The sequence below is a fragment of the Treponema rectale genome (assembly GCF_014202035.1).
In the GTDB taxonomy this organism is placed as follows: domain Bacteria; phylum Spirochaetota; class Spirochaetia; order Treponematales; family Treponemataceae; genus Treponema_D; species Treponema_D rectale.
The window spans coordinates 1-215,739 of record NZ_JACHFR010000004.1; the positions used below are offsets into that span (position 1 = coordinate 1).

At 37.7% G+C, this 215,739-nt stretch carries 187 protein-coding genes, 1 tRNA gene, 2 pseudogenes and 1 riboswitch; of the genes and pseudogenes, 89 read left to right on the top strand and 101 right to left on the bottom strand.

Annotated features, from left to right (window positions below):
• Positions 1-208: 208 nt before the first annotated feature.
• The 3 genes from HNP77_RS10780 (at position 209) to HNP77_RS10790 (ending at position 3,072) form a co-directional block, all read left to right on the top strand.
• The gene (locus HNP77_RS10780; RefSeq protein WP_184653250.1) at positions 209-2,113 is read left to right on the top strand and encodes an OPT family oligopeptide transporter; all 1,905 of its coding nucleotides are present in this window, start codon (positions 209-211) and stop codon (positions 2,111-2,113) included.
• Positions 2,097-2,435 carry a PqqD family protein gene (locus HNP77_RS10785; protein WP_184653252.1) on the top strand — a complete coding sequence of 113 codons (339 nt, stop codon included), beginning with the start codon at positions 2,097-2,099 and terminating at the stop codon, positions 2,433-2,435. Before HNP77_RS10780 ends, HNP77_RS10785 begins: the two co-directional genes overlap by 17 nt.
• Positions 2,436-2,592: 157 nt before the next feature.
• On the top strand, positions 2,593-3,072 hold the full coding sequence (locus HNP77_RS10790; RefSeq protein ID WP_184653254.1) for a glutathione peroxidase: 480 nt from the start codon (positions 2,593-2,595) through the stop codon (positions 3,070-3,072).
• A gap of 108 nt (positions 3,073-3,180) precedes the next feature.
• On the opposite strand, the gene HNP77_RS10795 is transcribed toward HNP77_RS10790, so the two are convergent.
• Positions 3,181-3,702 (bottom strand): SGNH/GDSL hydrolase family protein, encoded by a 522-nt coding sequence (locus tag HNP77_RS10795; RefSeq protein WP_184653256.1) that lies wholly within the window; start codon positions 3,700-3,702, stop codon positions 3,181-3,183.
• Positions 3,703-3,732: 30 nt separating this feature from the next.
• Positions 3,733-4,050, bottom strand: a complete 318-nt coding sequence (locus tag HNP77_RS10800) for a hypothetical protein (RefSeq protein WP_184653258.1) — start codon at positions 4,048-4,050, stop codon at positions 3,733-3,735.
• Between the two features lie 151 nt (positions 4,051-4,201).
• On the opposite strand from HNP77_RS10800, the gene HNP77_RS10805 reads away from it, so the two are divergent.
• Positions 4,202-5,098 carry a LysR family transcriptional regulator gene (locus HNP77_RS10805; RefSeq protein ID WP_184653260.1) on the top strand — a complete coding sequence of 299 codons (897 nt, stop codon included), beginning with the start codon at positions 4,202-4,204 and terminating at the stop codon, positions 5,096-5,098.
• Between the two features lie 34 nt (positions 5,099-5,132).
• On the top strand, positions 5,133-5,762 hold the full coding sequence (locus HNP77_RS10810) for a TetR/AcrR family transcriptional regulator (RefSeq protein ID WP_184653262.1): 630 nt from the start codon (positions 5,133-5,135) through the stop codon (positions 5,760-5,762).
• 68 nt (positions 5,763-5,830) lie between these two features.
• On the opposite strand, the gene HNP77_RS10815 is transcribed toward HNP77_RS10810, so the two are convergent.
• Positions 5,831-7,984: a GGDEF domain-containing protein gene (locus HNP77_RS10815; RefSeq protein WP_184653264.1), complete on the bottom strand. Its 2,154-nt coding sequence runs from the start codon at positions 7,982-7,984 to the stop codon at positions 5,831-5,833.
• 217 nt (positions 7,985-8,201) lie between these two features.
• On the opposite strand from HNP77_RS10815, the gene HNP77_RS10820 reads away from it, so the two are divergent.
• Positions 8,202-8,615, top strand: coding sequence for a Fur family transcriptional regulator (locus HNP77_RS10820; RefSeq protein WP_184653267.1), 414 nt, complete (start codon positions 8,202-8,204; stop codon positions 8,613-8,615).
• Positions 8,616-8,957: 342 nt separating this feature from the next.
• Positions 8,958-10,070, top strand: a complete 1,113-nt coding sequence (locus HNP77_RS10825; protein ID WP_184653269.1) for a CobW family GTP-binding protein — start codon at positions 8,958-8,960, stop codon at positions 10,068-10,070.
• A 63-nt stretch (positions 10,071-10,133) separates the two neighbouring features.
• Here the strand turns inward: HNP77_RS10825 and HNP77_RS10830 are convergent, their stop codons facing one another.
• The 4 genes from HNP77_RS10830 to HNP77_RS10845 form a co-directional block, all read right to left on the bottom strand.
• Positions 10,134-11,117: a calcium/sodium antiporter gene (locus HNP77_RS10830; RefSeq protein ID WP_246428929.1), complete on the bottom strand. Its 984-nt coding sequence runs from the start codon at positions 11,115-11,117 to the stop codon at positions 10,134-10,136.
• A gap of 76 nt (positions 11,118-11,193) precedes the next feature.
• The gene (locus HNP77_RS10835) at positions 11,194-12,924 is read right to left on the bottom strand and encodes an ABC transporter ATP-binding protein (RefSeq protein ID WP_343042565.1); all 1,731 of its coding nucleotides are present in this window, start codon (positions 12,922-12,924) and stop codon (positions 11,194-11,196) included.
• An 83-nt stretch (positions 12,925-13,007) separates the two neighbouring features.
• Complete coding sequence (locus tag HNP77_RS10840; protein ID WP_184653270.1) at positions 13,008-13,253, bottom strand: hypothetical protein; 246 nt, start codon at positions 13,251-13,253, stop codon at positions 13,008-13,010.
• Complete coding sequence (locus HNP77_RS10845) at positions 13,250-14,140, bottom strand: alpha/beta hydrolase (protein ID WP_184653272.1); 891 nt, start codon at positions 14,138-14,140, stop codon at positions 13,250-13,252. Before HNP77_RS10845 ends, HNP77_RS10840 begins: the two co-directional genes overlap by 4 nt.
• A gap of 117 nt (positions 14,141-14,257) precedes the next feature.
• On the opposite strand from HNP77_RS10845, the gene HNP77_RS10850 reads away from it, so the two are divergent.
• The gene (locus HNP77_RS10850; protein WP_343042575.1) at positions 14,258-14,809 is read left to right on the top strand and encodes a TIGR01440 family protein; all 552 of its coding nucleotides are present in this window, start codon (positions 14,258-14,260) and stop codon (positions 14,807-14,809) included.
• Between the two features lie 72 nt (positions 14,810-14,881).
• On the opposite strand, the gene HNP77_RS10855 is transcribed toward HNP77_RS10850, so the two are convergent.
• From HNP77_RS10855 to HNP77_RS10875, 6 genes and pseudogenes are all read right to left on the bottom strand, one after another.
• The gene (locus tag HNP77_RS10855; RefSeq protein ID WP_184653274.1) at positions 14,882-15,706 is read right to left on the bottom strand and encodes a DUF368 domain-containing protein; all 825 of its coding nucleotides are present in this window, start codon (positions 15,704-15,706) and stop codon (positions 14,882-14,884) included.
• A 194-nt stretch (positions 15,707-15,900) separates the two neighbouring features.
• The gene (locus HNP77_RS10860) at positions 15,901-16,584 is read right to left on the bottom strand and encodes an alpha/beta hydrolase (protein ID WP_184653276.1); all 684 of its coding nucleotides are present in this window, start codon (positions 16,582-16,584) and stop codon (positions 15,901-15,903) included.
• A complete protein-coding gene (locus HNP77_RS10865) occupies positions 16,569-16,868 on the bottom strand; it encodes a M48 metallopeptidase family protein (RefSeq protein ID WP_184653279.1) in 300 nt (99 codons plus the stop codon). The genes HNP77_RS10860 and HNP77_RS10865 overlap by 16 nt, the downstream gene beginning before the upstream one ends.
• Positions 16,869-16,877: 9 nt before the next feature.
• A pseudogene (locus tag HNP77_RS12395) lies at positions 16,878-17,183 on the bottom strand (TIGR04076 family protein).
• A 32-nt stretch (positions 17,184-17,215) separates the two neighbouring features.
• Positions 17,216-17,287: pseudogene (locus HNP77_RS12535) on the bottom strand (hypothetical protein); the annotation flags it as partial.
• 91 nt (positions 17,288-17,378) lie between these two features.
• Positions 17,379-18,830, bottom strand: coding sequence for an alpha-L-fucosidase (locus HNP77_RS10875; protein WP_184653281.1), 1,452 nt, complete (start codon positions 18,828-18,830; stop codon positions 17,379-17,381).
• A 108-nt stretch (positions 18,831-18,938) separates the two neighbouring features.
• On the opposite strand from HNP77_RS10875, the gene HNP77_RS10880 reads away from it, so the two are divergent.
• Positions 18,939-19,676: a helix-turn-helix domain-containing protein gene (locus tag HNP77_RS10880; RefSeq protein ID WP_184653283.1), complete on the top strand. Its 738-nt coding sequence runs from the start codon at positions 18,939-18,941 to the stop codon at positions 19,674-19,676.
• Between the two features lie 9 nt (positions 19,677-19,685).
• On the opposite strand, the gene HNP77_RS10885 is transcribed toward HNP77_RS10880, so the two are convergent.
• From HNP77_RS10885 to HNP77_RS10910, 6 genes are all read right to left on the bottom strand, one after another.
• The gene (locus HNP77_RS10885) at positions 19,686-20,225 is read right to left on the bottom strand and encodes a ClbS/DfsB family four-helix bundle protein (protein WP_184653285.1); all 540 of its coding nucleotides are present in this window, start codon (positions 20,223-20,225) and stop codon (positions 19,686-19,688) included.
• Positions 20,226-20,358: 133 nt separating this feature from the next.
• Positions 20,359-22,086 (bottom strand): YqiA/YcfP family alpha/beta fold hydrolase, encoded by a 1,728-nt coding sequence (locus HNP77_RS10890; protein ID WP_184653287.1) that lies wholly within the window; start codon positions 22,084-22,086, stop codon positions 20,359-20,361.
• A 56-nt stretch (positions 22,087-22,142) separates the two neighbouring features.
• A complete protein-coding gene (locus HNP77_RS10895; RefSeq protein WP_184653289.1) occupies positions 22,143-22,796 on the bottom strand; it encodes a hypothetical protein in 654 nt (217 codons plus the stop codon).
• Positions 22,797-22,799: 3 nt separating this feature from the next.
• On the bottom strand, positions 22,800-23,111 hold the full coding sequence (locus HNP77_RS10900) for a hypothetical protein (RefSeq protein WP_184653291.1): 312 nt from the start codon (positions 23,109-23,111) through the stop codon (positions 22,800-22,802).
• Positions 23,112-23,199: 88 nt separating this feature from the next.
• A complete protein-coding gene (locus HNP77_RS10905; RefSeq protein WP_184653293.1) occupies positions 23,200-23,514 on the bottom strand; it encodes a hypothetical protein in 315 nt (104 codons plus the stop codon).
• Positions 23,515-23,544: 30 nt separating this feature from the next.
• Positions 23,545-24,123 (bottom strand): hypothetical protein, encoded by a 579-nt coding sequence (locus tag HNP77_RS10910; protein ID WP_184653295.1) that lies wholly within the window; start codon positions 24,121-24,123, stop codon positions 23,545-23,547.
• A gap of 429 nt (positions 24,124-24,552) precedes the next feature.
• On the opposite strand from HNP77_RS10910, the gene HNP77_RS10915 reads away from it, so the two are divergent.
• The 6 genes from HNP77_RS10915 to HNP77_RS10940 all read left to right on the top strand — a co-directional run bounded on the left by HNP77_RS10915 (position 24,553) and on the right by HNP77_RS10940 (position 28,933).
• Positions 24,553-24,897 (top strand): hypothetical protein, encoded by a 345-nt coding sequence (locus tag HNP77_RS10915; RefSeq protein WP_184653297.1) that lies wholly within the window; start codon positions 24,553-24,555, stop codon positions 24,895-24,897.
• A gap of 1 nt (position 24,898) precedes the next feature.
• Positions 24,899-26,410, top strand: coding sequence for a PcfJ domain-containing protein (locus tag HNP77_RS10920; RefSeq protein WP_184653299.1), 1,512 nt, complete (start codon positions 24,899-24,901; stop codon positions 26,408-26,410).
• A 16-nt stretch (positions 26,411-26,426) separates the two neighbouring features.
• Complete coding sequence (locus HNP77_RS10925; RefSeq protein WP_184653301.1) at positions 26,427-26,639, top strand: hypothetical protein; 213 nt, start codon at positions 26,427-26,429, stop codon at positions 26,637-26,639.
• Between the two features lie 144 nt (positions 26,640-26,783).
• Positions 26,784-26,960, top strand: a complete 177-nt coding sequence (locus HNP77_RS10930) for a hypothetical protein (protein ID WP_184653303.1) — start codon at positions 26,784-26,786, stop codon at positions 26,958-26,960.
• An 89-nt stretch (positions 26,961-27,049) separates the two neighbouring features.
• The gene (locus tag HNP77_RS10935) at positions 27,050-27,958 is read left to right on the top strand and encodes a hypothetical protein (RefSeq protein ID WP_184653305.1); all 909 of its coding nucleotides are present in this window, start codon (positions 27,050-27,052) and stop codon (positions 27,956-27,958) included.
• A 3-nt stretch (positions 27,959-27,961) separates the two neighbouring features.
• Complete coding sequence (locus HNP77_RS10940; protein ID WP_184653307.1) at positions 27,962-28,933, top strand: hypothetical protein; 972 nt, start codon at positions 27,962-27,964, stop codon at positions 28,931-28,933.
• Here HNP77_RS10940 and HNP77_RS10945 read toward each other — a convergent pair.
• Complete coding sequence (locus HNP77_RS10945; protein ID WP_184653309.1) at positions 28,914-29,492, bottom strand: hypothetical protein; 579 nt, start codon at positions 29,490-29,492, stop codon at positions 28,914-28,916. The two genes, HNP77_RS10940 and HNP77_RS10945, sit on opposite strands and share 20 nt — an antisense overlap.
• Positions 29,489-30,025, bottom strand: a complete 537-nt coding sequence (locus tag HNP77_RS10950; RefSeq protein ID WP_184653311.1) for a hypothetical protein — start codon at positions 30,023-30,025, stop codon at positions 29,489-29,491. Before HNP77_RS10950 ends, HNP77_RS10945 begins: the two co-directional genes overlap by 4 nt.
• Positions 30,026-30,131: 106 nt before the next feature.
• Between HNP77_RS10950 and HNP77_RS10955 the strand changes: the two genes are divergently transcribed.
• The 4 genes from HNP77_RS10955 (at position 30,132) to HNP77_RS10970 (ending at position 34,311) form a co-directional block, all read left to right on the top strand.
• Positions 30,132-30,578 (top strand): hypothetical protein, encoded by a 447-nt coding sequence (locus HNP77_RS10955; RefSeq protein ID WP_184653313.1) that lies wholly within the window; start codon positions 30,132-30,134, stop codon positions 30,576-30,578.
• Positions 30,579-30,806: 228 nt separating this feature from the next.
• Entirely contained in the window at positions 30,807-31,172 is a 366-nt protein-coding gene (locus HNP77_RS10960; protein WP_184653315.1) for a hypothetical protein, read from the top strand.
• A gap of 71 nt (positions 31,173-31,243) precedes the next feature.
• The gene (locus HNP77_RS10965) at positions 31,244-33,181 is read left to right on the top strand and encodes a DUF262 domain-containing protein (RefSeq protein ID WP_184653317.1); all 1,938 of its coding nucleotides are present in this window, start codon (positions 31,244-31,246) and stop codon (positions 33,179-33,181) included.
• 146 nt (positions 33,182-33,327) lie between these two features.
• Positions 33,328-34,311: a Fic family protein gene (locus tag HNP77_RS10970; protein ID WP_184653319.1), complete on the top strand. Its 984-nt coding sequence runs from the start codon at positions 33,328-33,330 to the stop codon at positions 34,309-34,311.
• A gap of 36 nt (positions 34,312-34,347) precedes the next feature.
• Here HNP77_RS10970 and HNP77_RS10975 read toward each other — a convergent pair whose 3' ends face one another.
• Positions 34,348-36,687: an AAA family ATPase gene (locus tag HNP77_RS10975; protein ID WP_184653321.1), complete on the bottom strand. Its 2,340-nt coding sequence runs from the start codon at positions 36,685-36,687 to the stop codon at positions 34,348-34,350.
• A 77-nt stretch (positions 36,688-36,764) separates the two neighbouring features.
• Positions 36,765-37,016 carry a helix-turn-helix domain-containing protein gene (locus HNP77_RS10980; RefSeq protein ID WP_184653323.1) on the bottom strand — a complete coding sequence of 84 codons (252 nt, stop codon included), beginning with the start codon at positions 37,014-37,016 and terminating at the stop codon, positions 36,765-36,767.
• Positions 37,017-37,096: 80 nt separating this feature from the next.
• On the opposite strand from HNP77_RS10980, the gene HNP77_RS10985 reads away from it, so the two are divergent.
• Positions 37,097-38,317 (top strand): helix-turn-helix transcriptional regulator, encoded by a 1,221-nt coding sequence (locus HNP77_RS10985; protein WP_184653325.1) that lies wholly within the window; start codon positions 37,097-37,099, stop codon positions 38,315-38,317.
• Positions 38,318-38,331: 14 nt separating this feature from the next.
• On the opposite strand, the gene HNP77_RS10990 is transcribed toward HNP77_RS10985, so the two are convergent.
• Together HNP77_RS10990 and HNP77_RS10995 are read right to left on the bottom strand one after the other, a co-directional pair.
• A complete protein-coding gene (locus tag HNP77_RS10990; protein ID WP_184653327.1) occupies positions 38,332-38,772 on the bottom strand; it encodes a C-GCAxxG-C-C family protein in 441 nt (146 codons plus the stop codon).
• A 45-nt stretch (positions 38,773-38,817) separates the two neighbouring features.
• Positions 38,818-39,129: an ArsR/SmtB family transcription factor gene (locus HNP77_RS10995; protein WP_184653329.1), complete on the bottom strand. Its 312-nt coding sequence runs from the start codon at positions 39,127-39,129 to the stop codon at positions 38,818-38,820.
• A 242-nt stretch (positions 39,130-39,371) separates the two neighbouring features.
• Between HNP77_RS10995 and HNP77_RS12450 the strand changes: the two genes are divergently transcribed.
• Together HNP77_RS12450 and HNP77_RS11005 are read left to right on the top strand one after the other, a co-directional pair.
• On the top strand, positions 39,372-39,494 hold the full coding sequence (locus tag HNP77_RS12450; RefSeq protein WP_184653331.1) for a DUF4160 domain-containing protein: 123 nt from the start codon (positions 39,372-39,374) through the stop codon (positions 39,492-39,494).
• A 9-nt stretch (positions 39,495-39,503) separates the two neighbouring features.
• A complete protein-coding gene (locus HNP77_RS11005; RefSeq protein ID WP_184653333.1) occupies positions 39,504-39,854 on the top strand; it encodes a DUF2442 domain-containing protein in 351 nt (116 codons plus the stop codon).
• A gap of 72 nt (positions 39,855-39,926) precedes the next feature.
• On the opposite strand, the gene HNP77_RS11010 is transcribed toward HNP77_RS11005, so the two are convergent.
• Entirely contained in the window at positions 39,927-40,445 is a 519-nt protein-coding gene (locus HNP77_RS11010; RefSeq protein ID WP_184653335.1) for a YiiX/YebB-like N1pC/P60 family cysteine hydrolase, read from the bottom strand.
• A 156-nt stretch (positions 40,446-40,601) separates the two neighbouring features.
• On the opposite strand from HNP77_RS11010, the gene HNP77_RS11015 reads away from it, so the two are divergent.
• From HNP77_RS11015 to HNP77_RS12455, 4 genes are all read left to right on the top strand, one after another.
• Positions 40,602-42,719: an adenylate/guanylate cyclase domain-containing protein gene (locus HNP77_RS11015; protein WP_184653337.1), complete on the top strand. Its 2,118-nt coding sequence runs from the start codon at positions 40,602-40,604 to the stop codon at positions 42,717-42,719.
• Positions 42,720-42,892: 173 nt separating this feature from the next.
• Positions 42,893-44,347 carry an amidase gene (locus HNP77_RS11020; protein WP_184653339.1) on the top strand — a complete coding sequence of 485 codons (1,455 nt, stop codon included), beginning with the start codon at positions 42,893-42,895 and terminating at the stop codon, positions 44,345-44,347.
• Positions 44,348-44,446: 99 nt separating this feature from the next.
• Entirely contained in the window at positions 44,447-45,055 is a 609-nt protein-coding gene (locus HNP77_RS11025) for a LemA family protein (protein ID WP_184653341.1), read from the top strand.
• A 23-nt stretch (positions 45,056-45,078) separates the two neighbouring features.
• A complete protein-coding gene (locus HNP77_RS12455) occupies positions 45,079-45,906 on the top strand; it encodes a TPM domain-containing protein (protein ID WP_184653343.1) in 828 nt (275 codons plus the stop codon).
• Here HNP77_RS12455 and HNP77_RS11035 read toward each other — a convergent pair whose 3' ends face one another.
• The 11 genes from HNP77_RS11035 to thiM form a co-directional block, all read right to left on the bottom strand.
• The gene (locus HNP77_RS11035; RefSeq protein WP_184653345.1) at positions 45,907-46,467 is read right to left on the bottom strand and encodes a transcription repressor NadR; all 561 of its coding nucleotides are present in this window, start codon (positions 46,465-46,467) and stop codon (positions 45,907-45,909) included.
• Between the two features lie 15 nt (positions 46,468-46,482).
• Positions 46,483-47,337, bottom strand: coding sequence for a carboxylating nicotinate-nucleotide diphosphorylase (gene nadC, locus HNP77_RS11040; RefSeq protein WP_184653347.1), 855 nt, complete (start codon positions 47,335-47,337; stop codon positions 46,483-46,485).
• The gene (locus tag HNP77_RS11045) at positions 47,282-48,715 is read right to left on the bottom strand and encodes an FAD-binding protein (protein ID WP_184653349.1); all 1,434 of its coding nucleotides are present in this window, start codon (positions 48,713-48,715) and stop codon (positions 47,282-47,284) included. Before HNP77_RS11045 ends, nadC begins: the two co-directional genes overlap by 56 nt.
• Complete coding sequence (nadA, locus tag HNP77_RS11050; RefSeq protein ID WP_184653351.1) at positions 48,716-49,651, bottom strand: quinolinate synthase NadA; 936 nt, start codon at positions 49,649-49,651, stop codon at positions 48,716-48,718. It lies immediately after the preceding gene.
• 148 nt (positions 49,652-49,799) lie between these two features.
• Positions 49,800-50,669: a 4Fe-4S binding protein gene (locus HNP77_RS11055; protein ID WP_246428930.1), complete on the bottom strand. Its 870-nt coding sequence runs from the start codon at positions 50,667-50,669 to the stop codon at positions 49,800-49,802.
• Positions 50,662-50,805 carry a CD1871A family CXXC motif-containing protein gene (locus HNP77_RS11060; RefSeq protein WP_184653353.1) on the bottom strand — a complete coding sequence of 48 codons (144 nt, stop codon included), beginning with the start codon at positions 50,803-50,805 and terminating at the stop codon, positions 50,662-50,664. Before HNP77_RS11060 ends, HNP77_RS11055 begins: the two co-directional genes overlap by 8 nt.
• Positions 50,802-51,320, bottom strand: coding sequence for a TlpA family protein disulfide reductase (locus HNP77_RS11065; RefSeq protein WP_184653355.1), 519 nt, complete (start codon positions 51,318-51,320; stop codon positions 50,802-50,804). The genes HNP77_RS11060 and HNP77_RS11065 overlap by 4 nt, the downstream gene beginning before the upstream one ends.
• A gap of 72 nt (positions 51,321-51,392) precedes the next feature.
• Entirely contained in the window at positions 51,393-52,709 is a 1,317-nt protein-coding gene (thiC, locus tag HNP77_RS11070; protein ID WP_184653357.1) for a phosphomethylpyrimidine synthase ThiC, read from the bottom strand.
• 4 nt (positions 52,710-52,713) lie between these two features.
• Positions 52,714-53,529 (bottom strand): bifunctional hydroxymethylpyrimidine kinase/phosphomethylpyrimidine kinase, encoded by an 816-nt coding sequence (thiD, locus tag HNP77_RS11075; RefSeq protein ID WP_221266583.1) that lies wholly within the window; start codon positions 53,527-53,529, stop codon positions 52,714-52,716.
• A complete protein-coding gene (gene thiE, locus HNP77_RS11080; RefSeq protein WP_184653359.1) occupies positions 53,510-54,163 on the bottom strand; it encodes a thiamine phosphate synthase in 654 nt (217 codons plus the stop codon). Before thiE ends, thiD begins: the two co-directional genes overlap by 20 nt.
• The gene (gene thiM, locus HNP77_RS11085; protein ID WP_184653361.1) at positions 54,150-54,965 is read right to left on the bottom strand and encodes a hydroxyethylthiazole kinase; all 816 of its coding nucleotides are present in this window, start codon (positions 54,963-54,965) and stop codon (positions 54,150-54,152) included. Before thiM ends, thiE begins: the two co-directional genes overlap by 14 nt.
• Before the next feature lie 82 nt (positions 54,966-55,047).
• A riboswitch (TPP riboswitch) is annotated at positions 55,048-55,158 on the bottom strand.
• A gap of 173 nt (positions 55,159-55,331) precedes the next feature.
• Here thiM and HNP77_RS11090 point away from each other — a divergent pair.
• Positions 55,332-56,456, top strand: a complete 1,125-nt coding sequence (locus tag HNP77_RS11090; RefSeq protein ID WP_184653363.1) for a lipid II:glycine glycyltransferase FemX — start codon at positions 55,332-55,334, stop codon at positions 56,454-56,456.
• 33 nt (positions 56,457-56,489) lie between these two features.
• On the opposite strand, the gene arfB is transcribed toward HNP77_RS11090, so the two are convergent.
• The 4 genes from arfB to HNP77_RS11110 form a co-directional block, all read right to left on the bottom strand.
• Positions 56,490-56,906 carry an alternative ribosome rescue aminoacyl-tRNA hydrolase ArfB gene (gene arfB, locus HNP77_RS11095; protein ID WP_184653365.1) on the bottom strand — a complete coding sequence of 139 codons (417 nt, stop codon included), beginning with the start codon at positions 56,904-56,906 and terminating at the stop codon, positions 56,490-56,492.
• 6 nt (positions 56,907-56,912) lie between these two features.
• Positions 56,913-57,272: an arsenate reductase family protein gene (locus HNP77_RS11100; protein WP_184653367.1), complete on the bottom strand. Its 360-nt coding sequence runs from the start codon at positions 57,270-57,272 to the stop codon at positions 56,913-56,915.
• A 682-nt stretch (positions 57,273-57,954) separates the two neighbouring features.
• Positions 57,955-58,200, bottom strand: a complete 246-nt coding sequence (locus HNP77_RS11105) for a hypothetical protein (protein WP_184653369.1) — start codon at positions 58,198-58,200, stop codon at positions 57,955-57,957.
• The gene (locus tag HNP77_RS11110) at positions 58,157-58,615 is read right to left on the bottom strand and encodes an ATP-binding protein (RefSeq protein ID WP_221266585.1); all 459 of its coding nucleotides are present in this window, start codon (positions 58,613-58,615) and stop codon (positions 58,157-58,159) included. Before HNP77_RS11110 ends, HNP77_RS11105 begins: the two co-directional genes overlap by 44 nt.
• A gap of 247 nt (positions 58,616-58,862) precedes the next feature.
• Between HNP77_RS11110 and HNP77_RS11115 the strand changes: the two genes are divergently transcribed.
• A complete protein-coding gene (locus HNP77_RS11115; protein WP_184653371.1) occupies positions 58,863-59,246 on the top strand; it encodes a hypothetical protein in 384 nt (127 codons plus the stop codon).
• On the opposite strand, the gene HNP77_RS11120 is transcribed toward HNP77_RS11115, so the two are convergent.
• Complete coding sequence (locus HNP77_RS11120; protein WP_184653372.1) at positions 59,227-60,684, bottom strand: hypothetical protein; 1,458 nt, start codon at positions 60,682-60,684, stop codon at positions 59,227-59,229. The genes HNP77_RS11115 and HNP77_RS11120 overlap by 20 nt on opposite strands.
• Positions 60,685-60,881: 197 nt before the next feature.
• Here HNP77_RS11120 and HNP77_RS11125 point away from each other — a divergent pair, with 197 nt between their 5' ends.
• Genes HNP77_RS11125 through HNP77_RS11145 form a run of 5 tightly spaced genes read left to right on the top strand, consistent with a single transcriptional unit; the run spans position 60,882 to position 68,490 of the window.
• Complete coding sequence (locus HNP77_RS11125) at positions 60,882-61,796, top strand: Fic family protein (protein ID WP_184653374.1); 915 nt, start codon at positions 60,882-60,884, stop codon at positions 61,794-61,796.
• Between the two features lie 2 nt (positions 61,797-61,798).
• The gene (locus HNP77_RS11130; protein ID WP_184653376.1) at positions 61,799-63,319 is read left to right on the top strand and encodes a DUF3375 family protein; all 1,521 of its coding nucleotides are present in this window, start codon (positions 61,799-61,801) and stop codon (positions 63,317-63,319) included.
• Positions 63,312-63,914 (top strand): DUF4194 domain-containing protein, encoded by a 603-nt coding sequence (locus HNP77_RS11135; RefSeq protein WP_184653377.1) that lies wholly within the window; start codon positions 63,312-63,314, stop codon positions 63,912-63,914. Before HNP77_RS11130 ends, HNP77_RS11135 begins: the two co-directional genes overlap by 8 nt.
• Positions 63,907-67,299 carry an ATP-binding protein gene (locus HNP77_RS11140; RefSeq protein WP_184653379.1) on the top strand — a complete coding sequence of 1,131 codons (3,393 nt, stop codon included), beginning with the start codon at positions 63,907-63,909 and terminating at the stop codon, positions 67,297-67,299. Before HNP77_RS11135 ends, HNP77_RS11140 begins: the two co-directional genes overlap by 8 nt.
• Complete coding sequence (locus HNP77_RS11145; RefSeq protein WP_184653381.1) at positions 67,300-68,490, top strand: Wadjet anti-phage system protein JetD domain-containing protein; 1,191 nt, start codon at positions 67,300-67,302, stop codon at positions 68,488-68,490.
• A gap of 137 nt (positions 68,491-68,627) precedes the next feature.
• On the opposite strand, the gene HNP77_RS11150 is transcribed toward HNP77_RS11145, so the two are convergent.
• From HNP77_RS11150 to HNP77_RS11180, 8 genes are all read right to left on the bottom strand, one after another.
• Complete coding sequence (locus HNP77_RS11150) at positions 68,628-69,917, bottom strand: ATP-binding protein (RefSeq protein ID WP_184653383.1); 1,290 nt, start codon at positions 69,915-69,917, stop codon at positions 68,628-68,630.
• A gap of 114 nt (positions 69,918-70,031) precedes the next feature.
• Complete coding sequence (locus HNP77_RS11155) at positions 70,032-70,310, bottom strand: ArsC/Spx/MgsR family protein (protein ID WP_184653594.1); 279 nt, start codon at positions 70,308-70,310, stop codon at positions 70,032-70,034.
• A gap of 27 nt (positions 70,311-70,337) precedes the next feature.
• On the bottom strand, positions 70,338-70,637 hold the full coding sequence (locus HNP77_RS11160; RefSeq protein ID WP_184653385.1) for a hypothetical protein: 300 nt from the start codon (positions 70,635-70,637) through the stop codon (positions 70,338-70,340).
• The gene (locus HNP77_RS12540; protein WP_184653595.1) at positions 70,627-70,809 is read right to left on the bottom strand and encodes a type I restriction enzyme HsdR N-terminal domain-containing protein; all 183 of its coding nucleotides are present in this window, start codon (positions 70,807-70,809) and stop codon (positions 70,627-70,629) included. Before HNP77_RS12540 ends, HNP77_RS11160 begins: the two co-directional genes overlap by 11 nt.
• Before the next feature lie 76 nt (positions 70,810-70,885).
• A complete protein-coding gene (locus HNP77_RS12405; RefSeq protein WP_246428933.1) occupies positions 70,886-71,110 on the bottom strand; it encodes a hypothetical protein in 225 nt (74 codons plus the stop codon).
• Positions 71,082-71,501, bottom strand: a complete 420-nt coding sequence (locus HNP77_RS11170) for a KilA-N domain-containing protein (RefSeq protein ID WP_246428934.1) — start codon at positions 71,499-71,501, stop codon at positions 71,082-71,084. Before HNP77_RS11170 ends, HNP77_RS12405 begins: the two co-directional genes overlap by 29 nt.
• 54 nt (positions 71,502-71,555) lie before the next feature.
• A complete protein-coding gene (locus tag HNP77_RS11175; protein WP_184653387.1) occupies positions 71,556-71,792 on the bottom strand; it encodes a helix-turn-helix domain-containing protein in 237 nt (78 codons plus the stop codon).
• 181 nt (positions 71,793-71,973) lie between these two features.
• The gene (locus tag HNP77_RS11180; RefSeq protein ID WP_184653389.1) at positions 71,974-73,191 is read right to left on the bottom strand and encodes a chitobiase/beta-hexosaminidase C-terminal domain-containing protein; all 1,218 of its coding nucleotides are present in this window, start codon (positions 73,189-73,191) and stop codon (positions 71,974-71,976) included.
• 406 nt (positions 73,192-73,597) lie between these two features.
• Between HNP77_RS11180 and HNP77_RS11185 the strand changes: the two genes are divergently transcribed.
• Positions 73,598-74,422 (top strand): DNA/RNA nuclease SfsA, encoded by an 825-nt coding sequence (locus tag HNP77_RS11185; protein WP_184653391.1) that lies wholly within the window; start codon positions 73,598-73,600, stop codon positions 74,420-74,422.
• Positions 74,423-74,477: 55 nt separating this feature from the next.
• Here the strand turns inward: HNP77_RS11185 and HNP77_RS11190 are convergent, their stop codons facing one another.
• Positions 74,478-75,413 carry a hypothetical protein gene (locus HNP77_RS11190; protein WP_184653393.1) on the bottom strand — a complete coding sequence of 312 codons (936 nt, stop codon included), beginning with the start codon at positions 75,411-75,413 and terminating at the stop codon, positions 74,478-74,480.
• Positions 75,414-75,593: 180 nt separating this feature from the next.
• On the opposite strand from HNP77_RS11190, the gene HNP77_RS11195 reads away from it, so the two are divergent.
• Positions 75,594-76,598: a helix-turn-helix transcriptional regulator gene (locus HNP77_RS11195; protein WP_184653395.1), complete on the top strand. Its 1,005-nt coding sequence runs from the start codon at positions 75,594-75,596 to the stop codon at positions 76,596-76,598.
• A 533-nt stretch (positions 76,599-77,131) separates the two neighbouring features.
• On the opposite strand, the gene HNP77_RS11200 is transcribed toward HNP77_RS11195, so the two are convergent.
• The 3 genes from HNP77_RS11200 to HNP77_RS11210 all read right to left on the bottom strand — a co-directional run bounded on the left by HNP77_RS11200 (position 77,132) and on the right by HNP77_RS11210 (position 80,494).
• Positions 77,132-78,511 (bottom strand): MATE family efflux transporter, encoded by a 1,380-nt coding sequence (locus HNP77_RS11200; protein ID WP_184653397.1) that lies wholly within the window; start codon positions 78,509-78,511, stop codon positions 77,132-77,134.
• Between the two features lie 105 nt (positions 78,512-78,616).
• On the bottom strand, positions 78,617-80,113 hold the full coding sequence (locus tag HNP77_RS11205) for an SH3 domain-containing protein (protein WP_184653400.1): 1,497 nt from the start codon (positions 80,111-80,113) through the stop codon (positions 78,617-78,619).
• A gap of 171 nt (positions 80,114-80,284) precedes the next feature.
• A complete protein-coding gene (locus HNP77_RS11210; protein ID WP_184653402.1) occupies positions 80,285-80,494 on the bottom strand; it encodes a hypothetical protein in 210 nt (69 codons plus the stop codon).
• 488 nt (positions 80,495-80,982) lie between these two features.
• Between HNP77_RS11210 and HNP77_RS11215 the strand changes: the two genes are divergently transcribed.
• The 3 genes from HNP77_RS11215 to HNP77_RS11225 all read left to right on the top strand — a co-directional run bounded on the left by HNP77_RS11215 (position 80,983) and on the right by HNP77_RS11225 (position 88,963).
• Entirely contained in the window at positions 80,983-85,611 is a 4,629-nt protein-coding gene (locus tag HNP77_RS11215; RefSeq protein ID WP_184653404.1) for a leucine-rich repeat protein, read from the top strand.
• A 146-nt stretch (positions 85,612-85,757) separates the two neighbouring features.
• The gene (locus HNP77_RS11220; protein WP_184653406.1) at positions 85,758-87,425 is read left to right on the top strand and encodes a TDE2508 family outer membrane beta-barrel protein; all 1,668 of its coding nucleotides are present in this window, start codon (positions 85,758-85,760) and stop codon (positions 87,423-87,425) included.
• 20 nt (positions 87,426-87,445) lie between these two features.
• Positions 87,446-88,963: a hypothetical protein gene (locus HNP77_RS11225; protein ID WP_184653408.1), complete on the top strand. Its 1,518-nt coding sequence runs from the start codon at positions 87,446-87,448 to the stop codon at positions 88,961-88,963.
• A gap of 431 nt (positions 88,964-89,394) precedes the next feature.
• Here the strand turns inward: HNP77_RS11225 and HNP77_RS11230 are convergent, their stop codons facing one another.
• Complete coding sequence (locus tag HNP77_RS11230; protein WP_184653410.1) at positions 89,395-89,808, bottom strand: hypothetical protein; 414 nt, start codon at positions 89,806-89,808, stop codon at positions 89,395-89,397.
• Positions 89,809-90,005: 197 nt separating this feature from the next.
• Between HNP77_RS11230 and HNP77_RS11235 the strand changes: the two genes are divergently transcribed.
• Positions 90,006-90,605: a TetR/AcrR family transcriptional regulator gene (locus tag HNP77_RS11235; protein WP_184653412.1), complete on the top strand. Its 600-nt coding sequence runs from the start codon at positions 90,006-90,008 to the stop codon at positions 90,603-90,605.
• Positions 90,605-91,129 carry a flavodoxin family protein gene (locus tag HNP77_RS11240; RefSeq protein ID WP_184653414.1) on the top strand — a complete coding sequence of 175 codons (525 nt, stop codon included), beginning with the start codon at positions 90,605-90,607 and terminating at the stop codon, positions 91,127-91,129. Before HNP77_RS11235 ends, HNP77_RS11240 begins: the two co-directional genes overlap by 1 nt.
• A gap of 270 nt (positions 91,130-91,399) precedes the next feature.
• Here the strand turns inward: HNP77_RS11240 and HNP77_RS11245 are convergent, their stop codons facing one another.
• The 11 genes from HNP77_RS11245 to HNP77_RS11290 form a co-directional block, all read right to left on the bottom strand.
• Positions 91,400-92,119, bottom strand: a complete 720-nt coding sequence (locus tag HNP77_RS11245) for a hypothetical protein (protein WP_184653416.1) — start codon at positions 92,117-92,119, stop codon at positions 91,400-91,402.
• Positions 92,120-92,401: 282 nt separating this feature from the next.
• Positions 92,402-92,575, bottom strand: coding sequence for a hypothetical protein (locus HNP77_RS11250; protein ID WP_184653418.1), 174 nt, complete (start codon positions 92,573-92,575; stop codon positions 92,402-92,404).
• A gap of 56 nt (positions 92,576-92,631) precedes the next feature.
• A complete protein-coding gene (locus HNP77_RS11255; protein WP_184653420.1) occupies positions 92,632-95,970 on the bottom strand; it encodes a type I restriction endonuclease subunit R in 3,339 nt (1,112 codons plus the stop codon).
• A 14-nt stretch (positions 95,971-95,984) separates the two neighbouring features.
• Positions 95,985-97,820, bottom strand: coding sequence for a hypothetical protein (locus HNP77_RS11260; RefSeq protein WP_184653422.1), 1,836 nt, complete (start codon positions 97,818-97,820; stop codon positions 95,985-95,987).
• Between the two features lie 16 nt (positions 97,821-97,836).
• Positions 97,837-98,973, bottom strand: coding sequence for a restriction endonuclease subunit S (locus HNP77_RS11265; RefSeq protein ID WP_184653424.1), 1,137 nt, complete (start codon positions 98,971-98,973; stop codon positions 97,837-97,839).
• Positions 98,974-98,985: 12 nt separating this feature from the next.
• Entirely contained in the window at positions 98,986-99,117 is a 132-nt protein-coding gene (locus HNP77_RS12460) for a hypothetical protein (protein WP_281393470.1), read from the bottom strand.
• 10 nt (positions 99,118-99,127) lie between these two features.
• The gene (locus tag HNP77_RS11270; protein WP_184653426.1) at positions 99,128-100,585 is read right to left on the bottom strand and encodes a Fic family protein; all 1,458 of its coding nucleotides are present in this window, start codon (positions 100,583-100,585) and stop codon (positions 99,128-99,130) included.
• Complete coding sequence (locus tag HNP77_RS11275) at positions 100,575-102,206, bottom strand: N-6 DNA methylase (RefSeq protein WP_184653428.1); 1,632 nt, start codon at positions 102,204-102,206, stop codon at positions 100,575-100,577. The genes HNP77_RS11270 and HNP77_RS11275 overlap by 11 nt, the downstream gene beginning before the upstream one ends.
• 66 nt (positions 102,207-102,272) lie before the next feature.
• Positions 102,273-102,503 carry a helix-turn-helix domain-containing protein gene (locus HNP77_RS11280; RefSeq protein ID WP_184653597.1) on the bottom strand — a complete coding sequence of 77 codons (231 nt, stop codon included), beginning with the start codon at positions 102,501-102,503 and terminating at the stop codon, positions 102,273-102,275.
• A 406-nt stretch (positions 102,504-102,909) separates the two neighbouring features.
• Positions 102,910-103,350, bottom strand: coding sequence for a hypothetical protein (locus tag HNP77_RS11285; RefSeq protein WP_184653430.1), 441 nt, complete (start codon positions 103,348-103,350; stop codon positions 102,910-102,912).
• Positions 103,351-103,531: 181 nt separating this feature from the next.
• Positions 103,532-104,905 carry a TrpB-like pyridoxal phosphate-dependent enzyme gene (locus tag HNP77_RS11290; protein WP_184653432.1) on the bottom strand — a complete coding sequence of 458 codons (1,374 nt, stop codon included), beginning with the start codon at positions 104,903-104,905 and terminating at the stop codon, positions 103,532-103,534.
• A 190-nt stretch (positions 104,906-105,095) separates the two neighbouring features.
• On the opposite strand from HNP77_RS11290, the gene HNP77_RS11295 reads away from it, so the two are divergent.
• Entirely contained in the window at positions 105,096-107,174 is a 2,079-nt protein-coding gene (locus HNP77_RS11295) for a methyl-accepting chemotaxis protein (RefSeq protein WP_184653434.1), read from the top strand.
• A gap of 79 nt (positions 107,175-107,253) precedes the next feature.
• Here the strand turns inward: HNP77_RS11295 and HNP77_RS11300 are convergent, their stop codons facing one another.
• From HNP77_RS11300 to cysK, 7 genes are all read right to left on the bottom strand, one after another.
• Complete coding sequence (locus tag HNP77_RS11300) at positions 107,254-108,153, bottom strand: PGN_0703 family putative restriction endonuclease (RefSeq protein ID WP_184653435.1); 900 nt, start codon at positions 108,151-108,153, stop codon at positions 107,254-107,256.
• Between the two features lie 159 nt (positions 108,154-108,312).
• Complete coding sequence (locus tag HNP77_RS11305) at positions 108,313-108,462, bottom strand: FeoB-associated Cys-rich membrane protein (RefSeq protein ID WP_184653437.1); 150 nt, start codon at positions 108,460-108,462, stop codon at positions 108,313-108,315.
• A gap of 231 nt (positions 108,463-108,693) precedes the next feature.
• A complete protein-coding gene (feoB, locus tag HNP77_RS11310) occupies positions 108,694-111,231 on the bottom strand; it encodes a ferrous iron transporter B (protein ID WP_184653440.1) in 2,538 nt (845 codons plus the stop codon).
• Between the two features lie 27 nt (positions 111,232-111,258).
• Positions 111,259-111,480, bottom strand: a complete 222-nt coding sequence (locus HNP77_RS11315) for a FeoA family protein (protein ID WP_184653442.1) — start codon at positions 111,478-111,480, stop codon at positions 111,259-111,261.
• 45 nt (positions 111,481-111,525) lie between these two features.
• Entirely contained in the window at positions 111,526-111,735 is a 210-nt protein-coding gene (locus HNP77_RS11320) for a FeoA family protein (RefSeq protein ID WP_184653444.1), read from the bottom strand.
• A 246-nt stretch (positions 111,736-111,981) separates the two neighbouring features.
• Positions 111,982-112,929 carry a family 43 glycosylhydrolase gene (locus tag HNP77_RS11325; RefSeq protein ID WP_184653446.1) on the bottom strand — a complete coding sequence of 316 codons (948 nt, stop codon included), beginning with the start codon at positions 112,927-112,929 and terminating at the stop codon, positions 111,982-111,984.
• A gap of 97 nt (positions 112,930-113,026) precedes the next feature.
• Positions 113,027-113,968, bottom strand: a complete 942-nt coding sequence (gene cysK / locus HNP77_RS11330; protein WP_184653448.1) for a cysteine synthase A — start codon at positions 113,966-113,968, stop codon at positions 113,027-113,029.
• Between the two features lie 149 nt (positions 113,969-114,117).
• Between cysK and HNP77_RS11335 the strand changes: the two genes are divergently transcribed.
• Both HNP77_RS11335 and HNP77_RS11340 read left to right on the top strand, forming a co-directional pair.
• Positions 114,118-115,293, top strand: coding sequence for a TrkA-related ion transporter (locus HNP77_RS11335; RefSeq protein ID WP_184653450.1), 1,176 nt, complete (start codon positions 114,118-114,120; stop codon positions 115,291-115,293).
• A 19-nt stretch (positions 115,294-115,312) separates the two neighbouring features.
• Positions 115,313-115,834 carry a cyclic nucleotide-binding domain-containing protein gene (locus HNP77_RS11340; protein ID WP_184653452.1) on the top strand — a complete coding sequence of 174 codons (522 nt, stop codon included), beginning with the start codon at positions 115,313-115,315 and terminating at the stop codon, positions 115,832-115,834.
• Here the strand turns inward: HNP77_RS11340 and HNP77_RS11345 are convergent.
• From HNP77_RS11345 to HNP77_RS11365, 5 genes are all read right to left on the bottom strand, one after another.
• Entirely contained in the window at positions 115,831-117,216 is a 1,386-nt protein-coding gene (locus HNP77_RS11345; RefSeq protein WP_184653454.1) for an MATE family efflux transporter, read from the bottom strand. The two genes, HNP77_RS11340 and HNP77_RS11345, sit on opposite strands and share 4 nt — an antisense overlap.
• Positions 117,217-117,219: 3 nt before the next feature.
• Positions 117,220-118,044 carry an oxidoreductase gene (locus HNP77_RS11350; RefSeq protein WP_184653456.1) on the bottom strand — a complete coding sequence of 275 codons (825 nt, stop codon included), beginning with the start codon at positions 118,042-118,044 and terminating at the stop codon, positions 117,220-117,222.
• A gap of 402 nt (positions 118,045-118,446) precedes the next feature.
• Positions 118,447-119,460 (bottom strand): replication protein RepA, encoded by a 1,014-nt coding sequence (locus HNP77_RS11355; RefSeq protein WP_246428935.1) that lies wholly within the window; start codon positions 119,458-119,460, stop codon positions 118,447-118,449.
• 14 nt (positions 119,461-119,474) lie between these two features.
• The gene (locus HNP77_RS11360; protein WP_184653458.1) at positions 119,475-119,867 is read right to left on the bottom strand and encodes a hypothetical protein; all 393 of its coding nucleotides are present in this window, start codon (positions 119,865-119,867) and stop codon (positions 119,475-119,477) included.
• A complete protein-coding gene (locus HNP77_RS11365) occupies positions 119,867-120,616 on the bottom strand; it encodes a ParA family protein (RefSeq protein WP_184653460.1) in 750 nt (249 codons plus the stop codon). Before HNP77_RS11365 ends, HNP77_RS11360 begins: the two co-directional genes overlap by 1 nt.
• A gap of 872 nt (positions 120,617-121,488) precedes the next feature.
• Here HNP77_RS11365 and HNP77_RS11370 point away from each other — a divergent pair.
• From HNP77_RS11370 to HNP77_RS11395, 6 genes are all read left to right on the top strand, one after another.
• A complete protein-coding gene (locus HNP77_RS11370; protein ID WP_184653462.1) occupies positions 121,489-123,576 on the top strand; it encodes a sensor domain-containing diguanylate cyclase in 2,088 nt (695 codons plus the stop codon).
• Position 123,577: 1 nt separating this feature from the next.
• Complete coding sequence (locus HNP77_RS11375; protein ID WP_184653464.1) at positions 123,578-124,294, top strand: tRNA threonylcarbamoyladenosine dehydratase; 717 nt, start codon at positions 123,578-123,580, stop codon at positions 124,292-124,294.
• A gap of 69 nt (positions 124,295-124,363) precedes the next feature.
• On the top strand, positions 124,364-124,741 hold the full coding sequence (locus HNP77_RS11380) for a desulfoferrodoxin family protein (RefSeq protein ID WP_184653466.1): 378 nt from the start codon (positions 124,364-124,366) through the stop codon (positions 124,739-124,741).
• An 87-nt stretch (positions 124,742-124,828) separates the two neighbouring features.
• Positions 124,829-125,365, top strand: a complete 537-nt coding sequence (gene rbr, locus HNP77_RS11385) for a rubrerythrin (protein ID WP_184653469.1) — start codon at positions 124,829-124,831, stop codon at positions 125,363-125,365.
• Positions 125,366-125,542: 177 nt separating this feature from the next.
• On the top strand, positions 125,543-126,388 hold the full coding sequence (locus tag HNP77_RS11390) for a DUF3737 family protein (protein WP_184653471.1): 846 nt from the start codon (positions 125,543-125,545) through the stop codon (positions 126,386-126,388).
• A gap of 17 nt (positions 126,389-126,405) precedes the next feature.
• On the top strand, positions 126,406-126,816 hold the full coding sequence (locus tag HNP77_RS11395; RefSeq protein WP_184653473.1) for a hypothetical protein: 411 nt from the start codon (positions 126,406-126,408) through the stop codon (positions 126,814-126,816).
• 69 nt (positions 126,817-126,885) lie between these two features.
• Here HNP77_RS11395 and HNP77_RS11400 read toward each other — a convergent pair whose 3' ends face one another.
• The 8 genes from HNP77_RS11400 to HNP77_RS11435 all read right to left on the bottom strand — a co-directional run bounded on the left by HNP77_RS11400 (position 126,886) and on the right by HNP77_RS11435 (position 132,826).
• Positions 126,886-127,287: a (deoxy)nucleoside triphosphate pyrophosphohydrolase gene (locus tag HNP77_RS11400; RefSeq protein WP_184653474.1), complete on the bottom strand. Its 402-nt coding sequence runs from the start codon at positions 127,285-127,287 to the stop codon at positions 126,886-126,888.
• Positions 127,284-130,229, bottom strand: a complete 2,946-nt coding sequence (locus HNP77_RS11405; RefSeq protein WP_184653476.1) for a DEAD/DEAH box helicase — start codon at positions 130,227-130,229, stop codon at positions 127,284-127,286. Before HNP77_RS11405 ends, HNP77_RS11400 begins: the two co-directional genes overlap by 4 nt.
• Positions 130,230-130,365: 136 nt before the next feature.
• On the bottom strand, positions 130,366-130,938 hold the full coding sequence (locus tag HNP77_RS11410; protein WP_221266586.1) for a hypothetical protein: 573 nt from the start codon (positions 130,936-130,938) through the stop codon (positions 130,366-130,368).
• Positions 130,935-131,117 (bottom strand): hypothetical protein, encoded by a 183-nt coding sequence (locus tag HNP77_RS11415; protein WP_184653478.1) that lies wholly within the window; start codon positions 131,115-131,117, stop codon positions 130,935-130,937. Before HNP77_RS11415 ends, HNP77_RS11410 begins: the two co-directional genes overlap by 4 nt.
• A 78-nt stretch (positions 131,118-131,195) precedes the next feature.
• Complete coding sequence (locus tag HNP77_RS11420) at positions 131,196-131,414, bottom strand: hypothetical protein (protein ID WP_184653480.1); 219 nt, start codon at positions 131,412-131,414, stop codon at positions 131,196-131,198.
• Positions 131,407-131,898, bottom strand: a complete 492-nt coding sequence (locus HNP77_RS11425) for a DUF3990 domain-containing protein (RefSeq protein ID WP_184653482.1) — start codon at positions 131,896-131,898, stop codon at positions 131,407-131,409. Before HNP77_RS11425 ends, HNP77_RS11420 begins: the two co-directional genes overlap by 8 nt.
• Positions 131,898-132,122 (bottom strand): DUF3791 domain-containing protein, encoded by a 225-nt coding sequence (locus tag HNP77_RS11430; protein ID WP_184653485.1) that lies wholly within the window; start codon positions 132,120-132,122, stop codon positions 131,898-131,900. Before HNP77_RS11430 ends, HNP77_RS11425 begins: the two co-directional genes overlap by 1 nt.
• Before the next feature lie 62 nt (positions 132,123-132,184).
• Positions 132,185-132,826, bottom strand: a complete 642-nt coding sequence (locus HNP77_RS11435; protein WP_184653487.1) for a master DNA invertase Mpi family serine-type recombinase — start codon at positions 132,824-132,826, stop codon at positions 132,185-132,187.
• Positions 132,827-133,021: 195 nt separating this feature from the next.
• Between HNP77_RS11435 and HNP77_RS11440 the strand changes: the two genes are divergently transcribed.
• The 4 genes from HNP77_RS11440 to HNP77_RS11455 are packed head-to-tail and all read left to right on the top strand — an operon-like array spanning position 133,022 to position 139,025.
• On the top strand, positions 133,022-134,338 hold the full coding sequence (locus HNP77_RS11440; protein WP_184653603.1) for a DNA (cytosine-5-)-methyltransferase: 1,317 nt from the start codon (positions 133,022-133,024) through the stop codon (positions 134,336-134,338).
• A complete protein-coding gene (locus HNP77_RS11445; protein WP_184653489.1) occupies positions 134,338-135,924 on the top strand; it encodes an ATP-binding protein in 1,587 nt (528 codons plus the stop codon). Before HNP77_RS11440 ends, HNP77_RS11445 begins: the two co-directional genes overlap by 1 nt.
• Positions 135,925-135,928: 4 nt before the next feature.
• Positions 135,929-138,073 carry a Z1 domain-containing protein gene (locus tag HNP77_RS11450; protein ID WP_184653491.1) on the top strand — a complete coding sequence of 715 codons (2,145 nt, stop codon included), beginning with the start codon at positions 135,929-135,931 and terminating at the stop codon, positions 138,071-138,073.
• Position 138,074: 1 nt separating this feature from the next.
• Positions 138,075-139,025 (top strand): PD-(D/E)XK motif protein, encoded by a 951-nt coding sequence (locus HNP77_RS11455; protein WP_184653493.1) that lies wholly within the window; start codon positions 138,075-138,077, stop codon positions 139,023-139,025.
• Between the two features lie 237 nt (positions 139,026-139,262).
• Here HNP77_RS11455 and HNP77_RS11460 read toward each other — a convergent pair whose 3' ends face one another.
• Positions 139,263-139,541, bottom strand: a complete 279-nt coding sequence (locus HNP77_RS11460; protein ID WP_184653495.1) for an aldo-keto reductase family protein — start codon at positions 139,539-139,541, stop codon at positions 139,263-139,265.
• Between the two features lie 189 nt (positions 139,542-139,730).
• Between HNP77_RS11460 and HNP77_RS11465 the strand changes: the two genes are divergently transcribed.
• The 18 genes from HNP77_RS11465 (at position 139,731) to HNP77_RS11545 (ending at position 155,585) form a co-directional block, all read left to right on the top strand.
• Complete coding sequence (locus HNP77_RS11465) at positions 139,731-139,916, top strand: hypothetical protein (RefSeq protein ID WP_184653610.1); 186 nt, start codon at positions 139,731-139,733, stop codon at positions 139,914-139,916.
• Positions 139,917-140,435: 519 nt separating this feature from the next.
• Positions 140,436-141,350: a class I SAM-dependent methyltransferase gene (locus HNP77_RS11470; RefSeq protein ID WP_184653497.1), complete on the top strand. Its 915-nt coding sequence runs from the start codon at positions 140,436-140,438 to the stop codon at positions 141,348-141,350.
• A 16-nt stretch (positions 141,351-141,366) separates the two neighbouring features.
• Complete coding sequence (locus HNP77_RS11475) at positions 141,367-142,530, top strand: trans-sulfuration enzyme family protein (RefSeq protein ID WP_184653499.1); 1,164 nt, start codon at positions 141,367-141,369, stop codon at positions 142,528-142,530.
• Position 142,531: 1 nt separating this feature from the next.
• Entirely contained in the window at positions 142,532-143,455 is a 924-nt protein-coding gene (locus HNP77_RS11480; protein ID WP_184653501.1) for a PLP-dependent cysteine synthase family protein, read from the top strand.
• 286 nt (positions 143,456-143,741) lie between these two features.
• Positions 143,742-144,551: a MetQ/NlpA family ABC transporter substrate-binding protein gene (locus tag HNP77_RS11485; protein WP_184653503.1), complete on the top strand. Its 810-nt coding sequence runs from the start codon at positions 143,742-143,744 to the stop codon at positions 144,549-144,551.
• Between the two features lie 14 nt (positions 144,552-144,565).
• Positions 144,566-145,573 (top strand): methionine ABC transporter ATP-binding protein, encoded by a 1,008-nt coding sequence (locus HNP77_RS11490; protein ID WP_184653505.1) that lies wholly within the window; start codon positions 144,566-144,568, stop codon positions 145,571-145,573.
• Position 145,574: 1 nt separating this feature from the next.
• Positions 145,575-146,237 (top strand): methionine ABC transporter permease, encoded by a 663-nt coding sequence (locus tag HNP77_RS11495; protein ID WP_184653507.1) that lies wholly within the window; start codon positions 145,575-145,577, stop codon positions 146,235-146,237.
• A gap of 16 nt (positions 146,238-146,253) precedes the next feature.
• Positions 146,254-146,820, top strand: a complete 567-nt coding sequence (locus HNP77_RS11500) for a 2-oxoacid:acceptor oxidoreductase family protein (protein ID WP_343042571.1) — start codon at positions 146,254-146,256, stop codon at positions 146,818-146,820.
• Positions 146,798-147,088 (top strand): 4Fe-4S binding protein, encoded by a 291-nt coding sequence (locus tag HNP77_RS12310; RefSeq protein WP_221266587.1) that lies wholly within the window; start codon positions 146,798-146,800, stop codon positions 147,086-147,088. Before HNP77_RS11500 ends, HNP77_RS12310 begins: the two co-directional genes overlap by 23 nt.
• Positions 147,088-148,269 carry a transketolase C-terminal domain-containing protein gene (locus tag HNP77_RS11505; protein WP_221266588.1) on the top strand — a complete coding sequence of 394 codons (1,182 nt, stop codon included), beginning with the start codon at positions 147,088-147,090 and terminating at the stop codon, positions 148,267-148,269. The genes HNP77_RS12310 and HNP77_RS11505 overlap by 1 nt, the downstream gene beginning before the upstream one ends.
• A gap of 1 nt (position 148,270) precedes the next feature.
• Positions 148,271-149,164, top strand: a complete 894-nt coding sequence (locus tag HNP77_RS11510) for a thiamine pyrophosphate-dependent enzyme (RefSeq protein ID WP_221266589.1) — start codon at positions 148,271-148,273, stop codon at positions 149,162-149,164.
• A 313-nt stretch (positions 149,165-149,477) separates the two neighbouring features.
• Positions 149,478-150,815 (top strand): phenylacetate--CoA ligase family protein, encoded by a 1,338-nt coding sequence (locus HNP77_RS11515; protein ID WP_184653511.1) that lies wholly within the window; start codon positions 149,478-149,480, stop codon positions 150,813-150,815.
• Positions 150,816-150,837: 22 nt separating this feature from the next.
• A complete protein-coding gene (locus tag HNP77_RS11520) occupies positions 150,838-151,662 on the top strand; it encodes a transporter substrate-binding domain-containing protein (RefSeq protein WP_184653513.1) in 825 nt (274 codons plus the stop codon).
• A 78-nt stretch (positions 151,663-151,740) separates the two neighbouring features.
• Complete coding sequence (locus tag HNP77_RS11525) at positions 151,741-152,427, top strand: amino acid ABC transporter permease (protein WP_184653515.1); 687 nt, start codon at positions 151,741-151,743, stop codon at positions 152,425-152,427.
• 5 nt (positions 152,428-152,432) lie between these two features.
• Positions 152,433-153,125 carry an amino acid ABC transporter permease gene (locus HNP77_RS11530; RefSeq protein WP_184653517.1) on the top strand — a complete coding sequence of 231 codons (693 nt, stop codon included), beginning with the start codon at positions 152,433-152,435 and terminating at the stop codon, positions 153,123-153,125.
• Complete coding sequence (locus HNP77_RS11535; RefSeq protein ID WP_184653519.1) at positions 153,126-153,890, top strand: amino acid ABC transporter ATP-binding protein; 765 nt, start codon at positions 153,126-153,128, stop codon at positions 153,888-153,890.
• A gap of 31 nt (positions 153,891-153,921) precedes the next feature.
• Entirely contained in the window at positions 153,922-154,425 is a 504-nt protein-coding gene (locus HNP77_RS11540; RefSeq protein WP_184653520.1) for an L-2-amino-thiazoline-4-carboxylic acid hydrolase, read from the top strand.
• 2 nt (positions 154,426-154,427) lie between these two features.
• Positions 154,428-155,585: a pyridoxal phosphate-dependent aminotransferase gene (locus HNP77_RS11545; RefSeq protein ID WP_184653522.1), complete on the top strand. Its 1,158-nt coding sequence runs from the start codon at positions 154,428-154,430 to the stop codon at positions 155,583-155,585.
• Here HNP77_RS11545 and HNP77_RS11550 read toward each other — a convergent pair.
• From HNP77_RS11550 to HNP77_RS11590, 9 genes are all read right to left on the bottom strand, one after another.
• A complete protein-coding gene (locus HNP77_RS11550) occupies positions 155,551-155,748 on the bottom strand; it encodes a hypothetical protein (protein WP_184653524.1) in 198 nt (65 codons plus the stop codon). The two genes, HNP77_RS11545 and HNP77_RS11550, sit on opposite strands and share 35 nt — an antisense overlap.
• Before the next feature lie 134 nt (positions 155,749-155,882).
• A complete protein-coding gene (locus HNP77_RS11555; protein ID WP_184653526.1) occupies positions 155,883-157,082 on the bottom strand; it encodes an SH3 domain-containing protein in 1,200 nt (399 codons plus the stop codon).
• Between the two features lie 25 nt (positions 157,083-157,107).
• Positions 157,108-158,244 (bottom strand): YARHG domain-containing protein, encoded by a 1,137-nt coding sequence (locus HNP77_RS11560; RefSeq protein WP_221266590.1) that lies wholly within the window; start codon positions 158,242-158,244, stop codon positions 157,108-157,110.
• Positions 158,245-158,253: 9 nt separating this feature from the next.
• Positions 158,254-159,441, bottom strand: coding sequence for an SH3 domain-containing protein (locus HNP77_RS11565; protein ID WP_246428938.1), 1,188 nt, complete (start codon positions 159,439-159,441; stop codon positions 158,254-158,256).
• 1 nt (position 159,442) lies between these two features.
• On the bottom strand, positions 159,443-160,852 hold the full coding sequence (locus HNP77_RS11570) for an RNA-binding domain-containing protein (RefSeq protein WP_184653528.1): 1,410 nt from the start codon (positions 160,850-160,852) through the stop codon (positions 159,443-159,445).
• Positions 160,853-160,913: 61 nt separating this feature from the next.
• Complete coding sequence (locus tag HNP77_RS11575; protein ID WP_184653530.1) at positions 160,914-161,948, bottom strand: tyrosine-type recombinase/integrase; 1,035 nt, start codon at positions 161,946-161,948, stop codon at positions 160,914-160,916.
• Entirely contained in the window at positions 161,938-162,894 is a 957-nt protein-coding gene (locus HNP77_RS11580; RefSeq protein ID WP_184653532.1) for a tyrosine-type recombinase/integrase, read from the bottom strand. Before HNP77_RS11580 ends, HNP77_RS11575 begins: the two co-directional genes overlap by 11 nt.
• Positions 162,887-164,116 carry a tyrosine-type recombinase/integrase gene (locus HNP77_RS11585; protein WP_184653534.1) on the bottom strand — a complete coding sequence of 410 codons (1,230 nt, stop codon included), beginning with the start codon at positions 164,114-164,116 and terminating at the stop codon, positions 162,887-162,889. The genes HNP77_RS11580 and HNP77_RS11585 overlap by 8 nt, the downstream gene beginning before the upstream one ends.
• Before the next feature lie 136 nt (positions 164,117-164,252).
• Entirely contained in the window at positions 164,253-165,617 is a 1,365-nt protein-coding gene (locus HNP77_RS11590; RefSeq protein WP_184653536.1) for a Y-family DNA polymerase, read from the bottom strand.
• Between the two features lie 98 nt (positions 165,618-165,715).
• On the opposite strand from HNP77_RS11590, the gene HNP77_RS11595 reads away from it, so the two are divergent.
• Both HNP77_RS11595 and pdxR read left to right on the top strand, forming a co-directional pair.
• Complete coding sequence (locus tag HNP77_RS11595; protein ID WP_184653538.1) at positions 165,716-166,243, top strand: GNAT family N-acetyltransferase; 528 nt, start codon at positions 165,716-165,718, stop codon at positions 166,241-166,243.
• A gap of 55 nt (positions 166,244-166,298) precedes the next feature.
• A complete protein-coding gene (gene pdxR, locus HNP77_RS11600) occupies positions 166,299-167,714 on the top strand; it encodes a MocR-like pyridoxine biosynthesis transcription factor PdxR (protein WP_184653540.1) in 1,416 nt (471 codons plus the stop codon).
• A gap of 4 nt (positions 167,715-167,718) precedes the next feature.
• Here the strand turns inward: pdxR and HNP77_RS11605 are convergent, their stop codons facing one another.
• On the bottom strand, positions 167,719-168,543 hold the full coding sequence (locus HNP77_RS11605) for a VUT family protein (protein ID WP_184653542.1): 825 nt from the start codon (positions 168,541-168,543) through the stop codon (positions 167,719-167,721).
• A gap of 236 nt (positions 168,544-168,779) precedes the next feature.
• Between HNP77_RS11605 and HNP77_RS11610 the strand changes: the two genes are divergently transcribed.
• The 9 genes from HNP77_RS11610 (at position 168,780) to HNP77_RS11650 (ending at position 194,053) form a co-directional block, all read left to right on the top strand.
• Positions 168,780-170,243, top strand: coding sequence for a LuxR family transcriptional regulator (locus HNP77_RS11610; protein ID WP_184653543.1), 1,464 nt, complete (start codon positions 168,780-168,782; stop codon positions 170,241-170,243).
• Between the two features lie 57 nt (positions 170,244-170,300).
• Positions 170,301-172,448, top strand: coding sequence for an adenylate/guanylate cyclase domain-containing protein (locus tag HNP77_RS11615; protein ID WP_184653545.1), 2,148 nt, complete (start codon positions 170,301-170,303; stop codon positions 172,446-172,448).
• On the top strand, positions 172,414-175,188 hold the full coding sequence (locus HNP77_RS11620; protein WP_184653547.1) for a FecR family protein: 2,775 nt from the start codon (positions 172,414-172,416) through the stop codon (positions 175,186-175,188). The genes HNP77_RS11615 and HNP77_RS11620 overlap by 35 nt, the downstream gene beginning before the upstream one ends.
• Positions 175,178-176,446: a hypothetical protein gene (locus tag HNP77_RS11625; protein WP_184653549.1), complete on the top strand. Its 1,269-nt coding sequence runs from the start codon at positions 175,178-175,180 to the stop codon at positions 176,444-176,446. The genes HNP77_RS11620 and HNP77_RS11625 overlap by 11 nt, the downstream gene beginning before the upstream one ends.
• A 16-nt stretch (positions 176,447-176,462) precedes the next feature.
• Positions 176,463-180,707 carry a hypothetical protein gene (locus HNP77_RS11630; RefSeq protein ID WP_184653551.1) on the top strand — a complete coding sequence of 1,415 codons (4,245 nt, stop codon included), beginning with the start codon at positions 176,463-176,465 and terminating at the stop codon, positions 180,705-180,707.
• Between the two features lie 54 nt (positions 180,708-180,761).
• A complete protein-coding gene (locus tag HNP77_RS11635; protein ID WP_184653553.1) occupies positions 180,762-185,861 on the top strand; it encodes an autotransporter outer membrane beta-barrel domain-containing protein in 5,100 nt (1,699 codons plus the stop codon).
• 285 nt (positions 185,862-186,146) lie between these two features.
• Positions 186,147-187,343, top strand: a complete 1,197-nt coding sequence (locus HNP77_RS11640) for an ATP-binding protein (RefSeq protein ID WP_184653555.1) — start codon at positions 186,147-186,149, stop codon at positions 187,341-187,343.
• Between the two features lie 104 nt (positions 187,344-187,447).
• Complete coding sequence (locus tag HNP77_RS11645) at positions 187,448-191,866, top strand: hypothetical protein (RefSeq protein WP_184653557.1); 4,419 nt, start codon at positions 187,448-187,450, stop codon at positions 191,864-191,866.
• A gap of 255 nt (positions 191,867-192,121) precedes the next feature.
• Positions 192,122-194,053, top strand: a complete 1,932-nt coding sequence (locus HNP77_RS11650; RefSeq protein ID WP_184653559.1) for a bifunctional diguanylate cyclase/phosphodiesterase — start codon at positions 192,122-192,124, stop codon at positions 194,051-194,053.
• Between the two features lies 1 nt (position 194,054).
• On the opposite strand, the gene HNP77_RS11655 is transcribed toward HNP77_RS11650, so the two are convergent.
• Entirely contained in the window at positions 194,055-196,121 is a 2,067-nt protein-coding gene (locus HNP77_RS11655; protein WP_184653561.1) for a methyl-accepting chemotaxis protein, read from the bottom strand.
• 175 nt (positions 196,122-196,296) lie between these two features.
• On the opposite strand from HNP77_RS11655, the gene HNP77_RS11660 reads away from it, so the two are divergent.
• Positions 196,297-197,637, top strand: a complete 1,341-nt coding sequence (locus tag HNP77_RS11660) for an MATE family efflux transporter (protein ID WP_184653563.1) — start codon at positions 196,297-196,299, stop codon at positions 197,635-197,637.
• A gap of 96 nt (positions 197,638-197,733) precedes the next feature.
• The gene (locus tag HNP77_RS11665) at positions 197,734-198,357 is read left to right on the top strand and encodes a flavin reductase (protein ID WP_184653565.1); all 624 of its coding nucleotides are present in this window, start codon (positions 197,734-197,736) and stop codon (positions 198,355-198,357) included.
• Between the two features lie 170 nt (positions 198,358-198,527).
• Here the strand turns inward: HNP77_RS11665 and HNP77_RS11670 are convergent, their stop codons facing one another.
• The 3 genes from HNP77_RS11670 to HNP77_RS11680 form a co-directional block, all read right to left on the bottom strand.
• Positions 198,528-199,475 carry a hypothetical protein gene (locus HNP77_RS11670; protein ID WP_184653568.1) on the bottom strand — a complete coding sequence of 316 codons (948 nt, stop codon included), beginning with the start codon at positions 199,473-199,475 and terminating at the stop codon, positions 198,528-198,530.
• Positions 199,476-199,851: 376 nt separating this feature from the next.
• Positions 199,852-199,925 (bottom strand) — tRNA-Ala (locus HNP77_RS11675).
• A gap of 118 nt (positions 199,926-200,043) precedes the next feature.
• The gene (locus HNP77_RS11680) at positions 200,044-205,098 is read right to left on the bottom strand and encodes a fibronectin type III domain-containing protein (RefSeq protein ID WP_184653570.1); all 5,055 of its coding nucleotides are present in this window, start codon (positions 205,096-205,098) and stop codon (positions 200,044-200,046) included.
• Positions 205,099-205,585: 487 nt separating this feature from the next.
• On the opposite strand from HNP77_RS11680, the gene HNP77_RS11685 reads away from it, so the two are divergent.
• The 5 genes from HNP77_RS11685 to HNP77_RS11705 all read left to right on the top strand — a co-directional run bounded on the left by HNP77_RS11685 (position 205,586) and on the right by HNP77_RS11705 (position 215,601).
• Entirely contained in the window at positions 205,586-206,824 is a 1,239-nt protein-coding gene (locus HNP77_RS11685) for a tetratricopeptide repeat protein (RefSeq protein WP_184653571.1), read from the top strand.
• A 47-nt stretch (positions 206,825-206,871) separates the two neighbouring features.
• Positions 206,872-207,582: an SIMPL domain-containing protein gene (locus HNP77_RS11690; RefSeq protein ID WP_184653573.1), complete on the top strand. Its 711-nt coding sequence runs from the start codon at positions 206,872-206,874 to the stop codon at positions 207,580-207,582.
• Positions 207,583-207,675: 93 nt separating this feature from the next.
• A complete protein-coding gene (locus HNP77_RS11695) occupies positions 207,676-208,278 on the top strand; it encodes an HD domain-containing protein (protein WP_184653575.1) in 603 nt (200 codons plus the stop codon).
• 315 nt (positions 208,279-208,593) lie between these two features.
• Positions 208,594-210,099, top strand: coding sequence for an OmpA family protein (locus HNP77_RS11700; RefSeq protein ID WP_184653578.1), 1,506 nt, complete (start codon positions 208,594-208,596; stop codon positions 210,097-210,099).
• Between the two features lie 36 nt (positions 210,100-210,135).
• Positions 210,136-215,601, top strand: a complete 5,466-nt coding sequence (locus HNP77_RS11705) for a cadherin-like beta sandwich domain-containing protein (protein ID WP_184653580.1) — start codon at positions 210,136-210,138, stop codon at positions 215,599-215,601.
• Positions 215,602-215,739: the final 138 nt, after the last annotated feature.

Sequence of the window (215,739 nt, forward strand, 5' to 3'; positions counted from 1 at the left end):
TAAAACAAAATGGATGCCTCCTGTAAAATTCAGGGAAGCATCCATTCCTTCTTCCTAGTTCATAATATGTGTCCAGAATTATGGGTACATATCAAGCGGGAGGGGTTCTTTTTTTTTCTGTTTATGATGAATTTTATTCAATAATCTATGAAATATTACGCAATAACATTGCATAAAGCCGTTTCTTTATGTAATAATGTGCGTTACTATGGAAAATAACGAATTTAAGCCGTACATTCCGGCTGAAAAAGTCACTCCGGAACTTACAATGACCTCTGTAGTTACCGGTATTCTGCTGGCCATTATCTTTGGTGCAGCAAACGCTTATCTCGGTCTCCGCGTTGGTATGACAATCTCTGCTTCTATTCCTGCGGCCGTAATCGGAATGGGAATAACACGCATTATTCTCAAGAAAAACTCTATCCTTGAAAGTAATATGGTTCAGACAATCGGTTCTGCCGGTGAATCAGTTGCTGCCGGAGCTATCTTTACAATGCCGGCTTTCTTCCTCTGGGCAAAAGAAGGGGTTACAGGAGAACCAAGTCTCGTTGCAATTACCCTTATCACCCTTTGCGGTGCTCTTCTTGGCGTACTTTTCATGATTCCGCTCCGCAATTCAATTATCGTACAGGAACATGGTGTACTTCCTTATCCTGAGGCTCAGGCCTGTGCCGAAGTTCTTCTTGCTGGAGAAGAACAGTCAGGAAGCTCAAAATCAAAGATAATTTTCCTTGGTATGGCAGTTTCTGCTGCATTTAAGTTCATCATTGACGGACTTAAGGTTATTCCCGGGGTAATTGAAGTTCCTCTTAATAAATTCAAAACTCTTTTTGCAACTGAAATTTATCCGGCTGTAATCGGAGTAGGCTATATCTGCGGTCCGCGCATTTCTGCCCTGACTTTTGCCGGCGGTGTACTTGCATGGTTTGTACTTATTCCTGCAATCGTAACTTTTGGCGGAAGTTCTGTACTTTTCCCTGCAAGCGTTTCCATTACAGATCTTTATACAGGTGCAGGAGCCGGAGCAATCTGGTCTCAGTACGTAAGATATATTGGTGCAGGAGCTCTTGCTACAGCAGGTATTATCAGCCTTATAAAATCACTTCCACTTATCGTAAAGACTTTTGCCGGAGCCGTAAAAGGACTGGCTGGCAATAACAGCGGTGATTCTTCTAAGCGCACGGAACAGGACATCAGCATAAAGGTTGTTCTTATCGGAAGCCTTCTCATTGTTCTTGCAATCTGGCTTCTTCCTGTAATCCAGGCTGGCATTGTAAGCGCCCTTATCATCGTAATTTTCGGATTCTTCTTCTCTACAGTTTCTTCAAGAATGGTAGGACTTGTAGGTTCAAGCAATAATCCTGTATCAGGAATGACGATTGCAACTGTTCTTATTGCAACAACCCTGCTTAAGATTTCCGGTGATACAGGTTCTCACGGAATGATCAGTGCAATTACTGTTGGTGCCGTTATCTGCATTATATCAGCTCTTGCAGGCGACATGAGCCAGGACCTTAAGACAGGATTCCTTCTTGGAGCTACACCTAAGAAACAGCAGATTGGAGAATTCCTTGGTGCTATTTTCTCAGCACTTACAATCGGTGGCATCCTTATTCTCCTTAACAAGGCATGGGGATTCGGTTCTACAGAAATTCCTGCTCCTCAGGCAACCCTTATGAAGATTGTAACTGAAGGCGTTATGTCAGGAAACCTTCCATGGGCATTAATCTTTATCGGTGCATTCAGTGCAGTTTCTTTTGAAATCCTTAAAGTACCGGCTCTTCCTGTAGCAATCGGTATGTATCTTCCTCTTGAACTTACTGCAGCAATTATGATCGGCGGTCTTCTCCGCTGGTTTATCGACAGGCGCAATTCAGCAAAATCATGCGAGAGTTCAGGTGGAGTTCTTTTCTGTTCCGGTATGATTGCAGGTGAGGGACTTGTAGGTGTTCTTCTTGCCGTATTTGCAGTTATCCGTGTTGCAGAAAAGATTGACTTAAGTGCAAAATTCAATACAGGTCTTGCAGGAAGCATTATTGCTCTTGCTGCAATCGTAACATTCATCCTTCTTTACGGAATTAATCCGAAGAAAAAGAATGAAAAAGCAGAGTAATTTTCTGGATCTGGTTTTTGATAAAAATGAAAAATACCGCTCTGAGACTGATTCTCAGGGTGGTGTAACGATTTTTGTTGAAAATAAAGGCTTTTTTAACACCATCATGCAGAAATTCTTTAAGAAACCCCGGTTTTCTCAGGTTCATCTTGAAGAATTCGGCAGCTTTATATGGCCGCTTATAGACGGGGAGCGTAATGTTCAGCAGATAGGAATCAAGGTAAAGGAACACTTTGGTGATAAAGCAGAACCTTTATATCCCCGGCTCGTTCAGTACCTGAAGATGCTTTCCGGATACAGTTTTGTAATACTAAAAAAATAAAGAAAAGGCTGTCTGTAAAAAGACAGCTTTTATTAGTAAATAAAAGTATCCTGAATATTAAATATTGTATACAATTTAATTGACATAAATGTAATTCTGCAGTATAACTTATATTGTCAGCAGGGTAGTCCTGTTTATTTTTATTCGGAGGCAGAATATGTCATTTTATGATTTCTCAGTTAAATCAAGGGACGGTGAAGATGTTTCTCTGGAACAGTACAGGGGAAAAGTTGTTCTGGTAGTAAATACTGCGACAGGCTGCGGATTTACACCACAGTATGAAGGACTTCAGAATCTTTATACCAGATATAAGGATAAGGGGTTTGAAATTCTTGACTTTCCATGCAATCAGTTTTTAAATCAGGCTCCAGGTTCAGACAGTGATATCCATACATACTGTACAGGAAGATTCGGCATTACCTTTCCGCAGTTTTCTAAAATTGAAGTAAATGGAAAAAATGAATCTCCGCTTTATACTTTTCTTAAATCTCAGAAAAAGGGCTTTCTTACGTCAAAAATAAAGTGGAATTTTACAAAATTCCTTATCGGAAAGGATGGTACTGTCGTTGGAAGATATGCACCGACATTTACACCTGAAAAACTTGACGAAATCATCAAGGCTCAGATAGAAGGTTAAAGGCAGTACATAAAAAAACCGGACTATGGTAAACGCTGGTCAGGCCTTTATCACAGTCCGGCTAACTAAGGTTATATTATTGAAGCGAGTATACCGGAAATTGGGCGATCAGCCGGCATACTGCATTGCTTCCGCAAAGGAAATCGGAAAAGACCTGATGTAAGGTTTTACCGAAGAAATAAAGCTCCATGGTGTATTGTGGGCTACATTAATGAAAACGCAGCCTGTATCTTTTGCAAGTTTTGCAAGTTCCCGGTTAAGTTTTACAGCTTTAGGATTATCTGACATTACCGAGATGATATACATGGTGCAGAGTTCACAGTGGGTATGAAGCTGATATAAAAGCCATTCGTATTTAGAAATAAAAGAATCAACCTTAAAATCAGCAGATTCAATGTCTTCTTCACCGATATTAATCAAAAGGCGGGAAGGCTGAAGTTCGCAGGCACATTCACCTATGATTTTCTGAGCCTGGTCAATGGTAAGCCCGTCCTTGCTGCGGTTGTAGATATGGGAATTAGTGCTGTTTCCCATAAGGTCGCCTAAATCCATCTGTGAAAGGGTTGTAGAACCAAAGAATACCGTCTGTCCTTTCTTACACAACTTGTTCATTCCGCTGAAGTTTTTCATACAAATACCCCTGTTTTTTTATGTCTTTTTTTATATAGCCTGTTTATAATTTTCCTGAAGAGTCAGCTTGAGACGTTCAGAATACTTGCGGTCGTACTTTTTATTGATGAAGTAAACAACAAGATTTGCACTTACGATTACAAGATTAAGGAAATAAACTGCAAGTACGTAGTTGTAAGTACCGTTAATGATTTTTGCCCCGATTCCTGCTACATAACCCAGGATGATAAGCATGATAAAACGGAAGCTCATATTCTTTGCAGAATGAGCCTTAATGTTTTTTGCCAGTGACATAGGCCATGAAAGACCAAAACAGATAAGCATTCCGGCTTCAAGTAATTCAGCCATTTTAATAATACCTCCGAACATCTCTTTAAGAAACTTTTTAGTTTTCGTAAGGTAATATAGTGTACAAAAATAATAATGTATAATATATTATTTATATCAAAACAATATTGATAAACTTATTGATTAAAATTCAATTCATAAGGTTAAAGTTATGGAATTAACACAGTTAAGGTATTTTCTTAAAGTAGCACAGCTTCAGCATATAACCAGGGCCGCAGAAGAACTGCACATTGCACAGCCGGCCCTTACACAGACAATACACAGGCTGGAAAATGAACTGGAAGTTCCGCTTTTTGCTACAAAAGGCCGCAATATCGTGCTTACGGAATACGGCCGCTACTTTTATGAGAAACTTGAACCCCTTTTAACTGATATTTATGATCTTCCGGAACAGCTCCATGCTTTAAGTCACATAGAAAACAATACGATTCACCTGAACGTTCTGGCTGCCTCAAATCTTGTAACGGATGCCATAATTGAATATCAGAAAATCGATGATTCCCTGCATATTCAGCTTACCCAGAATGAAGAAAATGACCTTAATGATATCTGCGTAACTACAAAATTGTTTTATCAGCATTCCGTTGAAGAAAAAGATTCTGTTTTTGTCTGTACGGAAAATATTTATCTGGCTGTTCCCAACATCAGTCGTTTTCAGAATTTAAAAAGCGTAAGGCTTGAAGATGTTAAAAACGAGGATTTTATATCCCTTTCCGGTGCAAAACAGATGCGTGCAATCTGTGATAAGTATTGCCGTAATGCCGGCGTAAAACCCAACATTATCTTTGAAAGTGACAGCCCGGCTGCCGTAAAGAACATGATTTCTGCAAATATGGGAATAGGATTCTGGCCTGCCTTCAGCTGGGAGCGCCTCAACACAAACCGCGTGCTCCTTTTACCCATTACTGATCCGAAATGCAGTCGTGACATACTTATAACTTTTAAGAAAAATAAGACGGACAATACAAAGGCTGAGGCATTTTTTACTTTCTTAAAGGGATATTTTGAATATGCCGCAAAAGAAAGTGAAGAAGAAATGAATTTATAGAAAAAGCACAGGCTTTTGTTGTATAATAGGGGATATGGCAAGTCAGAGAGAAGGTGTCTACGAAAAAATAATAGAATGTTCCCGCAGGGAATTTCTTGAAAAAGGTTTTTTAAAAGCAAGCTTACGGACTATATCAAAAAATGCCGGTGTTACGACCGGAACCATCTACTCACGCTTTAAGGATAAGGAAGCTCTTTTTGATGAAGTAGTGCACGCCCATGCGGAAAAAATACTCTCTGTGTACAACCGGGGAATTGATACTTATTATAATTTTTCTGATGAAGATAAATGCAGCGAAATGAACCGGCTTACGGATGACTGCATGATGGAAATGCTGGACATAATCTATGACGACTATGAATGTTCTAAAATACTGATCTGCTGTTCAGAGGGAACTTCTTATGAAAATTTCATTCATGAGATGATAAAAAAGGAAGTAGATTCTACGGAAGATTTTGCAAAAACACTTAAAAATATAAAAGGGCAGAAAGATTCCTGCATGGATAAGGAACTGTTTCATATGATTGCCAGCGGTTTTTTATCGGCTTTTTTTGAAATTACCGCCCACGATATGGACAAAAAATCTGCGATAAAGCGGATTATTCTGCTGAAAAAGTTTTACACAGGCGGCTGGGAACGTCTTTTTGGCATAAATTTTGTATAAATCTCCGGTTTTTTCTAAATTTTTCTTAAATTGTATAATATTTTATACAGGATGCTGTGTTTTTTTGTTTAATTACTATGTTTTTCTATGAATTCAAGGAATTCATTTTCAAGAAGGGGTTTTGAATAGAAATAGCCCTGAACCTGGTCGCAGCGGATTTTTTTAAGGAAGTCTCTCTGCTCTTCAGTTTCTACACCTTCAAATACGGTCTGTTTTTCAAGATTACGGCTTAATTCAATAAGGCTGCTCATAAAACGGGCAGATTTTTCGTCAACAGCTCCTTTTTCATTCATCGTAGAAAGCAGGAAATACCTGTCAAATTTCAGTACGTCAACAGGAACTTTTGTAAGCATGTTGAGGGAAGATTCTCCGCTTCCAAAATCATCCATTGCTACACTGAAACCTTTTTCGTGCAGGCGGTCTGTAATTTCGCAGAGTGTTTTTGAGTCCATTACGGAACGTTCAATTATTTCTACCTGAATGTATTCCGGCGGAATGTTATATTTGTTGAAAAGTTCCATAAAGTCATGCATGAATTTGTCCGGTTTGTTATGATTGCGGCTCATATTTACAGAAATCGGAACAATAGGCTGGTTTTCTTTCAGCTGGCGGGATATGAATTTAAACACCTGTTCGTAGACGTAAAAGTCCAGTTTGGTAATAAAGCCGTTTTTTTCGAACAGCGGAATGAATTTATCCGGGGTAAGGAGGCCTATATCATTGGTTTTCCAGCGGACAAGAGCTTCTCCTCCGACAATTTTATCATCTGCAAGAAGGATTTTAGGCTGATACATGACAAAAAATTCCCCGTTTTCGAGGGCTTTTTCCATGGTTGCCTCAATGTAATGTTCTTCATTAACCTTATCCAGCAGCCGTGAATTGTAAATTGCGTAAGGAAGAATCATATTGTCTTTTATCGTACTTTTTGCAAATGACGCTTGTCCGATAAGTTCTTTTACGGAAACATTTCTTTTTTGTTCCGGCCGGAAGAAAGTTATACCGAATTTAGGGAAAAACGGAATTTCGTATGCTTTTATAAGATCATTCAGCTGTTCAAGCTTTTTCTTAAACATGGACATTGCCTTATAGACATTATGAACTTCCAGCATAATGTAAAAATGATCTGCATAACCGCGGCAGATAAGGCCTTTATAACTCTGTACGGCTTTATTAAGAAGTGTAGAAAGATAAAAAATCATTTTATCAGCATTTTCTTCACCGTAATTTTGATTTATAAATTTAAATCCCCTTATATCAGCTTCTATCAGCATAAATTTTACCCGGGGATTCTTTTTTAGATGCCTGTCGGCAATTTTTTCAAAAAACTGCCTGGAATAAAGGTTTGTAAGAGGATCATAAACTGCATTTACAAGCTGATTTTTATAAAAATAATTCAGAAGGGACATTTCCAGGAAAACAAAAATACCCAGCGACAGGACCGAAATTAATATGATTGTAACTTTTGTAGAATTCTGCTGACGGTATATCTGTTCAAGTTCAACTTTAGGAAATGCAATGGCTAAAATCCATTCACAAAGTTTCACTCTATTGTATATAAGATTAACAACCTCGTCGTTTTCATTTACAGTTTCTATTTTGCCTTGTATCTGAGATGAAATGAATTCACTGCTTATGGCTTTGTAATGTTCATCATCAGGAATAAAAACTTCTCCGAGATAAGATTTATCCGGGTGAACCAGGAACCTTCCGGTGCGGTCCTGAAGGTAAACATATTTTTTTTCGCTTAAAGTTATGGCGTCAGTAATTTTCTGCATAACTTCAATCTTAAAGACGGCACATAAAATTCCTTTAAGAGAATGATTATCATCAAAATAGGGAATACCTATGACAAAAACAGGAGAGGAAGAAAGCTTGGAATACATTATATTGCTTACAAAAAAATCACTGTCAATATAATTTGATTTATCAACATAATTTCTGCCTTCAAGGCCTACTATATTTCCGTTAGAAAAATATCCTGTTTTTTTCTCATCTACATAAAAATAAGCTGCAAAATCTTCCGGCATGTAGGGTTTATTTTTGATAAGCCAGTCCTGGATTCTGGCAGTGTCTCCTGTAGAAAATAAAAGCGGGTCATATATAGATTTTAATGCTGTATGATAATTTTCAAGATAAAAATAGAGCGCTTCGGAATAACCTTCCACAGTTTCTGAGCAGCATTCAAAATACTTTTTTTCTGCGGAATATAAAGCCTTATTCATTGTAAAGCTAGTCAGAATAAATACAAGAATCATTAATAAACCACTGACCGAAATAGTGGATATTAACTTCATCTTATAAGGATTTATCCGCTTTTTTAAAATAAAGGACACGACTAAATTATAAGCCCAAAACTTCATAAAAAAAAGCTTAAAATGTAATTTCTTTTTTATTTTACATTCTTGACAAAAATAAGGGAAAATTCTATAAAATGCAACTATGTTGCAAAAGTCATATCACACAAAGGCATCTGATTTAATTCTTACTTACATAGAAAATAAAAATAACTGCTGTTTTACTGCAGGAGAACTTTCTGCTTTTTTAAGGGAGCAGGGAATCAACGTAAATAAAACAACTATATACCGTAATCTTGATAAAATGACTGCTGCCGGAAAACTTATCCGACATAAATCACCTGTTGCAGACGGTTATACATACCAGAGTACGGAAGACCAGAATCACTGTGAAGAGCATATGCATTTTCAATGCTGTAAATGCGGCTCCATAGTTCATCTTTCTGATAAAAAAACGGCTGATTATTTAAATGAACTTTCTAAAAATTTGAACATAGAAATTGACTTGAAACTTTCTTCTCTAAACGGACTTTGTAAAAAATGCAGGAATCAGGAATAAAAAAAGCCAGAACTGTTTTAGCCTTCCTTTTATTTACAGCTATTATTTCCTCTGTTTTTTTTGAAAGTACGGAACTTCATCATGACTGTTCAGGAGAAGACTGTAAAATCTGTTTAACGCTGCAGATCAGCCGCCAGAATATAAACCTGCTGCTGCTGTTTTTTATGCTGTCAGTAAAAACTGTTTTTACGCTGGTCCTTTATTTTAAATCAATATTTTATTTCAAAAAAAACTATTTAAAAAAGCTTACTTTGATTTCTCAAAAGATACGCCTTAATGATTAGTTTTTAATTTTTTATTTGCTTAACAAACTAAAACTATCTCAATCTTAAGGAAATCTATATGACTAAAAAACCAGTTACTCTCATTACAGGATATTTAGGATCCGGAAAAACAACTCTCTTAAATGAAATTCTCCGTCAGGAAAAAAGAAGGGTAGCACTTATCGTAAATGACATGGGAAGCATTAACATTGATGCGGCTATTATCAAAAAGAACGGTTCTGCCGTAGCCCAGAGCGAAATGTACGAAATGCAGAACGGCTGCATCTGCTGTACTTTAAGGGAAGAGTTCTTAAAGCAGGTAGAAAAAATTTCTGACAACGATAAAATTGAATCAGTATTTGTAGAAGCTTCCGGTATCAGTGATCCGGGTGCCATTGCAGCATCTTTCCTTGCCTATGAAGACGCTCAGCCTGATACAAATGTTTATCTTTCAAATATTGTAACTGTTGTTGATGCAGACAGAATTTACCGTGAATTCATGACGGATTTACGAAACTACGAAGAAAAAGATGAAAATAATCTTGCTTCCAATGACATTACGACACTTATTGTAGACCAGATAGAATTCTGCAACACAATCATCCTGAATAAAACTGACCTGCTTAACGAAAAACAGATTGAAGAAGTTATTAAAATAATCCGTAATTTCCAGCAGAAAGCAGAAATCATTAAAACTACTCAGGGAAAAGTTGAGATTGACCGCATAACCTCTGACCAGAAATTTAATTATGAAATGGTAGATTCTTCCTCTGCAATTCAGAAGGCAATTAATTCGCTTACAGATTCCAACAGGGGCTTTACGGATGAATACGGAATTTCCAGTTTCTCTTATGAGCATAAAAGACCTTTTGACCAGAAGAAATTCATGAAATTCATTAATGAAGATTTTCCAAAAGAGCTTATACGTGCAAAAGGATATATCTGGTTTAAGGACAGGCCGGAGGATGTTCTTTTATTTGAACAGGCAGGAAGAAACTCTTCGGTTATGGCAGTTGCCTACTGGGTTGCAGCCCTGGATAAGGCTACTCAGAAAGAATGTCTTGAAGATGATGAAGAACTCAGAAATTCCTGGGACAAGGAATATGGAGACAGAATAAACCAGATTGTCTTTATCGGTAAAAACTATGATAAAAGCAAAATACTTTCCAGACTGGAACAGTGCCTGGCTTAAACTGATATAAAAAAACCGGTTTATGAATGCTGCAATATTAAGTATTCATAAACCGGAATCTGTTTAGCGTAAAATTGCAAAAACAGTAATCGCTGCGTAGGTCAGTATCATAAATATACCTTCTGCACGGCGAACGCTTTTATTTGTAATGCTGAAAACCCAGGCTAAAATACTGATTATAATCATTATGCCGAAGTCATAGACACTGGCAGCGTTTACCTTTACAGGATGAATTGTTGAAGAAACGCCAAGAATAAAAAGCAGGTTGAAGATGTTTGAGCCTACGACATTTCCAACGGCAAGATCTACTTCTCCTTTACGGGCAGCGACGATGGAAGTAACCAGTTCAGGAAGGGAAGTACCGATGGCAACGACAGTAAGACCGATTAAGGTTTCCGTCATTCCGAAAGTGCGGGCAATAATGCGGGCACTGTTAACTACAGCCTGACCGCCTGCAATAATCATTGCAACGCCAATAATGATTAATAAAATGCTTTTTGGAAGGGAATAAACTTTAGATGTCTCTTCTTCAGAAACAGGATTTTTCTTTGCATCATAGATAAGGCAGAAAATGTAAGACACAAAAAGTACAAGAAGAAGGATTCCCAGCCAGCGGCTTACAAGTCCCGCATTATCAGCCATTTTAAGACCGAAAAGCTTTCCGCTGAAAATAACTCCGGAACAGCTTGCAAAAAGAGCAACCAGAGATACAGCTATAGAAACAGGAAAATCTCTTTTTAAGATAATCGAATTAACCGGAACTCTGTGGAATAAAGAACAGAAACCAAGTACACAAAGAATATTAAAAAGGTTAGAGCCTGTAACATTACTTACTGCGATTTCATTTGCTCCCCTGAGAGCTGCTGAGGTACTTACGGCAAGTTCAGGAAGGGAAGTGCCGAGGGCAACAATCGTAAGGCCGATGATTACACCCGGAACTTTAAATATTTTTGCCAGGGATGAGCTGCCGTCTACAAAAAAATCAGCGCCTTTAATTAAAGCCACAAAACCAACTAATAAGAGAAGAACATTTAAAAAAAGCATCATAATATTTTACTCCCGCAAGAAACTATCATTTACAGAAAATGATGTCAACTTTTTATATATATCCAATTTTAAGAATTTACATTACCTGATTATTCCAGAGCTGCGCATATTTTCCATTTAAGGCAAGAAGCTGTTCATGGGTTCCGTACTCTTCAATATTCTTTCCGTCAACAACTGCAATCATATCAGCATTTTTTATTGTAGAAAGCCTGTGGGCAATTACAAGGGTAGTACGGCCTTTTGCCAGAGCATCAAAAGCATTCTGAATCTTTACTTCCGTAGCAGTATCAAGGGCGCTGGTTGCTTCATCCAGTATGAGAATCGGAGGATTTTTAAGAAAGCACCTTGCGATTGAAACCCTCTGTTTCTGTCCGCCGGAAAGTTTAAGGCCTCTTTCTCCTACAACCGTATCATAGCCGTCACTCATCTTCATAATATCATCATGAATTTCTGCCCGTTTTGCAGCCTGAATGATTTCTTCATCACTGGCACCAGGTTTTCCATAAGCAATGTTTTCTTTTATCGTTCCTGCAAATAAAAATACGTCCTGCTGTACAGTTCCTATCTGCTTTCTGAGGTTTTCCAGCTTTATTTTTTTAAGGTCAATTCCGTCCAGATAAATCGAACCGGAAGTTATTTCATAAAAACGGGGAATAAGGTTACAGATTGTACTCTTTCCGCCGCCACTGGCCCCGACAAATGCAAATTTCTGACCGGCTTTTATTTCCAGATTAACATTTTCGAGTACGGTTGACTTGTCATTATAAGAAAAGCAGACATCCTTAAAGCTGATGTTTCCCCTGGCACTTAAAAGTTCAACGGCATCAGGAGCTTCTTTTATGGAAGTATCCGTACGCATAATTTCGAGGAATCTCTTAAAGCCTGCCATTCCTGTGGAATACTGTTCTACGAAAAAAACGAGTTTTCTAACCGGAGCTGTAAATACTGCTACAAAAAGGTTTGCTGCAACCAGATCTGACACCGTCATTGTACCCTTCATTATGAAATATCCGCCAAAGGCAAAAACCATAAGAGTTAAAAGGGCAGTGGAAAACTCAACGTTGGCATAAAAGGTTGACATGGTGTGGTAAAATGTCTTTTTACTGGTTTTGTAGAGTTCATTATTGTCATCGAATTTTGACAGTTCTATTTTTTCATTGGTAAAGCCCTGGGTAACCCGGATTCCTGTGAGGGAATTTTCAAGAACTCCGTTTATCATGGACGTTTTTTCTTTAACCCGGCGGGAAGTTTCCGAAAGCCGGCGGCGGCTTATAATGGTTATTACTAATATAACAGGAAGAAATGCAAAAACAATAACAGCCAGTTCCCATCTGATCCGCAATAAAAGAATAAAACTTCCCAGAAGGGTAAGGACAGAAGTCATTACATCTTCAGGACCGTGATGGGCAAGTTCGGTAATTTCAAAGAGATCATTGGTAACACGGCTCATGAGATGCCCGGTTAAATGAGTGTCAAAAAAAGAAAAACTCTGGCTTTCCAGCTTTTTAAATACGTCATGGCGCATATCTGTTTCTACTTTTACGCCAAAATAATGTCCCCAGTAATTAACAAACCAGGTACATACCCAGCGGATGCAGTAGATTCCCAGAATGGCAGCAATAATTATAAAAAACAGCTGCATTTTTCCCTGAGGAATAAAAGTATTAAGCAGATATCGCGTTACTATTGGAAAAGTTACGTCAATTACGGCAATCATTAGCGCACAAACCATGTCTGCTATAAAAATGTGAAGATGCGGTTTGTAATACGCAAAAAAAATCTTCAGCGGTTTATCGTTATAATTCACTGGTAATCCTCCGGAAATCAGATTCTACTATATATGAAAAATAAACGATAGACTGAATTTTATCAGATTGCGGTAATTATATATTAAAACACTTTAAATGCGCTTTTTGCAGGACCGTCTCCGCCTTTAGAATTCTTTGCAGCGGCATCACGTTCTGCCTTTATCTGGTCAAGAACCGGATCCAGAAAAACCAGGGCATTATTAATTGCATTACATACTTCAGGATCACTGTCTTCAGCTTCTATCAGTACCTGAAGAGAATCAAACATTGCATTGTAAGCCTTGTTGATTTTTGAATACTCCTGTGCATAACTTTCTACTCTTGTCATTTTTTCTCTCCCATGATTCTTTTAAAATAATTACATTCCTCTTCATGGCATTTTTTTGCTGAATCAAGATCAATATTGTTCTGATAGCAGTGCCACAAATTTATAGAAGGATCTTTTATGTAATGATATTCAAAGGGTACAGTTTCTCTTGTAAGGGCAGCAGCAAGGAGTACAGACTGTTCCTTTAAGAAGTCTCCGGTACAGGTCATGATGTAAACCGGCGGGTAAGAAGGGGTAATGTGCTCCACAGTTTCTATCTGATCATGAAGCTTTTTGTTGTTATAATCTGTAAGAATTTCTTTAAGCAAGTCCTGGTCAGAATAAACTTCTTCCTTAAAGGAATATTTTCCGCAATTTAAAACAATTGCCTTAAAATTAAAATCCTTTATAACGTCAAAAGGGAAGGTTACTGCAAATTCTCTGTCGGAAAGGGCAGCCGTATAAAGAGATAGTATATGAGCTCCGGCAGAATCTCCGGTTGCAAAAAAATTACCGGTGTCTAAGCCATATTCATCTTTATTTGCAAAAATCCATTTTACAACTTTATCTGCATCTTCCAGACAGGCAGGAAACTTTGCTTCCGGTGCAAGTCTGTAGGAAAAATTTACTACGGCAAAACCTTTTCGGGCAAGTTCCATTCCGTAAAACTGATATGTATCTTTTGTACCGTAAACCCAGGCTCCGCCATGAACATTAAGAATTACAGGAAGCTTAGCGCTTTTTCCGGCAGATTTAGGGCGGTAAACGTCAAGAAGGTTAAAAACTTTGTCTTCTGCATACTGAATATTGTCAAACCGAACTATATCTTCCGGTGTTTTAAATGAAGCATCCCGGCGGGCGTCGTTCTGTCCCCATTCACTTCGGATTTTATCTACATATTCACTCATAAAAATAGAATAATATGATGCCATTAAGTTGTAAAGTAAATAAAATTCTTCCTGTTCTTTAGCAGATCTGTCACCCTGGTAAAGTTTTACCTTGACCAATATAAGAAGATTTTTATAATCGACACTATGGAATTAGATGAAATTAAAAACCAGGTTACATCTGTTATAAATGAACTTCTTGATGCTCATCCGCAAAAAGAAGGTTCTATTTTTGTTATAGGCTGTTCTTCCAGCGAAATATGCGGAGGAACAATTGGTAAAAATTCCAGTGAAGAAACAGGAAGAGCTGTTTTCGAAGCTGCAAAATCCGTTCTTGATAAATACGGACTTTTTATTGCCTGTCAGTGCTGCGAACATCTTAACAGAGCCCTTATAATAGAAGAAGAATGTGCTTTAAGGTACAGTCTGGAACCAGTTTGCGTCGTTCCATGGGTTCACGGAGGCGGATCTCTGGCAACTGCTGCCTGGCACGGACTGGATGCTCCGGTTGCAGTTGAACATGTAAAGGCTGCGGCTGGAATTGACATCGGCAGTACGCTGATAGGAATGCATTTAAAAGATGTGGCAGTTCCGGTTCATCCGAAGCAGAAATTTATTGGAAAAGCATACGTAACAGCAGCATACTGCAGGCCAAAACTTATCGGTGGAGAAAGAGCCAGGTACGAATAAAAAAAAGGATACAGAAGAAAGGGCAGGTTTATACCCTAAACCGTATCCTTTTGTAGACATATTAAGAAAGAATTACTTTAATAGAATTACAAGAGCAATTCCTGCTGCTGCAGTACATAAAGAAACTAAGACTGTGACAACTCCGCTTCCGATTCCAGGGAAAATAAGGAAAATGGAACCTATTACAAGACCAAGGATTGCAGAATAAGTACAGGCAGGAATATGTTTCATCATAAAGCGCACAAGAAATGCTCCTGCTATAAGACCAAACAGAACTCCGCTGCCGAAAGGTAACAGAAGTATTATGTTAAGGTCTGCAACCGCATTCATGACAATTCCATACATTCCCAGGGCAAGCAGAAGAAGAGAACCTGATATTCCGGGAATTATCATTGCAACTGCAGCAAGAGCTCCTGAAACAAACAGAAGTACACCATATTTAAAATTCATGTGAATGTTAACGACAGATTCAGCACTATTTTCTGTTCCGTCAAATAAAAACATGGAAAGAACAGCTGCAAGACCGATTATAAAACTTAATGCAAGTAATATATATTTACGTACATCTGCATCTGCAGAGTTTTCCCTGATACGTAAAAAAATCAAAGGAATGCTTCCAATAATCAGTCCAATGAAGAACCATGTAGTAGGAACAGGAAAATGTCCTAAAAGATATGTAATGATTCTGCTGAATGCAAGAATACCTGCCGCCATCCCGCATCCAAGAGGCAGCCAGAATTTCCATTCACGGAATATCTTTTTTATATCAGGTGTAATAAGAGAGATAATGCGGTCATAAACATTGAAAACTACAGCCATGGTTCCACCTGATACACCGGGAATAACATTTGCAACACCAAGTACAATACCTTTAAGAATAAGCTTTATTAATTCCATACCCGGAAGTATACACGCAGAAAAGAAACACGGCAATGCCCGAAACTACGTATAATCCGCATTCTGTCTACCAATATATATTTCCCGTCATTTGAGGCACTTTGGAATACCCTAATTTTCCACCCTCATCAACAAGCTCAAACCGCCATTTCTGAAATATTGAAGGGTACTTTTCGTGGTCCACTTCGCTCATTTTATTGCTCCAAAATCCATTTAATTCCTTTAGCTGTACGCAGCGCAGGTTCAGTAAAATGATTTCCTTTATTCAAATCAAAGATTACCGGAATGTTCTTTGATTTATACAGTTCAAAAAGACTTGCGGTCTTATCCTGTACTGTAGACAATACCTTATTTTTCGCTTTTAATTCTGTATCTCCAAGGGATAAATACACGCAATCAGGCATTTTTAAGAACTCATGGAATTTTACATAATCTTCAAAATCTGGAAACCACAATGAACCGGACACACTGGCGATTCTTGCGAAAACTTCCGCATTATAGGCTGAATAAATAGAAAAAAGTCCTGCCAGGGAATATCCGGCAAGAGCCACATATGAAGGTTTTATAACCAATGAATCACAAATTGCAGGAATAATCTTTTCTGTCAGAAGCAAAAGATATGCATCTGCCCCACCAGAAAAAGCCTCTTCTTTCTTATATAATGCAGGACTCTCCCATGGAGAAAGGTCTTTATTCCAGTCCAGATTACTAATTGATGCAAGAGAAAAAGGCGGACATTTCAACTTATGACATTCATTCCATACTTCTTCACCTTCATCTCCGTATGTGTTAAGAATTACAAGTGGAAAATCAGCATTTTCAGTGCCAAAAATGGATATTTTTTTGCCTTCAATTTCAAATTCTATTTTTTCCCGCATCGTTTTAAATACACTCCCCCATTATCCTTAAGCCATTTGTTCCAGCGTTTATATTCAGGGAAAACCTGATCAATCTCTGCATAAAACTCTTTTGAGTGGTTCATGTGACGGCGATGACAAAGTTCATGCACAACTACACTGTCCAGAACTTCAGATGGCAGGAACTCTTGAACCGTACGTTCGGTTGTTCCATAAGGAGCTTTAACAAGAACATTGTTATCAGCCACTATGCTGACCGAAATTGAGCGACGGCGGGATTTCTGGATGATGTAGGTTATTTGCATAGGAATTATTTATTCATCCATTACTTCAATCAAAAAGCTTACCGGTCTGAAGCCATCATTGCAGCTTATCATTGCCGATTTTGGATTCTTCATCCATCCGTCATAAATGTTTTCACCGCCGTGTGCCAATGTCATTACAAATGGAGAAATACTTTCTCATGCTGATTCACACATACCTTCGGGACGTTGCCAGCCGTTTACAATAAATACCTGTCCTTCCTGAATATCACAGGCGTGCTGAATAGGATTTTCGTATTTTTGCTGCAAATCCTTGTAATCTGCTTTACGAATTGCGGTAATTTTTATTTTATGCATTTTCAGATAGTCCTCAACATTAAATATCTATTTTACCAAAAATCACAGGCAATTTCCCCTAAATCTCCAACAAGTCTACCATCAAGAGTAAATTTCTTATTATAATGTTTAAATTCAGACTAAAGATTATTCATCACCGTAAATAACCTTTTAATAGAATCTTTTAGAATATTTTTTTCATATTATTATCCTTACCTATATTTCAAATGAAATCTCCAAAGCATTTGCGTAAGGTGTTGGCATTTCTTTTGGAAGTTCTACAATAAGCAATCCAGCATGCTGCATAAAAGCTAGTTCTCCTACACTCAAAAGCCGTACACTTGTAACTCTTTCATCGTCTCGAATACTTTTAATTACAACAGTTTTTCCAAGCTTCATTCCCATCATAAATGCATATAATTTTCCATTTTTCTGAACAAATCGGAAATCGTCTTCTCTCCAAGGGACCTGTTCTTCTGTAAAACCTTCAATAATTACTTGGGATGATCCCTCTCCAGAAACTCTCCACGGTCTGGTGCCATAAACTGCTTCACTATTTACAGCAAACCATTTTTCCAGTTCCTTTAATAAATACATTGTTTCTTCATCTACAGTTCCGTCGGGTTTCTGCAAAATATTCAGCAACATTGTGCCATTTTTTGCAATTGTATCAATTAATATATCAATAACATGTCTGGGCTTTTTATATTTTGCACGGGCATTGTAGAACCAGTCGCCAATACAAGTTTCCGATTGCCATGGCACAGGTGAAATATCTGGTAACTGACTTCGTTCAATATCCAGCACTCCTACTTCATATATTTCCTGTTTACGACTTTTTTGTGTATAAACCGCCATGTTCTTACCGTAGATTTTTTCAGATTTATTATACAAATATGCCACAGCCTCCAGTCCATAACGAAAATCCTTATTTTCTACTGACTCAAAGTTTTCGCCAAAAGGAAGCCAACTGTCTGAATACAATAAATCTGGTTCATACTTATCAATAATTTCCTTCATAACCTTCAGCCAATACTCGTGAAATTTTTCATTTTCAGTCAACCAAACCCACTTGTCACTTTCTCCTGGTTTAGCAACATGCTGATAGTTATCATGGTAAAAATCACGATAAGCGGGATCATTCCCGTCATATGGAACACCTGCGTAAGGTCCATGAGTATCTGAACCTTTATTTGTTCGCCACCAGGCAAAGGAAGCTCCCAAATGTTCTGTCATACCAAAAGGTAAATTATATTTTTTTGCAGCAGCCTTCCACATACCACAAATATCTTTGTGTGGACCAATCTCTACCGAATTAAAACGATTATAGTCAGAAGCAAAATTAAAAAAGTGATCATGATGCGAAGCCTGTGCAACAAAATATCTGGCACCTGACTTATAATACTGTTCCATCAAAGCATCCGGATCAAAATTTTCCGCCTTCCAAAGTGCACAAATATCTTTATATCCAAATTTGGATGGATGGCCATAATGTCTTAGGTGATACAGATATTGTTCTGAGTCCTGAATGTACATATTTCTAGCATACCAGTCACCAAACATTGGTACAGATTGTGGTCCCCAGTGACTCCAGATTCCAAATTTTGCATCCTGAAACCAATCTGGACATGAATGTGTTCTTAAAGATTCAAATGTTGCATTAAACATATCTTTTACTCCTGTAATTTTTATTAAATAATTCTAGACTTTCAGAGCGTATACGTATATAACAAGAATTGACGATGATTTTATAAAAATATGCATTGAGGAGATTATATGCAACACGAATATTTTATTTTATCCTGTGGCCGTGTACGAAATCCTTCAAATTGGTTTTATAATCCAGCTTATATCGTAAATCGTATCTATTATATTTCCTCTGGAACTGCCTATTACAAGAACAATTATCAACTTAAACCAGGCTTTTTATATATTTTTCGTGCAAATCCAGATTTTAGAGTAGCTCAAGATGAATCCGATCCTGTAGATCATACTTATTTTGATTTTCTTACCTATAAGAAGCTTCTTCTTCAGGATTTTATAGAAATTGACTTGTCTAATAATTCCATGCTTTTTCACCTGGTTAAAGCAATGGAGGAAGATTTTGGTCAACATCAAATTGATCGGGATTTATCCTGCGCCTATTTTGATCTGCTGATTCATGCACTAAATCAATACCTTTTGCCCGATATTACTTATTCAGAAACCACTTCTGCTGTACTGAAGATGATACATAAAACTCCAACTGCTGAACTTTCAGTAGATTATATTGCTGAACATTGTAATCGAAACGTAAACCATGTGATTCGCACTTTCAAAAACGAACTTGGTATTACACCTCATAAGTACATTTCTATGTTGAAAATTGATCAGGCTATTTCTTACATGCGGCAAGGCTTAAACTGCACAGAAATTTCCGAATTGCTGGGATTTCAATCTTTGTCTGCCTTCTCATATTTCTTCAAAAAAGAAACTGGAAACAACCCGACAGATCTATTTCATTTGCAAGACTAATTGCACTAACTACTTAATTTTTTTACAATGAGCCTTAATTTTTTTGATAGCCCAGTCGTAATGACTAGAACAGGTACTTACAAAATACGCCCCTAAATCTGTAGTTCCAGTCCAGTTGTAATATTTTTTTGTGAATAACTCTTCATTGGTAAAGCCAGCTGCCATCTCCATCACTTTTTTGTGACTCGACTCAAACATTTTCTTTGCACTTTCAAGGTCTGTTCCCTGATGTCGCTTCCACAGCATAACATTCATTTCGCCATAAGTTTTCCAAGAATATTCAACAGGCAAAAATGCAATCTTACTTTCTTCTTTCATATTGTGTTCAACAAAAATAATTAAAAGCTGGTGCCATTCATACAGATGAATCAAAATATCACGAACATTTTTATCGCGTCCCCAGTGAGCTTCTTTCTTGCTGGCATCATCAGAAAAATCAAATTCCGTATTAAGCTGATTTTCTGACATTTCATCTATCATCTTCAAAAGTATCGAATAATTCTCTTCCGAAAAATTTAACAAATCGTCTTTACTTCTTGCTCTTGGCATTCAAAATCCCCCAATTATTTAGAATTACTAGATTATACTGCAACGTAAATACATGCTCTACAGTATCAGGCCAAGGCCATCTGCCCTTCTCCCCTTTGGAATACCCTATTAGTTCAAATTCTTAGAAAGCTTTTTAATCTTCATATTCTGCATAATCAATTCCAAACTGCTTTCTGAATTTCATTATCAGTGTGTGGTCTCCTCTGGCTGCATTAACATATTTTTCATTACAATCATCACAACAACGGTGTGTTTCACCAGCTTCTTTATAATAAATTGGCCAGGTTGAATTACCATCTCCGTCGAAAACTGTATTACAGAAACAGCAGAAGTTTTTCCCTTCATCGGGACGCAGAATATCAAAATCTTTTACATCACAATCTTCTTTACCAGCGTTTAATGACTCCTGCAATTCTTCTTTGAGTTGAGCATAATTTTTTACAGCTTCTTCGTAAGTCATATCATCCATATCAACATAGTATCTTTTTGAAAGAAATCTTATGTTTGAGTTTCCAAGGTATTGATAATAATTGTAGACGATACGATATTTTGGGGCTCTCGTAACGGGATTTGCCTTTACTTTAAGAGCTGCATGGAATGTAGGAGAGTCAATTATACCTGCAGAATGAAGCAAGATTATTCCTTTATTAACGCGAACAAAGTTCCTGATAATATCGAGCTGTTCATCTGTTAAAGAACATTTTTCACGGTTTTCCAGGACACGCGGTTTATTGCCAATTGTCATACAGAAGAGTTCCTTTGTTACTGGATCGCTAAAACGGATTACATTTTCATAAGATTCACTTCCATCATCTTCAAGGTATGGCTCTTTTTCCCATCCGGATATACAGCCACAAAAAACTTTGCACGGAAGATTCAATTCAGGAATATCTTCAGGGTGTACTGTTGTTGAAAAGAATCCAAATATTTCATAAAAATAAAGATCCTTCATAATTGAATAAAAATGATTAAGAAGTTCTTCAAAATTTGATGAATAGGATAATTCCTTATTTCCAAAACGATTATATTTCTGGATGCAGATTTTAATGATATTGAAACAATCAACTATAAGCATATTGTCGAACTCATCAATTATTGCAAAGGAATCAAACAATTCTTTCAGGGCTTTAGCATAAGAATTATATTCATCTTCCGAAACTTCCTTTAGAACTGTTTCTGTGAGTGCAGGTAAATCTACATTGAAAAGTTTTGCTTTTTCTTCTGCTTCCTTTTTAGACTTTATCAATTGATAGATAATTTCTACAGCACCACGTGTCATTGCCCTGTCTTCAAAATATTTTTCTGCCTGTTGCAATCCATCTGTCAAATATTCTTCTTCGATGCTGTGATGCCCGTTTATTAAAATGCTGTTTGGATAATAACATTCTTTGTAGTAAAACAATTTGTCAAATGAATCTTTGAAATGAAATAATTCATCGTCTTTTGCAAAAATACCGAAGGTTCTGGGCTTTTGTGGTTCAGAAATATCTTCATATTTTTCCATTTCACGGAAGTCTGATAATACCTTATTTGAAAGAATTATCGGATTACCTGTTGTTCTGTCCTTTAGTTTTGGAATCTCGATAGAAGGATATAAACATGGATTTATCACGAGTTTGTCTATTGTGTCTTTATACTGCAGAACATAAAAAGCACCAAGAGAGGCTCCAATTAATATGTCAATATTTTTGGATTTACAGTAGGATCTGATAAGATGCTGTGTTTTTTCAACATCTGTATGTAAGTCTGGAAATGAAATTGAATGAATGTTCCAGTTTTTTAGAGTTTTCTGTAATGTTTTGAAAGTTCCACCTTCTGGATTTCCCATAAAACCGTGAATGTACAAAGCGTTCTTCTTCATAATTCCCTCCAATGATTAAGAGTATAAATTATTGAATTCTCATTTTTTGAGATTTTTTATTTCAATAGGTATTCGCAGAAAACTTCTAAAGAACCCCTGCCCTGCATCAATTCTTGAGCAGCTTTTAAAAGTACATAGTTTTCATCATCTTCTTTCAACTCTGCATATTCCAAAGTTAAAAGGCTTGGATGGTAATGCTGAAAGCATAGTTGCTGCGGTTTTTTATATGAAGTCTCCAAAGATTCGACTCGACAGCTTATATCTGTTGTATCAAGGCCGGCTCCTTTTTTTAGAAGATTTTGCCTGAACTTAATTCCTTTCTTATAATCTTTTTCATCTTTGCAGCTTGAAAAGATTGCAATTTTTGAATCACCAATTGTGTGTACAAAGTCACCGTTTCTGAATGGAAATGGAACTTCAATAAATGCATTTGCAAAATGCTCTTTATGAAACCATTCAATTTGTTTTCCATCTTTTGTGAGGATGTATTCTTCAAGTTGTTTATGCAGTTCTTCGTATTCAGAGTCCCCTTTTATGGCTTCATTTATCTGGTTCAGGAGATTTAACATTTCATCATGAGAAAGCAATGGATTCTGATATATAAGAACTGCCTGTTCAAAAGGCGTAAAAATGCGCTTTTCCTTTTTACACTGCCCTATTATTGCTTTTGAAGCGATGAGTTTTTCTAAGGGAATGTTTAAGTCTTTCATAGCTTATATCTCCTTTTCGTCAAAAGTGCGTTTTGAATATTCGTCTACTATATTGAAAGTTTTGGAATCTATTTTTCTAACCTGATAAATATTTTCACTTTCAAAATTTCCGGCATGTAAATCTTCAATCATTTTTTCGTAAATTTCTTTTGCAGAATAATTTATATATTCACCTAAACAAAAATCATTCATTATACTCCATTGTCTTTCCCAGTTATTACTATCAGATTCGTAGATAATAAAAGTGTTGAATCGGGAACGGATTTCATTAAGAGAAAGCGAACTATCGTCAAATCGTAATTTACTGTAATCCATGCTATCCTGCCCTATTTTCGCCAAATCAGAAAATTGTCCATTAATCATTTTCTGAAGTTCTCCAATTAGTCTTTCTTTCTCTTTATTGTTACATATAGAGTCCTCTATATGTAAATCCCACACAGGCTTTTACTAATCCTGAATTTTCTTCGGCTTCAATGTTTTCTTTGCCTGCATAAGAAATCGGATTGTCGTTGTTCATATCTTCGACAAAAGGCAGGTCCTGTCGTTTATAATTGAAAATATCTATTTTATATTTTTCTATTTGTGCTAAAAGTTCTGAAAATAAATCATCTATATTATTAGAGTTGTTACAAGGTTCTATCAAAAGATTATGCTGAGTGAGCAATAATTCAATTTCCTGATTGATATCTTTAAGAGTTATTTCGTATTTGTTACCCATGATAAGGTCTCCTTAAGATTTAGTCGTCATTTATAATTTCATCATTTTATTAACCCAAGATTTAACAGAAGAGAATAAAAATCTTGATGATATAAAAAGACAACCTGTCTGAATTATCATAAAAAAGCCTGCAACTCCGTAGTATGTAGAAAAAATAAAACTGTTAGTTTTAATCAATTTAATTACAATAAAAAACAATGATGCAAATACACTAACAGTATCAGAAATAATTAATGGAATTGATAACTTATCATATAAGTCAAGCCATTCCATAGAATCATTAAGTCTTTCTTTGCAGGCTTTTGTTTCTTCTGGAGTAAATTTTCCTTTATTACAATTTCTCTCGATGGAATAATGAAGTCCTGGCCAAAATTCAAACATATATTTCATAGGCAAGCGTGCATAAAATCTCCAGAACTTTTTAAAGAGAAACCATATGTTTATTAAAAAGATGGCAATTACAACGAGAAAGCCTGTAATACTCTTGAAACCTGTAATGAAAATTGTTTCTGACCACAACGGAATTGCATTACAAAATGGAATAACAAGAAGCAATAAAAATTGTGAGATATAAACTGTAAGAACTTCTGTCTTTATAAGTTTATTCATAGTTTCTTTCTCCTCAGGTTCAAATCAATTCTTAGATGATATTACAATATTTGATTCTCAAAATATGAGAATATTTGAACTCCCCTACCCGTTCAATTTACTGATTGATATCCTTAAAAGTCATTTCGTATTTTGTTTCCCATGATTATGCCTCCTTTATATCCGTGTTCTAATTCCAAAATTGTTCATCGATACGTATAAACAACCCGCTGATAATAGATGATTGAAATTCATGTGAATAGACACAGGCTCTAGGTGGATAAATACTTGTAATTTCAAAGACTGCACTGGCAATTTTGCTTCTGATAAATTTTGCGGTCACATCTTTCATATACTGCCTCCTTTTGACATTGGGAATTATAAATTATCGTATTCTCATTTTATGAGAATCTCGTGTTATATATTTGCAAATAAAGACAGGAGGTTCCCATGAAAAAGACAAATATCAATCCAGTAGATTTATATTGTAATGCCTTGAAAGGTATGACACTTGCAGCAAATATGCTGATATTAACAGCTCTTTGTTGTACAGATGATAAGGAATGTGATGGATTTGAAGAGCTCACCGCAGTATCTCATTATTTTGATACTGTACTGCATAAAGCTTTGGAAGATAAAAGACTTTCATCACCTGCTGTCATAACAACAGCAAAAAGATATTTTTCAGTACTTAAAGATTTTAAAAAATCTCCTGATGCCCAGACTGATGAAATCCGGGAGCTTCTTAAAGATCAGGAAGAAATTATTCAATCAATAATTCATTCGGAGCGCTGATATGTTTTACACATATAATTACAAGAGCCGGAACTGGCTCGGTTCCGAACAGGATATTTATCAGCCTCTTTTTACTCCCTTTTCAATAGAGAAGAAGAAAGCCTGGTGTTCGCTTCATAAAAAATGGGAAGCCTGCGGTAAGACCTGTAATGGACAGCTTTACTTTGAATGTGGTAATCCGGTTCCTTCTCAATTTGCATCCATAAATAAATGGACCATATCAAAAGTTGAAACTAGAAATGAAACTTCCCGAGACATGATTAAACTGCGAGTGGATTTTGTGTTCACTTCAGTTTCAGAAGATGGTCGGAAGAAATACCATTATGCATATAAAACATGGGCATTTTATATGCGGACGGGTTTTACTGTTCCATACGAATCTGAAAAGTTCCTCGAAAATTATCCTGTTTCGCTACCAGACAATATTACCAGTGATATACAAAACAGCCTTGCTGCTTATGCAAAGAAATTGTATGGAACAGGCTATGCAAATTCATCTTATAAAAATGGTATTCCGGCATTAACTGATTATGTTACCTGTCCTGCCTGTCCTCAGGCTGCAGATCTTCAAAATTTACTGGGAAAGAAATTTAATCAGGTTGTAAACAGGTCCAGCAGTAATCCGTATCAGGATATCTGCAATTACATTCATATAAAACCATTTAAACGAATGCGGAGAATCTTTGATAAAAATCCTCTTGCCCTCCCCGTCTATTCAGTTTTAAAAACATGGGGATTTAAAGATGTAAATATTATGACACGTTTTCTGGAAGACAGGGATTTATGCCAGACTTATTTTAAATACATTAAATACGACACAAATAAAAAACGTCTTGAAATAAAAGATGACAATCACTGCAGTGATCTATTTTATTTTTTGAATGATTATGCAAAAGATCTTTTGGGGACAGTTACCAGATGGACTACAGAAAGCTTTCAGGTTCAGGATGAAAAAACAACAATGGCTCACTTGATAAAAGCAATGAGAGACGGATACCACAATTTTGTTGATGCCGCTCAAATGTATTACTCCAGAGGAGCTGCTCTGCCTGAAACCTTAAAAAAACGAGTAGTTAAAGAATGCTTTACTACAGAAATCCATGATGCTCTCGTTGATGCTCTACCGAATACATACAGAGGTCACAAAAATAGCAATGAGAAAATTCCATATCTTGAAACGGATAAAATCCTGGAAGCAACAGTCAAAGATACAAATTACAATATATATAATTTTATTCTTCCAAAAGACACCAATGAACTCTTCGAGCTTGGACAAAAAATGCATAACTGCGTTGGAAGCTGTTACAGAGGTTCTGCCGTTGCCCGTAGAGATATTATCGTAGGTGTACAACTAAACGAAAAGTTCATTTCCTGTATTCAGTTGCAGGTAAAGTCCTGGACAATAGTACAAGCAAAAGGTATTTGTAATTGCCGTTTAAAAGATGAATACAGGGCAATAATTAAAAAATGGGCTTTTGAACGGAGAATAAACATACTTACGCTTGATTTGTGAGAAGGAGGCTTTTTTTATGAATACAGTAACAGGAACTGCTATTACTTCAAGTGGAATTTGTGGTTTTGGTTATGTTGATGAAGGGCTTCCAAAAGAAGAAGCCATAGCAAAGTTAAAACTGGAAATGCAAAAAAATCTGGCTTTACGAATGTTTTTATCGACTCTTCCAAAGGAAAAAAGAAAAGCTGTTATTAATGACATTATTCAGGCATGTACTGGAGGAAATTAATTTTTTTTTCATTTCATGTGCAAAATTCTCATTTTATGAGAATTAGATATTTTATTATATGAACATCTTGCAAGAAACAGGGAGACAAAAAGACTTCCTTAACTCCGACGGGAGTTAGAAATACTTTTAAAAGGAGGAAAAAATATGGCTTCAATTACAATTCACAATCATTCATATGAAATAAATTCTTTAGCTGACTTGGCTATGGTTAGAGCTCAGCTTGAAGAACTTTATAAAATGAAAAGAGTTACAGACCTGGAATACAAAACAAAATCTAAACAGTTAGATCAGTTTCCACGTAACCATCGTTTAAGCAAATAAGTGATGAAAAAACTGCCATGTACACGGCCAGTCGTGGCAGTTTTGTTAATCAAGGAGTGAAACAAATGAATACAGACCAGGAGTAAACAATGCTTTATTTACCATTTACATTTAGAGATTCAACGGAGGAAGAAATAGATCTTTTCTCAGAAGAATTCAGCAATGTATACAGACTTAATCCGGAAGTAAAGTTTACGACAGCTGAACTTCATAAAGAAAATTACGCGATTTTTGCAACAAAAGAAGAAAATGACGAAACCAGGATTTTATTCTTTCTCATTTTTGATCATCCGCTCAAAGAGTTTAAAAATGTCTATCATCTGTTTTGTGCCTTTATAAAAGAAGTGACCTATGTTGAACCAAAAAAAGAAAATCTTGGAAAGGCAAAACGAATCTGCTGGAACTTACAGGAAGAAGAATATCACATGTATTTTGAAGAAGTCATCTATAAACGAGGCGGAGACTGGTCTGTAAGTACTCCTCATTTTTATAAAGACGGTCTATTTGTTCAATACAATTATGAACGAAAGGCTTGGAAAGAAAGAGTAAATCATATTGACCGCTATTATTACGAGCAGAAACTAAGCGATTATTCAGAAGAAGAAAAAACACCGGAATGGTACAGTGACTATGAATACGCCGTTCAGTTGCATTTCTGTGAAGAAGACCTTTCCGAGATGACACACTACCTTACAAGCAGAAATTATGACAGAGAAAATAAAAAGATTATTCCTCTCTCAAAAAAAATGCTGGATAAAATTGAATCATATTGCGACAGCATCGAGTCTGCATGTAATAAGTATAATTGCGGGTCTCCGGTCTGGACTGATTTTCTGGATAAAAAATACAAATTACTAAAGGAATACAGCTCAAAAGATTATGATGAAATCTGGAGAATGGAAGATTTAAATGAACCGTATTTTGCAAAAACAAAAGCAAGGCTTGCCGGAATGTTCAGAACCATACGCGGCCTAAAACTACCACAAAAAGGAGAATAAGCTATGGAATACAAAATCTGGATAGCCACATATCTTAATTCGCCGCCTCCCTACCCTATAGAATTACCGGCAGAAGAAATTGAACGTAATGCCTGTATCTGGAAAACAGAAGAAACCGTATGGCGTCATATCGGCACGGTCGATTCTCTCGAAGCCGCCCATTACATAGTTGAAAATAATAAAGGTTCTTACAAAGATGCGGACGGTGTCTGTTACTACCTGGAATGTGAGCCTGACGACGAATGTTACTACTGTTTCGTCAAAATTGAGTATGGAGATTCGATAGAGTACTACGATTGCTATGTGCCTGGGAAGAAAACTCCGTATGGAAGAAGAATGTGGGATTATATCGATGAATCTCAGGGAGCCTTTGTTAATAAGAAAGGCGAAATTGTAGCCATTGTAGATATGTGCAATCCTTTTACATATTCAATATTAAAACATTTTTACAAAGAAACAAATGACATCGATTTAACTAAGGAAGACTATTTCAGGCTATATCCAAAAAGAGCAAAGGGGCTTACATTTGCAGTAGATATACCTGAACATGAATATGATGAAACTTTTACATTTGGTTATATTCTCAAACAAGAGATACTGCAGAGTTTCGACAAGCTAGCTGATTTATTAAACGAAATGTGGATTCCTTTTTTACTGAAACCCGTAGATGGTCCCTGGTTATCAGCAGAGAATATTGAGATTCAGAATAAAGATTTACAGGAGTTTGAAAATGAGGCTGAAGATTTAATAAAATTATTACAGAAAAATCCTGCACAGATAAAAAATCAACTAACAGAAAATGAAAATTTCAAAAAACATCTTTCATTCCGCTTGAACGATTTGGCTTTTCTATATAGTACCTACAAGGAATATGAGGATGTTGCTTCAAATGAATATGCTCAGAAAGCGTTTGAGGCATATCTAAAATTTGAAGCAATATGTAAACTGCTGGATGTTACTCCAGCTCAAGCTTAATTTCCGTATAGAAGTTCTTCTTTGTTAATCCCAAAACTTCCTTAAATGACAACCTGTGTTCTTCTACCATGTAATAAAACGGATAGGAAATATCATGGTATATTAAGCCTCTAATCGGAGTTGCAAATTTCTTATTGAACATACTCTCATCAAAATAAAACTTCCTATCTTTACTGCTGTGTTCATTTATCAGCTGGCAGTAATAATCATTCCCATCTGGAAGTTCCAGGTAACAATAGAGGCCGGCATTAATACAGTAATCCGGGTATTTTTCTGCTAATCCCCAAGCTTCGACATCGGCTTCAACTTTACGAAGTTTCGCTACGTATTCGAGATAAACTTCATGGGTCATATCGCTGATTTTCAAAAGTTTTTCAATGTTATCCTTATTGTTCAGATCAAACCTGTTGTTTTGTTTATGTATATCTTCCCAGCGTAAATCTCTGATTTTGTCACGAAATTTCTCTTCTTTTGTAATTAGTTTTTCTGCATACTTTGGTCCTGGAAAATAATAATCTGACTGATATACAAATTTAATTTCCTTTTTAGTTTTCTTCATTTTTTTACCACCTTATTAGAAAGATACTCATCGCGAAATTTTATGAAATCAATCTGTGCTTTCCTTATAACATTTCTTTTTGTAATTACGAAATCGTTGATTTTATTCCAAACATTATCATGTGAAGTTTTGCAAATTTGCTTGTTGATAATTTCAAGTTGCTTTTTTATATCTGGGATAAAATCATTGTCTACTCTTTTTATAAATACGTTAATTCTGGAAATAATATCATCAATGCTGACTTGATTTTCTACCTCATATTTTTCATTTAATAAATGCACAATAGCTTCTTTAATCCTATCAACATATACAGGAAGAATATCTTTACCCTTCATGGAATTTATATATTCAAGAATATCTTTTTCCCATTCTTTTATATCTTTATGAATATCCTTCTGAAGATTTTTATTTTCGCAGAGTCCTTCCAAGGCGGAATAAACCCCACCGTCACAATATAAACTAGAAAAATATGCTAGCCCAAAATCAAAATCAAGTTCAATTAAATCAAATAATTCATTAATAACTTCATTCATATTCAAAGCCTCCTTCATTTCAGATAGTGGAATAATATACCTTCTTAAATTCTCATAAAATGAGAATTTAAGAAGGTATATTTATTTCAGATAACAGGAGAATATTATGACTAAAAAAGAAGAAGCTAAGGATTTTGATATGTATTTTTTGAACAGGCGAAAAACGCAAATTAATTATATTAGTTTTCCTCAATATTTTATTATGTCAAAATTTTATAAGCAGGAATATACAAGTCAAAGGGGACATAGGTTCGCTGTTTATATTCCCACAAAAGATTTACCAAAAGGCCTTGGAATTGAAATCGTTATGTACAATGCAAATGATGCCCGTTCATTGCCTAACTTATACCTGTTCCCATATAAACATAAAGATCGGGATGGTGTTGATAACAATTATGATTTAATCAGCCGCATAGAACTATCTGACAAACGTTCAGAGACGATTGAAGATATTATACCTCTTGAAGGTTATGAGGTTCCTGTTGATGTTCGTAATGCTGTTTTGCAATGGGCAAAAGAATCTAACAACTGGGAAACTGCAAAATCCAGCTGAGAGTCTTGTAAAAAGAATTTCATACATGATGTAGATGTAAAGACAATTACAAACGAACAGATTATCGCGCTATTTCCTTCAAAAACAGTTCGTGATTATCTTACAAAAATCAACTGGCAGTTCAGCGACCGCGACCGTGAATTAATCTTCCGCTATCTTTATTTGTAAGAAGAACCGTCGTACGAAAATGATTATGTCACGATTCCTTTTCCATTCAGAAGTGGTGACTTGGTTTATTGTATTGGGGAAGAAAATCATATTGGTGTTTTTTGCAGCTGCAAGGATGATAAAGATTTTTTTGAACATGATAAACGAATAAAGAATTTTGCAGATTGGATAGACGCCGGCAGCACACGAGTTGAGTTTCTTGGTAGTGACGGCAAGTTTAGTCACGAACATCCTTATGCATACAACCTTGAATATGCACAGCTTCCAGAGGATTCTGATAAAACATCACAAACGATAAAAGATAACCCTTACCAAAACGCACTCCAGATTGCTTCTGAATTGATTCGAGGAACTAACAGTTCAATAGAGTGTCTGCAAATGTATTGTGAAGAGTATGGGAAACAGAATAAAACGGAGAGTTTATAGAAGAAAAAGTGCAATTTTGCGAGAACTGTGGTATAATTATTGTATAGCTTTTTCTTAAGAGGGGTTCATTGATGATTGCAAAAGGCGAATCTTTATACTTTTTAGTAGACAAAGAGGATGATGCAATACAAGTTCCATACTTTCAACGCCCATATATTTGGAATCTTGAAAACTGGTCAGACTTATTAAGTGATTTGCTTAATAATAACGGTAAGCATTTTTTAGGTTCAATTATTTTAAAGAAAACATTGAAACCAGGTACAAATGAAACTGATACTACTATCATTGATGGACAGCAAAGATTAACAACTTTGAGTATTTTGATAAAAGTAATGTATGATTATTTAAAAGATTCAGAATACTGGGATACTTCTGATGATTCCATAGCTATAAATAGCCTATTCTACAAAAAAATTTACAATGACATTGAAATAAAATATAATCTCTTATTGAACCATAGCCACTTAGACGGAGAAGCCTATTCTAAGGTAATTGGTAGTGTTGAAAAAAATGGAAAACAACTTATAATAACTGCTCCTCTTCAAAATGAAATTAAACAAGAACTTCAAAAAGAGAAAATATTATACGAAGAAGCGATTGCAAATGGTAAAAAAATTAAAGAAATCAGCAAATATGATAAAGAACTAATTCGAAATTGTTATAAATTCTTTTATAAGCAATTAGCTGATATAAACTTAATAGATTTAAAAAAACTGTGGCTTTCTCTATTTGAGCAGAAAGAAAATAAGAACAATATTCTTGTAAGGATTGTAATTGATGATTCAGAACAAGAACAAGAAATCTTTGATACAATCAATAGTGCGGGAATTCCACTTTCACCTACTGATATTATAAAAAACAAGATTTATCAACAATTAAAAGAATGTGATATGCCTTATGATAAAGTTTATGAGTATTATAAATCAACATGGGAAGAAACTTTTGAAAAAGATGAAGATACAAGAAAATGGTGGCATACCCAAAAGAATATAGGTAGATATAAGAGAGATAATATTGAATTATTACTACATTCTGTTGCTATATGTATTGGTATATTTTCGACAGAGGATGAAGTTATTACAAATTTAGCAAAAGTTTATAAAACAGCAATAAATAAATTCACTAGTGTAAAAGAAATAAAAAAACTCATTGATATCATTATTTCTTATGCAAATATATATAAGAATATAATGCCCCAATTTAATCCTACAGAGCCGATTAAATTTATTGAGGTTAGAAAACGATTATCATGCATTTTGAATGTAAGCGAAACATCAACTTTCACACCATATATATTATATCTGTACAATATTTATTATGGTAAAAATGATGACCTTTTAGATAAACGTTTATGCATGGTTGAAAAAATAATTATGCATTATTTAATATCTGGCGAATCAAATAAAAATTTTAATAAATATTGTTACCAATTTGTAAAAAAGGAACAAGTAGGTGATGAGAAAAATCTCTTAGAATATGTTATGTCGGAACCTGATAAATTTTTTACAAATATTAAATTAAAAGAAGGGCTCGCTGAAGTTAACCCAAAACTTGGCAAGCTTTTTCTTTTTATGATTCAACTCCACAGATATGCAAAATTGGATCCTAAAGAAGATGATTATAACAAAGGTCTGGAATTTGAAAAGGAACGAGAATTAGAGCATATTTTACCACAAAAATGGTATAAAGATGAAGATTGGATAAACCAACGTGTAATTGGTAATGGAGATGAAAAGCCTGAAGAATATAGAAAGTATTGCGTTTCTTCTTTGGGGAATATGACATTGATAAAGAAGGGATTGAATTCTACAATTAGTAATAAAATTTTTGAAAAAAAATATAAAGGTGACATTGGTAAAAATAATGGAATGAGCAATTATATAAGTTTATCCATTTCAAAAGAAATTATTAATTATTGTCATAACTTTGTATGGACCGAAGAATCAATAAAAAAACGTGAAAATGATTTGGGTAATGAACTAATCGAAATATGGGGTTGTGATAAATAACATAAAAACTAAAAGAAAATTATTTTCCCATATATGTTATTCTTTTCATTACTAATGTATTCATATTTTTTATCGGCAAAATAAATCTTACTCCTGCATATACTTCTGCCTTTATATTTTGCCGATAACATGCTATAATCTTTCCTATGAGTAAGGTTAAATACATTTCTGTAGAAGAAGCTGCTAAACTCTGGCAAATTAGCGAACGCAGTGTACGAAATTATTGTACTCAGGGTCGCGTTGAAGGTGCTCTTTTAGAAGGAAAAACCTGGAAGATTCCATCAACCGCAAAAAAGCCGGATAGAAAACCTCGTCATTCTTCTACAGAAGAAACACTTCTTACATTCTTAAAACGCGAAAAAGAAGCCGGCCTTAAGGGTGGTATTTATCATAAAATTCAAATTGAGCTTACTTATAATTCGAATCACATTGAAGGCTCAAAACTTACTCATGACCAGACCCGTTACATCTTTGAAACAAAAACTCTTGGAGTTACAGATAAGGCCGTAAAGGTTGATGATATTATTGAAACAGTAAACCACTTCCGCTGCATAGATCTGATAATCGAAGGTGCACATACAAAACTTACAGAAAGTTTTATAAAGCAGCTTCATTTCATTTTGAAATCCGGAACTACTGACAGTCAGAAATCCTGGTTTAAAGTCGGTGATTACAAAATCCTTGAAAATGAAGTTGGCGGAAGTGAAACAACAAAACCTGCAGAAGTTGCAGGTGCAATCAAGGCTCTGCTTAAAGAATATAATTCTAAATCTAAAATTACTTTTGATGATATTCTGGATTTTCATGTACGTTTTGAATCCATTCATCCCTTCCAGGATGGCAACGGTCGTGTGGGCCGCCTGATTATGTTCAAGGAATGTCTTAAACACAACATAGTTCCTTTTATAATTACAGAAGAACTTAAGATGTACTATTATGACGGGCTTATGATGGCAATCAAGAGCCTGTCAAACGAAGATGTCAAGGCTTTAAGCGAAGCGTGCCTTGACGCTTCGTACCGTGGCATCAAGAACTGGAAGGAAGAAAGAGGCTTTCTTCGCGATACCTGCCTCACCGGGCAGGATGCGATGAAAGATACTCTGAATTATTTTGGAATAAAGTATGAATAACCAGTTCCAATAACGTAGAATTTTTCCTCCTCTCTATCAGACTACAAATCCAATTTTTCCATTGTTTGAATTACCTTCGTCCTTCCACTGCTTTTTCTTTTCTTCCTGAAGTTTTTTGAGTTCATCAAGAATGTAGGCAGAATTTACATCATCCGGATTCATAAAGCGGATACGGCTTGAAAGGGCGCCAAAGTCACCAGGAGTTACACTTTCACAATCTTCCAGTTCTTCGATTTCTTTATTTGAAAGATGGAATGAAGGGAAGTATTTTTCGAGCATGATTTTTATTCCGTCAAACTTCATCGGTTTAAATTCTACAAACATATGGAAACGTCGCTGCATTGCTGGATCCATTATGTTACGCAGGTTCGTTGTACAAATAAGGATTCCAGTAAACTCTTCCATCTGGGTAAGAAATTCATTTACAAGGGAGCGTTCCCAGGTGCGCTGTGCCTGATTTCTGTCATAGAAGAAAGTATCTGCTTCATCAAACAGAAGAATAGCATCATTCTGTTCAGCTTCTTCAAAAGCCTCGCGGATATGCTGTTCATCCTGCCCTACATACGGACTCAGAATGTCACTCGGGCGGCGGAGAATAATTTCTTTTCCAAGCTGTTCTGCAATATAACGGGCAAGCTCCGTCTTTCCTGTTCCGCTTAATCCATAGAAAAGCATTCGTATTCCGTTTTCTGTATTCTTGTTCTTTTCTGCATATTTGGCTGCATTCTGAACCATACTTACAATTTCATTAGGATCCATAGAAGCATTGAGAACACGCAAATCATATTCGGCTTTTACTTTATCACGCATTTTCTTTTTCTTTCCGTTAAGTAAAAGTGAATTCTCCTTCATTACGATATCCGCTTTTTTTAAGAGGGTATCTTCGTCCTTACATTCCATTGCATCAATTGTTTTTACAATATTTTCTACGCTCTGGCCGGTAAGATGATACTTATCAAGCATAGAAACTAATTCCGCTTTTGTATTTTCTGTAATGTCCATGTCTTTAAGTTTCTGTTCTGCAATGTTTTTCATCATTGTTTTAGGCATTGCTTCAAACCGTATGCTGAAAGTAAAGCGACGGCGAGTAGAATCATCAATCTGATGCTGATGGTTAATAATATATATTACCTTGTCCCTGTTGTTTTCGAGCATTTTATTAACAGTGCCTTTTGTTTTTGAAGGAGACATTCCAAAAAAGCTGAAATCCATAGTTCTTAAAAGAGAATCTGCTTCATCTACAATCAAAATAGAATCCTTGCGTTCCATAGAAAGAAGACATACAAGACGTCCTAAAACATTGCTGCGCTCATTTGTTTCCGCTTCATTCTTAAAAATATAAATCTGTTTTCCAGTCTGTCTGCAGAGTGATTTTGCAAGCTCCGTTTTTCCGCTGCCTGGCTTACCATAAAACAGAATTGAAACCGGATTTTTTCCATTCAACAAGTCGCTGCAAATTTCAAGTGATTCCTGCTTTACGGAGAAACTATTCAGGGAATAAGCATTGCTGCAGTCGAATGTTTTTAAGAGATCACTGAAATAGGGTTCAATACTCTGAGATTCAATACATTCATTCAGAGAAGAATCATAATTACCTTCATCATCGATAAAACCGAATGATTTTAATTTCTGGTCACTGCGAAGCATATAGGTCAGTTCTTTTTTCGTAATACCAAGCAGTTCAGGAATGCTGTTGTGGAGTTCATTTTGACAACTGCGGGAAAGACAACGTAAATCTTCATTTGTATCAAGACGGCACTCCAGAAGTATATAGCGGGCTTCATTTTCTGAAAGATTTACATTATCAATGAGAAATCTTGTTTTTGATACATCAAAGACAGCTTCTTTCTGTTTCTTTGAAAGATTCATACTTGAACTTAAAGAGATGTCATCTTCTTTTCCAAAAATAACGGTATTTATTATGGAAGAAAATACAGGCTTTTCAGAACAATACAAAACGCGGTGAAGATCTATCGTAATTTCATCTGCCCGGTCAGAGTGACGCATTGCACGTTCAACCTTTTTATCCTGCTCATATTCATACGGAATATCTGCATCCTCAAAACACATTTCTTCTGACGGAGGTGTTGTAAAGCGTTTTAATTTATTTTGTTTTTCAAGATTATGAATTTCCTTCTTTAAGACAACTTTTAAGCGTTCTGTTTTATTCAGATTTTCTGTATGTTCAAGAAAAACCTTTATGGCTTCATCATTATCATTAATTACATTTGAATTTGATTTTTCTTCAAAGAGGTTATAAAGATAAAAACAAATTGCGTAAGGTTCATCCTTAGTATAAGTAATTGAAGAGTTATTCATTTTTTTTAGCCTCCTGAGCCGTCTTCTTCTCATGTCTGCTACCGCGTCTCTACCCATAGTATTTCCTCCACTTAATTATTATTTAGATTGACTATCTTTTCGTGATAGTTTTCTTAATTAGCCAAGTTTTGCTTTTACATAAAGAAAACTCTCCAGTCTTTATTCAACGCTTCTGCCAGGGCACAGAGACTGCGAAAAGAAATATTTTTCCCCGTCTTAAGGCGGCTGATAGTTGCATGAGAAAGATTTGTGCGGATGCAGAGTTCATCTATAGATAAACCAGACTCAGCAATGTAACGCTTTACATTTGAAGCAAGTACATTCTGAAGATCAAATTCAAGAAACTCGGAATAAGTATTTCTTCTGACTTTCAATTCTGTCTTCATAAAACCTCCCTTGTTTTTCTTAAAATACGACTTTATAATATACAATGAGGTTCTCAAAAAATGAGAAGATGAGGCTTATTATGAAAAATGTGAATGATATTCTTGATGAAGAACTGAATAAACTTAAAATTTCAAAGACTGAACGTGAAATCCTTATTGAAGAATTTGAATGGCAGTGGGAAGACTTTTTAGACGATGAAGGCCCTAAACCACCTGCTGAAAAAATAAGAAAGTTTATAAAAGAATTTCTGAAAGAAAATGCAAAAGAAGAAAAACCGAAGAGACAGTCTCAGAAAGAGTCTGAACAGATTGATTGTATTATACGTGCTTTAAAACATGACAGGCAGCACCTGTCTATCAAAGATATGTCAGAACTTCTTATCAAAAACGGACTAAAAAAAGGTGCTTCATTTCAAAATCTTTACAAATGGCTTCCAGAAGAATTGAAGGAATATTGTGTAGAGAAAGATGCTGACGGGAAATATTTTTATAACAATACCTATGCCGAACAAAATAAAATAGTTCAAGAAATTGACAAAACAGAATTTTCAGAAGCTCAAAAAAAAGAACAAATTTCTATTATATCAAGTTTTCTTGATTCCATAAAAGATTCGCCTGTTTATGAAAAAGCAAAAAAGTTTCTGACAAAAGAAGAAGCAAAATTAAAATCTTTTGGAAATACCAACTCGGCCAATTATTCCAGAATTCTTTTTATGGGAGCACCAGTGGCAGATATAAAAAATGAAATTTGGGATAAAATATACAAGGCAATGGGAACGAATGCTGTTCTCCAGATTGAGTATACCCCGGAAGGAAAAACAAAAAGCGAAACTTATAAGGTGCAGCCATACCAGTTAATATTTGATAACGGAATATGGGATCTATGGGCTTATTGTTTGAGACAAAAACATGAAGGAAGGAGACTGTTCAATCTTTCAAGAATTTCTAGAGTTGGGATTCTTGAATTTGAAAAAAAATTTTTTCTTCCTAAAAATTATAGTTTTAAGAATTATGTTGTCGGTAACTTTGGTTGTTTTAATGATGAAAAACCTCAGGTTTACAAGATTAAATTTTCAAAAAACAGCTATGCCTGGTCATATTCTAAAAACAGAATATGGGGAGCAAAGCAAACTATTGAAGAATGTGACGACGGCTATATCTTAAGTTTTGAAGCAAGTCAGTTTATGCCGATCCTGCGCTGGATTTTAGGTTGGGGAAAAGATGTAGTACCTTTGGAACCTGCTGAATTAATAAAAAGCTGGAAAGACACTGTTCATGAAATGGCTGAACAGAGCGTTTAAATAGGCTTTATAACCTAATTTTCCCGGATTATTCCCTCAATTATTTCAACAGCGGCAGAAACCAGTGTCGGGCATAATTCTGTGAACAGTTTATTATCCACACAAAACTGATGACCTTCTTCTGAAGTAATATCACAGCCTAATAAATCGTTACAGATGCAGGAACCGCATTTTTCTTTAAAACGGGACATCATTAAATCATTTACCCTATTTGATGACTGAATTCCTTCCGTGTCGCCTATATATTTCTGTCCATACAATAATCCCAGTACCATCAGTGCACCGCTTACTGCTCCGCATACATGCCCTCTGCCCATGCCGCCTCCAAAACAGCTGCCAAGCCTGAGTGCCTCTTCTTCTGTAATTCCGCATTCAGTGGCAAAGGCTGCTAAAACAGACTGAGAACAATGTAATTTTTGTGAAAAATAATTTACCGCTTTTTCTTTATGGTTCATCATAGACCCCTTATATCTGTCATCAAAAAAGATTTCTTTATAAATTTAACAGCACTGTTTTTCAGATGATTTTTTCTCAGGCGAATTTTTACGCATAAGCACAGATACTGAACTTTTAAACTCTGAAATTGTTTTGCGGTTTATTGAATAATAAGTCCACTTCCCTTCTTTACGTGAATTAATAAGATTACATTCCGCGAGAATCTTCATGTGATGAGAAAGAGTCGGCTGAGTAATATTAAATGCATCAAGAATTTTACAGGCACATAATTCTCCGCCGGTCAGCATTTTTATAATCTGAAGACGGTTTTCGTCTCCCAAAGCCCTGCATATAAGAGCTGTTTCTGATTCATTCATAAATACCTCTCATAGATAAATATCTATATGATATATTTAGCTGATATATAGACAAATGTCAATATGACAGCCCTCGGCAAAATATCAACTGCGTGAGGGCGTGGAGCACCTTTAGTCCCGCGAAACGGGATGAGCCGACAGGCGAAGTGCGGAAGGCCCGACCCCGCGCAAGCGGGGACACGCCCGTACATATAATAGTTTTACTATGAATCGTTTAATGATATAATGCTACATGAGGTGAAATGCCATCTAAACAATTGAAAATGGTTATAGGTTGGGCAGCTTTTCATCAAACTGAATTACAGGAAAACTGGGAACTTGCAGTAAAAAAACAGGATTTGTTTAGTATCGATCCATTACAGTAGGAGGTTAGCATGCCAAATACAGTAGAATATTATATTTCAAAAGGTTTTGATTCTAAGGCAGCTTCTTATTTTGCTTCTGGCAGGAGAAAGCCTGTAAATGTTGTTCCTCAGGATTCTTTCAGACTGATTATAACCTTTGATAATAATGAAAAACGTTTATTAGACATGAGCTCTTATATTCAGAAGGGAAATGTATATTATATTTTAAGCGACAAATCTATTTTTAACCGCTGTTATATTGATTCTGATGGTTCTGTTTGTTGGGATAAAGACCCGAATATTGATAGTGAGAAAGACTGGTCGAATAAAATAGATATTGGTGCTGATAATTGTTATCTGGAAAGCAAAGCATTGTGCTAAAACCGGAGCATACCCCACCAGAAAGTATGTTTCTCCTTTATCCAGCGCAATGGCGCAAGCGGGGGCACGTCATTAATCCGCAGACAGTTTTCCTATGTACTGAAGTTTCTCTGATTTTGCAAGCTGACCTGGATTAGTTCCCGGCTGACCTGAAGGAACAGGCAGGTTCAGTTCTTTATAATATTCCTTCCAGTAATCCGTAATTTCTTTTTTGCCGTCACCAAACTTCATTTTAATCACATCAAAAATCGGAAGAATTTTTGCAACATATTGAGAACAGTAAAACTTTCCGTTGTCAGGATAAAAACTGTGATTGTATTCGCATCCTATATATTTTTCTGCCCTCTCCCGGATAAGATCTGCTTCAATCTCAGGATAACGGTATACAAATACACTGCGCTTTTCTTCAGCAAGGTATTCAGCCAGATTCTGTTTTGCAACTCCCCTTTTTCTTGACGCATGATAAATCATTCCGTCAAAATAAATTCCCACATGACTGTATTTTTCTGTTGCTTCAATTATCGCTTTTGAAAGTTCTGACTCATCCGTCATAAAAAGAAGATCACCGTTTTTTAAATTACTCGTATTCATTTTGTTTTCCTGTAAGCCCGGTAAATACTGCAGCCGTGGATGAACACAGTCTGGTTTCGTTTTTCTGCATAAAAGATTCTTTCAAGACAGATTGTCGATATTACCCGGGACATGTGTTATAATTATAAATAAGACCACTGTAAAGGAAAATATTAAATGACTGAATTTTCAAAAATTTTCAATATTTCATGCCTTATCATACTTGCTCTCTTTTGCTTTCAGATGGGAATTTTTTTATGTTCGGGTCATAAACTAAAACAGAACGGCAGACGAACCCTTATCTTTATTGAATTTTTTACAGGGCTCTTGCTTCTCTTTGACACTCTTGCCTACTTTTTCCGCGGAAACACCAGCAGTACCGGCTGGTTTATGGTACGCGCCAGTAATTTCATTGTTTACATCTGCAACTTCCTGATTCCATTCTTCTTTTGCTTTTATGTATGTGAATTTATAAAACAGTCCAGATTAAGTTTTACCCTTCTTTTAAAACCGGGCTATTCTATAAAAAAAGGAATGCCCGTACAAATTTTTATAGTCCTTGCTTTTTGTCTTCTTGGTGTCCTGCTAACAATAATCTCTCAGTTTACGGATTTATTCTATTATATAGACGAAAAAAATCTCTACCACAGGAATGAACTTTATCCTTTAAGCGTTGCCCTGGGAGTTATACCTGGACTGATTACGTTTACAATGCTGCTGCAGAACAAAAAAAAAGTTGCCGGAAACGTTTTTATATCCCTTTTTGTTTATTTTTTATTACCTGTAATCGGTATAATTTTAGTACTGTTTGTATACGGATTTTCCTGGATAAACATCGCTCTTGGACTTGGAGCATTGCACCTTTTCTTCTCTTCCATAAAATTAATGGAACTGGAATTTTATTCCGGAAAGCAGAAAAGTTCCGCAATTCTTACTCCAACTTATAAAACTGAAAACACTGTAGAAGAATCAAAAAAAAGAATCGTAAGAAACCATTTCTGGCAGACCTTCTCAGTAAGTCTGGCAGGCGTTATCCTGATTCTCGTTATTGTGTCAATTACAGGAATAGCACTTCCGGAAAGAACATTAACTATCGGAAACCCTTATACAGAGAATGATTCTTCAAAATCAGTCTGCATAACTTTTTCTCAGAACGCAGAAAAGCATTGGGTTGACGAAGATGACCCTGACAGAACCGGTGCCCAGTATGATGGTGTAATCTATAACAACATGAGCAGCACGATTATCACTGACTGGAAATTCTCAATTAAAGTACCAGACGGTTCTACCGTAGATCCAGGTCCATGGAACGGAACTTTTACACTCTCGAACGGAAAACTAAACGTTGTCAAACCCCATGAAGGTGATAAAGAAAACATTCACGGTGAAAACTTTTATACGATTACTCCTTTAAAGACACTGGGGTTCGGATGCATTATGTATGCACCTCATACCTACCAGCCGCTGTCAGAAAAAATTGTCTTTACATACTCAAGCATATTAAAGCCGCTGTCAAATATTCTGTTTGATATTTTTCTGGCGGGACTGTTCATACTGTTTATCATTTCAACGACAGTTACCCTCTTTGAAGGAAAACTTATCCGCGTAGAAGAAGAAAATAGAAAACTTGAAAATACAGTAAAAGAACGTACTAAAGAACTTGAGGCAGAAAAAAACCGTTCAGAAAGTCTTCTCCTGAATATTCTTCCAAAAGAAATTGCAGATGAACTTACGGCTCACCCAAACCGAACGCTGGCTAAACAGTATCCGAATGTTACGGTTCTCTTTACTGACATAGTTGGATTTACAAAAATAAGCGGAGAAATGAGTGCAGAAGAAGTTGTCACCATGCTTAATAAAATGTTCTCAATGTTTGATGAACGTGCACAGCGTGAAGGCATAGAAAAAATCAAGACTATCGGAGATGCCTACATGGCAGCAGCAGGCCTTACGCAGGATAAGGACAATAATGGTGCCAGAAAGATTATTAATTTTGCAAAAGGCCTTCTTGAGGATGTTCATTCTTTCAACGAAACTTCACCTATAAAACTTCAGATCAGGCTTGGAATAAACTCAGGTCCTCTTGTTGCCGGCGTCATAGGAAAAACAAAGTTCATTTATGACATCTGGGGCGATACAGTAAATATGGCAAGCCGAATGGAAAGTACAGGCATGCCTATGAAGGTTCATGTAAGTGATGCAACAAAAATACAGACTGACAGTCTCTTCCGTTACAGCGAAACCATAGAAATAGATGTAAAAGGCAAAGGAATGATGAAGACTTATTATTTATAAGTCTGCTTGTTATCATGTCTGTACATCAAAAATAATATTCATTATAATCTCAAAAAAAAAAAAAGACAGTTCGGAACCATCCTGTCTCTAAACAAAACTAGGGATTAAAATAAAGGAAGTATTTTCTTCTCTTATTCATGGGCTGAAAGTCTTTTGCAAAAAGAGGATGAATTATGAAACTTGAAGCCCTTTGTGCCTGGGAAATCGGAGAACTTGTAAATACAAAAAAAATCAGTCCGGTAGACGTCATTAAATATTTTTTAGACCGGATCGAAAAACACAATAAAAAAATCAATGCCTTCGTCTATACAAAACCGGAATATGCCCTTGAAAAAGCCCGGGAACTTGAAGAGCGTCTTAACCGTGGTGAATACTGCGGAGAATTTGCGGGAGTTCCTTTTGGATTAAAAGATTTTTTACCGGATAAGAAAGGCTGGTCAAATTCCCACGGGGGTGTAAAATGCCTTGTTGCCATAGATGACTGCGACTCAGTATTCTGCACTGCAATGGAAAAAGCCGGAGGAATTGCCATCGGAAAAACAAATGCTCCTGCATACGGATTCAGGGGAGCTACAGACAATTATATGTACGGACCTACCTCTACCCCGTTTAACACAAAATATAATTCCGGAGGATCCAGCGGCGGTAGTGCTGCTGCGGTTGCTGCAGGACTTGTTCCAATTGCAGAAGGCGGTGATGCAGGAGGTTCCATAAGAATGCCTGCAGGTTTCTGTAATCTTTTCGGATTCAAGGCAGGAGTCGGAACCATTCCATCTGTATGCCGTCCTGATGCCTGGAGTGCCACTCATCCCCTGTGCTTTAACGGCGGACTTACTAAATCTGTAAAAGATGCTGCCATTCTTTTAAACTACATGAATTATGAAGACCGGCGGGATCCTTACAGCCTTCCAAAAACTCATGACTTCATTAAGGAATATTCTATTCCGGTACAGAATTTAAAAATTGCCTTTACGGAAGATTTCGGTATTTTTGAAATTGAAGACGAAGTCAGAACAATCATCCGTAAAGCAGCAGAACGTTTTACAGAACTGGGATGCACTGTGGAAGAATATAAGTTCAATTTTAAACATACAGCAAATGAACTTTCTGAACAGTGGTGCAAGGGAATTACAATTGACTGCGCCCTCGACCTTAATCATCAGAAGGCTCTTGGAAATGACCTGCTTAAAAATCACCGGGAAGATTTTCCTGAAGAATTCATTTACTGGAAAGAAATTGTTGATTCAATGGGAATCGAAGACATGTATAAATTCAATCTTGCCAGAACAGATGTCCTTGATCAGTTTGAAAATGCCTTTGAAAAATATGACCTGATTATTTCTCCTGTAAGCTGCGTTGCTTCCATACTCAACAGGAATGACAGAAATACAAAAGGTCCGGAATTCATCAACGGAAAAAAACTTGATTCCCTTATCGGCTGGTCTCAGACATTCCTTGCAAATTTTACAGGAAACCCTGCTGCTTCAATTCCTGCGGGATTTTCAAAAGACAACGTTCCTGTGGGAATGCAGCTGATTGCACCAAGATACAAAGACGCTCTGATTCTTCAGGCCGCAAACCTTTACGAACAGAAATTCGACTGGAAAAAATTCTATCCTGAATTGTAAAATTTTACTGCAGAAAACTGCTGCTCCTGTATTTTTCTTGACCTGCTCAGGAATTTTAAGTACCTTTAAAAAGTAAACATAAAAAATACAGGAGTCAGTATGAAAGCTTTAACAAAGAAAATACTCATTACAGTCGGAACCATTATTGCAGTTATTTTTATTATCTACAGATTCTTTGCAGGAACATATAATTCCATAGTGGCAAAGGATGAAGGAGTTTCAAGTCAGTGGGCTCAGGTTCAGAATCAGTACCAGAGACGCATGGATTTAATTCCTAATCTTGTCTCTACAGTAAAAGGCTATGCTTCTCATGAAAGCGAAGTTCTTACTGCCGTAACAGAAGCCCGCAGTCGTGCCGGAGGAATGGTAAACATAGATTCAGAAGCTCTTAATGATCCTGAAACATTCAAAAAATATCAGCAGGTACAGGATTCACTCAGTTCTAGCCTGCAGCGTCTCCTTATGGTTACAGAAAATTATCCTGAATTAAAGGCAAACGAAAACTTTCTTGCATTACAGAGTCAGCTTGAAGGAACAGAAAACAGAATTTCCGTTGAACGCATGCGCTATAATGAAGCTGCAAAAGACTACAATGTATACATCCGCCAGTTTCCAAAATCAATCATTGCAAACATGAACGGATTCCGCACAAAGTCATACTTTGAAGCATCTCAGGAAGCCCAGAGTGCCCCTCAAATTCAGTTTTAAAAAATAAATTAAATCGGAGCAACATGATAAAAAAACACTTTATCCTTTTTATTACAGCAGTTCTACTTTCTGTCTCAGCCAGTGCAAAATCCAGGTTTAATGTTCCTGAATTAAAAAATCCTGTAATGGATCTTGCAGATGTTATCGATGAAAAAACGGAATCCCGTCTGAATACTTATCTGCAGCAGGTTTACGAACAGACAGAGGTTCAGATCGCTGTTCTTACCATCCGTTCGTTAGGTAACTACCCTATTGAAGAAGTTTCTATAGAAGTTGCTGACCAGTGGAAACTTGGCAAAAAAAATAAGGATACCGGTGTTCTGCTTCTTGTTGCTCCTAACGACCGTTCGCTTCGCATTGAAGTCGGATACGGACTGGAAGGACTTCTTACTGACGCTCAGTCGGATAAAATCATACGTAAATACATCACCCCGCAATTTAAAGAAAACAACTACTCTCAGGGAATCGTTAACGGAGTAATTAAAATTACAGAAATTGCAACAGACGGGGCAAAAATCAATACAGATTTAAAAGTAGAAAAAAAAGAATCATCTTCAGCAGGTGCCGGTATTTTTATACTTCTGTGGGCAGGAATGATTATCTTTATAATTACAACAAACAAAGGGATAGGTCCATTCGGAATCTACTTTATTCTTTCAATGCTGACGGGAAGACCGTTCCAGAGAAGAATGCCGAGAAAACGTTTCGGTTCTGACGATGATGACATATTTGGAGGTTTTGGCGGTGGCTTTAGCGGAGGAAGTCACAGAAGTTCCGGAGGTTTTGGTGGCGGCGGATTTAAAGGCGGTGGCGGCCGGTTTGGCGGCGGTGGTGCCAGCGGAAAATGGTAATTAACACTTACTGTAATTTTTTGCCTGATAAACAGATTTAAAATCTACAGCTTCAATAAGATATTTTCGTTCTTCCAGCTTATGCTGAATCTCGTCAAGTATTTCTGTTGATCTGGCTTCCACAGTATGATAATGATACCCTTTTGTAATATTCTTTAACGGCGTAGAAACTCCACTTTTCAAATCATTTATAAAATTTTCTACATCACGGCGGCACTTAATATTAAGAGGCGCACTTATTGTTCCATAAACTTTGTGCTCAACATAAACATCAACAACAGTACCACCTAATTCTACCATTATATTAAGTTCATCTTCTGTCTGTTCATCTGTATGATTCACCTTAAAGATTCTGCAGATAGAAGATGATTTTATCATTACGTAACCTGCTGACGTTGCAATAAGGTCCGGATGATTTGCCCTTAACAAGGCAATGTCAGTAACGATAACCTGACGGCTTACACCCAGTTTTCTCGAAAGTTCACTTCCGGAAACAGGCTCTTTTGCATTAATGAGTATTTCAAGAATTTCGCTTCGTCGTGCTTCTCCAGGTGCGCGCAAATCAGTCTCCTTTTTTTATGCTACGGAATGAAGGTTCTTTAAAGACAAATCCAGAATAGGACTTGAATGAGTTAAAGCCCCTGATGAAATATAATCAACAGCAAGGTCTTTTATTTTTTCTATATTTTCTTTTGTAACATTGCCGCTGATTTCTACTTCTGCTTTTTTATTTATAATATCAAGAGCAGCTTTCATTGTGTCGTGATTCATGTTATCCAGCATGATAATGTCTGCTCCTGCTTCTACAGCTTCTTTTACCTGCTCAAGAGTTTCAACTTCTACTTCAATCTTGCGCACAAAAGGAGCATAAGCTTTTGCCATTTCAACAGCTTTTCTTACGCCGCCTGCAGCACCGATATGATTATCCTTCAGAAGAACTCCGTCAGAAAGATTATACCTGTGATTATGCCCTCCTCCTACAGTAACAGCATACTTTTCAAAAATACGGTTGTTAGGAGTTGTCTTTCTTGTATCGAGAAGTTTTATCTTTGTTCCCTCAAGTAAAGATGCAACCTGATTTGTATAAGTTGCAATTCCGCTCATGCGCTGAAGATAATTAAGGGCAGTTCGTTCTCCGGAAAGTAAAACGCGGATGTCTCCATGAACAGTTCCAAGATGCTGTCCTTTCTGAACTTTATCTCCATCCTTTACAGAAAAACTACATTCTGTTTTATTATCAAGCAGATAAAAAACTCTTTCAAAAACTTTAAGACCTGCAATAATTCCATCCTGCTTTGCAATAAGATCAACTTCTCCAGGAGTAGAACATGGCATTACTGCATTTGTACTTACATCTTCACTTGAAATATCTTCTCTAAGCGCTTGCAGAATCAGATTGTCTGCATTCAGCATCATTGTTATTTCGTTCATGATTTTCTCTTGACCTCTCAATTGCATTTAATATTTTTTCTCTATACATTCCGAACAAAGAATGTAAATCTTTATATTTTTTATAATCAACCTTTACAATTTCTACAGCAGAATACTTTTTTTCTTTTGATTCTTCTACCATGTGAGCAGCAGCTCTTGCAGCAAATACAAGACTTTCTAGCAGGGAGTTTGATGCAAGACGGTTTTTTCCGTGCACGCCGTTACAGCTTGTTTCTCCGCAGGCATAAAGGCAGGACAGATTTGTTTTTGACCAGCGGTCAACTTTTACTCCGCCCATAAAATAATGCTGTGCCGGAACAACAGGTATGGGTTCCTTTGTACAGTCATATCCATTCTTAAGACACTCCTGGTAAATATGACAGAAGTGAGTCTTTATCTCTGATTCCTTTATGTTCTCCATACTGAGCCAGACGTGGGGAGTTCCGTCTTTTTTCATCTGCTCAAGAATTGCATTTGCAACAACGTCTCTCGGAAGAAGTTCATTAACAAATCTTTTTTTATCTTTATTTAATAAGATACCGCCTTCTCCTCTGACAGATTCTGAAATCAGGAAGCTTCTGCCCTTTGCAGTTGAATACAAAGTTGTAGGATGAATCTGAATGTAATCAGGATCCAGCAGTTCTACCTCATGATTCAATGCTATTCCAAGAGCATCTCCCGTAAGATGAGGATAGTTTGTTGAATGCTCATAAAGTCCGCCTATACCACCGCATGCCCATACAACATTTTCTGCATACATCGGAACAATCATGGAACCGTCATCTGCTTCTGCTTCTGCATATCCGGCAAGAGGACTGTCAGCTGCAACAGATGCAATAATTCCCGCACATCTTCTTGAAGGCTGATTGTTTTTTACGGTAATTTTCTGCTCAATTATATCTGTCATCGTTACATGATTATATAAATGAATATTAGAATGTTTCTTTACTTCCTCCAGCAGGCGGCTTGTAATTTCCTTTCCGGTGATGTCTTCATGAAAAAGAATTCTAGGTGTTGAATGTGCACCCTCTCTGGTAAATTTCAGAGAGCCGTCTTCATTCCTTTCAAAATCAACTCCGTAGCCGATTAAATCTTTTATAACATGCTGGGATGAACGAATCATTATATCGACAGATTCTTTATTGTTAAGATAATGCCCTGCCCTCATGGTATCCTCAAAATATGAATCATAATCTTCATCATTTTTGAGCATGCAGATTCCACCCTGAGCAAGATAAGAATCACAGTCTTCCAGAGCCTCCTTTGAAATAACGGTTACATTCAGGTTTTCTGGAAGCTTGAGTGCACAATACAGTCCGGCTACACCGCTGCCGACAATCAGTACATCTGTAAAGAACTTATTTTCGCTGTCATTCATTTAAAGGGCCATCTCAGGAACAACATTGTTCTGACTTGCAAGTTCAAGCATTCTGTCGAGAGGAACACTTGCACCTAAACGAGTTTCTTCACTTACAACTGCAACAGGAGACATGTTAACAAGACAGTCCCTGACTTTTTCCAGAGTCATCTTTTTCATATTCGGACAGATCTGACTTGCACCTACAAAATAAAACTTCTTTTCAGGAGCAACCTGTTCCATTTTGTAGAGAACACCTTTTTCTGTGCAGACTATATATTCCTGAGCATCATCTTCAGCAACATATTCAATAAGTTCTTTTGTACTTCCAAGATAATCTGCAAGATCACAGACATCTTTTCTGCATTCAGGATGAGCAATGATTTTTGCAGCCGGATGTTCTTTAAAACAATTCATAATTGCCTGAGAAGTTATTGATGCATGAACATGACAGAAGCCCGGATTAAGAATGATGTTTTTTTCTGGAATCTGTTCTGCAACATAACGGCCGAGATTTCCGTCAGGAATAAAAAATATATTATGATTCGGAAGATTCCTTACAATCTTCAGCGCATTGCTGGAAGTAACGCAAACGTCACTTAATTCTTTTACATCTGCCATTGAATTGATATAGCAGACAACTGCAAGATCATCATAAGTTGAGCGCATTTCTGCAATTTTTTCTTTATCAATCATTAAAGCCATCGGACACACAGCATCAGGTGACGGCATAAGGACAGTCTTGTCTGGATTTAAGATACAGGCACTTTCGCCCATAAAAGTTACACCACAAAAAACAATAGTTTTATTTGGAACACTCTTTGCAACTTTTGCAAGATAAAAGGAATCTCCTACATAATCTGCAATTGCCTGAATTGAACTGTCTACATAATAATGTGCAAGGATAACAGCATCCTTTTCTCTACACAGTTCTTTAATTTCTTCGGTCAATGTCATTTTTTTGCCGCTCTTTATTATTAGTTTTCTAGTATATTAGCGAAATGATATAAGGGTGACAAGACACCTGTAATATATTCAAATTACAGCAGTCAGTCAGAAGACAGTTGACTTTTATAACACCGTAAAATTTTTGCAGCCCTGCTTCCTAATATGAATGACCGCTGGGCCGTATTTGAATGGAAGTAATTGCATTGTGCGGACACGAAACTTTACAGTCTCCGCACCTTATGCAGTCCATGCTGTTTGGTTTCTTGTAAACCGGAATATCAAGTTTACAGGCCTTCTGACAGATTCCGCATTGAGTGCATTTTGAAGGATCAACTTTATAACGGATAAAGGAAAACTTATTAAAGATTCCGTAAAATGCACCAAGCGGGCAAACATATCTGCAGAATGGCCGGTACAGTATTATTGATAATAAAAGAGTCAAAATAAGAATTGAAAACTTCCATTTAAATAAAAACCCTATGGCACCGCGCATAGCTTTATTCAGCAGAACTAGAGGAACTCCCCCCTCAAGCATCCCTACTGGACACACATACTTGCAGAACCAGGGCTCCCCCAATCCGATAAAATCAACTACAAACATCGGAAGTATGATTACAAAAACTGCCAGAAACACAAAGCGGAACCATCGCAAAAATTTTTCTCCCGGGAGTTTTTTAAATTTTTTTATGAAAGGAATTTTATAGAGCAAGTCCTGAATTAAACCAAAAGGACATAAAAAGCCACAGACAAATCTTCCAAGAAGAGTTCCGATTACAATCATAAAACCCACAACATACATTGAGATTTTATAATCACGGCTGTTAAGGGTTGCCTGAAGAGAACCTATTGGACAGGAACCCAATGCGCCCGGACAGGAATAACAGTTCATTCCGGGAACACACACATATTTCAAACTGCCCTCATAAATTCTTCCCTGAGAAAAACCTTTGATGTATCCGTTTGATAAAGCTGCCGCTGCTGCCTGTACTACAAGCCTGAGAGTTCCGTGCTTCTTTTTCTTATCCAATTCCAATACATTCCATACAGATTCTGGTTGCTTTTGCAAAAACCTCTTCCGCTTCTTCCCTGAAAATTCCCGCAATAATCAGGACTATCCCGGTAACAAGAGAAAATATTCTTAAAATAAGAACCAGCTTCTTCATTTATTATCTGCCAGAATTGAATCTATTATCTTCTGCCAGTCTTTCTGACTTCTTGCACCAAAATAAATATCTCCAATCTGATTTCCGGAACTGTCTACAAAAATAGTTGCAGGAACTGCCTGTATTCCGTACAGAAAACCTGAAAGCATTTCTTTGCTTGGAACAAGATGAGTATAATCTGCTTTAGTTGCATCAATGATTGCATCTGCATTCCGTTTTTCCCTGGACTGAATACTTCCGCCTCTTCCGACAACATCAATCGGAATTCCTATAACTCTGACGCCCTTACTTTTATTTGCCTTATTCAATTTTGCAAGATCAGGCATTTCTTTTATACAGGGTGCGCAGAAAGTTCCCCAGACATTTATCATTGTAAGTTCATTTTCTGCAAAGATGCTGTCCGTTACCTGTTTACCTTTTAAATCCTTTGTATTGAATTCAATTTTTGTTTCTCCATAAACGGTTGCTGATGCCAGAGCAAATAATAAAACAAAAACGCCGGTAATCTTCTTCATAATGCCCCCTGTATAATGCCATAGTATAACATAAGAAAATTAAATTGTATCACATTTAATGTAACAAAATCTTTAAAGAATGTCTATTAATTCTCCCTTAATGGCTTTATTCATGCTTCTGACGGCACAGAATTTTCCGCACATACTGCAAGTATCACTGTGATCATCTTCCGGCAGACGGGATTCACGAATTTTTTTTGCAGTATCAGCATCAAGGGCATATTCAAACTGTTTATCCCAGTCAAGATTTCTTCTTGCATCTGCCATTCTGTCATCAATTTCTCTTGCATAAGGAATTCCTTTTGCAATGTCAGCTGCATGAGCTGCAATCCTTGAAGCAATAATTCCCTGACGCACGTCGTCAATATCAGGAAGCGCAAGATGTTCTGCAGGAGTTACATAACATAAAAATGATGCACCATTAGCGGCTGCAACTGCACCTCCGATAGCAGCGGTTATATGATCATAGCCCGGAGCAATATCAGTTACCAGAGGACCAAGTACATAAAACGGTGCCCCCATACATAAAGTCTTCTGCACTTCTATATTGGCTGCAATCTGATTAAGGGGAACATGTCCCGGACCTTCCACCATTACCTGAACATTATGACTCCAGGCACGTTTAGTAAGTTCCCCCAATCTGACAAGTTCTTCTATCTGACATACATCTGTAGCATCTGCAAGACATCCCGGGCGACAGGCATCACCAAGAGAAACTGTAACATCATGTTTTTCACATATTTCAAGAATATCATTAAAGTATTCATAAAATGGATTTTCTTCACCAGTCATACTCATCCATGCAAAAACAAGACTGCCTCCCCTGCTGACAATATTCATCTTGCGCTGATTGCCTTTTATCTGCTCCAGAGTTTTGCGGGTAATTCCACAGTGAAGGGTTACAAAATCAACTCCATCTTCTGCATGCAGCCTGACCACATCTATAAAATCTTTTGCTGTTAATTCTTTTAAATCTTTCTGAAAATGAATTACCGCATCATAAACCGGAACAGTTCCTATCATTACCGGACAGGATTCAATAAGTTTCTGCCTGAAGGGACGGGTATTACCATGACTTGAAAGATCCATTATTGCATCAGCACCAAGTTTTACAGCAGACATAACTTTTTCCATTTCTAAATCATAGTCCCTGCAATCTCTTGAAATTCCAATATTTGCATTTATCTTTGTACGAAGCATACTTCCCACACCTGCAGCCTTTAAAGAAGCATGTTTTTTGTTTGAACATATAACAACTTTTCCTTCTGCAACATAATGCATAATCTGTTCCGGAGTATAATGCTCACTGGCTGCAACTGCCTTCATCTGTTCTGTAAGGATTCCTTTTCTTGCAGCATCCATCTGTGTAGTGTAATTTTTTTTATTCATTTTTTTACCTCGCTGTATTTATATTCCATAAGTGATTAAGAGGACCTGAACCTTTTCCTAAACACATCATTGATTTTATTGCACCGGTTATATAAGCCTTAGCATTTTTTACAGACTCCATTAAAGAGTAACCCAGCGACAGGTTTGCACTTATTGCACTGGATAAAGTACAGCCTGTTCCATGAGTATTAGGATTATCTATCCTTTCTGAATAAAGCCATTCTTCCTTCCCTTCTGTAAGTAAGAAATCATCCGCAGTTTTTGTAAGATGGCCCCCTTTAATCAGAACACTGCAGCCAAAAACTTCATAAATAAATGCGGCAGCTTTTTCCATATCAGCAGGTTTTGTAATCTTAAGACCACAGATTATTTCTGCCTCAGGAATATTCGGGGTTACAAGTGTTGCAAGAGGAAAAAGTTTTTTTGTAAGTACACTGACAGAATCCCTGTCTAAAAGCTTTGTTCCCGCTGTAGAAACCATAACAGGATCTACCACAATGTTTTTGGCTGAATAGAAAGCCAGAACCTGTGAAATTACATCTATAGTTTCAGAAGAACCGGCCATTCCGATTTTAACGCTGTCAGGTCTTATATCAGTAAAAACACAGTCAATCTGTTTTTTTACAAATTCAGGCTCTGTGTTTTTTATGCCATACACACCGGTTGTATTTTGTGCAGTCAATGCCGTAATGACACTCATTCCATATACACCATTTGCAGCAAAAGTCTTTAAGTCAGCCTGAATCCCTGCTCCACCGCTGCAGTCGCTTCCTGCAATTGTTAAAGCGGTTTTTATTGATTCAGAAAGCGTCCGTACCATAAAAACATTCCCTAACTTTATTATGAAGGAGTTTACATGAGAGTCTTATATCTTTCTGAGCATAAATAGCACTGATTGCAGCTATTCCACTAATTCCGCTGCCTGAAAGGCCGGCAATGTTTTCGAAAGTAATTCCTCCAATGGCAACCACAGGAATACTTACAGAAGCACAGATTGCCTTTAATGTTTCTATAGAAACACTGTCTGCATCATCTTTTGTATTCGTAGAAAAAACAGCACCAACTCCAAGATAATCTGCTCCATATTTTTCTGCTGAAACTGCCTGCTCAACAGTCTGCACTGAAACTCCAATAATCTTTTCTTTGCCTAAAACTTTTCTTGCGTCAATAAGTTTCATATCACTCTGACCAATATGTACTCCGTCAGCATCTATTTCTTTAGCAAGATACACATCATCGTCGATTATAAAAGGAATATGGTATGCAGAGCATATTTTCTTTACCTTTATTCCTTCATCCTTAAATTTCTGATATGTAATGTTTTTTTCACGAAGCTGAAGAATAGTTATTCCGCCTTCAATACTTTCTTCTATCTGCTGTTCAAAAGTTTTTTCTCCACACCATCTTCTGTCGGTTACTGCATATAAAGAAAGAACGGATTTATCTAACTTCATATTTTGCTCCGTCTTCAAGTTCTTCATCCGTCATATTGTTGACTGCATCTATTATCCGTTTTGCATAGGTAGCGTTCCCTTCATATTCAGCAAGATGCGTTTTTGCAATCTCTCCGGCAAGTCCCATAACACATACAGCCATTGCTGCTGCCTCCAAAGAATTTTCCTTACCAGCACACACAAATGCAGTAAGCAAAGCAGAAAGCTGGCAACCTGTTCCTGTAATTGATTTCATTAAAGCATCTCCGTTTCTGATGACGAAACATTTCTGTCCGTCCGTTACAAAATCAATTTTTCCGGTAACTGCAATTATACTTCCGGTTTTTCTTGAAAAGTCTTTCAGCCATTCAACTGTTGCTTCGAGATTTTTTTCATTAACTTCATCGGAAGAATCCGCATCAACACCCTTAGTCATACCAGACTTCCCTGCCAGGGTTTTTATTTCTGAAATATTACCCCGGATAACATCAAAATGAATTTTTTTCATAAGTTTTACAGCAGTCCTTGTTCTTAACCGGCTAGCCCCTGCTCCAACAGGATCAAGGACAAGAACATGATTAAGTGACTGAGCCTTTTTTCCGGCTATAAACATGGATTTAATTGTACGGGCATTAAGAGTTCCTATATTAATGCAAAGCCCGTTACATATTGAAGTTATATCTTCAACGTCTTTCTTATCATCTGACATAATCGGACTTGCACCACAAGCAAGTACAATGTTAGCAACATCATTCACCGTAACGTAATTTGTGATGCAGTGAACCAGAGGCATTTTCTGCCTTACATTTTTAATGATTTCCATAAACGTCTCCCGGATTTACCGTGGAGGAACAATTCTCCGCAAAAAAAAAAGCGGATATACCGCAAGATATATCCGCCTGAAATTTATGCGAAGTAAATATCCCTACGTTGGCATTATCCAAATCAGGTTATCGGGTCTAGGCATTCATCCTACTCTCAGCCGTCTTTATACGACAGCTCCCCGTTTGTATTTTTGCTTATATTACTGAATTAATATCAGTTAGGCAATCTCCCTTTTCTATCGGCATAACCAATCTATTATAACTTACACAGAGTTTTATTAATGTATTACAACTTTTACCGGAAATTTACATACCGAAAGAACCGTTTACTTGTTTGCCTTTATTTTTGTTCCTATAATTGCAAAATGAACCTGACTCTTACAAAAGTCCAGCCAGAAATATTTCCAGCATCAGACAATCTTTTTCAAAATCATTTTTGGGGAAAATTAAAAGAAACCACGGGACAGATTCCACTTTACTTTGAAGTAACATTTGAAGATGAAGAAAACAGCCGGCATTCGTTTCCACTTCTAGTACTTCTCAGAAAAGTAAAGAAAGTATTTAAATATGCCTACATTCCACGCTCTCCTGATGAAAAGATAATTCCTGAAAATAAAAACTGTTTTCTGGAAGAACTCTCTGAACAGATAAAGCAGTATCTTCCTGAAACTGTCGCCTTCATCAGATATGACCTGCACTGGATTAACCGGGAACATAGTTCAAGGACTGAAATGCTCGAAATCATGATGAACTACGGAACAAAAAAACATAACTTCAAGAAAGCACCTACAGACTACATGTGCAGTTCAACATGTATTTTAAATCTCAATCCTGCTCCTCAGGCAATGTTAAAAAAAATGAGACAGCAGACACGAAATTCCATAAGACGTGCATACAGGGAAAACGTCACTTTTTCAATTTACGATGCAGCCAGTCCTGAAATATTTCAAAAATTAAAAGATACTTATGAAATGTACCGGGATACAGCTCAAAGAAAAAACTTTTACTGTGAAAAATATAAATACTTTGAAAACATATTTATTCTGAATAAAGAATTTTCAGAAAAAAAAGAAACAGAGGATTTTGACGAAGGTATAGTCCCTCTTGATGCACAGGTTCCATCACCACAGTTTTATCTCTTCACGGCACAGAAAAATTCAATTGTACTGAGCGGGCTTATACTTGCAATATGCGGAACAAATGCCTATTACATGTATGCAGCAAGCAGTATGGATATGCGTCACTGCATGCCGAATTACGGACTTCAGTGGGAGGTAATTCGCTTTGCAAGATCAAAAGGCTGCACAAGCTATGATTTTATGGGGATTCCTCCAAATAATGATTCATCCTCTCCTATGGCCGGACTATATATTTTTAAAACTGGCTTTGGAGGTGATGTTATTCATTTTTACGGAACCTGGGACTACCCTATTAATCATAAAGAATATACAACCTTCTGCACCGGAGAGAGTCTCTCCATTAAAAACTAAAAATATTTTAAACAGTGCGTAACTCTGCTTTAATTACAGGAATAAAACTTTTGCACGATTCTTTTTTATTTCACTTCTGATTCTTTTAAGCTTTAACTTTTTTTCTTTACTTGCCTTTGTTGGTTTAGTCTTTTTTCGTTTCTTTTGAATTCTCAGGGCATTAACTATCCTGCTTTCAATTCTGTCAAAAGCTATTTTACGATTTACTTCCTGAAAACGTTCATCATCAACAGAAATATAAATGCATCCTTCATTATTTATTAATGCAGATAGTTTAGTGCAAAGCCGCTCACGTTCTTCATCAGTTATACCTCTTACAGCAGCAAGAGGAAGTGTCAGATGAACTTTTGTATTTACTTTATTTACGTTCTGACCGCCTTTACCGCCACTTCTTGAAAAAGTTATCTGAGAATTTTTTAAAATAGATTCATGAAGTTCTTCTGCATCCATTTACCATTACTTCCATGTTTCCCAGATTTTCTGCTCCATGCCGACAGTAGCATCTGTTTTTCCATTACGGCAGACCGGCTGTTTTAAAAGCTTCAGCTGATTATCAAATAATTTATCTTCTTTTTCGCTGTCATCAAGATAAGCAAAGCTTGAATATTCTGAAGATTTCTTATCAACAAGTGCCTCTACAGCTTCTGTCCTGCCTCCTTCCCTTTTTGAAAGAGCAGTAACTACAGAATCAAATTCACCTGCAGACATTTCTTTTTCTTTAAGGTCGATGAACTGGAAGGGAACGCGCCGCTCCTTAAAGAAACGCTGGGCCGCCTTGCAGTCAAAATTTTTGTTTGTGCCGAAGATTTGAATCATGGAGAAAGTATAGCGCATTTTGGGAAAAACTTATATAGATAAGGTGACATATTACCTCATCTATACACTTTTAGCGCCGTCTTCCATTCAATTTTTTATATGCAGAAAAATCCTGCTTTCTACTCCCCAAACTTCCTAATTAAATCATCATGATTCTTGCAGCCGGTCAATTTTTTGGCGTCCGTTTTTTTCTACAGACTGCTGAACAACATCCTTATACTCAACAAGAATCTGAATTCCGCAGTTCGAGCCGCTGTTTATGATATTTTCTACCGTGCGGATAACAACATGTGGGAATTGCCTGATTCTATGGCGGCGGCTCCCGAACTCAACTGGTTTTGCCAGAATTTGATTTTAGGGAGGCTTTGCGGAATGACTTTATACGAAATTCTTTCGTTAGCTCTTAATTTAGCCATTCTCATTCTGACAGCCCTTTCTTACTTAAAAGATAGAAAGAGTTAAAAAATAAAGCCGCCCTTTCAGTTTTCGAAGCTAGGACGGCTTTATAGCAAAATAGTGGAGACGACCGACAAAATCGGGCATTTCCATTTCTTTTAAAATACCACCACCCAGCTTTTTCGTCAAATCAATAAAAAATCAATATAGCACAAAATAAAAAAGACGGGCTTGATTTTTTGTGAGTTTTTAGCGAAACGTTAAAAAAACTCACAGCTCGTGCAAACTAAACGTTCATTGATATTCCAGTTTTCAGCACGAACCAGGGACAGACCTCGATTTTTTTTGATAGATTTAAAAGAGACTTCAAATATTCTTTCTTTAGATTTTCATCACTTTCCAATGCAACTTTTGAAAGAACTCCATAAGTCATATATTCAAAAAGCACATCATCTTTTTGTTTGTCCTGATTTATTGAATAAAATTCCTTAAAATAATTCCTTAAAATATAATGGCAGAATATAAATTTCATATCCTCGGCCTCTAAATTCTGTTATCACGTCTTTTGAAAGAAATTTTGCATTGCTGCCTGTCACATAGACATCGACATTCTTAATGTTCAAATAGCTGTTCAAAACATCTTCAAAATCACTGACCATCTGAACTTCATCCAAAAGCACATAGTACATTTTTTCATCGCCGATGCTGGCATCAATATAGCTCAAAAGTTCATCCGGATTTCTCAGGTTTTTGTTTCCTCTGTCTTCCAAATCTATTTGAATGATATGCTTGTCATCTATTCCCTCTTGTTTTAGAAAATCTGCAAAAAGATTAAACAAAAGAAAAGATTTCCCGCACCTGCGAAGTCCTGTAATCACTTTTATCATACCGTTATGATTGGCAGTAACAAGTTTGTTCAAATATAAATCACGCTTTATGCTAATCATAATCAACATTATTGCAGATATACGCATTTTTTTTTCAATATTCTTGCAGCAGTACTTTTAGCTCCTCCTTTGCCTTTACGCGAGCCTGTTTGCGAGTTTCATCCTATCGCCAAATGTTAGCCCCGACTGAGAAGTCTTTGGGCGGGACGAGTTTTATATAAACAGAAAATTGTCCCCAAAAAGTCGTATCACACACAAATAAAACTCCGTAAAATCAAGGCATAAATCTTATTTTAGGAGCAAAGCAATGAAAATGAAGCTTTCAAACATCTACATCACCCATAAAAGCGAAACCTGCTTTTCCAAATCAGGCAATCCACTTTCTGTTTACAGGAGTTTTTCAGAAGCACAGGAAAGCGCCGATTATCAGTATTCGCAAAGCGGAATCTCGCTGACTGCATATAAGTGCAATGCTTGTGGAAAGTATCACTTAAAACCGACCGAGTTTTACTGTGAAAAACTTTCCTCGGTCTGTTCATGTACCGACCACAACGGTAAAAAGAAAGATGCCTACCCGACTGCACAAGATGCCGAAAAAATGGTAAATATAAGGAAAAGTGCCGGGATTACGCTTTTTGTGTACAAGTGTCCGCAGGGAAACGGATATCATCTTACGAGTTCGGTCCGTTAGGAAAAAGCATCTCTGCAAATTCCACCATTCTTCGGATGGTGGTTTTATTTTCATTGCCTAACGAAGAAAAATTTATCGCCTCGAATAAAAAAGGTTTCATATATTTACCTGCAAAATATCTGCCTTGTTCAAAGGCTTCAACAAAGAAATGTGCGGCTAACTCACATTCACCATTTATTTCATAAAACTCGCCAAGTTTCCAGTTTTTATAGAATACAGTGGATTGTCCTATTTTTTCTTTTGAAAATTTTTCTAAAATATTTTTATAATTCAGTTTTTTATCAAACGGCTTTCCGATATTTTTCAGAAACAACTTTTCCTCTTTTGATTTTTTATAAATAGAATGGTCTGAATTTTTTCCATAATAAATACTGTCCGTTAAAATCATATACAGTATATTTTCTTTGTATTCTTTGTTTTTCTTTGAAAGTTTGCCAAAAAAGAAATCTCTATAGAAAAGTCGCAGGCCATTTCGAACATTACTACGAAACTCTTTTGAAATTAATTTTTCTTCTTCCATTGAGTCTGCAATATTTGTCACAAAACAAGCAAAGAAAAGCATATTGCTGAAAGCTGGATATATATAACTTATTCCGTTAAATTCATTTTTAGCAGGGTTTTCAAGTGAACTGTCAGAAAGATGGAGATTTGTTCGTTTTTTAGTCATAACCTCCTTAAAAGCATTGTAAAAATCGTTAGAAAACTCATTGTCTTTATATTTTTCAAATTCAGCAATTCTTTCATCTGTTGGAAAAGGGCGAACATCAAGAAATTGCTTTATTTCGTTCCAGGACGGTCTTTGCTTTCTAGAACACCATCGTTCAATTTTTGTGTATAGATTCGTATCTTGAGAAAGTTTATCCCACTCAATCTCAGTTTCTTTTTTATCATTTGCCATCCATTTTAAAAAATCAAATGAAGATTTTATTGGCGAAATATCATTCTCGTAATCTTCGCTGATACCCCACACATCAAAAATTGATAAAGTGTCGCTCCAATTTCGCAAGACGGAATCATTCGAATAGTTTTCGTTCATATCAGTAAAAAAACGAACTAAAATATTTCTTATTGAAAACAGAAGATGATTTTGTACATTTTCTTGTGCCGTGCCTAACGGATTGTCAATTTCATGAATCATTGATTTTAATTCATAATAAAACAAAACTATGAAACTGCAGGATTTGATATAGCCTTTCATCATTGCCCACGAACCGAAAGTTAATAGTAAATTTTCAAATTCTGAAATCTGCTTAAAAGAGGTTTTACTGTCGTTATCATCAATTGTTTTTATTCTTCCAAGCATTTTCTTTGTTTTATCAAAGTCTGTCCGTTCTACGCTATCAAGCAAAGCACTTTGTCCTATACCAGCGATTAGAATTTTTACAACCTGGCTGATTTTTATGCTTCCATACTGTGTATTTGATGTAGTTTCTTCCATAATTCAACTCCTTTATATCATAATTTCATATATATTTTAAAGGAGGAATGATTTTGGAAACATAACTTTTTGGGGACAATTTTTATGTTAGGAATTTTTATAAACTTATAGCTTAACGATTTTCCTTCATTCCGCTAAACGCTTCTCTTTTATTCCGATAATTGTAGATTGTTCCGATACATGCTATAATCATAATGATGAAATCAGACGGAACCTTTTTGACAGCTAATCAGGCTGCGGAAAAATGGAATATCTCAGAGCGAAGAATCCGGGTCTTGTGTTCACAGGGAAAAATTCCTGGAGCCATGCAAATCGGTCGTGGCTGGCGTATTCCCCTTGATGCTGTAAAACCCCGCGACGGGCGACTTACAAAACAGGAAAATCTTCTTTCCCTTATCGATGAAAAGAAGCGACACCTTGACACTCTTCGGCCTTTCACCCAGGGTGAACTCGAACGCCTTAACGAACAATTTGTCACCGAATACACTTACAACTCAAATGCCATAGAAGGCAACACTCTTACGCTGAGGGAAACAGACCTTGTTCTTCGTGGACTTACAATAGACAGGAAGCCACTTTCCCATCACCTTGAAGCAATCGGTCATAAAGAAGCATTCGACTATGTTGCAAGCCTTGTTCAGAAAAACGAGCCACTTTCAGAGCGTGTCATAAAAGACATTCACTATCTTGTCCTTGCAGATAAAAAAGAAGACCGCGGCACATACAGAAAAATTCCTGTAATAATAGCAGGAGCCGCCCACGAGCCAGTCCAGCCATATTTGATTCAGCCGAAATTAGAAAGTCTTCTTCAAGATTTTGCAAGGGATGAAAGACACATAGTCACAAAATTAGCCCGGTTCCATATTGACTTTGAAGCAATTCATCCTTTTATTGACGGCAACGGAAGAACTGGACGACTTTTAGTAAATCTTGAACTTATGAAGGCCGGTTTTCCGCCAATAAACATCAAGTTTGCTGACCGCCTTGCCTACTACGACGCATTTGACTCATACCATGTCCACCATAATCTTGGCGCAATGGAATCCCTTTTTGCAAAAGCCCTGCTTGAACGCCTTGATTTCTATATTGGACTGAGGAAGGAAGAGGAGTAATAATGATAAGGACAGATAGCAATTATTTTGAAAATCTTATAAAAAATGACCCTGGCTACTCGCTCCTAAAATCAAATTCTGCAGGCCTTGTTATTTCTTTCTTTTATCAGGAGTTCATTGTTTTCAGCAAGTTGTCTGTACTGGCAGCAGATTTTGAAATTCATCTCGGCACCTTCCTAAAAGACCACAAAGAAGAACTTAATGATTTTGATGCAGAAAATTTAGATGAATCTGATGAGTCTTCTTTAGAACAAAAAGACAGAAAACAGAAAATCCGAGCATATGTTGAAAAATGGTGTAAGAAAGGCTATCTTATGCGCTACCACAACAACGAGCGTGAGGCGGTTCTTGAGCTGACTCCGAGCATTTTAAAGCTTTTCAACTGGCTTGATGACTTAAAACCAAAAAAATTCATCGGCACGGAATCCCAGTTCAAATCAATTTTAGACCAGCTGCACGATTTGTATCAGCACATTACGGAAGACACGGCGACACGGCTAAAAGCATTACGGCAGGAAAAAGCAAATATTGAAAAAGAAATTAAACGCTTGGAAGAAGGTGGTAAAGTCGAATCCTATTCTCCCGTACAGATTTTTGAAATGGTTGACTTATGTCTCAGAAACGGAAAAGATTTACTGAACGATTTCCGCCAAGTCGAGGATAATTTCAGACAGGCAGGTGCAGAGATTTACAAAAAGCAGAGTGAACTTAACTATTCAAAGGGTGACATTCTGGGCTTTGCGCTTGATACTGATGAAAAATTGCGTGAATCTCCGCAAGGTCAGTCTTTTGATGCTTTCTGGAAATTTATTGCAGAAGACAATGACAACGAAATTAATTCAATCGCGAACGCAATTATAGAAAAAATTTCTGCAACATCAGAAATAAATCAGCTTGATACTTTAGACACCGATTTTCTCTTAAACTTCAAGAAAAATCTCTTTGAAGCAGGAAGCAAAATCATAGATACAAAACATGGAATCACAGACAGATTGAGTCGTGTCCTTCAACAGAATCAGAACGGAAACTATCAGAAACTTAATTCGCTTATTACTGACATAAAAAAAATCGCTTCGGAAAAATTTAAAGCCGATGATTACACAAACCAGCGCGACTTTATGAAGTTTGATACAAGAGCAATACTTACACGTTCTTTTGTGCCAGTTCATCCGAACATGCAGAAAGAATTCAGTGAGATGGAAAAGTTTGATTCATCTGACATCGACATTTCTGATTATAACGATTTACTCACTCAATTTTTTATTGACCGAAAGCAGCTGATTCAGAATATATCTGCATACCGAAAAAAGCATGTTTCGCAATTTACATTGGGAGACTTACTTTCCGAATACCCCATCACAAAAGGAATGGCAGAAATTGCAGTCTATTATGATTTGTTAAATTCTGAAAAGGATTTGACAATTGATGAAGGTTCAAGGGAAATGATTCGGTATGAAAATAAGGGAAATATAATAAAGGTGACTGTGCCAAAACTAATTTTCAAAGGAGGCCACAATGGCTGATTCAAATTTAAAACCTTGGTCACAAGTCTGCATAAAACTGCTGCAAGGGCCGCTTTTCAGGCAAAATGTAAACGACAAGCTGTGGGAAAAACTTGAAATGTATGAAAGCGATATTCAGGCCTTCTTTGCAATTCTTGGCGTAAGCGTTGCAATTGACAAGGCGGATGGTTTTGCATTTTTGCAACAGAATGACTTGAATGAGGAAGATGACAATGTTTCAAGATTAATACGACAGATTTCACTTACCGAAGAGCAGTCCTTTCTCTGCATTTTGCTTCGTGACGAACTGAACAAGTTTGATAATCCTAATAATTCTCAAAACAAATCATCTGTCCTGATTCTGCGAGAGAGTGAACTTTACGAACAGTTCGCCATGTTCTACACATCAAAAACAGACCAGATTACGGCACGAAATAATTTCAAGAAAAATTTGAACCGTCTGTGTGAACTAGGGCTTTTAAAAGAACAGAATCCAGACGACATGGAAAAAGAAAGTGAATACGAGGTGCGTCGTTATGTCCGTGCAAAAATAGACTCAAAGTTTTGTGAGGAATTTATGAGAAAGCTCAAAGAGAGAGAGACTGACAATGAATAACGAATTTATTTTTGATGAGTCCGAGCAGGCTGGATTCCGCCTTAACACGCTTCAGCTGTATAACTGGGGCATTCTCCAGAATGACAAGATTTTCACTTTTGATTTTGACGACAAATCAACACTTCTGACAGGACGAAACGGAAGCGGAAAAACAACGATTGTTGATGCAATAATCACCCTGCTTGTTCCAAAACGCTACCGACTCTATAATCAGTCTTCATCAGGGAACACTAAGGACAAGGAACGAGATGAAGAAAGTTATGTTCTCGGAGCTTACGGAACATCTTCTGATGAATCTTCACATTCCGGAAAAACTAAATTTCTGCGTGACAAAAACTGCATTTCAATAATCAACGGCATTTTCTGCAATGAAGTCACAAAGCAGAATATCTCTTTGATGCAAGTCAGATATTTTTCAAGCAGTGAGCTTGTGGCCTATGAATGTGTAACAGAAAGCAAACTTTTAATAGAAGATATAAATTCAATTTTACAAAAAGAGAATGCCAAGTTAGACCGTGACAAAAAATGGCGGCAAATTCTGAAAAACAAATGCGGTACGGATTTTTGGGATTCTGACGGATTTTCAAAATATGCAGCCCGATTCAAGAATCTTTTTGGTCTTCGGGAAGACAGCGAAAACAAAGCATTAAAATTGTTCGCCCAAATTGTCGGTATGAAAGAGCTGGGGAACCTCAATGAATTTATCCGTCAAAAAATGATTGAAGGAATTGATGTCGATGGGGAATTTGAGAATCTGCAAAGCAACTATGAAAAGCTCATTCAGTGTGAAAATGAAATCGCCAAGACAAAATGTCAGCTTGAACTTTTAAAGCCCGTTGTTGACACAGGCAAAGAAATTGAGGAGTCAGAACAGAAGAAAGAAAAGCTGACTAATGATCAGGACACTCTTCCTGCATGGTATTCAAAAACTGCGATTGAAATTCTTACCGAAGAAATTAATGACAAAAAGCAGGAGAAAGAAAATCTTGAAAGCCAGAACAAAGATATAAAATCACAGATTGAAAGACTTTCCAACGACATTGAAGTTCTGTCAAACAACTCTGGAATTCAGATTGTCAGGGAAAAAGAGAGGCAGATACAAGGAAAAGAGAAGGAAAAACAAGACATTCAGAACGACAGGAATATCTTTGAGAGAAATGCAAATGTACTGGGATTGCAAGTCCCTCATTCTGATGAAGAGTTTTCAAAATTTATAAAAGATACTGAATCTTGTAAAAAGAAATTTCAAGATGAAGAAAATGAGCTTGACGAGTTAAAATATTCAGTCCGCAAAAGATATGATGACTTAAAAGAAAACCTTGACGCTTGTTCAGAAGAACTGCGCTCTCTTGGGACACGCAGCTCAAATATTCCTCTAAAAAATATAGACATCCGCCGTCAGATTGCAGAAGACACAGGACTTTCTGAAAAGGCAATTCCATTTGTAGGCGAACTTGTACAAGTCAAAGAAGAAGAAAAATACTGGAACTATGCGATTGAGCGACTCCTGCATAATCTTGCGCTTACAATTCTTATTACCGAACAAAACTATCAGAAGGTGACGGAATATGTAAAAAGCCATAACCTGAACGGAAGAGTCGTCTATCTGCGTACAGATTTGCAACTTGGCGATTTTATTCCCGAATCAAGTAAAGATACAGTTTTGGGCAAAATTGAAATAAAACAGGGGCATGAACTTTCATCTTGGCTTTGCCGCCACATTTACGAAAAATGGAATTATATCTGCTCAGATGATTTTCCTGTTATAGCAAAGAACGACAAAGTCATATCTTCCACAGGACTTGTTAAGAACGGAATAAAACACGAAAAAGATGATTCTATAAAGGAACGAACAAACGCGATAAATGTACTCGGCTGGAACAACCTTGACAAGCGAAAATCTCTTTCATCGCAGATTGAGGAGATTCGAGAGGAACTTACTGAAATTAAAGCACAGGAAAATGAAATAAAAGAAAAGCTTGAAAATCTTGACATCAAAAACGACTGCGTAAAGAAGCTCCTTGAATTCAAATCATATTCAGAAATCGACACGGACTCAATCACAATAGAAATTCAGAAATTAATTGAAGAAAAGAACCGTCTGGCAAAAGAAAACAATGTTGAGGATATTGAGCGACAGATAGACGAAAAGAAATATGAAAGACAGCAACTGACAGCACAGAACGAGACAATTCTTACACAAATCGGTGCAATTAAAAATGAGGTTGAAGGAAAAGAAAAGTCACTGTCGCAAAATAAGTCTGCATGGCAAATATTTTTGCAGGATACAGATGAAACTGTTATCAAAAACACGATTCAGAGTTTCATTGCCGAATATACAATAAAATCTGTAGGTGATATTACAAAACTTGAAGCAGAAAGAACAAGAATCCATAGCAGAATCGAAAATGAATTAAAAAACGAAAACAAATCCTATGCTGCATATATCAAAAATTTGGGTGATTATATGCGGAATGTTCGTAGTCCAAAAGAAGAGTATAAAAGGAAATTCGGTGACTGGACAATTCAGTTTGCGGATTTGCTTGAAGGACGGGAATATCTTACAGACTGGAATAATTGCTATGAACGGCTGGTAAAGGACGAGCTTCCAAAATATCAAACGAAATTCAAGGAATACTTACATCAGAATCTGAATGCCGACATTATACGCTTCAAAAATTTTATAGATAATGGAAATCAGGAAATTAAAAAAGCAATTGCCACGCTTAATGATAATCTTAAGAAAATTCCTTACGGCGACAATCCTAAGACATTCCTCCAGCTTAAAATAGCAGACAACCGAGACCAAAAGATTATGGAATTCAACAGAATGCTAAAAAATGCAATTCCTAATGCCGCCGGCTACGAAAGTGACGATGAGGAAGAAAAAGAATTCCGCCGCATTAAGGACTTTATTGATTTTGTCCGTGAAAATGAGCGCAACCGAAAATTTATCCTTGACTTGAGAAACTGGCACAGTTTTGCAGCAACAGAACTGAAATATGAAGATGAAACAGAAACTCATTATTACAGCGACAGCAACAGCCTGAGTGGTGGTGAAAAAGCGAAACTCACCTACACGATTCTTGCCTCTGCAATTGCATATCAGTTTGGTATAAACGAAAGTACAAGCCGTTCACTTCGTTTTGTTATTGTTGATGAGGTTTTCAGCAAAAGCGACAGTATAAACGCCCAGTATGCAATGCAGCTTTTCAAGCAGCTAGATTTACAAGTTATGATAGTAACTCCACTTGATAAATTGAATATTGCCGAAGAGTATATTTCTTCCGTTCATCAGGTACAAAAAACAGGGGATGCCTCACGCGTGCTTTCATTGACTATGGAGCGTTTTAGAGAACTAAGAGCAGAATTGGAGAGCAAGTAAATGATTAGCCCTGAAGAAATCAAAATCAAAGCTAAAAACAAATACAAGGACTTTCTTCGTTACAAAGTTGATTTGTCAGTAACTTTTCCTGTAGAAGATTTTTTTCCGTTGATTATAAAAGCCGACAAAGGAAAAGTAAATGATGACCTACTTACACGTCAAAAAGAGCTGCAACTTCTAATAAGCAAAAGCAAAAATAAAACTAGCTCCGGATATAAACTTGATTTAGAAACTGTAAATTCTCGAAAAAATGGAGAACAGACAGAAGTTTCTAGAATTTATTTTGAAAATGAAAGTGATTATCTATCATTTATAAATGAAAAGAAGTCTTACAAACTGTTTTACACCGCCATTTCTCAAATAAAAAACAGCAACTTACTCTCAAATGAGAAATTTGTTAAATGGGCAAAATCGCATCTGACTGATTTATGCGCAGAACCTGAAAGCAATCCTTTTTGGACAGATGTTTGCCTTTGTGCCGATTGGCTAAACAAGAATTGCGATTCACATCTCTATATCAGAGAAATTCCTTTACCTGTTCATACAAAATTCATTGAACAAAATAAAAAAATAATAAAAAGCCTTACAGAAAAAGCGGAGTCAGGATTTGAATTCGAAGCAACATTCGGACTAAAAACGAAACCAGATTTTGTCAGATTCAGAAGCCTTTCTGATAACATCATTTTACCTTTCTCGGAAAGCAGGTTAAATGAATGTCAGATTCTATTAGATGATTTTTCAAAATTAGATGAATCTTTTTTGCATAAGATAAAGAATATTTTCATCGTTGAAAATGAAATGGTATACCTCACATTTCCACAATACAAAGATTCAATCTGCATTTGGGGACAAGGCTACAAGGTGAATATTCTGAACGGAATTGAATGGTTTAAATCAAAAGGACTATATTATTTCGGAGATTTGGACGAGCACGGCTTTGACATCCTTTCTACTTACAGGCGATATTATCTTCAGATTCAATCTTTCTGCATGGATAAAAATGTTCTTGAAGAATACGAACAGTTTTTGGTTGAGGGAAAAATCCTTGAAAGTAGGCGGATTCCAGAAAATTTGACTGAAGCGGAAAATGAATGTTTTATGATTCTCAGGGATGCGGCAGATGAAAAAAACAGACTGGAACAGGAACGGGTGAGCGTAGAATATATAAGGGAACAGTTGTCTTTATTGTAACAACCTTTCTGCTCTCACGTCGTAAGTGATTTTTTAAATCAACCATTTCTTTAATTCGCCGTTCTGTCTATATATTTAAAATCTGACTTTTATTAACCTTTATTTACGCTTCATTCTTTCATATCATCCACAAAACCTCACAGCAAACACACCGCATACAGGGGTATGTTCACCATCCAGTCCTGCTGCTTATACGGAAGAAGGGAAAAACGAACTGAGAGTTCCGGCTTGTATTTTTCGTAAAAGGCTTTGAGGCTTTGGGAACGGACATTTGTTTCGGCCTTTACTTCGATGGGTACGACCTTGTTCTCTTTTTGAATGAGGAAATCCTGCTCGAAGGTAGCTTTTTCGCTTCCGTAATAATAGGCGGTATAAGGTGTCGAAGCGACAAGTTCCTGCAGAACATACTGCTCAGTTAGCGCACCTTTAAATTCCACAAAGAGAGAGTTTCCTTCGATAATTGATTTTGCATCCAGTTCCGACATAGCGCACAAAAGCCCCACGTCAAGCACAAAAAGTTTATAGGCTGAAAAATCCTTGTATGCCGAAAGGGGAACATGGGGTTCATTCACGCGGCTCACTTTATGTACGAAACCGGAATCCAAAAGCCACTGAATGGCAACTTCAAATTCACTGCTCCGTGCGCCTTTTTTCATCTTGCCGAAAAAGAATTTTCTGTTTTCCTTGGCAAGCTGCATTGGAATTGAATCCCACACCATGTTTATTCTGGAAAGCTCATTGGCTCCGGCATGTTTTCCAAAATCACCCTTGTATTGGACGAGAATGTTTTTTTGAATTTGACGAACCTCGTTATAGTCTCCGTGAAGGGCAAAGTTTTTGACGACCTCCGGCATTCCGCCAACATAATAATAATTCTTCAGGTGGTAAATGTATTTTTCAACAAAGCCGTCTATCAGCGAAAAATCTTTTGACAAAAGGGCATCCGAAAGCGCTTTCTCGTTTACCGCGCAAAGATATTCCCTAAAGCTCAGGGGATAAAGATTCAGCAAATCAACCTTTCCTACCGGATATGAAACTCCCTGATGAAGGGCGACTCCCAAATGGGAACCTGCCGCCATGATATGATAATCCCCCGCCTCTTCGCAAAAATATTTAAGGGATTCAAAGGCCTTGGAAGCGTTCTGGATTTCATCAAAAATAATGAGGGTGTTTTCCTTTTCTATCGCAAAACCGACCTCGATGCTCAGGTAGGAAATGAGCCGATTAATGTCGTAGTCCGATTCAAAAAGATTTTTCATGGCACTGTTATTGTAAAATGAAACATAGGCGACATTTTTATAAAAGAGTCTTCCAAACTCCCGCATGAGCCAGGTCTTTCCCACCTGACGTGCTCCCATAAGGACAAGTGGCTTTCTGTCTGAGTTTTCCTTCCATTTTTTCAGTTCTTCAAGGGCAAAACGTTCCATATTTCCGATAATAACACTTTTTCCGGTCTAAAACTAAAGGATTACTACATTTTTTCGGGTCTAAAACGGGGTAAATGTCACATTTTTTCTGACCATTTGTACCAGCAAAAGCCATCACGGATTTTTGAGGAGCACCGCTTTCCATGCCCCTTCTTTGAATCCAGTGCACACCGCATTTTCGGTCACCAGAAGGGGGCGCTTAACCAACATGCCATCGCTGGCTAAAAGCTTAAACTGTTCGTCCTCGCTCATAGCAGAGAGTTTTGCAGAAAGTTCCATCTCCCGGTAGAACATGCCGCTAGTGTTGAAAAACTTTTTAAGCGGCAGGCCGGATTTTTTATGAAGGGCGCGGGGGGTGGCTTCGTCCTCTTTATCTGTCTGTAAAATTTCAATTCTGAATACAAATCATTCGCAACAAGTTCATGCATTATGTATTATATATTCGCTTAAATTCATTTTACTATCTCCCAATAGCCTGGCTTCACAAATTGCCCTGAAAGTCAATTCAAGATTACTAGGCAATTTGCCTAGTAAAGTTTCGTTTACTGGGTCATTTACCTCATTATTTGCCATTACAAGCTCGGTCAGCCTAAGTATAGTTGTAGTTCGCTCTGGTGAAATCTTTTGAGAGTATTCTGGCTCCATTCCAAACTCTTTGTTCCACACGGAAAAAACGCCTGGAATACCACTGCCAGCCCGCTCGCCGATATCAATCAGCATTTCCATCTCCACGAGCTTCGCCACTTGCTTTTTTAGAAATCGTAACAGAAACTTCCTGTGCCATTTGTTCTAAGGAATAACCATATTCATTTACAAGTTTGCAAACCCACGCTTGTCTAACCTTTTCTTCTGGCTTTGAAACATGCCATGCATCTTTTAAAGGACAATATATTTTTCCGTTTTCTTCTTATAATGTTAATTCTGCCATAATTATTGTTTTTCTCCCCCAACCGCATTCATATCCATAATCATTTCAACAATCTCCTGTCATCAACATTCTCAAGAACCTTCATCTGCTGGATGGCAATTTTATTCAATTTTTCCAGGCGCTCGCTTTGTGGAAGTCCGTCGTTAATGAATACTGCATTCAAGTTTTCCATATTGCTAAGGCAAATCAACTGATTGATTGTGGCGTAGTCGCGAATATTACCCTTTAAATCAGGATTAGCTTCTCTCCACTGTTTCGCGGTCATTCCGAACCTTTACAAGCAGAAGCTGAAATCTTGGACTTATCCACATTCCAAAATGATAAGCAATATCCCTATGTGCGTAAGTTCCACCGTAGCGTCCTGCTTTTGATACAATTCCTATGGCATTCGTGCGTTCAATCCATGTCTTAACAGAAAGAACAAAGTTATTGCTTCCCGCAGCATTTTTAATTGCACCGAATTCGGTACAATTAAAATCAGGATTATAGAGCATTTTCCATTCACCAAGATATTCTATTGTACTTTTTAGACTCAGCCAACGAAAAATAATATGTTCCTGCAACTGACTGCGCGCCATATCTGTTAAAGAAATAAAATCATCTTCATTTTGACGAATAACCGTTATTTCTGCATTTTCTACATTTATTTTTGCCATCTTCTGCACCCTTCCAAACTATTCTATCGCACTACAGTGTCAACGAATGACACTTCATCTATTTTCTGCGGAAGATGTTTCATTCATCACACAAATATCGCCAACGTCGCAGTCCAAAGCCTTACAAACTTTTTGAATGCTTTCCATAGAGACAAACTCGCCTTTATTCAGTTTTGCCAATACATTTGAGGAAATCCCGGCTACAGTTATCAAGTCCGTTTTCTTCATGTCCTTATCAATCAATAACTTCCACAGCTTTTTATAATCTACGTTCGCATTACCTTTTGCCATAGATATTAAACTAATTTTCCCGCAGGAATATTCTACAGAAAAGTGATTTTTCAAATATGAAGAAAAATATCGTTTTATTTGTCTACTCTTACAAAGCTATAATTTTTTTCCCGTTATAATTTCCGGCGTAGCCGGAAATTATAAAATTGTTAAATAGTTAAATCCGTGCCGCTACGCGCCACTAGTTAAAAGCCCTAACACTACAAACATAATAGCGACCGTCGCTCTTGTCCTCCTCCCCCACATTGCCATTGTCAAAATTCAGTTTCCGCGCCATAAAAGAGCCTGAAGGGTGCTGACAACAAGACCAGTATACGCTTGTGCCAAACTGGCTTCCGCCTGCTTTTGAAAGGCTTGCATCTACTGCAGTTTTGTTCTGATAGATTGTGTACAGTTCTGCCACAGTTGGTAAATACCAGCCTGTTGCAAGGTCTCCTGTAAGACCGTTTGTTTCAGCATAAGTTAAACTATAATTCCATACAGGGTAATTCTCAGGATTATTCTCTGCATCAGAACAGGCTGCTTTTAGTTTTTCCCAGCCGTCACTTCCATCTATGTAGCCGCTTGTTTTATCTCCCTGCAAAGCAGTTATGTCTGTTTCGTAACCTGCGGCACTATATGTGCACCATACAAGACCGCTTCTGTTATGAACTATTCCTACGCCAAGGGCAGGTTTGTCATCTGTTGCGGCACGAACAATTACAGCGGCAACATTTGATTTTTGTGTTTCAGTTAAAGTTATATCCTTCGGCAGCATTGTTCCGTCCTTTAATACAAAGTCTCCTGGAACACAAGTAGCTTTAGTCGGAATAATCAAATATGAAGCACTTGCAACAGCACTGTCGTACATTCCGTCCTTTACAGCAATTGCCTTAACTGTTACGACTTCCGTTACACTGATTGCTGCTGTATATTCTGTGCTTGCCGCTGTTGGTTCAGTTCCGTCTGTTGTGTAATAAATCTTTGCTCCTTCTGTTGCACAAATAATTGTTACTTTTGTTCCGCTGTCTACTGCACCTGAAGCAACACTGAATGCTGGGGTTGCTACTGTTCCTTTTATTGTATAACTAACACTTGCAACAGCACTGTCGTTCATTCCGTCCTTTACGGCAATTGCCTTAACTGTTACGGTTTCCGTTACACTAATTGCTGCTGTATATTCTGTGCTTGATGCTGTTGGCTCAGTTCCGTCTGTTGTGTAATAAATCTTTGCTCCTTCTGTTGCACAAGTGATTGTTACTTTTGTTCCGCTGTCTACTACACCTGAAGCAACACTGAATGCTGGGGTTGCTACTGTTTCCTTAACAGGATCATCATTGCCATTAGAACAACTGAACATTCCCAATGCAAGAACTGCAGCAACCGCAACTCCTGCGATTTTTTTCAAAATACTTTTCATCGTGTTCTCCTTTAAAATAATTTTTATCGCTTTGTCACCTCAATCGCAGTGGGGAAAAAGATTTCTCCATTCCGCTTCACTTCAGTCGAAATGACAAGTTTAAAATCAGGGGCTGTCTGATAAGTAATATCATTGCAGTGCTTCCGCAAATGACACTTTTTTAAACTATTCAGACATCACCGTCTTCTTAAAACACAGCCTAAAATATAATGCAATGTTTTATTTTTTCAACTTTCATCACACTAAATCACAACTTAAATATGGAAGAAAAGCTTAATAGAGAAACGGACATTTTTATCACCAGATATTTTCCGTCGCAAAAATCATTAAACAAATTCCAGATTCATGCTATAATCAAAATACTGAACACTTTCTTACTCCTTCCTTCCATGCTATAATCCCCAGTATGCGCTACCCAAAAATCCGCAAAGCAATCTTTCTCGATCGACCCAACCGCTTTATCGCCCATGTTCTGCTGGACGAAAAAACCGAAACCGTGCACGTAAAGAACACCGGACGATGCAAAGAACTTCTTGTGCCAGACGCCACAGTCTATCTTGAAGAAAGTGACAATCCCGCGCGGAAGACAAAATACGATTTGATTGCGGTGGAAAAAATCGTGACGGAAGAAAGCTCGCTCCCAGCTAAAAATACTCATGCCATGCAAAATGCCTCCGCTTCACAACCCCACCCTGCACAGCCACAGCACACAATCCTCATCAACATGGACAGTCAGGCTCCAAACAAAGTTGCAGCAGAATGGATTCGCGAGAATAAAACATATTTTCCAAAGCTCAAGATCTTAAAGCCGGAATACACCCTGGGAGATTCCCGCTTTGATTTTTACGCCGAATATGACGACGACGATGGATTGCGTCACAAAAGTCTTATCGAAGTAAAGGGCTGCACTTTAGAAAAAGACGGCGTCGCACTCTTTCCTGATGCACCTACCCTTCGCGGATTAAAACATGTAAGAGAACTGACTGAACTTTCAAAAAAACATGAATACGAATGTATGATATTAATTATTGTACAAATGACAGGCTGTAAGTATTTTACACCAAACCGGGAAACACACGGAGACTTTGCAGACGCACTTAAAGAAGCTGAAACCCATGGTGTAAAAATCCTTGCAGTAGAATGTGAAGTCTCTCCGGAATCACTTACAGCAAAAAAAGAAATTAATGTCTGCTTATCTGCTATATCAAAATACTCCAGCCATACTTCATAAACAGCCTGAGCATATCACACTGCTTATCACCGGTATCTTGATATGGTGTAAAGAGTTAAATTACCATCTGCACAACAATCTGACGATAATTCAAACTAACAAGTCTTGCAGAATATGACATCATCTTTGGCTTTGCTTCGCGGATAATCTTTGCTGCAAGAGCACGGATATGTCCGGCTTTTTCAAGACCCGGATTACCAAAAAGTTTTGCTTCAACATTCTCAATACACACAATAATTGCATTCTTATCTGCCTGATTGTATGGTTCAGCCTGTGCAGACACCTTAAGAGCTTCGTAGAATGAATGTTTTGCAGCTCGAATCTTTTCTGCATTACCAAGTAAATTATCTGCATTCAGATTATCCGTAAGCTTTGTTAATGATTCCGGTACAATATCATCATCCCAATGATAGAAGTTTGTTCCTACGAGAGGAAGAGTAAGAGTTACCGAATTCTTCTTGAAATAGCGCATAAAAGCCTGTTCCAAAGATTCACGTGAAGAATCAAATTCAAGCTTCTTTTTTGCGCTTTCAAAAATCAAAGGAATTTCATCTGCATCAAGATTATTCATCTTTCCATAACAGATAGAGAAAAGAATCTCCACGCACAAAGGTTCCATGATGTACTGAGTAAGCTGAGCAAACTTTTCGAATACTTCCCGACGGCGTAAAAATAATTCACCAGCAAGAAGAGAATCTTTTGCCTCAACTGCTGCAATAAGCGGTCCAATATGTACCAGATAATCAAAAGTATCTTTGTCAGATACATCAACATCAGATGCAACATAAATAATCGGATTACAATTCAAAGCACTCTGAACAAATATATACCAGGCTGGAGAAAAATAAGTGCTTGAAACAATTTCCTGATATCCTTCCACATCAGGTAGAGAATCATTCTCCCACTTGCCAACAAAATCGAGCTGTCCTGTTTTGCTCTTTGAAAATTCAAACCAATCGTTTGCTGTTTTAATCAAAATCTGTGTTTTCATAAGCACCTCACTATTATTCAGGGAGGTGCTTAAACGGACATGTCAAGGTTCTAAGCGAAGCGTGCCTTGACGTGGACGTATAGGTACCTCCTTATCTTCATTTCAATTATAAATCAAGGGGTGTCGCAAATAATGATGCACCCTCAAAAAAAGTGTGATATAATTAAAAAGAGGTTTTATATGGCTCAGAAGAAAAAAGTGGTTACAGAACGCAATGCTACACATATGCTTCGCTATTTATTTCAGATTGAACAGTCGATACGAAATGGTGAATATCCCAATGCAAACAAACTAAACGAAAAACTAAGAACTGATTTCAGTCGTAGTACTTTTGGACGTTATATTGATATCCTTAAAACTGAATATGATGCACCTATTGAATTTGATTTTCGAAAAAACGGATATTACTACACTGATTCAACATTTTCTCTAAATCAGGTAATGCTGAAGGAAGGAGAACTTCTTACACTTTCAACAATTCTACCGCTTATGGAGCAGTATAAGAATACCCCCATGGAAAAATCCTTCCGTGATTTGATGAATAAGCTGATTCAAATGCTTCCTGATTCTATTACTGTTGATTCAGCTCTCATTAATAATGAAGTTCATTTTATTTCTGATCCAATTACAACTTTTGAAGACGGTGTTTTTGAGAACGTTCTGAAGGCAACAAAGCTTCATCAAACTTTGAATATGGAATATAAGACCGCCAGAGATTCAAATTATCAAAGCAGATTGTTTGATCCTTATCATATTATCTGCCAGAAAGGAAGCTGGTACTTACTGGGTTACTCACACCACTCCCAGGCAATCAGGCTTTACGCAATGCCCCGAATGCGAAACTGTATCATTACAAAAGACAAGTTTTCTATTCCAAAAGATTTCAAATTGGAAGACCATATTGATGTTCAGATGGGTGCCTGGGGAAACAGTGGCGAACAATTTAAAGTTGAAATTGAATTTGTAAAAAGCTTAAAGACTTATGTAATGGAACGAACCTGGCATAAAGACCAGGTTATTCGCGAAAATCCAGACGGAACAGTATATCTTTCCTTTGAAACAAACCAGCTCAACCAGACTGCTTCATGGATTATGTCATTCACAGGTGGTGCAAAAGCATTGAATCCACCAGAGTTAAGGGAACAGATTAAGGAGGCTGCTCAGAGAATTCTGGGTGAACTATAAATAATTACTCAAACTCCTCTGTAAGATATATCAGCTATATAAGGGCTAAAATACAACACAAATCATCTTCCCGAACGGGAAAATATTTTCGCATATCAGGTCTTTTTTTATTGATTTTCCCGTTCGGGAAAGTTATATCACCTTCCGTTTTCGGAAGATCGGCCAATTTAAATATTAACGTGATTAGCTGACTTTGTGTCAGAGTCTTTTTGATCGGAATCATCCTTACCTGCTTTATAAAGTCTTCCGCCATCATGCTCCAGTCCCTGGGGAAAAGCGGCAAATCCACCCTGCTCGCCCTGCTCCGGGATGTAATCGTCTTTGTGCCTTCCTCAATTATTCTGGCAATGACCAGTCACAACATCGTCACCATGCTCTGGGCTTCTTTAATCAGCGACGTAATATCATTCGTTTTTGCAGTAATTTTTATAAAAGGCAGAAAGTAAGAAAATCATTGGACAGTTCGCCTGAATGGTCATAATGTCCGTGAGCTGCATCACAGCCGCTATCACCGATTTCATTTTCAACAAGATTTATGATTCGCATTCTTTATACATTCTAAAAACTGATTTGTCTTTTTCACTTGGATTCTTCTCCAAGAGCAAAAATACAATTCCGCACAAAATAATCTGCACGAAAGTTGATGACGGAGTTGCAAGACCGATTCTAAAAAGTGTTGGATTCAGCGTACGGCTCATTAAATACGAAACCGGAATTCGTACGCCGAACGCACCAATGATTCCCTGAATCATAACAAAGGAAGTTTTTCCGCAGCCGTTAAAATATCCGATAAAGCAGAAAAGAAAAGAAACAAAAAGAGTGTCGATGGCATAAGCTTTAAGATATGAATGAGCAGCAGCAACTACTTTTCCGTCTTTTGAAAAAATTGCAGCCAGAAGATTTCCGTGGAAGAAAGCAAAATATCCCATAAAAAGACCGCAGGCCAGAGAGGCCGCAATGGAATACAGCAAGGCTTTTTTTGCACGGTCATATTTTTCTGCTCCGACATTCTGAGCAACAAAAGCACTCAAAGACTGAGAAAATGCAGAAGGAACAAGCATGATGAATCCGCAGACCCGTTCTGCAACTCCTACTCCAGCCGAAGCAATAAGACCAAGCCCGTTAATGATTGCCGCAATCACAAGAAACGAAACCGTAACAAGTCCGTCCTGAAGTGAAATTGGCGCACCTGTTTTACAGACTAAGGCCACAAGATTTCCCTGCCAGCGGATATTCTTTTTTGAAAGAGCAAAAGGAAGGCCTCTTTTTTTTGCAGCAGTCAGACAGAAAAAAACACTGAGAGCCTGAGCAATCACAGTTGCCAGGGCAGCCCCGCTTGCAGCCATATGAAAAACCGCAACAAAAAGAAGATCTCCAAAAATATTAATGATGCAGGCAACAAGTACCGTCAGAAGCGGAGTTTTAGAATCTCCCATTCCCCTGAAAACACCGCCCATCATATTGTAAGCTGTTATAAAAACCGTTCCTGCCGAACAGATGTGAACATACCTGCAGGTTTTATCAAAGGCTTCTTCTGGAGTCTGCATAAGAAGTGCAAACGGCTCTGTAAGAAAAATCATCAGGACAGTAACAACAATTGCAAGCAGGGCAAAAAAGATTACACTCGTTCCCACAATATCTGCGGCCTTTTCTTTTTTCCCGGCACCCAAAGCCTGTCCCATCTGAATGGTTGTACCCATAGCAAGCCCAACGATTATAAAAGTTATGGTCTGCATCATCATGGTTCCGGTTGCTACAGCAGAAACATCAGCAGCATTTCCAAACTGCCCTACAATCAGCAGATCAACCGCACCATAAAAGGACTGTAAGAACAAAGCCCCGAGAACTGGAAGCGCAAAACGTAAAAGCCGTGGAGCAATTTTCCCGGATGTAAACAAAGTTGTCTCAGACATGAATCCTCCAAAAACAAAAGACTGAATAAAATTCCGGCATTTTCTCCCCTGCACCCTGCCGATTAAAGAAGAGGATACAAATGGTAAGTTAGTTTTGACTGCCTTTTACTGCCAGTACTGATTCAGATATTTTTCAAAGATGTATCCCTTTTTCTTTCCATCTGAATATTCAATCTGAATCCAGTGGCCTTTGTAGTTGTCAATGTCATAAAAGTATGGATCAATTGCAATGACTTTTACTTTTTCCCCGTTATTAAGCCTGTCAATTTTTTTTCCGGAAAGACCTGCTGAATCCCGGATGTTTACATTTGAATCAATGAGGCAGGTTTCCTTCTCATATCCGTTATAAGGAATTAAAGTTTTTACTCCTGCAGATATAAGAACTTTCTTCATTTCTTCACTCTTTGCAAAAGAAAGAAGGTTACATGTATGGTTATAACTACCTCCTCCGTCTGATTCTTTTGAACCCATGCAGATAATTTTGTTAACATCCTTTACATATGGAAGAACTGTCTTTACCATTTCCACATCATCCAGGTCCACGGCTTTACGTACAGGAGATGCGTGTGAAAACTGACCGTTGAAAGAAGCAAAATCTGCAAGTTCATTTTTCCATTCAAGAACTTTCCTTACGCTTTTTGAATCTTTCTGTTCAATAAGATACTGCAGGGGATTATCTGATCCGCCGTATGACGGATAAAAAATTCCATAAGCTGCATCAATGGCTTTAAAGGCATTCAATATAAAGTCAGGATTTTTTGTTTCTGCAATTATCGTAATTACATCTTTCTGAAGTTCTTCATTGAAATCTGAAGGAGAAAGCTGATGGTCCAGCATTTTGCCTAATTCACTTGAATCACATTTTTTTACGGCATTAATGAATTTGTTCCATAAAGTCATATCCTGCTTTGGATTTGATAAATCAGAAATATCAGTTCTCATTACATTTCCTAAACTATTCATGCAGGCAGCCTTACCCGGTGCATAACAGACTACGCTTGGATTCCGTTCTTCCAGAGAGAATAATGAATACCGGTTTTTATAATCGACTCTGTAGCCCATAAAACTGTTTCCATTCTTTTTAACAAGCCAGTAATCATCATAACCAATCCAGAAATATTCGCCGTTATTGTTCAGCTTAAATAACTTTCCGCCGTACGACCATCCGTTATAAGGCTTATTATCTTTGTTTTCCGTCTTACAGAGCTGATTAAAAGTTTCAGTAACTTCTGCAAGACTGCTTTTGCTTTCATCAAAATCCTTAAAGCTGGTTAAAGCTGCGTCACTTTCAATCTTAAACTGTGCAACAGGTAAATATTCATCTGAATATTCCTCATAGAAGCTGATGATGTCTCCGTTAATGTTCACGACTATCCTTGTCCTGTAATAGTCGTATTCCTTTCCGAAAAGCTCATTCAGTAAATAGTCCTTATAACTGATGCTGACGTCATCATGAACCCTGCAGATCCTTATAAAATAATCTGTATGATATTTTTCAGTTGCATCATTATAAGATATTTTTTCATATCTATAGTAAAGATTCTGTGCTGAAGCCACAAAACCTGCAGCAAACAGTAAAGCCAGGACTAAAAACTTTTTCATAAAAACTCCTGTAAGTAATAATAAAATGCTTTTTCAAAAATTACTACTGATACGCCTGAGACTACGAGTATAAGCTCCTTTAATAATCCTGATAATTCTGCCCTAACCCTTCATGCTTATCTATAATTCTCTTGACATTCATAACACTGTTATGTAAATTAACTCTATAAGTTAGTTAACGCTAACTAAGGAGTAATAAATGTCTTCTTCCGTTAATTTAGAAAGTACAAAAGAATCTGCCGGTTCATCAGAATCAACCAGCAGAAAGAAAAAATCACCCCTGGCACAGCTTATAAATTTTGCAGGGAAATACAAAATACTTACCTTTACAGGCCTCTTTCTGTCTGCGGCAGCACAGATCTTCGGAATGGTTCCATTCATCTGTATCTGGCTTTCCAGCAAACGGTTTATTCATTTAAAGCATTTAAAGAAGCATAGGAGAAAACGAAACGGAAGTCCAGGCTGCCCTCTCCAGACTGCTCAAAGGGAAAACTGTACTGGTAATAGCACACCGTCTGAGAACAGTAGCAGCTGCAGATAAAATCGTTGTATTAAAAAACGGAAAAGTATGCGAAGAAGGAAGTCCAAAAGACTTACAAAAAAACAAGAAATCTGTTTTTACAAAAATGCTTAGTCTTCAGACAAAAGAAGAAACCTGGACCGTCTAGAATTTAATAATATACTTTTCGGGAATCATCATAAACTGATGATTTCCGGGAAGTATATTATTTAAATAAACTTTACATATTTATTAAAACTTTCTTGTATTGTTATAACAACGTGTTATAATTATTTTTATGCGCATACCTAGTTTTCTTAATAAAAATACTATAAAAATGTACGAGGGGGGGTATAAAACCTTCCTTTTTTTGGCAGTTCTTTTTTTAGGAACCTTTTCTTTTCTTTCTTGCAGTAGCGAATATACTTCAGAAGAGCCGGATAAATCAAACATTTCGTATACGGTAAACTTTGATGTAAACGGCGGAACCGGGGAATCCTCACAGCTCAAAACTATTACCGTTAAAGCCGGCACAATCATTAATCTTCCTGTAGTAGCAGACGACAATTCCGTCCCTCTCCTTACTCATGATGAAGGAAAAATGTTCGTTGCCTGGAATACAGATTCAAACGGACATGGAACAGGGTATTCAGATGGAACTTCACTTATAGTAACCAAAGATATAACTCTTTACGCCCAGTGGGCAATTCCCCATACCCTGACTTTCAATGCAAATAACGAAAGCGAAACTACCTGCACACTGACAGTTCCTGAGGATATTTCAATAAAACTTCCGGAATCTTCTTTTACAAATCCTGGCAAAGTTCTTGCTGAATGGAATACAGAATCAAACGGCACAGGTACTTCCTATACACCTGAAAGTGCAGCAACCTTTGCAGATGACACAACTCTTTACGCAATATGGAAAACTCCATGCACAATAACTTTCAATACAAACGGCGGAAATCAAATTGGAGATCAGATTGTTGCAGAAGGATACCGGGTACAAAAACCGGCTTCTCCAGAAAAAGACGGATACCGCTTTATGGGATGGTATTCAGATACTTCATTCGGTACAGAATTTGATTTTGAAACCCCTGTACTCTCAGATATGGAACTGTTTGCTTCATGGAAAAAAGTTATAACTATTTTCTATGATCCAAATAGTGGTGACGGAGAAATTCAAATCCAGACACTCCTTGAAGGGGAAGAAGTCACCCTCCTGGAAAATATTTTTACGCGCCCAGACTACGGTTTTGCCTGCTGGAATACTGCAAAGGATGGCTCCGGGGATCGCTATGATGACAAGGCAACTTTTATTCCGGAAGACAACATTACACTTTACGCACAGTGGGGAATGACCTGCACTATTTCTTTCAATAAAGGAAATGATAATGCAGAAGGCGAAATGGAAGAAATAAGTCTTCCTGCAGGTAGTTCAATTCAGCTTCCTGCAAGCACATTCTCCCTTGAAGGCTTTTACTGCTCTGGCTGGAATACAACCCTGGACGGAAGCGGTACTTCATATGCAAACGGTCAGACAATTATTCTTAACGAAACTACAACCCTCTACGCTCAGTGGAAAGAAGGAAGCGGAATCTTCTACTCAATAACAATTCCTTCAGTCGAACACGGCAGTGTAAGCTCAAACATGACCTCTGCAATGGCCGGAAGTTTCATTACCCTCACCCTCACTCCTGATGAAGATTACAAAGCTGGTTCTATCACAATTACCTGCGGAGAAGAAAACGTTCCCCTCACTGAAATTGAAGCCGGTAAAATCTGGCAATTTGCAATGCCTGATGGTGAAATCTCAATTTCAATTGATTTTGCACTAAAAGGCTGGAAAGTCCTGTATGACGAAAACATTATAAACGGATCTTTAAGCACAGACCGTGATTATTACCTTCCAGGTGAAGAGGCTGTAATTACCATTGTACCTGACGAAACTTACGCATATCGGGCAGAATCTCTGAGCGTAAAAAATTCAGATGGAGAAGAAATCGAAATAACGGAAGAAACTGGCGAAAACGGAATTTACTACACCTTTACAATGCCGACAGGAGATGTAACGGCATACGCAGAATTCGACAAGCTTCAGTGCAAGGTAAAATTTGCTTCTTCAATCACCGGCTGTGACGACATGCCTTCAGAAACACACGTAGACATGGGAACTCAGATAATCCTGCCTTCATGCACATATTTCTATTATGGAACTGGTTACACCTTCAGAAACTGGAACTCCGAAAGTGATGGAACAGGAGACACATATACTGCAGAAACAAGTTTGATTGTAAATGACGACATAACTTTCTGGGCACAATGCGATTCAGGTTACATTACTAGTGTTGCAGAACTCAGCACACTGCTTGGAAAGATAAAGGCACACAGCCTTACATCTGCAAAAATCATAATCACAGATGCAAAAACTTCGGACGTAACCGGATCTACGGCATCTTCAATAAGCCCTGTAGGACAGCACCTTGCTTCATATTCTTCAGTCAAAGTTGCACTTACGCTCAACCAGAACGCAAATCTTACTTCAATCGGAAATTACGCATTCTACTATAGAAGTAACCTTACTTCGGTAAGCATGCCATCAAATATTACATCAATCGGAGCTTATGCGTTCTATAATTGCAGTTATCTTACTTCAGCAAATCTTCCTGCTTCAGCAACAAGCATTGGTAATTATGCCTTCTACAATTGTTCATCACTTTCAGGCAGCATTTCAATTCCATCTGGCGTAAAAACTATTGGAAGTTATGCATTCTGTGGCTGTTCTTATATTACGTATGCTTCAGTTCCTTCAGGTGTTACAGCGATAAATGATTACACTTTCAGCGGCTGTTCAAGCATGACGGGCGTTTCTTTGCCGAGTGGAATTACAAGCATCGGAAGCTATGCCTTCTCGAACTGTAAGCTTTCTTCAATTACAATTCCAAATGGCACTAAAAGTATTGGAAGTCATGCATTTGACGGATGTTCATCAGCTTCAACGCTGGAGTTTGATTCTTCTAATACCTTAACAAGTTTAGGAAGCTATGCATTCTTTAACTGTTCAAAGCTTCAGACCGTTACTATTCCTTACACTGTAACAGCTTTAAATGAATATACTTTCAGCGGCTGTTCAAAGCTTACCGGTGTTGACTTTCCTTCAGGCATGACAACTATAGGTACCAGTGCATTCAAGAATTGTACAGCACTGTATAAAATTACGCTTCCTTCTTCGTTGACGGCAATCGGCGGTTCGGCTTTTGAAGGCTGTACTAAGCTGTATAGCGGCAACTCATTTCCTCTTACACTTCCATCTGCATTGAAGACAATAGGTGCTTCGGCTTTTAGAGGATGTAGTGCTAACTTTATGAAAATAACGATTCCAGCTTCGGTAACCAGCATAGGAAGTTCCGCATTCAGTGACTGTTCCGAGCTGACAACAATAAGCTTTGATTCAAGTTCAAAATTAACTGATCTTGGTGGCTATGCTTTTGAAAACTGTATCAAGCTGACCAAAGTATCAGTACCAGACAGCGTTACAAGCATGGGCTCTGCGATTTTCACAGGCTGCAAAGGACTCACGGAAATTTCTCTTCCGTTCCTGGGTACGAGTGAAAGTATGCCGATTTTCTTTGGTTCATTATTTGGAACTCAGTCATATACAGGCGGATCAAAAACTATACAGTATGGGGATATAGAAAATTCCAGTGATTCAAATACGTACTATATCCCAAATGTAAATACAGTTTCTGTCAGCAGGGGAAAGATCAGAAATGGCGCTTTCTCTGAATGTAACAATGTAACCGCAGTAAATTTAGGTAGTGGAGTTACAAGTATTGGAATCGGAGCGTTTTATGGAACTAATGTTTCTAAACTGATTATTCCAGACTCTGTAACTTACATGGGAAATGCTGCTTTTGGACACTGTCAGAGATTAACTTCTATTACATTGCCGTATCTTGATTATAACTTTGGATATTATTTTACAACAAAAGCTCCAACCGGCAGTGATGCAACATGGTATAGATCTATAGTTCAGAACACAAAAACTTATTACATAGATTCTAACCTTTCTACAATAACTATAAACAGTTTTAAAGATAATAAGATTCCTGATTATGCATTCCAGAATATGGGAAATACATACACATTCAACATTACAACAAATAAGGTAACTTATGTTGGAAAAAAAGCTTTTGCAAACGCTTATTCAAAATTTCCTTTACAGACATTCCTGAATAACGGTTATGTTACGACAATAGGCGAATATGCATTTACGGGAAATGAGGTTGTTAATTTAACAATTCCTTCGACTGTTACGGTTATTGGTGAAGGAGCCTTCTCTGCCTGTACAAAACTTGAATCCTATACAAGCCCATTCATAGGAGGAAAGAAATCCCCGGGAGTTTCAAGTTCTTATGACCTTTTGTTTGGTTATGTCTTTGGAACAGATTCTTATACAGGCGGAACGGCAGCAAGCCAGAGATATATTGATAATGGATCCTATAAAACTTATTACATTCCATCTGATCTTGTAAAGGTAAAATATACAGGAACCGGAATGATAAGGTATGGTACCTTTATGAATTGTACAACCTTAGAAAAAGTTCAATTTGATGATGCTACGTCTATTGGCAGCTATGCATTTTATGGATGTTCTTCATTGGGATATGATTCTACTCACCTTATAAGTATTACTGAAACCGTTACAAGTATTGGCGATTGTGCATTTAAGGACTGTACATCGTTGTATAACGTAACAATTGGAGAAAATGTCACAAGAATCGGTAAGGAATGTTTTACAGGCTGTTCAAAACTTGGAAAAGTATATTTTTATGCAGCTAAGCAAAACTGGTATTATACAACCAACTCTGATTATACAGGTGGAAGTAAATCTAAAGTCCTTAGTGGAGAATCTTACAAGCAGGACTGGGATAATTTTGCAAAATGCTTTAGAAGCGATAAAGACTGGCAGAAATATTTGTACTGGAAACAGCCGTAACTTTTTCTTAAAAAAAGAATCATAGCAGGCGTTGCGGGCGGCGCTTGAGCCCGCTAGAAGGGGTAGCAAAAGACCGCGGAGCGGGCTGGAGCGAGGGGAAGGCTTTCCCCTCCTGAATATAAAAACAATAAAAATATGGAGATTGTATGAAAAAAACAAAAGTTCTGCTCCTTGCAGTTGCAGGAGTACTTATGGCCGGAGGAGCGTTTTCTGAAGCTCCTTCTTCCAACACAAAAACAGTTACAGGCGGTCTTATTGAAGACGGTCTTGTTGATTCATTCGATACCGGAGTTGAGGGAAAAGACACACTTTTCTTCGGAAGCTACGGCATGAGTGACGGAACAATTCGCGCAGGATATGGAAAAAGATTCAGCCCGAAATTGTGGATATCGCTTTATGACGGCTGGTACATGAATGCAGGAACACAAACAGAAGAAACATCAAAAAAAGACAGCATTTCTTTAGACGGTGTAAATACAGACTACACTGACAGTTCAGCTTCTGCACAGGTAAGCGGAAACTCAAGGGTAAAAAATAATCTTGCCTTCAGTACTTACCTGAACAACAAAATCGGAGGAACCTTTTACTGGAATATAGATTCTTCAAACCTTCAGGGATATGCTGCAACAGACCCTACAGGCATGATTCAGGATAAAAGCGGAACAACTACAACAAAAGATTCTTCCGAAAATCATGAAGACGGAACTACTAGTCTGACTGAATATTCAACCCTTGAAAATAAGAAATCCGAAAACACTTTCGGAATAAATTTCAACGGTATTCAGACAAAGTACCTTATGGGCGAACGGAAACTTTATTTTAAGCTTAATACATTTCAGTTCACAAAGAGTTCCCGCTTCATTGACCTTGCATGGAACACAAAAACCACTCTGAACTCAAGCACAATTGACTCAAGTGAACAGCCGTCGTACAAAGGAACATATGATTACAATACTTACACCCCTTACCTTGAAGTTGAAACAGGTTTCAGTTTCAAAAAAATCTGGGATTGTGTAACTCCTCAGTTCACCTTAACTGAAGGTTTTCAGATGTCCTTCCGCTCAAACGAAAATACTTACACCTATTCAAAAAATACGGCAAACACTGCCCTCCTGAATACAAGACAGACAACTTCATTCAAGATGGATCAGGGCGACTATTCAAACTGGAAAAATACCCTTACACCAAGACTTGACTTTGATTTTGACCTGGGAGAAAACATAACCTTAAAGACCCGCGCACAGGCAGGAATATCTCTTTCAAACACTTTTACCGGGGCAGATAAATACACAACTATCACAACTACACGTACAAAAGATCTTACAAACGGCGATACCACAGTAACTAAGAAAACAACTACTTCAGGAGCTGCTTCAGAAACAGAAATCTTCACAACAACAGTTTCTCCAGAATTTGACCTCGGACTTGTCTACAGGGTAATTCCAGGCAAATTCAACATTAATATAGGCGTTTCAGCTTCAAGCGGTTCACTGGAATGGAAAAAGACCGTAAAGACCAACAGCAATATCCCGGAAACTTCAGTAACGACCTTCACAAATACAGCAGGCGAAACTACTGTAACAGGCAGAAGTTATACGGCAAAAAACGGGGACGGTGCAGGTAAAGACGATGCAGAAGAAGAAAAACAGACAAACTCATTCAGCGCTGCAACTCCGGATGCAACTGCAAGATTCGGATTTACATGGTTCCTCGGCGAAAAGGCACAGCTTGATTCATACATGATTTATGGAACTTCAGCCGGAACTACAAATCCGACATGGGCAATGAACATTATGTTCGCAGTAAAAATATAAACTGAAAGGAGAAAACGCTTATGAAAAAATATATTTTAGCACTTGGAATCACCTCGCTTATTTTTGCAAGCTGCAGTGACGTATATACAGGCGGAGATTTATCTGCTTCTTCTTCAGGATTTACAGGAGCAGAAGCAGAGGCAGCTTCATCGCAGGGAACAACAGTATCCGGACACGAAACTGCAAATTATGCAACATTCTCTCTTAACGGTTCAGACGAATTTTATTCAGGTTCAGATCCTTTACATATTACATCTATTACACAGGCTTCAGATGATACTGAACTTACGCTCACAATAAAAAGTTATGCCCGCCTCGATGAACAGACAATTCCAGAGGCAGTAAAATTCCAGGAAGTTGCAGCAAACACGACAGCTTCCATATGCGCACCGGAAAGAAAAACTGCACTTTCATACACAATTCTCGACATTACAAGCACCACTGAAAGCGGTTCTTCTTCGGACAGAAACGTCACCACAACAGTTGATTTCAAGGTAAACACAGAAAACGTTGAAAAAAATACGATTGCTCTCTTCATTGATGGAACAGCACTTAAAGACATCAGCGGAAAAACTATCGTAAATGCCAACCTCAACGAAAACTGCGGTGAAGAATCTGACAGTCTTGTACGCTATATTGCAATATCAGAAACCAGCTCAGGCTCTTCTACAATCTCCGTTTCCTTCTTATTCGGGGAAGACTTTTCTCCTGAACTTCCTTACAAAAATGCACTTTCAGTAACAGTCAACACTGATGCAAACGGAAAAATATATTTTAGAAGTGATTCCGCAGAGTGGGCAGATTATACTTCAGGAAGCGCCTCAGCAAAGTATAAAACTGACCTTGCTTCTACACTCAACCAACTGTATTCATTACAGACAAAAGCTCCGGGTTCCGTAATTTGGGTAGACTCCCCTCTTTCTTTTGAATACGATGATACAAACAAATACTATGAAACAACAAAAATTACATCTGAACCTGGAACCAGACATCGTCTTATAAAACATGTTCCTTCAAAAGTTTCAGGCCTCAAAGATGATACTTATGCTTCAGTTCAGTACGGGCACAGCGCCTGCCAGAATTACACTGATTCCTATACTGAATACGAAACACCATTCACTTCAACATATTTTGCAAATGAGCCTGAGTATATTATAACAAAAACCACTTTCGCAGTCGGAAGCTATGATTATGCGACAATTAAAACAGCACAGGCTTCACTACTGACAGTAACTCAGAAAGGCGACGGAAAATATGAAGTTACAGCCGGTACACTGGGAGAGCAGCTGAAATTCAGTTATTACGAAGACTTTATTGCAACCGATAATGAATACAACCTGATTCCCTGCACAGTTACACTCAAAAACGAAACGACTGTCATCCTCGAAATTAATAATACCTTTTATAAGGGTAGCCTGAACCTTTGGGCAGGAAAAGGTATAATAGTAACCGGCAATTCAATTAATGATGAAAATCATTTTGGAATATGGGAAGATCCTGAATACGGAAAAGCATCAGGCTACATAAAAATACGGTAATATAAAACCGTAATTATCGCTTTAAAAATATTCTGTTTGCGGCAAGGTACTGTAATTAATTCAAACACAGTACAACCGCAAACAGACCTCACTGTGGCAGTTCAAAAGAAGCGGGAACCTACCGAAGCCTATACATCTGAGCCCGGCTTTTTCAAATCCGCAATTCCCACTGATTTTGACCAAATGATATTCACTGCTTGCGATATTTTTTACTGTCTTTCTCCGATGCACCGGATAGAATCCCCGTGCCAAGACAGATAATTACAACTTCAACAACAACAAAAACCATAAAATCAATAAAACCCATAACTACTTCCTTCTCTTTAATTCTGGTTTAATTATAAACCAGGGGGTGTAGCACGAAATGAAGCAGGGTCAGTTTTTTTTATAAAAATTCGATTTTTTCCGCTATATTGTAAAAGTCCAGACTATTACAGAAAGGCGTCTGCAGCTTCATCACTTTCAAAAAAGATTTCTCCATCGCCATAAGGAAGACCGCCATAAAGAAAACTGCCTGAGTCTGAAGATTCAGGAGTTTCGGAAATATGACTCTCTCCGGCAGACTTCAAGTCTCTTCTTGCATTCTCACAGACAGTGGAATTACAGAACTCATAAAAATCATCAAAATCATCAAACTCGTCAAAGTCATCCACAATTATTTTCCCTGGGACATAGCAGGAGGGATTATTATTTTTAGCAGGATGTTTTTTTACGCAGCGTCCTGTTGAAGAATGATTATTATTAAAAAGTTTATAGCAAACAAAAAACAGAACTAAAATCCCTGCAAGAATTAAAACTATGGGACAATAATAAACAATAAAAATGAGAAAAATAATAAAATACATAAAATCACCTCCAAACTCTATTATTATAACCCCTATGGTGTAGCAATTAATGAAGCAGGTTTTTTATGAAACTCAATAATTTTTCGTGAATTGTAATACATATCAATATTAACCATCACTATGCATTATGCAAAAAAAGTGTTGACTTCTTAATTTAACAGTGTTACATTTACATTGTTATATTAAGAGAAACAATAATGCGAAAACCAAATACTGAAATAAAAAAAATAATTAAAGAAAAGAGTCTTGAACTTCTTATGCAAAAGAATCCTGAGCAGATTGGAATGCGGGAAATTGCAGCTGCCTGCGGAATTACGGCCACAAATATCTATCATTATTACAAAGACAAGGACCGTCTCTTTCAAGAAATATCACTTGACTGTCTTTATAAATTAAATATCAGACTTACAGAAGCAACTCAGAAAGAAAAAACAATAAAAAAACAGATTCAAAGTGCAATTGAAGCCTATCGCGACTGGTGTTTTGAAACCCCGCGGCGGGCTCTTCTTGTAATGCAGGGAATAAAATCTGCTGATGATGCAAGCCCGGAAGTTATTGAAGAATATTATGTCTGTAACAGGACCGGAGAAAAACTTCTAAAAGAAGCAGTCAGACAGAGAATAGCTAAATCCACAAATCCACGCCTTGATGTAAGCATCCTTGTATCCGGACTTTGGGGCTGTATTGAATCTGTGTTATTGAAAAAAAGTGAGCCGGATTATTGGGAAAAAGGAAATACTTACACAGACCGTTTTATAAAATTATGGATTACTTCAATTTTTGGAGGAGATGAATAATGAATATCCTTGTATTAAATGGAAGCCCTAGAAAAAATGGAAACGTAGTTAAAGCTTTAAAAGCTGAAGTAGAAAAAATCCAAAACAAATATAAAAGCAGTCAGATTATCTGGAAAAATATTTCTGATTTGAATTTTGATTTTTGCAAAGGCTGCATGACTTGCCGTTCAAAAATGAACTGTATTTTACCGGCTGATGATGCACACAAACTTGCCAAAGAAATAAAAGCCTGTGATATACTTCTTACTGGTACCCCAGTGTACTGGGGAAATATAAACGGACAATTAAAAGCTCTTTTTGACCGCCTCGTATATGTTTTAATGAAAGAAAGTAAAAGAGGAATTCCTCTTCCGCTGCACAAAGGCAAAAAAGCTGTGATTGTTACAAGCTGTACAACCCCCTTCCCTTTCAACTATCTTTGCAGGCAATCAACCGGAGCTGTTCGTGCTGTAAAAGAAATTCTTAAATCTTCGGGATTTAAAATCATAAAAACAAAAAATATTTCTAACACAAAAACGCAATGACAAAGACGCTCAGCTTGATGCAGTTACCAATGCAACTCCAAAAGGCGGCATAATAAAACGCGCGTATTTCTGCACAAAGTAAACGTGGACTTAATGATAAAAGTTTCCTGCTGCAGTAGACCTGAACATGCTGCTGCAGAAGCCCTTAAAGCAAGCGGAAAATTCATTCCATGGCTCATTAATCAGACAGGACTTCATTGCAAAAAAAAGCTGTTAAACTTGCTATAACATCATTCTGCATGTCAATTACGATTTAAAGTTACTTACCCTTTATACTTCGTCTGCTTTCTTTAATTTTCCTTTGATATCATTATCAAAGCCAATTTGCCATAAAAGAATATCAATTACTTTCATGTGCGGATATATAATCCCATGTGTATTTATTTTTTCTCTTTCTTCATCCAAAACATTTTTATTTTCAATATAAAAGTTATATAATTCTTTTAAGCTTACAACAGGATTTGTAAAAAAAGGAGTTCCTATTCCATATTCTTTTAAAGAATACTTCACATAGCGATCATAAGCTGGAATACATCCAAAGACGCCCATTAGTATCTTGGTTATAAGTGTATCTGTAATTGCAGTTTTAGACTTTACTACTGTTTTTTTTACCTTAGTATATACATTACCCAACTGATATTGTAATTCACATATTTTAAGCAATGCTTCGTCAGTAATCAAAATCTCAGGAGTTGCTGCTCTTAGTATATTATATTTAGGTTTCTGCATTTCTATTACAGCATCTTTATGAACTTTATAATCTTTTTGTAATAAAAATGAAGAACCTCTATACATACCCCAACTTGCTAAATAGAAAGCAAGATTAAGTGAAAGTAGATCTATCGTATCTGAATCGTTCTTGCCCTGTTTATCTTCAAATATTTTGTAACAGTGTTCCCATGACTTATACCGCGCATTTTCATCATTCTGAATTGAACTATAGAATTTCTGAATAGAATTTCTAATTCTTTCTTCTGTTAATACTTTCATTACAGTTCTCCTATAAAGAATATTAATCCATAACTTCAATCAAAAGAATCACAGGCCTAAATTCATCATTAAAACTTATCATTGCTAATTTAAGCTTCTCATATTTCTGCTACATACCCTTTTAATCTACTTTAGGAATTACAGTAATTTATATTTTATGCACATTAAACCCCATTTACAAGTTCTGAAAGATAGTCTTTTGTGCGTGAATCCTTTACCAATGTACAATGCAATATCCTTAGTACGTGCTTCTGCATCATCTTCAACATATGTTCTACCCTGTCAAGTTTCGTAATAGGAATCAATAAACTGCTTGTCTTCTTCAATAGTAATGTCACCATCAATATTCCGCTTGGCAGTATCGTAAAGATATTTTAAAGGAGTAAGCCCGTCGATATGCTGCAAGCAGATAGCTTTCTGACAAAGTTTTCCGTTTTCTTTTTTGTTCTGGTTCACTCTGAAGGATATATGAGTCAAAGTCTATTTCGAAGGGATTTTGTTTTTTTATCCACCTACTCTTCCTCATAAGTTTTATAATTCTCTACCTGTTCCATTACCTGATTAAATACATCCTGAGAATAAATTGGAGGATATCCATTATCAAACAAACAGAATTTTATATCTGATTTTAGCTGGTTGCGGACATTTGTATTGTTCAGCCAATCGGTGAAACTGGATTTCAAATCAATCAGCTCTTTTATTTTCTTTGCAAGTTTTTGGATTTTCTTGTTTACCATAATGCCGACATCTGCATCAAAAACATCTTCGCCATATTCGAAATCTTTTTCATCACGCATTTTTATCAGAATGTCGTAGAAAGCCATTTCTTCAAATGTAAGTCCAAGTTTTCTAAAGCGTTCTTTATCTTCATTCAAATCTTTAAGAATTGTTTCTGCCTGAATTGTTGCGCTTGCAATAATCTGGTCTGCTGTAACATCCTGAGTATCTCCTGCTTCCTGTGCGGAAAGAGCTTTTCTCCTGTCGTGATACTGAGCAATTGTTTCATCCAGCATATCTTTATATTTTTTTGCAGAAGCTTTATTTACTTTTCCATATTCAGTAATTTTCTTGCGAAGAAGCTTCATCAAGACTTCAAGCCGGGTTGCAGGCATTTTAACATCAGCCAGTCGTTCCAGGAATTCTGGTCCAAGAATATCTACCTGGTCTCCTTCCTGAAGGATGTTTTCCACATTGCTGTATTTAAGAGCCTCTTCAACCATTTTTGCCACATACTTGTTCATTGAATCTGTATCCAAATCGGTCGTTCCGCTCATCTTGCGAACAAAGCCAGCAATGGCCATAAAGCTCTGAGCTAATGCAGACTCTTCTTCTGAAAGCTCTCCTGAAGGCTGGCAAATATCGTAAGAGGCTCTAAGTCTTTTTACTATTTTCAAGAAATATGTTTTGAAAGAAACTTTCTTTGCTGCTTTTGTTCCCTTGTTTTCAAGGTTCAATTCTTCTGTAGATTTATAAACATACTCTGCGGCTAAATTCAAAAGTTTGTATCTTTGAATGTCAGTTGTGTTTACATCAATAAAAGGATTCAAATCGAATTCTTTGAAAAGAGCTTTTATGATTTCAAGATTTTCGCGGAAGATTTCAGTTGCCTGTTCAATGTCATCAGTAGAAGGACCTTTTCCACCTTGCCCTCCACCATAGATTTTCATTGCTTCAAGCATATTTTCTCGAATACCGATGTAGTCAATAATAAGACCGTAATCTTTTCCCGGATATTTTCTGTTTACTCGGCTGATTGTCTGAATAAGTCCGTGCTTTTGAAGGGGCTTGTCGTTATACATGTAAGTCAAAGTATCAACGCTAAAACCTGTAATCCACATATCGACTACAATAACAAGACGAAGGTTTGATTCCGGCTGTTTAAATGCAACATCAAGTTTGTCACTTCGTTCATCGTTTTTTACGCCGCCAAGATAGTTGTACATTTCTTCTTTGTCATTTGAACCGACACTGGCGACCATTGCAATATATGGCATATCCTTAAGTTCAGAAAGTTTTTCGGCATCCACTTTCATTCCATCAGGATGCTTCTTTTCCTCAAACCATTCGGGATATTTTTCTTTGAACTGACACAAAAGGTCATAAGCAATTTTTCTGTTTGCGCAGACAATCATGGCTTTTTGAACACGTTCAGGATCTTTTTCGCAACGACTGGTAAAATCATCATGAATATCAATTGCAAGTTTTGAAAGTCTTCCCGGCTCGCCAAGAATTATTTCCATAGAACTCATGGCTTCTTTGCTTGCTTTTATATCTTCTGCTGTTGCTCCCTCATCCGCACACTTTTTGTAATAAGCTTCAATCTGAGCGACAGTTTTTGGATCTGCCAAAACTTTTGCAATGCGTGGATGGTATTTGATTGGAACTGTTAGCCCGTCTGCCACTGCCTGATCCATTGTGTAGCGATCAATTTCTTCTCCAAAAGTCTGATATGTCTCATCGATTGGAGTTCCTGTAAAACCGACAAAAGTCGCGTTTGGAAGAGCCTCTCTAAGAACCTTTGCATACGGTTTTGAGACAAGAGCTTTCATATTCTGGTCTGCATCTTTGGTGAACTTTATCTGTTTTGCGTTTTCCAGCTGAGTTCTATGGGCTTCATCACTAAAACAGATGATATTGTTTCTTTCGTTTATCAATCCAATCGGGTCATCTTTTCTGTCACAGAATTTTTGAATTGTCGTAATATAAAATCCACCGGACTCACGAATCTTTAATTCATTCCTAAGTTCTTTTCTGGTCTTTACAACTTTTACTTCTCCGAGACTCAAGAATTCTTTTGATTTTCCAAATAATTTTATTCCCTGCTTCTGGAGGTCTTCGCGGTCTACAATCATTAGGACGGTCGGAGAACCAAGTTCTTTTGTACAACGAAGGCTGAGCTGACGAGCCAAAAATGCCATTGTATAAGTCTTTCCACAGCCAGTGGCGCCAAAATAAGTTCCGCCTTTTCCACTGTGAGTAATTACCGATTTTTTTATGCTTTCCCTTAAAAGTCGTGTTGCAAAAAACTGAGGATAACGGCAGACAATTTCTACTTCGTTAGGATCAAAGATTTTATCTTGAAAGTAGACATAATCTCTAAATATTTCAAGGAATCGAGCAGGTGCATAAACGCCATATACAAGACATTCAAATTCATCTAAAGAAGAATCTGCAATTGGCTGGTCATCGTTAATTCGCCGCCATGTATAAAAATGCTCATAAGGAGTTTTTACAGTGCCAAGCCTTGTTTTAACTCCGTCACTGATACATGCCAAAGGACAGTAATGAAGAAGATGCGGAATATCTCTCCAGTAACGGACTGTAATCTGCTCAAAAGCATCGTGAATTGTTGCCTTGTCATCTGCTGGATTTTTTAATTCAATAATACAAAGAGGGAATCCATTAACATAAAGGAGAACATCAGGACGGCGATTTTTCTTTTCGTTGTTATTTATGTATTCTACAGTGAACTGATTTACAACCTTAAAAATATTTTTGTCCGCATCAGCAAAATTAATAAAGTTTATTGTTCTTGGCTTTCCATCACTGCCAGTAAATTGGAGTCCATCAATAAAATGATTATAAGCTTTGTGCAAAGTTTCAAATTCAGTCTGACCGCCAAGAAGACGCATTGTGTCGCAGATTTGAGTAATGTCTTCTTCTGGCAAATCAGGATTAGAGTCTTTCAAAAATGATTTCAAATCTTCAAGGATAAGAGTTTCATCCAGCTTTGAACGAGCGATGTCATCTCCAGCTTGATAGGTCCAACCAGCATCTTCAAGATACTGAATAAAGACATTTTCAAAATCATATTCACAGAATCTGCCGTCGAATTGTTTTAACTTTGACATAGTTGTATCTCCAATTAATGAATTTTGCTCAATGGAACTTCCGTTCCTTCCTCAAAGTCAAAAAGTTTAGCTACCATATGCTTTACAACTGGATTATTCAATTTATAAATTACTGGCTTTTCATTAAATTTTTTGTGATTTTCATCATATTCTATGTGATCGCTTTCACCATGAATCAAACACAGTATATAATAAGCATCTGGTATTATGAGATTTTTCTCCTCGGCAAATTCTATTTTATCTTTTGTACCTTTACAATGAACATTCATGAATAAGTTCTTGTCTTCATCATTAGAAAGTTGTTCATATACTTTTTTTTCTGTTCCAATACGAATCGCTAGACTCACGGCATAAGGGTCGTATTCATGAGAATCTGCCAAATATTTATTTAATTCTCCTGTTAAATATATAAATAAACTATCCCCTTCACACCAATTCTCTTTTAGATTAGATCGATGATAAGGGATTATATCTGCTTTAAAATTAGGTAAATCCAAATGATAGTGGAAACAATATTTAGATAATTTGTTATATAAATCTATATTTGCGTCTTTCTTTTTTGGACCTATGGATTGTCTAAAAGCAATAAAAGTTTTCATAAATTCGCTAGATTTTGCTTGAACGTCTTTTAAATAACAAACATTCAATATTTTTTGATTAAAAGCGTAAGCTCTAAAATATTTTGGATCCAGATGAGTTAATAAACAAAGTGTAATTTCAATATTTTTTTCGAATGCATAATTTAATAAATTAGTCAAATAGTATTGTACTGCAAGAACATTAGCGTCATCTAAATAATCAAATACTTCGTCAATAATAAGAAGATATTTTTTCCCGAATTGAAGTTTTGCTTTATATTCTAGTAAATGAACTGTAAAAGTTAATATATCGCGCTGACCATTAGAAATTAAATCTGCATTTGGGAATTCCACCCATAAACTACCATCATGTTCTGTACACTCAATATTTTTCCAAGTTGTATCTACGCTTTTTATATTTGCATTTAATTTTTCTTTGAATATTTGATATTCATAATACTTTTGAAAACTTGTTATATTTCTTTTTGGGTTTTTAGAAACAAAAGAAATAATTTGATATATATTTGTGAAAGCATCAAGTTCTGACAAACCAGAACAAAATACATTTTTTAATACAACATAATTTTCATTTCTATTTATTTCCGAAAAAATATCATTATCAATAGTATTTCTTATCTGTTCTTCTGTACCTTTTTTAAGATGAATATAATCAATAATTTGTGAAAAAATTGCTTGAACTTTCTTTCCAGATAGTTTTTTACAACTTTCAAAGATTTCATCACTAAACAAGTTCATAAAAGTAAAATTAGAAAAATTGGATTCTAGATTTTTAAGGAGTTTATTATTTTGTCCAAAAGAGTTTTTTTCTGCAGAAACTTTATACTCAAGTTTCTTATAGGTAGGAATCTTTGTAATTTCTATTGACTTTACACCAATATACCCTTTAGTTGTAGAAAATTTTCCCATATTTTTTGTTATTGCTACAGGATATGTGTCACAGTGTATAACATGAGCAATTAATATATCTTTCAAATCATTTTTTATCTTATTTGCAGTATATTTATTATTATCAATTGTTAAAACAAGTTCACTGTCTAAAGTTTCATCTTGTTTATATTTATTTTCTTTAGGCACATCAAGTTTTTCTCTTTTTAGAGATTCAAATGCAGCGGTTAATGAACTTTTTCCCCATCCATTTGGAGCTAAAAGCAAATTTACCTTTCCAGATTTTATACTGTTATCCAGTTTTATATTTTGGATTGGCTCGCCAAAGCCTTTTATATTTTTGATACTTATTTCTGTTATTTCCATTTTCTTTTCTCCTTCTCTACCTGCTATGCGCCGCTTTCTGTACCAAAGCCGGGCAGAGGTTGCTTATTTTTTCTCTTGCTTCATTTGCTATGCGTTTGCATTCTTCGTAGCAGTTGTAGAGGTCTACGATTTTTTGCTGGATTTGGATTAGCGGTATAGGAATCTGAATATCGTGAAATCTATCAAAATCAAGATTTGAACGCACGCTTGAATCACTTAGAAACCAACCTAGGCGATCCATTTCAGAACGTTTGAAATTCATCATTAAATATTCAGGCAGTATGTTTTTATCTACTACAGAATATGTTGTATAGGCCGGTGATACCAACCCATCTACCGTTTCATTATAGAGCCCGAAACGAATACATACATCACGACCAGTCTGCATACCTGAAAATACAAATTTTCCTTTTGAAATAACTTTGTATTTTGATTTATCAAGTCCTTCTGTGGTTGCCACAGAAGGCATAAAACTTTTATCACGGTTAATACCTAAAAATTCTAAATTTCGATTTTCGGAATTGATTTTTTCGTCTATTGCAATCAAATCACCCAAACGCTTTTTCGCATACTTCTTCTTGCAATCAACAATGAATGCTTCACAGCTTTTTGAAAGTGGCTCCAGAAGTTTTTCGTTTTCTTCGGCAAGTTCTTTTAAGCCATTGTAAACTGCAACGAGTTCTCTTTGTGTTTCGATTGATGGAAGCGGGATTTTTACACGACACATTTCTGACCAATCAAAAGTTTCTCGTGCGCTTCCCCATGAATTAAATCTTGAATAGCGGTCAAATTCAGTTCGGCTTAAAAGAAGATATAGATATTCTGGTAAAAGAATGTTTTCATCTTTTGAACGAAAAACAATATAAGATGATGAAAGAATAAAGGTTGATTTCGTATCATTCATAGCAAGTGAAATCTTATTGCCATTTCTAGAAGTAACGGTTACGTAGCAGAAATCATTGGGTTTCATAATTTTATATGGACTTAAAGAAACTCCATTCATATCTGCTTTTGTAAAAATCAATTTTTTTTCAATGCTTATTCCGCGTACATCATCAATACCATATATTGAGTTACTGTTTCGTTCATCACATTCAATAATATAATCCCCAAGTCTAACCCAAGGTGCGTTTTCAATCTTACTTGCAGCCATAATCTTATTCCGTCATTTATCCGTCAGTAGAGTTCGCTCTTCAACATTTTCCAGCACTTTCATCTGCTGGATGGCTATTCTAGTTTCTTTTCTAAAGTGGTCGAATTCGACTACTTTGAAGTCGGGACTATAATTTTTTTCCATAAATTTCTTCCTATAACTTCACCTTGTACTTCTGTGTAGGGCTTTTTGGAGAATCAGGCTGTGTCATTTCTATCAGTCCTAAAGCCATAGCAGGTTTTATATAATCATTCATCAAAGTTGGCCTGTGCTTTAAGCCTAGTTCTTGAAGGATTTCTTTAGTGGAAAGCGGACAAGGCTTTAAACACTCAACAAGTTTTTTTACTTGTTCGGTTACTTGTTCGGTTACTTGTTCGGTTACTTGTTCGGTTTTTAACGTCAGAGTTTTTTGTGCGTCCCAGGAAAATTCATCATTCAGGGGAACGGTAATCCTAAAAACATCGCCTTCTGAAAATTCTGGATTCGCACCCGAATATTTATATGAATATTTGAACAGCTTTCTTACGCCAGAACCAAGCTTGTCCGAATAACCGATATTCCTAAAGAATGATGCTATAACCGGATTTTTTGCGTAAGGCTCAAGATTTTCTGGAGTGATTATTCCGTCTTTTATTGCGCGGTTTGCATTTTCCACATACATTCTGTCTTTTTCGATAATGAATTTTGCCTGATAGCCGCTTGAAAATTCTCTGTGCATCAAAGTATTCACAATCATTTCGCGGGCAAGGATGTTTCTGAGAGAAAGCCTTATTTTTCCGTCTTCAAGATAAAACTTGTCCAAAAGATGTTTTGTCGCAAATTCAAAAAGCCTGTCGTAGCTTTCAATTAAATTCGTCTCCACAATCAACCTGTCGTCATAACGGTCAACATTCACTTTTCTAAGCAAGGCATCTGTTGAATAAGTTGGAGCGACATCACGAATCACTTCATCTTTTCCAAGAAGCATAACTGCGGCAAGATTAAACCCCTTCTCTCCAGTAACCCGGTCCTCTGTGTAAAGTCCCGCACTTTTCAAAAGTTCCTCATCATTTAATTTTTCCCAGGGATGACTTCCTGCGAAATTATTTTTTGCCATGGTTCTAACAAGCGGAAGTAAATCCAGTCTCAAATCTTCAAAATGAACATAAGGATAAACTTTGCGTTCCGTAAAGATTTCCTGCTTGCGGATGTACATTTGCGCAATATCTGAGGTAGAAGAAACTTTTACATCTGAATCATTAACGCGATTATATATCACCTTTTTAAAACTAATCACATCGCCCGAAACAGGCACATGAATGTGAATAAGAGTTTTTCCTTCATAAGTGATAATTTCTGGATCAAGCGTAAGTGTTGGAGAAAAAAGATTTGGATTTGCCAAAACCGTGATGAAATTCTTAATCATCGAAGGAGCAGATTTTTCCGGCACACCATTTACGGTTCCGTCATCAAGGATTCCAAGATAAATATCTCCGCCAAATCTATTTGAGAACGAACAAACAGTTTCGTAAACATCGTGTTCAATATTTCCGCCACAACGCTTGAATTCAACAGAAACCGTTTCTCCAATTTGTCTTATTTTATCAAGTTTCTCTGCTCTGCTAAATTCCATACCCCAGTCCTTCAAATGCTTCTTTGATTTTTGCAGTATTGGATTCGTGAGCTTTAAGAAGTTCACCTACAACTTTGCTCGTTTCTTTAAGAGTTGCGTCGTAATCGATGTTTGTATCCCTGTCCACAAACTCAATGTAACGGCTAGGAACAAGAGAGAAATTATTGGCTTTGATTGTTTCAAAATCCACGCTTCTGTAAAGTTCCGGCTCTGCGTAGTTCTTTCCGTCAGTTCCTTCTTCCTGCCATTTGCGGTAAATCTCTGTTGCTTTTGAAATCTGTTCCGAAGTAAGAGCATATTTCTTTTTCTGCATATTCTTTACGGCATTGTTCCATTCATCTCCAGTCCAACTTCTTAAATCCATAAATAGAATTTCATTGGAACGATCACGAAGGTTTCTGTCTTTTGATTTTCCGCCTTTTTTGTTGTTGTTTAGAATCCACAAAGTTACGCTGATGTCTGTGGTAATGAACAATTCTCTTGGAAGAACAATAATTGCTTCAACTTTGTCATTTTCTATCAACTTTTGTCTGATTACAGGAGCAGTTCCGTCTGCATCGCCCAAAGCACCGTTTGCAAGAAGAAAACCTGCTATGCCCTTGTTCGGCTTCAAGTGACTGAGGATGTGCAAAATCCAGGCATAGTTTGCGTTGCTTTCTGGAGGCAGTGCATAATCAACCCAACGGCTGTCGTTTGTTTTCATCGTGTCTGAATCGAACCAGCCTTTAAGATTAAACGGTGGATTTGCCATAATGTAGTCAAAAGGAATTCCTTTGTGCAAATCAAGCCGGAACGTATTTTCTGCTTCTGTTCCAAGATTATGGCTGATTCCCCTAAGAGCCAGATTCATTTTTGCAAGACGATATGTAGCAGGTTCTTTTTCCTGACCATAAACATTAATTCTTGAGATGTCACCTTTTTTTGCTTCAATTAAAGCGGCACTCTGGACGAACATTCCGCCGGAACCACAGCAAGGATCATACAAAGTTCCGTCAAAGGGCTGTATAAAACTTGCAATCAATTCAACTACATCATGCGGGGTATAGAATTCGCCGTCTTCCTTTGTAGCATTAACTGCAAATTCTTTAAGGAAGTATTCGTAAACATAACCGATTAAATCTCTTTGTGTTCCAAACTGCTTGTGAGTGATTTTTGTTACCTCATCAACAATCTGCTTAATATCGTTTGGAGCAAGATTTCTTGTAGTAAAAGTACCTTCAACAAAACAGCCTTTAAGCTGCTCACTCGTGTTAGAAAGACTGCGAAGAGCTGTATCAAGAGCAACATTCAAACCACTTGCAGATGTATTGATGATTGTGCTCCAGCGAGATTCTTCAGGCAGGTAAAATGTTCCGTCTGTAAATGTCGGGTCATCGATGAATGCGGCCTTAACATTCGGGTCGTTTATATCCATTCCGCGTTCAACGAGCTGGGCTTTAAGCTTTTCTATTCCATCATCAAATTTTTCTCCAATGAATCGAAGAAAAACAAGAGTGAGCATCATGTCACGTTTTTCGAAAAATGAACCTGAGTTTTTTGCGTTACGAAGAATGTCTCTGCACTTAAAAAGAATGTCGTCTATGTTAAGCGGTTTGTCTGATTTTGTTTTTGCTTTTGCCATTTATCAAAGCTCCATATACTTTTATTCTATCATCAAAAGGTGTCAAATAATGACACTACATTAATTTTACTCTGGACTTTTATCATCGTGAACAGGTTCATTTATCACGCAAACGTCACCGATATCACAATCAAGGGCTTTGCATATCTTTTGCATGCTATCCATAGAAATAAATTCGCCCTTTCCTAACTTTGCAAGAATGTTTGTTGAAATACCTGCCATCGTGATAAGTTCAGTTTTATTTTTTATTCCCTTATCTATCAGCAGTTTCCAAAGTTTTCTGTAATCTACATCCATAATCATCCTTTTGTATTGATTATACTGTATAAAACTCAAGATTTGATATCAAAAATCACGAAAATTCAAAAATTATTTGATATATAAGATTAGAACAAATCATTAATTACTTCACTTTCCTTAATATCCAATAATGCTGATAAAAAAAGACCAGCATCTTTACTAATTATTTCACTGATAACAAGTTATCACTTCAATTTAACCTATAAAAAATAAACGTAAATATTTTTATTCTGTCCGATTCAATATACACGCTCAGTAGTTTGCTCTTCTTTTGTAGGATTCCAATAACGACTAAATAATCTGCTTATGTTATTGTAAGACCTACCATAAGCTTGTAACCAAAACTGATTATGAATTAAAGCTTACACCCCTCCAAGAATTACCTGCCATTTTACACTTCCCCTCAAGACTCCCCGGCAATTTCAACAGCAATATTATAATCACTGATAGACTTAGCTGTAGAAAAATCAACTTCCACAGTTTTTTCCTCATACACCCGCTGTGAATTTTCACCAGTCGATAAATGAATACTGACTTTATCCTTGTCAGAAAAAAAAGAAACTGTATAAGTACCGTCTGAAGTTGTAACAGGAGTTTCATAACTTACTTTTGTAACATCTTCTGTTTCTACCCGGACTTTTACTCCGCTTACTTCTTCTCCGGAATCATATTTTTCATTTTTATTTGAATCTACATAAACTATTCCATAAAGAGCTTTATAATCATCAGAGGGCGTTCCATAAGCAGGTACATCATCTTTTGAACTGCAGGCTGAAAAAATCACTGCAAGAAATAAACAAATAAAAATTACATAACTCTTCTGAAAAAAATTTTTACAACTCATATTAAAATGATAAATACAAAAAATAATTCCGGCAATACGTCGAGTCAAGGCACGCTAACGCTTAAAGCCTTGACTTCGCCGTTTTGAGGGTTTGTACTACCCCCACAATAAAAAAGCACGAATAAATGAATACCCGTGCCTTTTTTAAATCTAAAATTAATTAAACAGAAACATCAGATGACTACTCTACTTTTGGAATTCCTGCAAAACCTCTGGCAAGATCTTCATCAGTAGGAATATAGTCTTTCATAGTTCCATCATTAAATGCTTTGTAAGCATACATATCAAAATAGCCTGTTCCTGTAAGCCCAAAGAGGATTGTCTTTTCTTCTCCGGTTTCCTTACATTTAAGGGCTTCATCAATTGCAACTTTAATTGCATGACTGCTTTCAGGAGCCGGAAGAATTCCTTCAACACGGGCAAAATCCTGAGCTGCCTTAAATACAGAAGTCTGTTCAACGCTACGGGCTTCTATTAAACCGTCATCATAAAGCTGAGAAAGAATTGAACTCATGCCATGATAACGCAAACCGCCGGCATGATTTGCAGACGGAATAAACTCTGAACCAAGAGTATACATTTTTGCAAGCGGACAAACATGACCTGTATCACAGAAGTCATATACATACTTACCGCGGGTAAGACTCGGACATGAAGCAGGTTCAACAGCTATAAACTGATAGTCAGCTTCTCCACGAAGTTTTCTTCCCATGAATGGAGAAATAAGACCTCCAAGATTAGAACCGCCGCCGGCACATCCGATAATTACATCCGGCTTGATTCCGTATTTGTCCATTGCAGTCATTGTCTCAAGACCAATTACAGTCTGATGAATAAGAACCTGAGACAAAACGCTTCCCAGAACATAACGATAGCCTTCCTGTTTTGAAGCAGCTTCTACAGCTTCAGAAATTGCACAACCAAGGCTTCCTGAAGTTCCAGGGAATTCTGCAAGAATCTTACGTCCTACTTCAGTTGTATCAGAAGGAGAAGGAGTAATGTTTGCTCCGTAAGTTCTCATAACTTCACGTCTAAAAGGCTTCTGCTCATATGAACACTTTACCATGTAAACCTGACAGTCAAGACCAAAATATGAACATGCCATGGAAAGTGCCGTTCCCCACTGACCTGCTCCAGTCTCAGTAGTTACACCTTTAAGTCCCTGCTGCTTTGCATAATATGCCTGGGCAATTGCAGAATTAAGTTTATGACTTCCACTTGTATTGTTGCCTTCAAACTTATAATAAATCTTTGCAGGAGTACCAAGCTTTTTTTCAAGACAGTATGCACGTACTAAAGGTGCAGGCCTGTACATTCTATAAAATTCACGAATAGGTTCCGGAATAGGAATATATGCATCTGTAACATTTAATTCCTGCTTAATAAGTTCATCACAGAAAACCGGCTGCAAATCCTCAAACTTAAGAGGTTTGTGCGTTGCAGGACTAAGAAGAGGTGCCGGCTTGTTTTTCATATCAGCCCTTACGTTATACCAGGAATCAGGAAGCTCATTTTCAGAAAGATAAATCTTGTAAGGAATCTTTTCGTTGCTCAATTTTTACTCCAAACTGTTGTTTTTTTATATAGAAACATCATACAACTAAAACATTTTTCCTTCAACTACAGCAAAAAGCCCTGTAATGAGAAAAAAAAATCAGATATTGAATAAAATTTCTTGTTAATTCAAATTTTCACAGTTAGAATTAAATAAATGTAAATCGATTTAATTAAGGAGACTCCCTTTTATGCGAATCCGCTACCAGCTTATTCTGAGCCATACGGTTCTGACATTGCTGTTAATAGTTTTTCTCGCAGTCACAGCTTCACTTACACAGCAAAAAATAATTCACAAAGAAATTACAGCAATTTCTAAACTTCAAGTTGAAAACGTAAACCACCAGATTGACAATTTTCTTTCTAAAGCACAGCACACCATTGAAGTCGTTTCTTCCTATGTAGAAAACCTTGAACAGTACGAAAGAGATTCTATTGAAGACTTTCTTGTTGCACAGACAGCCGGCGATGCTGACTGCTCCATGCTTTATGTTTCCAGTGCAGTACCGACCTGTAGGGGCGGCTTTACCTTTACAAACATTCACTGGACAGCTCCATCTGATTTTGACGAGACAACCAGAAGCTGGTATATAAATGCCCGCAATTCAATAGGAACAATTGTCTTTTCCAATCCTTATGTTGATGAACAGTCAAAAGGCATTGTCGTAACCCTTTCAAAAGCTTTTAAAAACAAAAGGGGTGAATTTGCCGGAGTAATAGGAATAGACCTTCTTCTGGATAAAGTCGTTGCCATGGTCAACGAAGTCAAGCTTACGGAAAACTGCAAGGCTTACATGATTGACTCAGACGGAAAATACGTTACTAATCCTGACCCGTATAAAGTTGCTAACGACAACTTCTACAGTGACACAGGATTTTCCGGCCTTAATTCTCAAATACCGGACAATGAACCATACCTGAACCTTAATAACGGCGAACAGTATTTTGCCGCAAGAAAAATGTCCAGTCTCTGCGGATGGAAGCTTGTAGCATTCGGTCCCATTTCTGAACTTTACTCTGAACTTACAGACAGCCTCAAAGTCATAATCATAATTTCTGCAATAGCCCTTTTTGTAGCAATAATCAGTTCTCTTTTCCTCTCTGTGGGAATTACTCACCCCCTCAAGCACATTGCTATTGCCCTTACAAAGATTTCCGGCGGACATGCAGATTTAACAAACAGGCTCCACTTCCATCTTAAAAATGAAATCGGAGAAATTTCAAACGGATTCAATTCCTTTACGGAACAGCTGCAGAAAATCATAGGAGACCTTATAAAATCCCAGAACGTTCTCTCTTCTGCAGGTACAAATCTTGACAGCAGTACGCAGGATACCTCTGAAGCAATACAGACAATCCTGAAAAACATCTCAGATGTAAACAGCCAGATTCAGAATCAGGGAAATGATGTTGAAGAAACAGCAGAAGCAGTCAATCAGATTGCAGCCAGCATTCAGTCACTCGAAAAAATGATTGCAGGTCAGGCAGAAGGAGTTTCTCAGGCAAGTTCAGCCGTAGAAGAAATGATTTCCAATATTGCCTCCGTCAACAGCAGCATAGAAAAAATGGCAGAATCCTTTAACACCCTGGAAGAAGACGCTCAAAACGGCAACAAAAAACAGGAAGCCGTAAACGAACGCATTACACAGATAGAAACCCAGTCCCAGCTTTTACAGGAAGCAAATGCCGCAATTTCCAGCATAGCAGAACAGACAAACCTTCTTGCAATGAACGCAGCCATTGAAGCCGCCCATGCAGGAGAAGCCGGAAAAGGATTCAGTGTAGTTGCAGACGAAATCCGCAAGTTAAGCGAAACTTCAGGCAGCCAGTCCCGCACAATCGGAGAACAGCTCCTTAAAATTCAAGAATCAATCGAAGAAGTTGTTGCAGCCTCACTGGAATCAAGCGAATCCTTTACATCTGTTTCAACAAAAATCAAAGAAACAGACCAGCTGGTACGTCAGATAAAATCAGCCATGGAAGAACAGAATGAAGGTTCCAAACAGATTATTACAGCCCTTCACGCAATGAATGATACAACTACAGAAGTAAAGAATTCATCCGTAAAGATGAGCGAAGGCAACAAACAGATTCTGGATGAGGTCAAGAAACTTCAGGCCTCCTCTGAACGTATAAACAATACTATTTCAGAAATGGATTCCAATGCCCACAAAATTAACGAAACCCGGACTTCCCTTACACAGATTTCCGGACAGATTAAGGGAACCATCAACGAAATTGGAGACCAGATTAATCAGTTCACCATATAGAAAAGAATTTTAAAATAAAAAACCCGTATCTTGTATCAGAAGCAAAAAATCAGGCTTTATATCAAGATACGGGATTTTTTTAAAGATACCTGTTAAGCCAGCTGCGCTTTTCTTCTGAAAATTCCATTGCCGGAAGCAGATCTTTTAATTCCACAAGACTGATAGTAAAATCTATTCCTTTTTTTTCAAATAAATTAATCACATTAAACATGCACTCTTTAAACTTAGCAAATTCCGTTTTTTCTTCAAAGAAAACATTGTCAAACTCACGACGCAGCTTTTCTTCTTCATCACCAAAAGGATTTTCCAAAGTCCAGATACAGTTTATCAGCTTAATCTTTTTTCCTTTAACCGCAAGTTCATTCTTACGAATATAATTATAAATACCAAGAGCATGATTAAACATCTGGCAGGCGTCGTACCTTACAATTCCGGAACCACGCATTCGTCTGATAGATTCCATAAAGGGAAAAGCTGAATCAGTATAAGCATAATGCTGGGCGTCTTCCAGTAAAGAAGAAAGCTCATGTGCAAAAGATGTTTTATGATACAAAGGTTCAAACAGTTTCATTTCAAAAAAGTCAATTTCTTTTTCGTTAGAAATAACTGCATCAATACGGTCCTGCTCCTTCAAACCGGGAACTGTTTCTAAAACAGCTTCATAACAGACATTATATTCACCGGCAGAAACAAAAGGATTTTCTGCAAACCTTACAGTGTCATTTCCAAAGATATTGTAAGTCATGGCTGCAGAACTTCTAAGGGAATGCATTTTTTCTAAAGCTTCTTCCCCGCCTGCATCTCTATACTGCTGACTTACCTTTTCAGACATAGGTTCATACAGATTGTCAGAAACATTTTCAAAAATAAACCTGTTTCTTGAAGCCAGTAATCCCTTAGGAGTTACCATTTTACGGCCAGAGGCGGCTTCATATTTATGTTTAAGAAGTTCGTGTATCTGAATCTGTAATTTATTCATCCCTGTCCGTCCAATTCAATACCTTATTTACTTAAATATAATATTTTTTTTTAACAATTCAAAGGGAATTTCTTAAAAACCATTTAATTTCTTAAAGTTATCTAAAAAAAATCCCTGCCCGGCCTTAACCGAACAGGGATTCATTCAAAATTCCGTCAATTATTTATGTGAACAGCTGCAGCCGCATGAACCGCAGCTTCCTCCACAATGACAGGCATTCTGACCGGAGCGCTTTTTTTTATGCATCGAAATCAGAATCGAAGCAACAAGTAAAACAAGTACCGCACTTACAAAAAATGTTCCCCACATAAAATCAAACCTCCTCAATAAAGTTTTACCAGTATGGGGCTGTCCAATAAGTATGAGTCATTGCCGTGCTCGACACCCTGTCATTGCCGCACTCGCCACCCTGTCATTGCCGCACTTGATGCGGCAATCTCATGTACACGAGGGGATTCCCGCGTCAGAGCGCGGGAATGACATTATGCTGCCCGAAAATGACAGTTTTTGAACTTATTGGTCATCCCCATCTATAATAAATTATTTTGCAGCCTTTGGAACAGGACGGAACAAAAGCCATCCGAAGCATCCGATAACAAGAACAGCAAAAATCAAACCGATTTTATCTACATCACCTGTGCAAAGACGACCAATCTGGTTAATGCAGAGAGCAACTGCGTAAGCAAAAACGCACTGATATCCGATAGCAGCCCAAGTCCACTTAATATTGTTCATTTCGCGCTTGATTGCACCGATTGCAGCAAAACATGGAGCACAAAGAAGATTGAATACAAGGAACGACATACCTTCAACTCTAGTAAATGCAGCAGCAAGATTTTTCCAGGTTTCACCGCCGTAAAGAATACCCATTGTTCCAACGATATTTTCCTTTGCAACAAGACCTGTAACAGAAGCAACTGTAGCCTGCCAGTTTCCCCATCCGAGAGGAGAGAAAATCCATGCTACTGCACTACCAATCTTAGCCAGAATACTTGAATCCATCTGTTCTTCTTCAAGCATCATGAACTTACCGTCAACCCATCCGAAGAATGAAAGGAACCAGATAACGATTGTAGAAATCAAAATGATTGTCCCGGCTTTCTTAATGAATGACCATCCGCGTTCCCACATAGAGCGGAGAACTGCACCGGCTGTAGGCATATGGTAAGCAGGAAGTTCCATTACAAACGGAGCAACTTCACCAAGGAAAGGCTTTGTTTTCTTAAGCATGATTCCGGAACAGATGATTGAAGCAATACCGATGAAGTAAGCTGAAGTTGCAATCCATGGAGAACCACCAAAAATAGCACCTGCAACCATGGCAATAAACGGAGTCTTTGCACCACAAGGAATGAATGTTGTCGTCATGATTGTCATGCGGCGGTCACGTTCATTTTCAATAGTACGGCTGGCCATAATACCAGGAATACCACATCCAGTTCCTACAAGCATAGGAATGAATGATTTTCCGGAAAGTCCGAAGCGGCGGAAAATACGGTCCATGATGAATGCAATACGTGCCATGTAACCGCAGGCTTCAAGGAATGCAAGGAAGATAAAGAGTACAAGCAACTGTGGAACGAATCCAAGAACTGCACCTACACCGGCTACAATACCGTCAAGGATAAGTCCCTTAAGCCATCCTGCAACACCGATTGCATCAAGTCCCATTTCAACATAAACAGGAACACCAGGAACCCATACACCGTAAGAAGCAGGATCAGGAGCAGCCCCTTCATATTTCTTAAATACATCAAGAGCTGCAAGATAATCTTCAACAGAAGCTTCTTCAACGCTTTCTTCCTTTGTCTCATCATCTACAAGTGTATATTTAACGACATCATCTTCCGTGAAATATGAAGCTACTTTTTCAAACTGAGGAACAAGAGCCATTCCGTCATAATCTTCTGCTTTCGGATCAAAAGCTTTACGAAGAGCTTCTGCATCAAATACTTCTGTTTCTGTTACTGCATCTGCATTTTCTTCTTCAACTTCTGCATCCTGTTCAGCAGATATTCTTGCACCTGCTTCTTCAACAAATTTTTTAAGAATTATATCAGTATCACCGTATTCTTCAGCAGCTTCTTCATAAGCACTGCCTCCGATTCCAAACAGGTGGAAACCGTCTCCAAAAAGACCGTCATTTGCCCAGTCTGTAGCAGCAGCACCGACTGTTACCATAGAAACATAATATACAAGCCACATAACTACGGCAAAGATAGGAAGAGCAAGCCAGCGGTTTGTAACTACGCGGTCAATCTTATCTGATGTAGTAAGATTAGAGCGGGCTTTTTTTGTAACGCACTTTTTAATGATGGATTCAATATACTTGTAGCGTTCAGCAGTAATGATTGATTCTGAATCATCATCAAGCTCGTCTTCGCAGGACTTAATGTCACTTTCGATGTGTGCAATTTTTTCTTCAGAAATACCAAGAGCCTTGATTACTTTTTCATCACGTTCAAAAAGCTTTACTGAATACCATCTGTGCTGCTCGGCAGGAAGATCATGAACGACAGCTTCTTCAATGTGAGCAAGAGCATGTTCAACACAACCTTCAAAGCGGTGCTTGTACATCATCGGCTTCTTTTCGTTTGCTTTAGTTACTGCAATTTCTGCAGCATCCATACAGCCTGTTCCCTTAAGGGCAGAAATTTCTACTACAGGGCAGCCAAGTTCTTCTGACATTGCATCAATATGAATTTTATCACCGTTTTTCTTAACGATATCCATCATATTAACGGCAACCACCATAGGAATGCCAAGTTCTGCAAGCTGAGTTGTAAGATAAAGATTGCGTTCAAGGTTTGTTCCGTCAACAATATTAAGGATTGCATCAGGACGTTCCTTTACAAGATATTCGCGGGATACGACTTCTTCCAATGTATATGGAGAAAGAGAATAAATACCAGGAAGGTCCATAATTACAACGTCTCCGTTGTGTCCCTTAAGCTTACCTTCCTTCTTTTCAACTGTAACTCCAGGCCAGTTTCCTACAAACTGATTTGAACCTGTAAGTGCATTAAACAAAGTTGTTTTACCGGCATTCGGATTTCCGGCTAATGCAATTTTAATCATTTTTATATTCTCCTAATAGATACCAGATCAGCAGGTTACCTGTACAAGTTCTGCATCACCCTTACGGATAGAAAGCTCATAACCTCTTACCGTAACTTCAACAGGATCACCTAAAGGTGCTACTTTGCGGACATAGATTTCTACGCCCTTTGTAATGCCCATATCCATGATACGGCGCTTTACGGCTCCTTCGCCAAGCAGTTTTTCTACTTTAACTGTCTGACCTGTTTTTACTTCTCTCAAAGTCATTTTGTATCTCCTTTTAAAACATTAACGAAACTCATCAGCCCAGAATCACACAATGATTTTCTGAGCCATTTCTTTACTGATTGCAACACGGCAGTCCTTTATCTGAACGATTACATTTCCCAAATTTTCACTGACAACGCTCACCTGTGCTCCAGCTACAAAACCGAGATTTTCAAGAAAACGACGAACTTCTTCCTTTCCGTTTATTTTTTTTACAAGAAGAGCTTCACCTGGACGAGATAAATTTAAAGGCATATCAGACTCCTAAAAATACGTTAGTTATAAGTAATAAAGCTTAGTTATGTACAACAAAAATTAGGTAACAATAACAAAACTTAGCATTAACTAACCCTTTTGATAAATTATCTATTTAGTAATAAAAAGTCAATAAGTGAGACAAAATTAAATACGTCGACGTTTTGAGGGTTTGTACTACCCCCTCAATAAAAAAAATGCCGCAGTTAACACTTAAGCAACTGCGGCTTCAATAACGTGAGGATTCTATTTTTTATAAATGACCGGTGTAAGTTCACCTGTTTCTGCATTTATTTCAAGTTCATCACAGTATTCCAGCTCAACGGAACCGTCTTCCTTAAAATTAAGAGGATACCAGGTATATGTAGATTCGTGATAATGTTCTCCGTCCCAGCGGTCTCCTACATAAACATAAGACGTTTTTTTACTGCCCTTTACCGTAAGAATGAATGCCGGCTGAGAATGATAGGTCGTATCATCACCAATTTCTTTTAAAAGCCCGAAGCCCTCTTCTACCCCTGAAGACCAGGCGTACTTTCCCTGATTAGGTGCCCAGCCCGTACAGAAGGAAGAAAAACAGTAAACCCTCTCCCCTACCCTTACAAAGGCCGGAGCTTCCCTGAATTCATTACTCCAGTATGAACCTGTCTGTTTTTCTACATTAAGGTAATCTTCCTGAAGGGAATACACATTCATGTCTGCATTTCCTCTGGCAGCAGAAGCAAAATACACTTTACCGCCGTCTTCAAAAAGAGTACAGTCCCGGGACATATTGCCGTAAGGATTAAAACTGCCGTGATAGATAAAGTCGCCGTCAGGAGTGTCACAGGTGGCAATGCAGGCTGCCGCACAGGAATAATTCTTGCCGTTTTCAAAATGAGCCCACATTACGTATTTCTTTGTTTTTTCGTTGTAGATAACTTTAGGACGTTCGATATTAACCTTTTTCCCGTCCTCATTTACGAGCATAAGATTACCGCGGATCCGTGTAACCTCAGTTTTAGAATGTACAGTAAGAATGTTGTTACAGAACTTCCAGTTTTTTAAATCTTTAGATGAATAGCATGAAACATAATTATCCTCAGTACGGTTTTCTCCATACCAGTACCAGGTGTCTTCTACTTTTAAAATCCAGCCGCCATGAGCATGCAGAACGTTTCCATTCGTGTCATGAATAATTGCACCGTTTTTCATATTGAAATTCCTCCGTTTTAGACAAGTATATTTTTTAACGGAAGAATTTCAATTATAAAACCCGTCATTACAGGAATTTTCAGTTTAATTCCCTGTCTCAGGCTTCATTACTGAACAGAGGCGTAGAAAGATAGCGGTCTCCCGAATCAGGAAGAAGTGCCACAATCGTCTTACCTTTGTTTTCCGGACGCTTAGCAAGAACCTCAGCAGCTTTAAGGGCAGCTCCCGAAGAAATTCCCACAAGAATACCCTCGCTTACCGCAAAGTTTCTTCCGTGCTCAAAAGCATCTTCATTAGAAACCGTAATGATTTCGTCATAAACTTTTGTATTCAATACCTCAGGAACAAAACCTGCACCGATTCCCTGGATTTTATGAGGACCGGAAACGCCCTGAGAAAGTACAGGACTTGATTCAGGCTCAACAGCAACCACCTTTATGGCTGGATTCTTTGACTTAAGATATTCTCCCGTACCAGTGATGGTTCCGCCGGTTCCTACTCCGGCTACAAAAATATCTATTTTTCCGTCTGTCTGTTCCCAGATTTCAGGACCCGTTGTTTCTTTATGAACGGCAGGGTTTGCAGGATTAACGAACTGTCCTAAAATTACGGCACCAGGAATTTCTTTTACCAGTTCCTCAGCCTTTGCAATGGCACCCTTCATTCCTTTTGCACCCTCAGTAAGAACAAGTTCTGCACCATAAGCTTTAAGAAGATTACGGCGTTCAACACTCATTGTTTCCGGAAGGGTAAGCACTGCACGGTAGCCTTTAAAAGCCGCAACTGCTGCTATACCAATACCTGTATTACCGGAAGTAGGCTCAACAATAACAGAACCTTTCTTAAGGAGCCCCTTCTTTTCTGCATCTTCTATCATGGCAAGGGCAATCCTGTCTTTTACACTGCCGGCCGGATTAAGATACTCCAGCTTTGCAAGAATAACCGCATCTTTTACACCGGCTTTTTCTGCATAACGGGATGCTTCAAGAACCGGAGTCTTACCGATAAGTTCTGCTGCACTCTTTTTAATACTGCTCATAGATCACCTCTCTTAAAATTTAGTTTATATTTCCTATGGAAAAACTAGGTATTTATAATTTGAATATATTCCTTTCAGCAAGAATTGTCAACACTTATTATTAAGAACTTCCCTTATCAATAACCGCATTTATGTAGTACAATTAAAATATGAAAAAAGACCATAAATCCAGAAAACAGCACTTCCTTAAAGAACTGAAGTACATTTTTCTGAATCCTTTTACCTGGGCCTGGCTTCTTATTGCATTTATACTTGTGATAATCACTGCAATAAACCGCTTTACAGAAACAGATGCCGGCATACTTTCCTGGTGGGATTCAATATGGTTCAGTCTGGTTACGATAGCTGCAGGATATTATGAATACTCCCCTGCTACAGTTCCCGGAAGAATCGCAAGTTTTCTTCTGCTTATATTCGGAATGCTGGTTCTTTCTGCCATTACCGGTAGAATCGCATCTTACTTTCTTGACATTCAGCTTAAAAAAGAAAAAGGACTTTTGAGGTTAAAAAACATGAAGGGACATTTTATTATCTGCGGCTGGAGAGCTGGCTTTGACAAAATTCTTGACTACGTTCTGATTTCAAATCCGGACATAACTACAGACATGATTGTCCTGATAAACGAAGCTACAGGGGATCAGATAGATACAATCCTCAGCCAGAACCGGTTTAAGGGAATTCACTTTGTTGGCGGAGACTTTTCTGATGAAGCTGTCCTTAACCGTGCCCAGGTAGAAAAAGCAGAAAGGGCTCTTATCATCAGCGACCAGTCAAAAAAATACTCTCAGCTGGAAATTGACTCCCGCACCGTTCTTGCCGTACTTACGATAAAAAACATAAATCCTGAAATTTATATTGCTGCAGAACTTACTGATTCAAAGTTCCAGAATCACCTGCACATGGCCCACTGCGACGAAATAATCCTTACTTCTGACTATGAATACAGCCTTCTTGCCACAGCTTCTTCAGGAATGGGATATTCCAACGTTATAAGTGCCCTTATAAGCAAAGATGCAGACACAGGCATTATCGTAGACAATATTGAGCCTTCCTTTATCGGAAAAACTTACAAAGACCTGAAAAACACCTTCACAGACTCAAAGGAAGTACTTGTAGGGCTCCTTCTTAACACCGGTAACTTTCACCAGAGAAGAAAAGACGCCCTTAGGGAAGCTCAGAAAAACCCGGACATAAAGAAAGTCATAGATGAACTTAAAAAAGTAAAGTCAATAAAAAGCAACTCGCCTCTCCTGACACCGGACGACAATTTCATTATTCCGCCGTTTACAAAAGCAATTTTTGTTCGTGGAAATACAGAAGACTAAAAAAAACGGAGTGATTATCATGCAGAAACTTGCAAGTTTTGAAGAAGTGCTTCCTAAACTCTTAAATATTGAACTTTTCTCTGATTTTAATAAAAACAGCGAGCGGGACAGAAAAATAATGCAGCTCGTATACGAAAATCTCCGGCTGAAGGAATTCGGTGCAGGAGACATCATAATAAAGGAAGGCTCTAAAGGAGACCTTTTCTACATACTTTATTCAGGCTCCGTTCAGGTTCTTCAAAGTACTTTTGAAGGAGACCAGATAGCACTTGCAAACCTCAATTCCTCAATGAACGTATTCTTCGGAGAATCTGCACTTATCAGCGATGACGTACGCACTGCAACCATAGCAGCAACAACCGCCTGCAGGACAATTACGCTGTCAAAAAAAGCCTTTACAGCCATCTGTGAAGAAGAACCGCTGTTCGGATACAGAGTACTCCTTCACCTTTCTCAAAGAATGCTTTCTACAATAAGAAGCGGAAACATCGACAAGGCTACACTGTATGAAGCCCTGTACAATGAAATAGCAAACGCCTAAAGAACAGTTTCTGCCTTCTGCCATTTTCTGTCTGTAAACTCAAGAAAAATCATCAGAACGGAGACAGCGAACGCCATAAAGTCAGCAATCAGGCCGGCATAAAGAAGTCCGTTTATTCCCATAAAAAGAGGAAGAATTATAAGCAGCGGCAAAAGGAACAGTATCTGCCTTGTAAGAGAAAGAAAGAGTCCCTTTTTAGGTTTACCGATTGCACTGAAAAACGTACTGGTTAAAGGCTGAACGTTATTTATGAACGTACAGAACAGAAATATCCTTATATAACGTACGGCAAAATCCACATAAACCGGAGAACCTTTGCCAAAAACAGATATTATCTGCTCTGGGAACAGCTGCAGAAGAATAAAAGTCACTATACTTACGGCAGAACCTGCATTTCTGGTTACGCTGAATGCCTTTCTTACCCTGTTAAAATCCCCTGCCCCATAATTAAAAGAAACCACCGGCTGCATTGCATGAGTAAGGCCGATACATACGGAAAAATAAAGCATTGCTATCTTTGTAGCGATTCCTACAACGGCAATCGGTATTTCATTTCCGTAAACAGACAGGGCACCATAATGCCTGAAGGAATTATTTGACACAATCTGAACTATCATCATGGCTACCTGATTAAAACCCTGACTCATTCCCAGATTTGCAATACGGAGAACAGGTCCGATACGAGGCATAAAGTCTGCAATGGTAAGCTTTACCGTCCTGAAATGAGCAAGATGATAAACAACTATTGCTGCTCCCAGAAACTGACCTATAACAGTAGCAGCTGCAGCCCCTTTCATTCCCCAGCCGAAACCTATGACAAAAAGGGCATCCAGTACAGTATTCGCAACTGCTCCTGTAAGGTTACAGATCATTGCAACGCCAGGTTTTCCGTCTCCGCGAATCAAGTGACCGCCGCAGACAGAAAGTATCAGGAATGGAAATCCAAGTACAACAATACGCGTATAATCAACTGCAAAAGGAAGGATTCCCCTGGTTGAACCAAAAAACACAAGGAGAGGCTTAAGAAAAACCGATGACAGTACGGCAAGGACAATACCGGTAAGCACACCCCAGGAAACAGAATTTCCCGCAGCTTTTACGGCAGCTTCTTTATTCCCGGCCCCCATTGAAAGGTTAAAGGCAGCGGCTCCGCCTATTCCGTACAGAAGGGAAAAAGCCATGCACATGGTCATCATAGGAAACGCAATGTTTGTAGCGGCATTTCCCAGTTCACCAACATAATGTCCGATAAATATCTGATCTACGATATTGTAAAGTCCGGAAACCAGCATGGCAATTATCGAAGGAACGGAAAACCTGAATATAAGGCTTCCGATACCTTCTGAGGCCAGCGGATTTACTCTTTCTATATTTTTATTCATCTTCTAAATTCCAAAAAACTTTCTGCAGAAAAAGTCATACAGTTTTGCAGGAAGAAATCTCGTAATAAAAATAAGAGCCTTTGCACCCCTTCCAGGAGAGTACCTTAAAGCCGGATGTTTTTTACATGCAGCCTTCACAATACATCTGGCAACTGCAGACGGAGCAGAAATCTTACCCTTACCGCGATAATTAACTTCATAAAACGAAGCTATTTTTTCTGCCTGAGCTGAATAAACTCCGCTTCCAGAAACCTGACGAATAGAATCAGCTGCTATATTCCCCCAGGAAGTCCGTATAAGCCCCGGTTCAACCAGAATGACCTTTATTCCGAAATCTGCTGTTTCTAACCTCAGGGAATCACTGAGAGCCTCTACAGAATATTTTGCCGCGTGATACCAGCCTAAAAACGGCGAAGAAAACCTTCCGGCAACAGAAGAAATATTTATTATCCTTCCGCTTTTCTGAGTCCTCATTACAGGAAGAATTTTCTTTATCATAAGAATCAGGGCAAAAACATTAACTTCAAACTGCCTTCTGGCATCTTCCAGAGGAACTTCTTCCAGAGAACCTCCGGCAGCATAACCGGCATTGTTTACAAGAACATCTACCCTACCCTGCTCTTTTATTACTTTATTTACACATTCATCAACAGATTTTTCGTCAGTCAGATCCAGATAAACTGCATGACCGCCTTTTTTTACGAGTTCCTCCATCTTATCCAGATGACGGGCAGCACCATATACTTCATATCCTTTTTCAATAAACCGAAGGCAGGCTTCTAAACCTATTCCTCCTGATGCACCCGTAACAAGAACTACCCTTTTCATAAAAAATCCCCCCGCATGAATTAGGTAACAGTTTTGATAGCACTCTTAATAACACATATAGCGTAAATAAAGGCCCTTTTATCCCTGATACACCATAGGTAACAACTTTGATAACATTCCCCAGGGTAACAGTCTTGATAGCATTATCCACACTTTCCTGTGGAATTCCGCCTTTTTTAGTAACAGTTTTGATATAATTCCGCTTTTTTATTAATTCCTTATATTATATAGATTTAACAGAAAGCTGATTTTTTCTGGTAACAGTTTTGATTTTAAACAGTCACACTTTTGAAAACTTTACTATTATATCTAATAATTAACTAATAAATTTAAGAACTAATAATAAACAGCAAAAATATGTGGAAAACCTCCCTTTTTGTTATCAATTCTGTTACCTTTCTTCTATATATTTGCAGTTATCAATGCATATCTTGTATCATCTTTTAATACAGGTGTAGGACTTTTATAAAGCATAACTCCTGTACCGTCTGATTTTATGTCAAATTTAACTTCCGGATAATATTTTTCCTTAATTAATTTTAATTCATCAATAAGACGACTGTAATTAACACTTTCCTGACTTCGATTTGCATTTTCTTCTACAGGCATAAACTGCTCAACCAGATTTTTACGCGGAATAAAAACAGGTTTATTCTGTTCAATTCCATTATTCCTGTAAACCAGCCATGCATATAAATCCTTGCCTGAAGCACTGGAAATTTCTTTATATACCGTATAATCAATAGGAACGGCATGTCTCTGACAAAAACCGGCAAATTCTGCAGAAAGAATAATCTTAAACCTTCCGAATTTTACGTCCTGACCGTCATCGATTTCCTGATACTGTACCCCTTCTGTAAAGCGGATGTTTCCTGTTGAACGGGTTGTTACAATGACATCTTTTTTAGGATAATTGCCGTTTTCGTACATGTCAGCAAACAGATAACCTGCTTTCGATTCTGTTACCTTCTGTTCAAAAGCAAAGGCTGCGTTACTGAAACATTCCAGCTGTTCCCTGATATCCTTGCCCCTCTGTTTTGGAAGCTGCATTTCTTTAAGAAGTTCTGCAAGAGTTGAATATTCTATAAAAACTGCTTCATTTTTAGCCCTGCTTAAAACTGCATGAGTTGTAAGTACGCTTAAAAGGAGTCTGCCGTATTTTCCAAAAGGAACGTTTTTTGGAGATGTAAGGGTAAGCGTAATACCGTTGCTGCCTTTTCTGACAAATACCTGCTTGTTTACATTTCTGAACGGAAGTGATGCCGTCGTAAAGAAACTTGGTATGTATCCGAGAACTTTTGTTTTTTCTCTGGTTGCTTCCAGGGCAAACATGGCATCAAATGTCTGTTCGATGGTAATAACTTCTGTGTCAGCCGTGTTTTCTTTTTCTGTTTCAGCTGATATCTCAGTTTTCATTAAATCCCCTTGAATCAGCCTTTGCGGATAAGTTCACCGTTTGAAGTGATGTACGCTTTGCCGAGTTCTATATCCTGCCGTAAATAAGTCATGGCAGCCCTGTATGCCGTAGCCAGTGAAAATCCGTTTGAACAGAACATTTTTCTGAGTTCATTGCGTTCGTCATCTGTTACGTGAATACCTATAAGCACGTCCTTGCGTTTTTTTGTCGCAGTATCGGCTTTTGCTTCCTGTTTAGGCTCTTCTGCCATTTTTACAGGCTTTTCAGGTTCTGCGGGAATCTGAGGGGTAACAGTTTTGATATCATTTACAGCAGGCATAAGAACCTGCATGGATTCTTTTACTTCTGTATTGACTTTCTGCTGCATCATTTCAGCAAAGGTCGGATTTTTTGCGTGTACAGCCATTAAAGTAACCTCTCTACAAGATCTGATATTGCTGTCAGGGTTTCTGGTTTTGTTGAAACAATTTTGTCGTAAATTGTCGTGTGAATACTCTGGCTTTTTGAGAAGGCCGGATCTGTGGGAATTATGATAAATTCAAAGACATTTGATGAATTGATGGCGTTGAAGGCATCAAGATAGGCACTCTGAGTCTTAAGGCGCTTATCCTGCTGATTTAAAACTATTTTTTTGAATACCGGTTTTACGCCATACTGGGCTTCTACCGGGGCAAGATTCTGTGTAAAAATCTGCCATCCGTCTTTTGAAAATTCGTCCAGCTTCAGGACAGGAACTACTTCATTGCAGCCTATGAATATGGATTTCTCAAATTCATCAAAGGCCGGTGAAGTATCAAAGATGCAGTAGTCAAAATGCTGTTCAAGTTCAGGAAGTATTTTCTTCTGAAAAATAAACGGATAGTGTTCATTTTTAGCAAACTGCTTAAGAGAACCGCCTACTCCGAATGTTGGAATTACAAAAAGGTTTTCTACATCAGACTGATAGACACATTCAAGAACTGGTATCTTTCCGTAGAGAATGTCTGCAAGTTCATGATCAAAGTCGTTAAGAAGCCATGAGCTTGAATTGCCCTGAGGGTCGCAGTCAATGTACACTACCCTCTTACCTCTGTTTGCCAGGTTTACTGCAACAGAAACGCTGATACTGGTTTTTCCGGTACCGCCCTTCTGAAGTGCGAATGCATAAGATTTCATCTTGTCCCTCCCAAGACCCTTATAAATATTAAACCGGTTAATCCTTAAATGTCAAGTTACATTTTAAATCGTAATTAAACGGTTTAATTTGTGTTAAATATATATTTACTGTATTGTTAATCGTTTAATCATTTAACGATTAAATAGTATAATTTGCGTTTAATATGTGTTAACTAAATGTTAAATGATTAAATCGTTAAAACGTTCAGAAATTGCACCTTCGAGGATTGATTTAGAGCGGTTATTTTTAAAAGTTTGAGATAGTTATCGATTAAAAAAGAGGTGCTCTCAAAACCCGTTCTCGTGCGTCTGAGAGGATTTTTGAATTTTTCAAATTTTTAAGGATGGGGCAGGGACAGGCGGTGATAAACATTGTGTCTTTTTTTTGTTAACCCCTGGTCTTTTTATGTATTAAATAATTCTTAAAGAATTCTTTAATATTTTATTATGTTTAGTTTATATTTAATTAAACAGTTAAACAACAATTAAATCCTTTAATCATTTAATGATTCATAGACTGAAAATTGCAGGTAACAGTTTTGATATCATATGGTTCGTCTGGCAGTGAGTTATCAAAACTGTTACCTGTGTGATAAAGATTGAAAATTCTTTGTTTCCGCCCTGGGGTTGCAGCATTTGTAATACAGAAGCAGGGTAGGGGAGGTGCCGGTATTGTGAGGTAACAGTTTTGATAACAGAAAGAAGCGGCCTGTTAGCGTTATCAAAACTGTTACCTGTTAAAATTATACTGTTATCAAAAGTGTTACTCATTAGAAATGTAAAATTTTCTATTAAAATGAAAAATTTATTAGAAAAATCTTTGTTTTTGAAAAAAAAACATGATATCCTTTAATTGTAAGGAATTTAGAATATTGAAGAATTCAACAGGTATGGATGAACACCTGAAGGTTCTGTTTAAAACTTTCAGATCCGCATATCTTGTAAGTTTCTCAGATGACAGCATAGTCCCAATTGCTTTGAATGATGATGTAGCTTCTTTTGTCTTTCCTGATTATGATCAAAGTCGTGATTATAGGGAACGGGGACTTTTATATTCTAAAAAATTTATTGCTGCAGTAGATCGTGATGACTTCATGGATAATATGGCTCTTCAAAATATAAAAAAGAATCTTTTATCCGGAGCAGGATTTTCTTATCGTTTTCAGAGTATTAATCTGCGGAATAAAATAGAAGATCTGGAAGCAACTGCTCAGCTTTATGATGAGAATAGTTTCGTTCTTGCGTTCCGTCCTGTTAAGCGAAGGGTTGATAATATAGAAGCTTCTGTATTCAGGGTTATATATGAAACTCTTGGCGGCGGAATTTTCAGTATCGATTTAACTTCAGACGGAAAAGTTGCCCGCTGTCTCTGGAGTGCTGCATTCAGAAAACTTCTCGGTTATTCCAATGAAGAAGAGTTCAGTAATGAAGTAAGGACTTTTTTGCATTGCATATATATAGAAGACCGTCTTCCGTTTATTCGTGAATTAAAATCCAGTTTTAAGAAAAGAAATTCCGTTGTTGATTTTAAATTCCGTGCATTTATGAAAAATGGTTCCGTACGCTGGTTCCGTATTGCAGGAACTACAACCTTTTCTGCAGAAGGTAAGCCTGAACACTTTTTTGCTTCCATGGTTAATATTGAGCTTGAAGTAGTGGATAAAGGTGAAATTGCCCGTATTCATGATGAACAGGCTAAGGATTTTTCTATTCTTGGTTCAATTTCGGCTGTTTATAATTCAATGCATCTGGTTGATCTTGAAGATGATTTTGTAATTGAGTACAGTTCCAATGAATATATCCGCAGGTTTGTAAAATATAATGACAATGCTTCTGTTCAGATGAAAGAGGTTATGTGTCATACCATAGCAGAAGATTCGCTTCCGGGCGTTCTTGAATTTACAGACCTAAAAACTCTTCCAAGGCGAATGAGGGGTAAGAACTATATATCTCATGATATGGTTTCAAAGCATAGCGGCTGGCTTAGAGCTGCATTTATTCTTGTAGAAAAAAATGCAGCAGGCGAACCTGTAAAAGTTCTTTTTACCACACAGAAAATTCAGGAAGAAAAAGAAAAGGAACGTGCCCTTATTCTTCAGTCTAATACGGACGAACTTACCAGATTTTTAAACCGGCATGCCTTTGTGGAAGATGCTGAGGAATATAATGAGTATCTGCGTAATAAGATGGGCCTTGCCGTTATAATGATGGACCTTAACGGTCTTAAGCAGGTAAATGATACTTATGGGCATGAAGATGGAGATAAATATATTAAAGCTGCTGCTGACTGCATGAAAGACAGTTTTGGTTCGTACGGACATTTATATAGAATTGGCGGAGATGAATTCTGTGCAGTTATTTTTTCACCGAATGATTTTTTTGATGATATAAAAAAAGATTTTGAAGAAAGGCTTTTTGAAAAGAAAATTGAGAAGGGAATAAAAGTTACAGTTTCCTGCGGTTATGTCCGCCAGTCGGAATATCCGGAGTTTATGTTCAATCAGCTTCTTCAGGTTGCTGATGAAAGAATGTATAAGGCAAAAGCTGATTATTATTCAAAAAGCGGCACTGACAGGCGCGGCTTACAGGATGCTTTTGATGTTTTGCGGGATTCATACATAAGTATATATAAAATCAATATGACGGATGATACTTACTCTGTAATAAGTAAAACTTCTGAAGATTCTGAGATATCTGGAAGTCATGAAGGATTTTTTAGGAAGTTTGATCGTTGTGTAGAAGTTGGTGACGTTCATCCTGATGATGCGGAAGAATATCTTGCACGGACAAAGCCTGATTATTTAAAATCATATTTCAAAAGTAAAAATACTATATACTGCCACTATTATAGAAGAAAAATTAACGGAAGCTATAAACGTGCCATGATGGAGATTGTTCCTGCAAAAGAATATTCTCAGGATAATCAGGTCTGCTTCCTGTTTGTAAAGGATATTGAATAGAATGCCGGATCAGTTTTCGAGGACAAGACTCATTTTTGGTGATGAAAGTATGAAAAAACTTTCTGAAAGTCATGTCATTGTTTTTGGGGTAGGGGGAGTCGGAAGCTATGCCGTTGAAGCTTTGGTCCGCTCCGGTATCGGGTCTATTGATCTTGTAGATAATGATGAGTTTTCTCTTACAAATCTGAACCGTCAGCTTTATGCCCTTCATTCAACTTTGGGAAAGTATAAGGTTGATGTTGCAGCTGAACGGATAAAAGATATAAATCCTGAGTGCAATGTAAAGACTTTCAGAACTTTTTTTACTCCGGAAACTTCAGGAGAGTTTGATTTTACGTCTTATGATTATGTAGTTGACTGCATTGATACTGTTAAAGGTAAGGTGGAACTGATTCTTAAAGCAAAGGAAGCCGGTGTTCCTGTAATAAGTTCTATGGGTGCAGGAAACAAAATTGATCCTCTTCAATTTAAAGTTGCAGATATTTATAAAACTTCTGTGTGTCCTTTAGCCCGTGCCGTAAGGGGAGAATTAAAGAAACGCGGAATAAAGCAGGTAAAATGTGTTTTTTCTACAGAGCCGGCTTTAAAAATTCAGCCTGGTCCTGATGCAGAAATGAAGGGAAATGGAATAGCTCCGGGAAGCAATGCATTTGTTCCGTCTGTGTGCGGTCTGATTATTGCCGGTGAAGTCATAAAGGATATTTCCGAAAAAAAATAGCTATGGCGAACTGATTTTAGTATGTTATAATCGGTTGAATTGTGTAAGATTTTGTAAGGAGAATGAATTATGGAGATGAAATTCTTTAAGTGCACTAAGTGCGGAAAAGTTATGGCTCTTCTTGTTGAGTCATCATGTCCTACAATGTGCTGCGGAGAAGCAATGGTTGAGCTTCATGCAGGAACTACAGATGCTGCTGTAGAAAAACATGTTCCTGTAATTACGACAAAGGACCGTCTTGTAGAAGTTACGGTTGGTTCAGTTGAACATCCTATGGAAGAAAAGCACTTTATTGAATGGATTGCCCTTCAGAGCGAACAGGGCGTTCATATTAAGAAACTGTCTCCTGGACAACCTCCGAAAGCTTCATTCTCTGTTGTTGACGGAAATCAGGTTCATGGAGCATATGCTTATTGTAATCTTCATGGTTTGTGGTCTTCAAAATAGAAGGTAAAATGTGTTGTAATTTGAATTATGGTTTGATAAAATTAAATCATATTCAATTTAATTAAAAACTTGTGTAAGGAGAAAAAAATGGGAAAGTACGAAGGTACACAGACAGAAAAGAATTTGCTTGCAGCATTTGCAGGAGAAAGCCAGGCTCGCAATAAGTATACTTATTTTGCATCAAAGGCAAAAAAAGAAGGTTTTGAACAGATTGCTGCATTATTCCTTAAGACTGCAGATAACGAAAAAGAACATGCAAAAATGTGGTTTAAGGAACTTGACGGAATCGGAACAACTGCAGAAAACCTTAAGGCTGCTGCTGATGGTGAAAACTTTGAATGGACTGACATGTACGAAGACTTTGCAAAGACTGCAGAAGCTGAAGGATTTAAAGCTCTTGCTGCAAAATTCCGTGCTGTAGCTGCAATTGAAAAACATCATGAAGAGCGTTACCGTGCACTTCTTAAGAATGTAGAAATGCAGCAGGTATTTGAAAAGAGCGAAGTTAAGGTATGGGAATGCCGTAACTGCGGACACATCGTTGTAGGAACAAAAGCTCCGGAAGTTTGTCCTGTATGTGCACATCCAAAGAGTTATTTTGAAATCAATGCAGAAAATTACTAAGGAATTGCCTGATTTAAGGTAATTGAAAGTAAAACCGTAAATCTCTGAGTATAATCGGGGGTTTGCGGTTTTTTTGTGAAAATGTAAAAAAATAAAATAAATTGTATACAATTTGAAAAAAATTAAGTATATTGTTTTAGGTACGATATCGTTAAAAGCATTTTATACGGAGTTTTTATGGTTTACGAAAACAATACTTATGATGAAGAAAGGGCTCTTTATGGGGTTACAGACGCACAGGTAAAGAATTGCCGCTTTGACGGACCTGCTGACGGAGAATCTGCCCTTAAAGAATCAAAAAGAATAGAAGTTTCTGACTGTTTTATGAATTTAAGATATCCTTTCTGGCATGTTACTGACGGAAAAATAACGGGTTGTGAACTTACTGATAAATGCAGGGCTGCCTTATGGTATGACAAAAATATTCTGATAGAAAACTGCCGCTTAAATGGAATAAAAGCTCTTAGGGAATGTGAGGGAATTACTTTAAAAAACAGTACGGTTAATTCCCCGGAATTTATATGGAAGGTAAAGGATCTTAATATAGAAGATGTTGAAATCGAAGGTTCAGAATATCCTTTTTTTGAAGTAAAAAATGCAAAAATTCAGCGTCTTAAAATGAAAGGCAAGTATTCATTTCAGTATGATGAGAACATTGAAATTTCTGACTGTGAGTTTGATACAAAAGATGCCTTCTGGCATTCAAAGAACATGACCATCAGAGATTCTGTAATAAAAGGTGAGTATCTTGCATGGTATTCTGAAAACTTAAAATTCGTTAACTGCCGCATAATCGGAACTCAGCCTTTCTGTTACTGTAAGAATCTTGTTCTTGAAAATTGTGTCATGGAGAATTGTGACCTTTCTTTTGAAAACTCTACTGTAAATGCTGTTATAAACGGACGCATAGACAGTGTAAAGAATCCTCTTTCCGGAAAAATCATTGCTGATGAAATTGGAGAAATTATTCGGGATGAACATCTTGCAGCTGATGCAGATTGTATTGTTGAAATTAGAAAATAAAAACCGGAGGTTATTTAATGGAAGTTTCTCAGGTTAATGCAGCACTTGGCACCGTAAACACTCTTATTCCACTGGTAGAAACTGCTGAGTCTCAGTTTAAGAGTGCCCGTAACTGGAGTTTTTTTGATGTTTTAGGCGGCGGATTTTTTTCTGACCTTATAAAACATTATAAACTTGGAAAGGCAAGTGACTCCATGAGGGAAATTGATTCACTTTTGCATACTCTGGCTGCTCAGCTTGGGAACATTAATATTCCGGCAGATTACAGAATGCAGATGAACGGCTTTGTGACTTTTGCAGATTTTATGTTTGATGGCTTTCTGGTAGATGCATATATGGCACATAAAATCATGTCCAGTCTGGAGCAGGTAAGGCAGCTTAAGGATAAACTTTATGTTCTGCGTGAACGCCTTCAGGGAATGAGATAAAAAGTCGTTACTGGTTGTGAGCTGGCGAAATACGGTGAATCATAAAAGCGGGCAAGGAGAATCCTGTTTTTATAGAAGTTTTTCTACTTTTTCTAAAATCGCAATGTCTGCCGGCAGCCAGTTTACGGAGCGTAAAGATTCAGCTGCAAGCCATGTGGCGTTTTCGTGCTCCAGAAGTTCCAGCTTTCCGCTTATGACACTGCACTCATAGCAGCGCATAGAAAGATGAAAAGCAGGGTAGTCGTATTCGATTGTATCGATGTAATTGCCCACGCTGATTTCTGTGGCAAGCTCTTCTTTTATTTCTCGTGCAAGGGCAGTCTCTGGGCTTTCACCTTCTTCGATTTTTCCGCCTGGAAATTCCCACCAGTCTTTATATTCGCCGTAACCGCGCTGGGTGGCAAAAACTTGTTTTGTGTTGTCGCTGTCTGTGCGGATTATTACGGCAGCTACTACGTTTATGGTTTTCATGCTGAGAGTCCTTCCAGATAATTATACATATTTTGTGTAACAGGAGTTTCCATGTCAAACTGAATGTTTACAACAGATTCTCCTGATTCCATTTGCGTTTGTTCGGCAGATTCTTTTACAGTTTTCATATTTCCCATGTAGTAAAAATCTGTGCCTTCGTTATCATCTTTTTTTACAAAAAGCATGATTTGAATATGATTGTCTGCCTGATTCAGTATACTTGAAACATCTGGCGAAGTTAAAGAGCGTTTACTTTTGCTCATCCAGTTGAAGCGGGTATTATCAATAAAGAAATCCTTATACTTTATTGAATCAGAAATTTCATCTGACTTTTCATAAGTGACAAAAACCGGGCAATGGAATTCATCATCAGTTTTTTTTGTCATATAACCACCCACATTTTGAGGATTCTCATCTTTTGCCCAATTTAAGATTTTGAAAACATCTTTTCTTGAGTATTTACGGTATAAAACAAGGTTGTGATTTTCAAAATGTTCATTCTGCTTCAGTTTTGCTTTAGTAAGACCATACTGTATGCAGTCTTCAAGTTCAGTTTTATAGTTTTGATTATTAAGTAATGATTCAAATTGCTTAGTTCTGCTTAAAAGCTCTTTTTCTTCATCAAAAATAACATAAGAAATTTCACCATATTTGTTTCTGTCACTGTCCCGGTAAAAATCAAGAGAAAGATTTCTTGTCATTCCTTTGATGTCTTTTAAGTTGAATTTTATACAATAATTTTCTAGTTCGGACTTAAAATTTTCAAGAGAAATTTCTTTTTTGTTTAACAATCGATTTAAAATTAACAGTTCATGAACTCTGATTCCATGAGCAAATTCATTGGAAACAAATTGAAGGGATTTTCTTTCTTTTTCATTCAGTTCAAAAGAATTCTCTTTTAGTTTTGATTTAAACTCAAAGTAGCTTCCTGAATAATCAATAAATAAAAGCGGGTCAATAAAACCATTAGTAACAAAATCCATCATGGCGGGAACTTTTGCCAGGCGTAGTTTTAGTTTATTGTATTCTTCTTTTAAAAGCTTTAATTGCTTAAAGGAAGTCTGACTTATAGAATCAAAGATTTTTTGTTTTGCAATTTCATTTATTTGAATTGTAGAAGTCCCCGGAATGCAGCTGGAACCGGCAGAAAGAGCTCTGCGCAAATTGTCTTTGTTATAAGAATTATCGCCAAAAAGTGTAATTGGAATAAAAAAGTTGTTTTCGTAATTTCCAATAAAATCTATAACACTTACATAGCTTTTGGATTTGTCTTTTCGTAACCCACGTCCAAGCTGCTGGACAAAAATAATTGCAGACTGAGTAGGGCGGAGCATTACAACTTGATTTACGCAGGGAATATCAACGCCCTCATTAAAGATATCTACACTGATAATATACTGAAGCGGATCATCATCATTTTCTAAGCGTTGAATTGTTTTTTCTCTTTCTGAATCAGAATTAGCACCAGTCAAACAGGTTGTAAAAAATCCGTCGTTATTTAGTGCACGTGAAAGTTCATTAGCTTCTTCAATTCGGCTGCAGAAAATCAGACCTTTTACCGGAATGTCATTGGATTTATAGCGTTTAATTGCGTGTTCAATGTGATGTATTCTTTCTGAACTTACAAGTTTTGAAAAATCACTTTTATCATCAATTAATTCTCCATTTATAGTCAAATCACTTAATCCGTAGTAATGAAAAGGGCAGAGGAGATTTTCTTCCAGGGCTTTTTGTAAACGGATTTCATAGGGAATATTGTTGTTAAAAAGAGAGAATATATCAAATCCATCAGTTCGTTCTGGAGTTGCTGTAAGTCCGAGTAAAAAATTGGGTGTAAAGTAATCAATTATCTTTTTGTAACTTGAAGCACCTGCATGGTGAACTTCGTCAATAATGATATAATCAAAGTGGTCCTTTTTGAACTGAAATAAGATTTCATCTTTTGCAAGAGTAAAAACAGATGCAAACAAATAATCCGCATTTAAATCTTTCTGATTACCATTTAGAAATCCTGTATTGATATTTCCCATAAGAGTTTTAAAACTCTGCTCGCTTTTGTTAAGAATCATATCACGATGAGCCACATATAAAACACGTTTTGGCTTAACTTGTTTTACATCAAATATAGAAAGATAGGTTTTACCAGTTCCTGTGGCAGCAATCAGTAAAGCTCTGCGCTCTCCTTTTTCACGTAATTGTGCGAGGGAAACCATAGCTTCTTCCTGCATGGAATTGGGAACAATCTCTTCATCATCTTTCGAATCATTTAATTCTTCTGGATTTTGAAACTGATATTCTGCTTCAAATTCTTTATCAGCTGTTTTTACAGGTTTGATTGAAAAACGATTCTGAATATATATTTTTTTATAGCCAGATATCCATTCTTCAGTTACCAGGGTTGCATTATTCCAGATGCGTTCAAATTCTTCTCTTACAGAAAAAACAATCTGTCCGTCTGTCAGCGAAAGAAATTTTAAGCTCCATTCCTGATTCTGACTTAAGGCACTGGCTGTTAAATTTGCGCTTCCGATAATTACAGAATAATAATTACTTTGCTTGAAGATATAGCCTTTTGGATGAAACCCACCTTGTGTGTATACGCGGACTTCAATATTTGAAAACTCTAATAATTTAGAAAGTGCACCCGGAGAAGTAAAATTTAAGTAATTTGTAGTAAGAATCCGTCCCTTGATATTGTGCTTTTCCAGATATTCAAGTTTTTCAAGAATTGAAGCAAGCCCCGTGTCATTTATAAAAGCAACGGAAAAATCAAAAGTCTCGCATGTTGAAAGTTCTTCTGTTAGAGCCGAAAGAATTCTTTTGTCTTTCTGCTGGTCATTTACAAGCAGGGAAGGCATAAGGTAGTTGTCAGAAACAATTTTACTTGATATAAATCCCCGCCTGAGGCTGTTAAGTAAGCGTTCACTTTTTATTGATTCCATTATTGTGCTCTCTGCTTATGCGTTGAAAGTGTGATAGAAAAAACCGACGTTTTTGGTGATGCTTTCTTTCTTGTTCATATCTTTACTCATAATTCTCATCATAATATAGTTGTGATGTCAAAGAATGGCACTTTATTTATAAAATTTGATACATGAAGATGCATCCAGCATCGTATTTTGGTTTTACATGTGAATGGACATATTTTTCCTTTTCCTTAGAAAGGCGGGAAAAGCCCATTTCCTCATAGTGGCCAATAAGTTTATCTTCGGGAAGAGCATAAATATACAATGCTTTTGCACCCAAGAAGGTCTGTATAAAACGAGTTAAGGGAAGAATAAATTCTCTGAAAGTTGTTTTTCCGATTTCAGAAATTTCAGGATGCTGTCTGCGGTATAATGAATTTACCGCAAAGTTTGATAACTCAATGGAAGGTATTGTGTAGAAAGAGTTTTCTGTCAGTTCAAGCGTAAACAAGCCTGACTTCAATGTAAAGTATGAAGCAATTTCGTGCGTTTCATTATCTTTTACGAGATATGTTCTAGCAATGTTATCATCTTCTTCTGGGGCAGCCAAAAGTTTCAGATATTCTTCCAGCCCCTTACCTGACGCTTGTGATACTGAAAAATTACTGACTGCCTGAATATTATCCTCGGAATCAAATAGATGCTGATAATAAAAAGTTTCTGTTTTTATCGGAAAATAATTCATTTTTGATTTTTCTCTTGCAGCCTTGCTTTGCGTTCGTCTGCTCTTTTCTTTTCGTAGGCAGCAACATCTTTATCAAGTTGCGTAAAATCAGGGCGAGGTGTTGTCAATATTTCTTCAAGAATTCTTTTACCTGGTGAATCAGGGAAATCTCGCCATGAAACAGGTTTTCCATAAGTCATAATGCACCTCCTTCCTAATTTATAATAGCATATTTTTGGATTTCTGTCTTTATCTCCGGCTATGGGTTACGTTTGCGTTTACTGCAAATTCCCTGTCTTAATTTCAGTTTTGAGGTAGTCGTACACATAAAGCGGGCTTTGAAAATAAAGTCCTGTCTTTGGATCACAGAGCTTCTGGTAGAGTTCTGAGTTGTACACGGCTCTCAAGGCTTGCTCCACGGTAAAAGAAAAATCCCTTACAAGATATGTGGCTAGGTCGCGCGTGGTACATTCAATCTGATACTCAACATCATTCATGACAGAGTCCTTTGTTTACAAGCGTTTGAACCGCTTTTTGGGTGCCGAAAAAATATTGAAAAGTAACGCCCCTCATGTATTTCAATCTTTCAAGGAAGGTGTCAAAAGTAATGTCACCTTCAACAAAGCGGCGGATTTGTGCGCCAACTCTGTCATTTGCTATGGGACCGATTACGATGTCGTAGTCGTGGAAAAAATCCTGATTCTCCTGATTGCGGTTTTTGAAGACAAAATCTGCCCATTCTTTTGAGTATTCAGAAAACGACAGAACTTTCAGATTGTCGTTTTTTAAGAGATTTTCATCGAACTCAAATTTTGTAACATAAGGCTCTGTTCCAAAAAGGCCAGATTTGTAAGTTGCCATTTCATAAGCCTGTTCATAATTATTAGAAAGATAAAAACCTCGGCCAAAATCTTTATTAGGCTTGGAAAGAGCCAGATCAATTTCTTTTATTTCTACAGTTGAACCATGATACAAAACCATCAGAGATTTCCTCCGTGATTTTTGCAATAGAGCGCAAGATCATCGACAATCTCTGAAAAAGAAAGCGTGTGTGCAATGTTATAATGCTGATTTACAAAATCTATGGCGTTAAAGCGGTCAAGGTAGTTGAATGCCTGTGTGGTAGAAAGAGAATATTTTTTGGCAAAGTCGCTTACGAGAGCAACGGTATATTCAATTTTGTCTTTTGGATTTGCTTCCTGCATTATAAGACCTCGTATTCTATTATAATATACTCTTCATTTTTCTTCCATAATATGATCTGTTTTTATCCGGCAATCATCTTCTGCACTTTGTGCAGGTTGCCCTGTGAGTCAAGGGATTTTTTACTGATAAAAAGCTTTACAGTTTTCCGGTGCGTTCCGTAGAGTTTCGCCATCTGATTTACGCTTGTTCCGGCAAGAATCATCACGCTCACCGCAAGTTCCGCCCCATCAAGCTTGCTTTTTATGCTTGTAGATCCAAGAGGCCGACCGAGTTTTACCCCTTCGTTTTTTCTGAGCGCTAGGGCTTCTTTTGTGCGCTGGCTTATGAGGTTACGCTCGATTTCTGCGCTGAGGCCGAATGCAAAGGCCAGGACCTTGCTCTGAATGTCGTCGCCCAGACGGTAGTTGTCCTTGATTGTCCAGACCCGCGCCCCTTTTTCCATCAGGATATTCAGCACTGACATAATCATAAAAAGACTTCGCCCCAGCCGTGAAAGTTCCGAGCAGATTATAAGATCGTCCTTTTTTATGCCCTCAAGCAGTTTCCCAAGTTCCCGCTTTTTCGGCTCAACAGTCCCGCTGATTGTCTCTTCAATCCAAGAATCAACAGCAATTCCCTGTTTTTTGCAGAACTCTAGAATCTCAAACCGCTGGTTTTCCACAGTCTGCCTGTTTGTGCTCACACGAATATATCCGTACGTCATAGTTTAAAAATAATCAAAAATAGCACAAAGAGCAAAGAATAAAACGGCATTTTAAACGTCGGTTTAAAGGATACAAGCAGGGAGGAGGAAGTCTCCCCCTGCGCCTCATCTAAAGAATCGGCTACCCCTTCTACGGAGGACTCCCCCGCAACACCTCAAAAGTTTCATTCAGTACGGAAAACATCTTTTACATTCATAGACTTATTTGCAGGACTCGGAGGTTTTCATCTTGCCATGAAAAAACTTGGTGGTCAGTGTGTTTTTGCAAGCGAATTAAAGGAAGATTTGAGAATTCTTTACAAAGAAAACTATGGTATTGACTGCTTTGGGGATATAAACAAAGTCGATATTGATAAAGATATTCCAAAAAAGTTTGATATGCTTTGTGCAGGCTTTCCTTGTCAGCCATTTTCTAAAGCTGGAAAACAACAGGGCTTCAAGGATGAAAAGGATAGGGGCAATCTCTTTTGGAAAATTATGGATATATTAAGGAAAAAAACACCTGAATATATCTTACTTGAAAATGTTCAAAATCTTCAGACCCATGACAATGGAAATACTTGGGAAGTTATACGGACAAATCTGGAAACATTGTATGATGTCAAATGCGATATTATTTCTCCGCACAATTTTGGCATTCCACAGCATCGTAAGCGCATTTATATAGTTGGTCGTTTAAATGCAAAGGGTGGATTAAAAGATTTCAATTTTCCACCTCATGAAGAAAAAATCGCATGTAATATAAAAACTATAATTGATGAAAGCGATAGCGAGTATCTGTCATTGCGTGATCAGACGCGAATGCATTTAAAGGCTTGGAAAGACTTTCTTGATTTGCTTACCCAAAAGAAAATAGCAATTCCTTCTTTTCCAATTTGGGCTATGGAATGGGGGGCTGATTATGAATATGAAAAAACTCCGCCTTGTCGCCAGAAAAGAAAAACTCTTGAAGAAAGACGCGGAAAATTTGGTGTTGTCCTGCAAGGTAATTCTGCTGATGATATGCGTTTGCAACTTCCCATATATGCCCAAACTGTTATGAAGCCTAATGAAGAATTTCCTGTTTGGAAAAAGAACTTTATAAAATGGAACAGGGAATTTTATACGGCACACAAAGATATATTAGATACATGGCTTCCAAAGATTCAAAAACCAGGCTTTGAAAACAGTCACCAAAAGTTTGAGTGGAACTGTGGAATTGATAAAAATGCAAAACCAATTCTTGATGACAAAATAATACAGTTTAGGCCTTCTGGAATTCGTGTAAAACTTCCAACATACTCACCAGCACTTGTTCTTACAACAACTCAAATTCCTATTTTCCCTTGGATAATAACACCAGATGGAAAGCAAGGACGATATATGACAAAAAAAGAAGCCGCAAAATTACAAGGCATGGAAGAACTTAAAAATGTACCGAATACAATTTCCGAGGCGTTCAAGGCTTTCGGAAATGCAGTGAATGTTGAGGTCGTAAGACGAATTGCAGAAAATCTTTTGGAGATAAAATAATGGCAAAAAAAATAAATATCCGCCCAACTACTGGAGTTTATGCTACATACAAAAATATTCGCTATGAGCCTTGGACTGCAATTGCGGAATTTGTAGATAATGCAACTCAGAGTTATTATGACCATGTAGAAGAACTTGAAAGAACAAAAGACTGGAAAAATTTAAGAATTGAAATCCAATATAAAAAGGATTCCTATGGTAATTATGAACTGACAATATGTGACAATGCTTTTGGAATGAATTTTAAGGACTTTCAAAGAGCCATCATATTGGATAGTAAACCTCAAATTGCAACTCGTTCTGAATTTGGAATGGGATTGAAAACTTCTGCTTGCTGGTTTGGTAATAATTGGAGTGTTGAAACAGTAGAATTAAATTCAGGTAAAAAGTTTTTTGCACAAGTCGATGTGGAATCATTAAGCAAAACAAAGGATGAAGAAATTGAATTTACCGAAACAGAATGTGATTTACATGAACATGGAACGACAATACATATATGGAATTTAAACAGAAGTCTTGCAGGTCGTCAAATTCAGAAAACAAAAGACCAACTGAGAGGTATATATAGGCGAGATCTGCAATCTGAGAAAATAAAGATTTCATATAATGATGAGTATTTAACATATGAAACTCCGGAAATTTATAAGGAAGCATTACCTGGTGGAAATTTTAAAGAATGGAAAGAACCTTTAGATTTTGACATTTTTGATGAGCGAAAACAAAAATATCATGTAACAGGGTTTATGGCACTTCTCGAAACTGGAAGCACTTATGGAGCTGGCTTTACACTCTTACGACGAGGCCGGGTAATTATTGGTGGATATGAAAATTGTTATCGCCCAAAAGATGTTTTTAGTAGTTCAAATACCTATGTATATCAAAGACTTTTCGGAGAGTTAAATCTTGATAATTTTCCAGTTACACAAACGAAAGATTCATTTGATTGGTATAATAATGGGCTTGAAGAAAGTCTCATAAATAAACTTGTTGAAGTTACAAAAGATTATAAAAGAAAAGCAAGTGAATATAATAATACAAACAAAAAAAATCAGGGAAATCCAGTAAACATTGGAATTGACAATAAGACCCTTAGCGATTTTTCGAATGCAGGGGTAATCCAAAATGTCAATGTAAATCCTGTAGAAAATGATTCTTCACAAGCAGAAGAAAGAACCCAAATTAGTTTTGCCTCTGAATCGAAAGATAATTCTCTTTTCCCAGATATAGAAGAAATTCCTATTATCGGAAATGAAAACACAAAAATTTCTTTTGATATATCAGGACGAAAATATATCCTTAATTATTCAATAAAAAAAGATGATTCTGAAAGTAAGTGGCTTGTTGTATCTCCACAAAAAGATAATAAAGATGCACTTGAGTTTGATGTAGACTGGAATATCGCACATCCATTTTTTAAGCATTATTTTGAAAATCAAGAAATATTTGATTCGATGAAAAAATTTGTTTTTGCATTAGTCCTTTCTGAAATTGAAGCAACTTATACATCTTCAAATGACAAGAAAATTGAACCATGGGATATTCGTGAAAAAATGAATGAAACTCTAAAAGCAGTGATTAGGAGCTGAAATTATGGGAGCAAACATAATTGAAATGAAATATGTAAATAAAAATCCTAACTCTTGGAATATTGAACTAGATGGATTTTATTCAGAACATATAAAGAAGTTCTTGTCGTTGAGTGGAATCCCTGACGATGGTATTTCAACTATTTATTCTAATGCTGCAAAAACTCTAAGTTACTGTCCTAATCCCAAAAATACTTCTATACAGCAAGAAACCGGTATTGTAATTGGTAAAGTTCAGAGCGGTAAAACCTCTAATTTTATTTCGTTGATTTCATTAGCTTTTGATAATGGTTATGATATTGCAATTGTTCTTGGTGGTACAAAAAAGCCGTTGTTAAAACAAAATTCTGATAGAATAAAAGAATATTTTCACGATGTAAAAGATAATGTTTTTGTTCTTAACTCAAACGAAAATGCTGACCATTTGAATGAAGAAAATATAAGAGGTTTCCTTCGCAGAGAAAAGAAAGTCATTATAGTTGGATTAAAAAGCGTAAAACAGATAAACACTATAATGCAGATTTTTACGAACAACACATTGAATGAAAGACCTGTTTTGATAATTGATGATGAAGGGGATGAATATTCATTAAATACAAAAGTAAAGCAAAAAAAAGAAAGTTCGACTTATTCGGCAATTTTGAATTTCAAAAATACACTACAAAGGCACTGTTATGTTTCTGTGACTGCAACACCGCAAGCAAATCTGTTGATTAGCAAAATCGATGAGCTTTCACCAGATTTTGGTGTTCTTGTACCACCAGGAAACGGATATTGTGGACTTGATGTTTTTCATTCTGATGATAAATATACAATTATAATTCCAGAAAATGAGGAACCTTTGATTGAGGTCGGTATCCCCGCATCGCTCAAAAAATCTTTGGCAATGTTTTTTGTTGCATGTGCCATACAAAGCCACAGAACACATAGAAAAGACAAACTTTCAATGCTAATCCATATAAGTCAATTCAAGAAAGACCATGAATTGGAATATAAGAAAGTTCAAGAATTGATTAAAGAATGGGTTTTAAAAACAAGTGATAAGAAAGATGTTTCATACACATCTGTTTGTGAAATTATGAAAGAGGCTCATTCTGAATATGCAAAAGGAAATGTCAGAGATTTTCCGACCTTTGAGGAAATTGAGGATGAAATAATTTTTGCCATAAATAACAGTCATGTGCACAAAATTAATGGTGATAATACCTTGAATGGTGAGGATGATTTTTACGAATATAACATTTATGTTGGTGGTACTATGTTAGGTCGTGGACTGACAATAAAAGGTCTATGTGTAACTTACATAACAAGAACGGCTAAAAATGCCTCTAATGTAGATACTGTCCAACAACGTGCCCGATGGTTTGGCTATAAAACGAAATATCTTGATTTATGTAGAATATTTGCAGTTTCAAAAATATTAAATGAGTTTATGGAAATTAGAGATCACGAAGAAGATTTATGGCAAACAATTGAAATGACTAATTCACAAGGTATTGAGTTTAAAAATATGCCTAGAATTTTTTCGTTAAGTGATTCATTAAAACCGACGAGAAGTTCTGTCGCAGAAGTTGAATCTTACACCTTTTACAGTTGGAATAAGCAGAGAATTTTCCAAGATGATGAAGATTATGCTAGAAGCAATAAAAATATTCTTAATCAGTTTAGGGAAAATAATAAATCGAGATTACAAACTATTTTACAACACTCTGGAGCTCCATTTATAATTCTTAGAGATGCTGACTATTTTTCTGTCTATTCGGAATTATTGGAAAAATTTATGTTCCCAGAGACATCTAAGCTAAATAAAGGGATACTAGCAAAACTTTATCAACTATTAAAAGATAAAAATCTTTCTCCAAATATTGATGTCATTTGGATGCGAGATGGAAAAACTTCAAGACACCCAGTAAACAAAGAAACAAAGATAATTTCAAATTATTTTGTTGGTAGGAACCCTAAAGATTTGTCAAAGCCAGCAAATTATGAAGGTGACGACACGCATTTTAATCGTTCAAATACAATGCAATTGCAAATTCACATGATTGAAGACAAAGAAACTGGATTTGTAAGTCCTACACTTGCGATTTATTTACCTAATGAGATTATCTCAAAATTGACGGGTCTTGTTGTTCAGAAGGAAGCTTAAAATGGAACTAGTAGATTTTTTTAAGGAAAACTTCGAGTCACTCTCAAATGTAACTGACTATAAAATAAAAGAATTTTTCAAGAACTTTTATGTCGGAATTGATAAAGACAGAGCTGTTGTAATTGTTATAAAATCAAATATTCAAAGTGGACGACCTTACAACATAAAAACTAAAGCCTTATCACTGGAATGTAATGCAAAAGTAACTTTTAGTTCTGGCACACAAGAAAATGTGCATATATTAAAGTGCTTATTACATAATAAAAAGGATAAAGAAATTTTTTTAGAGGTTGCAAAACTTTTCATTAGTGATAATTATTCAGATAACTATATTATTGAAACTTTTAATACTCTTCAGAATTTCTTTTCTAATGAAAAAGAATTATCAGATAACGAACTTACTGGATTTTACGCAGAACTATATACTATATATAAATTTCACGATTCATTAAAAATCGAACAATTTTGGCAAAGTCATGATAGAATGAAATTTGATTTTTCCTTTTCTGAAAAACTCAAGCTAGAAATAAAGGCAACTACAAAAGAAAACCGTATACATCATTTTTTACATGAACAGATAAATTCAACTTATTATGATATTTATGTTTTATCTTATCTGTTTCGGTATGATGACAAAGGTTTGTCACTATATGATTTGATAAAAAATTGTAAATCAATATTATCAAATTACAAAGAACTTTCGATGAGACTGAAATATATAGAAAAAAATACTAATATTGAACGATTAAAGGAACTTAAATATAATCAAATTTATACAGATGAACATATGCATATTTTTAGCGCAAAAGACATTCCTAAATTTGCAGAGCAAACTCCTTCTGGAGTGTCTAAAGCAGAATATGATTCTTCATTGGAAAATATAGATTTTGTAGATGTTGATAGTTTTATTAGAGAAGTTAAAAATTCTCTTTTAGAAGAAAAGAACGTCTAACAAAAGATTAAACTGTTCGGAAATTCCGAACAACTCAAACTGTTACAAGACAAAGCGTTAGGGATTGTAGGGACGACCGCCAAGGGCGGGCGTCCCGAAGGAATGGAGCCGAAAGGCGGAACCCCGGACCCGCGTAAGCGGGGGAACGCCCAGAGTCAACTTTTAGTAATTCGCATTTCTTCTGTCCTTTTTTATTGCAGCCATCCGCCTCATCTCGTCATCGGTCAAAGAAAAATCCTAGACGCTTGCATCTTCGATGATGTGCTTTTCGTTGGAACTTACCGGGATTGCAATATTACCTGCCTGCAGGTTCCAGCGGTTAATGATTTGAGCAGAAGATTTTTCAGGGGCCTTTGCGATTGCGCTGATTGTTGGGTCGTTGAAAAGTTCCTGAGTAAAGCCGCGACCACCGAGTGGGAACCAGCTGTCCATAACAGTGCCGTACTTTGCAATGTGGGCTTTTATTTTTCCACCCTGATGATAGGGGTGGGGTTCATTCTGCAAAAGGGCAGGCATAATGCTTTTGGCTTTTACAAGACGGTCAAAATCATCAGGCTCGTAGTAGTTTGAAAGACCGATTTAACGAAGGGTTAGAGGAAAAAAATCAAGCAACGGACAGTTCAACAACCGCTCATGCTGAATAATACCTCTTGGTTAAATAATACATGACGATAAATTTGTAGTATTGTAGTATACTTTTTTCAGATGGCAAGAAAAATGTACGCAACTACAGGAATAATTCAGGGAAATACAGTTTTAACAGATTATTATACTCTTGAAAATTACAATGGAAAAATTATTACTGTTTTGGATGACGAAAAGCAGTTTTTTCCTGTTTCAGACTCTCTAATTAATCAAAATATTGAAGCGTACAAGGCACTTGCAAAGTGATTTAATTGAATTTGGACTTAATATTGCTTCTGGAAAACTGGATAAAGATGAAAAAAAAATTGGCTTAATTCTTATATAATCTCTGGAAAGTAGGATGGCTTCATACAAAACTTGAGCATCACTTTTTTGCTCTGTCATAAAATCCAAAAGTCTACTGGCGCCTTAATGGAAGTTCGAAGGCGTTTGAATTTGATTCAGAAAAACGAAGTTCCCTGCGTCCTGACACAATTATGATTACAAACCGCGGAAAATCAAACCTTAAACTTGCATAATTTTTTTTATCAAAGTGTTGACATAAATATCATAATAAGTTATATTCCCTATAGGATTTATAGGGAATTAAAGAGCATGATTTATTTTTCTTATCTTTTACTCAATGCAGTTTTCTCATGTTGTTGTCCGTGTTGTTTAAGGCGGCGGAAGATTCATTAGACGTTTTTTTTAGAAAATGCATGTATTCCGCCGGTTCATTGTGAGCCGGTTTTTTTATTTTTAAATATCTGGAGGTGATAAGAATTTATGGTAGAACATCAGGAAAGTATAACTGCAAAACTCTGTTCGTTTGCCAGGGCTTTTCATTCTAACTTCAGCAGAGAAAAAATTTTTGATGATTACCTTTCTTTTGATTTGATGGGAAAGAGCCAGTATGAAGAAATAGGGCAGCTGATTGAGAATAACTTTGATGTTTCTAAAAAAGATGAAAGGAAGTGGTTCTGCCACAAAAACATCAGGCAGTCTTTGTACAAGTATATTCTTCCGATTCCTTTATCTAGAATTTGTTTTGCAGAAAATGAATTAAAAAAATTCGCACAGCAGAATTCAGGACAAAAAATTCAGTATGTAATCTGTGGTGCCGGAATGGATAGTTTTGCTTTCAGAAATGAAAATGAATCTATCAGGATTTTTGAAATAGATCATCCGGATTCACAGCGGTATAAACTTGAGCGGATAAAAAAACTGGAATGGAATATTCCTGCAAACCTTAAGTTTATCCCGATGGATTTTTCTAAAGATTCCCTTGAAGAAAAATTACTGGAAGGGGGCTTTGATGTTAATGCTCCGGTGTTTACTGCAATTCTGGGGGTGTCTTATTATCTTACGCTTCCGGTTTTTGAGGAAACTTTGAAGATAATTTCCGGGATGACGGTTAGTAAGAGCAGGATTATTTTTGATTTTCCTGATGAGACAACTTTTAATTCTGAAGGAATAAAATTTTCAAGAGTGGGGGAACTTGCACGTATCACTGAAAAACTCGGAGAACCGATGCTTCATGGTTTTTCTTTTGGAGAAATAAAAGCTTCACTTGAACGTCATGGTTTGAGAATTGTAAAGCATGAGACACCGACTGTAATTCAAGAGAAATATTTTTCGGATCGCAGTGATGGTTTAAAAGCATATGAAAATGTTCACTTTATAGTGGCAGAAAAAATATAGCAGGAGGATTTTTATTATGAGTGGAAAAAACTACAGAAACATTGAATCGGCTTTGATTCATGGTGGTATTTATGGAGATGCGACGACAGGCGCTGTTAATGTTCCGATTTATCAGACCTCTACTTATGAACAGCAGGGCATTGGTCAGAACAAAGGATGGGAATATTCCAGAACAGGAAATCCTACTCGTGCAGCTCTTGAGGCTTTGATTGCAGAGCTTGAGGGGGGAACTAACGGTTTTGCATTCGGTTCAGGAATGGCAGCACTTACGGCAGTAATTTCTCTTTTTAAGACCGGAGACCGTATTATAATTTCAAGCAATGTTTACGGCGGAACATTCAGGGTTCTGGATAAAATTTTCAAGAACTTCGGAATAACTTATTCAATAGAAGATACGACTACTCTTGAAGCACTTGATAAGAAAATTTCATCTGATGTAAAGGCAATTCTTGTTGAGACTCCTGCAAATCCTCTTTTAACAATTACTGATTTAAAGGGAATAGCAGATATTGCAAAGCGTCATGGAATTTTATCCATAGTAGATAATACTTTTATGACTCCTTATCTTCAGCGTCCGATTGAAAGCGGCATCGACATTGTTGTTCACAGTGCAACGAAATATCTTGGTGGTCACAGTGATGTTGTTGCAGGTCTTGCAGTTGTTCATGATAAAGAACTTGCTGACCGTCTTGCATTTATTCAGAATGCAACGGGGGGTGTTCTGGGACCTTTCGATTCATTCCTTCTGATTCGTGGAATTAAAACTCTTGGAGTTCGTCTTGACCGTCATACAGAGAATGCCTTGAAGATTGCTCGCTGGCTGGAAAAAAATGACGCTGTAAAAAAGGTCTACTATCCTGGTCTTGAAACTGCACAGGGTTATGAAATCAATAAGCGTCAGGCAAAAAATGGCGGTGCAATGATTTCTTTTGAACTTAAAGAAAACTATGACTATAAAAAATTCTTTTCTTCCCTTGGCCTGATTGCTCTTGCAGAAAGTCTTGGCGGTGTAGAAAGTCTTGCTTGTCATCCAGCAAGTATGACTCATGCTTCAATCCCGAGAGAGATTCGTGAAAAAGTCGGTATAACTGACGGACTTATCCGCCTTTCTGTAGGAATTGAAAATGCAGACGATCTTATTCAGGATCTTCAGCAGGCAATAAATTCTTCGGAGGAATAAAATGAAGTATTTTGATTCGATGCAGGCTCTTGTAGGAAATACACCTCTTGTAAAACTCAGCAATTCTGACATTCCGGAAGGTATTCAGCTTTTTGCAAAACTGGAACTGTATAATCCTTCTGGAAGTGTTAAGGACAGAACCGGCCGCTATATGGTTGCTGATGCAGAAAAAAAAGGACTGCTTAAAAAAGGCGGAACAATTGTAGAAGGAACTGCCGGCAATACAGGACTGGGAATTGCTTTTGCTGCCTTAAAAAACGGTTACAAAGTTATATTTGTCGTACCTACAAAATTCAGTCAGGAGAAGCAGACTTTGATGAAAGCTTTGGGAGCTCAGATTATTAATACTCCTCGAGAGGAAGGAATGCTTGGAGCTGCAAAAAAAGCAGAAGAAATCCGTTCTCAGATAGAGGGGGCAGTTTCTCTCGAACAGTTTTTAAATCAGGCAAATCCTCTGGCACATTATGAAACGACAGGTCCTGAAATTTATAATGACCTTGACGGTAAGATAGATTATCTTGTTGCGGGAGCAGGAAGCGGCGGAACTTATACAGGAATTGTCCGATACTTGAAGGAACGTAATCCTGAGATAAAAGGGGTTCTTGCTGATCCTGAAGGTTCAACAATGGGTGGCGGTGAACACGGGGATTATAATATAGAAGGAATTGGAAATGATTTTATTCCTGAAACAATGGATATGTCTCTTGTTGATAAGGTAATAAAAATTACTGATGATGATGCCTTCGGCGGTTCAAGATTTCTTGCCCGTCGTGAAGGAATTTTTGCCGGTAGTTCCAGCGGTGCGGCTTTTTCTGCTGCAAAAAAACTTGCACTGGAACTTGCAGAAAAAAAACAGAAGGCAAATATCGTAGTTGTTTTCCCGGATCGTGGAGACAGATATTTCAGTAAGAATCTTTACGAGTAAAAAATTAAATAAATAACCTATATTCCCTATTGACAAAGTAGGGTATATAGGTTATTGTGACTTATCTTTTTACGGAGGTGCAGGAATGGTTTTATTTTTTGAAAAACTCGTCAGAGAAAATTTCCGCAATGGTGTCATGTGCCGCTCGTGCTGTACCTCATGTGTCAGCACTTTATAGTTTTTACTAACTAATCATTCTATTTTTAATTTTCTCATTTTTTCTGGATGTGTGAAGATTGTTCTTTATCTTCAACACGGTAGTTCAAATTATTCAAGGAGTTATTTTATGAAAAAGATTTTTGGTTTAGGTCTGGTATTAGTTGGAATGGCTGCAGCATTAGTTTCCTGCAAGAAAGAGGATGCTCTTAAAGTTGGTGTTTGTGCCGGTCCTTATGGAGACATGTTTGTTGAAGCAATTCAGCCTCAGCTTGAAAAGAAAGGTTACAAAGTTAAGATTATTGAATTCTCTGATTATGTTCAGCCGAATAATGCTCTTGCAGAAAAAGACATTGATGTAAATATGTTCCAGCATTCAACATATCTTAAGAAGTTTTCTGCTGATCATAAACTGGAGCTTTCTTATCTGACAGAAATCCCTACAGCAGCAATGGGAATCTTTGCAGACAAGTACAAATCGGTTGATTCACTTCCAGCCGGTTCTGTAATTGCTATTCCTAATGATGATACAAACTTAAGTCGTGCACTCCGTGTTCTTGCTCAGACCGGAGCAGTTACTATTGATCCGTCAGCAGATCCTTCTAAGGCAACTGTAAAAGATCTTTCGGAAAATCCAAAGCATTTTACTTTTAAGGAAGTAAGTGCCGAAATTCTTCCGAACGTACTGGACAGTGTAGGAGCTGCAATCATAAACGGAAACTATGCAATTGGTGCAGGACTTAAGCTTACTGATGCAATTTATAATGAACAGCTTCTGCCTGGTTATTTCAATGTTATTGCAGTTCGCACTGAAGATATTGAAAAAGACTTTGCAAAAGATATTTATTCAATTGTTCATTCTGATGAATTCAGAAAAGTTATTGAAGATCCGAAGAAGCAGTACGCTGCATTCGGAAGGCCGTCCGGTTATCTGGATTAAAAGAAGGAGGCGCTATGATTAGTTTTAAAAATGTAGATGTTGTTTTTAAGGAACACAGGCAGACTGTTCATGCCGTTAAGAATGTTTCTTTTGATATTGAAGACGGAGATGTTTTTGGAATTGTTGGTGGAAGTGGAGCCGGTAAGAGTACCCTTTTAAGGACAATCAATCAGCTTCAGAAGATAACTTCAGGAGAAGTGATTGTTAATGGTGTTTCTGTTAAAGGTCTAAAACATAAACCGCTTCATGAACTTCGCAAAAGTGTGGGAATGATTTTTCAGCATTTTAATCTGGCAGAGAGCAAGACTGTTTATGAGAACATTGCTTTTTCTCTGGAAGATGCAGGCTGGAAAAAGGAAGATATTGAAAAGCGTGTAGATGAACTTTTGGAATTTGTAAAAATTACGGATAAAAAATATGTTTATCCTGCAAAACTTTCAGGAGGACAGAAACAGCGCGTTGCAATAGCCCGTGCGCTTGCAAACAATACTAAGATTCTTTTGTGTGATGAACCAACCTCTGCTCTTGATGCAGAAACAACGGCATCGGTTTTAAAACTAATCAAGGAAGTAAACGAAAAGCTTGGTGTAACTGTCGTAATCATTACTCATGAACTTGACGTCGTTAAATCAATCTGCAGTAAAGTTGTAGTAATGAAAAACGGAGAAGTTGTTGAAAAAGGTGATGTTTACGAAGTTTTCACCAATCCGCAGAATGACTTTACAAAAGAACTGCTTGCGCATGAACAGAATTTTAAATTCCCGGAAGAAATCTGGAACAGTGTAAATGGTGATATTGTAAAACTGGTTTATAAAGGTGAAGCGGCAACTGAAAGCGTCCTTTCAGAAATAACTGCAAGGAATCACGTTAAGTTTAATATTCTTCACGGCAAGATTGAGTATATTAGTTCTAAACCTCTGGGTATTCTTTTTGTAAATCTCTCTGGAGATGCGGCAAATATAGAAACAGTAAAGCTTGAACTTGCTTCAAAAATTTATCGTCTTGAAAAGGTGGTGGCATAATATGATAGAAAGTATTCTTAGTATTCGCGGTGAAGTTGTCATCGCACTGTATGAGACATTTTACATGGTAGCAATTGCACTTTTGTCTGCAATTATTTTTGGAACTGTTCTCGGGCTTATTCTTTATGTAACGTCTAATCCTCTGTTTGTAAAGAATACTCCTGTAAACAGAGTAATCGGAATAATACTGAATATAATCCGGTCGGTACCGTTCCTTATCCTTATGGTTCTTCTGCTGCCTCTTTCAAAGCTTGTAGTTGGAACAAAGATTGGGTCAGAAGCAGTTGTGGTTCCATTATCAATTGCGTCTACGGCATTTCTGGCCAGACTTGCAGAAGCCAGTTTTTCTGATGTAAGTAATGGTGTTGTTGAGGCATTTTTGTCTACAGGAGCAAGCAAGTTTAAAATCATTACAAAGATTTTACTGCCGGAAGCACTTCCTTCGCTGGTAAAAAATATTACGGTTACTGCAATTTCTATTTTAGGTTTTTCAGCAATGGCCGGTCTTGTAGGCGGTGGTGGTCTTGGGGATTTTGCTTATCGTTACGGATATCAGCGCTACCGTAGTGAAATACTTATGGTATGTGTTGTAATTCTTATTGTTCTTGTTCAGCTTATTCAGACTGCAGGTGATTTTCTTGTAAAGAGAATAAGCCGCCGTTAGTTTTCAGGAGGACAATGTGATTGAAGTTTTATGGCATGGCAGGGGAGGTCAGGGAGCCTTTACTGCTGCAAAACTTTTGGGAGCTGCTTTTTCTGTAGAAGGTGAATTGAATAATGCTCTTGCATTTCCATCCTTTGGTCCGGAACGCAGGGGTGCCCCGATTGTTGCTTTTACTAAATTAAGTAAGCAGCCGATTGGAGACAGAAGCCAGATAAAAAAAGCTGACTATGTTGTATTTCTTGATGACACATTGTTTTCCGAAAAAGCATTTGATGAGATTAAGAGCGGCGGAAAGATTTTTATAAATACCAGACGAGATTTTAAGAGGGAAGGGAACTTATCTGATTCCCGGCTGTCATCTATTGTTACCTTTGATGGTGACAGTCTTGCAATGAAAATTCTTTCCATGCCTGTGACTAATACGGTAATGCTGTCACTACTGGCAAAAGAAAGTGGAGTTGTATCAGCAGGAGTTTTAAAGAAAGCGATGGAACTTTATATGCCGCCAAAACTGTTCCAGAAAAACTCTGCTGTAGTTGATGCAGTCTTTGGAGGAATAAATGAAACCCTTTCTCAGAAATAAAAATCCCGTTACTTATGAAGAAATTCCAGAGGCTACTGCTTATGAGGCAGGTTACCTCGTCACAAAAAATGCAGGTTGGAGAAACATCCGTCCTGTTATTGATATAGAAAAATGTAAGGGCTGTCTTCAGTGTTATCTGTATTGTCCGGATGGTGTCATTTACAAAAACGACGGTAAGGTAGCAGTTGATTATGACTTTTGTAAAGGCTGCGGTATCTGCAAAAAGATATGCCGGTTTTCTGCTATAACTATGGAGGAGGAAAAGTAATGTCAAAGAAATTTCTTTCCGGCGATGAAGCTTTTGCTTATGGCATAAGACTTGCACGGCCGGATGTAATATCTGCTTATCCTATAACTCCTCAGACTGTGGTTGTAGAAAAGCTTTCTGATTTTGTGGAAGACGGTTCCCTTAAGAGCAATTTTATTCATGTTGAATCAGAGCATTCTGCTTTATCCTGTGCCATGGGGGTAAGTGCAGCAGGAGCAAGGGCATTTACGGCAACTTCCTCCCAGGGACTTTTGTATATGGCTGAGTGTCTTGTATATGCCTCCGGCGGTCGTTTTCCTATTGTCATGATGAATGCAAACAGATCTACGGCTCTTCCATGGAATATTTACGGGGATCAGAGGGATTCTCTTGCGCTTCTTGATTCAGGATGGATTCAGTCCTACGCACAGGACGGACAGGAAGCTCTGGATATGGCTTTAATGAGTTACTACATTGCAGAACATAAAAAAGTGCAGACTCCTTTTATGGTTAATCTTGACGGGTTTGTCTTAACTCACACTTATGAAGTTGTGGATGTACCTGAACAGGCACAGGCTGATGAATTTCTGCCTTCATTTGAGACAGAAAATAAATTCGATTTTGAAAGTCCTAAAAATCTTGCATTTTCTGCCGGACCTGAAACGAATACTTTTTTTAAGGTAAAAGAGCATCTTGGCCTGCTGAATGCTTCCGCAGTTATATCAGAAGCAGAAGAGAGGTTTGCTAAGATATTTGGAAGAAAATATTCGGGACTTACTGAAAATTATAAAACAGAAGATGCTGATTATATTATCCTGACGCTGGGATCTGTAAGCGGACTTATCCGTCAGGCTGTGGATGAATTGAGGGACGAAGGATTAAAGGCCGGTCTTGTCCGTATAAGATATATGCGTCCGTTTCCTGTCAGTGAAATATCTGCAGCAGTAAAAAATGCAAAAGCCCTGGCTGTTCTTGAAAAGGATGTTTCTTTTGGTGCCGAAGGAACTGTTTATACAAACGTTAATTCTGCTCTGAAGAAAAACGCTCTGGAAATTCCATCTAAAAATTTTATTGGAGGACTGGGGGGCAAGGATATCAGTCTTAGAGAAATAAAAGATATTTTCTTAAAGTTGAAGGATGTGTCGGAAGGACAAAAACTTTCTGATGTTAATTTTCTTGGTGTTGATGTAAAAGGGGAGTAAAGTGATTACTGCGAAAAATCTGAACGAAGAAGAATTTTTTTATGGACACAAGGCCTGTGCAGGTTGCGGCGGTAGTCTTGCAGTAAGGATAGCCCTCAAGGTACTGGGAGAAAAAGCTGTTGCTGTATTGCCAGCCGGATGTATGAGTGCCGTTGGGTTTAATTATCCTCAGCTTTGTTTTTCAAATAATGCAATTATCTCTACTTTTGCCGGTACTGCGAGCATGATGACAGGAGTACTTGCAGGTCTGCGTGCCCGGGGAATAACTGATGCTCAGGTTGTGGGTTTTGCGGGTGATGGCGGTACTGCTGATATTGGTATTCAGGCTCTGTCAGGTGCAATCGACCGTAATGATGACGTGCTCTATATCTGCTATGACAACGAAGCTTATATGAATACGGGAATTCAGAAAAGCTCCCTTACGCCTTTCGGTGCCAGAACTACAACCACACCTGCCGGTAATAATATAAGGGGAAATATCCGTCCCAAGAAGAATGTTTTTGAAATTATAGCTGCGCATGATATTCCTTATGCAGCAACTGCAACAGTAGGATATCTTCAGGATTACATTAACAAAGTTGAGAAGGCCTCTAAAATCCGCGGGACAAAATTCATTCACGTGATTGCACCTTGCCCTACAGGATGGGGTGTAAAGACAGACGAAACTGTTGATGTGGCAAAAGAAATTGTTGATACAGGATTGTGGTATCTTGCGGAATATGAAAACGGAGAATTTACATTGAATCATAAGCCGGAAAGCTTCAGTTCCGTAGAAAACTATCTTAAGCGCCAGGCAAGGTTCCGTCATCTTACAGATGATGATATTCAGGCAATAACTGCAGGCCGGGACAGTAAATGGGAGCATATTTTAAAGTTCTGGAATGTAAAAAAATAATTTTTTAAAAGATATTGACATAAATCAGTGATAAAGTGTATAAAGTAATTACCTACTAAATAGATAGGAAAACTAATTAAACACATTCGGAGGTAGAAATGATGGCTTTGTATTTTGAAAAACTCGTCAGAGCAAATTTTCGTTTTGGACGAATGTGCTTCTGCTGTTAACTCTTCACTTTAATTTTTAATCATTAATTACATTTTTAATCGGATGTACGGTTTTTTTATGTGTACCGTGTCCGGAATCCGCAATTATTAAATAACGAACGTTCGTTATTAGTGCGGGAATGCTATATCTATGGAGGAATGCTATGTCAGCACCAGATGGAAAATATTGGAATAAAGAACTTGAAACATTACCGAGAGAACAGCTTGAAGCAAAACAGCTTGAGGATTTGAAAGAGATCGTTCAGTTTGCCTACGATCATGCACCTTATTACAAACGTTCGTTTGACGAAGCAGGAGTAAAACCTTCTGATATTCACACACTGAAGGATATTCAGAAGTTTCCTTTTATTAATAAGAAAACTCAGCGTGACACACAGGGAGTAGGTTCATTCCTTGGAGAACTTGCAGCTGTTCCGGAAGAAGATGTTGTGTTTGTTTCTACGTCTTCAGGTTCGACTGGGGTTCCGACAATGTCGCCTTTTACAAAAAAAGATTTTGATGAATTCCAGGATACAGAAAGCCGCTGGTTCTATCAGATTGGAATGAGGAAGAATGACCGTTATGTTCATGCCCTTAATTTTTCTCTGTATGTTGGAGGACCTGATGTAATCGGTGCTCAGAATTTAGGTGCGCTTTGTATCTGGGGAGGAACACTTCCAAGTGAACGGCTTCTTTTTATTCTTAAGACATATCAGCCTACGATAATCTGGACAAGCCCAAGCTATGCATGGCAGCTGGGAGAAAAGGCAATTAAAGCTGGTTATGATCCGAAAAAAGATTTCAGCATCAAGAAGATTATTGTTGCAGGAGAAGCCGGCGGTTCAATTGATTCAACCCGCAAGGCAATAGAAGATTTGTGGGGAGCTGAAGTTTTTGACTTCTACGGTCTCTCGGATATTTTTGGTGCATGTGCTGCAATGTGTGAAGCAAAGGACGGACTTCATATTGCTGAGAATCATATTCTTGTAGAAACAAGGGATATTCATACAGGAGAAATTCTTCCTCCTGGAGAAACAGGTGAACTTGTATTTACAACATTAAGAAAGCATGCTCGTCCGCTTATCCGCTTTAGAACTGGAGATATCGGTCGTATTGATTATACTCCATGTAAGTGTGGAAGAACCCATGGCCGTATTCATATTCAGGGTCGTCTGGATGATATGTTCATTGTAAGTGCAGTTAATGTATTCCCTAGTGATATTGAAGCTGTAATTCATGAACTTAAAGAAGTTACCGGTGAATATCTTATCCGTATTTTTGAAAAAGATTTCACCTGCAAGTATGCCGTAGAAGTAGAAAAAGCTTCCGGTAATACAGAAACAGATGAAGCACTTGCAGAAAAAGTATCGGCAGCCCTTAAGGCTCGCATTGGTGTTAAGCCGGCAAGAGTAGTGGTTCATCCAGATGGAGGTCTTAATACAAGATCTGAACATAAGTCAAAGCGTGTAATTGATGAAAGAAACATTGATTACAATATCTGATTTTTTTTAGAGGAGAAATATTATGAATAAGAGTAAGGAAATAAAAATTATCGCAGCTATTGCTGGAGTTTTGACATTGTTTGCATCATGCAATAAATCAGGAAAGGATTCTAAAGTTGTAGAAATTATTCTTGAAGCACAGAATGCTCCGTATACTTATGAAGATGAAAACGGAAATCCTGCCGGTTATGAATATGAAGTTCTTAAGGCAATTGAAAAGAAACTTCCTGAATGGAAATTCAATTATCAGGTTCTTGATTATGAGACAGCACTGGCTGGTGTACGCACCGGAAAGTACACTCTTGATGCAGGATGTAAATTCAGAACGCCTGCAAGAGAAAAGGCATTTCTTGTTTCTGCACCATACAACTACTTCTTTATGAATCTTGTAGTTAAGGCAAATAGCGGTATTAATGGTCTTGAGGATATGAGCGGAAAATCAATTTCACCTATTGTTGCAACTGACGGACGTGCTGTTGCACTTAAGGACTGGATTGATGGTCATCCGGAAGTAACTGTTGACTTTAAGACTCTGGCTTCTTCAGGAGCAATGGCAGATGAAATCGCAAAAGTAGAAGACGGTGTTTTTGATGCTGCATATCTTTCTGCAGAACAGGCTAATGCAATTTTGAGCGAGGCAAAATATACGGATCTGAAAATTACAAAGAGGGTAGACGGACGTGATACTGTATTCCTTATTAATAAAGATAAGAGGGAATTTCAGAAGGCTGTTAATAAAGCACTGGAAGAACTTACGGCAGACGGAACTTTAGGAGAACTTACCGTAAAATTCTTTGGTGAAGATAATTTTGAAGTTGCAAAAAAGATTGGTCTTAAAAAAGACTGAGATGTAATGCAGTTCTTAAAGAAAGCCGTTTGTTTTATATAAGCGGCTTTTTTTTAATGTTTCGGAAAGGAGAGTATTTTGTGGCGCGGACATGAGTTTTTTATTTCTTCTTTACCGGCTCTTGCTGAATTTATTCCGGTAACGATTTTTTATCTGACTGTACCTACTTTAATTTCGTGGGTTCTCGGAACTTTGATATGTATAGTCAGAACAGGCAGAAAGAATGTTTTATATTATGCAGTTTCGCTGTTCGTTTCTTTTTTCAGGGGAACTCCGGGACTTGTGCAGTTATATATTGTTTTTTTTGGTCTGCCTAAATTATTTTCATTATTTGGAATGAATATAAATGCATGGGATGCAGGATTTTTTTATATAGTAGCAACGACGGCAAACTTTTCTTCATTTGTTTCCGAAGCCCTGCGTGGTGCTTATGAGGGAATTGATAAAGCACAGATTGACGCAGGATATTCTGTTGGATACAGCAGGATTCAGTGTTTTTTTCATGTAACGGTTCCGCTTACTGTAAAGATTGCGCTTCCAAATCTTAAAAATCTCGAAATAGATTTGCTGAAGGGAAGTGCAGTGGCTTATGTAATCGGAGTTGTAGACGTAATGGGTAAGGCAAATAAAATCATTTCACTTCACAGAGGCTATGGACAGATCTGGGTTCTGCTGGCTGCTGCAGTGATATATTTTTTTCTTACGACCGTGGTTGAATTTATTTTCAATATGGCGTTGCGTCATTTCAGAAGGTATGAGGTTTAAGAGAAATGAATCTTGATTACGGATTTATGGTATCCATTATACCTGTTGTTGTTAAGGCGCTGCCTGTTACCCTTGAGTTAACGGTAATATCTTTACTGTTAGCTTCTGTTATTGCTTTGGTTTTTGGAACTGTTCTTATCAGGAAGGTATTTATCCTTAATAAGCTTGTGCTTTTTTTTAACACTTTCCTGAAGGGTGTTCCTCTGATAGTTCAGCTTTTATTCTGTTACTATGCCATTCCTTATGTTCTTGAGAAGGCAGATGGAATTTTCGGATGGCACTATGATCCCCGGGCGCCGTCTTACTTTGCATTTGCTGTTGTAGCCTTTGCATTCAATTACGGAGCATACCTGACAGACGTAGTGGTTTCCTCTTATGGGGCTGTTGATAAGGGACAGTATGAAGCTGCCTGTGCTGTGGGAATGACGCCCTTTCAGGCAATGATTCATATTGTTGTTCCGCAGGCACTTGTGATTTCCCTTCCAAATCTGGGGAATTATTTTATGTGGCTGCTTAAGGCAACAAGTCTTGCATCAGTTGTAAATGTGTTTGAGATGCTGTCGGTTGCAAAGGCATCAACGGCAGAAAACTATGCAATTCTTGAAGGTTATCTTGTAGCTGCAGGAGTATATTGGATTGTCTGTTTTTTTGCAGAAAAACTTATCTCGAAACTGAATGTCAGGATGAAGAGGTGCTGAATGGATTACGTACTTGAAACAAAAGATATACGGAAAAAAATAAACGGAAAGACCATTCTTGATGGAGTAAGCCTTTCTGTAAAGGAAGGTGAGGTTGTTGTAATTCTCGGTCCTTCCGGTTCAGGAAAAACCACTTTTTTACGTACGCTTAATTTCTTAAATCCTGCAGACAGCGGGACTGTAAATATTGCAGGAACTGTTGTTGACAGTGCAAGGCATACTAAAAAATCTGTGCTGAAACTGAGAAGAAAAACGGGAATGGTTTTTCAGAATTACAATCTTTTTAAAAACCGCACTGTGATTCAGAATATAACGGACGGACTGACAGTTGTACGGAAAATTAAAAAGGAAGAAGCCCGCAACCGGGCTATGGAACTTTTAGAGAGAGTTAATCTTACGGACAAAGCAGATTCTTATCCGGATCAGCTTTCAGGAGGACAGCAGCAGCGGGTAGGAATATGCCGTGCTCTTGCACTTCAGCCGGAGGTTATTCTTTTTGATGAACCGACTTCTGCCCTTGATCCTGAACTGGTTGGAGGAGTTCTTAATGTCATGCGGGATGTTGCCTCTACAGGTATCACTATGATTGTAGTAACTCACGAGATTCGTTTTGCCAGGGATGTTGCGGATACTGTCGTGTATATGGAAGACGGAAAAATAGTTGAATCAGGTTCACCAAAGGACGTTCTTGATAAACCTAAAAACGAAAAGACTATAAGGTTTTTAAGAAGCCTTTTGAATGATTATTCAGAGTATTATATCTGATTTTTAGATTAAAGATATTATGGAGGAAAAGATGGCATTTGAGAATAATAAACCGACTTTAAGAAATTATGGCGTAGACGGAATGAGGGAAATCAGTCAGAGGCGGGCAGCAACTATTGCAAACATGATTGATTCAGCAAAACAGCACGGTATTGATGATTCCTTTGCCAGAGAGGGAATTGCAAAATATGGCCGGGACAATGCAGAAGCAATGCGTAAGGAAATGAAAAATCCTGATGACTTCAAGGAATTTGCAGACTCTTTTGGAACGGATCATAACCGGGATATTTATGAAATGGAAGTTGTAGAAAAGACAGACAGCAGGCTTGCCATTCACTTTCATTACTGTCCGTATGTAGAAGAGTGGAAAAAGCAGGGCCGCAGTGAGGAAGAAATTTCTAAGCTCTGTGAAATAACCATGGCAGGTGATCATGAATTTGCAAAGGCATTTCCTTGTCTTGATTTTAAACTTGACGGAACCATTGCAGACGGAAAGAATGTATGCAGACTTTTGTTCACAAAGAAAGGAGTGTGAATATGCCGGAACTTTCAGACAGGACAGCGGGATTTACGGACAGTGTTATCCGCCGTATGACCCGTATTTCCAATCAATATAATGCAGTAAATCTCTCTCAGGGATTCCCTGATTTTGAACCGCCTGAAAAAATTCTTCAGAGACTTGCAGAAGTTACACGAGAAGATTTTCATCAGTATGCGGTTACCTGGGGGGCTCAGAATTTTAGAGAAGCCCTTGCAAAAAAAATTACGCATTTCTCCGGGGTTGATGTTGATCCTAATGCCGAACTGGTAGTTACCTGCGGAAGTACGGAAGCAATGATGGCTGCCATGATGAGCGTTACAAATCCCGGGGATAAGGTAATTGTATTTTCTCCATTTTATGAAAACTACGGAGCTGATACTATTTTAAGCGGTGCACAGCCGATATATGTTCCTCTTATTCCGCCGGAATTTAATTTTGATGCTGAGGTTCTGGAAGATGCATTCAGGCAGAAACCGAAGGCTATTATAGTCTGCAATCCTTCTAATCCTTGTGGTAAAGTTTTTACCAGGGATGAACTGCAGATTATTGCTGACCTTGCAAAAAAATATGACGCCTTTGTCATTACGGATGAAGTTTATGAACACATTCTTTACAAGCCGAATGTTCATACTTACATGGCATCTTTACCGGGAATGAAAGACCGGACCATAACCTGTAATTCCCTGTCCAAGACCTATTCCATTACGGGATGGCGCCTTGGTTATACTCAGGCAAATCCTGAAGTTACAGAACGCATAAAAAAGGTTCATGATTTTCTGACGGTAGGAGCGGCTGCTCCTTTACAGGAAGCTGCGGTTGCCGGACTGAATTTTGGTGATGATTATTACGAAAGCCTTCAGCAGAAATATACTGAAAAGCGGAGTTTATTTTTAAAGGGGCTTGATGACATTGGGTTGATTCATACTGAGCCGCAGGGAGCATACTATGTTCTTATTGATATAAGTGAATTCGGTTATGAATCTGATCTTGAGTTTGCAGAAGATTTAGCGAGAAAAGTCGGGGTAGGGGCTGTTCCTGGTTCCAGTTTCTTTAAGGAAAAAGAAAACCGCTATGTAAGGCTTCACTTTGCAAAAAAAGAAGAGACTCTTGATGAGGCACTTAATCGTCTGTCTCTGATTCGGAAGAAGATTTAGTTGTTCCGTTATGTGACTGTGCAGTTTTTTCAATCAGTTCTTCAAAACCTTTTAAGGCTGCAAAGGGCATGAAAATTTTTGCACGGTCACTCAGAGGCATTTTTTCTTTTAGTGACGGCTGCGGCCACTGTGTGTTTATTATATCGTCATAACGACCTTTCATGCTCGGTGTTATCCCTTCTTTTTATAAATCCAAACTTTTCAAACTTACCCCATATATTACATATAATTAAACAGTTGAAAGTTTGGATTTTGTTTTTATTATCTTTACCATAACAAGTTCTTCGCAAAAAGAACTTATTCCAAATATCCGCCGTAGCACCAGCCTGTGGTTCCTGATTTTATTTCTTTACCGTCTTTATCTTTCGCGCCAGAAAGAACCTCTACCTGTACCCAGTTGCTGTTTATGCCGTCGATTGTTTCGGCTTTGCCAAGTTGCAGGATTTTGACTTTTGAGCCTTTTTGCATGGTTGTGATTACACTGCTTGATGTTGCTTCCTGAGAACGAAGGCGAAGATTGTCGTTGCAAGTCATTACTTTGCTTACAGCTACGTTTGTTGATGAAGCTGAATCCAGATTATCAAAATTGATGTGTTCTTTATTCCACTGCTCGCGCCACTGTGAATCCCAGGTATTTTCGATTCGCCAAAGGGTGTGTGTGTCTGTTGTCCAGTTTATAGTCAGGAAATACCAGTCGCCGTTTGGATGATAGGTGATGGATTCTTCGGTTTCATTCTCAGGAATGGTGTAATTTAACACCTCACTTTCTTTTCTGTTAAAAACCCTAATAGTTTTACGCTTGTTATTTAGAGTAATTACATAATCTGTAGTTTCATAAGCTGTTGCATTCCATCTGCATCTGACTCCATCAATGTATAAATCATTATCTGAATCTAAAGTCAGATGAGGAGCATAGTTTCCATTATTAAGAAGTTTACTTGTTTCTTCTGCATTACGGAAATTTTTCTGATTTTGCTTTTCATCTAGTGAGGGATGAACTATGCAGTGTATCTTATTATTATGATCTTGAAAAAACAAAATATCTGTTTCTTCATCATAATATGAAAGTTGAGAAGAAACCTGGCTATTAGCATTCACCACATATTTTCTCTTGCCGGAAGACCGATCAATTGCAATGCTGGCGGCATCAGTCCATTTATAAAAGAAATAGTTATTTGAGACAGCATATAATCCAAATAATTCTGAAGCGTAGTATATATCTGAAAAATCATAAGAATAAGATTTAGCTATTTGGAATGTTTTTGAATCTAGTTCATAAAGAATATTTTTATCATCATTGTAAATAAAAATAGAACCATTTTTATCACAAAACATGCGATTCCCAGTTTTACCATTATAAGCATCCAGTTCATAATTATGAACAATTTTGACTTCTTTAGTATTCGAAAACTGTTTTACAGCTTTGAGTTCAAGGTTCTGACACCATAAAAATGTGCTTATGAAAAGTAAAGTTATAAATATGAATGTCTTTTTCATTTACTGTATCTCCAAATATAATTTACTATTTCTCTAGCTTTTGTATCATTTCAACAAGTTTCTGGCGGTGAGCTGGAAGTGTAATTTCGCCGGATGATTTGCCTTCATCTGTGTACCAGACTTGCTTATCGAAATACTTTGATAAATCTGCGCTCTTAAAATGAACGCCGTAAATTGCAAAGATTGTATTTCTCAAAAGGCGGAGTTCGGCTTTGCTCAAGGTTGGAAGAACCTTGTTTACGTACTTGCCGTAAGAGTCGTCTGTGTAACCGTTTATTGCCATTGCGTAAAAATCTGGATCACCCCAGGTACGGCGGATGCGGAAAACTTCGGTGTACTCTTTGCCGGTAATGTAATAGTAGATGTTACCGCCAAAGCCGACGTACCAGCTAAAAGAATAGTCTTGTCCACTTTTCCGAATTTCTGAATATAAGTTCAGATTTTTTAAATAAAAAATATTATCATCATTTAAATAACATCCAAGGACGTTACCAAGACTTCCATAATTTTCAGAAAAATATCTATATCCTTGGAGATCATATTGCTGCAATGTATTGTGTTCTTTATAGTATGTGTTTCCCCAAATCAAAACATTGTTTCTAATAAAATCATTATAAAGACTCAGCTCTGCAGCCTTTTTTTTGCTCTGCTCATATTTTTCGGGATCATATTGCTTCAGATATGCCATTGCCTCTTCTTCTGAATAAATACGTCCAATTGAATCTATGGCACCGCCTAAAAAATAAACTATATAACCGCTATCTTTTTTGAGTATAAAGCTTATACCAGGATTTGTATCACTGATGTATTTATAAGGTGTACTATTTATTGAATACTCAATAGAATCCGAATAAACTCCCCAATAATCATTTCCTAATACCAAGAGTAATGGTGCGTGTTCACTTAAAAACGGTTTTTCTTCTTTTGAAATTGCTTTAGTTTCAAGATTGATTGTTACTATAGTTCCGGGCAAAGGATCCTGTACAACCAAGAGATTGTTTACTTCATTAAAATATATTCCTAGTGGAAAATGCCCCATTCCACCTCCGGGATATCTTTCATACTTTACATCTTCTAAGACTGCAATTTTTTCAACTTCCTGCGCAAAGCAGAAAAGACTCATTGTGAAAATAATTGCTGTAAATAAAATTGTTCTTTTCATATTCAAACCTTATTCCAAATATCCGCCGTAGCACCAGCCTGTTGTGCCTGTTTTTATTTCTTTACCGTCTTTGTCTTTTGCGTCAGAAAGAACTTCTACCTGAACCCAGTTACTGTTTATGCCATCGATTGTTTCTGCTTTACCAAGTTTCAGGATTTTGACCATTGTGCCTTTAGCCATTGTTGTAATGATTTTACTTGATGTTATTTCTTCCGCTCGCAATCTAAGATTATCAACTGTAGTAAATATTTTACCAATTTGAATGTTTTCTTGTAATGAATTGCTTGGATTCCATTTCTGCTTAGCTTCTGAAGACCAGTTGTTTTCGATGCAATAAAGCAATAGTTCTTTCTTTTCGTTTGAATAGTCTAAATAAAATAAATCTCCTGTTTTAGAAAGTGCTGGGAAATAAGTCCTGCTGATTGAATATTCATCTTCTGTAAATTTATAACTGGTTAATAATTTTGCGTTTGAGTTTTGAACAAGAAATCTTCTTCGGTTGCTGACATAGTAGGAATTGCCTGCTAAATCTTCTCCGATGAAAAAAGAAGAATTCTTTGGAATTATATATTCAACAACATTATTGATAACTAATTTATTTTCATTATTTATTCTGATATCTGAAATCTTTGCTTTTGATAAATAATTGTTTATCTGCTCATTATTCATTGTACTGTTATTTTCTTTTAACAGATATATACCGTCCTTTGCATAATGAAACAACAAATCATTTTTCTCATCATAAATGAAACTATATTTAACAACATCACCAGGTAATGATATCTCCCATTTTACATTTCCATTCCAATCAATGAATATTATTGATTCATTTTCATTATATAAAAGAAGACCAACATTATATGCTTTGATTAAATTAGGAAGACAAAGAAGATTTTTATTTACTGGAATAAATCGTTCACATTCAAATTTTGCATTGAATACATATATTTTTAATGCTATCTGATCAAAGATAATCAAGTTATTATTTTCATCAAAACAAATTGCAGATGGACCTTCCCAATAGTACTGATCCCCTACTGCTAATCCATCAGGGATATTATATTTATCAGAAACTCTGGAAATGCCTTTTTCAAGCTTGCCTGAATCTAAATTTTTAATTAGCTTCTGTTGTATTTCTGTTTGTGCAAAAACACTTGAAGTCAAAAACATCAAAATAAAAATAAATATTTTTCTCATTTTATTCTCCTGCATTTAATATTTCCCAGAAACCAGTTTTATTGGAACCTGAGCGTTTTATATAACCTTTCTGTTTGAGAACTGCAATTGCATTATCAACGGTAGTCTTTCCAACTCCAACCAGTTGTGCAATTTGAGGTTTTGTAATATTTGGATTATTTCGAATTTCTGAAAAAATCTTGGACTGGGTATTATTAAGCTGTGAATTATCACCCGTTTTATTACCCACTTTATCACCCATATTGTTAATCCAATTAAAAGGGATTTTTACAACAATAGAGTTCTCGTGAAATTCGTAAGCACTTTTTCCGTATGTGCTGGTAATTTTAGGAACCCCGCGTCCAGTTTTTTCACTGATATGAAGTTGTAAGAATATTTCTGAAAGTTTCTTATTTACAGGAACAGATTCACCTCTAAAAAATCCTTCAAGCGTCTGTTCTGGTGGTAGTATTCCCCGAGAAAGGATTTCAATTTTATCTGAGAAAACGGTAATCATCGGTTCATTTTCTGTTACCCATTTATTATGAACAAACGCATTTATAACAGCTTCCCTGAATGCATCATTTTCAAACAAAGGAACATCCTTTCGCTCAACAATTCTATCTTTCTCATCTGCCTGGAGAATATTCAAGACATCTCCATAACGAAGAACTTCATCAAGCGTATACAAAATACACTGGTAACCAAATTCGCGGATAGAATACATTTTATCTGCTTTTGTCTTTCCTGAGAAAATGGCAACCCTTAACGGAATCTGAGAATTATCAGAAAGCAACTGTGCAAGAATGTTATATTTTCCATCTTCTGTAAGAAGATTAAGGTTCTTTTTGAAATTATCAGGATTAAGTTTCAGACCTTTTGCTCCATAATATATAAAAAGTTTCTCAAAAGTTAAATCCTGATACTTAGATGGTGTGTTTTCAATTGTAGGAAAACCATGTCGAAGGACATCAAATAAATAAGATTCCTTTTCCGGATACTTTCTGAGGCTTTCTTTACTTGAGCCAATTCGTATAAAACGTTCGTTATCAAAACTTGTAGGAACTGTTCTTGCAGCTGGAATAGTAAGAACAACAACCTTTTTACCCTCATAATTAGTTTCTTCAAAATTGAAATTTAAATCTGGATAAATCTGTCGTGCAAGAAAATGTTTTAAAGGCTCATTTTTAATATCCATGTTGCAGTTGAAATTCGTACCTGTAACATCATGAGTTTCATTATGAATTCCCCAGACAAAATAAGCATTTTTTCGACCTTCAATTGCAGCACTGTTTGAGAGAGCAGAAATATACTGTCCAAGTTGAGTCTGATCAAACCAGTTTTCTTTAAACTCAAACCATTCACGTTCAGTATCATAAGAACGGAGTTCATCTAATAATTCATGTAATTGATTATTCACTTTATCACCCATGATGATTATATCACACATGGGTAATAAAGTAAGTAATATGGGTGATATTTTGCCACAAAAATTATCTTGGTAATCCAAGAAATTCAGATAATGAACCATCATCCATTTTCCATTTTTTAGGAAGCGATGTCTCCTTTTCATCTTCAAGTGTTTCCAGAGCTTTTGCTTTTTCATCTATGGTAACATCTAGATATTTCATAGTCGTTTCAACACTTTCATGTCCAAGCAGGAATTTTATCTGAACAATATTCATTCCATCTTCAAGCCAATGTGTGGCTTTTGCATGTCGTAATTGATGAGAATGAAGATTTATTGGTATTTCCAGACTTTTTGCACTACCTGCTACTGCGTATTTCTTTATACGTTTTGCTATGGCTGGCTGAGTTAATTTCTCCTTCCGATTTCCCACAGGCGAGAAAAATAAGTAATCTTCTGGATTTGGATTTTTACCATGAACGGATTCAATATACCCATTCAAGTTGCTAACCGTTCTTGGCATCAGAAAAGCAGTTCTTATTTTCTCACCTTTTCCAAATAAATTCATATAAGGATGAGCTCCCTCTAAGAATAAGTCTTTTATCTTTAAAGATAAAATTTCATTAATTCGCGCTGCAGAACTATACATCAACATTAAAAGCGTATAATCTCTTCGGCCTATCTTAGTTCTCAAATCAGGTTGATTCAATAATTCCTGAATTCCTTTTTTTGAAACACCTGTTACTTTCTTTTTAACAGTTTTTAATCTGTGAATATTTCTTGACTCTTCATACAAATACATAAGTTTTATATCCTTAAAACCAAGATACTTCAAAAAACCTCTGAATGTACTTATACGATTGTTACAGGTATCTGGAGAACAATTGCGTTCATTTTTTAACCAGAGTATCCATTTTTCTATATATGTTCTTTCAAAAGCTTTTCTTGATAGATTTGAAGAAGTGATACCTTCCTTTTCTAAAAATTTAACATATAAAACCAAAGTATCTTCATAAGATTTCAGAGTATCTTTTGAACGGCTTAAAAATGCAGGTGCATAATTGTAAAGATAATCTGATATATATTTCGAAAATTTTATAGCTTCCGCATTATTCTTCATAATTCACCTCTTTTATTATTTCATTCAAATCAGATTCTGTTTTATCTTTTATAGTTTCACTAAGACGCGGGACTATCGAGTAATAATAGAGTGTAGATACTAACTTTTTATGTCCCATAGATTTAGACAAGAAAAACAATTTATCATTGAATTCGAATGAATCAGTTTCCCAACTATTTATATTAGTTGTTGCATAGTTGTGCCGCAAATCATAAGGCACTGCAGATGTTTTATTAGCTCTGTACCAGCACTCCCTAAAACATCTGCTAAGCCAGCTTTTATCAAAAAAAGAACCATTAGATTTTTCAAAGAAATATGTTCGATTTTTTTTCAATTTATCCATTGCAAAATCATATTTCTTTAACATATCAACGGTAGAGGAATGAAGCGCAACATAATGTTTATCAGAGCCTTTCCCTTTTCGAATTTTAAGAATGCCGTTCTCAAAATCGACATCTTCTCTTTTTAATAATCTGGCCTCTGTTGTTCGAATTCCTGAACTATATAGCAATCGGAAAAGAACCGGAACAACAAGGTTCTTATAATTGGAAAATCTTCGACCATCTTTACAAATATGATCACATTCAAAAAAGAAAGCCTTCAATTCTTCTTCTGTGAATGAATGTGGTATATATTTAGATTTCTCAGACTTCATGAGCACCGGCAGTTCAATACATGCCAAGCCCCTTTGATTAAGAAATTTTATAAAAGCTCTAACAACTTTTATTCTTGTATTTCTAGATCCATTCAATTCAGAAGATCTTTTTTGACACCAAGAATCAATCATTTCTTGTGTTAACTCTTTCTGATCTGCATAGTTTTCATAACAAAATTTTTCAAATCGTCTTAAAGCTTGTATATATACACTATTAATACCACTAGAAACATTTTTATAATTGAGAAAAAGTTCTATCTCCGTTCCTAAGTTCTTTTCTATCTCAGTCATTTGTAAATACCTCCTCTGCAATCGGAAAGTTTTCTAAGCTAAGTGCAAATGGTCTTAAATGTTCTATATCTGCTTCAAGATATGGCTCTAAGGAAGTTGGTTCGACATATCCCAAAGTTGCACTTATTACAGGTTGAGAAAATCCACCTGATGCCAATGCAGTTGCAATATGGTGTCTGAAAATATGCGTTCCTCGTCGTTCACCTTTATTCTGCCTAAGCCCAGTTATTTTAAATAACCTATTTGAAATGCTATAAATACCATTGCTATTGAGGGCTTCATATGGAGAAAACGACTTAAGAAAAAGAAATTGACTCTGTTTTTCTGGCCTCTCAAATTTGAGATAATCGTATATTGAATTTCCAACAATTGGCAAAAGAGGTAATTCAACCAGATTTAAGGTTTTTGACTGGTATAAAGATATTTTATCTTTTTGCCAGTCTATATTTTCCAATTTAAGATTAGCTACATCACAAGCCCGTAGTCCATAGTAAAGCAAAATATTCAGGATAGCCTTATCTCGTAATGAAAAATGATTGTCCATCAGCTCATGCTTTATTACTTCACATTCTTTTACTGTTAGAAACTGATAAAGCGTTCGTATTTTCCTTATTTCTGGTACATAGTTCATAATTCTTTGCACATCAGAATCTTCAAGATTTACCTGTAATGCTGTAGTTATGGCTTTTTTATAAGAGTGACTTTTATTTAGTTGATTATTCTCATCAAGAAAAAAAGCTTGCACATCTTTTTCTGTCACCTTACCTAATGTTGCAAATCCTTTTTGCTGAAAAAACTTAAGAAAACATGCAGCTTTTCTTACACAGGCACTTATAGTAGTTTCACTATGACCTTTATTAGTTGCATAGGAAATGTAGTTATCAACCAATGATTTAAAATAGGGATTTAAGCATAAGTAAGCACTTTTGACAGGCTGCAAAGGATTTCTTTTATTATAAGATGGACTTTTATTATTTTCTTCGAAGTCGCTGAAAGTGCGATACATCGAATGAAGTTTATATTCCACATTAACAGAAGGTCTTTTTCCTTCGATTCGATATTTGCATAAATCAATATAAGATGCAAAATCCTTGTCTTTTCCATGTTTTTGAATCCAATGAATTTCAAAAATATACTTTTTGATAGTCGACTCTGCATATTGCTCATCTTTCATTGCTTTGAACAAAACATCCGATGTCGCTATTAATTTTTCGATATTCATAACAATATCCTCCTTGTCTTGAATATCGAAAATAAAATCCAAACTTTTATATTGTCAAATCTCTATATAATAATAAAATATGCTAAAGAGTTTGGATTTCTTTTTAGTTAAGATAAATTCAGAAATCCAAAAGTTTTCATTTTTTGTGACCTCCTATCTGCCGGTTCCTTTCTATAGTTGTGGCACCTTCTTCAAAATCACTTCCTTTAAGTATTGTGTTTTTACCGAACTTGTTCTGAAGTTTAAGCATGGTTTCCTGAAGTGAGCGTTCTTTTTTCTGTTCATGAACTGTGGTGAATAGATCTGCCTGTTCTTCTTTTTGAGGAATAACTTTTTCTGCCGTAAGGTTCAGTCTTTTTGCAAGAAGAGTTTTGTCGATTATCCTGTCAAAAACAGTTAGTACTGCGTCGGTTATTTTACTCATGGAAGAAGTTTCTGCACTTAGCCTTATGCTTCCGTGGTCAGACTTTGGAACTTCACGTCCGTAACGGTCGATTTCAAAATCTCCTTTATAATTTTCAAGAGGAGAACTTCTGTCATAAGAAATTATCAGGGTAAAAGTTGCAGAAGCAAGCTGTTTTGTAACCAGTTCCTGAGAAAGGAATTCTGCCATTTCTTTTACAACGATTCTTGTTTTTTCCCATGTGTAGGGACATGACAGAACCTGTCCTGAGGTTATGCTTTTATAACGGCGTTTATAATTTTTTATGTGTTTTATTGTACAGGGTTCATATCCCCAGGCATGATCTATTAGAATTTCTGCATCGATTCCAAAGAGTTTGTAGAGGGACTGCGGTGCATCCAGGGAACGGCGTGCAATATCTCCCATTGTATGAATTCCGATTTTCAGGAGACGGTTTGCAATTCCATTTCCGATTCTCCAGAAGTCAGTTATCGGGGTATGATTCCAGAGCGTTCTTCTGTATTCATCAACTGACAGGGTAGCAATGCGTACTCCGTTTTCATCAGCCTCAACATGTTTTGCAACAATATCCATTGCGATTTTGCAGAGGAACAGATTTGGTGCAATGCCTGCTGTAGCCGTAATACCGGTTTTATTCAGTATTTCCTGAATGATGTTTTTTGTAAGAGTCTTTGCATCTGTTTTGTATAGGTTCAAGTAGCCGGTTGCATCAATGAATACTTCATCAATGCTGTACACGTGAATGTCTTCATGGCTGAAATAGTTTAAGTATATTGAATAAATTCTTGCTGAATATTCCATGTAGAGTGCCATGCGGGGCGGGGCAATTATGTATTCAAGTTTTTTTCCTGTCCTTTGCTCAACTTCTTTTGATTTCTGTATGACTTCAAAAAGCCTGCTTCTGCCGGAAAGTCCGTATGCTTTAAGGGAAGGGGTTACGGCAAGACAAATTGTTTTTTCCGTGCGTGATTCATCTGCAACAACAAGATTAGTTGTCAGCGGGTTGAGATTACGCTCAACACATTCAACAGAGGCATAAAAAGATTTTAAGTCGATTGCAATATATGTCCGTTCCATTCTTGCTGCGTAATAAAATGTACAGTAAACATTTATGATTCACAAGATATTAATTGTAAGGTATTGACTTTTAATGAACTCAAAAATATTGTGGAATAATGAGTAATATAAAAATACGTGATGTAAATTTAAGTGATGCAGCAAGGCTTGCAGAAATATATTCATACTATGTAAAAAACACGGCCATATCTTTTGAGTACGATGCTCCTGATGAAAAGGAATTTTCTCAGAGAATTTCTTCCATTCAGAAAAATTTTCCATATATCTGCATTGAAGAAAACGGCAGGATAACGGGTTATGCTTACGCTTCTAAGTTTCATCCCCGTGCAGCCTACAGTCACTGTGCGGAACTTTCCATTTATATAGAAAAGAATTCAAAGAAAAAAGGCTTTGGAAAACTTTTGTACGAAGAACTCCAGAACCGTCTGGAAAAACTCGGCATATTAAATTTATATGCGTGCATAGGTGTTCCTGAAGTTCCCGATGAATATCTTGATTTTAACAGTCAGCATTTTCATGAGCATCTTGGTTTTAAAACAGTGGGCTTATTCCATAAATGCGGCAGAAAGTTTAACCGCTGGTACAACATGATCTGGATGGAAAAACTGATTGGAGTGCATGAGTAAAAAGTAGAAAAAATTTTATAATTTCTGCTTTCGGTAAAGGTTAAGGGGAGTCTGTATGCTTACATACGACATGTCAGAAAAAAATAAACCGCTGTACAGGCATCTTTATGAGTGCATTCGGGCGGATATTACTTGTGGAAAATTAAAGAGCAGCCAGAAGATGCCTTCAAAAAGAACCCTTGCGGAACATCTTGGTGTCAGTACGATTACGGTAGAAAATGCCTATGACCAGTTGATAAGTGAAGGGTATATGTATGCTGTTCCGAAGCGGGGGTATTTTGTATCTGATATAACGGGATTAAAGCTTTCTTCTTCTCAGGATATAAAAAAACTTCATATCCTTAAGCCGGTAAAAAATACTGAAAATTTTTTTGATTTTTCTTCAAATAGAACCGAGCGTTCGGATTTTCCTTTTTCAGTCTGGGCAAAGCTTATGCGGGAAACAATTTCTTTAAAAGAAAAAGAACTTCTTATTGATTCCCCCTGCGAAGGCGTAAGGGAACTCAGGGAAGCAATTGCAAATCATCTTTCTTCTTTCCGGGGAATGAATGTAGATCCTGATCAGGTAATCGTTGGTGCCGGAACGGAATATCTTTATACGCTTTTAATAAAACTTCTCGGAACAGACAAGGTTTTTGCAATAGAAAATCCCGGATATAAAAAACTTTCTTCCATATATAAGAGTAATGGAACAGAGTGCTGTTTTATAAATCTTGACCGCAGCGGCATGAATGTTGAAGAACTCATTCAAAGCGGGGCAGATGTTGCACATATAAGTCCGACACATCACTTTCCAACGGGAATTACAATGCCTATAAGCCGCCGTTATGAAATGCTGTCATGGGCAAACGAAAAAAATGGGCGGTACATTATAGAAGATGATTACGACAGCGAATTCCGGCTTAACGGAAAACCGATTCCATCTCTGCAGAGTATAGATGCCTTTGAAAAAGTCATTTACATGAATACCTTCTCAAAATCCCTTACTTCCACATTCCGAATCAGTTACATGGTCCTTCCGGAACATCTTGTAAATCTGTTTTTTAAGAATCTTTCTTTCTATTCAAATACAGTTTCTACTTTTGAACAGTATACCCTTGCGTCTTTTATCAGCGGCGGTTATTTTGAAAAACACATTAACAGAATGCGCCTCAGGTATGGAAGAAAACGCACCAGAATTCTTGAGATGATAAAAAAGATTTTCTCTCCTCAGGAATGTCAGGTTATAGAAAATGATTCCGGACTTCATTTTCTGCTTTCCCTTAATACAGAACTTTCTGACCTTGAGTTACAGAAAAGACTTCTTCAGAAAAAAATTAAAATAGGAAGCATTACGGATTATTACATGACGCTGGAAAAAAATTCCCTGAAACTCCCGGACAGACATCAGTTCATCTTAAATTATTCCGGAATTGACATGAACGGTCTGGAAGCTGCTCTCAGGGAAATTAAGTCCTGCATGTATGTTTAAGTACTTAGTTTTTATATTCAAACCGCGACGGATCTTTGCTTATCTCCATGGTTTTGCAGTATTCAAAGTATTCATGTCCTACGCCTTCCTGCTGCCATTTACGGCATTTTCTGTATGCAACCGGTGAAAATATAACTTCACAGAAAAGTTCAATAAGGGCACCGAGAACAGCCATTCCGGTAATGGTGGTAAAACCGTAGTAATGTGCAAAAAAACTGAAAGCAAGGGCCGTAAAAATAAAGTTGTCTACAAACTGACCTGTCATCGTACTTATGTAGGAGCGGGTAATGAATGCTGCTTTTCCGTCAGGATTTTTTACAAATAGTTTTCCGATTAATACGTTTACTACGGCATTAACTATTCCTGAAATAACGTATGCGGTTGTGGAAGAAATAAGAATCTGCCACGGCTGAACTCCGTTTCCTGTAAAGCCGAATACTGTGTCAAAAGAGGCACTTGCTCCTGGAAATGGAAATTCGGAAGGAACTGATGCGATGATTCCCAGAAAAACAACTGCAAGAGTATTTACCAGTGCTCCAAAAAGGTTGAGCTTAATAGATGCTTTTGCTCCGAAAGTTTTTGTAACCATGTCCATGATTAAAAAAACAGCCCAGGATAAAAATACTCCGCCTGTAATCGAAATAAAGTAATTCTGTCCGATTTTTAAGCCGCTCCAGACGATTTTATTGGCGGCAAGATTCATTGTTACTGTAGAAACAGTAAACAGAGCAACAACAGAGGCCGGTATGGATCTTAAAAGCATTTTCCAGTCTTTTAAGTCAAACAGCCATTCAAAAGTGTCCATAATCCAGGCAATAAGCTTTTTCATTTTTATATCTCCGAAATTTTTATTTTCAAAGACATGATCAGCCCAACAAAAAAAGAGGGCATGACACCCCCTAGTTTTAATCCCTAGTTTTGTTTAGAGACAGGATGGTTCCGAACTGTCTTATGAATTATGTAGGGAAGACTATAATGAATTGTATTTTTTTAGTACAGAGAAAAATGTCTTTTTTTAGCGTTTTTTACCTTTTTTCATGCAAACTGTGTGTTATCATATTATTAATGGAAGATAATATAGAAAAAAGTGAACTTTTAACCGACAAGAAAACTTCACCTCTTATTCCGATTGAAGAACTGGAACGCAGACTTCATGAAGTTTCTGTTAATTATTTTCTTAGAGATATCCGCAAAGACCGGGAATCATATTATGCCCTGACTTATGAAGAGATTGTCCGTACTCAGTCCTGGCTTTGTTTTTCAGGATTGACACTTAATTTTATCATGGACGGCAAATTAGAAGAAGCCCGGCATTTAATTGAGTCCATTCCAGAAGATAAAGATTCTTTTATTAAACTTTTGAAAATCGGCCTTACAATAGTTCATCCTGAAATTACCTGGAAGCGGTTTGTTTCTTGTATTGAGTATCTTAAGAGCATTAATACTCCTTTGAAGTGTGTTATGCTTACTGCTGGTCGTCCTCTTTTACTTAACGGTTTTAATGATTTTTCAAGACTGGGACCTCTTCTTTTAAAGCACAGGGAAATGTTTGTAGATTATCTGAAGTATTTGTATCCTGAATCACTTTGTCCGTACATATATAATCTCTGCCTTGCTGAATACTATTATCAGACCAATTCCCTTGTAGATGCAGCAATGCTTGTGGGGAGTACGATAAAAAAGTTTAATATCGAAGGTGAGAACCGCGTTACATTTGCAGCCCTTTATCTGCAGTCAAAAATCCTGCTTGCTCACGGAAAGAGTGTCAGGGCAGAGAGTTTTATTCAGGATATAAGAAATTGTACCGGAGAAGCAGGTAAGGCAGAGTTTGATTATAATATTGATGCCGTTAATGTTCTCTTTTCTCTTTATGAAGGAAACATAGCTCGGGTTAAAGAATGGCTTTCGGAAACTGCTCCTGATGAATTTGCAGATTTTAACCTGCTGGATTTATACCGCTACATGGTAAAGATGCGCTGTTATATTGCAACAAGAAAATATGCTGCGGTAATAGCACTTGCGGAACGTCTGAGACCGTATCTTGCTGCCGGCAGGAGGTTTATGGACTTATGCGAACTGGATTTAATCCTTGCTTTGAGTCTTTTTGCTGCAAAAAATAATAAAGCCGCATTTGAAGCCTTAAGGAATGCCCTGAAAAAAGTCAGAATGTACCGTTATTACCGTCTTGTAGCTGATGAAGGCGAACCTATGCTTCATCTTTTAATCGAATATATTAAAACTGAAGGAAAATCGCCTTTTCTGATGAACCTTCTTGATATGACCAGAAGTATGGCAATCCGTCATCCTCTTTACATGAAGGTCCCCTGTCAGAAAGGAGAAGGTTTTACACAGATGGAAATAGACGTTCTTACGCTTCTTGAGCAGGGAAAATCAAAGGAAGAGATTGCTGAATATTTTTTTATCAGCGTAAATACCGTAAAGTACCATATTAAAAACGTATATGTTAAACTTGGTGTAAAAACAGCTACCCAGGCAGTCTGGAATGCAAGAATTCTTGGAATAATATGAAAAAACTACCCTTTTGGGTGGGACAAAATTTATAAATTTATGTTATCTTAATATGATATGAAAAAAGTAAAGCGGCAGAGAATTTTTCCTTTAGGGGTAAAGCTGGCTATAATTATCGGCTTTATCGTACTTGCTTCTCTTGGCTCGGTAACCGTTTTGAATAGTTATTTTGTATCAAAAGATGTTCGGGTTACTGCAGAAGAGAATAATTTAACCTTAAATACTCGTTCGGCTTCCAGCGTGCAGAGTGAATTTAATTCGGTGCGTGCTAATGTTCTTCAGCTTCTTGACCTGGTTAATGCGGTCAGCGGCGGAAGAAATTCTGCGCTTGCAAAACAGGCAGAGGGCTTTTTCTTTGAAAGAAACTCAAATATTGCAGAAATAATGCTTCTGACTCAGTACCAGACTCAGAAAAATCTCGTTGTATATACCCGGTTAAAGAATAACCGCTTTTATTCATCAAATGAAATAGATGCTGATGCATCAGATGTTCTTCTCTATCAAATAGAAGATTCTTTGCTTAGAGCCTGCAATGGAGAGACTATAGTAGAAAATGTTTCTCCATTTTTTAAGACGGGAATGCTCAGCCTTCTTCTTCCGTACAGGGAAAACGGTCTCAGGCAGTGCTGTGTTATAGTTTTTAGTCTTGAAAATATTGCATCCATACTTGGAACAGGTTCTATTAATGAAACCTTTATGATAAATGATGCTGATGAATTGTTGTGCCATCCGGAAAATGACCGCGTTCTTTCAGGACAGAGCATGAAAAATCATCCCCTGGTAAAAATAATGCGCCAGGAGAACATGAATAATGAAGAAAGCCGTCAGATTGTGTATAATTTTGTAGACAACTTCGGAAAAACTAAGAAATATATTGGTGCATTTCAAAAAATCGGCATGGCCGATATAAGTATTTTTACTTCAGTTTCGCTGGATGTAGTTCTTGAAGGTGTGTATACCACGCGCCGTAACAATCTGTACCTTATGGCGATAGTTTTCTTTATTTCCATAATCTTTATTCTTTCTTTCAGCCGCTTTGCAATTTCAAGACACTTGCGTCGTCTTACGGCTGCTGCTGAAGAAATTCAGAAGGGTAATTTTAATACAGGAATCATTTCTGCCCTTAACGTGCGCCGCAGGGATGAAATCGGTATTCTTAATAAATCAACTCAGGATGAGCAGGAATTCCTTAATACTTTTGCAAGGTTTACGAACCGTGGTGTTGCAAAAGCCATTGCCCGCAAGGAAATCGACTTTGAGCCGCATCTTAAGGATGTTACTATTTTCTTCTCAGACATACGCGGATTTACTGCAATTTCTGACGGATTTAAGAATCGTTTCGGAGAAGAAAGCCCTAGGGAAATCATCGGGTTCTTAAATGACTATATGGGCCGCATGGTAAACTGCGTTACTATTTCCGGCGGTACAATCGATAAGTTTGAAGGTGATGCTATCATGGCTGTATGGGGAATCCTCAGAGACGACAGTCTTGATTTTGAACAGCTTCCAGATACTGATCCGGAAAAGAAAAAGCACGAAGAAGTTCACCTGCGTCATGTTAAGGAAGATGCTGTAAATGCCATCCGCGGTACTATTGCCATGAGATATGCCCTTATGGAATACAACAAGGCGGCAGAAGCATTTACAAAAGCTCATGAGCATGAAGAAAGGGCAAAATATAAGCCGCACATCAGAATCGGCTGCGGTATTAATACCGGACGTGCTACCTGCGGTATTATGGGTAGCGAAGACAAAATGGAATATACCGCTATTGGAGACAGCGTAAACTTTGCCAGCAGAACGGAAAGTTCAAATAAACCTTGTGGAACGGATATCCTCATTACAGAAGATACTTACAATTTATTGAAGAAAGATTTTATCCGCTGTAAAGAGAATAATTTTACTTTGACACAAGAAAATGAAATAAATGAACTTGTTGTTGAACAGATACCAGTTGAGTTTGAAGTAAAAGGAAAGGGCGCTCAGCATTTCTATGGTGTGGTAAATATGCCTCAGTTTGACATTGAAGCCTTCTTTAAAACTGCAGATAAGGATTTTGTTCTTGATGCAGATTGTGCACGGGCTGTAGGAAAATCAGGCCCGAAGACTTTGAACGAAATGCGTCAGCTGCTTGGTATCCCTGTTCCAGAGTTTGAAATGGTGAACTTGAATGAAGAAGAGAACAAGATTCAGGTTAAAAAATGATTTAGCCGTTCCGTTCAGGATAGCAATTTTTATTTGTCTCATTTGTGCTGCAGTAAGCTATTGGCTTTTTCATCAGAGTTTTTTCCGTGCACTTTCAAAAATGGGTGAAGAACCTATTGCAACGATTACGTTTAAGTATAAAACGGCAGAACGAAAATTTCTTGAAAGGGTTGTATGGGACAGGCTCAGACAGAATTCTCCTGTATACAACGGGGATACGATTCATACGGCAGATCTTTCGGAAGCAACAGTATGGTTTGTAGACGGCACGACACTGGATCTTGCCGAAAATACCATGGCTCAGATATTTCTTCATGGAGATGGGCTGCTTGCTACTGATTTAGAAAAGGGTAGTCTGACTGTAGATTCTGCGGAAGAGAGCAAAGGCGTAATACTTACCAGTCAGAAAGTTCAGGTTTCTGTACAGGCAGGTTCTTCTTTATCTGCAACTAAATCTGAAGAAAATTCTGTTACGCTTTCTTTAAAAAAAGGAACTGCAGAATTTGAAAACGGAGAATCTGTTGCTGCTGGTGAATCTGTCGTAGTTGCTGACGGCATAAGATCAAAGCCGGCACTTACAGTACTTTCTCCGTTACCTAATGAAAAATTTCTTTATTATGATGAAGAACCTCTGGCTGTTGATTTCAGCTGGGCGATGAATCTTCAGGATATAGGGCTGAGACTTCAGATATCTCAGGATAAAAATTTTAAGCATCTGGTTCAGAATATAGATGCTTCCGGGCTTGATAAACTTTCGGTAAAACTTTCCAGGGGAGTGTATTACTGGAGGATTTCCGAAACAGAAAAAAAAGGTCAGAAAGAAACAGGTCTTTTTACAGGAAAATTTCAGATAATTCAGTCTTTAAAACCTGAACTTATTGTTCCTGTAAATGATTTTACATATACCTACCGCCGGCAGACGCCTTCCGTACGCTTTATATGGAGAGAAAGTGAAGCTGCTACTGCATATAATTTTGTAGTTTCTAAAAATCCAGACATGTCGTCTCCTGTAATTGAAAAGCGGTCTTCAAGTCCGTCAATAATAATCTCAACATTAGGAAAAGGAACCTGGTATTATCAGGTAACACCGTATTATGTTGTCAACAGGACAGGTCTTGCAAATCCTTCCCAGGTGGGTTCATTTAAAATTGAACAGCGGGGCGAACTTTTAACACCTCTTCTGGTTGCTCCTGTAAACGGTGCCTTTATTAATAAAACCAGAAAGTCAGAAACTCTTTCATGGCGGATGGATGAAGAGTTTGTAACTTATAATGTTGTTGTTTCGGCAAATAAAAATCTTACTTCTCCGGTAATTTCAAGAGAAACTATCGAAAACTATATTTCGCTTTCTCAGGATGAATTAAAAAAGCTTAAGGACGGTGAATATTTTTGGGCTGTTACTCAGACTGACAGTGAAGGAAACGTTTCTCCCCGTTCAGAAGTATATTCGTTTTATGCTGCAACTGGAGAAATCGAACAGAGAACGGTGTTCCCTCCTGATAATTACAAAATATGGCAGCCTCTTCTTGGTGACATAAGGTTTACGTGGAAATCCAATCTTAATCTTACCCAGTATTTTCAGATTTCGTCAGATAAGGATTTTACAGATATAAAATTTGAGGCAGAATCCACAGGTTCTTCTTATTATGGAACACATCTTGATTATGGAGAATATTACTGGAGAATTACTACAAAAGACGAAAACTTTAAGATGGCAACGCCTGCAAAAAAACTTTCTGTTGTAGATGAACTTTATGCGCCGGCAGTAGAATTTCCGTCTACAGCAAAAAAAGCTGTTGTTCGTCCGGAAGAACCGTGTCAGTTCTCATGGAAGGATTCGGAAGGTGCGGATTATTACAGAATCAGGCTTTACCGTTCCGGAAGTTCAGAAGTTATCTATGATGAAAACTTTATTACGGATACAACTGCTGAAGTTGACGTAAAGGATTTTGAAGAAGGAAGATACCGCTGGGAGATTCAGGCATTTACAAGTGAAACAGAACTTACTTCCCGAAGAAGCAGTCAGCTTGCCGGAACAGATTTTACTCTCAGGAAGATCAGGCCGATAGTATTGGCTTCTCCTAAAAACGGTGCGGTTATCGGAGGATGGGAAGCTATAGAAAATCCACCGGTTCTTCAGTGGAATTCAAGGGAACCTTATGTTTCTGCACAGGTTGTACTTACGAAGAAGAGTGGCCTTGAAGCAGAAGAAAAAGTATATATAAAAAATAATTTCAGTCAGCAGCTTCCTTCTCTCAGTTCAGGAATTTATGAGTGGACGGTAATGGCCTCTTCTCTGGATGAATTTGATATTTCTGCAATGAATAAGTATTCATTCACAGTAGAAGAAATCCCTCCGTTCCCGGTTCCGGAAAAAGCAAGGACAGAAAAAACTTCATATTTTAACGGTTCATATTTGCGTAAAACTCCTTATATAGTTTTTGCATGGGATAAAGTTCCCCGTGCCCAGGGCTACGTAATTGAAATTATGGATAAAAAGAATAAGACAGTGTTCAGGGAAATTATTGATGATGCAGAGGCAAAGTCATATAAATATGAAAACCTCGTAAACCTTTCTAAAGGTGATTTTACCTGGAAAGTCCGCGGCGTAGTACTGACAGATGATAAAAAAGAAATTCTTATAGACGGTATTCCGGCAGTAAATAAATTTACGATTGATTATGCAATAAATTCAGCCGGTGGAAAACGTAAGAAGAAGGGGGAACTTTATGCGCAGTAAGTTTTTCTTTCTTATGACAGCTGCTTTTTTCTGCTGTTTTAATTTTTACGGACAGTCTAAAACAGAAAATGGTGTTCAGGACAATCTTACCGGTGAATCTGATGATATCCGTTCAGAAAATGCCGGAGCAAACGAAATCCGTCAGCCTTTTGCATGGACAAGTGCAGGTGATGTTCTTAAATATCAGGTAATTATTGACCGCATTAACAGTGACGGTTCAGCAGAACAGGTATTTTTTCATGAAACGGATGAAGAAGAAACCGAAGCCTGTAAAATTTATATAGAGCCGGTTCTTCCGCCGGGACATTATCGTTCCCAGATAAGGGTTTTTAACATTCTCGGCATAGAGGAAGAAGATCTCCTCGACACGGATTTATTTGACATACGCAAGGCCTATATGCCGGAAATTAAAAACGTAACTTATCCGCTTTACATGAGAAGCACAATTTATCTTGATGATCTGGATAATGACGGAATTATAAAAATTGAAGGACATAATCTTTTTGATCTCCCTGTTACTTACGATGAACTTATATATACAGAATATTTCTTAAAGAATGATAAGCGCAGGATTTCTCCGGTAGAAATTATTGATCGCGGAAAGAATGATAAAAACTTAACATTCCGCTTTGATATGAAAAAGCTTCCGGTAGGCGAGTATTATTTTATTGCTCAGGACGCATCGGGACTTCATTCGGAAGAGAATTCTGATTCTCATTTCAGTATTAAATTTAAGAAGTGGATGGACTTTGATGTAGAAGGCGGTTATGTATGTCCTGTAGTTTTGCATGATGATACTTTCCCTTCATATATAGGTAAAGTTCTGCCGTTCAGTGTTCAGGGAAAAGTTAGTTTTATGCCGATGAAGAACAACTGGGGATACCTTGGTTTTGGAATTCGGGCAAGCTATTCAAGGCTTTATAAAGATTGTGGTGATTATACGATTGACGGTAATCTGGCAACAGGTCATTTTATTGTCATATATCAGCTTCCGATGTTCAGGCGCCGGGTTGTTGCAGAACTTCATGGCGGAGCCGGTTTGAGTTATTTTAATGATATTTGTTTCCATTTTGCCCACAATGTAGATTCAGAACCTCTTAATACAGTTTCCATTTCGCTGGATGCAGGAGCTTCCTTACAGTTTTATTTGAATAAGCGTTTGTATACAGAGATAGCGGCAGATTATGTCTTTACAATGAATTCAGACATGATATTGGGAATGATTCTTCCGTCGGCAGGTGTTGGCTGGCAATTCTAGAAAACAGGAGGAAGATATGAAAGGTTGCTTAAAAAATTTTCTGAAGTTTATTGCCTTGTTCTCATTTTTTTCTTTTCTTGAGGCCTGCGATTTTCCTACACTTTTTAACCCTGACTATAATGAAGGTGTAAAAGGGTATTTTGAAGAATATACAGAAACTGCTGCAATTATGCTTCAGGAACTGGACGGAAAGTATCCTTCTGATTCTCAGGGAATTACTTGTTTTCCAAGTGGTGACAGCAGAATAGTAAAGCTGTATTTACGTAATCCACAGAATTATATTCTGAATGTCAGCATGGAATCTGATGATGTTGTAAATAATAATGTAACTGTGGTACAGGATGAAACAGATAAATCAATTGTTACTGTAACTTATCCTGGAAGCTGGCTTTTAGAAAAAGATAAAGATGATAAAGATATTTCTGGTGTAATTAAAATTGTAGAACCTGTAAGCGGAAGACAGTTTCAAGACTGGAATATCACCCTTCATGCAGATTCTGTTCCTCCTGCAATAAAAAGTCCTGTTTTTCAGTTAGACAGTTCAGATCTGTCTGCGGCTCATTATATTGTCTGTTTTTATTTTCCGAATCTTTCTACTATAGGAAACGGAGTTCATTCTGATGTAAATACTTTGCTGATTGATGGAAAAAAATATTATATAAGCGGTACAAGTATATACAATGATGAAGGCTGTACCAAGTTGAATGAAAGTTTTGTTTCTGAAAAACCGGCCGGGCTTACTGCAGATTCCCAAAACAATCCGGGTTATGATTTTGATCCGGCAGCTGTTCCGGAAGATTATATTGTTCTTTATTATCTTACTGGTGCTTCTCCTTCTACGGATGAAGTTTCTTATTCATTTGTTTTACAGGATAAAGCAGGCCTTAAAAGCAGTGAAGTGAGCATTTCAAACAAGGCTAAAAAACTTTCTTCTCCGGTTATATGCAGGACAGACGGTACTGAACTTTCTTCCGGGGAATCTCTTGCCGCTGATGAAGATACATTCCTTTATACACTTCTTATAAACCATGATGGAACGGATGAAGATGGTGCATCCTGCGGAACTGCTGTAATAAATTATACAATTACAGAAACAAACGGTGCACTTGTATTTGCAGACGGAACTTCTTCAGTCCTTACAGCTGTCAGTGAAGGTTCTGTATCTGTAAAGCTTCCTAAGGGAACATACACTGTAACTGCAGAGGCTTCAAAGAATTTCTATCTTACAAGTGATGAAGTTTCTGTAAGCGGAATAAAAATCAGAAAGCCGGCGGTTTATTACATAAGTGAAAGCGGCTTTGATTCTGATTCTCAGTCTGGTTCAGCCGGTGAGCCTTATCGTACTGTTCAGTATGCACTTAATCAGTATGCAGCAGGCGTAACTTCCGGTGAATATGAACTTGATGACGGTTGTGATATACGAGTGCTTACGGATCTTACTGTACCGGCTGATTTTGACTGGACTGCAAACGGCAATTATTTTGTAAATACCAGCGTTCTTACAAATGCTGTTGTAAATATTTCAGGCTGGCAGGGAACAAAAACTGTAGATATCAGTCAGGAGGAAGATTCAACTCATACCATATTTAATGCAGCATCAGGAAAAGTTAATATCAGTAATTTGAACTTTACAGGAGGATATACAGATTCTGATGTTTCTCCGATATTTAATATTTCTTCCGGTGTTGAATTTGTTATTAAAGATTCAAAGATTTACGAAAATACTCTTGCCTCTGATAATGGACGGCTGTCACTTATTCAGTCAGCCGGAACTCTTGAAATGAATAATGTCATTGTATCTGATAACAGTCAGATTGTAGGAGCTGGTGCAGATCCAATGAATACTCCTGCTTTCTATGCAATTAATCAGACAGCTGGACAAGTTACGCTTAATGACTGTTCAATTACAAGCTCGGGAACAGGGCACGGCGCATACTGGATTTTGATATGTGTAAGTTCCGGAACTTTCACTATGAATGGCGGTTCAATCAGAGATAATACCGGATGTAATATTGTCTTATCTAACGATGCAAATGGCACAACTCTTAATGATGTAGTGATTGATAATAACGGAGATGAATGGGGCGATATAATTTCAAATACCGGAAAATTGTTCTTAACTGGATGCACTGTCACCGGCAATACGGGCGGATACAATGGACTTATAACAAACTATTCAGGCGGAACTCTTAACTTAACTGATACAGAGATAAAGAATAATAATCTGGTTGAAAATGTATATGCCGGAGCAGGAGATGATTATTACAATTGTGGCGGAGCCGTATGGAATAACGGTAGCCTTACTCTTGACGGATGTACGATTTCTGGAAATACAATAAACAACGTAAACGGAAGAGGCGCCGGTATTTACATGAAGACTGGGGCGGATCTGAGTCTGACCTTAAAGGGAAAGAATTATATCTACGACAATTACAACAATGCATTTACTCCGCCAAAACGTGATGACATCTATCTGCCGACAGGATGCGTAATCACCGTTGATGGTGATATCAGCGGAAGTACAATCGGTGTTAACGTGCCGTGGGAGTCATCTGATGCGGGTGCACCAAGAATAGGATCTCCTGCTGAATTTACATCAGGCTACGGAACGGGTAATACAGTCCTGCCTGGTGAAATCTTTATAACAGAAAATAACTACAGTATTACTGCAAGCAGTTCTGGTGAAGCAGCCTTTGCTGTAAGCGGCGGCGGAATGTATACAGCACTGGATTATGATGTAAATCTGACAGCTTCTTCTGTTAGTGTTTATCCAGATACTGAAAAAACTATTTCCATAGCAGTAGGTGGTACAAGAAAAGAACCTGGCGGAACGCCAACAGACCTTTACTACAACAATGCAGACGGCAAATTCTACACAGATCCTGACCTCACCGCAAAAGCCGCCGGCGACAACACAGTAACATTTGCTGCTGCTCTGTATAACGGTGGAGTAAAAGTCAGTGACTGCGAAATAGGTCATCCCGAACTTGATTCGGGATCCATCCTCGTTACAGTTCCTGCCCTTGCTTATGAAGATACTTACACTCTTAGAATTACTTCTACCTTCTTTGGAGTGACAAAAGATACGAGTGTTGAGTACGCGGTAAAAAAACTTGTGTCTGTAGCTTCTCTTTCAGAAGCTCCGACTTCAGGAGTATATTCTCTTTCTACACTCAGCGAATTAGAAAAGATAAGAGACTGGGTCTCAAGTAACAATACTTTGCAAAATGTAACTTTCACCCTTGAAGATGATATTGATACAAACGGTGAAGAATTGATTATCGGTTATTATAAATCTAATGATTCTGCAAACCGTGCCTTTATGGGAGTCTTTGACGGAAATAATCATACAATTACAAATAAGATTACAGCAAGCGATGTTAATACAAGTGCAAGAATTGCACTATTCTCTTATGTAAAAGGTTCTTCAACTGTTATTAAAAACCTTACTGTAAAAGGAACTTCTACACGAGGTTCAATTGTTGGATATCTGAATGAAAATGCCAGCGTTGAAAACTGTATTTCAGAGACAGTAATTAATGCATCTGTATCCGAAATAGGTGGTATTGTATGTTATATGAACACCGGCTATGTCAGAAACTGTATTAATAAAGGTAATATTACTTCAAGCAAATCTGCTGTCGCAGGAATTGTAGGAGAGGCAATGTCAGGAAATGGAGCTATTGATAGATGTATAAATAAGGGAAATATTTCCGGTTATACATCTACAGGTGGCATTGCAGGTTATTTGCAGGGTCAAACACCTGTTACAAATTGTAAAAATTATGGGAATATTCCTTCAAATTCATATAGCGGTGGAATAATTGGATTGTATAACCATTCAAGTTCAAAGCTTAATAACAACTGTAATTTAGGTGAAATTACATACGGAGGCGGTATTTTCTATTATTCTGATACAAGTAAACCTAACTTTAATAATAACTGTAACTCAAATACGATAAAGTATGGTGCTTGTGCTAAATTTGATAGCGGTTTAACTTCTATAGCAGCAAATAATAATTATTCATTAAACGTCTATACAACAGCCCTATATCCATCTACGGCAAGTGGTTCATTTAATCCTTCTACGATTACAGAATCACAAATTAAATCTTTCGAGCTTAGTGAAGCAGGCAGCGTTGTAGAAAGTCTTAATAACTGGGCAACAGCAAACAGCACAACCTCACTGACGTATGCTTCATGGAAGCTGAATGCAGAAGGCAAACCAGAACTTGACCTTGGCGAAATGGATAACTGGTAAGTCTTGTGGAAATATATTGATAATTTGATTTGACAACTAAATGGAGACAGATATATGAACAAAAAGGCACTGATTACAAAATTAACTTTTTTATGTTCGGGATTTATGTTCTTTATCTCCTGCTCTGATATGTTTAGTTTTCAGACAGGGGAGTCTTCTTCAAGAAACACTAGTGAAACAGACAGAATAATTTTTAACGGTACAATAAGTGTAAGCGGTGCCTTGCCTGTGAGTCTTAACGAGACCCTGAATCAAGTTCAGGGTGACAGTCATGCCGAACTTGATTCGGCATCCCTTGCACAGGAGATTCCGTGTCAAGCACGGAATGACAGTCATGCCGAACTTGTTTCGGCATCTTTTGCACAGGAGATTCCGTGTCAAGCACGGAATGACAATATTTCAGCACGGAATGACAGTAGCGTTTCCCGCTCAGCCCTTCCTTCATTCACCATTGGTACAGAGTATTACTATTATGTTACTGCTACTCAGACAGATGGAAGCGGTTCATTCACTATAAACAGCATAGAAGATTCAGATTTCTTTGATTTTTCAAGCGGTGTGACTTTTGCTCTGGAACTTACCAGCGGAAAGTGGAATATTGAAGCCGGCATAAAAAACGATGATGCTTCTGTAATGTCAGAAACTTATCCTGCAACTGTATCAACTGCAAATCCTGTGGTAAGCCATACCTTCTACCCGAAGCTTTCGCAGAAAGGAAGAGGAACTTTATCTTTAAACATGAGTATCCCGGATACCGTAAAATCTTTGACAGCAACCTGCAGTGATGACGGCTGGAATGTAACCTGCGGACTTACATCAGAGTCCCTTGCATATGTAAAAGGTGGAGATGGAACGGATGGTGCAACTGTTGATTCAGGCTCTTATGAAGTTACATTTAATTTTTATGATGAAGACAGCATTCTTTTATATTCCACAGTGCAGACTGTAAATGTTTTTGACAACCTGCTTACAAATACATGGGTAAGTGACGGAAGCGGAATAATAAACGAGAGCGGTGACTTTAGTCTTACTTCTGCCCTCATAACTCAGTTTGCCCGCACCACACTTTATGTAGGCCAGACAGCAGCGGCTACTAAGTTAAAAATTACTGCCAATGATACAAGTGGAACGGGGAGTGTATACAGTCCCCTTAAAACCCTTGATGTAGCAATAAAAAAAATTATTGCTTCTGGAGACGGTACAAAGGATTATAAGATTTTTATATCAGGAGAAGTAACTGGAAATTCAAGCCTTACTCCTCCTGTAGCTTCAAAAGCGCGTTCAATAAGTATTTGTGGCCTGAACGGACTTGATGAACAGGGTAATCCAAAAGATGCTCTTATAGGAGATGGCAGTGATACTGTTCTGAACGTTATGACAAGTGCTTCATTAAAAGATATTGTCATAAAGGGCGGAACAACAGGACTTAGCGTTGGTTTGACTGGAACGACCGTAACCATAGAAAGCGGTGTTTTAATAACAGGCTGTTCCAGAGGCGTAAATATTTACGGAAGCGGAAAACTTAAGATGAAGGGTGGAAAGATAAGCGGAAATACTGGTACTCAGGGCGGCGGCGTAAAGCTTTCAAGCGGTGCAGGCTTTGATTTTGAAGACGGAGAAATAAGCGGGAATGAAGCTGTAGTAGACCCGGAGGATTCGTATTCAGGAGAAGGTGGTGGTGTTTATGTTGAGTCCGGCTGCTCTTTTACCATGACAGGCGGAACAATTAAGAGCAACAAAGCTGTGCGTGGCGCAGGCATATACAATTCTGCAAGCTCAAGCTCCATTACAGACGGAACCATAACAGAAAATGAAGCGTCAGAACAAGGCGGCGGAATTTGTAATACCTCCAATAGTAGCTTTACAATCACAGGCGGCGAAATAAGCAAGAACACAAGTCCTTCAGGCGGAGCAATTCTTGTAAATTATGCAACGCTTGTTTTGAGCGATGATGCATACATACCATCTGGCGATAAAAAAGGTAAACATGGAGCTGGAAAAAACGACATTTGTCTTGAAAAGAATGGTTCTCATGATTCTTATATTACAGTTGCAGACGGGCTTTTGAAGCATACTGAATCTGCACCTGTTGCAGTTTCTCTTGATGAATTGAAGCGTGGCAAGACAGTTATAATTGCGCAGGATGGAGTTCTGGAAACACTTCCTGACGATATAGAAAAAAAATTTGTTCTTACTTCAGCTGCTGATGGATGGGAAAGTTTTCTTTCTTCCGATAAGAAGTCACTTAGACTCAATTTGCCAATATATGTTGCAGGAAAAGACTATAAAAAGTGTTCGGCAAATGGAAGTGATGATGAAGGAACAGGTCTAAAAAGTGCACCATTTGCTACAATAAGTAAGGCACTTTCTTTGATGAATGATAAGGATGTTGATTATATAGTCGCTATCGACGGCGAAGTTCCTGGAGCACAAACGATTCCAAGTACACTAAAAAATGACGGCAACGGAACATATAATGCAAGATCTGTTGTTATTTGCGGTGCTACGGGTAATACGACAGACATCCTTAATGGTGGATTTACCCAAACGTCAAATGGAACAACACTTAAGATTCTTACTGGTGTTCCTGTTATAATCAAAAAAATTAAAATCACTGGCGGATATGCAGCTTCATCTTCTGCAGGTGGCGGCGGTTTGTATGTTAATGGAGATGTTACCCTTTCGGAAGGCGCGCTTGTTTACGGAAATTACACCGCTTCTTGTGGCGGTGGTATCTACAATGATTCTAAAAACCTTACTATTGAAAGTGGTGCGGAAATTTCTGGCAATCATGAGAAGGGCGTTTCTAATTGCGGCGGCGGCGGTGTTTTTAACTACAAAGGAACGCTTGTAATCAGCGGTGGCGTTATAAAAACAAACAGCGCTGCCCATGAGGGCGGTGCGATTTATAATGATGAAGAAGGGACCTGCTATATTTATGGTAATGCCCTGATTGGAAAAGATGCTACTGCCGCTCCAAGTGAATGGAATTATGGAAGTAATACGGCAGAAAACGGGGGCGCAATCTGTGTTAAAGGTGGCAATGTTTATATTGGCTACAAAAATAACAACGGAACGGCATCGAAAGATGATGAAGCCAGTGTAAAAATTATGGGGAACGCCGTAAACTCAAGCAGCTCAAAGGGCGGTGGTATTTATGTTGTGAGCGGAACCGTGCAGATTGCAAAAACCTGTGTTGGGTTTAATTATTCTCCAAAGGATGGGGGCGGAATTTATACTACAGGAACTGTTAGTCTTTTGGAAGACGCCGTAATAAAGGGAAACAAAGCCTATAGTTACGGCGGTGGCGTTCATGTCAATAAAAAAGGCAGTCTCAGCATGACGAGCAATTCAATTATAGGCGGAAGTGAAAGTGGAGAAGAAAATACGGCAGCTTCTGGCGGCGGTGTTTATGTTGCAAGTAATAGTACGGTTACTGGAGATGAAGCGACTGTAACATTCGGAGTGTTAGGAGCTTCTGTAAGTCCGTCTATTACCGGGAACTCTGCGACAAGTGGCGGTGGCGGTGTTTATGTTGAAAATTTTGCCGCTACATTCAATATGCACTCAGGAACCATCAGCAATAATAAGCTTGTCGGCGGAACAACTGGCGGCGGCGGAGTTGAAATCAGTTACGGAACTTTCAATATGAACGGAGGAACAATAAGCGGAAACTATATTGAAAATCCTGGTACATCAACTCTTGGCGGTGCGGTTGACATCAACACGAACGGAACCTTCAACATCAAAGGAACAGTCTCTATTCCATATGGAGGAGAAAAATACAAGAATGATGTAAGCTCTCGTGGAAACCCGGTAAAGATAGCAGGGGCAATCACTTTGCCGGAAGGAGTTTCTTCAGTTGCAACAATTATTCCGAAAAATTATACGGAGCCTATTCTTGAGCTGGAAACAAGTCCAACACCGTCAACAACTCTTGCAAATGAAGCTGGAAAATTTGAAGTAGTACCGAATGGAAGTACCAAATACTATATTGCTTTCGACGGAAAAATGTATAAATATAAACCTGCGGCTCAATTCACGGCTGTTCCTGCTTCCGGTGACACTACAGGTCTGGCAACAATGGATGACTTTGAGAAGGTTGCAGAATGGGTGGACGATGGCAATGAGCTTACTGGAGTTACTTTAATCCTTTTAACTGATGTAACGCTTGACTCGTCATTTACGCCTGTTGGTGAATACTATTCTGATTATGAGGTGAATAAGCAAGGGAAAGTTAGAAAAGTATTTACAGGTGGTACTTTCGATGGAAATAACAAAACCATTACTTACGACAATGTTTCTTTCACGCAGGAGTATTCCGGAATATTCAGCGGCGCTAAAAACGCAACCATTCAGAATTTAAACCTTGAGGGTACGCTTAATGTAAATGCTGATTATGCTGGCTGTGTTATAGGTCATGCAGAAGCCTGCATTGTAAAAAATTGTTCCAGCAGTGTGACTATAACAAGCGAATCTTCTCAATACGGTATTGGTGGAATTATTGGAGATGCAGAAGGAACTTCTGTTAGTGGAAAAACTTATTATAATGAGAGGGACTGCTACATTCTTGACTGTGTGAATACAGGTTCAATTACAGGTTCCGCATCAGGGTATGTCGGAGGTATTGCAGGAAGTGCCACGGCCTGTATTATACGAAACTGCATAAATAAAGGAAATATTACAGGAGCTAAATGTTGCGGAGGTATTGTTGGTGTTACATCAGGTTCTGGTCCAAACAGCTATGGAAACCTTATAGAAAACTGTGGCAACAATGGAAATGTATCGGTGACCGGTAGCGAATCTTATGACTCCGGTGCGGGAGGAATAGCAGGTGGTCCTTCAGCAAACAATGATGACTGGTATCCTCATATAAACAACTGTTATTCATCAGGTACAATAACATGCACTTACACCACGTATGACGGTAAAACGTTAAACGGTGGTATTTTGGGTTATGAGAAAGATAAATGTGTTCTTTCAAAATGTTATTATTATAATCCAAATCAGGCATGTTCGGCTGGAAGCCCTTCTGGCAGCTCAAAATACACAAGTATCAGCAATATTTTAGATGATATGAACTCGCTGAACAACTCTGATTCTGCAACCTACAGAAAATGGAAAGTGTCCGGCATTGTCCTGGAATTTGAATAATGACATACATTCTGTAGGTGCGGGCAAAGGGGCAGGCAGCGTGTTTACCGCGTGTAGTCTTCTGTCATTATCGGGTTTGACTCGATAATCCCTCTGCATGAGATTGCCCGGTCAAGCCGGACAATGACAGATGTGTAAAGTCGGACAATGACAAGGGTGACGAGTGCGGCAATGACAAGGGAGGCATGTCCGGAATGACAGTGGGCAGGCAGATTGTGTGTAATTTTTATCGTAAAATTGTTAAATATACTTAACAATTTTATAACAACATTGTAAACTACACTTATGGAAAAACTTACAGAACTCTTTAGAAAGAAAATTTCCTCAACAAGTCTGGACTTTGTAAGAAGTCTTGAAAGCCAAATCAACTGGGATGCCAGGCTTATCTGTATACGTGGTGCCCGGGGAACCGGAAAAACAACCCTTATGCTGCAGCACATAAAAAAGACATTCGGAAACAATCTTTCGAAAGTCATTTATGTAAGCCTTGACAATCTCTATTTTGCGGATAACTCCCTTGTAGATTTTGCAGACAGCTTTGCAAAGCGAGGTGGAACTCACATTTTTTTTGATGAAGTTCACAAATATCCTGACTGGTCAAAGGCTCTGAAAAATATCTACGATGATTATCCGGAGCTTCATATTGCCTTTACAGGTTCTTCCCTTCTTGAAATTCTTAACGCTCGTTCAGATTTAAGCCGCCGTGCCCTTGTGTATAATATTCAGGGGCTTTCTTTCAGGGAATATCTTAATCTGCTTGCAAAAACAGATTTTCCAGTCCTCACTCTGGAAGAGATTATTGAAAACCACGAAAGCATTTCTGCTGATGTTGTCTCTAAAATCAGGCCCTTTGAGTATTTTGAAGATTACTTAAAGTTCGGCTATTATCCTTATTTTTTAGAAGGAAAGGATGATTACTATGACAGGCTGAACGAAACCGTGAATATGATTCTTGAAGTAGAGCTTCCGCTTTTAAGAAAACTAGATGTCTCTTACATTGCAAGAATAAAGAAGCTTTTGACTGTGATTGGAAAATCAGCTCCATTTATTCCCAATACGACTGAGCTTGCCTCAAAGATTCAGATTGCCCGACAGACCCTTCTGCAATACTTCCAATATCTTGAAGAGTCGCGGTTAATCTTTCAGGTGTTTAAGGAAAGCCGTGGTCTTGGAACTTTAGAAAAGCCTGACAAGATATTTTTGGAAAACACAAACCTCATGTTCCTTCTTGGAAAAGCAGAGACAAATACCGGTAATGTCCGTGAAACTTTTGCATTCAATCAACTGAGCAAGAATCACGAAGTCCTGTTTTCTGAACAGAGCGATTTTCTTGTGGATAAGAAAATCACCTTTGAAGTGGGCGGTAAAAATAAAAAGCGAAAACAGATAAAAGAAATTCCCGATTCTTTTATTCTGGCAGATGATATTGAATTTGGTACAGACCGAAGAATTCCCCTCTGGCTTTTAGGATTTTTGTACTGAAAGAACCAGGCAGGCTGGCGAAATATGTTGTGCGGACGAAATATGTCATGCTGACGAGAGCTGTCATGCTGAACTTGATTCAGCATCAAAAAGGAGACGAATATATGAAGAAAAGGACATTGTTTACAAAACCGACTCTTTTGTGCGTGGGACTTTTGTTTTTTGCATCCTGCTCCGACCTGCTTGGTTTTCAGGAAGGAACGTCTTCTACCCGGAATTGTGGAAATGGTAAAGTTATCTTTAACGGCTCCATCTGCGTGACAGGTGCCCTACCTGTGAGTCTTAATGAGACCCTGAATCAAGTTCAGGGTGACAGTCATGCCGAACTTGATTCGGCATCCCTTGCACAGGAGATTCCGTGTCAAGCACGGAATGACAGCAGCGTTTCCCGCTCAGCCCTTCCTTCATTCATCATTGGCCCTGAATATTACTATTATGTTACCGCCACCCAGACAGACGGAAGCGGTTCATTCACCATAAACAGCATAGAAGATTTAGATTTCTTTGATTTTTCCAGCGGCGTGACTTTTGCGCTTTCGCTTGGAAGCGGAACATGGCAAATAATAAGCGGCGTAAAAAGGTCTCCGACATTCTCTAGCGTGAATGCCAACACTGACCCAATAATCATGAGCGACACATATCCTGCAACCTTGTCCGCCGCAAATCCTGTGGTAAGCCACACTTTCTACCCGAAGCCAAGCCAGAGCGGAAGCGGACTTGTTGGCTTAAGCATGACCATCCCGACAACCGTAGAGCTTGTAACAGCGATTTGCAGCAATTCTAACTGGAGAGATAATATTAGTGTTAATGTCGCGGGAATTTCCGTTACTGTCATGACAAAGGATATGACATCTGGCGGCTCAACTCCCTCCGGCTCTTACGAAGTCACCTTTAATTTTTTTGATGAATACGGCATCCTTTTATACTCAACAGTCCAGACCATAAATGTCTTTGACAACATGACCACAAATACCTGGCTTTCTGACGGAAGCGGAGTGATAAGCGACAGTGGCGAATTCAGCCTTACCGCTGACCTTGTGAGCCAGTTTGCCCGAACTACATTTTATGTAGGACAGACCGCGGCCGCTACAAGCGTGGAAGTCACTGCCAGCGACATCACAGGAAGTGGAAGCCCTTACGCTCCATTTGAAACAGTCACAAAGGCGGTGGAAGTAATTGCGGCTACAGGCGACAGCTCAAAGGATTACCGCATTTTTGTTAGCGGAACTGTAACGGGATCGCAGGAGATTTCCGACGCAGTAAACGGAAAGGCAAACTCCATAACAATAGCAGGCTTGAACGGGCTTGACTCAAGCGGAGAGCCCAAAGACGCATTGTCTTGTTCAGGTTCGACGGATGCCGTTACGCTTAAAGTTTTTTCAACTGTTCCTGTAAATCTTAAAAACATAAAACTTTTGGGAGACAGCACGCCAACAAGCAAAACAATGGTTCTTGTCCTTGACAATAATTATGAAACAGATGTGACGATTGAAGAGGGAGTGTGGATTACAGGAAACGACACTTCTTCTTTTACAGAGGAAACTTTTTCAGCAGTTTTTGTCGGAGTTGACGGAAAACTTACCATGAAGGGCGGAAAAATCAGCGGAAATAAGTGTATGTCCGGCGGAGGAATTGTTGTAGGCGGAACTTTTGTCATGACAGGAGGAGAAATTTCTGGAAACGAGGCAACAGCTTCTGGCGGTGGAGTTTTCAACACTGGAATTTTCACTTTTTCTGGCGGAAAAGTGAGCGGCAATACAAGTTCATCTGTTGGAAGCGGTATTAGTAATCAGGGTACTCTTAATATGAGCGGAGACGCTTTTGTTGCGGGCGACATTTACCTTGCAGGTGAAGAGAATAAAATCACTCTGACAGGTGCCCTTACAGCCCACAGCGCAAGCGACCAGATTGCCATTACACCGTCGGAATGGAAGCGGGGAACAACAGTGGTTCAGGCAGACGGAACGAATCTTTCAACTATCAAGAAAGACGGCGAGTATGATTACACAAATTATTTTGCGCTGTCAGATGACGACTGGGGAATTAAGCTTTCCAGCGACAAAGATAAGCTTTTGCTTGATGCGCCGATTTATGTTGCGGGAAGCGAATCTCACCCATTTTGCGGTGTCGCAGGAAACGACACAAACGGCAACGGCACAAAATCAAAGCCTTTTGCCACGATTGCAAAAGCCATAGAGGTTATGAATTACAGCACTGCTGAGTACACAATCTACATTGATGGAACTGTTACTGGCACGCAGACAATTTCGGGTAATCTAAAATCTGACGGCAACGGAACATATAATGCAAGATCTGTCACACTTTCTGGAGCGACAGGAAACACAAGTGATATTCTGGACGGAAACAGCCAGGGAACGACACTCACGATTTCTACAGCGGTTCCGGTTACAATCAAAAACTTAAAGATTACCGGGGGTAGCGGAACGTACGGTGGAGGAATTTATATGGCGAGCGGTTCAAATGTTACTCTCTCTGAAGCCACCGTCACTAAAAATGAGTCCAAATCATACGGCGGAGGTATTGCTGTCGTTTGCGCAACCCTCACAATTGATAAGAGTTCCATAACAGAAAACAAAACTATAAAAGAAGATAAGGGTGTAGGAGGTGGCATTGCCATAGTAGGAGACGAAACCGTTACTGATACAGTTACTGCCAAAGTAACCATGAAGGCAGGTTCAGTTATTAGCGGGAATAGTCTGTATCCTAACAAAAACGGCGGTGGCGTAGCCCTGTATATCGGCAAAACACAGTTCACAATGGAAGGCGGTGAAATAAGCGGAAACCAAGCTTATTCTGGTGGCGGAGTTTCCATGTGGAATGACGCTGAATTTATTTTCAAAGACGGAAAAATCTCAGGAAACACGGCAACTCATTCCACTGGCATAGTTGGCGGTGGCGGAATATATTTCTGCGGTAAAGCATCTCTGGTAATGAGCGGTGGTGAGATTTCAGGGAATAAAGCAAAAGACTACGGCGGTGGAGTTGCATTTGCTGATAATGAAACAACTCAATCATTCACAATGACAGGCGGTGTAATCAAGAACAATACCCTGACGAGCATATCAGGATTGGGAAAAGGAATTTTCGTTAATGGCACATTCAATATGTCGGGCAATGCTCTTGTGGATAGTACAAATGATGTCTATCTTACAAGTGAAAAAACTATCACAATAACAGATTCACTTTCAGAGCTCGAGACAGACAATGTAATCAGCATTACTCCAAACTCTTACGAAGCGGGAAGAACGCTGCTTGAGGCTGGCACTGGCACAATCGTTAACCTTGCCGACGAGGTGGGAAAATTTGCTCTTACACCAGACGCAAGCGATCCGACGGCTGGCTGGTTCATAACCAGCGATGGCACATTAGGCATTCCGCTGGATGCCGCACTGGTTACATCTGAAAACTATGACACAGTAACAAGAATTAAAGTAATAAGTGCCGCAGGCATGAACCAAATTGCAGCGCTCACAAATGATGGAAAAAATTTTGAAGGAAAAACAATTACCCTTTTTGATGATGTAACCCTCACTTCTAGTTTCACACCAATAGGACCAGATTACAATAACGTATTCAAAGGAACCTTTGACGGAAATAACAAGACCGTTTCAGGTCTTTCCGGACAAAATGCATTGTTCAATTATGTAGACGGAGGAACGGTCAAAGACCTTACCGTTGAGGGAAGTTCTACATACGCCGGCATAGTTAATAGATTGAACAGTGGCCGTATAGAAGGCTGCAGAAGCTATGTTTCTGTTACTCATACGGGAGGTTCTGATACCGGAGGCATTGCAGCATTTTGCAACACTGGTACCATAATAAACTGTGTGAACTATGGAACGGTAATTAGCAAAGGTGATGGTCTTGGAGGAATTCTTGGTTATCAGCAGGGCTCTGGCGTCGTTGATTCCTGCGTGAACATGGGAGCTGTACAATCAACCGGGGCTACCAAAACTGGTGGAATTGCCGGGCTTGCATTTGGAATTGTGCGTAACTGCATTAATATCGGAGAGGTCTCTGCTTCAACAGCAGTCGTTGGTGGCATTGCAGGCAATGAACATTGTGCTTCAACAGACAGAGGTGTGCTCAACTGTGCAAACCTGGCTCCCGTGTCTGGTACGTATTGCGTTGGTGGCATTGCAGGTGTTTGTGATCTTAGTAGCGACTATAAAGCAATTGTCAAGAACTGCTTTAACTCCGGAAGTGTTACTATAACAGACAGTACCAAAACAAGTGCGGGCGGCGTTATCGGAGAAATTTTAACTGGAGGAAGCGGTACTTGTATATTTGTAAGCAACTATTATGCGGCAGGAACAGCAGCAGGCGGTATTGGTGCTGACAACGGCGTAACGGTTGCAGATCCTAGTGAAGGAATCCCGTCTATCTACCAAATGAACGAGTGGGTAAATGCTAACAATTCAGGAGAATTATACAAGACTTGGACATCGAAAGTTGTGGACGGTGTGACTCTTCCTGTTCCCGATGTAGGCTACGACTGGTAAGGAGAAGATAAAAAGATTCCACGCCAAGCCGGAATGACAGTGGGCAGGCATCTCTTGCACAGCATTTTGTCATTCCCGCGCTCGACCCGATAATCCCCCTGCATGAGATTGCCGCATCAAGTGCGGCAATGACAGGGTGACGATGTGGCAGACACGGAAAGACAATCGTGTATAAGCCTTTCTTCCTTAACATAATCTTTACACAACAGTAAGTTTTTTTCTTGAATTTTCAAAAATCGGTAATAAAATTAGACTATGGTTGAGAATTCAGGCGTTAAAGGGCGTATAAAAAGATTTCTCAAAAGCTGCAGATGTTCCTCATTTGTAAAGGATTATTTGTTTACGTCAAACATCAGGTCAGCAATATTTGTTTCTGTAATAGTAGCCGTTATAGAAGTCTGGATGCTTATAATGATGTTTTCCGGTGTAATAGAGGATTCTAACAATTATACCGCAGCATGGCTTATTACGCACACGATTGCTTATACAGTTCTTCTTGTAAGCTCTATAATAACGCTGGTATATTCTGTTCTCTTTCTAAAAAACAAAGTTTCCAATAAAAAAATCGGTTCCGTAATAAAACTGTTGTTTTCAATAATACTGATTCTCTTTGGATTATATATTTCATATACAAGTAAGGACCGGGGAGGCCAGGTTTTTGTATTTATAACTGTAATCATAATAGTAAACTGTATTTTTGTGTGGCATCCTCTGGTTTCTTTTACAGCCCTTACAGTTGTTTTTATGATATACATGTTTCTTCAGAATAAACTTGTTCCTCTTTCATTAAGTTTAAAAGTAAATGCCTTTACTACATGGCTTGCATTTTTTGTAACGGCATTGAATTCTCATCATCAGCAGAGAGTAGAAGCTCAGAAAGACGAAGAACTTAACAGTTTAAATTTATTTCTTCAAAAAAAATCCCTGATAGATGATCTGACTTTACTTCCTAATATGAATTATTTTTACAAAACCGTTGGGGAATTTATAGTTGATGAAAAGAAATCCATAGATGATATGTGTTTTGCCTTTATGGATGTGGAAAATTTTAAAAGCTATAACGAAAAATACGGCTTTGCAGCGGGAACAAACTTTTTAAAGACTGTAGCCCAGATTATAAATGAAGTTTTTTATGGAGAAATTATAGCTCGTTTTTCTGATGACCATTTTGTTGCTTTTACTGATATTACAAAAATAAAAGACAAGGTTGCCATAGTAAATGAAAGGATTCAAAAAAAAGAAAATCTTCTTCAGCTTGAATTTAAGGCGGGAATCTGCAAACTGAAAGACAGAAAAGATTCTCCGACGCTGGCCTGTGATCATGCCCGCTATGCCTGTGAATCCAGTAAAAAACATTTTGGCAGGAATATAGTTGAATACGACTGTAAAATGGATAAACTTTTTAATCAAAAACAGTACATAATAAACAATATTGATTCTGCAATAGAGAAGGGCTTTGTTAAGGTTTATTATCAGCCTGTGGTATGGGCTGCAACAGGAAAAATATGCGGGGTAGAAGCACTTGCCAGATGGGAAGACCCTGTATTCGGTTTTCTTTCTCCTGCTGCATTTATATCTGTTCTGGAAGAATACCATTTAATTCATAAACTTGATCTTGCCGTAATGGAAATTGCCTGCAAAGATTTAAAAGAAGCTCTGGATACAGGTTTCCCTGCAGTGCCGGTTTCAATTAATTTTTCAAGACTCGATTTTGAGCTTATTGACCCTGCAAAAGAACTGGACTGCTGCATAACAAAGTACGGACTTTCAAAGTCTTATATTCACGTAGAGATTACAGAAAGCGCCCTTTCTTCTAATGATGAAAAATTAAAGACTTCTCTTGAAGTATTTCATCAAAATGGAAATTCTCTCTGGCTTGATGATTTTGGTTCCGGTTATTCAGGATTGAATGTTTTAAAAGACTATAATTTTGATTTGATGAAAATAGACATGGCATTTCTTTCTGGTCTGTCAGAAAATAATAAAGCCCAGTCGATTCTTACCTGTATTATAAATCTTGCCAATCAGATTGGAGTGCAGACTTTAACAGAGGGGGTAGAAACGCAGGAAGCTTTTGACTTCTTAAAATCCATTGGCTGCCTGCGTCTCCAGGGTTATCTTTTTGGAAAACCGATGCCTAAAGAAGAGTTTACATCTAAAGTAAGCAGTGGTTTTTATCAGGTATAACTTATTCTGTTTTGAATCTTCCTGTATCAGAATCAAGCTGTGCAACGTTTGTATTCAGATTTTCGATACAGTGATCCAGCTGCATTCCGCTTTTTACGACACTCTGTGCGTTTTCTGACATTGCTGCCATGCTGTCGCTGACGGCATCTACAGAGTTTTGAAGGTTTTTCATTTCTTCCAGGATATGGGAACTTCCTTCTGCCATTTTAAGTGATGCTTTTCTTACGTCTTCTGTATTTTTATCCATTTCATTCAGTGAAGATATTACACTGCGGGATTCTTCTGTCTGTTCTTCAAGAGAACTGCGGACAGATTTTACAAGGCGGTCTGTTTCTTGAATTCTTCCGGAAACTCCAGCAAAAGCAGTACTTGATTCCTGGGAAGCTGCAACAATTTCTTCAATGCTGTCCTGAATGTTTTTAAGCTGGACTCCGATTGTTTTTGACTGACCTGATGAGGTTTCGGAAAGCTTGCGGATTTCATCAGCTACTACAGCAAACCCTTTACCGGCTTCTCCTGCATGGGCTGCTTCTATGGCTGCGTTCATGGCAAGAAGATTGGTTTGTTCTGCAATTGAGGCAATAGCCATGTTAGCTTCCTGAAGCATCTGCGACTGTTCTTCAATCTGAGAAATTCTTTCGTCAACTTTCTGCTGTTTAGAAATTCCGTTCTGGGCTTCTTTATCAAGAGTGTCAAAAGAGACAGACATGCTTTCCATTGAAGTAGTTATTTTTTCGATGCCGTTTACCAGCTGGCTGACAGCAGAAGAAGATTCCTGAATACTTTTTGTCTGGGAATCAATCATTGTATTTACCGTCGAAATACTTGAAGCTACGTCTTTTACAACAGTTGATGTTTCGTTAAAGCCCTCTGACTGCTTTTTTATCTGTTCCTGAACGCTGTTGATACTCAGACGGATGTTTGTCATTGAATTTGATACGGAAGCAACGCTTTCTTTTACACTGCCGGAGACAACATTCAGATTTGAGCCTGAAGCTTTTATTGTCTGCATCATGGACTGTAATTTTTCCATGAAGGTATTGAAGTTGTTTACAAGTTTATGAATCGATGCAAATGGGGTATGAATGTTAGTATTAAGGCGGCGAGTAAGATTTGCTTCGGAAGAAATAATATTTTTTACGGTCTCGTTGATTTCATCCAGAGGCTTAAAGAGACTGTTCATTGTATATCCTATAAAAAGGATTACCATAATGATTACGAGTATTGCAAACGGAACCAGGGCATTCTTTAAAAATGCCTGTGGTGTAAATGGAATGAACAGAACGAGATGCCAGCCTAAAGATTCAACTGGTGCAATAAAATATTCGCCTGACATGGTAGAAAATGTTTTTTCTTCGTGAGTAAAAAGATTTTCTGCTTCTTTAAGTTCTGGCATAAGGGAAGTAATCTGTATTTTCTTTTCAAGGTCTCTGATATCAGGAGAAGCGGAAACTTCACCGCTGCCGTTGTACATGTACATTGTGGTTTCTTTATCAAGCGTTTCATACATCGAAAGAACAAAGTCATTCAGTTCAACACCGGTTCCCGTGATTCCTCTTACAGAGTGGTGTTCATCATAAACTAAGACATTTATCCACATGAAAGTTTTTTTAAGTCCAAGGTCATAATCAACATAAAACTGGAAAGGAAGGTTTGCATTAATGGTTGCCTGGTACCATGAGCTTGACGGATCCCTTTTATCAAGATCGTATATGAATTCCATATTGGAATAGTATTTTAAATCTTCATCAGATATCCAGAAAGTTCTGTGAGAACTGTAGGAAGTCTGAAAACTGCTGAAATCTCTGAATGCCAGTTCCCGAACAGCTTCATCTTCCGGATTTTTCATGTAATCAATGATTGCCGGTGACTGTGCCATCTGAATTGCCAGTTTTTTCTCTGGCAGCAGGCCTTTTTCCATCTCAAGGGTTTTTTCATACTTCATCTGCTGCAGCTGTTCATCAGCATTTTTTCTAAACAGGTTGATTGCAGAAAAAGAAACTATTCCCAGCCCGATGATAAAGAAGGCAATGAAAGCAAAAACAGAAAATTTTCCAGAGGTTTTCATAAAACTGACTCCACAGAATGCTTAATTAAATTTTTATTTTTTTACCTTAAAAGGAATATTATAACCCAACATTAGAAAGAAAAAAAGCAAAAATTTGGTTTTTGTTGTAAATTTTATTGATAATTTTTTTGCTATAGTTGTCTTAATAAATAATCCCCGGTAAAATGGCAAAATTATGTTAACGGATAAACAGGATTTTACTCAGGGACATATCTTTTCTAAGCTCATTGCGTTTATGTTTCCCATTTTACTTTCTCTTGTGCTTCAATCTCTGTACAGTGCTGCAGATATGGTTATTGTAGGTCATTTTGGGACTGATGCCGGAATCAGTGGTGTTAATGTCGGCGGAAACGTCATGAATCTTTTTACGATGTTCCTTAATTCAATAACTATGGGTGTTACTGTTTTGATGGGGCAGTATATCGGTGCAAAACGTTATGAAGATGTAAATAAGCTTATAGGCAATGCTGTTGCTTTTTTTCTTCTTCTGTCTCTTGTTCTTACTGTCGGTATCATAATCTTTGCCCGACCTCTTGCTGTCGTTATGCAGACACCAGAAGAAGCTGTTGACTTAACTGTTCAATATATAAGGATATGCGGCGGTGGTTTTATTTTTATAACTTTCTATAATTTTATAAGTTCCATGCTTCGGGGAATGGGAGATTCTTCTACACCGCTGGTTTTTGTAGCCATTGCAAGTATTGTCAACGTCATCGGAGACCTTATTCTTGTTGCAGGATTTAAGATGAATGTAGCCGGTGCTGCTATTGCTACGGTTGCTGCACAGGCTGTAAGCGTCATTCTTTCTTTTGTCATCATAAAGAAGAGAAAGATGTCTTTTGGTTTTCATAAAAAATATTTTAATTTTGGAAGTGAAGTCCCTCGTTTTGTAAAGTTAGGCCTTCCGCTTACTGTACAGGGCGTCCTTACAAATTTTAGTTTTCTTGCATTGTGTGCTTTTGTAAACAGACTTGGTCTTGCTGCTTCTTCAGGCTACGGCGTTGCACAGAAAATACAGCTGTTTGTAATGCTCATACCGGCTGCCCTCATGCAGAGTATGGCTCCTTTTGTTTCTCAGAATGTGGGTGCCGGAAATGAAAAGCGGGCACGAGCAGGAATGCTTTGCGGCCAGATTTTGGGAGCAGGAATCGGTTTTGTAATTATGATAGGGGTATTCTTTTTTGGAGATTATCTTGCAATGCTCTTTACTTCAAACAGACAATTTATTGCTCGTGCTTTTGAGTTTTTAAGAGGTTTTGCACCTGAAGCTGTCGTAACTTGCATTCTGTTCAGTTATCTGGGGTATTTTAACGGACATTCAAAGTCACTCTTTGTAATGATTCAGGGATTGTTGCAGACGTTTCTTTTAAGGCTTCCTGTTTCTTATTTAATGAGTATACGTCCTGATGCAAGCCTTACCGGAATTGGCGCTGCGGCTCCTCTTGCAACCGTGTTTGGTATAATCCTCTGCTTTATCTACTATAAGCGGATGGGCCGTTCTCTGGACAGAAAATAAAATGTTTTGCAGAAAATGTTTAAAAGTTAATTAATATTTTTTTGAGTGCCGGTTTTAGAAATTCCCCTTATAATAAATTATATACAGGAGGAATTTATGGATCAGAAAGCAATGTATAGTCTTTCTTATGGTGTTTTTGTTTTAGGTACAAAAAGCGGTGACAGAATTAATGCCTGCATTACCAATACCTGTTTTCAGACAGCAGCAGGTCCGGTGAGAATTGCGATTTCTGTTATCAGTCAGAACCTTACCTGCGAAATGATAAAAGAAAGCGGCGTGTTTTCTCTGTCAGTTCTTGATAAGTCCTGTACTTTTGATACCATAAAAAATTTCGGATATTCCAGCGGCCGTTCCGTAGATAAATTTAGAGACTTTAAATACGAAAAAGACAGTAACGGCTGTCCATATATTACGGAACAGGTTTGTGCAGTCTTAAAGTGTAAAGTTACTGCATCTATGGAACTTGGAAGTCACACACTCTTTGTTGCAGAAGTTCAGGATGCAAAAACTATCAGCAGTCTTGCCCCTCTTACTTATGCTGAATATCAGAAGAACGTAAAGCCTGAAAAAGCCGGGCAGAGCAGGGAACATAAAAAAATAATCGGATGGCGCTGTAAAATATGCGGTTATGAACTTATGGAAGAAATACTGCCTGAAGACTTTATCTGTCCTATGTGCGGACATCCTGCCGAAGACTTTGAGCCTATTTATGAACAATAAAAAAATCCTGAGGATGACCAATAAGTATTGTCATACTAAACTTGTTTCAGTATCTACACCACATCTAGTTCTATAGATTCCGAAACAAGTTCGGAATGACACTAGGATGTAAACTTATTGGACAGCCCCAGGATGCTTAGTATAAACTAAAAGCTTAGTAACATAGTTACTTAGTCTCCGACTACCTCTGTAATTGGTGTAAGAGTCATTACGTTAAAATCTCTTGTGAAGGTGATAGTTTTTGTTAGGTAAGGCAATATTGTATTATAGCTAACACCATCTGCAGTAGTACTATATTTCTCTTTCAGAGTATCAAACTCATCTCCAAAGGTAAGGACAAGTTCTTCGGTATTTTCGTTATATACGTATGTTGCTGTTAATGTTGCTTTTTCAACAGATTGTTCTGGAGTAGAACTGTCTGCTGGAGTTTTTGTAACAAAAACATAAGCAGTAAATCTGAGGTTCTTTCCATCATCAGAATTTAAAATAATGCTTTCTATACCACCTGCGTCAAGTGTATAGTCGTGGCCAGTAGAGACAAACTCACTGTTAAGAAGGTTAGATACCTTGTCAAATACAGGGGTCAGTGTAATAACGCCATCTCCAGCGATAGAATATGTATTTTTTTCTACTGCTTTTGATATGGCTTTATACTGATTATACAAAGGCTCTTTATAGAGAGACCACGTTAATTCAGCAGCTGCTTTTTCGTCTGCAGTCATATCGTCTGTGTTTCCAAGTTCGTTTATTTTCATCATCTCTAATAAATCTTCGACAGTTGTATATCTTACGCCGTCACTATAAAAAGCTCCCACTGTAAGATATACTGTTCCTTCTTTTGGATCATCTCCGGTGTTCTGGAAGGAATATTTATATTCATCAGTTAATTCATAATCGCCACTCTTGGTCTTATCATAATTTTTGATAACTGAGTCTTCAATAACAAGTTTGTCATCACCAGAAGTATAAGAGCCTTTAAAATTGTTTACGCCTTTAGATGCAGGAAGGCTTCCTCCGAATGTTGTAGAAGAAGCTTCGTCATCTTTATCGCAGGCTACAAATGCCAGTGCTGCAGATAAAGCAAGAATTGCAGCTGCAACTTTTTTTGTTGTTTTCATAATTAACCTCCTTACGAAAACTTAACATATTATCTACATTTTATTTTTTCATGTTATAAGTTGTAAGTCAAGGAAATTTCAGGGGGAGGTGGTAATAAATTTTCAATAAAAAAAGGGGCTGTCCAAAAAGTATGAGTCATTGCCGTGCTCGACAGCCTGTCATTGCCGCACTTGATGCGGCAATCTTTTGTATTTAGGGTTTAATACAAAACCTAAAAGACGGCTGTGTCAAGGCTTTAAGCGTTAGCGTGCCTTGACTCGACGTATTGTAACTAAATAGATTTTCGGGTCGCGCCCGAAAATGACATTTATAAAAAGTTGTTGACAGCCCGAAAATGACATTTTTCGAACTTATTGGTCAGGTGCTTAAATTAAGTGGAGCTGATCGGACTTGAACCGACTACCTTTTGAATGCCATTCAAACGCTCTAGCCAGGTGAGCTACAGCCCCTTAAAACTTACTAAGATGCTAGCATATATATTCATTTTAGAAAAGAGACCTGAAAGTAAAAAAAACAGCTGCCGTCTTAATTAGCTGGCGGCAGCTGTCAGGTTAAATTCTTTCCGGATTATTCAGCCGTGGTGGAGTAAGTGTATGTTACCTTCCACTTACCGTCAGCTACACCAGGAGAACCTTCTGATTTACGATAAGTAATCTTTTTTTCGTTAGTGGTTTTACTTCCAGCTCCTATCTGAATTTTTCCTTCTTCAGCTGTAGGTCTGAGTGAATACGGATAGTCTGAATCATATTTAGATGTACCGTTAAAGAAACTTGCATATTGCAGTGCACTTTCTTCAATAGAGTTCTTTTCAAATACTGCTGCGTCACTATAAACAACCCAGGCAGTTTTTGATGCATCAATGGCTGCCATGCAGACAAATCCGTCTGTTAAGCTTGAAGATACAGAAGTAAGCATAAGGCTGAATGTATCAACAGTACCAGTTTCTGCCTTCAGTGCATTACTATCAGTAGTGGAGTCTGCCGTGTAAGTATAGTAAATGCTTCCGTCAAGGGCAGGGTATACTACCATTGTCTTAGAATATCCTCCGGAATTGCCGGAATTAGTTATAAGCGCTTTTGCACTTGAAGCAACAAAATATGGATTTTCACTGTTATTCATAGTTTTATATTCAGCCATGACTTTTCTTGGTGCGGCTTTTGAACTTAAATCACCGGTAAATGTTTTTCCGTCCGAAGTAACAATATTTACTGTGAATGTGTATTCCGTGCCGACAGTAAGATCTGTAAACTGAGCAACCTGGACTCCGGCAGAAATCAAGTTGCTTTCATCAGAATTAGCCGGAAGAATGGTGTTTATACCGTCTGTTCCTGTAACTTCATAAGAGTATGTAACTCCGTCTTCTGAAGCAGGGGTGTCTGTCCATGTTACAAGGATTTCTTTAGTCCATCTTGCAGAAGCCTTTACAGAATCAGCAAACGGTGCTGCTGCTGCTGTATATGCCGCAGGAGAATTGTCTGTATTGTTTTCATCGCCCTGCATGTTTCCGCTTGTGTCAACAGTTGCAAATGTGAATGTATGAACAGAGTCCTTTTCTACGTCAAAGGAAGCTGTTGTCGTTCCCTTTGCAATTGTCTGAGGTTCAAGACCTTCTGCCGTGATTTTAACGGAAGCATAATCTTCTGCAGCCGGTTCATTCCATGTAAGAACGATTTTTGTTCTGGAAGTTTCGTTTGAACGGGCAATATCTGTAACAGAATCCGGTGCGTTGACATCATAAGTCTCTACTCTGAGAGCATCAGATTCTGTTCCGGCATTATCATAAATATCATAAGGTGTAATCGTAAAGTTATAGAGTGTGTTTTCAGCAAGATTTGCAAACTTATAAGAAGTTTCCCCTGAAGTAAGTGTTATGTCTTCCGGACCGCCCTTGATTACAACATATGCAAAGTCTGCATCAGATGGATTAGTCCATGTAATGACGGCACTGTTTCCTGTTATGCTTTCTGCATTTACAGAGAGGTCAGAAATTTTTTCAGGACCTTTGCCGTCTGTTGCTTCGGTGCCTGTCCATACTGCAGGTTTGATTGCAATCTGCCAGTCGATGTTTGATTTATCAACACTGGCATTTACGCTGAGATTTAAGCATGAACTGTAGAAGTATCTGCCTGTGTACTGGTCTGAATGAATGAAATACCAGCCTTCATAGTTTTCCGGAACTGCAGAAGTGCATGTACTTCCTTCTTTTTCAAGAACAAAAGAAGACTGTTTTGTAAATGTTGAACTTGTAAGAACCTTCGTATCTTTGTCTCCGACCCAGAGTTCCCAGACATTACCTCTGTTGTATGACCAGTTGGCATCTTTCATGGCGTTGTAATTACTGTTCCATGAATTTCCGTCAAAATATACAAAGAGGTTTGAGCTTTCTGCAGTTTTATCTGTTGCTTCAAGACTGAAGGAATTTTCTGCCTTGCCGTCCTGAAGGCTAGGCCATACAATCCAGCGGTCATATTTCATGTCTGTAAGCGTAAATTTCTGCTCACTGCGTCCTACACCGATTAAGTTTTTATAGTCCCTTGATCCGTTTGTAAGAATATACGGAACGACATCAACATTGCTGTAAGGCTGTTTCATCTGCCATACGATTTTTACAGGCTTAACGGAACAGTCTGAGTAAGTAGTTTCTGTACTGCAGATGACTGCATCTTTTTCTGTATCAGTAAATACGGTAACAGCTGCAAGTTTGTACTCAGCTCCAGGTGTAAGTCCGTTTACAAGTATTTTATCAGAAGCACTGTAATCTGATGCACTTACAGCTGTGTCTGCTTCATCATTTTTATTTACAGCCTTTATACCGTAAGAAATGCTGTAACCTGTTTCTGCAGAAGGAGATATGCCTGTTATTTTAAGCTGTCCTGTCCATCCTGTTTCTGCAGAATAAGTAGTATTGATGGAACCTGTGCTTGACGGCATTGTCAGTGATACTGTACTTGAATCATCACCGTTGCCGCTTTCATCATAAGTAGTAATGGAAACCGTGCTTCCTGCAGAAAGAGTTCCTGCTGTAATGCTGTTGTTGATTTCATCTGCTGCATCAACAGCTGCTTTTTCCGTTCCGTTAATTTTAACTACAGTTTTTCTGTAATCAATGTCAGACGGATTTGTCCAGCTGATTAAACCGCTGTTCATGTCAATGGAAATACTGCTTACTTTTGCAGGAGGGAAGGAATCTCCTGACGTTTCAAAGTCTACTGCGGCAGAGACAGCTTCTGCATTTGCAGCATTTACGGCCTTTACAGTTACTGAGTATTTTCCTGAAGCTGTAAGCCCTGTAACAGAATATGAGTTTTTACCTTTGCCTGCTTCAGAAGAAACGATTTCCGTTCCGTCTTCTCCAGTTACAGTCACGATGATTTTTTCAAGAGAGCCGTTTGAAGGATTTTTCCATGATACAGTTGCAGTTGAATCACTTATGTCAGAAACTGTAACTTCTGAAGGTGCTTCCTGTGTAAGAGTCCATTCACCTTTTACTGCTGTATAATAGCTGTCTGAAAGTTTTCCTTTTGATTCTGCATCTGCAAGACTTAATCCGCTTAAGTTGTGAGCTGATTCCCACCAGTAGAGGGAAGAATCTGCTGTACTGCAAATCTGTACCTGATGGGTGCGTCCTTCTTCTTCTGCAGGAATGAATTTAAATTCGGCATAAGAAGGATTATAAGGCTCTGCATCAACCCAGAGTTGTGGTCCGGAACTGTTGACATTTTCCCAGTCAGGAATTGCACGCATACTGTTTGTAAAAGCGTATTTTTTGTCAATGTCAAGGTAAGCATACATTCCACCTGGTACAAGTGTACCGTCTGAAGAAACTGATGCTGCTTCAAGGGTAAAGTGTTCCGTACTTTCCGGTTCTGCAAGACCCGGTACGAGCAGCCATTTTGTGTATTTCATGCTGCTGATGGTATAGTTTACACCGTTACCTGTGTGACCGCAGCCAATGAGATTTTTATGAGAAGCTGATCCTGTTATGTATGGAACTACGGCTGCTGTTTCCCAGTCTGTATAAATTGCTGCTGCTTCAACTTTTACAGTTTCTGCTTCTAAAGCCGTGTTTATGTCTGTATAAGTAACTGTATAGTCAGTGTCTGTAAATTTTGCTTTTAATGCTATTTTATATTCTGTATTTGCATTAAGTCCCCGGAGGACAGCTGTTGTCTTTTCAGAAATAACTGCAGCTGCAGCTTCTGTATTTGTGCTGTCAATTGCCGTTACTGAATATTCTGCTCCGGAAGAGAATGTCGGAATGTCAGAAACAAGGTATGCATTTGACCAGTGAGGTTTTGCCTTCATTGATCCTGTGCTGATTGCTTTCCAGCAGTCTGCAGGAACTGTAACTGTATTTTCATTTCCTACTTTATCGAATGTTGTAAAAGTAAGTCCGGCTGCTGCTTTTGAAATTTCTATTGTGCGGTTTTGGAAAGAAACAGTATCAGTATCTTCTCCTGCAATCTGAACTTTAGCAAAATCTGAATCAGTTGGATTTTTCCAGCTGGCACTGAATGTCATGCTTTCTTCAGTAACGCTTTTAATTACAACATTGAGATCAGAAACTTTTGCACATGGAGTACTGTCTCCTTCTACAGTAAGAGAATCAGATTCACCGTTCTTAACAGAAACTTCTGATGAAGCATTTCCTTTTTTATCATAAGCTGTGATTGTAAAACCAAACGTACGGTTATCTTTTGCAGGTTCAATGTTAAAGCTGTATGTATTGTCAGCTTCGGCTGAAGTTGATACTTCGGCTGAAGTGAGTTCAACAGGTTCCTGTTCTATAGAATTAAGAGAAGGAACGATTTTGAATTTTTCTATATCACTGTCTGCAGAGTTTTTCCATGAGATGACTATTGCTGAACCGTCTTCACTTAAAGTCATAGCTGCATCAGATACAGATTCAGGAGGTGTAACGTCATCCTTTGTTTTAAATTCTACTTTTTCAACGGAATAGGTTTCTGCTTCTTCAGAATCAGCATAAGCCGTATAGATTTCTGCAGTGAAAGAAACATTTGAATCAAGGTTTTCAAATTTTACAGATGCTGTTTCCTTATCATAATAATTTATGCTTAAGATGTCGTCCTCAGTTTTCAATATTACGACATAAGCCAGTACGGATCCGTTTTCTGTGTTAAATGGAGCCCATTCGAGTTCTGCTTCATGTTCTGTTACTGAGTTTTCCTTAACGGCAGGTTCTGTAACGGCTGCTGGTGAAGGGCTGGCAAGAGAACTGCTAAAAACAACAGTATCAGTATAGGTTTTATTATCCGCCGTAGTAATTGAAGCATTTACGGTAAAGCTTCCTTCTGCAAGGAATACTATTTCGGCAGAATTTCCTTCTGATTTGAAAAGTGCTGTCTTTTCATTGCCTGCTGTCCATGAGACAACTGCATCATCAGCATTTTCAACTGCTGCAAGCAGTGATTTACCCGTAATACCTGGAATTACATCAGATACTTCCTTTTCACCGGAATAACTGATTGTAACGGAAGGAATCTTTTCTTCTTCCGTTGCTCCGCCGCTGCTGCCACCGTCCGATGAACATCCTGCAAGCATTCCTGCGGCAAGAACTGCGGCCGGTATAAGGCTAAAAAACTTTCTTAATGTTAATAACATAGAGCTCCCCCTTAAAAAGCTGCACCTGCAAAGCAATATCAAAACCAAGTATCAGTTTGCTTTTATTTGTATCAAACTTTATTTTTTGATATCACTTTTAATACTGTGAAATCGATTATAAGGGCACTTCTTTAATAATGCAAATTTTTTAAGCTGTTTTTTAAGAAAAATTATGCAAATTTTAAGGGGTGACCAATAAGTTCAAAAAAATGTCATTTTCGGGCTGTCAACAACTTTTTATAAGTGTCATTTTCGGGCCCGACCCGAAAATCCCCCTGCATGAGATTGCCGCATCAAGTGCGGCAATGACAGGCTGTCGAGCACGGCAATGACTCATACTTATTGGACAGCCCCATCTACACTAGATACACATTCGTAGCAGGTGCGTGCGAATGTGGCATAGATTCCGAACGCTACGCAATAAACTTTTTGGACAGCCCCCTTATTATTATGGTAAAATAGATTTACAAAAGGTGAGGTAAAATTTATGAAAAGATTTTTTTCCATTATTATGCTTTTATCTGTGTTTAGTTACGTGCAGCTCTTTGCACAGAAAACCCCATACTCGTCGGCAGATAAAGAGACTCAAAAAGTGTTAAAAAAAGTAGACAAGTTAATACAAAAAGGGCAGTATCAGACAGCATTTGGTTCTTTAGGGGCAGATACTAATGAATATATCATCGCAAAAAAGATTGAACTCTGCTCAAAATACTTTGCGCTCAGCATGATGCATACAATGTTTGGTTTTAAGGATCTTGAAAAAGGAGAAACTCTTTATGATGTTCGTCATGCAGTAAGTACATCAGGTGAGATGACCTTTAATACTGTTATGTATGATCCGGCAGCTGTTGTTCAGAAGTATATAGAAGCTAATGGAGAAAAACCTATTCTGGATTATGCCCTTGGGCTTTATTATGATGATGTAATTTACCGTTACAGCGGTAACTGGCTTATGAGTGACGAAGAAATAATGAATAATGCCCTTACTTATCTTCGTAAAGCTTATGATCAGGACTGTTATGACGGTTTTTCCCTCAGCACTCTTGCTTTTATTTATTTCAGCATGGATGACATTGAAAATGCAAAACTGGTTTATGATAAAAAAGACCAGGAGGGATATGAGTTTACGGCTGATGATAATTATAATTATTCCATAGTATTGTGGAATTCCGGAGAGTTAAAAAAGGCTCTTAAATTTTCAGAAAAGTGTATAAAAGGCTATTCGGACAACCCTGAATATCAGAGCGATGCTTATATTATTACGGCACGAATTGCCCTTGCAGTTCCTGATTATAAAAAAGCTGAATCTACTTTAAAAAAGTGTGAATCAAAGTATCCGGAAGATTACAGAATTCCTCTGTATAGAATTACTCTTTATGGTCTTCAGGGAAATAAACAGAAAACTTTAAATGCTGCAGATACTCTTTTTGCAATTTCACCTGAGAATCCGGAAGTATCACAGCTGATTATTGAAAATTTTGTAGACGCAGAGGTCTGGACATGGCTTCCTGAATTTTTTGAGTCAAATCTTGTACGCTATGCAGAAAATCTTTCTGCTAAACAGAATCTTCTTATTCATTATGCTTACATTTTAAAACAGCTGGGTGATTATGACCGTGCAGTTCAGGCTGTGGCGCAGGCAAAAGAAGAACTTGTAAAAGATGATTCCCTTTCTCCTGAGATAGAAAACTTTCTTAACAGGATACTTGAAACTAATCAGCAGTAATAATGTTTGACTGGTAGAAACTAATGCTTCTTAATTAGGAGAAAATGATGAAAAAGAACCTTATTTTAAAGACAGCAGTCATGATGTTTGCTTCTGCTGCACTGTTTGTATCCTGCTCAAAAAAAGAACTTCGTACGATTAATGTAAGCGGAGAAGGCACGGTAAGTTTTGTTCCTGACATTGTTAAAATCAGTATTAATGTAAAGAACGTTGAGCCGCGCCTTGCTGATTCCCTTGCAAAGACAAATGCTACTGTAAAGCAGCTGATTGATATCTGTAAAAAGTATTCGGTAGACGACAAGGATATTAAAACCGGTCTTGTACAGACTAACAAGGAATATCACTGGCAGTATAATCCAGAAAAAAGAGTGTTTGACGGATATTCTTCAACTCAGAATACGTCAATTACATTCAGGCATATTGATGAATTTGAACAGTTTTCCGAAGAAATCCTTGCTCTGGACGTTACTTCCCTTACAGACCTGACTTTTGATCATTCTGAACGCAGTAAATATGAAGCAGAAGCAAATCTTCTTGCCCTGGATAATGCAAAAGAATCTGCAGAAAAACTTTCCGGCCGCATTAACGAAAAGCTCGGTAAGGTATTAAAAATTACAGATGCAGCTTATTCAGATGCCGAAGGTGAAGCAGCAGTCAGTGCAAATTATTATTCAAAGAGTCTTAGTTCCGGAATTACAGCATCTCCAGGCATTCTTACCGTAAAAAAATGTATTAATGTAAAATACGAGATAGACTGAACGTAATTTGTTTCAATATCCTGAATTTTCCACCGGCAATAAATGGCAGCAGGACGGAGATTCAGGATATTTTTTTAAACAGGACTTAAGAACATGAATAATCGACTGAAAAAACAGCTTGAATTTGCCCTTGAAATAGATAAAGAGAAGAATATATTCCGTCAGACACATCTTTCCGGTCATGGACGCAACGAAAATGATGCAGAGCATGCCTGGCATATGGCTATAATGGCATATATTTTAAAGGAACACTCCAATCAGGAAATAGACATAGCAAAAGTTATGATTATGTGTCTGATACACGATATTGTAGAAATTGACGCCGGTGATACTTATGCTTATGACGAAGAGGGCAAAAAGACCCAGAAGGAACGGGAAGAAAAGGCAAAAGAGCGGATTTTTTCTCTGCTTCCAGATGATCAGAAGAAAGAGCTGGCTGCTGTTTTTGAAGAATTTGAGGAAGCTCAGACTCCTGAGGCAAAGTTTGTCAGGGCAATGGATAATCTTCAGCCTCTTATGCTTAATAATAGCAATAACGGAGATGACTGGAGGGCCCATAATGTTACTGCGGAACAGGTTTACGGCAGACAGAGCAAGACCAGGGCAGGTTCAGAAACTCTTTTTGAAATAACAGACACAATAATTAAAGAAAACATAAAAAAAGGCAATATAAAACCGCTTTCTGAGAATAACTGACTTCGATTAAACCATCATTTAATGAAAATTAAACCTCATTTTTACTGAAGTGTTTACAGTTTATGTGTACGGGGTGGACATAATTCTTATTATTCATTACAGTATTGCATTGCAATCAACAATAACTTCGCTTAAATATTACAATTTGTTTATAATTTTCTAAGGTTTTCATAAGTTTTCTAATATTTTCATAAAAATATAAAGAAATAACACTTTTTTCAATAAAATTCTATTGACGGCATATTTTTAATTTTATACAATCCTTTCCGCTAATTTTAATAACTTAACCGAATTTTTACATACAAAAACAAAATAATGAGACGATTTTTTTTACTATTAACTATTGCTTTTTTAACAACTGGGCTTTTTGCAGAGCCTGACAATGGAAAGTTTCTTCCGGAAAGAGAACTTATCCAGCCTAATCATGTATTTGTGGAGGCAGGGGGAGCACTGAACTTTCCTATGGAATTCTTCAGTCAGGGTACTATACCTATGACCAGCTACGGCGGAAGTTTTTTTGCAGTTGCCGGATATAACTGGCAGGGATGGCTTTTGGGGCTTGCCTATACTCATGATATGTGGGGTGAAGGTAAGACGGAAAAGGCCCTCATGGAAAATTTTAAGACAAATATAGTCGAATTCCGTATCCGCAAGATAATCTCAAAAAAGATGGTATCCTGGTTTCCGGGATGGCTGGAACTTATTCCCGGGGCAGGTGCCGGTGTTAATTTTATAACTACGGATTATTATCGCTCGGAGCAGGCAAAAAAAGATGGAAGAATGACCAGCGTAAAACTTGGACAGCCGGGAGCAAACTGTCTTTTTTATCGTGCTTCCCTGGAAACAGCTGTTTTTTTAGGTACAGATATGTTTGTACCGTTTATCGGTATTGATTATAACGCATTTTATGACACAAGTATCGGTGGTGGTTTTGCCGGTTATGCCAGAGTTTATGGAGGAATAAGAATGTATCCGCTGGGAGTTGTAAACGACGTGCAGAGAATGATTCAGAATCGTCAGGAACGTAAGCGTCTGGCTTATGAAGAAATGATAGCTTCATGGCCGGAGCCTTTTGCACTTATTACAGCATCACCAAAAGAAGATTTTACTCCTGATGAAGACGGAATTGCTGATACTGCAACTCTTTCTCTTACAACGGATTATCTTGAATATTCTCCAGAAAGCTGGAAGGTAGAAATACTTGATCCCCAGAACAACGAATTTAAAACCTGGACAGGAAAAGGTGAGCTTCCTGAAAATCTTAGGTGGGATGGTAAATCAGATTCCGGGGAACTTGTATTCTCCCGCAACACATATACGGTGCGTCTGACTGTAATTCCTGATGAAAGAGACAGGGAACGCACTCAAAAAGAAGTTCTTGTTTCTACAGATATAATTACCACAGGAATTCTTATGGAAGTAATTATTCCTAATAAGAAGTGGAAGATTATTGTAAATACTATCTACTTTGATGCAGATAAGGCAACTTTCAATAAGATTTCAGAAGAACAGCGTCAGGAAAATATAGAAACTCTGGACAGTATTGCCCGCCAGATTAAGACTCACGGAAATGTAAACGTAACTGTAGAAGGGTATGCAAACAATGTTTCAAATACTGAGCGTGAAAATATAAATGAGCTTATTCCTTTATCAAGACTCAGGGCTCAGACAATTGTAGGGCTTCTGACAGATCGGGGTCTGGATAAAAACCTCCTTTCATATGAAGGAAAAGGCGGTGCTAACCCGATTGCAAAATGGGAAGACCGTAAAAACTGGTGGAAAAACCGCCGCGTAGAGTTCATCGTAACAAAACAGGAATAAAGCTTTAATAGAGCAGGTAAAAAAGAGGCAGATTTTATGAAATGTACAGCAAAAATCCTTACTATTATAACGGCATTTGCAGCATTTACTGGATTTTTTTCAGGATGCTCAAGTCTTTTTGAAAATATTTATAATGATGACGGTACGGAAAAAACCGGTGATGACAGCTTAAAACCAGTTGCAAGCACAAACCTGGAAATTGACAGCGGTCTTGTTGTAATAAAAAACACAGATACTGCTCATAATCAGATTACTTACAGTGAAGAGCAGAGCGTGTATTTTGTAGGTGCTGTTCCTGAAGGTTATGAAGACTATGACGTAACCTACGAAAACGGTACAAATGTCACTCTTTTAGGTAAAGATGATCCTGTTCAGTTCAGATGTTATACAAATGACATTCATGCGGTGGTAACATGGTCTGCAGTACAGACCTGGAAATATGTTCCGGAAACAGAAACCTGTACTTTTGAAGATTCTGACGGTAACGAAATAACCTACAGCGGAATTAAGGGACAGTATCCGCAGAAGCTTGATGAAGAAACAGAAGTTAATCTTGTAAAAGTAAAGTCTTCTGATGGAAGCATTGTTCAGGCTGACCTTCCTTACGGTGTAACGGTTGTAACCTGCCGTGTAACAGCTGATGATGACAATTATTATTCTGAATATAAAATCGTCCTTACAAAGGAATATGTAATTACTCTTGCAGATTCCAGTGATGAAAGCAATGTTACGGATCACGGACTTGTAGTTCTTAAGGCAACAGATCCGTCCCGCAATGCAATCAATTACAGCAGCACCGTTTTCAATTATGAAATCGGAGACTCTACCGGTGCTGATACAAGTCTTGACCTTACGGGAAGAGATGATCCTGTTGTCTTTAAGTGCTATCTTCTTGACGACAATGCGGAACTTGCATGGAAAGCCGTACAGACTAAAAAATACGTTCCTGTATGGGATGACAATAAAGGCGGAGTTACAGACCAGTACCTGGAAGACCTGGAAACTCCGGTTGAATTCAGCTTTATAAATTGCGATGAAACTTACAGCGGAACTTCTCCGTACATGCAGTATATCTCTGAGGAGAATACTTCCCTTAGAACAGACCTTCCTTATGGCGTAACAGAAGTTTATGCAACGGTTACCGCATATAATACAGATGAACAGGGTAATCTTTCTGAATTTGTTTCTCAGTATAAAATAACCCTTACAAAACGCTATATCATTACTACAGCATCTTCTTCTGATACTTCTGCAGGTGACAGCGGGCTTGTAGTAATGGCAAACGGAAAAGACGGAAACCTTATAAATTACAGTTCAACTGTACTTAATTATACCGTTCAGAATCTTACGGGAGCAAATGATCCTGTAAACATCAGGTTTTATCCTGAGGAACCGGACTATACCGTTACTTCATGGACTGCTGTTCAGACTCAGGAATATGTTTCTAAAATAACCGAAGTTGAAAACGGCAGCGTAACTTATACAATTCAGACTGCAGGAGAGTTTAAGGATCTTGAGCAGAATACAGACCTTATAGAAGCAGGTTCTCTTGAAGTTACAGAAACAGAAGGTTCTTCTTCCGGCTGTACTGTTCTTCTGGGAGACCTTCCATACGGAACTACAGTTGTAACTGTAACTGCAACTTCTCTTGACGATGAAGATTCTTCAACGACTTATACAGTCACCCTTATGAAGAAGAGGGTTTCTACAAAAATAAACATTATCTCTTCCGGCAGCGAAAATCTTTCTACAGTTACGGATAACGGACTTGTTGTTCTCAGTGCAGAAGATGATTATTCTCTCAATCACATAAGTTTTGATCCTGATGTAACGGAATATCCTCTTACGGTAGATGCTTCTGATAATGGAACTGACGGCATGAAATTCCGCTGCTATCTTGCAGATACAGATGCAGACCTTACCTGGACTGTAATTCAGACAAAAGAGTTTGAAACCGTAACTTCAGAAACTACAGTAACAGATGACATTACCGGAGAAACCTATACTCAGGAGTATGTTTCCGGACAGTCAGAAACTGAATGTGCAAATATAATAGAATATGAATCAACTTCAGACGGAATAAATAACGAAATTGCAGCCATGATTCCTTATGGCGTTACGAAAGTAACTGCAACCATTACTTCCGGTGGAGAAGAAACAAGCACTTATTCAATTATACTTACCCGTAATATTTATGATTCATCAAGCTCAGCAGGGGGAAATTATTCACTTCTTGAAAGCCTTGATGTAACGATTATAAATTCCAGTGATGAGGAAGAAGCAGCAGCTGTTCTTTCTCCGGCATTCAGCCCTGATGTTACAACGTATACACTTACTGTTGATGAAACTGCAGATAAACTTTCTATTGAAGCTATTGCAGAAGCAATGGGGGCAGAAATATCAGATGCAGCCGTAATTACAAAATATGGTACAGTTCCGGGTACAGATGGTCTTACTGTAGAACTTGTAGGCGGCAAAACCCGTATTTCCTTTACGGTTACAGATGAAACCGGCATCAGCAGAACTTATTCAATTTATGTAGAAAAGCCTGAGGATGGAGATACAACACTTTCTTCTATTATATATACACTGGAAGCAGGATTTGCCAACGGTGTAAAGGGCTTTACTTTTGACTCTTCATATTCCGGTTCAACTGAATCTGCTGCTGCAAAGTATGCAATGACCCTTAGTGCTGACTCCAGGGTTGATGTTACTGAGCTTGAATTTACTGCAGTTCCGACTAACAAACGTACGTCAGCCTGGTATGGCGTTTCTTCTTCCGCAACGGAACTTCCAGAAGAATGGAGCAGTGTATTTACAAAAACAAGCCAGGCTTCTTCTGCTTTAAGTCAGTCTGTGACTTTAGGGGATGAAAATACAGCAGCAATAACCCGTGTTCTCTGGATTAAAACCGTCAGTGATGAATATTATCACCGTACATCTTCCGGATATGAATCTTCAAAACGGGCAGATACTACTTATCATAAAGTTGAAATAACAAAAGCCGGCGATGCAAATACAAACCTTACGGCTCTTGTAGTCAGGGCAACATACGAAACTCTCGGTACAAACGGTGAGTATAACGTAAGTAAAATCCTGAATCTTACTTCTACAGCTGATGTTGCATATACTGCTGCTGCAAAAACAGTAAATGTAACAACCTTTGCAGATAAACTTGAATTCTTCGTGCGTCCTCTTGATAAAGATGCGCCGGTTTATTATACGGCTGTAAATACTGAGCATAAAAATGATTCAGAAAACACTTCTTTTACAGGTTATGCACCGGAAGCCGTAACTCTTACAGAAGTTGATGGTGAATGTGAATATCTTGCTGACGGATCAGACGGATATTATACCTTTACGCTGGGTCAGGTAAGCGGCGGAACAGGCTCTGTTCTTGATCTTCCGAACGGTACTACAACAGTTAAAATCTGCGGAATAACATATAAATTTGTTAAGCCGGATCTTTCTACGGTTTCTTACGGGGTAAAATCTTCCGGCAGCGGCGGAGAAGGTGTTTATACTCCATGGACGTACTATATTTATCTTCCAAATACAGTATCTTCCCTTAAGATGAACCTTACGACAAACCAGCAGAACGAAAGCATTGAAGTTGAATCCTGTGTTCAGACTGCTGATGTAAACGGAACTGCCGTTACGGAAAGTCAGGATGCAGGCTGGACGCTTCATCATTATGATGTTACTGAAGGTGAGAATATCGTTAAGTGGCTCATTAACATAGGAAATGCTTCTGAATCAATTGACGGCTATAACTATGTAAACGGCGGAAATACTCTTGCAACTGAATTACCGGTGGGAACAACAACCCTTAAGTTTAAGGTTTCAAACGGCGGAAGTGCCGGTTCAAGCTATCAGGAATATGTTTATTACATTATACGTGCTTCAGACAGCGAGTCCCGTCTTAATTCCCTGTCCTTTGCCGGAACTGTACCTTCTGCATTTGCAAGTGACTGGGCTGCAGGCATGACGGGAAGTACGTATTATTATCTTGCTTCAACAAAGGCTTATGCAGTAGATGCAGGAACCTTAAAAGTTGCAGCACAGGCTGTTTCCAGCGGAGCTTCCGTAAAGATAACAATGCGTCACAGCAATGGTACTGATATTTCTGCAGATGATGATTCAATAACAGCCGCTTCATGGACTGACGAAACAACTGTTGCAGACGGAATATATTCCGTTTCTTACAGTCACACAATGAGCGGAGATGATGCAGGAACTCTTCTGTTTACTGTTTATGTTGAATCAGAAGACGGTTCTTCAAGCCGCAAATACTATATGGTAGTTCACGTAGAAGCTGATAAGACGGCACAGCTTAATTCCCTCAGAATCATACAGAATGGTTCTGATGAAGATGCAGACAGTGATAACAGAACAATTCTGGGAAGTTCATTTAGTCCTGAAACTTATACATATACTGATCTCAGTGCAAGCCTTAACTATATCGGAAGTATTATAATTACTCCTGTTAAGTATTCAAAGGCAACAATAACTGAAACTTCCCTTACAATGAATGGCACGGATATTGTTTCTGACGGCAGTGCATCAGTTTCTGACGGAGTTTATACAATTCCGTATGACTTCTACATCAATAATATGGGAACAACAATAACCGTAACTTATACCGTTCAGGCACAGGATGTTTCTGTTGAACCGGTTACTTATACAGCAAGTTTTGACATTCCGTCTTATACGGTAATTACAGAAACTTACAAATATACGACTACTTCTGAATATTCTTATGAAGTTCCATCGGAATTTGAAAAGGGGCTGGGCTACCGCTTCGGTTCTGTAATTTCAGACAGCAGTTCTCCTTTTGTAGGAAAATTCGGCGGAATTGATATTGTAGGATCCAGCACCCTTACTTCTTCAGACCCTGTATGGTATGAAAGTAGCTTCGGTGCATCAGGACTTCAGTTTGTAATTAATATTGACGGTACGAATTATGGTGTACAGCTCAATGAAGAAGGGGTTTCAGAGAAATTCTATAAATTCTCTTCTTCTCTGGTAGACGTAAGTGAATGTACCGGTGAAGAAATTCCTGATGTAACGCTTGAAGTTGTACCTTCATTTGTATATGAGGGAGATACCCCGTATCTTCAGCTTACATTGAATCTTACTAACAACACTGGAAAAGAAGTTCTTCTTGGTGGTGCAATAGATACTCTTGTAGGAACTCTGGATGAATCAACGGATGCAGACAATGACAGTGTAGAAGTTGTAGAAACAAACAGCGGCTTTACGATGAACGGTAAGGAATATGCTTTTGCTGTATGTCTTAAAAATGCCTACAACGTAACGGATGCTGATAATATCTGGTACGGAACTTATGACGGAGGAAGCTTTATAAACAATATGTTTGATTCTTCCGCAGAGAGTGGTCTTTCTTCCGGAGAGGACAGTGCGGCAACCTTCAGCTGGAACCTGGGAAGCGATGTTTCTTATTCAAAGACCATCCGCTTTACGATGGGTGCATCTGAATAATAATATATAACGGACCCCTCCTGCTGAAACGTAAATGAAAAGCTGATATGTACCCCTTTTACTGGACAAAAGTAAAAGGGGTATTTTTATGCGCTATTCATTTGAATACAAAAAGAAATGTGTTGAATTGTATCGACA

Excerpts from the sequence above, each read along its gene's own strand:
- HNP77_RS11325 (WP_184653446.1), bottom strand. The coding sequence starts at position 112,929 with ATGAAAAACGGTGCAATTATTCATGACACGAATGGAAACGTTCTGCAT.
- HNP77_RS11195 (WP_184653395.1), top strand. The coding sequence starts at position 75,594 with ATGGCTCAGAAGAAAAAAGTGGTTACAGAACGCAATGCTACACATATG.
- HNP77_RS11380 (WP_184653466.1), top strand. The coding sequence starts at position 124,364 with ATGGAGATGAAATTCTTTAAGTGCACTAAGTGCGGAAAAGTTATGGCT.
- HNP77_RS11110 (WP_221266585.1), bottom strand. The coding sequence starts at position 58,615 with ATGATTAGCATAAAGCGTGATTTATATTTGAACAAACTTGTTACTGCC.
- HNP77_RS10825 (WP_184653269.1), top strand. The coding sequence starts at position 8,958 with ATGACTAAAAAACCAGTTACTCTCATTACAGGATATTTAGGATCCGGA.
- HNP77_RS10805 (WP_184653260.1), top strand. The coding sequence starts at position 4,202 with ATGGAATTAACACAGTTAAGGTATTTTCTTAAAGTAGCACAGCTTCAG.
- HNP77_RS11020 (WP_184653339.1), top strand. The coding sequence starts at position 42,893 with ATGAAACTTGAAGCCCTTTGTGCCTGGGAAATCGGAGAACTTGTAAAT.
- HNP77_RS11185 (WP_184653391.1), top strand. The coding sequence starts at position 73,598 with ATGCGCTACCCAAAAATCCGCAAAGCAATCTTTCTCGATCGACCCAAC.
- HNP77_RS10890 (WP_184653287.1), bottom strand. The coding sequence starts at position 22,086 with ATGAAGAAGAACGCTTTGTACATTCACGGTTTTATGGGAAATCCAGAA.
- HNP77_RS10930 (WP_184653303.1), top strand. The coding sequence starts at position 26,784 with ATGGCTTCAATTACAATTCACAATCATTCATATGAAATAAATTCTTTA.
- HNP77_RS11465 (WP_184653610.1), top strand. The coding sequence starts at position 139,731 with ATGGCAAGAAAAATGTACGCAACTACAGGAATAATTCAGGGAAATACA.
- HNP77_RS11340 (WP_184653452.1), top strand. The coding sequence starts at position 115,313 with ATGCAGAAACTTGCAAGTTTTGAAGAAGTGCTTCCTAAACTCTTAAAT.
- nadA (WP_184653351.1), bottom strand. The coding sequence starts at position 49,651 with ATGACATTGACCGAAGAAATTAAAGAACTGTGTAGAGAAAAGGATGCT.
- nadC (WP_184653347.1), bottom strand. The coding sequence starts at position 47,337 with ATGAACGAAATAACAATGATGCTGAATGCAGACAATCTGATTCTGCAA.
- HNP77_RS11670 (WP_184653568.1), bottom strand. The coding sequence starts at position 199,475 with ATGAAAACAACAAAAAAAGTTGCAGCTGCAATTCTTGCTTTATCTGCA.
- pdxR (WP_184653540.1), top strand. The coding sequence starts at position 166,299 with ATGCTTACATACGACATGTCAGAAAAAAATAAACCGCTGTACAGGCAT.
- HNP77_RS11605 (WP_184653542.1), bottom strand. The coding sequence starts at position 168,543 with ATGAAAAAGCTTATTGCCTGGATTATGGACACTTTTGAATGGCTGTTT.
- HNP77_RS10865 (WP_184653279.1), bottom strand. The coding sequence starts at position 16,868 with ATGCAAATAACCTACATCATCCAGAAATCCCGCCGTCGCTCAATTTCG.
- HNP77_RS11590 (WP_184653536.1), bottom strand. The coding sequence starts at position 165,617 with ATGGAACGGACATATATTGCAATCGACTTAAAATCTTTTTATGCCTCT.
- HNP77_RS11305 (WP_184653437.1), bottom strand. The coding sequence starts at position 108,462 with ATGTGGGGAACATTTTTTGTAAGTGCGGTACTTGTTTTACTTGTTGCT.
- HNP77_RS10920 (WP_184653299.1), top strand. The coding sequence starts at position 24,899 with ATGTTTTACACATATAATTACAAGAGCCGGAACTGGCTCGGTTCCGAA.
- HNP77_RS11685 (WP_184653571.1), top strand. The coding sequence starts at position 205,586 with ATGAAAAGATTTTTTTCCATTATTATGCTTTTATCTGTGTTTAGTTAC.
- HNP77_RS11455 (WP_184653493.1), top strand. The coding sequence starts at position 138,075 with ATGGAACTAGTAGATTTTTTTAAGGAAAACTTCGAGTCACTCTCAAAT.
- HNP77_RS11120 (WP_184653372.1), bottom strand. The coding sequence starts at position 60,684 with ATGGAAGAAACTACATCAAATACACAGTATGGAAGCATAAAAATCAGC.
- HNP77_RS10830 (WP_246428929.1), bottom strand. The coding sequence starts at position 11,117 with ATGATGCTTTTTTTAAATGTTCTTCTCTTATTAGTTGGTTTTGTGGCT.
- thiE (WP_184653359.1), bottom strand. The coding sequence starts at position 54,163 with ATGAAGTTAGATAAATCCGTTCTTTCTTTATATGCAGTAACCGACAGA.
- HNP77_RS11390 (WP_184653471.1), top strand. The coding sequence starts at position 125,543 with ATGGTTTACGAAAACAATACTTATGATGAAGAAAGGGCTCTTTATGGG.
- HNP77_RS11705 (WP_184653580.1), top strand. The coding sequence starts at position 210,136 with ATGAAATGTACAGCAAAAATCCTTACTATTATAACGGCATTTGCAGCA.
- HNP77_RS11630 (WP_184653551.1), top strand. The coding sequence starts at position 176,463 with ATGAAAGGTTGCTTAAAAAATTTTCTGAAGTTTATTGCCTTGTTCTCA.
- HNP77_RS11135 (WP_184653377.1), top strand. The coding sequence starts at position 63,312 with ATGGCTGATTCAAATTTAAAACCTTGGTCACAAGTCTGCATAAAACTG.
- HNP77_RS11150 (WP_184653383.1), bottom strand. The coding sequence starts at position 69,917 with ATGGAACGTTTTGCCCTTGAAGAACTGAAAAAATGGAAGGAAAACTCA.
- HNP77_RS11045 (WP_184653349.1), bottom strand. The coding sequence starts at position 48,715 with ATGAATGACAGCGAAAATAAGTTCTTTACAGATGTACTGATTGTCGGC.
- cysK (WP_184653448.1), bottom strand. The coding sequence starts at position 113,968 with ATGAGCAGTATTAAAAAGAGTGCAGCAGAACTTATCGGTAAGACTCCG.
- HNP77_RS11345 (WP_184653454.1), bottom strand. The coding sequence starts at position 117,216 with ATGAATAAAAATATAGAAAGAGTAAATCCGCTGGCCTCAGAAGGTATC.
- HNP77_RS12460 (WP_281393470.1), bottom strand. The coding sequence starts at position 99,117 with ATGGAAAAAAATTATAGTCCCGACTTCAAAGTAGTCGAATTCGACCAC.
- HNP77_RS11270 (WP_184653426.1), bottom strand. The coding sequence starts at position 100,585 with ATGGAATTTAGCAGAGCAGAGAAACTTGATAAAATAAGACAAATTGGA.
- HNP77_RS11480 (WP_184653501.1), top strand. The coding sequence starts at position 142,532 with ATGAAGTATTTTGATTCGATGCAGGCTCTTGTAGGAAATACACCTCTT.
- HNP77_RS11530 (WP_184653517.1), top strand. The coding sequence starts at position 152,433 with ATGAATCTTGATTACGGATTTATGGTATCCATTATACCTGTTGTTGTT.
- HNP77_RS10935 (WP_184653305.1), top strand. The coding sequence starts at position 27,050 with ATGCTTTATTTACCATTTACATTTAGAGATTCAACGGAGGAAGAAATA.
- HNP77_RS11425 (WP_184653482.1), bottom strand. The coding sequence starts at position 131,898 with ATGGTTTTGTATCATGGTTCAACTGTAGAAATAAAAGAAATTGATCTG.
- HNP77_RS11575 (WP_184653530.1), bottom strand. The coding sequence starts at position 161,948 with ATGAAGAATAATGCGGAAGCTATAAAATTTTCGAAATATATATCAGAT.
- HNP77_RS11025 (WP_184653341.1), top strand. The coding sequence starts at position 44,447 with ATGAAAGCTTTAACAAAGAAAATACTCATTACAGTCGGAACCATTATT.
- HNP77_RS11495 (WP_184653507.1), top strand. The coding sequence starts at position 145,575 with ATGATAGAAAGTATTCTTAGTATTCGCGGTGAAGTTGTCATCGCACTG.
- HNP77_RS11615 (WP_184653545.1), top strand. The coding sequence starts at position 170,301 with ATGAAAAAAGTAAAGCGGCAGAGAATTTTTCCTTTAGGGGTAAAGCTG.
- HNP77_RS11540 (WP_184653520.1), top strand. The coding sequence starts at position 153,922 with ATGGCATTTGAGAATAATAAACCGACTTTAAGAAATTATGGCGTAGAC.
- HNP77_RS11565 (WP_246428938.1), bottom strand. The coding sequence starts at position 159,441 with ATGAGAAAAATATTTATTTTTATTTTGATGTTTTTGACTTCAAGTGTT.
- HNP77_RS10855 (WP_184653274.1), bottom strand. The coding sequence starts at position 15,706 with ATGGAATTAATAAAGCTTATTCTTAAAGGTATTGTACTTGGTGTTGCA.
- HNP77_RS11010 (WP_184653335.1), bottom strand. The coding sequence starts at position 40,445 with ATGAATACGAGTAATTTAAAAAACGGTGATCTTCTTTTTATGACGGAT.
- HNP77_RS11640 (WP_184653555.1), top strand. The coding sequence starts at position 186,147 with ATGGAAAAACTTACAGAACTCTTTAGAAAGAAAATTTCCTCAACAAGT.
- HNP77_RS11130 (WP_184653376.1), top strand. The coding sequence starts at position 61,799 with ATGATAAGGACAGATAGCAATTATTTTGAAAATCTTATAAAAAATGAC.
- HNP77_RS10860 (WP_184653276.1), bottom strand. The coding sequence starts at position 16,584 with ATGCGGGAAAAAATAGAATTTGAAATTGAAGGCAAAAAAATATCCATT.
- HNP77_RS11450 (WP_184653491.1), top strand. The coding sequence starts at position 135,929 with ATGGGAGCAAACATAATTGAAATGAAATATGTAAATAAAAATCCTAAC.
- HNP77_RS11415 (WP_184653478.1), bottom strand. The coding sequence starts at position 131,117 with ATGACTTATGGAAAACCTGTTTCATGGCGAGATTTCCCTGATTCACCA.
- HNP77_RS12310 (WP_221266587.1), top strand. The coding sequence starts at position 146,798 with ATGAAACCCTTTCTCAGAAATAAAAATCCCGTTACTTATGAAGAAATT.
- HNP77_RS11595 (WP_184653538.1), top strand. The coding sequence starts at position 165,716 with ATGAGTAATATAAAAATACGTGATGTAAATTTAAGTGATGCAGCAAGG.
- HNP77_RS10810 (WP_184653262.1), top strand. The coding sequence starts at position 5,133 with ATGGCAAGTCAGAGAGAAGGTGTCTACGAAAAAATAATAGAATGTTCC.
- HNP77_RS10955 (WP_184653313.1), top strand. The coding sequence starts at position 30,132 with ATGACTAAAAAAGAAGAAGCTAAGGATTTTGATATGTATTTTTTGAAC.
- HNP77_RS11395 (WP_184653473.1), top strand. The coding sequence starts at position 126,406 with ATGGAAGTTTCTCAGGTTAATGCAGCACTTGGCACCGTAAACACTCTT.
- HNP77_RS10995 (WP_184653329.1), bottom strand. The coding sequence starts at position 39,129 with ATGAATGAATCAGAAACAGCTCTTATATGCAGGGCTTTGGGAGACGAA.
- HNP77_RS11570 (WP_184653528.1), bottom strand. The coding sequence starts at position 160,852 with ATGGGTGATAAAGTGAATAATCAATTACATGAATTATTAGATGAACTC.
- HNP77_RS10840 (WP_184653270.1), bottom strand. The coding sequence starts at position 13,253 with ATGACAAGAGTAGAAAGTTATGCACAGGAGTATTCAAAAATCAACAAG.
- HNP77_RS10910 (WP_184653295.1), bottom strand. The coding sequence starts at position 24,123 with ATGAATAAACTTATAAAGACAGAAGTTCTTACAGTTTATATCTCACAA.
- HNP77_RS11560 (WP_221266590.1), bottom strand. The coding sequence starts at position 158,244 with ATGAAAAGAACAATTTTATTTACAGCAATTATTTTCACAATGAGTCTT.
- HNP77_RS10970 (WP_184653319.1), top strand. The coding sequence starts at position 33,328 with ATGAGTAAGGTTAAATACATTTCTGTAGAAGAAGCTGCTAAACTCTGG.
- HNP77_RS10980 (WP_184653323.1), bottom strand. The coding sequence starts at position 37,016 with ATGAAGACAGAATTGAAAGTCAGAAGAAATACTTATTCCGAGTTTCTT.
- HNP77_RS10820 (WP_184653267.1), top strand. The coding sequence starts at position 8,202 with ATGTTGCAAAAGTCATATCACACAAAGGCATCTGATTTAATTCTTACT.
- HNP77_RS11255 (WP_184653420.1), bottom strand. The coding sequence starts at position 95,970 with ATGTCAAAGTTAAAACAATTCGACGGCAGATTCTGTGAATATGATTTT.
- HNP77_RS11690 (WP_184653573.1), top strand. The coding sequence starts at position 206,872 with ATGAAAAAGAACCTTATTTTAAAGACAGCAGTCATGATGTTTGCTTCT.
- HNP77_RS10975 (WP_184653321.1), bottom strand. The coding sequence starts at position 36,687 with ATGGGTAGAGACGCGGTAGCAGACATGAGAAGAAGACGGCTCAGGAGG.
- HNP77_RS11375 (WP_184653464.1), top strand. The coding sequence starts at position 123,578 with ATGCCGGATCAGTTTTCGAGGACAAGACTCATTTTTGGTGATGAAAGT.
- HNP77_RS11405 (WP_184653476.1), bottom strand. The coding sequence starts at position 130,229 with ATGGAATCAATAAAAAGTGAACGCTTACTTAACAGCCTCAGGCGGGGA.
- HNP77_RS11060 (WP_184653353.1), bottom strand. The coding sequence starts at position 50,805 with ATGAAGAAGCTGGTTCTTATTTTAAGAATATTTTCTCTTGTTACCGGG.
- HNP77_RS10945 (WP_184653309.1), bottom strand. The coding sequence starts at position 29,492 with ATGAAGAAAACTAAAAAGGAAATTAAATTTGTATATCAGTCAGATTAT.
- HNP77_RS11280 (WP_184653597.1), bottom strand. The coding sequence starts at position 102,503 with ATGGATGTAGATTACAGAAAACTTTGGAAACTGCTGATAGATAAGGGA.
- HNP77_RS11320 (WP_184653444.1), bottom strand. The coding sequence starts at position 111,735 with ATGCCTTTAAATTTATCTCGTCCAGGTGAAGCTCTTCTTGTAAAAAAA.
- HNP77_RS10800 (WP_184653258.1), bottom strand. The coding sequence starts at position 4,050 with ATGGCTGAATTACTTGAAGCCGGAATGCTTATCTGTTTTGGTCTTTCA.
- HNP77_RS11360 (WP_184653458.1), bottom strand. The coding sequence starts at position 119,867 with ATGGCTGTACACGCAAAAAATCCGACCTTTGCTGAAATGATGCAGCAG.
- HNP77_RS10985 (WP_184653325.1), top strand. The coding sequence starts at position 37,097 with ATGAAAAATGTGAATGATATTCTTGATGAAGAACTGAATAAACTTAAA.
- HNP77_RS10790 (WP_184653254.1), top strand. The coding sequence starts at position 2,593 with ATGTCATTTTATGATTTCTCAGTTAAATCAAGGGACGGTGAAGATGTT.
- HNP77_RS11430 (WP_184653485.1), bottom strand. The coding sequence starts at position 132,122 with ATGCAGGAAGCAAATCCAAAAGACAAAATTGAATATACCGTTGCTCTC.
- HNP77_RS11460 (WP_184653495.1), bottom strand. The coding sequence starts at position 139,541 with ATGCCTGCCCTTTTGCAGAATGAACCCCACCCCTATCATCAGGGTGGA.
- HNP77_RS11205 (WP_184653400.1), bottom strand. The coding sequence starts at position 80,113 with ATGAAAAAGTTTTTAGTCCTGGCTTTACTGTTTGCTGCAGGTTTTGTG.
- HNP77_RS11400 (WP_184653474.1), bottom strand. The coding sequence starts at position 127,287 with ATGAAAACCATAAACGTAGTAGCTGCCGTAATAATCCGCACAGACAGC.
- HNP77_RS11680 (WP_184653570.1), bottom strand. The coding sequence starts at position 205,098 with ATGTTATTAACATTAAGAAAGTTTTTTAGCCTTATACCGGCCGCAGTT.
- HNP77_RS11515 (WP_184653511.1), top strand. The coding sequence starts at position 149,478 with ATGTCAGCACCAGATGGAAAATATTGGAATAAAGAACTTGAAACATTA.
- thiC (WP_184653357.1), bottom strand. The coding sequence starts at position 52,709 with ATGAATAAAAAAAATTACACTACACAGATGGATGCTGCAAGAAAAGGA.
- HNP77_RS11410 (WP_221266586.1), bottom strand. The coding sequence starts at position 130,938 with ATGAATTATTTTCCGATAAAAACAGAAACTTTTTATTATCAGCATCTA.
- HNP77_RS12405 (WP_246428933.1), bottom strand. The coding sequence starts at position 71,110 with ATGACCGCGAAACAGTGGAGAGAAGCTAATCCTGATTTAAAGGGTAAT.
- feoB (WP_184653440.1), bottom strand. The coding sequence starts at position 111,231 with ATGATTAAAATTGCATTAGCCGGAAATCCGAATGCCGGTAAAACAACT.
- HNP77_RS11140 (WP_184653379.1), top strand. The coding sequence starts at position 63,907 with ATGAATAACGAATTTATTTTTGATGAGTCCGAGCAGGCTGGATTCCGC.
- HNP77_RS11295 (WP_184653434.1), top strand. The coding sequence starts at position 105,096 with ATGCGAATCCGCTACCAGCTTATTCTGAGCCATACGGTTCTGACATTG.
- HNP77_RS11700 (WP_184653578.1), top strand. The coding sequence starts at position 208,594 with ATGAGACGATTTTTTTTACTATTAACTATTGCTTTTTTAACAACTGGG.
- HNP77_RS11300 (WP_184653435.1), bottom strand. The coding sequence starts at position 108,153 with ATGAATAAATTACAGATTCAGATACACGAACTTCTTAAACATAAATAT.
- HNP77_RS11610 (WP_184653543.1), top strand. The coding sequence starts at position 168,780 with ATGGAAGATAATATAGAAAAAAGTGAACTTTTAACCGACAAGAAAACT.
- HNP77_RS12450 (WP_184653331.1), top strand. The coding sequence starts at position 39,372 with ATGCCATCTAAACAATTGAAAATGGTTATAGGTTGGGCAGCTTTTCAT.
- HNP77_RS11545 (WP_184653522.1), top strand. The coding sequence starts at position 154,428 with ATGCCGGAACTTTCAGACAGGACAGCGGGATTTACGGACAGTGTTATC.
- HNP77_RS11105 (WP_184653369.1), bottom strand. The coding sequence starts at position 58,200 with ATGAAATTTATATTCTGCCATTATATTTTAAGGAATTATTTTAAGGAA.
- HNP77_RS11220 (WP_184653406.1), top strand. The coding sequence starts at position 85,758 with ATGAAAAAAACAAAAGTTCTGCTCCTTGCAGTTGCAGGAGTACTTATG.
- HNP77_RS11665 (WP_184653565.1), top strand. The coding sequence starts at position 197,734 with ATGGATCAGAAAGCAATGTATAGTCTTTCTTATGGTGTTTTTGTTTTA.
- HNP77_RS10880 (WP_184653283.1), top strand. The coding sequence starts at position 18,939 with ATGCAACACGAATATTTTATTTTATCCTGTGGCCGTGTACGAAATCCT.
- HNP77_RS11655 (WP_184653561.1), bottom strand. The coding sequence starts at position 196,121 with ATGAAAACCTCTGGAAAATTTTCTGTTTTTGCTTTCATTGCCTTCTTT.
- HNP77_RS11100 (WP_184653367.1), bottom strand. The coding sequence starts at position 57,272 with ATGATTCAAATCTTCGGCACAAACAAAAATTTTGACTGCAAGGCGGCC.
- HNP77_RS11200 (WP_184653397.1), bottom strand. The coding sequence starts at position 78,511 with ATGTCTGAGACAACTTTGTTTACATCCGGGAAAATTGCTCCACGGCTT.
- HNP77_RS10785 (WP_184653252.1), top strand. The coding sequence starts at position 2,097 with ATGAAAAAGCAGAGTAATTTTCTGGATCTGGTTTTTGATAAAAATGAA.
- HNP77_RS11015 (WP_184653337.1), top strand. The coding sequence starts at position 40,602 with ATGACTGAATTTTCAAAAATTTTCAATATTTCATGCCTTATCATACTT.
- HNP77_RS10925 (WP_184653301.1), top strand. The coding sequence starts at position 26,427 with ATGAATACAGTAACAGGAACTGCTATTACTTCAAGTGGAATTTGTGGT.
- rbr (WP_184653469.1), top strand. The coding sequence starts at position 124,829 with ATGGGAAAGTACGAAGGTACACAGACAGAAAAGAATTTGCTTGCAGCA.
- HNP77_RS11490 (WP_184653505.1), top strand. The coding sequence starts at position 144,566 with ATGATTAGTTTTAAAAATGTAGATGTTGTTTTTAAGGAACACAGGCAG.
- HNP77_RS10915 (WP_184653297.1), top strand. The coding sequence starts at position 24,553 with ATGAAAAAGACAAATATCAATCCAGTAGATTTATATTGTAATGCCTTG.
- HNP77_RS11620 (WP_184653547.1), top strand. The coding sequence starts at position 172,414 with ATGAAGAAGAGAACAAGATTCAGGTTAAAAAATGATTTAGCCGTTCCG.
- HNP77_RS11580 (WP_184653532.1), bottom strand. The coding sequence starts at position 162,894 with ATGACTGAGATAGAAAAGAACTTAGGAACGGAGATAGAACTTTTTCTC.
- HNP77_RS10990 (WP_184653327.1), bottom strand. The coding sequence starts at position 38,772 with ATGAACCATAAAGAAAAAGCGGTAAATTATTTTTCACAAAAATTACAT.
- HNP77_RS11365 (WP_184653460.1), bottom strand. The coding sequence starts at position 120,616 with ATGAAATCTTATGCATTCGCACTTCAGAAGGGCGGTACCGGAAAAACC.
- HNP77_RS10950 (WP_184653311.1), bottom strand. The coding sequence starts at position 30,025 with ATGAATGAAGTTATTAATGAATTATTTGATTTAATTGAACTTGATTTT.
- HNP77_RS11115 (WP_184653371.1), top strand. The coding sequence starts at position 58,863 with ATGAAAATGAAGCTTTCAAACATCTACATCACCCATAAAAGCGAAACC.
- HNP77_RS11235 (WP_184653412.1), top strand. The coding sequence starts at position 90,006 with ATGCGAAAACCAAATACTGAAATAAAAAAAATAATTAAAGAAAAGAGT.
- HNP77_RS11145 (WP_184653381.1), top strand. The coding sequence starts at position 67,300 with ATGATTAGCCCTGAAGAAATCAAAATCAAAGCTAAAAACAAATACAAG.
- HNP77_RS10895 (WP_184653289.1), bottom strand. The coding sequence starts at position 22,796 with ATGAAAGACTTAAACATTCCCTTAGAAAAACTCATCGCTTCAAAAGCA.
- HNP77_RS11625 (WP_184653549.1), top strand. The coding sequence starts at position 175,178 with ATGCGCAGTAAGTTTTTCTTTCTTATGACAGCTGCTTTTTTCTGCTGT.
- HNP77_RS11420 (WP_184653480.1), bottom strand. The coding sequence starts at position 131,414 with ATGAATGATGTTGAGTATCAGATTGAATGTACCACGCGCGACCTAGCC.
- HNP77_RS11335 (WP_184653450.1), top strand. The coding sequence starts at position 114,118 with ATGAAAAAAGACCATAAATCCAGAAAACAGCACTTCCTTAAAGAACTG.
- HNP77_RS11285 (WP_184653430.1), bottom strand. The coding sequence starts at position 103,350 with ATGAGTTGTAAAAATTTTTTTCAGAAGAGTTATGTAATTTTTATTTGT.
- HNP77_RS11505 (WP_221266588.1), top strand. The coding sequence starts at position 147,088 with ATGTCAAAGAAATTTCTTTCCGGCGATGAAGCTTTTGCTTATGGCATA.
- HNP77_RS11260 (WP_184653422.1), bottom strand. The coding sequence starts at position 97,820 with ATGGAAATAACAGAAATAAGTATCAAAAATATAAAAGGCTTTGGCGAG.
- HNP77_RS11170 (WP_246428934.1), bottom strand. The coding sequence starts at position 71,501 with ATGGCAAAAATAAATGTAGAAAATGCAGAAATAACGGTTATTCGTCAA.
- HNP77_RS11160 (WP_184653385.1), bottom strand. The coding sequence starts at position 70,637 with ATGCTGATTGATATCGGCGAGCGGGCTGGCAGTGGTATTCCAGGCGTT.
- HNP77_RS11175 (WP_184653387.1), bottom strand. The coding sequence starts at position 71,792 with ATGGCAAAAGGTAATGCGAACGTAGATTATAAAAAGCTGTGGAAGTTA.
- HNP77_RS11240 (WP_184653414.1), top strand. The coding sequence starts at position 90,605 with ATGAATATCCTTGTATTAAATGGAAGCCCTAGAAAAAATGGAAACGTA.
- HNP77_RS11265 (WP_184653424.1), bottom strand. The coding sequence starts at position 98,973 with ATGGCTGCAAGTAAGATTGAAAACGCACCTTGGGTTAGACTTGGGGAT.
- HNP77_RS11585 (WP_184653534.1), bottom strand. The coding sequence starts at position 164,116 with ATGAATATCGAAAAATTAATAGCGACATCGGATGTTTTGTTCAAAGCA.
- HNP77_RS11485 (WP_184653503.1), top strand. The coding sequence starts at position 143,742 with ATGAAAAAGATTTTTGGTTTAGGTCTGGTATTAGTTGGAATGGCTGCA.
- HNP77_RS11005 (WP_184653333.1), top strand. The coding sequence starts at position 39,504 with ATGCCAAATACAGTAGAATATTATATTTCAAAAGGTTTTGATTCTAAG.
- HNP77_RS11445 (WP_184653489.1), top strand. The coding sequence starts at position 134,338 with ATGGCAAAAAAAATAAATATCCGCCCAACTACTGGAGTTTATGCTACA.
- HNP77_RS11180 (WP_184653389.1), bottom strand. The coding sequence starts at position 73,191 with ATGAAAAGTATTTTGAAAAAAATCGCAGGAGTTGCGGTTGCTGCAGTT.
- HNP77_RS11635 (WP_184653553.1), top strand. The coding sequence starts at position 180,762 with ATGAACAAAAAGGCACTGATTACAAAATTAACTTTTTTATGTTCGGGA.
- HNP77_RS10885 (WP_184653285.1), bottom strand. The coding sequence starts at position 20,225 with ATGCCAAGAGCAAGAAGTAAAGACGATTTGTTAAATTTTTCGGAAGAG.
- HNP77_RS11645 (WP_184653557.1), top strand. The coding sequence starts at position 187,448 with ATGAAGAAAAGGACATTGTTTACAAAACCGACTCTTTTGTGCGTGGGA.
- HNP77_RS11245 (WP_184653416.1), bottom strand. The coding sequence starts at position 92,119 with ATGAAAGTATTAACAGAAGAAAGAATTAGAAATTCTATTCAGAAATTC.
- HNP77_RS10795 (WP_184653256.1), bottom strand. The coding sequence starts at position 3,702 with ATGAAAAACTTCAGCGGAATGAACAAGTTGTGTAAGAAAGGACAGACG.
- HNP77_RS11210 (WP_184653402.1), bottom strand. The coding sequence starts at position 80,494 with ATGAATGGAACCATTCCGAAGATCTGTGCTGCCGCAGACAGAAAGAGG.
- HNP77_RS11695 (WP_184653575.1), top strand. The coding sequence starts at position 207,676 with ATGAATAATCGACTGAAAAAACAGCTTGAATTTGCCCTTGAAATAGAT.
- HNP77_RS10905 (WP_184653293.1), bottom strand. The coding sequence starts at position 23,514 with ATGGGTAACAAATACGAAATAACTCTTAAAGATATCAATCAGGAAATT.
- HNP77_RS11230 (WP_184653410.1), bottom strand. The coding sequence starts at position 89,808 with ATGTATTTTATTATTTTTCTCATTTTTATTGTTTATTATTGTCCCATA.
- HNP77_RS11315 (WP_184653442.1), bottom strand. The coding sequence starts at position 111,480 with ATGACTTTGAGAGAAGTAAAAACAGGTCAGACAGTTAAAGTAGAAAAA.
- HNP77_RS11475 (WP_184653499.1), top strand. The coding sequence starts at position 141,367 with ATGAGTGGAAAAAACTACAGAAACATTGAATCGGCTTTGATTCATGGT.
- HNP77_RS11435 (WP_184653487.1), bottom strand. The coding sequence starts at position 132,826 with ATGACGTACGGATATATTCGTGTGAGCACAAACAGGCAGACTGTGGAA.
- HNP77_RS11125 (WP_184653374.1), top strand. The coding sequence starts at position 60,882 with ATGAAATCAGACGGAACCTTTTTGACAGCTAATCAGGCTGCGGAAAAA.
- HNP77_RS11550 (WP_184653524.1), bottom strand. The coding sequence starts at position 155,748 with ATGAAAGGTCGTTATGACGATATAATAAACACACAGTGGCCGCAGCCG.
- HNP77_RS11090 (WP_184653363.1), top strand. The coding sequence starts at position 55,332 with ATGAACCTGACTCTTACAAAAGTCCAGCCAGAAATATTTCCAGCATCA.
- HNP77_RS10780 (WP_184653250.1), top strand. The coding sequence starts at position 209 with ATGGAAAATAACGAATTTAAGCCGTACATTCCGGCTGAAAAAGTCACT.
- arfB (WP_184653365.1), bottom strand. The coding sequence starts at position 56,906 with ATGGATGCAGAAGAACTTCATGAATCTATTTTAAAAAATTCTCAGATA.
- HNP77_RS11535 (WP_184653519.1), top strand. The coding sequence starts at position 153,126 with ATGGATTACGTACTTGAAACAAAAGATATACGGAAAAAAATAAACGGA.
- thiD (WP_221266583.1), bottom strand. The coding sequence starts at position 53,529 with ATGGTACGGACGCTTTCTGAATCAATAAAAACCGCTTTAACAATTGCA.
- HNP77_RS10815 (WP_184653264.1), bottom strand. The coding sequence starts at position 7,984 with ATGAATAAGGCTTTATATTCCGCAGAAAAAAAGTATTTTGAATGCTGC.
- HNP77_RS11520 (WP_184653513.1), top strand. The coding sequence starts at position 150,838 with ATGAATAAGAGTAAGGAAATAAAAATTATCGCAGCTATTGCTGGAGTT.
- HNP77_RS11470 (WP_184653497.1), top strand. The coding sequence starts at position 140,436 with ATGGTAGAACATCAGGAAAGTATAACTGCAAAACTCTGTTCGTTTGCC.
- HNP77_RS12455 (WP_184653343.1), top strand. The coding sequence starts at position 45,079 with ATGATAAAAAAACACTTTATCCTTTTTATTACAGCAGTTCTACTTTCT.
- HNP77_RS11355 (WP_246428935.1), bottom strand. The coding sequence starts at position 119,460 with ATGAAAACTGAGATATCAGCTGAAACAGAAAAAGAAAACACGGCTGAC.
- HNP77_RS11660 (WP_184653563.1), top strand. The coding sequence starts at position 196,297 with ATGTTAACGGATAAACAGGATTTTACTCAGGGACATATCTTTTCTAAG.
- HNP77_RS11555 (WP_184653526.1), bottom strand. The coding sequence starts at position 157,082 with ATGAAAAAGACATTCATATTTATAACTTTACTTTTCATAAGCACATTT.
- HNP77_RS10845 (WP_184653272.1), bottom strand. The coding sequence starts at position 14,140 with ATGAGTGAATATGTAGATAAAATCCGAAGTGAATGGGGACAGAACGAC.
- HNP77_RS10875 (WP_184653281.1), bottom strand. The coding sequence starts at position 18,830 with ATGTTTAATGCAACATTTGAATCTTTAAGAACACATTCATGTCCAGAT.
- HNP77_RS11225 (WP_184653408.1), top strand. The coding sequence starts at position 87,446 with ATGAAAAAATATATTTTAGCACTTGGAATCACCTCGCTTATTTTTGCA.
- HNP77_RS11650 (WP_184653559.1), top strand. The coding sequence starts at position 192,122 with ATGGTTGAGAATTCAGGCGTTAAAGGGCGTATAAAAAGATTTCTCAAA.
- HNP77_RS10940 (WP_184653307.1), top strand. The coding sequence starts at position 27,962 with ATGGAATACAAAATCTGGATAGCCACATATCTTAATTCGCCGCCTCCC.
- HNP77_RS10900 (WP_184653291.1), bottom strand. The coding sequence starts at position 23,111 with ATGGATTACAGTAAATTACGATTTGACGATAGTTCGCTTTCTCTTAAT.
- thiM (WP_184653361.1), bottom strand. The coding sequence starts at position 54,965 with ATGGAAATCATTAAAAATGTAAGGCAGAAAATGCCTCTGGTTCACTGC.
- HNP77_RS11065 (WP_184653355.1), bottom strand. The coding sequence starts at position 51,320 with ATGAAGAAGATTACCGGCGTTTTTGTTTTATTATTTGCTCTGGCATCA.
- HNP77_RS11275 (WP_184653428.1), bottom strand. The coding sequence starts at position 102,206 with ATGGCAAAAGCAAAAACAAAATCAGACAAACCGCTTAACATAGACGAC.
- HNP77_RS10965 (WP_184653317.1), top strand. The coding sequence starts at position 31,244 with ATGATTGCAAAAGGCGAATCTTTATACTTTTTAGTAGACAAAGAGGAT.
- HNP77_RS11350 (WP_184653456.1), bottom strand. The coding sequence starts at position 118,044 with ATGAAAAGGGTAGTTCTTGTTACGGGTGCATCAGGAGGAATAGGTTTA.
- HNP77_RS11190 (WP_184653393.1), bottom strand. The coding sequence starts at position 75,413 with ATGAAAACACAGATTTTGATTAAAACAGCAAACGATTGGTTTGAATTT.